Origin of the sequence: Thioclava sp. F1Mire-8 (assembly GCF_002213165.1) — a bacterium.
In the GTDB taxonomy this organism is placed as follows: Bacteria; Pseudomonadota; Alphaproteobacteria; order Rhodobacterales; family Rhodobacteraceae; genus Thioclava; species Thioclava nitratireducens.
This window is the reverse complement of the sequence record NZ_NBNY01000001.1, coordinates 790,524-1,016,149: the sequence shown is the minus strand read 5'-3', so window position 1 is coordinate 1,016,149 and position 225,626 is coordinate 790,524. Positions and strand designations below refer to the sequence as shown.

Here is a 225,626-nt window from a genome sequence, read left to right as displayed (position 1 = left end):
ACCTCGATATCGGTGCGACCCGACTCGATGATCCCGCGCAGCACGTTGCGGCCGATGCGACCGAACCCGTTGATGGCAACTTTAACCGTCATATCCGTCTCCTCTGGCTGGCTGCCCGGCAGGGAGTTGCACGGGCAGGTCTTCCGTTAACGCTAACAAGCGCGTTCAGCGCCAAAGGTCAACGGGGTTACACCCTGAAGCTAGCGCCAGAACGCGACATATTGAACGAGATCGACGATTTTTTTCGCCAGAAAGAGCAGGATCCGGCCGTCATCGGCCAATACATCCGCCAGAATGAGAAATATGAGGAGGCCCCCAAGCCAGAGCGCGATCCGATTGGTCATCTATTCCCTTCGCGCGCCCTTGCCCGGCGCGTCAATGCACAAGTCGCCCCATCGCCCCGGCCACATCGGCCATCCGGCAGGAGAACCCCCACTCGTTATCGTACCAGGCAAGGACGCGGACAAGCTTGCCCACGACCTTGGTCTGGTCCGGCGCGAAGATAGAGGATTGCTGGGTGTGGTTGAAGTCGATCGAGACTTTCGGCTCGGGGTCGTAGCCCAGCACCATGCCCATGTAGCCGGCGGCGGCTTCGCGGACGATCTCGTTCACCTCCTCGCGGGTCACGGACTTGCGGGCCTCGAAGGTCAAATCAACTGCGGAAACATTGGGGGTCGGAACGCGCAGCGCGGTGCCGTCGAGTCGGCCCTTCAGCTCGGGCAGCACTTCTCCCAAGGCTTTGGCAGCGCCGGTCGAGGTCGGGATCATCGCCATCGCGGCGGCGCGGGCGCGGTAGAGATCCTTGTGGCGGCGGTCGAGCGTGGGTTGATCGCCGGTATAGGAGTGGATCGTCGTCATCACGCCCGATTCGATGCCGATCGCGTCGTTGAGCACCTTGGCGAGCGGGGCGAGGCAGTTCGTGGTGCACGACCCGTTCGAAACGACGTGATGCGCCTGAGTCAGTTCGCGATGGTTGACGCCGTAGACGACGGTCTTGTCGGCATCGGTCGCGGGCGCGGAGACCAGCACCCGCTTCGCGCCGCGACCCAGGTGGACTGCGGCCTTGTCGCGGGCGTTGAACTTGCCGGTACATTCGAGGACGACATCGACGCCGTCCCAGTCGAGTTCTTCCGGATCATAGGTCGACATCACGTCGATCGGGCCGCGCCCGAGGTCGAGCGTGTTGCCCGCGACTTTCACCTGTCCGCCGAACCGGCCGTGGACGGAGTCGTATTTCAGGAGATGCGCGTTGGTCTCGATCGGGCCGGTGGCGTTGATCTTGACGACCTGCACGTCGTTGCGTGCGGCTTCCGCGATATGCGCGAGCGTGCAGCGCCCGATGCGGCCGAAGCCGTTGATGCCGATGGTGACGGTCATGATGATCTCTCCGAAGCGCGTGATTTCGGCGCTGGATACCATTGCATGCAGAGTGAGAAAAGGTTTTGAAACAGTATGTTAGCGTAAACACGCGGTGTTTGCGATAACATTGCGGGGCAGGGCAGGACTTTGAGGTGAAGGGCTTCGCCAGACGGGACTCTGCGACAGAATCTTTCGTTCAATCCTCATCCTCCGCGACGAGGAATATCTCGCCCGCCGCTTCCATCTCCCGAATGGCGGCGACGACCGCGCTCATCGCCTCTTCGGCGTCTTTCTCCTTCACCTTGCCGAGATTCGCCATTTCGTCGCGCAGCGATTGCGCCATGCGTTGGGACATGTTCGTGAGAATGAACTCTGCCGAGGGTTTAAGCGACCCGGTCGCCCCGGCAAGTGCGACGGTCAGCTGCGCCTGATCGACAACTCGAAGCACTTTCGGGATATCGCGCGCGTCGATGCGGGCGGGGATGTTGGCAAAGGTGAAGATTGCCTTCTTCACCTCGTCGGCGAATGTCTTGTCCTCCTCCTCGAGCCCCTTGAGCACCGCGTCGCGGGTCGCAGATGCGGAGTAGTTCAGGATCGCGCCGACCCTTTCCACAGGACCGGAATCGAAGGCTTTCGGTGGGGCGGCATCGAGTTGCGCGGCAAGCGCCTGCCCGATGCGCAGCACCGTTTCCGGCGCGACATTCCCGGTCAGCGAGACGGCATAGGCGATCCGGCGCGCCTTCTCTCCCGGCAGGAGACCAAGCAGCTCCGCCGATTTCGCGACCGAGAGCTTCGATAGCATCACGGCGCCCACCTCGACGCTTTCGCCTTCCAGCACGGGTAGAAGTACCTCTGCCGAGAGGCCCGCGATCCGCTGCCACGGGTCGCCCCGGGAGGAGCCGAGGGCCAGTCGGCGCAGTCGGTTCGAGGCTGAGGGCGAAAGCTGCCCATCGAGCAGCGACAGCGCCCCTTCCAGCCCACCGGGGAAGGCGAGGCCGACCGCCTCCAGTTCTTCGCAGAACTCCTCGACCACGCTGACGACGGTGTCGCGATCGACGAGGCGCAACTGCGCCACGGTCTCGGTCAATTCGGTCTGTTGATCTTCGCTCAACTCCGTCAGCGGAAGTTTCAGCCCTTCGGAGGCGAGCAGCCGCACGATGATCGCAGCTTTCTGGCGCCGCGACAGCGGCCCGGGGCGGGCAGCTTTGTCGCCAGCCGAGTCGGACCCGGGGATATGGCCGAGCGCCATGGGCGCGATCGCATTCACCGCGAGAACCTCCGTGCTGGGCATCGGCCGCGCGGGCGGCCAATGCGGTTTCGCGGTCAGCTTTGCACGGAGGACGTTAAGACGGACTTACCGTCTCAGCGGTCAGCTGGATTGCAGGACGCAGGCATTCGCGTCCTTATCCCAGACCTTGCCCTGCGGGCAGGACATGGAGGCCTGATGATCGCCGTAGCATTCGGCGGAAGCCACGAGCGGGGCGAAGATCAGCACGGTGGCTGCAAGGATGGTTCGGATCATCTGCAATCTCCCTTTGCCAGATGCCCTAGGGTAAGCCCGAATCACGCGCGCCGCCTATAGTCTGTCGACATAGGCGGCGCGAAACGGGCTTGGGTCTCGATTATTCGCCGAAAACGCGGGCAAAAATCGTGTCGACATGCTTGGTATGGTAGCCCATGTCGAATTTTTCGTTGATGCCGTCCACGCCGAGCGCGGCCACGACGTCCTTGTCGGCCAGCAGCTGCTCGCGGAAATCGACGCGGTCTTCCCAGACCTTCAGCGCATTGCGCTGCACCATCGCATAGGCGTCTTCGCGCGATACGCCAGCCTGGGTCAGCGCCAGCAGGACGCGCTGGCTCATCACGAGGCCGGGGAACTTGTTCATGTTCTCCAGCATGTTCTCGGGGTAGATAATCATCTTGTCGACGACACCGGCGAGACGGTTCAGCGCGAAGTCCAGCGTCACGGTGGCGTCGGGGGCGATCCCGCGCTCGACCGAGCTGTGCGAGATGTCACGCTCGTGCCAGAGCGCCACGTTCTCCATCGCCGGGATCACTGTCATCCGCACGAGGCGGGCGAGGCCGGTGAGGTTCTCGGTCAGGACCGGGTTCTTCTTGTGCGGCATCGCCGAAGATCCCTTCTGGCCCATCGAGAAGAATTCCGCGCCTTCGAGCACTTCAGTGCGCTGCATGTGGCGGATTTCGATCGCGACGTTCTCGATCGACGAGGCGATGACGCCCAGCGTCGCGAAGAACATCGCGTGACGGTCGCGCGGGATCACCTGCGTCGAGATCGGCTCGGGGCGCAGACCCAGCATCTTGCAGACATGTTCTTCGACGCGCGGGTCGATATTGGCGAAGGTGCCGACAGCGCCCGAGATCGCGCCGGTGGCGACTTCTTCGCGGGCGGCCGCGAGGCGCGCCTTGTTGCGGTCCATCTCGGCGTAGAAGCGCGCGAAGGTCAGGCCCATCGTGGTGGGCTCGGCATGGATGCCGTGCGAGCGGCCCACGCGCACCGTGTCCTTGTGCTCGTAGGCGCGCTTCTTCAGCGCCGCCAGAACCTTGTCGAGATCGGCCAAGAGGATATCGGCGGCGCGTACCAGCTGCACGTTGAGGCAGGTGTCGAGCACATCCGACGAGGTCATGCCCTGGTGGACGAAGCGCGCTTCGTCGCTGCCCACGTGCTCGGCCAGATGGGTGAGGAAAGCGATCACGTCATGCTTGGTGACGGCTTCGATCTCGTCGATGCGGTCGACGTCGAATTCGACATCCTTGGCCTTCCAGACGGCCTCGGCATTCTCTTTCGGGATCACGCCCAGCTCGGCCTGAGCGTCGCAGGCATGCGCCTCGATCTCGTACCAGATCTTGAACTTGGTGGCGGGTTCCCAGATGTCGACCATCTCTTTGCGGGCATAACGCGGGATCATCGGCGGCCTCTTGATTGCGTGTGGTTGCGCGCTTGTTAGACTGCACCTGCCTTTGGGGCAAGGGAGAGCCAATGCCGCAGCTGTCGGATTTCGAGGGGGACTGGGTGCTGACGCGCCGTATTCTGCATGCGGATGGCACCGAGGCCCGGTTCAAGGGCCGCGCCAGTTTCGCGCCCGAAGGGGTCGGGTTGCATTATCGCGAGAGCGGCGAGTTGATGATGCCGGGCGGCCAGAGCTTTCATGCCGAGCGCAGCTATTTCTGGCGGCTGGAGGCGGGGCAGATCGCGGTCGCGTTCGAGGATGGGCGGCCTTTCCACAGCTTCGATCCGCTGAAGCCCACCGCAAGCCATTGGTGCGATCCCGATGACTACCGCGTCAGCTACGATTTCGAGGCCTGGCCCGCATGGCGGGCGATCTGGCGGGTGCAGGGGCCGCGCAAGGATTACCAGATGATCTCGGATTATGTGCGCAGCGCGGGGCAGCCCTGACGAGGGCCTCTTGTCGAGGGCCGCGGCGCGCGGCAATCTGCGGGGATGAAAGACCTTGTCGCCACACCGATCCTGCAAAACCGCCTGAGCTTCGCGCCTTGGGCCGATCCGCGCACGCGGCGGCTGCCAGGTGTGATCCCGGTGACATATGAGGACTGGCTGGAGGTCGATGATGCCTACGCCGCCCAGATGGGCCTGCGCGACCGGCTGATCGGGGAGGCGCGCGATCTGGTGCTGGGCCTGTCGGAGCACGGACGACCTGCGGCGGAGGAGCTCTACGATCTGATCCTGCCGATGCTTCCGGCGCTGGGATTTGCCTGCAGTGCGGAGACGGTCACGCGGCCCGATGGGGCGGTGGTCGCGCTGGATCGCACGGACCCGCTCGCGACGCTCGGGCGGCTGCTGCAATGCGATCTATGCCTGATGGAAGCCGACCCCGACGCGTTCGGCCATCCCGAGCATGTGCTAACCGGCGGTGTGCTGTGTTTCCCGTCGGGCTGGACGCTGCGCGAGAAATTCATGCGCCCGATGATGCGCATTCACGAACCGATCGAGCTCTACACCGACGATCTCGGCAAGCGGGTGCAGCGCTTGCTCGATGGCGTGCGTGAGGGCAGGGGGCTGATGCGCGGGACCGCCTCGCGCTCGGCGGCACATCTGCATGATCCACGCTCGGAATACGAATTCGCCCACGCGCCCGCCGACGCCCCTTATATTAGGGTGGAGCGGCAATGCCTGTTCCGGCTGCCGCGCACAAATGCCGTGGTCTTCTCGATCCACACGCAGGTCGTGCGACCGGAAAGCCTGAGCCCGGATCAGGCGCAGGCCTTGGCCGAGCACCCGATCCGGCAGGCGGATTAAGCTTCCTGCATCAGCCGCCAGCGCGTCTCTGCCATATCCTGCGAGACCATGCCGGGGATCAGCAGCGCGTCGATCAGCCACCACAGGCCTGCAAGGCCGAGCGGGATGAAGCCGATCAGGATGGGCGACAGAAGCGTGCCGATCCCGGTCAGCGCCAGCATCACCACGCCGGAGAAGACGCGCCCCATATACATCCGGTGCACGCCAAGCATGGGCAGCATGAACCACAGCACATAGCCCAGCAGGGCCGACTTCTTCTCATTCGCGACGCGCTGCTCGATATAGAGCGCGCGGGCATCGTCTCGAGTCATGTTAATCTCCATAACATCTTCCCAGCCGATATGGGCAGTTGTGCCGCGCGATCAAGAGGGGCGCGATCAGGAGGGGGCGAAAATCCACCATATCGAGAGCGTGCGATGCTGTCCGGTTTCATGCCGATTTAACCAAAGATTACCTAGGGTCAATTTTGCGCTAGTCGCCTTATGCGCGAGTGCAGAGAGGCTGCGGATTACCGCAGTCAGGAAGAAATGTAACATATAAAACAACAAGATAAAAAACGGTGATCAACGACTTGTGATTTTTTATCGAGATCCGTTTATGGGCCGGAGCCGCAACAATTGGCGGCTTTCGTCACAATTATGGACGAATCAAAGGTAAAAACCGGGTTAAAGAAAAGCGGGCTCGAAGGTTCGCACTTTGAGGCAGTCAATAGGGAAGAAAATGTCGGATCTCTCGACCAACTTCGAACTGGCGAATGCGACGGGCGCGACCCGGACAGGAGCGCGTATTCTGCGCTACGAAGGCATGGGAAAGCGCCTGTTCGACATTCTCGCCGTGGTCGCGATCCTTCCGGTTCTGCTGCCGCTGATCGCGCTTCTGGCGCTCGCAGTGCGCGCCGATGGCGGTCCCGCCTTCTATTCGCAGATACGCGTCGGGCAGGGCGGCAAGCGGTTCCGCTGCTACAAGCTGCGCACCATGCATGTCGATGCCGAGGCGCAGCTCGTGCGTATGTGCAACGAAAACCCGGCGCTCGCGCTGGAATGGTCGGTGAACCAGAAGCTCGACGACGATCCGCGTATCACGCGTATCGGCCGCTTCCTGCGCCGCACCAGCCTCGATGAGCTGCCGCAGTTTTTCAACGTGCTCTTCGGTTCGATGAGCCTCGTGGGGCCGCGCCCCTTCATGCTCGATCAGGAGGCTAGCTACAAAGGCGCCATGGGCCGGGCCTATTACAAGATGCGCCCCGGCATCACCGGGCTGTGGCAGGTCGCCGGGCGTTCGACCACCGCCTTCGTGGACCGTGTGCGCTTCGACGAACGCTATTACGCGAAACTGTCGCTGCTGACCGATCTGTGGCTCTGCGTGATGACCGTCGCCGTGGTGCTGCGCCAGACGGGAAAGTAATTCCGACACCGGTTGCGAGAGAGAGACGGCTTGTAACCTGCCAACGGGCGCTCCCATCGGGGCGCCCGTCTTGGTTCAATTCGCGACTTGCAGGAAGCGCAGCCCGCCCTTGTCGAGCCATGCTGCGCTCAGGAGCCCGGTTTCATAGGCGCCGGTATCGACCGCGATGCGGCCCTGATCGGCCATGGGTTGATCGACGACCCAATGGCCGAATGCGATCCAGACCCCGTCGCGCCGGGTCATCTGTCCGAAACGGGGATGGCCCCAGAGCAGCGCATCGCGGCTTTGGCGTTCCATCGGGTGATAGGGATCGGCCCCGGCATGGGTCGCGGCGAACCGCCCCTCGCGCCACATCGCGGGCCGCGCATCGAGCCAGGCCAGCAGATCGGGCCCCAGCGCACGCGCGAGATTCATCCGCACCGCGTCGAGCACCTCGAGGTCGGTCTCGTTGGGATCGGGCGGCGCGATGCCATAGCTTTGCAGCGTCTGCGCCCCACCGACGCGCAGCCAGCCGGCCGTGCGTGCGTCGGGCGCGAGCAGGAAATCGAGCATCATCCGCTCGTGATTGCCCATCAGACAGATCATCCGCGAGGGGTTCGCAAGCTGCGCCGCATGGAGTGTCGCCAGCACCCGCGCCGAATTCGGGCCGCGGTCGATCATGTCGCCGAGCGTGATGATCCGGGCCTTCGCGCCTTCCGGTTCCTGCCCGATCCGCTCGAACATCTTGGCCAAGAGATCTGCGCGGCCGTGAAGGTCCCCGATCACGCAGATCGGCGCCTCCGGACGGGGCAGACCATTGGGTGCCGAGGAGGGAGCGGTCTCTGGTTTGAGACGGGAGAGTAGAGAGCGCAACATATGGGGAAATCCGGAGTTATGCGGGGTGGAAACCAACGCGTGGCTGGGACATAACCGTCGCAAGACGTGAGCGAAAGGGGCTCACATAAAAATGGGCGGCAAACCGCCCCCGTGGCAAGGGCGGGTCTTAAGCGGCATGGCGAGACGCATTCTGATCGTGGTGGAGAACCTGCCGGTGCCGCTGGATCGCAGGGTCTGGCTGGAGGCCACGACATTGCGCGCCGCGGGCTACGAGGTCTCGGTGATCTGTCCGATGGGGCGCGGCTGGGACGCGGCTTATGAAGAGATCGAGGGCATCCATATCTACCGCCATCCCGCACCACCCGAAGCCCATTCCGGCGCGGTCGCCTATGCGCGGGAATACTGGCACGCGATCAAGGCGTGGTTCCGGCTGGCGAAACAGGTGAAGCGCGAGCGCGGCTTCGACGTGATCCAAGGCTGCAACCCGCCCGACCTGATCTGGCTTCTGGCGTGGCGCTACCGGCTGTCGGGCGTGCGCTACATGTTCGACCATCACGACGTCTGCCCTGAGCTGTTCGAGGCCAAGTTTGGCAAGAAGGGGCTCCTCTGGGCCGTGATGCGCATCTGGGAGCGGATCACCTTCGCCAGCGCCTCGGTGTCGATGGCCACCAATGAGAGCTTCCGCAAGATCGCGATCACCCGCGGTGGCATGGCCCCCGAGGACGTCTTCGTCGTCCGCTCCGCCCCGCGCGTCGAGACCTTCCTGCCCGGGCCCGGCGATCCCGCCTACCGCAGGGGCGCGAAGACCGTGCTTGGCTATATCGGCGTGATCGGGCAGCAGGAGGGGATGGACCTTCTGGTTCAGGCGGTGGAGCATCTGGTGCGCAAACTCGGCCATACCGATCTACATGTGGTGATCGTGGGCTTCGGCCCCGAACTGCCTAACGTGGAGGCCGACGTCGCCGCGCGGGGCCTGAGCGAGTCTTTCACCTTCACCGGCCCGCTTTACGGCGAAGAGATGCTCGCGGCGATGAATGCGATCGATATCGGCGTCGCGCCCGATCCGAAAAACGCGATGAACGACATTTCCACCATGAACAAGGTCATGGAATACATGACGCTCGAGAAGCCTTTGGTGCAGTTCGACCTGACCGAAGGGCGGGCCTCTGCAGGGGAGGCCGCGCTTTATGCACGTGCCAATGATCCGAAGGACTTCGCCGCCCGGATCGCGGCGCTGATCGAGGCGCCCGAGCGCGCGCGTTCGATGGGTCGGCTGGGCCGGGCGCGGGTGCTCGATGCGCTGTCCTGGGATTTCTCGGCGCGACAGCTCCTTTCGGCCTATGACCGGATATTCTCCAAGATGGAGAAATAAAGCCTGAGATCAGGCTAAACTGTTTCTCCTAAATCGTTACTTTCGCTTGATTTTCGCCAAGATTCCAGTTGCGCGCGGCCCCAATTGCGCCACAAACTCAAGGGGCGAGCAGCGTTGCGGTTCGCGCTGTTTCATTCGGCATTCGGCTTGGAACCTGTATGGCGCATTGGAGGACATCGGCGGTGGCGTTTGCCGCACTGGTTGTGACCGGTGTGGCCAGCTCTTCTTTCGCGGGTGATTTGCGCGAAACCGCTCCGACTTCGATGCCCGGTCAGACGGGCCGCTCGCTTTACGATCCGGTGGCCCATGCGCTCGCGATCGGGCTGACGCCTGCGATGGCAGATGCGCGCGTGGACCGCGCGATCAAAGCCGTGGAAACATGTCCGCTCGTCTTCGACACCCGTAAACCGATCCCGGGCTGCTGGGGCGGGACCGTCGCGCTGGGCTCGTAAGCCCGTCACTCTGGAATCGAGGTGCTCAGCCTGGGCAGCGACTGTCCGATGAAACGTGTAAGGCGCCGGTCGGCCGCGCGGATATCCTCGTCGCGGCGGATCGGCGTGACATAGCGTACCAGCGCGCCATCGGTTCGTCCGCGCGTGAGGCCATCCGCGATCACCGACAGCTTCGCGCGCCAGTCACTCGTCATCGCGCGGCCACGTCCGTCGAACCAGTAATACACCAGTTGCCTGTTGAGCCCCTTGGTGATGATCGCGCGGTTGATCTCGAAGGGCGCGCGGTGGGGCAGGGCGATGCGATGCGGGCGGAAGGCGCTGACCTCCCAGCCACCGACGGGCAGGCACACCTCGGGCGAATGGATGCCGTCGCCTTGGCTCTGATCGGCATACCAGGCGACGAACAGGTTCACCGGCGCGTTCTGAGCGGGATCGGCATAGACCGCGTTGAGATAATCGCTCGCCGCTAGGACTTGCTCGGTCGCAGGCTCCAGCGGGCGGCGCGTGCCCTGCCAGCTATCGATCTGCGTCGGGAAGGACGACAGGGGCGCGCGCTCCGGCGGGAGCGTCGTCATCTGCGGCAGGCCCGACCAGAGCACCAGCGCGCCCCCCGTGAGGATGACCGCCAACCCCAGATCGCGCGACGGTGCGAGATTGCGCAAGCGGCGTGCCTCAGGCGCAAAGCGGCGATAGTCCAGATCGAGCGCCTCGGAGAGCGGTTTCGGCTCGGACACGAGCCGCTGCAGCCCGATCGCGGTGAGGCTGAGGATGGCGATCGCCGCGCCGAAGATCACCCAACCCTCGAAGACATGCAGAAAGCCCTCGGCCTGCTCGATGCCGTAAGCGTCGACGAGGATCGCGACCATACCGATGCGCAGGGAATTGAGCCCCACCGTCAGCGGCGCGGCCATCGCGAAGAGCACCGCCTTATGCCAGAACGGCCCGCGATAGAGAATTCCGAACAGGTAGGAAAAGCTGAGGATCGGGAAGAGATAGCGCAGCCCCGAACAGGCATCGGCCACCTGCAGCTTGTAGACGCCGAGGTCGATGACGTTGCCGCTCAGATGCACTGGAATGTCAGCGGCGCGCACCAGCATCACACCCAGCTCGGACGAGACGAGCTGGAGGGCGATGGTGAGTTTCCAGTAGAGAATCTGCGGCAGCGGCAGCATGAAGATCAGATGCAGCACCGGCTTCCAATGGCGCTTGCCCGCCTGCCAGCCCATGCTCAGCAGCACCACGCCCATCGTCCAGATAATCAGCGCATAGGTCACGAGGTCGGCGATCTGCGCGCGCGCGCCGAAGACAGCGAGGGAGAGCGCCACTGCGATCACCGTGACGCCTTGCCAGCGCTGCGGGCGGGCGTCCAGTTGCAGCGGCGCGTGGTGCAGTTCGCGCGCGAAAAGATAGAGCGAAATCAGCGGGATCAGCGGCCCGTGGCTGTATTCCGGCGTGGACCACGCAGCCCCGAGGCTGGCCAGCCCCAGTGCGAAGAACGGATAGGAAAGGACGGCCAGCGAAAGCAGGCCGAGCGTGCCCCATGGCAGGGCACGCACCTCGCGCAGAGGGGGGCTCGTGGTGATCATCTCGACTGCTCGCTCATAGGCCGTCTGACGCGGCGCTTTCACATGAGCTTACCCTGCGAGAGCTTTGATCCAAAGACAAAATCAGCGCTGGTCCGGGGCCCGGCGCGGGGTGTTGCCCGACGAGCCCGCCCGCGCGGTCCCGGTCAGCGCTGCAAGCTGCTCCTGCGCGCCTTGCATGGCGGGCGGCAGTGGCGCGCCGGCCAAGCGCAGCGCATCGCGCAAGGCGGCCTCGGCGAGGTCGGTCTCTTCCAGCGCTATCAGCACGGCAGCGTAGTGATATTGCGCCAGCGCGTTCTCCGGGAGCCCGGCCGCGGCAGCGGCAAGAAGGGGGCGCGCGGCGCCGTAATTTCCCAGCCGGTATTCTGTCCAGCCATAGGTGTCCTTGAAGGCAGGTTCAGGTCGCTCGCGGAAGCGTTTCGCGATCCGGGCCGCGCGCTCGAGGCTGGGCCGGTCGTCGCGATGGCTGCTCAGCAGGCTCGCAAGGTTATTGGCGACAATCAGGTCGCTGCTGTCGCGCGTGTAGAGATCGTCATAGGTCGCGATCGCCGCGTCGAACCGGCCCGATTTCTCTTCCGACCGTGCCCGGTAGAGCAGTAGCACCGGATCGGCCTGCGGAGCCTTCTCCAGAGCGGTCTGGATCACCGCAAGCGCGTCGCCTTCGCGCCCTTGGGACGCAAGCAGGCGATAGAGCTGGCGCGCGGGACGCGGATCGGCGGGGGTTTCATGCATCAGTGTGCGCAGCGCCGCCTCCGCCTGATCGGTGTCGCCCCGGATCGCGGAGAGATTGGCCGCCAGCAGGCGCAAGCCGCGATTACCGGGCTGTTGCTCCAGTTGAGCGTCGAGATAGGCGCGGGCCTCGGCCCCACGTCCGGAGGCCAGTTGCGCCTGCACCACCGCCGAGACCGCCGCTGCGGAGACTGCCGTGGCCGTGGTGATGCCGTCGTCGCCGGGGCCGGACGCCTGCACCAGAGTTTTCAACGTCTCTATCGCGCTCTCGCTTCGCCCGCGCCCGAGGAGGATCGCGGCACGGATCGACTGCGCCAACCCCTCTGTGCCCGGCGCGGCAAGCGCGGCGAGCCGGTCGGCACTGCGATGGGCGAGTGCCCAGTCGTGATCGGCCAGCGCCAGATCGGCCTGTCGCTTGAGCAGGCCCGGGCTGTTCGGAGTGACCTCCACGGCCTCGGCCAGAACCGTCCGCGCGGCACTGGCGCGGTCGTGCGCGAAGAGGAAATCGACATAGCGGATCGCCTCCGGCGCGGCGCGGCCCGCCGCGTCATAGGCTTGGCTGAACTGCCCCAGCGCAAGATCGGGGGCACCGTCGCGCAGATAGGTCTCGCCCAGCAGGGTGAGGGTCTGCGGGTTGTCGGGGGACTGTTGCAAGGCGCTGCGCAGATCGGTGATCGCGAGATCGGTGCGATCCTCCTCGATCCGCCAAGTCGCGCGCTGTTGCAGGGCAGGGACGTTTGTCGGGTCGGTCTTCAGGATAGCCGCAATCTCGGCCTTCGCCTTTTCGCGTTGCCCGTCGTGGTCGAGCATCCGGGCGTAAGCGGTGCGGACCTGACGCATCTCCTCGCTGTCGGGATGGCGGGTGATAAGTGCCTGCATCCGCGCAAGCGCCGCTGCCCGGTCACCCGCCTGAAAATCCAGATCGGCGCGCATCGCGGTGAAGATCGCCTCGTTCGGCTCGCCCTGCGACTGCGCGATCAAAGAGTCGAGTTCCGCCCGCGCAGCGTCGGCCCCTTTTGCGCGGGCCAGAAAGCGCACCAGTTCCAGATAGCCGCTCGTCTGCCGGTCGCGATCGGTCGCGAGCTTGTGCAGGAAGCGCGCGGCCCCCGCCGGATCGTCGCGCAGCACATACCATGCGATCAGCGCGGTGCGGGTCTTCGTATCCTCGGGGAACAGCCTCTGCATCGCTTCGAGCTGCGCGCCGATCTCGGCGCTTGAGCCGTGTTTCGAGATCAGCTCCAGCCTAAGGACCTGCAAACGGTATTGCGCCGGGTCGCGGGTCAGCGCGGCATCGAGGGCTGTAAGCGTCGCCGTGTCATCGCCTTCCGCGTTTCGCGCGTCGATCAGTACGTGCCAGCCGGTCAGGATCTCCGGATGCGCTTCGGTCAGTGCTTCGGCCGTCGCTGCGATCTCGGAGCGGCGCGCGGTATCGCGCGACAGGCTGGCGTCCCGCAGGTCGAGCGCAAGCTGCACCGCCTGCGCGCCGGGATCGTCGGGCGCGAGTTCCTTGACCGCGTCCACCTCTTCCTGCGCGCGGGGCAGGTTGCCTGTGCGCAGCGACAGCTCCGCAAGGATGCGATGGACGTCGACGGTCTCTGGATATTGTTCGAGAAGGCGCAGATACTGGCTGAAGGCTTCCTGCAGCCGTCCCTGCGCCAGCAGCAGATCGGCATAGGCGCGCCGCGCGGCCTTATGCGTGCCGTCATATTCGAAGACATTGCGCAGCTCGACCATCGCGCGGACCGGATCGCCTTCGGCCAGAAGCGTCTGGGCCGATTGGTAATGGGCCTCGGCCTTGTCTTCGTCACTCTTGCAACCGCTCAATGCGAGCGCTGCGCAAAGCGCGAGACAGCTCGCGCGCGCATACTGGTATCGGGGCATCTGTCTTGCCTGTCTGCTGCTGCGCTCTGATCGGCGCTTGGCAAGAAGGCTAGCTGCTGCGACGTCAACTATAAAGAGATTTGAACATCCTACCCCTGTCTAAAAGGCCAGTTTTTCGAGGGATAGACGCGTTTTTGCGACAGTTTGGCTGTAACTTCTCACGATTTCCTCACGAATTCTTGCGAAGTGCGGGGGGATGCCGCTTACTGGCGCAAATCCAAGAGGCCAAAGGCCCGGTACAGGCATGAACGAAATCTACACCGAATTCTTCGGACTGGCGGTGCGACCTTTTTCGCTGCTGCCCGATCCCGACTTCCTGTTCTGGTCGCCAGAGCACAAGCACGCGGCGACGATGCTCGAATACGGGCTTTTCTCGCGCGCGCCGATCACGCTCATCACGGGAGAGGTGGGGGCGGGCAAGACGACGTTGCTGCGTCACCTGATGGCGACCATCTCCGAGGATGTAACGATCGCTCTGGTCTCCAACGCGCGGGGCTCGCGCGATGACGTGATCCGCTGGATCATGCTCTCGCTCGGCCAGCGGGTGGAGGCGGGCGAGGATTACGTCCTGATCTACGATCGGTTCCAGCAGCTTCTGATCCAGGAATATGCTGCCGGGCGGCGCGTGGTGGTGGTGATCGACGAGGCGCAGAACCTCGATGCGGGCGTGCTCGAAGAGCTGCGCATGATCACCAATATCAACGCCGACAAAGACGAGCTGGTGCAGCTGATCCTGATGGGGCAGCCGGAACTGCGCGACCTGATCGCGCGGCCAGAGCTGCGCCAGTTCGCGCAGCGTGTGTCTTCCGGCTTCCATCTCGGGCCGATGCCCGCCGATTGCGCGCAGCCCTATGTCACCCATCGCCTGCGGGTTGCAGGTGCGACGCGGGAGATATTCACCCCCGAGGCCGCACAGAAACTGCACGCCCATTGCGGCGGCCTGCCGCGGCTGATGAACCAGCTGGCCGATCTGGGCATGGTCTATGCCTATTCGGCGCGTTCGGAGATCGTCACCGGCGAGATCATCGACAGGGTGATCGAGGACAATGTCTTCTATCTCCCGGTCGAGACGCAGCGCGCCAAGCCGCGCGTGATCGCACCCGCGCCGATCTCTGCTGCAAGCGCTGGGCATGCCGGCCTTGCGCCCGGTCCCTCACAGCCGGAGCCCGCGCCCGCCTTTCTGCACAGGGGAGGGCGCTGATGCGGGAGCTCCGCTTCTACGCGGCCCTGTTCGCCCGGCGGATCCACTGGCTCTTGCTGGCGGTGCTGCTGGGGGCGCTTGTCGGGCTGGCGGCTGGACGGATGATCACACCGATCTACGAGGCCAGGGCGCTTCTGGTTGTCGAAGGCGATCGCATCCCCGACCGTCTCGCCGCCTCGACCGCGCACACCGATACCAACGCCAAGCTGCAGGTGATCCGCAAGCGCGTGCTCTCGCGTGAGAGCCTTCTCGACATGGCGCGTCGGATGGCGCTGTTTCCGGACCTGCGCACCGAGACCGGCGCGCGCGATGCCGACGCAGTGTTCGAGGCGCTGAAGAATTCGGTCGCGATCGAAATTTCCGAGCAGAGCAGATCGCGCTCCGCCCCCAAGGACGCGACTTTCATGACGGTGTCTTTTCGCGCCGGCGCTCCGGCTCGCGCCGCGCGGGTCGCGAACGAGCTGGTGACGCGCATTCTGAAGGAAGACGCCGATATTCGCACCAAGGCCGCGCGCGATACGCTCGATTTCTTCTCGCGCGAGGTGGATCGGCTGGAGGCGGAGCTGTCGAAATCCTCCGCGGCGATCTTGCAGTTCAAGCAGGAGAATGGCGACGCGCTGCCCGAGGAGCTGCCGCTGCTGCGCGACCGTCTCGCCGCGGTGCAGGCGGACGCGGAGACCCGGCTCGCGCATGTGAACGAGACCGAAACGGAGATCGACCGGCTGGTGCGCCTGCGCGAGGCGGCAGGGCGCAAGGTCGACCGCGACGCGATCTACCCGCCCGCAGCCCGCGAACTGTCCCGGCTGGAAGCGCAGCGCGACGCGCTCAAACCTCTTCTGCCCGCTGATGACGCGCGCCTCGCGGCGCTGGGGGCGCAAATTCAGGAGTTGTCGCAGCAGGCACAGCTACCGCTGCCGAAAGCGAAGTCGGCCTTCGAGAACCGTCTGCGCGAGTTGACCGATGCGCTTTTCGTGGCGCAGGCTGCGGGCGAGGCCGCTGACTTGAAGATGGCGCAGCTTCGCGAAGCCATGGCGAAGGTGCCCGCCAATGCATCGGCGCTCGAAGCGCTGCGCCGCGATCACGACAATCTCGCCGATCAGTACGACAGCGCCGTGCAAGCGCGCGCGGTGGCCGAGACGGGCGACACGATCGAGTCGCTGGCCAAGGGCGAGAAGCTGACCGTGATCGATCAGGCGGTGGCACCGGGCGAGCCGGTGAAACCCAACCGCAAGACGCTGGCGCTGGCCGGGGTCGGAGTGGGGCTACTGCTCGGCCTCGTCGCGATCGCGCTGAAGGAATTGCTCAGCACCGGTATCCGTCGCCCCGAAGACCTGCAGCGCCATTTGGGCATCGCGGCTTTCGCGACGCTGCCTTATCTGAGCGCGCCCGAAGACGCGCGCCGCCGTCGCCGCAAGGTGGCGGTCTCCGGCTCGATGGTCGGCGCAGCGTTCATCGCGGTCGTGGTGCTGTTCAGCGCGTTCTACATGCCGCTCGACCGGCTGTTCTGAGGCAAGGAGAGCGAGATGGCCGAAAGACTTCGAGATGCGATTGCCAAGGCCCGGGCCGCCCGCACCGGGCGTACGGCGTTCGAGCCTGCCGCGCGCGCGCCAGCGTATCAGGGCAGTGACAGTCTCACCGCGGACGCGTGGCAGGCGCTGACGCCGATTGCCCCGAACCTCGGGCGACTGCGCGGCAAGCGCATCGTCAGTCCCGACAGCAGCGCCGAGAGCGCCCCGATCGACCTGATGCGCACCAAGATCGTGCAGCAGATGCGGGCCAATGGCTGGCGGCGGCTGGCGATCACCTCGCCCTCGGCAGGCTGCGGGAAATCCACCGTCGCACTCAATCTTGCGCTGAGCCTCGCACGGCAAGAAGAGCGGCGCACCCTGCTCATCGAGGCCGATTTCCGCAAGCCCTCGCTTCTTAAACTGCTCGACGCGCCGCGCGGCCCGCAGGTTTCCGACGTCTTCGCAGGGGAAGCCGAGTTCGCCGATCACGCGCTGCGTCTGGGCGCCAACCTCGCGATCGGAGCAAACAGCAAACCGGTGGCGACCCCGGCCGAGCTGATCCAGTCGCGCCGCGCGACCGAGGCGCTGGAGCGGATCGAGGCTATCTACGCCCCCGACCTCATGATCTTCGACACCGCGCCCGTGCTGGTCAGCGACGATACGCTCTCGCTCGCCGGCCATGTCGATTGCGTGCTGATCATCGCCGCGACCGAAGAGACCACGATCCGGGAAATCGACATCTGCGAGCGCGAGCTGGCCGAGCGCACCAACGTGATGGGCGTGGTGGTCAACAAGTTCCGCTTCGCGGCCCCCGAATATGGCTATGCCTATGGTTACGGTTACGGGGTCGTCTCGGACGCGAACTGAGCGGTGCCGCCGCTTTGCCTTCCGTCACGCCCGTGCCATATAGCCTCGGTAAGCGAGCGAGGTCCCGCAGGCCGAGGCTTCGGACCGCGCCAAACCCTGCTGACGAAAGGCCGATATGACCCGCATCATCTCTTCTCTCTCCGAGATTTCCGACTCGTATGACGCGCTGTTCTGCGATCTGTGGGGCTGCCTGCATAACGGGGTCGAGGCTTTCCCCGGGGCTGTCGCGGCGCTGCAGGCGTTTCGCGCGAAGGGCGGCAAGGTCGTCCTCCTGACCAACGCGCCGCGTCCGTCGAAGTTCGTGATGGAGTCACTCGACAAGCTGGGCTGTCCGCGCGACGCCTATGACCTCGTCGTCTCTTCCGGCGATGCCGCGCAGGATGCGATGTTCGCGGGCGCCGTTGGCAAGAAGGTCTGGCATCTGGGGCCATCCAAGGATGACGGCTTCTTCACCGAGGTGCCGGAAGAATGGCAGGGGCAAGCCGAGATCACTCGCGTCGATTTCGACGATGCAGAGGGTATCGTCTGCACCGGTCCCTTCGACGAGGTGAACGAAGTTCCCGAGGATTACCGCCCGAAATTCCTGCTGGCGAAGATGCGCGAGTTGCCGATGCTCTGCGCGAACCCCGATATCGTCGTGGATCTGGGCGACAAGCGCATCTATTGCGCTGGCGCTTTGGCCGCGCTCTACGAGGAAATGGGCGGCGAGGCGATGTATTTCGGAAAGCCCCATCCGCCGATCTACGATCTCGCGCGGCGCAAGTTGAGCCGTCTGGGCGGCGCGGAGGATGCGCGCATCCTCGCCATCGGCGACGGGATCAATACCGATGTGGCCGGCGCCGCGGGGGAGGGGATGGATTGCCTCTTCATCACCGGCGGTCTGGCGCATGACCAGTTCGGCGCCGATCCGCAGAACCCCAATCCGGAGCTGCTGCGCACCTGGCTGGAGGCGCGTCAGCGCGATCCACTCTACAGCATGGGGCAACTGACCTGAGGGGAGCATCAAATTCTCTACGTAACTTTGTTGCGACTTTTGTCTCGGTAGGGTAAAAAAGTTGCGCAGGCGCCTTGCCTGCGCTCTGCCGCTTGTGCTATGCCGCAGTGCAACATGAACTTCCGGCTGGGACCTATGGATATGCTCGACAACCTGCCCCGTGGTACGATCTGCATCGAAGATCTGGAAATCGGCATGGTGCGCTACCTCCGCAAGGAGGTCACCGACCGCGACATCGAGATGTTCGCGGAGGTTTCCACCGACCATAACCCGGTCCATCTGGACGATGCCTATGCGCAAGACACCATTTTCGAGGGTCGAATCGCGCATGGCATGCTGACCGCGGGTCTGATCTCGGCGGTGATCGGCGAGCAGCTTCCCGGTCACGGCACGGTCTATCTCGGCCAGTCGCTCAAATTCATGGCTCCCGTGCGCCCCGGCGATGTGGTCTATGCCGAGGTCAAGGTCACGGCGATCGACCATTCGCGTCGCCGTGTCACGCTTGAAACCCACTGCGCGGTGGGCGATACGGTGGTCGTGAAAGGCGAGGCGCTGGTTCTGGCGCCCTCGCGCAAGTTCGACTGACCCGGCGACCTCGCCGGAGGGCGGGGTGGATGAAACGCTTGACCACTTGGAAATCGCTGGAGAAATCCTCGCGCGGGGCCTCCGTCGCGATGGGCAATTTCGACGGCATCCATCTCGGCCATCAATCGGTGATCGATCAGGCGCGCGGGAAAGATGCGCCGCTGGGCGTCATCACCTTCGAACCCCATCCGCGCGAATTCTTCGCAGCGCGCGCCGGCAAGACCCTGCCGCCGTTCCGGCTGATGAACCCCGAGGCGCGCGCCAACCGGCTCGCCAAGCTCGGCGTCGATCGCCTCTATGAGCTGCCCTTCAACGACGAACTGGCCGATATGAGCGCCGACATGTTCGCCCGCGAAGTGCTGGCCGAAGGGCTGGGCGTGACCCATGTCGCGGTTGGCGGCGATTTCCGCTTCGGCAAGGGGCGCGAGGGCGACGTGGCGATGCTGACGGAGCTGGGCGCGAAATACGGCTTCGAGGTCACCGTCGCGCCGCTTCTGCATGTCGAGGGGGTCGAGGCGTCCTCGACCGCCATCCGCACCGCGCTGGCCGAGGGCCGTCCCGAGGATGCCGCCGCGATGCTGGGTCACCTGCACCGGATCGAGGGCGAAGTGCTCCACGGTGACAAGCGCGGACGCGATCTGGGTTATCCGACCGCGAACATGTCGATGGCCGGGCTGCATCTGCCCAAGCTTGGCGTCTATGCGGTGAAGTTCGACGTGCTGACCGGTCCCTACAAGGGTAGCTATCTGGGGGCGGCGAGCCTCGGAGTGCGTCCGATGTTCGGCGAGAACACCCCGAACCTCGAAACCTATGTCTTCGATTTCAAAGGCGACCTTTATGGCGAGCATGTCTCGGTCGCGCTGGTCGAATTCCTGCGTCCCGAGATGAAGTTCGACGGGCTCGAGGCGCTGGTCGCGCAGATGGATGCCGATTGCGTCCGCGCGCGGGAGATTCTGGCGGAGCGCTGAGAGGCGAACGCCGACCTCAACTCCCGCCCGGGCGACCAGCCCGGGCCGCGCCCGACCTCCCAGCGGGAGGGCGCTTTGCGTCGCCAGCGCGCGCATCGACGTCGCTCGGTGACGGGACCATAAAGCTCAGACCACGAGAGTCGCGAACGCCCGCCCGAGGTCGGGCGCAGCCCGTCCCGCCATGTCCAAATCGCAGATCCGCTCACGATACGCCGATCTGCCCTTTCCATTTCCCCGCCGCTGCCCCATTTTCCGCGCCATGACCAAATTGCGCCCCGAGTTCTGGAAACTGCCGCTGAAGAAGCTCACCGCCCCCGAATGGGAGGCGCTTTGCGATGGCTGCGGCAAATGTTGCCTGAACAAGCTCGAATACGAGGATACGGGCGAGGTCGTCTTCACCCGCGTCGCCTGTCGGCTGCTCGATGGCGAGAGCTGCAGCTGCACGCAATATGACATTCGCCACCAGTTCGTCCCCGAATGCGTGACGCTGAGCCCCAAGACGATCCACAAGATCGCCTATTGGATGCCCGCTACCTGCGCCTACCGGCTGCGCTTCGAAGACAAACCTCTACACGACTGGCACTACCTGATCTCGGGGTCGCGCGAGACGGTCCATGAGGCCGGGGAGAGCGTGCGCGGCTGGACCGTGCCCGAGTTCGAAGTGCCCGAAGACGAGTGGGACGAATACACGATCGAGGATCTCTCATGAATTTTGCCTCCGACAACACGTCCGGCGCCCATCCCGCCATTCTCGAGGGCCTCACGGCCGCGAATGAGGGTCATCTGCATTCCTATGGCGACGATCCGATCACCGAGGGCGTTCAGGCGAAGATCCGCGAGATCTTCGAGGCACCCGAAGCGCGTGTCTATCTGGTCGCGACCGGGACGGCGGCCAATGCGCTCTCCTGTGCGGTGCTGACCGATCCCTGGGGCGCGATCTTCTGCCACCGCAACGCCCATATCGAGGAAGACGAGTGCGGCGCGCCGGAATTCTACACCAACGGCTCGAAACTGGTTCTCGTCGACGGGCCGGATGCGAAGATGGACCCCGACGCGCTGGCGCGCACCATCGCGCACACGGGCCGCGGCGGTATCCATAACGTGCAGCGCGGCATGGTCTCGATCACCAACTCGACTGAGGCAGGCGCGGTCTATTCGCCCGAGGACGTGAAGGCGCTGACCGATGTCGCACGCCGCTACCATCTGCCGGTGCATATGGACGGCGCGCGTTTTGCCAATGCGCTGGTCGCTGCGGGTTGCACTCCTGCGGAGATGACGTGGAAGGCGGGCGTCGACGTGCTCAGCTTCGGCGGCACCAAGAACGGCTGCATGGCGGTTGAGGCGGTGGTGATCTTCGATCCCAAACGCGCCTGGGAGTTCGAGCTGCGCCGCAAGCGCGGTGGCCATCTTTTCTCGAAACACCGCTTCCTCGCGGCCCAGATGCAGGCCTATCTGGCCGATGATCTGTGGTTGAAGACCGCGCGGCATGCAAATGAAATGGCACGCAAACTCTCGGAAGGCATCGGCCAGATCGAGGGCGCAAAGCTGATCCACCCGACGCAGGCCAATGCGGTCTTCGCCGCCTTGCCGCGCGGGGCGCATAAGCGCGCGAATGCGGCCGGGGCCTATTACTATCTCTGGCCTTTCGATCAGTCGCTGGAAGGCCCTGAAGACGAGCTTCTGGCCGCGCGTCTGGTCTGTTCCTGGGCCACAACGCCCGAGGAAATCGACGCCTTCCTCAGCCACCTGGCGTAATCGGCGCCGAAGTTCAGCGCCGCCCGGGCAGCTCGCGAAAGGCGATCTTCTCGGGCGGGCCATCCCATTCCGGATGCTCTTTCTGCGCGGCTCTCAGGGCCGCGCGAAACCGGCGGATCGCACCAAGGCCCGGAATGCGCGGGATATGTGCGAGCTCCCAGTGAATGCCGTTGATCGGATCATCGAAGAACACCGCGTAATAGCCCGGCGCATAGACGGGATATTCCCGCGGGGCGTCTGTCACCGACAGCTCGCGCGGGATCAGGAAATCTCGGTGAAACGCATCCACTTCGGCGCGTGACTTCGCCCAGAGCGCGATGTGATGTATGCCCACCGCCCGCGCGTCATGATCCAGCTTCTTGCCGGAATGCGCGGGCTGGATGCCGATATAGGAATGCGGCATCGGGAAGCGCGCCATGTAATAGGTCGACCGATATCCGATATCGAGCGTCCAGAAGCTCTTATATCCAAGCCATCCGAACATCGCATCGTAGAAGGCGATCGACTTTTCATAGTCGAGCACCGAAAATTCGACGTGATTGACCCCGCGCCAACGCATGAGAGGCCTCCTTTCGGTTGCCTTCACACTAGACGAGGCAGGCGACCATGCAATGACGCTTCACGCAGACGGGATAGGGTAGGGCGGCTGCCAGACCTTTGCGGGGGCAAGCTGCGGGACCGTCGCGGGGGTAACCTCGAACAGCACGAGATGGCTCAGATCGGGGCGCGAGCGCGACGCATAGAGCATCGCTTGCGCGCCGCTGTTCCGCGCTCGATCCGAGAAGTGCCAAGTGGACGAGGGCGCGCCGCTCGCCCTCTCATCCTGCCAGACCGCCGATGCCGCCGCCTGATCGGGCGTGCCTCGCAGGTCGTCCACCGCCTGCGCTGTGATCTCCAACGGAACGATCACCCGCGGTGGATCGCTGGCCCGCACGTAACGCCGCAGGGCTACGCCAGCGCCTTCGGCACTCAGCGAGGCATAAAGGGCTACCTGCCCGGAATGATGAAACCGGCCCTCCGGATGGCGGGCCGGTTCGCAAGCATCTTCGGCACGATCGGCAGAGAGGATCCGCCAGACCGTGCCGTGGAAAGAGATCACTCGGCTTCGCCCTGCTCGGCGAGGAATTTCTCGGCGTCGAGCGCGGCCATGCAGCCCATGCCGGCGGAGGTGACCGCCTGACGATAAGTGTGATCGGTCAGGTCGCCTGCCGCGAAAATGCCCGGCTGAGAGGTCCGGGTCGAGCCCGGTTCCACCCAGACATAGCCGCCCGATTGCATCTTCAGGCTGTCCTTGACCAGTTCCGACGAAGGCGCGTGGCCGATCGCCACGAAGAACCCGTCGCAGGGGATCACCTTCTCCGAGCCGTCCGCGGTGGATTTCACGCGCACGCCGGTCACGCCCAGCGGATTTTCGTCGCCGAGGATTTCCTCGACCGTGTGATTCCACTCGATCTCGACCTTGGGGTTCTTGAACAGGCGCTCCTGCAGGATCTTCTCCGAACGCAGCGTGTCGCGGCGGTGGATCAGCGTCACCTTGGACGCGAAGTTGGTCAGGAACAGCGCCTCTTCGACCGCGGTGTTGCCGCCGCCGATCACCACGACCTCCTTGCCGCGATAGAAGAACCCGTCACAGGTCGCGCAGGCCGAGACGCCGAAGCCCTTGAACTTCTCTTCCGAGGGGAGCCCAAGCCATTTCGCCTGCGCGCCGGTGGCGAGGATCACCGCCGAAGCCTCGTAGGTCGTACCCGAATCGCCTTTTGCAACGAAGGGGCGCTTCGACGTGTCGAGTTCGGTGATCATATCCATGATGATCTCGGTGCCCATCGCGCGGGCATGCTCTTCCATCTTCACCATCAGCTCGGGGCCCTGGATCTCGCTCTCGCCGGGCCAGTTCTCGACCTCGGTGGTGATGGTCAGCTGGCCGCCCGGCTGCATGCCCTGCACCAGAACCGGCTCGAGCATCGCACGCGACGCATAGACCGCCGCCGTGTAGCCGGCAGGGCCGGAACCGATGATCAGAACCTTGGTTTTCTTCGTCTCGGACATGCCCGCCTCCTTGGAAATCTGCCCGACGGATATAGTCGGAGCGAAGCGCGCCGAAAAGCCCCTGCATGCCGCGACAAATAGCACTTGCGGAGCGTGTCGCGAAATATTATTGCGCCTCCTCTCTTCCGGCGGTAAGTTCTGCCGCAACGCACGAAGGATTATTTCAACATGGCCACCTCTCGGCTCGACGATATCGACCGCAAAATCCTTGCTGAACTGCAGGCGGACGGGCGGATGACGAATGTCGAATTGGCGAAACGCGTGGGGATTTCGGCCCCGCCGTGCCTGCGCCGCGTGCGCACGCTCGAAGAGGCGGGTTACATTCGTGGCTACCATGCCGATGTAAACCCGCGCGAACTGGGATTCGAGGTGCAGGTCTTCGCGATGGTGCGCCTGCACAGCCAGGCCGAGGCGGACCTGTCGAATTTCGAGGCGCGCTGCCGGGAATGGCCGCTCGTGCGCGAGTGCCACATGCTCAACGGCGAGATCGATTTCGTGCTGAAATGCGTGGCGCCCGACCTGTCGAGCTTCCAGAGCTTCCTGACCGGGCAACTTACCGCCGCCGAGAACGTCGCCAGCGTGAAAACCTCGCTGGTAATCCGCTGTGCCAAGGACGAGCCGGGCGTGCCCTTTGACGTGCTCGAAGAGCGTATCGCCAAACTGGCCTGAGCCTTGCCCTGAACCCATCCGTTGCCAGAGGGGCGCTGCCCCTCCCTTCGCTGTCGCGAATTCCCGCCCCAGGATATTTTCGCCAAGCCGAAGGGGCGGGTGGCCGCTTCGCTCGTGAGAAATATCCCGAGGGGGCCGTAGGCCCGGGGGCAGAGCCCACTTCTTTTTTTTTGATATATGTCGCCGTCCGGCGACGGGGCGGCGCCCCTCAGCGCGTCTCTTTCGGGCGCAGCACCAGCCAGATCAGCGCGGCGCCGGCCAGCGTCAGAAACGGGATCATCGCGAGGTTGACTGCCTGCCAGCCCGCCTGGGCATTGCCGCTCTGGGTGCAGTTCATCAGCCCGCCCGAGGCGAGCGAGGCGAGGAAGACGCCGCCGAACACCACGAAATCGTTCATCCCCTGCACATGCCCGCGCTCTTCCGGGCTATGGGCAGAGGCGAGCATCGCGGTCGCCCCGATGAAGCCGAAGTTCCAGCCGAGCCCGAGGAGGATGAGCGTGGCGTAGAACTGTGCGAGATCGACGCCGCTCAGCGCCATCGCACCCGCTGCGGCGAGAATGGCCAGTCCTGTGCCCACGATCGCCTCTTTGCCGAAACGGGCGATCAGGTGGCCGGTGAAAAAGCTGGGCACATACATGGCGAGCACATGCGCCGAGACGATATTGGCCGCGTCCGCTTGCTCGAACCCGCAGCCGACGACCGCGAGCGGCGTCGAGGTCATCACGAGGTTCATCAACGCGTAGGAGACCATGGCGCAGATCATCGCGACGAGGATGACCGGATCTTTCAGCAACTCGTGGCGGCTGCGGCCCTCGTGACGTTCGTGCTTCTTGCGCCGTCCCGGGGCGGGGATGTCGAGGAAGGAAAACAGGATCGGCCCGAGCGCATTGATCGCGATGATCGCGAGATATGTCGCCATGAAGGGTACGACCATCGCCTCGCTCGTGACTTTCACCAACTGCGGCCCGATGATCGCAGCCACCAACCCGCCCGCCATCACGTATGATATCGCCTTGGGCTGAAACTCCGCGCTGGCGGTATCGGTCGCCGCGAAGCGGTAGAAGCCCTGCGCCGACATGTATGTACCGGTGAAGAACGACCCCAGCATGAAGAGCGCGAAGGAGCCGTGGAACAGCGCATAGGCCGCGGTCGCCGCCCCCAGCGCGCCCATCGCATTGGCGAGGATGAATCCCGCGCGGCGACCCTTTGCTGCCATGAATTCCGACATCGGCTGTGCCGAGAGGACCGAGCCAAGAATGATCAGCGACAGGGGCAGCGTCGCGAAGCAGGGGTTGGGCGAGAGCATCTGGCCCGCGAGCCCGCCCACGGTGAAGATCATCGGCATCTGCGCGCCAAGCAGCGCCTGTGCCAGGACCAGCACGATCGTGTTGCGCATTTCGCGCGTGGCGGGAGGGGCGGGAATGTCACTCATGACAGCTTGCTAGCGTGGCGATTGGGGGCTGGCAAGCGGGCGCGGCATGAGGCAGGGTGTCGCGCATGGTTGGACGTATCATTACCTGCGAAGACGACATTGCCGAAGGCACCGAATTTCTCTGCCGCGCCGAGCCGCGTTTTGCGGAGGTCTGTGCGCTGACGGGGCCTTGGCCCTTACGCCGCCGCGAGGACGGGTTCGAGGCGCTGCGCGACGCGATCATCGGCCAGCAGGTCTCGGTCGCCGCCGCGAATTCGATCCGCAACAAGGTTATCGGCGCGGGCTTCGGCGATCCGGTCTCGATCGCCGGCGCCTCGGAAGAGGACCTGCGCGCCTGTGGCCTTTCGCGCCAGAAGGTGCGCTACCTGCAGGCGCTCTCCAATTCCGGTGTCGATTTCGAGGGGCTGCGCGCGATGCCCGACGAGGAGGTGGTCGCGCAGCTCCTGCCGATCCCCGGCATCGGGCGTTGGACCGTGGAGATGTACCTGATCTTCGCTCTGGGCCGCGCCGATGTTTTCGCGGTCGACGATCTGGCGCTCGCCGAAGGGGCGCGGCTGCTATTCGATCTACCCGAGCGGCCCAAGCGCAAGCAATTCAATGAGCTATCGGCGGCCTGGTCGCCGTGGCGCGCGGTTGCGGCGCGTGGCCTCTGGGCCTATTACGCGGCGTGTAAAGATCGTGAAGGAGTTGCCCCATGACCCGCAAGCTGGACGCCGGACGCAGAGAGCCGCAATCCGGTACGGTGAAATCCGCCGTGGTGTTTCTGCATGGCTACGGTGCGGACGGGGCGGACCTTCTGGGCCTCGCCGATCCGCTGGGCCAGCATTTGCCCGACACGCTGTTTCTCGCGCCCGACGCGCCCGAGCCCTGCCGCGCGGCCCCTTACGGTCGTCAATGGTTCCCGATTCCGTGGATCGACAATTCCAGCGAAGCGGAATCCGCTCAAGGTCTCAAGGATGCTGCAGCCGACTTGGATGCGTTCCTCGACTCCGTGCTGGAAGAGCAGGGGCTGACGCCCGCGCAGCTCGCCGTGATTGGCTTCTCGCAAGGCACGATGACCGCGCTCGAAGTGCTGCCGCGCCGCGCCGAACCGGTCGCGGGTCTGGTGGCCTTCTCGGGGCGTCTGCTGCGCCCGGAAGCCCTGGGCACTGAGGCGATCTCGAAGCCGCCGGTGCTGCTGATCCATGGCGATCAGGATCCGGTCGTGCCCTTTGCCGATATGGGCAAGGCTGGCGATGCGCTGGTCTCGGCGGGTTTCGACACTTATGCCCATGTAATGAAGGGCACCGGGCACGGAATCGCACCGGACGGCCTCTCGGTGGCGCTGGCCTTCCTGCAGGACAAGCTGCCCGGCTGATCGGCGGGGCATGCCGCAGCGCCGCGACGCCGGGCTCCATTCTCCGTCTTGGGCCGTCATTTCCCTGTCATGGCAGTTTGCTACCCATGCCGCATGGCAGCAATCGCGAGATCAAGAGGCTTGCCAGATCGCGAACGCCATATATAGTCATGGATAAGGCAGGGGCGGACCCCGCCCCTGAGCCGAGGCAGGCGACAGGGCGAGGACGGAGTCACCCATGCTGGACGAATGCGACAGGACCGATTTTCGAACGCAATTCACCCGTGAACCGGCGGCGCTGAGACAGCATCCGGCACTGGTGCTCAACGCTGATTTCCGGCCGCTCTCCTATTACCCGCTCTCGCTATGGCCTTGGCAGGAGGCGATAAAGGCGGTCTTCCTCGACAGGGTGACGATCCTCGCCGAATACGAAGAGGTGGTGCGCAGCCAGAGGCAGGCCTTCAAAATCCCCTCCGTCGTCGTCCTCAAAGAATATGTCCGACCTCAGAAGCGCGTGGCTTTCACGCGCTTCAATCTTTTTCTGAGGGACGAATTCAAGTGCCAGTATTGCGGCAAGAAGGGCGATCTGACCTTCGACCACGTGATTCCGCGCTCGCGCGGTGGAATCACCAGCTGGGAGAATGTCGTGGCCGCCTGCGCGCCGTGCAATCTGCGCAAGGCCAACAAGCCGCTGGAACGCTCGGGGATGCAGCTTCTCAAGCCCGCGCGCCAGCCCCAGCCCGAGGACATGCTCCGCATCGGGCGGCGCTTCCCGCCGGGCTATCTGCATGAAAGCTGGATGGACTTCCTCTACTGGGACACCGAGCTGGAAGCCTGAGAAAAAGGGCGCGCCTTATCCGACACGCCCTTCGTATTGGGGAAATATCCCAGGGGGCTTGCGCAGCAAGCGGGGGCAGAGCCCCCTCTGAGCCCCTTAGTGCCCTACTGCGACCTGACCGCCATTCGACAGCTTGTCGATGATCGTCTCGGTCGCCTGGTTCATCCCCACGACCTTCACATCCGTTCCGGACATCCGGAACTTACCCACCGCTCGGTCGAGCGCCGATACCGAGGAAATGTCCCAGATATGCGCGTGGGTCAGGTCGATCACCACGCGGTCGAGCTTCTCCTGGAAGTCGAAGGCGCGATTGAACTCTTCGACGGTCGCGAAGAAGATCTGGCCCTTGATGTAATAGGTCCGCAGGTGATGCGCCTCGTTGTAGCGCGAGGTGATCTCGGTCATCCGCGCGATCTTGCCCGCGAAGAAGATGCCCGAGAGCAGCACGCCCACCAGCACGCCGATCGCGAGGTTATGGGTGGCGACGACGAAGGCGACGGTGGCCAGCATCACCACGTTGGACGACATCGGCATGGTGCGCAGCTGACCCAGCGAGGCCCAGCTGAACGTGCCGATCGAGACCATGATCATGATCGCCACCAGCGCGGGCATAGGAATGCGGCCCACCCATTCGCCCAGAACCACACAGAAGATCAGCAGCGCGATCCCCGCGGTCAGGGTCGACAGGCGCGTGCGCCCGCCCGAGGTGACGTTGATCACCGACTGGCCAATCATCGCGCAGCCCGCCATGCCGCCGATGAAGCCGGTGCAGAAGTTGGCGATGCCCTGACCGAAGCATTCCTGACGACGGTCCGAGCGAGTGTCGGTCATCTCGTCGACGATGTTCTGGGTCATCAGGCTTTCCAGCAGGCCCACGACCGCCACGCCCACCGAATAGGGCAGGATGATCTGCAGCGTCTCGAAATTGAACGGCACGTTCGGAATCAGGAGCGAGGGCAGCTGATCGGGCAGGGCCCCCATGTCGGACACCGTGTGCACGTCGTCGAGCCCAAGCCCCATCGAGACCGCGCTGAGAACGAGGATCGCGATCAGCGGCGAGGGGATGGCGCGGAAGAAGCGCGGCAGCAGATAGATGATCGCAAGGCCAAGCGCGACGAGCGCATAGGTCGCCACCACCGGCACGTTGGCCGGGTTCAGCTCAGGCCATTGCGCCATGAAGATCAGGATGGCGAGCGCGTTCACGAAGCCGGTCATCACCGATTTCGATACGAAGCGCATCACCGTCCCGAGGTTGAGCGCCCCCGCGATCACCTGGATCACGCCCGCCAGCACCGTCGCGGCCAGCAGGTAATCCAACCCGTAGCTGCGCACGAGCGTGCCCATCAGCACCGCGGTCGCGGCGGTCGCGGCCGAGATCATGCCGGGGCGGCCGCCGAAGAAGGCGGTGATCGTTGCGATCATGAAGGAGGCGTAGAGGCCCACTTTCGGGTCGACGCCCGCGATGATCGAGAAAGCGATGGCCTCGGGGATCAGCGCCAACGCCACCACGAGACCGGAAAGGATGTCAGCGCGGAAGTTGCCAGTCCACTGGCTGCGCCATTGCGACAGGGTCATAAGATCGTCCTGCAATTAGAAAGGCCCGCGACCGGGGAGGGGCGGGCCGGAGGATGTGAGATTTGGCGCAGCCAATACCCGGCTGACGTCGCGATGCCAAGCCCCGTAGGCCGGGTTTTAAGAAAAATTCAAAGAAGATCAGGCCGGATTGCCCGATTTCGCGGCAAATTTCGCGAGACTGGTGGCCAGATCGCCATAGCCGGTAAAACGCCGCTCATAGCGCAGTCCGAGCCGCTCCGCCGCCTCGCGCGCCTTCGCATCTAGCGCCGGATCGTCGGTCTGGGCCTGATAGATCAGCCGGTCGTAATTGCCGAACATCATCGGGATCAGTTCCGGATGACGGTCGAAGCCCATCGGCTTCCAGACGAAAGCGTCGAACTGCCGCGTCAGGAAATCAGTGAGGTAGAAGGCCGTGATCTCCTCTTCCGCCGTTTCGGCGAAGGCGGCATTGCCTTCGAAAAACGAATAACAATGCGGGCCTTCGACCATCTCGACGCCCAGGGACTTGCACTTTTCCGACAATTGCCCGCCCGTGCCGCAATCGGCATAGACCACGAAGATATCGTCGTATTGGTCGCGATAATGCAGCACCGCCTCTTCGACGGCGGCGGTGATCTTCTCGGGGTATAGGTGCAGATTGGCGGGCAGGCAGGTCAGGTCGATATGATCCCAGCCATTGATCCGCTTGAGCGCGAGGATCTCCCGCGCGAGCGCCCCGCAGGCGATCAGCAGAAGCCGTCCCGACCCCGCGGGAGCTAAGCCATTTTTCGTTAAGGTCGTGTCGCCGGGAAGCGAGGCACCTGTCCGGGCGGTCATTCCACCCGGGCCATCATCCGGGCAACGCCTGCTGCGACGAGAACCATCAGCCCGAGCATCGCCATCGGGAACCCCGATGCGGCGAAGGCCCAGATCGTCAGGCCGGCCAGAACGATCACGAACAGGATCAGCAGCAGAAAATGTGGCAGCGGCATTTCGCGTTTCCCCCTTCCTTTCAAGTATGGGGCGGGGAAGGGCACATGAAAAGGCCCCGATGAAAAAATCGGGGCCTTCTCCATGTATGTCAGGCGTGATGCGGCCGCGATCGGCGATCAGGCGCTCATCTGGTTGTGCTTGCGAGCGATGAAATCCTTCGCCGTCTCGACCGCCACGGCGGCGTCGCGGCAATAGGCATCGGCACCGATCGCCCTTCCGAATTCCTCGTTGAGCGGCGCACCGCCAACCAGAACGATGTAATCGTCGCGGATGCCCTGTTCCTTCATCGTGTCGATCACGACCTTCATATAGGGCATAGTGGTGGTCAGCAGCGCGGACATGCCGAGGATATCGGCCTCTTCGCGGGCGATCGCCTCGAGATAGTTCTCGACCGGGTTGTTGATGCCCAGATCGACGATCTCGAACCCTGCCCCTTCCATCATCATTGCAACGAGGTTCTTGCCGATATCGTGGATATCGCCCTTCACCGTGCCGATCACCATCTTGCCCATGCGCGGCGCGCCGGTCTCGACCAGCAGCGGCTTGAGAATGGCCATGCCGCCCTTCATCGCGTTCGCCGCCAGCAGAACTTCCGGCACGAACAGGATACCGTCGCGGAAGTCGTTGCCCACGATGGTCATGCCCGCGACGAGGGCCTTGGTCAGAATGTCATACGGCGTCCAGCCGCGGTCGAGCAGGATGCGGGTGGCCTCTTCGATCTCTTCCTTGAGACCGTCATAGAGGTCATCCATCATCTGCGCGGTAAGCTCGTCATCGTCGAGTTCCGAGAGGATGATATCGTCGTCGTCTTCGGCCATGTCCAATAGTCTCCTGCTAGCCGGTGTTACCCTGTGGTGGGGCCGTGGCCCCGTCAAGTCTTGGCGAATTGCGACATGCGCGGTGTTTTGTCCGACCTCGCATGGTGTTGCCGGGCGGATGCCCGGACTCTACTTGGCAAATGTTCTTATTTCGTTCTAAATTCCAGGCATGAGTCTGCCATTCGACCTTCCCCCCGCGAACCCGTCCGAGCGTCTGCGCGCGCGCGGCGCCGCGGCGCGCCCCGTGGGCCGGTTCGAGCCCTTCTCCCGCGCGCCCGAGCATGACGGCTGGGACATTCCCGAAGAGGAGCGCCTGACCCGTACCGAAGTCTCGGTAGAGCGACCGCGCTCCGTCATCACCCGCAACCAGTCGCCAGATGTGCCCTTCGAGCGCTCGCTCAACCCCTATCGCGGCTGCGAGCATGGCTGCATCTACTGCTTCGCGCGCCCCAGTCACGGCTATCTCGGTCTCTCGGCTGGCTTGGATTTCGAGACCCGGCTGATTGCGCGTCCCGAGGCGCCGCAGGTGCTCGAAGAAGAGTTGCGCAAGAAAAGCTATCGTCCGAACGTGCTCGCCATCGGCACGAATACCGATCCCTATCAGCCGCTCGAGCGCAAGATGGAGATCATGCGCGCCGTTCTGGAAGTGCTGCAGGCCTATCGCCATCCGGTCTCCATCGTCACCCGCGGCTCGACCATCCTGCGCGATCTCGACATCCTCGCGCCGATGGCCGAGGCGGGATTGGCGCAGGTCGGCGTGTCGGTCACGACGCTCGACGCCAAACTCGCCCGCGATCTGGAGCCCCGCGCCCCGAGCCCGCCGACCCGGATCCGCATGATCCGCGAACTGTCGCGCGCGGGCATCCCGGTGCGCGTCATGGCCGCCCCGATGATCCCGGGGCTCACCGATCACGAGCTCGAAGCGATCCTGACCGAGGCGCGCAGGGCAGGGGCCAAGGCCGCCTCGATGATGCCGGTGCGCCTGCCGCACGAGGTGGCGCCGCTTTTCGCCGACTGGATGGAGCGGCATCACCCCGGCAAGGTCGAGAAAGTGCTGGGCCGGATCCGCGACATGCGCGGCGGCAAGCTCAACGATCCGCGCTTCGGCGAGCGGATGAAGGGCGAGGGAGAGATGGCTGAATTGTTGCAGCAGCGGTTCAAGCTGAGCTGCAAGCGGCTGGGCTTCTCGCGTCATCTGCCCGATCTCGACGTGACGCAGTTCCGCGTGCCGCCCCGGCCGGGCGATCAGCTCGAACTGTTCTGATCTCGTCAGAGACGCGTGCATGCTCCATCCGCCGAGAAAAATCCCGGCCCTTCCTTCGTATTGGTTCAAATATCCCGGGGTGAGGCCGCAAGGCCGAGGGGCAGCGCCCCTCAATCCGCGCTTAGCTGCGCCGACGTCCCCGACGTTCGCGCTTGGGCGCATCGCCGCTCAGGCCGTCATCCTCCGACGAGAACCCACCCAGAACCGAGGAAATCTGATCCAGCGTCGGGCGTTCGCCGCGCGGACGCGTCTCCAGCGCCTCGCGCATCGCGACCAGATGCTCGGCCATCGTGCCGCAGCAGCCGCCGATGATCGTGGCGCCGCAATCGCGCGCCATCACCGCATATTCCGCCATCAGCTCGGGCGTGCCGTCGTAATGGATATGGCCGTCGACGTATTTCGGGATGCCCGCATTGCCCTTGGCGATGATCGGGCGCTCGGTCCCGGTTGCGGCAAAGCCAAGAACGGTGCGCAGAAGGTCCGATGCGCCGACCCCGCAATTCGCGCCGAAGGCCAGAGGCGGGTGGGCCAGCTTGTCGACCATCGAGACCATCGCCTGCGAGGTCAGGCCCATCATCGTGCGCCCTGCGGTGTCGAAGCTCATCGTGCCGCACCACGGCATCCCCGCAAGATGGCAGGCCTCGGCGGCGGCCTTGTATTCTTCCTGCGCCGAGATCGTCTCGACCCAGAGGATATCCGCGCCGCCTTCTTTCAGACCCTCGGCCTGTTCGTGGAACATCTCGACCGCGAGTTCGTGGGTCAGCGTACCCATCGGCGCGAAAATCTCACCCGTCGGGCCCATCGAACCCGCAACGACCACCGGGCGCGACTGCTTGTCGGCGACATCGCGGCCGATCTCGGCGGCGAGGCGGTTCAACTCGCGCACGCGGTTCTGGGAGTTGTGCAGTTTCAGTCGCGAGGCATTGCCGCCGAAGCTGTTTGTCAGGAACAGGTCCGAGCCCGCATCGACGGCGAGCGAATAGAGCTTCGCGATCTTCGCGGGCTCGTCGGCATTCCACAGTTCCGGCGCTTCGCCCGAGGCCAGCCCCATGTTGAACAGGTTGGTGCCGGTCGCGCCATCGGTCATCAGCCAATCGCGGGTTTCCAGAAGGCGGCTCAGCGCGTCGGTTTTCGGGGCGGTCATAAGGGCCTCGTCAAATGCAAAAGGGCCGCGTCTGGCGCGGCGGTTGGCTTTGTCCTGCCATGACAGGCGGGATTTGGCAAATTCGTTTCCTTCATGTTCTTGATGAAGGGGCTGCGATCTCGGCTCGATATGCAAAAGGCCGGACGCGCAGGGCATCCGGCCTTTCAATCCGTGTCATGGGCGAGGGCTCACTCGGCTTCGTCGACCACCTGACGGCGCGCCTCGGCCATGCATTCGGCCATCTTCGCGCGGATCGTTTGTTCATCGGCTTTGTCGCCTAGATCGCCCGAGAGCTTGCGATACACGTCTTCGTGGCCCGCTTCCTCGAAATCGGAGGTCACGACCTCGCGGACATAGGCATCGGCCTCGGGGCCGGTCTTGCCCAGAAGGCCCGCGGCCCATTGGCCCAGCATCTTGTTGCAGCGCGCATCGGCCTTGAACTGCAGTTCGGCATCATGCGCGAACTTGTTCTCATAAGCGTTTTCGCGATCGTCGAAGGTGGTCATGGCCCTCGTCCCTCCCGGTAAAGTCTCCGTTACCATCGATATGCACATGCACAGGGCGCGCCGCAAGAGGAAAGGGCCGCGATTTGGCCGGTTTGACGGGGCTGTGCATCCGCGTGAACGGCTGTGCGCTTTACCTTGCGAGACTCGCGGGCTTGTCCTATAGGGCGGGCGACACCCTTTCGCGGACGGCGCGCAGGGGCGGCGCGGTATTCCGTTCGGGATGTGGCGCAGGCTCCCACGACGTCCGCGCCAAGCGAGAACGGAGACGCGATGGCACCCCGGCGCAAGAAGATCTACGAAGGCAAGGCGAAGGTTCTGTATGAAGGCCCCGAGCCCGGAACGCTGGTCCAGTATTTCAAGGACGACGCGACCGCCTTCAACGCGCAGAAGCGCGATGTGATCGAGGGCAAGGGCGTGCTCAACAACCGCCTGTCCGAATACTTCATGACCGGCCTGACCAATATCGGCGTGCCGAACCACTTCATCAAACGTCTCAACATGCGCGAGCAACTGATCCGTCAGGTGGAGATCGTGCCGCTCGAGGTGATCGTGCGCAACTTCGCCGCCGGTTCGATCGCGAAGCGTCTGGGGCTGGAAGAGGGCACGCCGCTGCCGCGTCCGATCGTCGAATACAGCTACAAGAACGACGAGCTGGGCGATCCGCTCGTGCCCGAGGAATACATCATCGCATTTGGCTGGGCGAGCCAGCAGGATCTTGACGACATCGTGGCGCTGGCGCTGCGCGTGAACGACTTCCTGACCGGCGTGTTCTATGGCGTCGGCATCAAGCTGGTCGATTTCAAGATCGAGATTGGCCGGGTCTGGGACGGCGATTTCATGCGTCTGATCGTGGCCGACGAGATCAGCCCCGACAGCTGCCGCCTGTGGGACGTCAAGACGGGCCAGAAGCTCGACAAGGACGTGTTCCGCCGCGATCTGGGCAACCTGACCGATGCCTACACCGAAGTCGCCAAGCGCCTTGGCGTGCTACCGACGAATACCCAGCCGATCAAACCGACGCTGATCAACTGAAAGGACCGCTCGTGATGAAAGCCCGCGTTCATGTGATGCTGAAGGATGGGGTGCTCGACCCGCAGGGCGAGGCCGTGCGCCACGCATTGGGCCATATGGGCTTCGACGGCGTCGCAGGCGTGCGCCAGGGGAAGGTGATCGAGCTGGACCTGACCGCGACCGATGCAGCCTCCGCCGAGGCCGAGGTGAAGGAAATGTGCGAGAAGCTCCTCGCCAACACCGTGATCGAGAAATACACCATCGAGATCGCCTGATCCGGGCAGGGTGGGGGCGCTGCCCCCGTGGCCTGCCGGCCAATTCCCCCCCGGGATATTTGTACCAAGCCGAAGGCCGCACAGGCCTTACCCGACAGGTTCGACCCTCAAGGCCAGGAGTTTGCACCCATGAAAGCCGCCGTCATCACCTTCCCCGGTTCGAATTGCGACCGTGACCTGAGCATGGCCTTCGCGGCAGCCGGGGCGGATGTCGTCAAGGTCTGGCACAAGGAAACCGCATTGCCCGAAGGCATCGACATCATCGGTGTGCCGGGCGGCTTCTCCTATGGTGACTACCTGCGCTGCGGCGCCATCGCCTCGCGCTCGCCCATCGGGCAGGCCGTGGCGGATTTCGCGGGCAAGGGCGGCTATGTCATGGGGATCTGCAACGGCTTCCAGGTGCTGACCGAGATGCGGCTTCTGCCGGGCGCGCTGATGCGCAATGCGGGGCTGAAATTCGTATCGAAACCGCTGGCGCTGCGCGTGGCGACGACCGACAGCGCCTATACCTCGGGCTATGAGCTTGGGCAGGAGATCATGATCCCGGTCGCACACCATGACGGCAACTATCAGATCGACCCCGAGGGCCTCGCGCGTATCGAGGGCGAGGACCGCGTGGCGTTCCGCTATGTCGAGAACCCCAACGGGTCTGTCGACGATATCGCGGGCGTGCTAAGCGAGAACCGCCGGGTGCTGGGCATGATGCCCCACCCCGAACGCGCGATCGAGGCTGCGCAGGGCGGCGCCGACGGGGCGGCGCTTTTCCGCGCGTTGAGCGGGATGCTGGCAACCGCCTGATCTCGCGCGCTTGTTGCGCTCTGGGCCTTGGCTTAGACTTCGCGCATGACGCACGTGCAGACACGTTCGACGATTTTACCGGATGAGCCGCCCGAAGGTGAGGGCGGGCTCGGCGTTATGGCGCGCTCGCCGCGGGCCCGCTGGCTGCTGCGCATCGCGGTGGTGCTGATCCTCGCGCTGGCCGGGACGGTAATGTGGATCACCAACCAGTGGCTCACCCAGCGTTTCACCGAGACGACGCGCGTGCGCACCGAGCTGCGCCTCGCGCTCTACACCGGCAACATCATGTCGGAATTGCAGCGGACTTCCGTGGTGCCACTGTTGCTGGCGCGCGATCCGCAACTGACGCAAGCTCTTGATACGACTGATTATTCCACTGCCTCCGCGCAGCTGATCACGGCCAAGAAAGAGGTCGCTGTCGCCTCGATCCGACTTTTGGACATGCAGGGCCGCGTTGTGGCCTCGACCAATCGCACGCAGATCGGCACGCCCTTTCCGAACGCGCCCTTCTTCGTCGATGCGACCCGTTCGCGCGGGACGATCTTCTCGGTCAACGAGCCCGAGGCAGGCGGCACCGAGTTCGACTACTCGCGGGCGGTGATCCAGAACAACAAGCCCGTCGGCGTGATCGTCGTCGAAGCGGACCTGTCGAAATTCGAGCGTGCCTGGGCGGGGATTTCCGATGCGCTGGCCGTGGTCGACAGCGAGGGCAAGATTATCCTGACGACCGAGCCGCGCTGGCGCGGCGTGACGATGTCGGAGGCGCTGGCCGCACGCTCGGCCCCCTCCGCGATTGAGCGCGCGCTGCAGGCGACCGCGGACTGGGCGAATGATGCGCCCGACGCCTATCTGAAGGGCCGGGCGGTGATGCGGACCGAGGCGCGCATTCCGTTCCGCGGCTGGAAGATGATCGCCTTTACCAGCTACGATTCCGTGCGCGAACGGGTGAACGCCGTGCTCGCGCTCGAGATCATGGGCTTCGCGATCCTGCTGGCGCTGGTCTTTTATGCGCTATCACGCCGGGCGCGGCGGCAAAGCCAGGAATTGCGGGCGGAATCGGCGGAGCTGCGCCAGTTGAACGCGCGTCTGAGCCGCGAGATCGCCGAGCGTGAGAAGGCGCAGCAGGATCTGGCAGTGGCCGAGCAGACGATCGCGCAAAGCTCGAAGCTCGCCGCTCTGGGCGAGATGTCGGCTGCCGTCAGCCACGAGTTGAACCAGCCGCTGGCCGCGATGAAGACCTATCTAGCTGGCGCGAAACTGCTGTTGCAGCGCGCCCGGGTGGAGGAGGCTTTGTCCTCCTTCCAGCGCATCGACGACCTGATCGGTCGCATGGGCGCGATCACGCGGCAGCTTAAATCCTATGCCCGCAAGGGCGGCGAGGCGTTCGAGCCGGTGGACCTGCGGGTGGCGCTGTCGGAGGCGCTCTCGATGATGGAGCCGCAGCTGAAAATTCGCAAATTGCACATTTCCCGCACCATGCCGCGGAGTCCTGTTATGGTTATGGCGGACCGCATCCGGCTGGAGCAGGTGATCATCAACCTGTTGCGCAATGCACTCGACGCTACCAAGTCCGTTGAGGAACCGCAGGTGGAGTTGTTGCTTACCTCGGGGGAAACGGCCGTTCTGAGCGTGCGTGACAATGGTCCCGGAATCTCGGATCTCGACAAGCTGTTCGAGCCGTTCTGGACCACGAAGAAACCGGGGGAGGGGACGGGGCTGGGCCTCGCGATCTCGTCCTCCATCATCAGTGATTTCGGGGGGCGTCTGACCGCCCATAATTCCGAAAGCGGGGGCGCGGTGTTCGAAGTGCAGCTGCCCCTTCTGGCGGACAAGAACAGGGCCATAAAGGCCGCGGAGTAAGACATGGCAAGATTAATGAAGGTAGCGATCGTCGATGACGAGGAAGACATGCGGCAGTCGGTCAGCCAATGGCTGGCGCTGTCGGGCTTCGACGCCGAGACCTATGCCAGCGCCGAAGATGCGCTGAAAGTGATCGGCCCCGACTGGCCGGGCGTGGTGATCACCGATATCCGGATGCCCGGCATGGACGGGATGGCCTTCCTCAAGCGGCTGATGGGCATCGATAGCGGTCTGCCGGTCATCATGATCACCGGCCACGGCGATGTGCCGATGGCGGTCGAGGCGATGCGCCTTGGCGCGATGGACTTCATGGAAAAGCCGTTTTCGCCGGATCGGATGACCGAACTGGCCAAACGCGCCACGCAGGCGCGGCGCACCACGCTGGATAACCGCGCGCTGCGCCGCGATCTGGCCGAGGGCGAGAAGGTGATGGGCAAGCTGATCGGCACCTCCGAACCGATGGAACGCCTGCGCGAGGATATTCTCGATCTGTCTCAGGCTGATGGCCACGTTCTGATCGATGGCGAGACCGGCACCGGCAAGACGCTCGTGGCCCATGCATTGCACGCGACGGGTCCCCGCGCGGGAAAGAAATTCGTCATGGTCAGCTGCGCCGCGCTGACCGAGGAAGCCCTCTCTGCCAAGCTGTTCGGCCCGGTCGAGGAGGGCGGTCTGCCGCTGATGGAAGAGGCCCGCGGCGGCACGCTCTGTCTCGAGGATGTCGAGGCGCTGAGCCAGTCGCTGCAGGCGCGGCTTTTGCAATTCATCAACGATCAGGGCGCGCCGGCGGAGACCCGGATCGTCGCGATCTGCAACACCCATGGCGAGGGAAAGACGGTCGAGGACGCGCTGCGCCCCGATCTGTATTATCGTCTGGCCGCTCTGAAGATCACCCTGCCGCCGCTGCGTGCGCGCGGCGAGGATATCCTGACGCTGTTCAACCGCATGTCCGAGCAATTCGCGGACGAATACGGCTGCGACGTGCCCGAAGTGACGGCGCAGGAAGCGGCACAACTGCTGCAGGCTCCGTGGCCGGGCAATGTGCGCCAGCTGATCAACGTGGCCGAACGCGCGGTGCTGCAATCGCGCCGGGGTTCTGGCTCCATCGCGTCGCTCTTGATGACCGACGACGAAGAGGCGGGCCCGGCTGCGATCACCACCGAGGGCAAGCCGCTCAAGGAATATGTCGAGAGCTTCGAGAAGATGCTGATCGACAACACGATGCGGCGCCACAAGGGGTCGATCTCGGCGGTGATGGAAGAACTGTGCCTGCCGCGTCGGACGCTGAACGAGAAGATGGCGAAATACGGCCTCGCGCGCGCCGATTACCTGTGAAGCCTGCGCCCGCGCAGGCTCCCCTCGATGCGGGCGCGTGCAGGCAGCTTTCGAACAAGACGACGTGAGCGGCGCGGGCCCGGATGGCACCGCGCCGCGGCATTTTCAGGCCCAGGGCGAAAAATCCCCGGGACGGGCCTGCCCAATCGTTGATCTTTGCCCGGAATCGGGGCGCGATTAACCCTTCCGTTACGAAAATTCGATTGTGTTCCCGGTGGCTGTGCCGCTATGGTCGAAACCAGTCGGTTTCACGCCAAACGTGTGAACCCTCCGAAATTCGCTGATGCCTTGGCCGATCCGGCGCAGATGATGCGCAAGGGGCCCCGGCTCAACCGATTGGCCGAAAGGCCGCAAGTTTGTCTCCCTCTGCCGCATATGCCGGGATGGAGGCCGTTAATTGGGCGCCAAGCGGCTAAGGCCGACCGCGCCTTGGAAAGAACCGCGATGATGCGTGACGGGATTTCGCAGATGAAGACGGGCAGGCTCGACGCCACCGCCGTCTGCGCGCATGTCCGCAGCCTCGCCTCAAGGACAGTTTCAGCCCAAGACAGCGCCGCGCCCCCGGGCCGGTCGCAAAGGGCTGACCTATTGGAATTACATGGCAAAGAAGATGCTTATCGATGCCACCCACGCGGAAGAGACCCGCGTCGTGGTGGTGGACGGCAACAAGGTCGAGGAATTCGACTTTGAGACCATTAACAAACGGCAGCTCGCCGGCAATATCTATCTCGCGAAAGTAACGCGCGTCGAACCGTCGCTGCAGGCGGCATTCGTCGACTACGGCGGAAACCGGCACGGGTTCCTCGCCTTCGCGGAAATCCACCCCGATTACTACCAGATCCCTGTCGCCGACCGCGAAGCGCTCCTCGAAGAAGAGCGACAGCTTGCCGAGGCCGCTGCCGAGGAAGAGGAAAAGCCGAAATCACGCCGCCGCCGCTCGCGCCGGTCCTCGAACAAGGCGGAAAAGGCCAAGCAGGACGACGCGGTCGTCAGCTCGGACGAGATCCCGGGCATGGGCGTCGTCGATCCCGAGGCGGAAGACGAGAACGCCGATGCCGCCAGCGAAGAGGCGGAAGCGGACGCGCAGACGGAAACCTCCGAAGCTCCGGCCGAGGAAGCGCCCGCTTCGGAAGCTGCTGAGCAAACCGCGGCTGTGGAAGCTGCGCAATCCGACGAGGATGACAGCGACGACTCGGACGAGGATGACGACGACGCGGCCGAGGCCGATAGCGGCATCGAATCCGTCGCCGACGAGGATGTCGAGGAAGAGATCCGTCCGGCCCGCAAGCCGCGTCCGCGCCGCTACAAGATCCAGGAAGTGATCAAGGTCCGCCAGATCATGCTGGTGCAGGTCGTCAAGGAAGAGCGCGGCAACAAGGGCGCCGCTCTGACCACCTATCTCTCGCTGGCAGGCCGCTACTGCGTGCTCATGCCCAACACCGCGCGCGGTGGTGGCATCTCGCGCAAGATCACCAACGCCGCTGACCGCAAGAAGCTCAAGGAAATCGCGGGCGAGCTGGACGTGCCGAAAGGTGCCGGCCTGATCGTGCGTACAGCGGGCGCGCAGCGCACCAAGACCGAGATCAAGCGCGACTACGAATACCTGATGCGCCTGTGGGAGCAGATCCGCGACCTGACGATGAAATCCGTCGCGCCGGCGCCGATCTACGAGGAAGGCGATCTGATCAAGCGGTCGATCCGCGACCTCTACAACAAGGATATCGACGAGGTTCTCGTCGAGGGCGAGCGCGGCTACCGCGCGGCCAAGGCCTTCATGAAGATGATCATGCCGAGCCACGCCAAGAACGTGAAGCACTACTCGGAATCGCTGCCGCTCTTCGCGCGCCATCAGGTGGAAAGCTACCTCGCCTCGATGTTCAACCCGACGGTTCAGCTCAAGTCCGGCGGCTATATCGTGATCGGCGTGACCGAAGCGCTCGTCGCGATCGACGTGAACTCGGGCCGGGCCACCAAGGAAGGCTCGATCGAGGAAACCGCGCTCAAGACCAACCTTGAAGCCGCCGACGAAGTGGCCCGCCAGCTGCGCCTGCGCGACCTCGCCGGGCTGATCGTGATCGACTTCATCGACATGGACGAGCGCAAGAACAACTCGGCCGTCGAAAAGCGCATGAAAGAGCGCCTCAAGACCGACCGCGCGCGCATTCAGGTCGGACGCATCTCCGGCTTCGGCCTGCTCGAGATGAGCCGCCAGCGCCTGCGTCCGGGCATGATCGAATCCACGACGCAGCCCTGCGCCCATTGCCACGGCACCGGCCTGATCCGCTCCGACGACAGCCTCGCGCTGAGCGTTCTGCGCGCGATCGAGGAAGAGGGCACCCGCAAGCGGACCCGCGAGGTTCTGGTGCGTGCGCCCGTCGCGGTCGCCAATTACCTGATGAACGCCAAGCGCGAACATGTGGCAGTGATCGAGGCCCGCTACGGTATGTCCGTGCGCATCGAGGCCGCGCCCGAGCTAGTCTCGCCAGATTTCACCATCGAGAAGTTCAAGACCGCGACCCGCAATGTTGCGGAAGTGGACAGCCCCGTGGTGTCCGCGTCGGCAAGCCTGATGGCCGAAATCGACGAGGCGGAGGACGAGACCGAGGCCGAAGCCGAGGCGCAGACCCCGGAGGTCGAGACCGAGGCCGAGGAGCAGCCTAAGAAGAAGCGCCGCCGCCGTCGCCGTCGCAAGAAGTCGAATGGCGAGAACGGGGAGAATAACGACTCTTCGGAGAACGGCGATCAGTCGTCGGGCGACCACAAGTCGGACGATCAGAAGTCTGAACCGACCGGAGGTCAGGACGCGCCCGCCAAGGCCGAACCCGCGCAAGCGGCAGAGGCTCCGGCGGACGAGGCCAAGACCGAGGCGCAGACCGACGTCAAGACCGAGGCTCAGCCGGAGGAAGAAGCGCCGAAGCCGAAGCGCCGCTCGCGCGCCCGCAAGAAGGTCGAAGAACCGAAAGCGGACGCCGAGACCGCGGAAGCTGCGGTTGAGGGCACCGAGGCCAAGGCCGAGGAAGAAGCACCCAAGCCGAAGCGCCGCACGCGGTCGCGCAAGAAGGTGGATCCCGAGGCGGATGCGCAAGCCGCCGTCGAAGGCAGCGCCGCCGGCGCCAAGGTCGAGGCCGCAGCGGCGGAGGAAGAGGCGCCCAAACCCAAGCGCCGCTCCCGTGCGCGCAAGAAGGTCGAGGAGCCCGTAGCGGAGACGCCCGAGAGCCCTGAGCCGCCGGAAACCCCGCAGCCCGACGCGCCGACCGAGCCGCAGGAGACGCCGCAGCCCGACGCGCCCGTCGAGACGCCCGAGCCTACGCCGCAGGAAACCCCTGCCGACGTGCCGCAGGAAACGCCGCCCGCGCCCGAGCCGGAAACCCCGTTCGAGCAGCCTCCGGAAACGCCGCAGCCTGATGCTCCGGTCGAATTGCCCGGTGGTCCGGCCTTCGCGGAGACCGAAGCCGAGGGCGAAACCATGACCGAGGAGGCGCCCAAGCCCAAGAAACGGGGCTGGTGGAGCCGCTGAGGCAGCCTCAGATTTGAGAAAGGCCGGGCAGAGCGCCCGGCCTTTTTCGTTTTCATATCTGCTTATCCGCGCTCAGGCGGCCAGTTCCTGTGCATGGCGGGTCAGTTGCAGCGCCTCCCGCGCCGCCTCGCGGCCCTTCTCGACGAAATGGCTGCCAAAGATCGCCCGGTGGTGATCGGTCTCCTGGAACTGATGCGGTGTCAGCGAGACCGACAGCACGGGCACGCCCGTCTCCAGCCCCACCTGCATCAGGCCATTCACCACGGCCTGCGCCACGAAATCATGCCGGTAGATTCCGCCATCGACGACCAGAGCCGCGCCCGCGATCGCCGCGTAGCGGCCCGTTCGGGCCAGTTCCTGCGCCCTCAGCGGCAGCTCGAACGCGCCGGGCACGTCGAAGACATCGACCTGCGCCGCCGGGATCTCTTCGAGAAACCCCTCGAGCGCGCGGTCGATGATATCAGCGTGCCAATTGGCCTTGATAAAAGCGTAACGGGTGTGTGTCATCGTGATCTCCTTGCTAGCGACACGTCACCCAAGGCGATCACATACAGGCCGCGCCCGCGCGAGAAGGCGCGGGATCGGCTGCAAATTCTCTTCCATCCGGACTGTAACCGTCGGCTCAGGCCTCGCACCTGATCTGCTGACCCTTGCACGACGGCGAGGCGCTCGCGGGCTCGCGGATTTCGCCGCATACCGCCGGTGGGGAATTTCGCCCCGCCCTGAGAATGGCCGGAGATTGGCACGCGCTTGTGTCCTCGGCAAGTGGTTCAGTTCCTCGGCCAGCCATACCAGCATCGGGAGACTGATCATCAGCGGCGGGCCGACGCCGGGCAGGTGCGCAACGCGAGGGCCATCAGCCCTTGCGTACGAGATAGACCTTCACGCCTTCCCAATCCTCTGCCTCGACCAGCTCGTGCCCGCATTGCGCGCAAAAATGGGGCACGTCGATCCAGCTCGCCCCGTCGGTCGCGACCAGCTGGATTAGCGTGCCGGGCGCCGCCGCCTCCAACGCTTTGCGCAGGCGCAAGACGGGCAGGGGGCACAACAACCCCTTTGCATCGATTTCGACATCGGGTTTCATGCCGGAGGTTCTCGCGCGCCCGCGCTGATTTGTCCACGCTGTTGTTATCTCACGACCCGGTGACCGCGCGCGAGGAATGGGGTAGAGGAAGAACATGTTTGGAATCGATCTCGTCTCTGCCGCTTTCCTGCCCGCCGCTTTCGTGGCGCTCTTTGCGGGTCTGCTGTCATTCCTCAGCCCGTGCGTGCTGCCGATCGTGCCGCCCTATCTCGCCTATATGGGCGGGGTGAGCATGGGCGACCTGCGCGAGGGCAAACGCTCGGCGGCGGTGCCTGCGCTGTTCTTCGTTCTTGGCCTGTCGACGGTGTTCCTGTTCATGGGGTTCGCCGCCTCGACCTTCGGGCGGTTCTTCCTGACCAATCAGGTGCTGTTCGGACGGATCGCGGGCGGGGTGATCGTGATCCTCGGCCTGCATTTCCTCGGCGTATTCCGCATCCCGATCCTCGACCGCGAGGCGCGGCTGGACGCGGGCGACCGGGGCGGCTCGAGTTTGGGTGCCTATGTGCTGGGGCTCGCCTTCGCCTTCGGTTGGACGCCCTGCATCGGCCCGCAGCTGGGTGCGATCCTGTCGCTGGCCGCCCAAGGCGGCGATCAGGCGCGCGGCACCGCGCTGCTGGCGGTCTATGCGCTGGGTCTGGGCATTCCGTTCCTGCTGGCCGCGCTGTTCATCCAGCGTGCGATCGGGGTAATGAACCGGCTCAAGGCCTATATGGGCATCATCGAGAAGACGATGGGCGCGCTGCTGGTCGTCGTCGGGATTCTGCTGCTGACCAATGCGTTCTCGGCGATCAGTTTCTGGCTGCTGGAGACCTTCCCGAGCCTTGCAGTGCTGGGCTGACGCCTCACGCCACCATCTGCACCGCGCGGACCAGATCCGCCTCGAAAGCCCGCAGCATAGCGGGCTTTTCCATGTCGGGCAGGCGCAGCAGGTAGGACGGGTGCACGGTGATGAGCATCGGCGTGCCATCGTCGAGTACCTCCACCGTGCCGCGCCGCTTGAGAAGGCCGCGCCGATCCCCGGTGAGGCTCTCCAGCGCCGTCGCGCCCATCGCAAGGATCGCCTTCGGCTTCACCAGAGCGCGTTCCCGATCGAGCCACCAGCGGCAGGGATGAATTTCCTGCCGGTCGGGCGACTGGTGGATGCGCCGTTTGCCGCGCGGGGTGAATTTGAAATGCTTCACCGCATTGGTGATGAAGGCGCGATCGCGGGACAGGCCAGCCCGCGCCGCCACCTCGTCGAAAAGCTGCCCTGCAGGGCCGACGAAGGGGCGGCCCTCGAGATCCTCGAAATCGCCCGGCTGCTCGCCCACGATCATCAATGGCCCATCCAGCGGCCCTTCGCCCGGTACTGCCTGCGTTGCGTTCTCCCAAAGCGGGCAGCGGCGGCAAGCGTTCAGCGCGGCCAGCAGTTCCGCGCGGTCACCCGCGGGCTGCGGCCTGGCGCGGTCGCTCGCCAGCCGCTCGGTGATCTTGCCAGCTCGGGCCGGGGCCAGCGTGGGGGCACTCAAAGCCATCTCCTCTGCGCGGGCCTGCGCGGTGGCGATCATCTCGGGGATGAGGCTGGCTTCGGGGAGGTTATGCCAATATTTGCGCGGCATTTCGGATTGCATCGCGCCGACCTTCAGCCGCGCCGGGTTGAAGATGTTGCGGAAATAGGTGCGCCAGAGGTCTTCGGCGCCATCCTCGGGCAGATCGGGGCGCGGCTGCCCCTCGCTGAAGCGCAGTTTGCCCGCTTCGAAATGCGCCGTCAGATCGGGCGTGAAGATCGACCAGTCCATGTCGCCGAAACGTTTCACGAAGAACGGCGCGGTCAGCTCGCAGATGTAATGCGTGGGTTCGAACCACGCGGCAAAGCGACGACGTGGGGCGTCGGGCGCCCCGATTTCGCGGAAGCGCACGAAGGCCGTCATCTTGTGGCGGTCGCGCGAGACCTCCTTGGCCATGCGGTTCAGTCGGTCGATGCGCGGATCGGCGCGGTCTTCCAGCAGGCGCCTGTCGGATCGCAGCGCCCAGAGCACCGCGTAAGCCCGCGCGAAGCGTTCCGGGTCGCGATGACAGACCACGAGCCGGGCGAGGTCGACAAAGCCCTTTGGCACGCTCACAGCGCTGCCCGTGGGGGTAGGTGCGTCCTGCGCGAAGAGATCGGCCTCCGCCGCCCCGCGATGCCAGAGAAGCTCCTCGGGCGGGATGCCAGCGCCCAAGGCTGCGCGGGCCTCGTCTCGCCAGGCCTCGAACGTGCCGATCTCGGGCAGGCTTACAGTCCGCATCACAACAGCCGCAACTGCTGCGGTGGCGGGGCGAAGCGGGCGCGCAAATCGGCTGCATCGGTCAGTGCGCGCGGGTGCCAGTCCAGCAGCGTGATGAAGGGTTTCGCTTGCTTCAGATTCGCCCCCATGCGCCTCAGGTCCTCGTAGCGCAGCGTCCGGTAGCGGCGCGTCGCCAGCACCCGGTTCACCGTCTTCACCCCCAGCCCCGGCACGCGCAGCAGCATCTCGCGCTCGGCCCGGTTCACGTCGAGCGGAAACAGATGTCGGTTCGCCAGTGCCCAGGCGAGTTTCGGATCGACCGTCAGATCGAGATTGCCGTCGGTGGTGCCTTGCGAAATCTCGTCCACGTCGAAGCCGTAGAAGCGCAGCAGCCAATCCGCCTGATACAGGCGATGCTCGCGCATCAGTGGTGGCTTGATCAGGGGCAGAGCGGCGGAGCTGTCCGGGATCGGCGAGAAAGCGGAGTAATAGACACGCTTGAGCGCGTAGCTTGAATAGAGCCGCGTCGAGGTCTTCAGGATCGTCGTGTCATTCGCCCCGTCCGCGCCGACGATCATCTGCGTCGATTGCCCGGCGGGCGCGAATTTCGGAGGGCGCTTGCCGGTGAAGCTGCGTTCTTTCCGCGCCTCGCGCAGCACCCGCACGTCGCCCATCGCGCGGCGGATCTGCGCGGGGTCCTTTTCCGGCGCATAGTCCTGCACCGCGCGGTCGGTCGGCAGCTCGACATTGATCGAGAGGCGATCGGCGTAAAGGCCGGCCTCCTCGATCAGCTCGGGGGCTGCGTCGGGGATGGTCTTCAGATGGATATAGCCGCGGAAATTATGCTCGACCCGCAAGAGCTTCGCGATCCGCACCATGTCGGCCATCGTGTCATCGGGCGAGCGGATAATGCCGGAGGAGAGGAACAGCCCCTCGATATAGTTGCGGCGGTAGAATTCCAGCGTGAGGGTCACGACCTCCTCGGGAGAGAACCGCGCGCGGGTGACGTTGGAACTCACCCGGTTCACGCAATAGGCGCAGTCATAGATGCAGAAATTCGTCATCAGGATCTTCAGCAGGCTGATGCAGCGCCCGTCCGGCGTGTAGGCGTGACAGATGCCGGAGCCGGTGACCGAGCCGATCCCTTTGCCATCCTTCGAGTCGCGCCGCTGCCCGCCGCTCGACGCGCAGGAGGCATCGTATTTCGCCGCATCCGAGAGGATCGCCAGTTTCTGATCGAGGGTCATCCTTGCCATGTGTTCACTATATGTTCACGCCATCTGCCTTTCAATAATTCCATGACAAAGGGGCGCGAAATCTCGCGCCCCTCGGAAAACGGCGCCCGGACCTCAGGAAGTGAGGCGGCGATACATGTGCCAGCTGGCATGACCCAGAACCGGCAGCACGATGAAGAGGCCAAGGAACATCGGCAGCATCCCAACGAACAGGCTCGCCGCGATCACCAGTGCCCAGATCGCCATCGAGACCGGGTTGGCCGCGACTGCCCGCATCGAGGTGAGGATGGCGGTGATGATGTCGATCTCGCGATCCATGATCAGCGGCAGGCCGACCACGGTGAAGGAGAACAGCATCGCTGCGAAACCCGCCCCGATCAGGGTGCCGATGCTCAGCATCATCAGCCCGTTCCCGGTCAGAAGGATCTCAGGCGAGCTGGAGATGTTGGTGAAGGCCGACAGCCCCATGAACAGCGCGAAGGTGGTATGGGCGACGAAGACCCAGAACATGAACATCATCAGGATCAGCATCGCCATGGACGGCGTCTGGCGATCCTTCTCCGAGACGCAGCTGGCGATCACCTCGCGCCAGATCAGAGGCTCCTGCGCCTCCAGCTTGCGCGAGACGGTATAAAGCCCGATCGCCGCGAAGGGGGCGAGCAGCGGAAAGCCGAGCGCGAAGGGGATCAGCCACCATTCCTCGCCCTGCGCTGCGAACACCATCCAGAGCACGATGCCGCCGAGCACGTAAAAGCCCGAGAACATCAGACCGAAGGCCGGGGCGCGTTTGAAATCGTTCCATCCGGCGTTCAGGATGTCTGGTATGTCCGAGGCCTGAAGGTCGCGGATAGGCGGCACCTCGGAGGGCGGCGACACGATCGTTTGCATTGCTTTTCTCCCTGACTGAGGGCCTCTCCCAAAGGCCCGCAACTTCACGTTGCGTCACGCGGACGTGATCTGTCCAGAGAATTGCTCGCTGCGTCGCCGCAAGGCTCAGCCGCCCATCCGTTTCGTCAGCCGCAGGGAGAGCGCATAGGGCAGGCGTTTCAGCAGCTTGAGCTGCCATGTCAGGCGGCGGGGGAAGTGGGTTTCGAACCGGTCCTTGGCCAGCCCGTCGGCGATGCGGCAGGCGGCCTCGTCGGCTTCGATCATGAAGGGCATGGCGAAGTCGTTCTTCTCGGTCAGGCGAGTCTTCACGAAGCCGGGAGAGATCAGCCGCACGTCGATCTTGGGCGCATATTCGACCCGCAGGCTTTCCACTAGGTTTATCACGGCGGCTTTCGAGGCGGAGTAGAGCTGCCCTTTCGGCAGGCCGAAGATGCCCGCGACGGAGCCGAAGATCACCAACTGCCCACCTTCGCGTAGCAAGCCGGGAGCGGCCTGCGCGAACCATAGCGTGCCGAGCAGGTTCACCTCCACCAGCTTGCGCGCAGCCTCCCGTTCGATCTGCTCCACGCGGCCCGGATCGTAAAGCGCGGCGGTGATGATCATCGCATCCAGCGGCCCGTGGCTCAGAATTTCGCCGCGCGCATCGTCGAGGCTTTCGGGATCGGCGACGTCGCAGGGCACCACCTCGCCCTGACCCAGTTCTGCCTTCAATGCGTCCAGCGGCTCGACCGAGCGCGCAGACAGCACCAGCCGCGCCCCGCGGGCGGCCAGTTCGCGCGCCAGCGCCTGCCCGATGCCCGAGCTCGCGCCCATGATCCAGATGCGTTTGTCCTTGAACTCCACGGCGGTCATCCTTTCGCTAGTGGTGAGGATACGCGCCAAACCGGATCAGGGTTTCATTCCGAGGGCCTCGAGGCACTCCGCCAGCAGTTCATCCAGCGGCCGTGTGCCCGAGAGGTCCAGTATCGGTTCAGACCGGCCCGCCAGCCATTCGTGATGGCGGCTTAGCGAGCGACCCGAGAAATACGGATCGTCATAGCCCGCAGCCCAGGTCAGGAAGGAGCCGTGATTGCCCTCCATGTCGCCGCCCTTGCGGATACGCGCGCCGAAGCGCATCGCCTCGCGCTTGCGCAGGCGCGCGAGGCGGATCGGCGTCGGAGCGGTGAGAAAAACGATCAGGTCGGCGCCCGCGATCGCGGGTTCCCCCCAACCGTCGAGCGAGCCGGAGATCACCCAGCCTTCGGGCTTTTTCGCCGCCTCCATCAAGGCGAGCCGCTCTGCGGGGCGGCGTTTGACGGTATAGGGCGGGTCGCTCTCGGCCCAATAGAATTCGTCGGTATCGAGATGGGTGACGCCCAAGCGGTCAGCCAGGCGTTCCCCCAAAGATGATGTGCCCGATCCTGCGGCGCCGGTGATGTGAACCCGCGCCGTCATTCGCGATCAGCTATCCGCCTGCGCGTCGGCGCGGGATTTGCCTTCGAGGCCGAGCGCCAGCGTCGCTGCCATGAACCCGTCGAGATCGCCGTCGAGCACGCCCTGCGTGTCCGAAGTCTCGTATTGGGTGCGCAGGTCTTTCACCATCTGGTAGGGCTGCAGCACGTAGGAGCGGATCTGGTTGCCCCAGCCGGCCGAGCCCTTGTTCTCGTGGGCTTCGTTGATCGCCGCGGTGCGCTTTTCCAGCTCCATCTGATAGAGCCGCGATTTCAGCGCCTTCATCGCGATGTCGCGGTTCTGGTGCTGCGATTTCTCGGACGAGGTGACAACGATGCCGGTCGGGTGGTGGGTGATCCGCACCGCCGAGTCGGTCGTGTTGACGTGCTGACCGCCAGCCCCCGAGGAGCGGAACGTGTCGATGCGGATATCGGCGGGGTTCACCTCGATCTCGATATTGTCGTCAACGACCGGGTAGACCCAGACCGAGGCGAAAGAGGTCTCGCGCGTGCCCTTGCCGAAGGGTGAAATCCGCACGAGGCGGTGCACGCCCGATTCCGATTTCAGCCAGCCATAGGCATTGGGACCGGAAATCTTGTAGGCGCAGGACTTGATCCCGGCCTCGGCACCCGGTTCTTCGGATTGCAGTTCGACCTCGTAGCCGCGCTTTTCGGCCCAGCGGACATACATCCGTTGCAGCATCGAGGCCCAGTCGCAGGCCTCGGTGCCTCCCGCGCCCGCATTGATCTCGAGGAAGGTGTCGTTGCCGTCGGCCTCGCCGTCGAGAAGGGCTTCCAGCTCTTTCGACGCGGCGGTTTCCTTCAGCGCGGCGAGCGACGCTTCTGCCTCGGAGACGACTTCCTCGTCGTCTTCCATCTCGCCAAGTTCGATCAGTTCGACATTGTCCTCCAGATCCTGCTTGATCCGGTTATAGGTTTCGAACTTGTCCATCAGTTGCTGCCGGTCGCGCATCAGTTTCTGCGCGCGCGCCTGATCGTCCCACAGGGTGGGGTCTTCGATCATCGCGTTGAATTCCTCGATCCGGTGCGGCGCGGTCTCGAGGTCCATCCGCTGGCCGAGCAAGGTCAGGGACTTGCGGATCTGTTCGACGGTATTCTGCGTCTCGGCGCGCATCTGTCATCCTCTTGAAAGCTTGGTCCGCGTGATACGAGATCGGCGCGGCGCCCGCAAGGCGGGGCGGGGAAATTGCGTGGGCCACGCGGCGTTGGAAAGCCGCGTGGCCCTTGTGTTCGAGGCCCCCGGATGTCGAGCGGGATGCGGCTCAGCTCGCCTCCAGCGCGGCGATGATCGCGCCGAAATCGCTGGCTTTGAGCGAGGCCCCGCCCACCAACGCGCCGTCGACGTTGGAGGTCGCGAAGATCTCCTCGGCATTGCCGGGTTTGACCGAGCCGCCATAGAGCAGCCGCATGCCGTTGCCTGCGTCGGCGAAGCGCGCGATCAGCGTGTTGCGCATGAAGTCATGGACCTCCGCGATCTGATCCAGCGTCGGCGTGCGACCCGTGCCGATCGCCCAGACGGGCTCGTAGGCGATCACGCAATTGGCGGCCGTCGCACCGTCGGGGACGGAGCCGGCAAGCTGTTCGCCGATCACGTCGAGCGTCTGTTCGCCGTCGCGCTGCGCTTCCGTTTCGCCCACGCAGATCACCGCGATCAGGCCTGCGGCGATCGCAGCCTCGGCCTTGGCACGCACGATCAGATCGCTTTCATGATGATCGGCACGGCGTTCGGAATGGCCGACGATGACGTGAGAGCCACCCGCATCCGCGATCATCTGCGCCGAGATGTCGCCCGTATGTGCGCCGCTCTCGTTCATGTGGCAATCCTGCCCGCCGACCGCGAGCTTGCCACCCGCCGCCTCGGCCATCGCGCCGATCAGCGTCGCGGGCGGGCACAGGAGCACGTCACAGGCGGGCGAGGGATGCGCCTCGACAAGGGATTTCACCTCGCCCAGGTTGCTCTTGAGCCCGTTCATCTTCCAATTGCCGGCGGCCAGCTTCTTGCGCATGCCTGTCTCCCTTATGTCATTCGGGCCGACATTAGGGCAGGGGGATCGCACTCGCAAAGGGCAAATTGGCGCGGGAGCGGGGCTCAGCCGTTGGTCTGGGAGGCTTCCATATCGGCGAATTTGATCGACTCGCCGCAGCCGCATTCATCGACGACGTTCGGATTGCGGAACTTGAAGCCGCTTTCGAGAAGACCGGTCTCGTAGTCGATCTCGGTGCCCAGCATGAACATCTGCGCCATCGGTGCGATCAGAACCCGGGCGGGGCCCTTTTCCACGACGATATCCATCGGTCCGGCCTCGGCCGCGACCTCCATCGTGTATTCCATGCCCGCGCAGCCCCCTTTCTTCACGCCGATGCGGAAGCCAGCCGCGTCTTCGCGCGACATCAGCTTGGCGATCTGCGCGACGGCGGCGTCGGTCAGGGTTACGGGGTCTTGTCCGGGAACGTTGAACATGGGGGCTCTCCTTCACCGAGTAATTTAGTCGGGCACGGGCAGGATTCCAAGGGGCGGCAAATGTCCCAAAAGCGCGAGCGTGGCGTAAGAGGCGGCGAGCGCCCAGCCGAAGGAGGCCAGCGTGCCGATGATCACATATTCGGATTTCGGATTCGCGCCGTCTTTTGACACCGCCTCGAAGCGCAGGATCGACTTTGCCGCGATCAGGAAGCCGATGCCCGAGGGCTGTCCCGCCAGCACCAGCAGAAAGATCAGCCCGCGCTCGAGAAGCCCGATCATCCGCCCGCCCTGCGGCAACCCCTCGGGCGGTGCGTCCTCTTCGTAGCGCACCATCAGCATGCCCACCGCGAAGCCGCCGGCGCGGGTGGTGATCAAAAGGCCGGTGGCGAGCGTCAGGACGCCGGGGAGCCATGAGAGGCTCGCCCAGAGCGCGTTGGCCCAGAATGTCGGGAAGGCGGTGGCGATCAGCGCGGTCGCAGCCAGATGGGCGGCCTGATCGCCAAGGAAGGCGGCGAGGGGATGTTCGCGCGGTGCGAAGCTCTTGGCCACATCGATCACCAGATGGCTGAGCGCGACCAGCGCCAGCACCCCGATCAGCGTCCACGACAGTTGCAGCCCTGCCAACAGCGTCAGCCCCGTGAGGATCGCGATATGCGCGGCCAGCGCGGCCTCGTCCCGCCCGGCCTTCTTCGCCGCCATGCCGCTGCTTTGAAACGCGAAATCTGTGAAGGCATGGGCAAAGACAAGCGCCGCGAAAGTCTCGATCATTGGGTCTCCTCGATCATCGCCAGGGCCTCCACGATGGCGGGGCAGGCCGCGCTTGCCAAGGCCTGTGCCAGCGATTGCCGGGTGATGCCGATCTCGGAGGCTGCGGCGGTCTGGGTCGGAGGTTTGATGCGCAACATCGGCGCGATCGCGCGCGCCTGCGCCGGGGTCCACGCCTCCGAGATGTGATCGAACAGGCGGAACGCCGCGCCAAGCGCCCCGCCCGCAGCATGGGCAATGCGCGGCCCCTCCAAGCTATCCAGCAGCTGGCCCGAGGCGGTGAAGGCCGGGCCCGATGCCCCGTTCAGGTCGCCATCCGCAGGCAGCGTGCCGTCGCCCTCGGCAATCGCGATCCGGGTCGAGAACGCCTCGCCCAGGGCGCGCAACTCGGCCCGGATCAGCAGCGCGAGCCTAGCCTGAAGGCGCGGGCTGGGTATCGCGAATTGCCACCCATCTCCGCGATTGCGGGCAAAGTGACTTTCCCGCAGAAGCGGAGACAATGCCGCCGCCGCGCCCTCGATCGCATCGAGTGCCGCGCTCAGCTCGGAGGCCGAGAGCCCGGTCGAGGCGACTATATCGCCGGTGAGAACACAAAAATAAGCCATGCGCAGGTTTTAGCGCCTGCGCATGGCAATATGCAAGTAAAAACGCCTGCATCTAAAGTTTAGCAGGTAAAAATGCCTGCGTCACTCATCGAGGAACGGGTAATCCGTGTAGCCCTGAGCACCGCCGCCGTAGAACGTTTCCGAGTTCGGCTCGTTCAGCGGAGCGTCCTTCGCGAAACGCTTGGGCAGGTCCGGATTCGCGATGAAGAGCTTGCCGAAGGCCACCGCCGCCGCACCCTCTTTCAGCGCCGCTTCGGCCATCGCCTTGTCGTAGCCGTTATTCGCGATATAGGGCGCCTTCGACTTCGCGCGCAGCGTCTCTATCCCGTCCTCGGGCCACTCGCGCGGACCGCCGGTCTGACCTTCCACGAAATGGACATAGGCCATAGGCTTGGTGTTGAGGAAATCGACCACCGCGCCGAACAGCTCGGCCGTGTTGCTGTCGATGCCCACGTTATTCGCGTTCGACCACGGCGAGAGACGGATGCCCACACGCTCGGCGCCCAGCACCTCGGTGACCGCATCGACCACTTCGCGCAGGAAGCGGGTGCGGTTCTCGATCGAGCCGCCGTACTCGTCTTCTCGCTTGTTCGAGGTGTCGCGCAGGAACTGATCGATCAGATAGCCATTCGCGGCGTGAATCTCGACGCCATCGAAGCCCGCGGCCTGCGCATTGCGCGCGGCCTTGCGGTAATCTTCGACCGTCGCTGCGATTTCCTCGACCGTCAGCGCATGCGGTGTGGTAGTCGCCACGAAGCCTTCGCCGTCGAAGGTCTTGGCCTCGGCCGAGATCGCAGACGGCCCGACCGGATCACGCCCGTTCAGCAGCTGCGGCACCGAGATCCGGCCGACATGCCAGATTTGCGCGACGATCTTGCCGCCAGCCTCATGCACCGCGTCGGTGACTTTCCTCCAGCCCGCGACCTGCTCCTCGCTGTAGATGCCTGGCGTCCAGGCGTAGCCCTGACCCATCGGCGAAATCTGCGTGCCTTCGGTGACGATCAGCCCGGCGCCTGCACGCTGGCGATAATACTCGACCGTCATATCGGTCGGGTGCAGATCGGGGGCACGGTTGCGGGTCAGTGGCGCCATCACGAAGCGGTTGGCGATCTCGATCGCGCCGAGCTTCGTCGGGGAGAATAGCGTATCAGCCATGTCAGTCCTCTCATCGGGTTTGACGTTCGGCCAGATGACATGGGGCTGCGCGGGCGGGCGGCAAGTCCATCGCAGTGCGAAGGTTGTGTGCGCAAATGCAAGGAAACAAAAAGGGAGCCGCGCGGCTCCCTTCCTCTTGGTCGGAAATATCCCGGAAGCACCCGCAGGGTGCGGGGCAGAGCCCCTCCAAGCCTCACATGAAGCCTAGTTCCAGCCGCGCCTCGTCGGACATCATGTCCATGCCCCATTGCGGATCGAAGGTCATCTCGACATCGACATCGCGCAGACCACCGACGCAGGCCACGGCATCGTGAACCCAACCCGGCATCTCGCCCGCGACGGGGCAGCCCGGAGCGGTGAGCGTCATGATCACCTTCGCGTCATTCTCAGGGCTGATCTCGATCGTGTAGACGAGGCCGAGATCATAGATGTTCACCGGGATTTCCGGGTCATAGACGGTGCGGCACGCTTCCACGACATTTTCGTAGAGCGGATGGTCGGTCGTCGAGGGCTTGATCAGCGGCGTGCCTTCAAGCGGCTCTTCGGGCGTGGCGGTCATGGCGGCTTCTTCCATCGGCAGGGGCGCCGGCAGGGCGCCTATCGAATTACTCGACTGTTTATCTAGGTGATAGGACCCGAGCCGTAAAGGGAGCTGTGGGCAGTCTGCTGATATGTGATGTCTCAGCGCTGCGAAGCGGCAATGACGGAACGTTGTTTGTAAGGGGCGCGTCCGAACCCCGGGTGGCGCGTGGCTTTGTGTGGGGCCGGGCGCTCAATCTCGCAAGCCCGGCGGGCGCTTGAGCCTGCGATGACATCGACAACGCGCCTTCCCGGGAAAGTTGGGCGCGGCCCGGGGCTGGTCGCCCCGGACCAACGGGAGGAAGCGGCGCTCTCTCCACAACGCTCGCCGCTTGACGCCCCGCACGCTTCGCGCCAAACCGATCCCATGTTGCCCGAAGAGAAACTCGACCAGATCCTCGCGCGCTTCGAGTACCTCGAGGCGCTGCTCAACGCTGGCGCGGAACCCGCCAAGATCGCCGAGATCAGCCGTGAATATTCCGAATTGAAGCCGGTCGTCACCCAGATCGAGGCATGGCGTCAGGCCCGCGCCGATCTGGCCGAGGCGGAAGGCTGGATGACCGATCCGGAAATGCGTGATCTGGCCGAAGAGGAATTGCCGCGTCTCAAAGCCCGTATCCCCGAGATGGAGCAGGCCTTGCGCGTGGCGCTTCTGCCCAAGGATGCCGCCGACGCGCGCCCCGCGATCCTGGAAATCCGCCCCGGCACGGGCGGCGAGGAAGCGGCGCTGTTCGCGGGTAACCTGTTGCGTATGTATCAGAAATACGCCGAAAAACATGGCTGGCGTTTCGAGATGATGGAGTTGACCGAGACCGAGCTGGGCGGCGTCAAGGAAGCGGTGGCGCGCATCGAAGGTGAGGGCGTCTTCGCCCGGCTGAAATACGAATCCGGCGTTCACCGCGTGCAGCGCGTGCCGGAAACCGAGGCCGGTGGGCGCATCCACACGTCTGCCGCGACCGTCGCCGTTCTGCCCGAGGTCGAGGCTGTCGATATCGACATCCCCGCCAATGATATCCGGATCGACACGATGCGGGCTTCTGGGGCGGGCGGGCAGCACGTCAACACGACGGATTCCGCGGTGCGCATCACCCATATCCCGACCGGGATCGTCGTGACCTCGTCTGAGAAATCCCAGCACCAGAACCGCGCCAATGCGATGGCCGTTCTGCGCGCGCGGCTGTTCGAGGCCGAACGCGACCGCGCGGCTTCGGAACGTGCCGAGACGCGGAAATCCCAGGTGGGTTCCGGCGACCGCTCGGAGCGCATCCGCACCTATAATTTCCCGCAAGGGCGGCTGACCGATCACCGCATCAACCTCACGCTCTATTCCCTTGATAAGGTTATGGAAGGCGAGATCGACGAGGTGGTCGACGCGCTGATCGCCGACGATCAGGCGGCCAAGCTCGCGGAGATGGAGGCGTGAGGGCGCAGGATGCGCTGGTCGCTGCGTCCCGCCGTCTGCGCGAGGCCGGGATCGAGGGCGCGCAGACCGATGCGCGCAGGCTGCTGTCCCATGCGCTGCAGATCGCACCCGACCGGCTGACGCTCGCCTTGCAAGACCCGCTGCCAGACGAAGCGGCCGACCGGTTCGAGGCTGCGCTGACTGCCCGCGAGGCACGCCAGCCCGTCGCCCAGATTACCGGCAAGCGGCTGTTCTGGGGGCATGAATTCCGCGTCACCCGCGACACGCTCGATCCGCGCCCGGAGACGGAATTGCTGGTCGAGGTCGCGCTGGAGCGGCCCTTCGTTCACGCGCTCGACCTTGGAACGGGCACCGGCTGCATCCTGATCTCGCTGCTGAAATCCATGCCCTTCGCGGCAGGGACGGGGACAGACCTGTCTCAAGCCGCGCTCGAGGTCGCGAAAGCCAATGCCGAGGCGCTCGGTGTCGCCAAACGCGCCAAGTTCCTGATTTCAGACTGGTTTGCCAATGTGCCGGGGCGTTATGACCTCATCGTCTCGAATCCCCCTTATATTGCGGAAGACGAGATGGCGGGGCTCTCTCAGGACGTGCGTGACTGGGAGCCGCTCTCGGCGCTGACGCCGGGCGGGGACGGGCTCGACGCCTATCGCGCCATTGCCCGCGGCGCGGGGGGGCGGCTGATGGCGGGCGGACGCCTCGCCGTCGAGATCGGTCCGACGCAGGCGCAGGCGGTGAGCGATCTCTTCGCAGCGCAGGGCCTTGAGAACATCGAGACCCGCCGTGATCTCGACGGCCGCGACCGCGTCATTTTGGCGCATAAACCCGGTGATCCGGCGGATTGCGGCACGTCCTGAGCACGAAATCGCGCAAAAACTTGGGGAAAACCCCGCGAATCCATCGAAATCGCGGATTTGACCGATTTTCTGACTTGAAAGGTCGCCCCTCGCATGTTTAGTCAAGCCTGTGCAGGCGGGATATTGATCCCCCGCACGGCTCAGCTTCACAGCGCGGGTGTTTGGAACGAAACCGGGCAGGTATGCCCAGCGTGACAGTTCAGCCCGCAGGCCATGCATTAGCGGCCATTTCCGAAAAGCCCGTGACAACGGGCCAAGAAAACGAAAGCCATGAGATCTTCGAAATCCCGTTCGCGTAACAAGTCGAACCGTCAACGGTCGATGGGCAATATCGTTAACCGCGTCTTCGACAGCTCCGGCCCCGAAGGCAAGGTGCGCGGTACGCCGCAACAGATCATCGACAAATATCTGCAGCTCGCGCGCGACGCGCAGCTCGGCAACGACCGCGTGGCCGAACAGAACTTCCTGCAGCACGCAGAGCATTACACGCGAATGCTGGGCGAGGCGCAGAAAGAACAGGCCCGCGAGCAGGAAGCCCGCAACCAGCAGCGCCAGCAGAACAACCAGAATAACGGCAACCAGAACAATGGTGGCCAGAATAATGGTGGTCAGAGCCACGGCGGCCACGGGCAAAGCGGCGGCCAGAACAGCGGTCAGAACGACGGTCAGCAGAATGACGGTCAAAACGAGACCGGCTCGAAAGGCGAGGCTCAGGACAATGCGTCCGAGCGCCGCGACGAGCGCTCCGAGGGCAAGTCGTCCGGGCGCAAGCGGAGCGAAAGCTCCGAGATGATGCCGCCGATGCCGCAGCTGGACTCCGATGACGATTCCACCCTCGTCGATACGCCCGAAAGCCGTAGTCGCGGCGACGACGCGCCGAAGGCGGAAGAGCCCTCCGAAAAGCCGGAGAAGGCCGAGAAAGCTGAAAAGGCCGAGAAGCCCAAGCGTCCGCGCGCCCCGCGCAAGCCGCGCGCTCCGAAAGCCGAGAAGGCCGAAAAAGCCGAGGCGAGCGCCGAGCTGCCGAAGGCTTCAGGCGAGTAAAGCCTCCCAAGAGATAGCGCGAGGCCCGTCAAGTTGGCGGGCCTTTTTGCATCTTGGGAGCGGGGCGGGCGCTTAGCCCGTCTGGTCCGCGTGCGGATACACCCGGCCGCAGCTGCCATCCATCAGATGTGCCGCGTGCAAGCCGACACGCGCGAACCGCGCAGCTCTCTCTATCGCGGCAGTTCAGCGGTGTGACCGGTCAGCATCGACGTGGGCAACTGGCCAATCCCGGAAATGAGGGAAGCGAAGACGATCTCGGCACCGCGAGGCAAGTCGTCCTCGCGCGCGGCGCAGTTCATTCCTGTCCCGCGACGATGCGCGCGAGGCGGCAGAACTGCTCCAGCGTGACCCGTTCGGCGCGTTCGGTGGGCGCGATCCCAGCCTGCTCCAGCTTCGCCTCTATATCAGGGGCGACACCCTTGAGCGAAGCCCGCAGCATCTTGCGGCGCTGGTTGAAGCCCGCAGCCACGACCCGGCTGAGCGTTGCCGCATCGGCCGGATAGCGCGGCTCGGGCAGGGCGCGCAGATGCACCACCGCCGAATGCACCTTGGGTGCGGGCGTGAATGCCTCGGGCGGCAGGCTCATTACGATCTTCGCCTCGGCGCGCCATTGCGCGAGGATCGCGAGGCGGCCGTAATGCTTAGAGCCCGGCTTCGCCACGATCCGCTCAGCCACCTCGCGCTGGAACATCAGCGTCAGGCTTTCCCAGAAGGGCGGCCAGTCTTTCGGCGTCAGCCAGCGCACCAGCAACTCGGTGCCCACGTTATAGGGCAGGTTCGCGGCGATCTTGATCGGGGGCGTGAGATGCGCGAGCGGATCGACCTGCAGCGCATCGCCATTGATCACTTCGAGACGGCCCGGATAGGCCTCGGCGATCTCGGCCAAGGCGGGCAGACAGCGTGTGTCCTTCTCGATCGCGAGCACCTTGCGCGCGCCCTCGGCCAGCAGCCCGCGCGTGAGACCGCCGGGGCCGGGACCGACCTCCAGCACGTCGGCACCCGTCAGATCGCCCGCCGAGCGCGCGATCTTCGCGGTCAGGTTCAGGTCCAGCAGGAAGTTCTGCCCGAGGCTCTTCTTTGCCACCAGGTCATGCGTCTGCAGAACCTCGCGCAGCGGGGGCAGCCCGTCGATCGTGGCCATCACGCAGCCTCAGTCATGCCGGGCCGCTCCCATCCGGGCCGCCATCTCCAGCGCCGCGATCAGCGAGGCAGGGTTGGCGCGGCCCTGACCCGCGATGTCATAGGCGGTGCCATGATCGGGTGAGGTGCGCACGAAGGGCAGGCCGAGCGTGATATTCACCCCGCCGTCGAAATCGAGCGTCTTGATCGGGATCAGCGCCTGATCGTGATAGGCGCAGATCGCCGCGTCGTAATTCTGCCGGGCGCGCGCGTGGAACATCGTGTCGGCGGGCATCGGGCCCGCAACCGCGTAGCCCTCTTCGCGCAGACCGTCGAGCGTGTCGGCGATCCAGTCGCCTTCCTCGATGCCCATCGCCCCGCCTTCGCCTGCATGCGGGTTCAGCCCCGCGACCGCGATCCGTGGGGCCGAGAAGCCGAAATCGCGCCGCAACCCTTCATAGGTGATCCGCACCGTCTCGCGCAGAAGCTGCGGGGTCAGAAGTTTCGGTACTTCGGAGAGCGCGACATGGATCGTGGCGGGCACCACGCGCAGCGGCGGGTCGACTCGCGACGAGGCGAGCATCATCACTACCCGCTCGACGCCCGCGAGATGGGCCAGATATTCGGTATGGCCGGGGAAGGTGAACTTTGCCCCGTCTTTCAGCGCTTTCTTGTTGATCGGCGCGGTGGTGAGCGCAGCCCCTTCGCCGCGCATCACCAGATCGACGCCGCGCGCGATCACGTCGATCACGGCTTTCGCATTTGCGGGATCGGGCTCGCCCGGAAGGGCGGCGGCGGGAAACTGGTGGGGCAGCACCGGCAGCCCGGCGCTGGCGTGGCGCAGCGCGTCGGCGGGTCGGTCGATCTCTCGGATCTTTGTGCCGCGCGGCAGATGCGCGGGGTCACCGATCCAGACGAAGGGCAGTTTCGCGCCGCAATGTTCCCAGGCGCGGGCGGCGATCTCTGGGCCAATCCCCGAGGGGTCGCCGCAGCTGAGGATTACGGGGCGGTCGGGCGCACGGGCTGCGGTGCGATCGGTCGGCTGGGCGCTCATTTGCGCACGATGACCGCTTCGGCTTCCAGATCGGCCATGTAGCCATTGGCGTAGGATTCCAGCGCCTTGTTCTCGAGAGCCGCGCGGACCTGATCGCGGTCGGGAGCCGATTGGTCACCCTGGGGCGCAACCTTGCGATCGCAGAGCATCACGAGCACGTCGTTGGCGCCTTGCGGGATCACTTCGGTCTCGCCCACATCGAGATGCGCCAGCGCGAGACCGATATTGGTCGGAACCTGCGCCTGCGCCACGTCCTCATGCTTGGTGAGCGCGCTCGGCGGGAAGCCTTTGCCGATCGTGTAGAGCTGGTTACATTCGCGCGCCGCGGCCACCTGGCTCTGGATCTTGGCCGATTGCTGCGAGCCGGTCGGGCCGATCGCGAAGGTCATGTAGCTGAGCGTCTGCGGGCCCGACGGCGCATCGCCGTCGCCGATCGCGCGCAGCATGAAGACCGCGACCGCGCCCTGCAGCTCGATCGGCTGGGTCGCGGTGCCGGGCTTGAGCTTGAGCACCACGCCGCGCAGTTGCGGCGGCAGCTTGTCGATCGGCATCCAGTCCAGACGCCCACCGCGTGCACGCGACGGCGCGGCCGAATATTGACGCGCGAGCGCGGCGAAAGCGCCTTCGCCCTGCGCGGCCGACAGCTGACGCGCTTGCCCCATCGCGGCCCGGGCGCGGCCCTGCGGCGCGGGGATGATCGCCTCCGATATCAGCACCTTCACGCCCTTGCCGGTCTGGCTCTCGGGCATCATCGCGCGGTCGACGTCGGATTTCGTGATGTTCACCTGCGGCCCGAAGCGTGCGCGGATCACCTGGCGCCAGACAAGGCCGGCTTCGGTGAAGTTGCGGAACGTGTTCGGATCGACGCCTTCCTTCTGCAGTGCCTGCACGAATTCGTCGCCGGTCATGTTCGCGCGGCCAGCGAATTCATCCATGCCCTTCTGGATCGCGGCTTCGTCGAGCTTGATGCCGATGCGCTTGCCGGCCCAGATCCGCAGACGGTCCTCGATCAGCGCCTTCTCGGCGTCCTCGCGCGTGTTCGCGCCGGCGTTCAGCAGCTGCATGAAGCGCTGCCGCTGGTTGATTTCGTAGTCGGTCACGCCCATGCCGTTGACGGTGACGACGGGCGCGAAGCTACCGCCCGATTGCGCCTGCGCCGTTCCTGCGGCGAAGGGCAGGGCGAGCATCAGCGCCAGAAGGGTGAGCAGTCGGGTCATCATCGTCATGAGCGTGCCTGTCCGTTTCGTCTCGTTTAGTCCTGGCCCTTGGGGCCTCTTTGATCCTCTGGGCCCGCTGGGCCGCTTTGCGATCCCCGGCCTCAACTTCCGCACATTCGCCGCGCGGGCGCACCGTCGCTCGCGCCGAAGCCGACGAGTTGGACGGATAGGCCGAAATCGGTCTCAGGGGCTACACTAGTGGATGACGTGAAGCGGCGCGAGAGGGAAAGATCAACCGCGATGCATTCGGTCTGGTAGCGCAGGCCGAGCTTGGCGCGCGCGGCGCGCTCGGCGGTGAAATCGTAACGTGTGCTCATCGTGCCCGACCAGCCGGCGCCCCAGCGCCACGCCGTGTCCAGCATCAGCTCGGACATGTTGTCGTCGCGTCCTTCGGCGGGGTTCTTCTCGAGCCAGAGATAGCCCGCCGAGATGTCGAAGTCAGTTCCGACCCGCGATAGCCGCACCTCGTCGCGCGACACGGAGAAGTTATCGTCGAACAGCGCGCGGTTCGACAGCGTCAGCCCGTTCGCGGTTGCGAGATGGGTCGCGAGAAGCCAGTCGGATTTCGTGCCCGACAGCCCGGTGCCCTGCGAGAACTGGTTCAGGTCGCGCTGGCGGAACACACGGCCCGCCGCGACGCCAAGCGACCAGCCGGAGCTGTCATAACGCGTCCAGCCGAGCCCGACATTGGCGCGCAAACCCGTCTCGCGGGCATCCTCGCCCGGAAAGCGGGTCAGCGAGAACAGGTTGCCGCCGTCGAATTCAGGCAGCTGGCTGTCCTCGTTGGGAGCGTCCTTCAGGTGATCCGGTGCCCAGACGACCTGTGCCACCGGCTCGATCACATAGGCCGCGCGACCGCTCGTCTTGACCCAGGGCCAGCGGATCTCCGCGGCGACGGTAGGCTGGCCACGCAGGATCGTTTCGCTGAAGTCGGGGTCCTGGTTGGTCTCGATGATGTCGCCCGCGAATTGGGTCTCGATCGACCCGAGCATGCCCGGCCCGAACAGCCAGTTGCGCCGCCAATCGGCGGTGAGCGAGCCACGCACCATGTCGCGCCCGTCGGGGCGACCGTCGCCGTTCAGATCGACCGTCGCATTCGAAGCGCGCCGCGTGGCGAGGGTGGAAAACCGCACGCTGGCCTGTCCGCCGACCCCGGCGGGGCGGAAGGTGCGGAGCCATTCTCCGGTGCCGCTCAGCATTGGCTCGGTGGCGTTGCTCTCACCCGCGCGCAGCGAGTGGACATTGCCGACGCGGGCCCAGATCAATTCGTCGCTGCGTACCCGTTCGAGCGTGACGCCCGACCACAGGCGGTCATCGTCGCTGAGACCGTAATTGAGCAGGTAGCTGTCGTCGCTGACCAGCCGAAGCTGCGCGGTCAGGCGAAACTCGCGCGGAAGCTCCGCCTCGAGATCGCCGAAGAGATAGCCGCGCGTGCCGCTGCGAATGTCGTCATTGCTCAGCGCGCCGGACCATTCCATCTTGCCCCAGTTGAAGGCCTGCCGATAGCGCAGGTTCAGTGTCTCGGTGCGCGAAGTGGCGAAATAGGGCGTCACCGTCAGATCTCGGCTGGGTCCGAGCGCGATGAAATAGGGTACCAGAAGCCCCGGGCCGAGACCGCTCGTGGTGCGGAAACGCGGAGCGAGGAAGCCCGTCATCCGCTTCACGCCTGGCGCGGGCAGCCGCAGCCGAGGCAGGTAGGCGATCGGCACGCCCGCCGCGCGGAACTGGGCGTCCTCGAATACGATCTGGCGCGTCGTCGCGTTATGCACGACGCGGCTCGCGCGGATTTCCCAGAGCGGCGTCGGGTTGGTCCGGCATACCTCGCAAGACGACGCCACGACCTTGTCCATGATGGTGATCGCGCCCTCGCGCCGCTCGATCCGGGCGGCGGCGAGCTGCAATTCGCGCGCCATTACCATGCGCGCGCTCAGCAGGATGCCGTTTTGCAGGTCGGAGGACAGTTCTGCCTGCGAGGCGAGGATCACCGCCTGCGACTGGCCGGGCTGAACCAGCCGGATCGGACCTTCGAGGTAAAGCTTGTCGGCCTTCTGGTCATAGACCACGCGTTTTGCAGACAGCCGGTTCGACTTGTAGAAGACCTCGACATTCCCTTCCGCGACCAACTCGTTCTGGTTGCGGATCGCGACCCGATCGGCCAGCAGCGTCGCCAATTCGTCCGAGGAGGGGATCGCCGCACCCTGCGTTGCGGGGGCCGTATCGGTCGCTGTTTGGTCTTGCGCGCGCCCGGGCTGCGGCCCTGCCACGCCAAGCGCGACGATCAGCGCCAGAGCGCTCGCCCGTCCTGCCAAAGCGCCGAATTGCCGCCGCATCACCCATCCTCCCGGTGCAGAAGCCGCGCCAGCGGCAGCATCAACCCGATCACCGGCGGCGCCCAGGCCGCGAGTAGAACGGGAATCTGTCCGTTATCGCCCAGAACTTGCGCGATATTGCGCAGGAAGAACAAGCCCAGACCGGCGGCCAAGGCGAAAAGAACCTTCGCGCCGATGCCGCCGAAGCGCACATGGTCCATCGTGAAGCTCGCCGCAATCAGGACCATCGCAACGAAGAGCACCGGCAGCGCGAGCTCCATCTGCAGCCACACGATATGGCGGCGCGCGGAGAAGCCTGCGGCCTCCAGCGAGGCGATGAAGCCCGGCAATTGCCAGATCGGCACTGCGGAGGGCTTGCCGAAACTGTCGCGGATGCTCGCCACCGTCAGGTCGGAGGGCAGCGAGAGGCTGTCTTCGATCGTAGCGTCGCGCTCGGGGTTGGTGGAGTCGCCCAACGGCCAGTCTTTCACGTCCTGCAACTGCCACGCGCCCGGCACCAGCGTCGCGGTTTTCGCGTCGATCCGGCGCACCGGGCCGCGTTGAGGGTCGAAAATCAGGAAGGTCACTCCATGCAGCGTCGTTGCATCGCCATTCGCGCGATCGGCATGAATCACCGCCTGCGCGAGCGTTTTGCCGTCCGAGGAAAGCCCCGCGCTTTGTCGCATCCAGACGCCTTCGCGCCCGATCGACACGGTCGAGCCCCCATTGGAGGTGTAGTGATCCAGCAGGGTCTCATAGCGCTTCGACGTGGCCGAGACGAGCGGGTTGCCCACCAGCAGCGTCAGCAGCCCGAGCAACAGCGCCGCCGCGATCGGTGCGGCCAGCATACGCAGTGCAGACCGGCCCGCGGCCCGGATCACGACCAGTTCCGAACTGCGCGCGAGAGAGATGAACAGCGCCACGGAGGACAGCATCACGATCAGCGGCAGGATCGTGTAAAGCGTCTCCGGGATGTTTAGCGCGGAGAGCAACGAGACCTGCAAAAGGCTCAGCCCCTGATCGGAGAAGCGGCGGATTTCCTCGACCACGTCGATCAGGAACAGGATGCTCCAGAAGCTTGCCGCGACGATCAGGAAGCTGCGGAGAAACCGTTTCGCAAGATAGAGAGCAAGCGTCACGCGGCAGCCTCCCGCTTGGGCCGGATACGGCGCGGACGACCGGACCACCACAGCATGAACAGCACCATCACGATCCCGCCCAGCGTCGGCGCAATCAGGCTCGGCCAGAGCGAGGGGTCGCGCCCGGAACTGGTTTCTGCGGCGTTCTGAAGTACCTGCATCACGATCAGCCCGCCGATCGCGAGCGTCATCTGCCGCCACATGCCGAAGCGCGAGAAGGTACCCATCATCAGCGCCGAGAATCCGATCAGCGCCGCGATCGGGGCCAATAGCGGTTGCGTGATCCGCCGAGCAAGCTCCAGTCGTAGCGCGTCGCGGGCGGCCTTGGCGCTGTCGGCGCCCGGAGTCGCCTCGAGACCGCTCCCCGCCATCATCGCGGCGAGGCGCGGGGTCATCATCTCGTCGATCTTCGGCGCCCGCGCTTTCCCGGACTTGAGGAAGGAGCCGATGTCGTAGGTGAAATTGGCAAAGCGGGTGACAGACAGGTGATCGGAGGGTTTGCGCAGGGTCTGGGCCATACCCGAGAACATGATCAGTTTCGGCCCCGTCTCGGTCTTCACGATCACCCCCTTGTCGGCGGTATAAATCGTGCTGGTTTGTGCCGAGCGGCTGTCGGAGACGAAGATATCCTGCAACTCCCCCAGATCAGAAATGCGCCGTATATAGATCGAGATGCCCGGCGCGGGATGCTGGAACGTGCCTTCGGTGAGGAATTTCGCGGTCAGGTTCTGCGCGACCTCCTGCTGGCGCTCGGCCAGACGGGCCTTCGCGGCGGGGACGAGGAAGTTCACCAGCAACGCCATCATCACCGAGGCTATCAGCCCGAAGACCAGTACCGGACGCGCCAGCCGCCAGTTCGATGTTCCGGTGGCGCGCATCACCACCAGTTCGCTGTCCTGATCGAGCCGGTTGAACGCGTAGATCGTGGCGGCGAAGGCCGCGACCGGCAGCACGATGCGGATGACGTAAGGCAAGGTCAGCGCGGTGAATTCCAGCACCACCGTTGCGGTCTGGCCATCCGAAATCAGGCTGTCGAACATGATCACAGCCCGGTTGACCCAATAGACGGAGACCAGCACGAGCGCGAAAAACCCGAACAGCGCCATCAATTTGGACAAAACATATCTGTCCAGTCGCGTCACGACCCTTCAATACCCCCGAATATTTCCCTTTCTCTAGCCTGTCGGGCGAAGTGAGGGAAGGGCGCAGCGGGGGTGCTTTTCATTTTCCGGAGGCAGGGCTAGGCTCTCGCGCGAAATGATGCCAATCGCGACCGCGCGCCGCCGATCCGCGCGACGGTCCCATCTGCGGAGAGCCCCACATGACCCAACCCGTCGCCATCGCCTTCAAGGAAACCGATCCGGAGGGTTTCGCCACCCAAAGCGGGCGGATCGCTCTGATCGTGGGCGGGGACGGCAAGCTGGGCCAGGCCGGGCGCAAGCTGGACCGCGCGATGAAGGGCGCGATCAAACGCGCGGTGGAGTCGGAAGCCTTCGCGGGTTTGGGTGCGGGCGAGGCGATGGATCTGAGCTGGCCCGCCGCGATCGCCGCCGAAGCGGTGCAGCTGGTGCGGCTCGACCGGAAATCCAGTGCCGACGAGGCCCGCAAGGCGGGGGCCGCGATCGGGGCCAAGCTCGGCGAAGCCGGAGTTCTCGTGGTGGCGCAAGGCCATCCGCGCGCGGCTGATCTGTCGCTGGGGCTAGCGCTGCGCGCCTATCGCTTCGACTATCACACCGGCGAGGGCAAGAAGGGTTTCGGCCCGGTGACGATCATGGTCGACAAGCCCGAAGAAGTCGCCGCTGCCGCTGCCCCGCATGCAGCACTCGCCGAGGGGGTGTTCTTCACCCGCGATCTGGTAAACGAGCCCGCAAACATCCTCACCACCGACGACTTCGCCGCCCGCCTCGCCGCGATGCAGGAGCTGGGCCTCGATGTCGAAATCCTCGAGGAAGAGGACATGAAGAAGCTCGGCATGGGCGCGCTTCTGGGTGTCGGCATGGGCTCGGAAATGCCCTCCAAACTCGTCGTCATGCAGTGGAAGGGCGGCGAGGAAGGTGAGGCGCCCTTCGCGCTCGTCGGCAAGGGCGTCGTCTTCGATGCGGGCGGCATCTCGCTCAAGCCCGGCGCGGGCATGGAAGAGATGACGATGGATATGGGCGGCGCAGGCGTCGTCTCGGGCGTGATGCGCACGCTGGCGCTGCGCAAGGCCAAGGCGAATGTCGTGGGCCTCGTGGGTCTCGTCGAAAACATGCCCGACGGGCGCGCGCAACGCCCCGGCGATATCGTGACCTCGATGAAGGGCGACACGATCGAAGTCATCAACACCGATGCCGAAGGCCGCCTCGTTCTGGCAGATGTGCTCTGGTATGCGCAGGATCGGTTCAAGCCCAAGGCGATGGTCAATCTCGCCACGCTGACCGGCGCGGTGATCGTCGCGCTCGGTCACGAGAATGCGGGCCTTTTCTCCAATGATGACAAGTTTGTAGCCGACATTCTTAAAGCGGCGAAGGCCGAGGGCGAGGGCGCATGGCACATGCCGCTGCAGCCCGCCTATGACAAGGCGCTGAAATCGCGGCTCGCGGATATGCGCAATGTCGGAAACCGCTGGGGCGGCGCGATCACCGCGGCCGCTTTCCTGAAGCGCTTCGTCAAGGACGAGGTGCCGTGGTGCCATATCGACATCGCGGGCGTCGCGCTTCCGCCGAACGAGACCACGCTGGCCCCGAAAGGGCCGACCGGCTGGGGCGTGCGCATGCTCGACCGCCTTATCCGCGACAAGTTCGAAGCCTGAGATGGGGCAGGTCAATTTCTACCATCTGACCCGCTCCAGTCTCGAGGAGGTGGTGCTGAACCTCGCCTCCCGGGCGGTGGAGCAGGGTTGGAAGGTGGAGTTGCGCGGTACCGATTCCGCGCGCCTCGACTGGCTCGACCAGAGGCTCTGGCTGATGGGAAGCGAGGCGAGCTTTCTGCCGCACGGGCTCGCAGGCGGGCCACATGACGCTTTGCAGCCGATCTTGCTGGGCACCACGCCCGCAGGCGACGGGCGCGAGGCGATGATGGCCGTGGACGGTGCCGAGGTCGCGGCGGAGGAGACCGACGCCCATAAACGCGTCTGGATCCTGTTCGACGGCAACGACCCGCAGGCGGTGCAACATGCGCGCGGCCAGTGGAAGACACTCACCGGCGCGGGCGCGAAAGCGATCTACTGGTCGGAAGAGGGCGGCCGCTGGGAGAAGAAGGCGGAGAGCTGAGCCGGGTGGAGATCAGCGCAGGATATGCCGGAGATGCGGAGCGCTTCGCCGGTCTCTTCGCGGATAGCTTCGCAGCCTCCGAAGGCCCCGACGAAGGTACGCTGATCGGGTCGCTCGTGCGCGACATCCTCGCCCGAACCGACCCCGGCGATCTGTACTGTTTCGTCGCGCGCGACGGAGAGACCCTCATCGGCGCAGTCTGCTTCACCCGCCTGCGCTATGTCGAAGATCCACGCCGCGTCTTTCTGCTTTCGCCGGCGGCAGTCGCCCCGACGCAGCAACGCAAGGGCGTCGGGCAGAGGCTGATCCGTCATGCCCTCGCGGAGCTTTCAGCGGCGGGTTCGAGGCCGTGCTGACCTATGGCGATCCGGCCTATTACGGACGGGTGGGATTTGCTCCGATTGTCGAGGCCGCCATTGCTGCGCCCTATCCGCTGACGATCCCGCAGGGCTGGCTCGGCCAATCCCTGACGCCGACGCCGCTCGGCACCTTCGCGGGGAGGCCGCATTGCGTGGCAGCCTTCCAGAGACCTGAGATCTGGTGAGCGCTACCGCAGCCGGTCGGGCTCCAGCACCATCACGGTCGGCTCGCGCGGCAAGGTTCTGAGCGAGACGATCACCTCGCTCACGCCGGGCCGCTCCACCGCGAAGACACCCTTCATCCCGTCGAGAAAGCTCTGCAGGGTCGGCTCGCCGAACCAATGGACCGGGATCACGATGCGTGAGCGCAACCGGTTCAGGATGCGGATCATCGTCGGCTGATCGACCGTGTAGGACCCGTCCACCGCTGCCATCACGACGTCGAGCCGCCCGAGCGCCGCATATTGCGCGGGATCGGGTTCGTGATGCAGGTGGCCCAGATGGCCGATACACAGCCCCGCCACCTCGAAAACGAAGATCGAGTTGCCGTTCTCCTCGACCCCGCCCCAGCTGCGGATATCAGTGGGCACATTGCGGATCAGCATCTCGCCCAGATCGAGATGATGCTCGGCAGCGATGCCGAACTGATCCGACCAGCCCTTAAGCGCCACCGTCCCGTCCGGGATCATATCGGTCATATGGCTCGAATGGGCATGGTTCATCGTGACGTAATCGGGGGCAAACCGGGCCCCGCCGGTCCAGCCGTTGAAATCGGTAATGACCGACAGCCCGCCTTCGGTCTGCAACAGCACCATCGAATGGTCGATGTAATGCAGCCGCACCGATTGGTCCGGCACCGGGTCGGACCAACTGGCCTTGTGCAGATATTCGATCCCGGGCGCTGCATCGGCGATCGCGATGCAGTGGCTGATCCGCTGGTTCTGCGCGGCCGCGACGACCGGCGCAAGCGTGGTGAAGAGGGCGAGAAGTAGGGCGCGGAACATGGCGAGCCTCCTTTTGCCTTAGCGTAAAGCGAAAAGCTGATTCCGGTCTATGCCCCTACGTAAGATGCCGTGCGACCCCCGACGATTTCAAAGGGCTGACCGCGAAAAGATCGTCGCTTTGCCCAAGTTTGCGGCGTTTCTTCATAGGATCAAATTCAACGAAAGATCGATGATTGTTTCACTTGGGGCCGCCATGTCCCTCGCCACACTCGACCAAACCGCTTATCAGAGCGCGCGCGACAGTTCCTTCCAGAATCTTCTGGTTTACGCGGCCAAGAAGTCGGGCCGTTCGGTGTTGCAGGTGCTGCGCGACTATCGCCAACTTGCGAAGTCGGAGACGCGGATCAACCTCGTCGAATATGTGCGCTTCGGGCTTTACGACATTGCACGCCACGATCAGGCAGAGCGCGCGCGGTTCCTGTCCAACGACCTGCACTGGCCGATCGTCAATGTCGTGAACAACCGCGGCTGGTACAGCGCCGCAGAGGACAAGGCGCTGGCCTCAACGCTTCTTGGCGCCGCGGGGGTGCCGATCCCCGAGACTGTCGCTGTGCTCGACCCCTCGCAGCGCCTCTACCACGGGATGGGGGAGCGGATCAGCGATGCGAACCAGCTGAGGGCTTTCCTTCTCGCGCGCCCAGGGCAGCAATTCTTCGGCAAGATCGTGGATGGCATGGTCAGCTTCGGTGCGTTCCGGATCGAACACGCGGATGCCGAGATGATCCATTGCGCCGGCCAGGAGCCGATGAGCTACGACGATTTCGTCGAGCAGACCCTCGCCAAGAATGCCTATGTGCTTCAGCCGGTGCTCCAGAACCACGCCGCCTTGCAGCCTTATGCCTCTGCGCTGGCCACGGTGCGGATGGTGAACCTGCTTACGAATGACGGGCTGCGTGTGCCAATGGCGGCGATCAAGCTGCCGCAAGGCGATAATATCGCCGATGCGTTCTGGCGCCCCGGAAATCTCGCCTGCGGAATCGACGTCCCGACCGGTCGCATTCGCACCGTCGCGCGACGCGGGATCGAGGTCGAATTCCTCGAAGATCACCCCGACCGGCCTGGCCTGATGGGGATGGAATTGCCTTTCTGGAAAGAACTCCTCGAAATCAACGAGCGGGCCGCGCGCAGCTTCGCCCCCGTCCGGTATCAATCCACCGATATCGCCATCACTGCGGATGGCCCCGTTGTGGTAGAGATCAACGCAGGCGGCGGGTTCGATCTTCCGCAATATTCCAATGGTCGCGGCATGCTCACTCCGGAGGTGCGCGCCTTTTTCGAAAGCTGCGGTGTGAAGTTCCGCCCGAAAAAGAGCCTGCTGCCCTTCTGATCGCTCTTCGCTCTGCTGCCGCGCGCGGCCTTCCCTTTGCGCCGCTTTGGGTCTATCAGCCGGGGCCGAAGGAGAGCCCCAGATGACCAAGTTCAGCTTCACCCTCAAGGCCACCGACGGCGCGGCGCGCACCGGGACGATTTCGACTCCGCGCGGCGAGATCCGTACGCCGGCTTTCATGCCCGTGGGTACCGCCGCCACCGTGAAGGCGATGATGCCCGAAAGCGTGGCCGCGACCGGCGCGGATATTCTGCTGGGCAATACCTACCATCTGATGCTGCGCCCCGGTGCAGAGCGCGTGGCGCGTCTGGGCGGGCTGCATAAGTTCATGAACTGGGACAAGCCGATCCTGACCGACTCCGGCGGGTTCCAAGTGATGAGCCTGGCATCTCTGCGCAAGCTGACCGAGGAAGGCGTGACCTTTGCCTCCCATGTCGATGGCTCGAAACATATGCTCTCGCCCGAACGCTCGATGGAGATTCAGAAGCTCTTGGGCTCGGACATCGTGATGTGCTTCGACGAGTGTCCCGCGCTGCCTGCGACCGAGGAAGAAGTGGCCAAATCCATGCGCCTCTCGATGCGGTGGGCGCAGCGCTCACGTGACGCCTTCGGCGACCGTCCGGGCCATGCGCTGTTCGGCATCCAGCAGGGCGGCGTGACGCGTGAGCTTCGTGAGGAAAGTGCCGAGAAACTCAAGGAAATCGGCTTCGAGGGCTACGCGGTCGGCGGCCTCGCCGTGGGCGAGGGGCAGGAGGCGATGTTCGGCGTGCTCGACTATGCGCCCGGCATGCTGCCGCAAGACAAACCCCGCTACCTGATGGGCGTCGGCAAACCCGATGATATCGTGGGCGCGGTCGAGCGCGGCATCGACATGATGGATTGCGTGCTGCCGTCGCGCTCGGGGCGCACGGGTCAGGCCTGGACCCGGCGCGGTCAGGTGAACATCAAGAACGCCCGCCATGCCGACGACCCGCGCCCCTTGGACGAGGCCTGCACATGCCCGGCCTGCTCGAACTACTCGCGCGCCTATTTGCACCACGTCTTCCGCTCCGGCGAGATGATCTCGGGGATGCTGCTCACCTGGCACAACCTGCATTATTATCAGGAACTGATGGCGGGCCTGCGCGCGGCGATCGACGAGGGGGCGCTGGCGCGCTTCGTCTCGGAATTCCACGAGACCCGCGCGATGGGCGATATCGAGCCGCTCTGAACCCCGCTCAGTGCGAGATCACGATCACCGCGGCGTAATGCGTCGCGGCTGCGGCCAGCACATGGCCGTGCCAGATCGCGCGCGAGAAGGGGATGCGTTCGGTCTGGTAGAAGATCACGCCGACCGTATAGGTCAGCCCGCCCACGACCAGCAGGATCAGCGCGGGCAAGGGCAGGGCCACGATCAACGGCCACATCGCGATCATCCCGAGCCAGCCCATCGCCAGATAGAGCCAGAACCCCGTGCGCTCCGCGCGGTGGAAGAAGCCGAGCTTCATCACGATGCCGAAGGTCGCGAGCGCCCAGACCGTCGCGGTCAGCGCCCAGCCCGCGATCCCGCCGAGGCCGATCAGCGCCATCGGCGTGTATGTGCCTGCAATCAGTAGATAAATCGCCGCGTGGTCGAAGCGCCGCAACACCGCACGCGTCGGTGCATGCAGCGTCAGGTTATAGGCGGCCGAGAGCGAGAAAGAGGCGATCAGCCCCACAGAATAGACCGCAAGAGGCCAGACGCGCCCCGCAGGTGCTGCGAGCGAGGCCCAGACGATCAGCGCGCTGACGCCTGCCACGGCGAAAACGACGCCCAGCACATGGACGACGCCATCGGCGACATGTTCGCGAAAGCTGTGGCTCAATTGGTGGCGCGTCATCGTGGTGATCCCCTCGGTCATCCTTTCAAGATAGCAACGATGAGGCGATCTCCCAAGCCGTGACGGAAAAAACGCTGGGTCACGAAGGGGCGCTGCGCCCGCGCGCTGGCGTGCCCCCCATGAGGATATATGCGCAAACCCGAAGGCATTAACGAGAATTCAACTAATTCGCGGCGATAAACGAAGCACGGTACAGGCGGGGACGCCGATGACCGTCAAGACCGACGGCACCCGGCGCGACCGGTTCGGCCGCGCGTCGGGTGTTCCCATCGGGCTTGTTCAAATATCCCGGGGGTGAGGGCGAAGCCCGAGGGGGCAGAGCCCCCTCATTCTCTGACGTTTGCCGCGGTCCGCCGCCGGCGAGGGCAGCGCCCCCAGATATGCTCAGATGCCGTCGCCGACGAAGGCCTTCTCGACCACATATTCGCGGGGCTCGGAATTCGCGCCTTCGCGCAGGCCGAACCCTTCGAGCACCGCCATCACGTCCTTGTTGAAGGCGAGCGAGCCGCAGACCATCGCGCGGTCGGTCTCGGGGTTCATCGGCTCGAGGCCGAGATCCTTGAACACCTTGCCGTTCTCGAGATTGTCGGTGATCCGGCCCATATGGGGGGATTCCTCGCGGGTCGTGGTCGGGTAATATTTCAGCTTGCCCTCGACCATCTCGCCGATCAGCGGATCGTTGATCAGGTTCTCGACCAGCTGCCGGCCATATTCCAGTTCGGCGACGGTCCGGCAGGTATGCATCATGATGACCTCGTCGAACTTGTCGTAGGTCTCGGGGTCGCGCATCAGCGAGGCGAAGGGCGCGATGCCGGTGCCGGTGGCGAGGAACCACACGCGCTTGCCGGGCAGCAGCGCGTCATGGACCAGCGTGCCCACGGGCTTCGGACGCAGGATGATCTGGTCGCCCACATTGATATGCTGCAGCTTCGAGGTCAGCGGGCCATCGGGCACCTTGATCGAGTAGAATTCCAGCTCCTCGTCCCAGTTCGGCGAGGCGATGGAATAGGCGCGCAGCAGCGGTTTGCCATTGTCGCCCATCAGTCCGATCATCACGAATTCACCCGAGCGGAAGCGCAGGGATTGCGGCCGCGTCACGCGGAAGGAAAACAGCCGGTCCGTCCAGTGGGTCACTTCGGTCACGGTCTGCGCGTCGGGCAGGGTTTTCACCTTGGGGATCTCGGTCACGGCGCTCTCGTTCATTGTCATATCTCTCTCGGGCCGGGGCAGGCGCCTCGGTCTGGCAAATATGCAGATCGGATACAGCTTGCGTCAGCGCTGGCCCTTGATCTGGCTCAATTGCCGGTCACGGGTGGGGTTTATCGGATATCGGATGCGGGCGAAAGCCTCAGCCGGCAAGCCGCGCGCGGTAGTCATGCGCGGCCCAGTCGGCGCGGAATAGCCATTGCGCCTGCGGTTGGCGCTCGGCCAGCTCCGGTGGGATTTCGACCTCGTCAAAGCCGACGCGCCGCGCCATCGCGTATTGATCCGCGATCAGCGGGCCCGCCGCGCGCAGCCGGCCGGAATAGCCGAGCGCACGGATGCGGCGCGCCAGCGAGAAGCCACGCCCGTCCGAGAAGGTCGGGAACAGGACGCGGATCATCTCGGCGCCGTCGATCAGCGCGGGCAGATATCCCGCATCGGTCTCCGGCGCGATATCGAGGCTCGCCCCGGTGAAGTCATCCTCGTGGAAGCCGTCGTCGCGAACGATCACGCTCATGCCACATTCTCCTTGTTCTCAATCACTTGGCCCTCACTGTTCACACGTACGGCCTTGCCGCCGATGAAGTGGATGCCGCATTCGGTCTTGGCGGCGCCGCGCCAGCGGCCCGCGCGTTCGTCCTCGCCCGGTTTCACAGGCGAGGTGCAGGGCGCGCAGCCGATCGAGGGATAGCCTTGCGCCACGAGCGGATGGCGCGGCAGGCGGTTCTCGACCATGTAATCCTGCACATCCTGCTTGTCCCAATGGGCGAGCGGGTTGATCTTCATCCGCGCCTCGGTCTCGACCTCAAAGAAGTCGAGCGCCGCGCGCTGGCCGCCCTGAAAGCGTTTGCGCCCGGTGATCCAGGCGTCATAGCCCGAGAGCGCGTTTTCCAGCGGCACCGTCTTGCGCAGTGTGCAGCAGGCATCGGTGCTGTACTGGTGCAAAGTTCCATCCGGATCGTCGCGGGCGATCGCGGCCCGATCGGCCTGGATCACCTGCACATTCGTCAGGCCCAGCTTGTGCGCGACGTCGCGCTGATAGGCGAGCGTCTCAGGAAACAGCATCTGCGTGTCGATGAACAGCACCGGCGTGCCGGGCGCGATCACCGAGACCATATGCAAGAGCACCACCGACTCCGCCCCGAAGGAGGAGACCAGCGCGACTTCGCCCACGTCAGCGTCCCGCAACGCCCGCTCCATCACCGCGGTCGCGGCGTGGTGGCGGTAGCGTTCGTTCAGCCCGGCGACGCGCGTTGCGATATCCGGGCGATCATTGAGCGGCATGGCGTTGAGCCTCTGCATAGAGCGCCTCTTTGAACGGGTCCGGGCCAAGGCGACGCAGCGCTTCGAGGAAGCTCTCGGTCGCGTTTTCGCGCAGTTCGAGATAGGCACGCAGCAGACGCTCCAGCGCGGGGATCACCTCCGTATAGGCAAAGCCGGGGCCAGCGCGCTCGCCAAGCGCCATCGTCTCGGTCGCGTCGCCGCCAAGCGTGATCTGGTAGTTCTCCACGCCCGCGCGGTCGAGACCGAGGATGCCGATATGGCCCAGATGGTGGTGACCGCAGGCGTTGATGCAGCCCGAAATCTTGATCTTGAGCGCACCGATCTCCTGCTCCAGCCCGAGGTCGCGGAAATGGGTCGCAATCTGCTGTGCCAGCGGGATCGAGCGGGCCGTGGCCAGCGCGCAGTAATCCATGCCGGGGCAGGCGATGATATCCGAGGTCAGGCCGATATTCGCAGTAGCGAGGCCGCCCTTGCGCAGGGCCTCGAACAGCGCGGGCAGATCAGCCTTCGCGATATGCGGCAGGATCACGTTCTGCTCGTGGCTGATGCGCAGCTCCGACTGGCCGTAGCGTTCGGCAAGCTCCGCCAACAGGCGCATCTGGTCCGAGGTGGCATCGCCCGGAGGCGCGCCGTGATCCTTCAGGCTGACCGTGACGACTCCGTAATCGGGGTTGTGGTGGGGCGAGACCGAGCGTGCGGCCCAGTCGCGCAGTAGCGCATCGACATTGAGCGCGGCTTCGAAGCTCTTGCTCTCCCGCGCAGGCAAAACGGGCGGCGCGAATTGCGCCTTGAGATCGGCGAGGATCGCCTGATCTGCGCCCTTGAACGCCGCGCGGCGGGCCGGGAATTCGGCCTCGACCATCTCGGAAAACGTCTCGATTCCAAGCTCGTGCACGGTGATCTTGATGCGTGCCTTATACTTGTTGTCGCGCCGGCCTGCGAGGTTCCAGGCCGCTACGATCGACTCCAGATAGGGCAGCAGATCGGCCACTGGCAGGAAGCTGCGCAGTTCCTTCGCGATCATCGGGGTGCGGCCCAGACCGCCGCCCACGAAGACCTGGAAACCGATCTCGCCATCGCGCTCGACCAGTTGCAGGCCGACATCGTGGCCGCGGATCGCGGCGCGGTCGGCGCGCGCGCCATTGATCGCGATCTTGAACTTGCGCGGCAGGAACTGGAATTCCGGATGGTCGGTGGACCATTGACGGATCAACTCTGCATAGGGGCGCGGATCGGCGATCTCGTCGGCGGCGGCGCCCGCGAAGGCGTCCGTCGTCGTGTTGCGGATCGCGTTGCCCGAGGTCTGGATCGCGTGCATGCCGACATCGGCCAGCGCGTCGATCATGTCCGGCACATCGACCAGCTTCGGCCAGTTGAACTGGATGTTCTGGCGCGTCGTGAAATGCCCATAGCCGCGATCCCAGACATCTGCGATCTTGGCGAGCTGGCGCATTTGCCGCGCGTTGATCGTGCCATAGGGGATCGCCACGCGCAGCATGTAGGCGTGCAGCTGAAGATAGAGCCCGTTCATCAGGCGCAGCGGCTTGAACTCGTCTTCGGTCAGGCTGCCGTCGAGGCGGCGCGCGACCTGATGGCGAAACTGCTCGGCGCGCGCGCGGACGGCGGCGCGGTCGAAATCGCTGGGTTGGAACATGGATCAGCTCCCGGGTAGCTCAATGGAAGGGCCGGAGGCGCGGAAGGCCTCGCGGAAATGCGCGGGCTCGGGGCCATTCGGGCCAAGCGTGGCGGGCGCGAGATAGGCGCCGACGACTTTGTCGGGCTGCGCATTGGCCAGATCGAGCCACATCTCGGCAATCACCGGATCGTCGAGGAAAGCGGCGTCGCTCAGGCGCAGAACCCATTGGCCCGCGTCGTTCATGTACACGACATGGCCTTCGCGCAGATCGTTGGCGCTGATCACGCCGGGGATGAATTTCTTGCTCATAGCGCGACCTCCTTCAGGGCGATGCGGGCGTCGCGCGGGGCGAGGCCCAGCAGGATCACGGCGGGGCCCTTGGCCTCGGCGGTAACGGTGGGCAGGGTGGCGAGCGTCGCGGGGCGGATCACCTGATCGGCGCGCGAAGCGTTCTCGACCACGCAGGCCGGGGTCGCGGGGGAGGCGCCATGCATCATCAGGCGCCCTTGCACGTAGCGGGCCGCGCGCTTGCCCATGTAGATCGCCGCGACCGCGCCGGGACGAGCGAGCGCCGTCCAATCCTGTTCGGCGAGCCCGTCGGCGTCATGGCCGGTGAGCAGGCGCAGCTCGCGATTGCGGCCGCGTTCGGTCAGGCTCTGGCCGAGCGATGCGGCGGCGGCGGAAGCGGCGGTGATGCCCGGCAGCACGCGATAGGCGATTCCGGCCGCGTCGAGCGCGTCCAACTCTTCGCCCAGCCGCCCGAACACACCCGGATCGCCGGATTTCAGGCGGAGCACCCGCTGACCCTCGCGCGCGAGGCGGACGATCAGGTTCGAGATGTCGCTTTGCTTCATCGAGGGGCCGAAACCGGTCTTGCCGGTCTCGATCAACGTCGCCTGCGGACCTGCAAGTGCGAGCACCTCGGCGCTCACCAGCGTGTCGTGCAGGATGACATCGGCGCACGTCATCTCGCGCAGCACCGCCACGGTCAGCAGGTCCGGGTCGCCCGGACCTGCGCCGGCAAGGGTCACCTGGGTCTGAGTTTCGAGAGTTTCCATGTCACGCTCCTCGTCTGCGTCTTGAGCGTTAATATAGGAAAATGTTCTCGTTTTTGGCTATATGCCCTTGCCAATAAGGACATTTGTTCCTTAAGGATTTGATGGGAGTAACAATCTTCTTTCTATCGGAGGGAAATCGGAATGGCGGTGCAGATCGACGAGCTGGATCGGAAAATCCTCGCGGAGCTACAGGACGATGCGAGCCAGTCGCTCGACGAAATCGCGCGGAAAACAGGCTCTTCCAAGACCCCGGTCTGGAACCGGATTCGCAAATTGCGCACGGCGGGGGTGATCGGAAAGCAGACCGCGATCCTCGATCCCGAGGCGCTTGGGTTCGACGCCTGCTTCTTCGTGCTGATCCGAACGTCCGAGCACGAGGCCGAATGGCAGGACAAGTTCCTCGCCACCCTGCGCGCGCGCCCCGAGGTGATGGAAGCGCACCGCCTTGCCGGCGATATCGACTACATCCTGAAAGTGCGGGTCGAGAATGCGCGCGCCTATGACCGCTTCTATCAGGCGCTGATCTCGGAAGTGAAAATTCACAACGTCACGGCGCTTCTGTCGATGGAAGAGCTGAAATCCACCACCGCACTGCCGCTGTGAGCGATCAGCGCTTGGTGTAGGTGGTCTCCAGCTTCTCCAGCCCGTGGAAATGGTAGAGATCGGCGTAATAGGGGCGGCGCGGCAGATCGAGCCCCTGTAGCCGCTCCATCAGAATCGGCAGCGCGAGTTTCAACTCCAGCCGGGCCAGCGGCGCGCCGATGCAGAAATGCGCCCCCGCGCCGAAACTGAAATTGATGCGTACCGCGCGGGACGGGTCGAAGGCGCTCGGATCGTCCCAAGCCGACGGGTCGCGGTTCGCACCGGCGAGTAGCAGCCCGATCCGTTCGCCTTTCCGCAGCATTTGCCCCTGAAACTCCATGTCCTCGTAGAGCCATCGCGTGAACAAGTGCAGCGGCGGATCGAAACGCAGAAGTTCCTCTACCGTGCCGTCGATCCGCTCTGACTCCAGCCAATGCGGCGCGACGGTCTGCTCGACGAGGGTCTTCACGCTGTTGCCGATCTGGTGGACGGTCGCCTCGTGACCCGCGTTCAGGAGCAGGATCACGGTGGAAATCAGCTCGTCGCGGCTCAGGTGAACGCCTTCCTCCTCGACCGCGATCAGTTCCGAGATCAGATCGTCGCCGGGCGCTTTGCGGCGGGTCTCGATCAGATCCCCGAGATACTCCGCGAATTCCGCTGAGGCCCGCGCCGCGTCTTCTTCGAGGCTGATGTCGCGGCGGGCCTGATACATCTGCACCATGGCGTTCGACCATGCCAGAAGCTTGTCGGCATCCTTCTCCGGCACGCCCAGAAGCCGAGCAATCACGATCACCGGAAGGGGTTTCGCGAAATGCTCCAGCAGGTCGCAGCCGCCCTCGGGCAGTTCGTCGACCAGCCGGTGGCAGAGTGTCGCGATCTCGTCCTCCATGCCTGCGATCCGGCGCGGGGTGAAGGCCTTCGTCACCAGCTTGCGCAGGCGGGTGTGGGTCGGCGCCTCCAACTCCAGCATCGAATGACGTTCGATCGCATAGAAGGGCTCGAGATGCTTCGGAACCTCCACCGCGTGTTCTGGCGGGGCTTCGCGCCCCAACCGCCGGTCCCGCAGCGCCGCGCCGACGATCGCGGCGCGCGCAGTCACGTGAAACCCGTATTCGGGCCATTGAACGAGAGGCGCGCCTTGACGCACGCGGTCATAGAACGGGTAAGGGTTCTGCACGAAATCTGGGTCGAGCGGGGATTGGGAAAGGGTCTGCATCGGCGCTCCGTTTGGTCGGAGGCCAGATTGGGCAGAAGGCGCCGCGCGATGCAAGACCAAGCGAACACGCCGCCTTGCATTGCCGCGCCGTTGGTCGCAAGGAAAGGGCGGGAGAGTGCTGATGCTGGGCCGTGTCGCCATATTGCTCATCTGGATCGCGCTGACGCTCGCCGCCTCGATCGGGGTGTGGCGGGTCTCGGCGCGCGAGGGTCTGGCGCGGATCGAGGCGCAGGGGCAGTCCGACCTGCGGCTGGCCTCGGATCGTCTGGTGGCGGCCCTTCTGCAGTTTCGCGAAGTGGCCGTTCTGGCCGCCGATCATCCCGACGTGGTCGCGCTGGCGGGGCGTTTTGCCGAAGGGGGCAAGGCGGTCGGCACGTGGCGCGATGACGCGGTGAGCCTGACCTTGCAGCGCTTGGCCGACCACGCGGGCGCGCGCGACATCTGGCTGATCGCGCCGGGAGGCACGGTGCTCGCGGGCCCTGCGGACAGTCCCGATCGGGTCACGATGAACCGGGCGCTGGCCCGCGCCGCGCAAGGCGCGACTGGGTCAGAACATTTCGTCGATCCCGATACCGGCGACCGGCTGTTCGTCTTCGCCGCCCCTGTCTTCGCCTCTGGCGGCCGCGTCTCGGGGATCGTGCTGCTGCGGCTGAATGCCGAGGATGTCGAGGCCGAGGGGCGCGGCAACCCGGTGCCCGTCTGGTTTACCGATGCCGACGGGGTGAGCTTCCTGACCAATCGGACCGATCTGGTGCTGCAGTCCGAACCGGGCGCACGCCCCGATCCCGCGACCTATCCGGCGGGCTCGCTCGCCGGGGTGCTTCACTTGCGCGAACGCAATCTGGCGGGCCATCGTCTGGTGTCGGGGGATGGCTCGCTCGCCGGTCCCGCGCTGGATGTGTCGCGCGAATTGCCGGTGATCCAGATGGAGGGTCACGCGCTCGCCGCCGCCGATCCGGTGCTGCGCGCGGCGCGGCTTGCCGCGCTCTCGACGGCGGCCGGGTTTCTGGCCGTGGGGGCGGTGATCTTCGCATTGTGGGAGCGCAGGCGCGCGTTGGCAGAGGCAAATGCCGCGCTTGAGGTTCGCGTGGCGGAGCGCACGGCGGAGCTGTCGACCGCGAACGAGGAATTGCGCCGCACGCAGGCCGAGCTGGTGCAGGCGGGCAAGCTTTCGGCGCTGGGGCAGATGTCGGCGGGGATCAGTCACGAGCTGAACCAGCCGCTGATGGCGATCTCGTCTTATGCAGAGAATGCTGAATTGCTGCTCGATCGCGGTCGGACAGAAGAGGCGGGCGAAACGCTAGGCAAGATCGGGGCGATGGCGCACCGTATGGCGCGCATCATCCGCAACCTGCGCGCCTTTGCGCGGCAGGAGAGCGAGCCCGCGACCCGCGTCGGTCTCGCGGCGGTGGTGGAAAGCGCGCTCGAGATGCTCGACGAACGGCTGAAGCGCGCGGGCGTCACCGTCGACTGGCAGCGTCCTGATTTCCCCGCGATCGTCATGGGTGGCGAGGTGCGGCTCAGCCAGGTCGTCATCAACCTGATCTCGAACGCGATCGAGGCGATGGAGGGCCAGCCCGAGCGTCGCCTGACGATCCGCATGGCGCGCGCGGATGGCATGATCCGCCTCAGCCTGCGCGACACCGGACCGGGCATCCGCGACCCCGAGCGTATCTTCGATCCGTTCTACTCGACCAAGGAGGCGGGATCGGCAGAGGGGCTTGGCCTCGGCCTTTCGATCTCTTACGGGCTTGTGCAAGGGTTCGGAGGCAACCTGCGCGGCGAGAATGTGCCCGGCGGCGGCGCGCGTTTCACCATCGATCTGCGCGAAGCTGCGAGCCAACCCAGACCAATCGAGGTGGAGACATGATGCGCCGGGTTCTCTTTGTCGATGACGACCGCGCGGTGCGCGAGGCGCTAGGCCAGACGCTGGAACTGGCTGGGCTGAAGCCGACGCTCGCAGGGAGCTATATCGAAGCGAAGGACCATATCTCGACCGAGTTCGAGGGGATCGTGGTCACCGATATCCGGATGCCCGGGAAGGACGGGTTCGCGCTGCTGGACCTCGTGCAGAAGGCCGATGCGGAGCTGCCCGTCGTCCTGCTGACCGGCGAGGCCGATGTGCCGATGGCAGTGCGCGCGATGGCAGCGGGCGCGTTCGACTTTCTGGAAAAGCCTTGCGCAGGGAAAGACTTGCTGGCCGTTGTCGAGAAGGCGCTGGAAACGCGCGCGCGCGTGATGGAAGCGCGGTTCTCGCGGGCCGCCGGCAAGCGTGGCGATGCCGCGGCACGGATGCTGGTTGGCGACTCTCCGGTGGCGGAGGGCCTGCGCGAAGCGGCCCGTCGCGCGGCGCGCTCGGGCGCCGAGGTGCTGATCACCGGCGCGCCGGGTGCGGGCAATTCCAAGCTCGCCGAGGTGATCCATCTGCTCTCTACCAATGCGCGCCGTCCCTTCGTTAAACTCGCCGCGGCGGGCCTCGACGTGGAGGCGCTGGAGGCCGGTTTCGCGCAGGCCGAGGGCGGCACGCTTTACCTAGACGAGGTGGCCGACCTGCCGCGCCCGGCGCAATTCGCGCTGATCGAGCTCTTGGAGACCCGGCCTGCCACGCGCCTTATCGCGGGCACCTATCGCGACCTGCCAGGCGAGGCGCGGGCAGGGCGCTTCCACCCCGATCTCTACTGGCGGCTGGAGGCGTTGAAGGTGCGTATCCCCTCGCTGTCGGAACGCCCCGAGGACATTCCCGCGCTGTTTCGCCACTATGTCGCCACCGCCTGCGAACAGGCCAACCTGCGCGCGCCCGAAATCCCGGCCGAGATGACCGCACAGCTGATGGCCCGCGACTGGCCCGGCAATGCCCGCGCACTTATGTCCGAGGCGATGCGCTTCGCGATGGGGCTGGAGGCGGGCGAGCCGCCGGCGGAGCTGGGCCTGTCCGAGCGGATGGCGGCGGTCGAGAAGTCGCTGCTGGCCGAGGCGCTGACCCGCGCGGGCGGCAACGCGACCGAGGCGGCGGCCGCGCTGAAGCTGCCGCGCAAGACCTTCTACGACAAGCTCGCACGCCATGGGCTGCGGCCCGACGATTACCGCGACTAGGGGCGGGCGAGGATTCGCACGCAGCCGCCTGTATCTGTGCGGGATTTCGCACACCCCTCGTCGGCGCGGGATCGGGGCTTTCTCGTAAGGCTTTGACTTAGATTGGTTAATCGGCCTTGTCACAAGAGCTTCACGAAACAGTTGATCGGATCTCTCGGCGCCTTTCTGCTTGCCCCGATGCCGGGGAGGACCGGCGTGACATGAATACCGGGAGGACATTATGAAGAAATTTACCGCCGCCGTTTCGGCGCTCGCCCTCATGGCTTCGGCCTCGGTCGCAATGGCCGATCCGACGGGCTGCGACGAAGGCGAAATGGTCATCAAGTTCAGCCACGTCACCAATACCGACAAGCACCCGAAAGGGATCGCGGCGGCGCTGTTCGCCAAGCGCGTGAACGAAGAGATGGACGGCAAGGCCTGCGTCGAAGTCTACCCGAACTCCACCCTCTACAACGATGATCAGGTGCTGGAAGCGATGCTGCAGGGCGACGTGCAGATGGCTGCGCCCTCGCTGTCGAAATTCGAGACCTTCACCAAGAAATACCGCATCTTCGATCTGCCCTTCATGTTCAAAAACATGGAAGCCGTGGACGAATTCCAGAATTCCGAAGTCGGCCAGTCGATGAAAGAGGCGATGGTGCGTCGCGGTCTGCTGGGCCTCGATTTCTGGCATAACGGCCTCAAGCAGTTCTCGGCCAACAAGCCGCTGCTGGTGCCGGGCGACGCCAAGGGTCTGAAGTTCCGCGTGCAGCCCTCCGACGTGCTGATCGCGCAGATGGAAGCGCTGGGGGCGTCGCCGCAGCCGATGGCCTTCTCGGAAGTCTATGGCGCGCTGCAGACCGGCGTGGTCGACGGGCAGGAAAACACCTGGTCGAACATCTACGGCCAGAAGTTCTACGAAGTGCAGGACGGCATCACCGAAACCAACCACGGCCTGCTCGACTACATGGTCGTGACCTCGGTCGACTGGTGGGACAGCCTCGATCCGGCGATGCGTGACCAGATCAAGTCGATCCTCGACGAGGTCACGCAGGAGCGCAACGCCGCCGTGAACCAGGTCAACGAAGAGAACCGTCAGGCGATCCTCGATGCCGGTGCGACGATCCGCGAACTGACGCCCGAGCAGCGCCAGCAATGGGTCGATGCGATGAAACCGGTCTGGGACCAGTTCAAGGATGACGTCGGTCAGGAAAACATCGACGCAGCGCAGGCGATCAACGCCAAGCACTGATCCGGAACGGACGGGCGACGGACCCCACCCGTCGCCCGATCTCACGGCGCGCGCGGCCCCCACATCACCCGCGCGCGCCACTTTCACCTCTCGACCTCAGACCGGAGTGAGCCATGAGCCAGCGCTATGAGCCGCGTAACGGGTTTTCGCGGGCGATCCACAACCTCGAGGAGACGCTGATCGCGTTGATCCTCGGCGTCATGACGGTGATCACCTTCGTCAATGTCGTACTGCGCTACGTCTTCAACTCCTCGCTGATCTGGGGGCTGGAAACGACGCTGATCCTGTTTGCCTGGCTGGTACTTCTGGGCATGAGCTATGCGGTGAAAGTGACCGCGCATCTGGGTGTCGATGCAATTATCAACATGCTGCGCCCCGGACCGCGCAAGGCCATGAGCCTCGTCGCGGCGGGCTTGTGCATTCTCTACGCGGTCCTGCTGCTGAAAGGGGCTTGGGATTACTGGGCGCCGTTCGCCGGGTTCGAGCAGACCTCGGGGCGCTGGTTCCCGACCGGCTTCCAGGAGACGCGCGACCGCGCCTTCTACGAGACCGACCAGGTACCGATCGCGGATTGGCTCGCCGTCTGGCTCGGCGACCGGTTCAACATGGGCGAGGCCTATGACAAGTTGCCGCGTTTCATCCCCTATCTGATCCTGCCGATCGGCGTGACGCTTTTGCTGATCCGCTTCGTACAGGCGGCGATCGGGGTCGCCACGGGCACGCGTGCGGCGCTGATCGTGAGCCACGAAGCCGAAGACCAAGTGGCCGACGTGGCCCATTTCAACAAGGGTGACTGAGGCATGGATATTCTGTTCCTTTTCGTGATGGTGATCGGCTTCATGCTGATCGGCGTGCCGATCGCGGTCTCTCTTGGCCTGGCCTCGACGCTGTTCCTGCTGATCTTTTCGGACGCCTCGCTCGCCTCCATCGCGCAGTCGCTCTACGACGCGATGGACAATCACGCGACGCTGCTGGCGATTCCGTTCTTCATCCTTGCCTCGAGCTTCATGTCGACCGGGGGGGTGGCGCAACGGATCATCCGCTTCGCCATCGCCGTGGTAGGGCACCTGCCGGGCGGACTGGCCATCGCGGGCGTATTCGCCTGTATGCTGTTCGCGGCGCTCTCGGGCTCGTCGCCCGCAACCGTGGTCGCCATCGGCTCCATCGTCATCGCGGCGATGCGTCAGGTGGGCTACTCCAAGGATTTCGCCGCTGGCGTTATTTGTAACGCCGGCACGCTCGGCATCCTGATCCCGCCGTCGATCGTGATGGTCGTCTATGCTTCGGCGACCGACGTGTCGGTGGGGCGGATGTTCCTTGCGGGCGTCATTCCGGGCCTGCTGGCGGGCGTGATGCTGATGGCCACGATCCTGTTCTTCGCGATCAAGCGCAACCTGCCGAAAGGCGAGTGGCAGGGCTGGGGCGAAGTCGCTGCAAGCTTCGTCGACGCGTTCTGGGGCCTGATGCTGATCGCGATCATCATGGTGGGTCTCTACGGTATCCCCGGCATCACGGGTGGTATCTTCACCCCCACCGAGGCCGCTGCCGTCGCCGCCGTCTATGCATGGTTCGTCGCGAACTTCATCTATCGCGACATGGGCCCGCTCGACGAGGGCGAGCGAAAAACCTCACTTCTGAAGAAGCCGCAGGCACTGATCACCGCCATTTGGCACAAGGGCACGCGCGATACGCTGTTCGAAGCGGGCAAGCTGACAATCACACTGATGTTCATCATCGCCAACGCGCTGATCCTCAAGCACGTCCTGACCGACGAGCAAATTCCGCAGAAGATCACCGAGGCGCTCCTCGGCGCAGGTCTCGGCAAGATCATGTTCCTCGTGATCGTCAACGTCATCCTGCTGATCGGCGGTCAGTTCATGGAGCCTTCAGGCCTCATCCTGATCGTCGCCCCGCTGGTCTTCCCGATCGCGATGGAGCTGGGCGTCGATCCGATCCATCTCGGCATCATCATGGTTGTGAACATGGAGATCGGGATGATCACGCCGCCGGTGGGTCTGAACCTTTTCGTAACCTCAGGCGTGGCAGGAATGCCGATCATGCGGGTCGTGAAGGCGGCCGCGCCCTTCCTCGCCGTGCTCTTCGTCTTCCTGATCCTGGTCACCTACGTGCCGTTCCTGTCGACATGGCTGCCGACGATGGCGATGGGACCGGAGACGGTCGTGAAATAACCCGAGCGGGGCAGGGGCTGCTTCCGGCCCGATGTCCCGCCATTCCAACTAGGCGCGCCCGTGGCATCCCCACGCGGCGCGCTTTTCTGTGGGGTCGCTCTAGGGGGCTCTGCCCCCGCGCTGCGCGCGCGCCCCGGGATATTTCCGCCAGGGCGAGAAAACTGGATATTCTTTCGGCTTTGCGCAAATATCCCGGGGTGAATTCGCGAATGCGAAGAGGGGCAGCGCCCCTGCTGCCCGCTCGGAAATGGCACCGGCGCAAAATAAAAGGGCGACCCGATCGGCCGCCCCTCCTGCTCTGGCTATCGCCTGATTTTATTTCTGTTCGGAACCCGTCGGAGCCGCAGCGGCTGCAGCAGCCTCGGAGGCCGGCGGCGCGAGCTTCGGCGTGCCCTGACCGGTCTGCAGCGGGTCGTCCTGACGCTGCACCGAGCCTTCGAAATGCGCGCCGCTCTCGATCGCGATGGTTTTGTGAATGATGTCGCCTTCGACGCGTGCGGTCGAGGTCAGGCGCACCTTCAGGCCGCGCACACGGCCCACGACGCGGCCATTGACCACGACGTCGTCTGCCATGATCTCACCCTTGATCGTGGCGCTTTCGCCGACGGTCAGCAGGTGGGCGCGGATGTCGCCTTCGACGGTGCCTTCGATCTGGATGTCGCCGGTCGTCTTGACGTTGCCGGTGATGGTCAGGTCCGAGGAGAGAACCGAGGGCGCGGGCTTGGAGCGCGGCGCGGAGCTCGGCGTGTAGTCGCTCGAGCTGGACGTGGGGCGGCTCGGAGCGGTCGCGCTTTCAGCGGATTTGGGCTTGTCGCCGTCGGCCTTGGGGCCCGGTTCATGGATTTTCGATTTAGAAAACATTCTTACCAGCCTTGATGAAGGTCATCGGGTTAATTGGCTTGCCTCCGAGCCGGACCTCGTAGTGCAGATGCGGTCCCGTGGAGTGTCCGGTATTGCCCATATCAGCAATCCACTCGCCTTGCGACACCTTTTGCCCGACTTTCACGTGGAATTTGTTCAGGTGACCGTAGCGGGTGGTGATGCCGAAGTCGTGGCGGATCTTGATGATGTTGCCGTAGCCGCGCTCGTGCTCGGCCGCGATCACGACGCCATCGGCGGGCGCGTAGACCTTGGTGCCGATCGGAGCCGCCATATCGACGCCCTCATGCATCCGGCCCCAGCGCCAACCGAAGGGCGAGGAGAACCGGAAATGCGCCTTCACGGGCATCGAGAGCGGCAGCTTGTCGACGGCGATGCGATACATGTTCATCTCGTCGAGCTTGCGCAGGATGTTCTCGGCGCGGGCGGTGTCGCCGTCGAGATCGGCTGTGCCCTTGGTCGAGAGCGAGATCGGCGAGAGCGGCCCGCCGGTGCCCGAATAGCCGCGCTTGATCTCCTTGAGGACGTGATCGGGGTCCATGCCGGCCTGCTTGAACACCTTGTCGAGCGGCTCCATCGAGATTTTCACGGCGCCTTCGAGCGTGGTGAAGATCTCGTCGTTGCGCTGTTCGAGAAGCCGCTTCTGCAGCGCGATCTTGTCCATCTGCAGCTGCGCGGTCTTGGCGTCGGCATTCGCTGTGTCGCGTTCCTTGGCTGTCTCTCCGAGTGCGCTGGTCAGCATGTCGACCGTTTTCGCCATGTCCTCCGCGCGGGCTGCCGGGGTGGGGCCGGCATCGGGGCCTTTGCCCTCGGCCTTGGCGAGTGCGAGGCGGGCGTTGTCGCGCTCTTCCATGGTGCGGCGCAGAGTCGCCTGAATCACGCCGATCCCGGTTTCCAGCTCGCGCTTGCGCTCTTCCGAGGCGAGCAGCGTGGATTGCATCTTCGAGACCTGCTCGAGGGCGGTCTGGAAGCGGTCTTGAGCGGCGAGAGCTTCGGCCGCGCGGGCGTCGCGCTCTTGCGAGAGCGCGTCGAGGCGTCGCTCGAAAGCGATTTTCGCAACCTTGTCGTTCTGCGCGGCCCCGCCAGAGGAAATCCCGTCGATGAAGAGCATCGAGGTCGCGACCATCGACCACACGAATACGCCAGCGCCAATCGCCAAGACGCTCGCCTGCGTGAGGGGGCGCAGTCGGACGAACCGCGTGGCGCTGTCTGATTTCAGAAACAGCCGCTGTTCGGGCAGGATGCGCTCGAGACGGGTGTTCAGGCGGTCGAGAATGCGTCTAGGCAAGCCGGTCGGTCCTGTGTTTGTTTCGGATCAAGGGCGACCACGAAGGGGCCGCGCGTCGCTCGCGGCGGTGCACCCGTCCTGCTTGTGGATAAGTCCTCCGCCCTTGGCCAAAGGGATTACCAAGGGGGGCAGGTCCGGGCAACCTCTTTCCCGGGCACATTCGGTCACGGTTCCCTCGCGCGCGCGGTATGAGCGGTTTCTTGCCCAAAAGACGGGGTTTTCCGGCGGTTTAGGTCCTGCAGGTCATGCGGGCGTCACGTTGGTGTGATCCGCGCTTGCCGCTGGCGGTCGCCGTGCGACAGGCGCCGCGTCGCGAGGGTGGACGCCCGGGAAAGCGCCTTTTCGGGGTTCGATCAGCCGAGGTCTCGGACGGCGCCGAGCACCTCTTCTGCGTGGCCTTTGACCTTCACCTTCGGCCAGACCTTCGCCACCTTGCCGTCTGCGTCGATCAGGAAGGTCGCGCGAACAATGCCCCAGAAGGTCTTGCCATACATCGATTTTTCGGCCCAGACACCGTAAGCTTCGCAGGTTTCCGCATCATCGTCGGAGGCCAGATATATGCCCAGGTCATGCTTGGCGCAGAAATTCTCGTGCTTCTTCAGGCTGTCCTTGGAGATGCCGACAACGACCGCGCCTGCGGCGGCGAAATCCGGGGCGAGCCGGGTGAAATCGAGCGCCTCGGTGGTGCAGCCGGGCGTGTTGTCCTTGGGGTAGAAATACAGCACGACCGGACGGCCGGCGAAGGCCGACAGCGTCAGGTTACCCTCCTCCGTGATCGGATTTCCGAGTGTTTCGAAGCTTTTGCCACCCGTGGCGGGCAGAGTGAAGTCCGGCGCTTTTTCGCCTGTCTCGATCATTGGGGAACCTCCTTGCAAGTTCGGGGCTTACTTTCCACGCCCGCTTGCGCGAGACTTAACCACGAGGCAGGAGACCCGGGCAAGACCGCGCGCGGTGGGCCCGGCAGATGAGACGGGGTCGGCACGCGCCGCTTCCGAGGGAGAAACGGCCCCGAGCCAACGGGCGCAAGACGAACGGTATGGAGAGAGAGCGTCCCGATAGCCGCGAAACGTCTGGCACGCCCGATAGGGCGGGCAAAGCGTCGACGGGCGATGCCGAGACGGTCGCCACCGGGGCGGAAACGTCGGCAGGTCGCGGCCGCAGGGCGCGCACCGGGCTCTTGCTGGTTCTCAGCTTCCTGTTTCTCGGAATCGTGGCCGCCGGGGCCTTTCTCGTCATCACGCATCGCGCGGTCGCCGTACCGCAATGGGTTGTTTCCCGCATCGAGACACGCGCCAATGACGCGTTGCAGGGGCAGATGCGGGTTCGGCTATCCGGCGGGATCGATCTCTATATCGATGACGGAATCCGGCCCCGGATCCGGCTGAACACGGTGCGGCTCGAGCGGCCTTCGGGCCTGCCGATCGCGGTGTTGCCCGAGCTGCGCATGACGCTCTGGGCGGAGCCGCTGCTGCGCGGGCGGGTGGAGCCGCGTTCGTTCCGGCTGCGCGGGGCGAGCCTTTCGCTGCATCGCCTGCCCGATGGCAAGCTCGATCTCGATTTCGGCGGCGGCAATCGCTTCGCCAATATCGACCTGAACAATGCCTCCGATCTCATTGAGACCTTTGAAAAAACGCTCGAGGTTCCAGCGCTGTCCAACCTGCAGCAGATCAGCGCCGAAGACTTGCAACTCCGGCTGATGGACGAGCGTCTCGACCGGCTCTGGAAGGTCAGCGACGGCAGGTTCAAACTGACGCAGAGCGATAGCGAAATCTCTGTCGCGCTTGGGTTCGATCTGGGTAGTGGTCGGGCGAAGCCGGCGCAGGTCGCGCTGTCGATGACCACGCAGAAGGCCAGCCGCGAAGCGAGTTTCGGGGCTGCCGTGACCGCGCTTCCGGCGCGCGATCTCGCGGTGCAGGCGCCGGCGCTCGCGGCGCTCGGCGTGCTCGATGCGCCGATCTCGGGGGCGCTGCGCTCCGGGCTGAACGACAAGGGCGAACTGACCGGGATGAACGCGATGCTCGAGATCGGGCGCGGCGCGATCCGGCCCAACGAGGGCGTGAAGCCGATCCCGATCGAGAACGGCAAGCTCTATCTCAGCTATGACCCGAAGCGGCAGCGCGTCGAGGTCTCGACGCTTTCGCTCAACAGCAGGGCATTGCGGCTGCGGGCGGCAGGCCACACCTATCTGCACGATCTCGAGGGCGGCGTGCCGAAGGAGATCCTCGGCCAAATCGCGATTTCCGATCTGCAGCTCGACCCCGCGGGTCTGTTCGAGAGCCCCGTGCAATTCGCGCAAGGCGCGGTCGACTTCCGGCTCAACCTTGATCCGTTCCGCGTCGATATCGGGCAGCTGGAGCTGAACGATCAGGGCGACACAACGATTTCGGCGCGCGGCAAGGTTAGCGCCGAGAAGGACGGTTGGAAAGTCGCGCTCGATGCCGGGATCGACCAGATCGACCAGACCAAGCTGCTCGCGCTCTGGCCGCCGGCGGTGGTGCCGAAGACCCGCGAATGGCTCGAGAAGAACGTGACCACCGGCCAACTGCGCAATGCCCGCGTCGCGCTACGGCTGGTGCCGGGGGCGCAGCCGAAACTGGCGCTTGGCTACGAGTTCCGGGGTGCGGATGTGCGGATCATCAACACCTTGCCGCCCGTTCAGCAGGGCCGAGGCTTCGCCACGATCATCGACACGCGTCAGGCGCTCAAGGTCGAGGAGGGGCATGTGACCGCGCCGTCGGGCGGCCGGATCGAGGTGACGGGCTCGTCGCTCATCGTGCCCGATATCCGCATCAAACCAGCCCCGGCGGAGGTCACGCTGATGACCCGCTCGCCGATCCCGGCGGCGCTGTCGCTGCTCGATCAGCCGCCTTTCGAGTTTCTCAGCAAGGCAGGCATGAGCACCGATATCGCGCAGGGTTGGGCCGAGGCGCGTTCGGTAATCCGGCTACCGCTTAAACCCAAGGTGCCGCAGGACGAGATCGGTTTCGATGTCACCGCCCGGCTGACCGAGGTGAAGACCGACACGCTGGTGCCCAACCGGACGCTGCGCGCCGATTTGCTGACGCTGAAGGCCGATCCCAAGGGGATGACGATTTCCGGCAAGGGGACACTGTCCGGTGTCGGGTTCGATGCAGCCTGGACGCAGAAATTCGGGCCGGAGCACAAGGGCCGCTCGGAGGTTGCGGGCACGGTCGATGTAAGCGCCGACGGGCTGGATCGTCTTGGGATTGCCTTGCCGAACGGTATGGTGGGTGGCGCGGGCAAAGGTCGTATCGCGCTCGATCTGCGCAAGGATCAGCCGACCGCCTTCACCTTCACCAGTGCGCTGCAGGGGGTTCGGTTGTCGATCCCGGAAATCGGGTGGAGCAAACCTGCGGGCAGCGCGGGCGATCTGAAGATTTCCGGCACGCTCGGCGCGCCACCCGAGATCGACAGCTTGTCGCTGAGCGCGGCGGGGCTGAAGGCGCAGGGCGGGATCACGCTGAACAAGGGCGGCGGGCTGAACCGGGCGCGGTTCTCGAGCCTCAGTGTCGGCAACTGGTTCGATGGTAGCGTCGATCTGATAGGCCAGGGCAAGGCGCGCCCGCCGAAGGTGAATGTCACCTCCGGCGATCTGAACCTCGCACAGGCGGATCTGGGCGGCAGCGGCGGCGCCGGCGCAGGCGGTGGGGGCAGCACGTCGATTAATGCAGCCCTCGACCGGGTGCAGATAACGGACGGCATCGCGCTCACCGGGTTTCGCGGCGATTTCAGTACGCGGGGCGGTCTGTCGGGCCGGTTCCAGGGACAGTTGAACGGCAGCGCGCCGATCGACGGCACGGTGATCCCCGCCGCGGGCGGGCGCGTCGCAGTCCGGGCGCAAACGCAAGATGCGGGACAGGCGCTGGCGGCAACCGGAATATTCACCAAGGCGCGCGGCGGGCAGGGCACGCTGGTGCTGACGCCGGTTGGGCAGAAAAGCTATGACGGCAAGCTCACCGTCGCGAACTTGCGGGTGAAGGACGCGCCGGTTCTGGCCTCGCTGCTGTCGGCGGCCTCGGGCGTGGGGCTGCTGGAACAGCTTAGCGGCGAGGGCATCCTGTTCAGTTCCGTCGATGGCGCCTTCCGCTTGACGCCCAACGGGGTGAGTGTCACACGGGGCGCCGCCGTAGGGGCCTCCATGGGGGTGACGATGACGGGCAACTACTACCCGCAATCGAAGACGCTGAACATGAAGGGCGTGATCTCGCCTTTCTATCTCGTGAACGGGATCGGTCAGGTCATCTCGAAGGCGGGGGAAGGGCTCTTCGGCTTCAACTACTCGCTGCGCGGAAGCGCCGACGCGCCGAAGGTCTCGATCAACCCGCTGTCGGTTCTGGCGCCCGGCGGATTGCGTGAGTTGTTCCGGGCGGCGCCGCCCAAGGTGCTGAGCGAATAAGGCTGAAGATGAAGCTAGACGATTTTGATTTCGAGCTCCCCGAGGGGCTGATTGCGACGCGACCTGCGCGCCCGCGCGATGCGGCACGATTGTTGTTAGCCCAAGCTGATACAATTCACGATCGCCACGTGCGCGATCTGGTCGACATCTTCCGCCCCGGCGACCGGCTGGTGCTCAACAATACCAAGGTGATCCCGGCGCGGCTGGCGGGCACACGGACCCGGCAGAGCGCCCAGGGCGAGGTGGTCGCGAAGGTCGAGGTGACGCTTCTGGAGCCCGCACCGGGCGGCGAATGGTCCGCGCTGGCGAAGCCTTTGCGCAAGGTGAAGGAGGGCGAGGAGATCGTCTTCTCCGACGCGCTTTCGGCCAAGGTCGAGGCGATCGAGGACGGCCAGCTGCGGCTCAGCTTCAACCTCACGGGCGAGGATTTCGACGCGGCTCTGGCCGAGGCCGGAGCGATGCCGCTGCCGCCCTATATCGCGGCGCTGCGCGCCCCCGATGACGAGGACAAGCGCGACTATCAGACCGTCTTCGCCCGCCATTCCGGCGCGGTCGCGGCGCCCACGGCCAGCCTCCATTTCACCCGCGAGTTGCTGGAGGCGCTGGCCGCCAAGGGCGTGGAGTTCACCGAAGTGACGCTGCATGTCGGCGCGGGCACCTTCCTGCCGGTGAAGGTCGAGGACGTCACCACGCACAAGATGCATTCCGAATGGGGCGAGGTGAGCGAGCAGGCAGCGGCCGAGATCAACGCGACCAAGGCCGCAGGCGGCCGCGTCATTCCCGTCGGCACCACCGCGCTGCGCCTGATCGAGAGCGCCGCACGCGCCGAGGGCGGCGCGAAAGGCCATATCGTGCCCTTCCGCGATGCCACAGACATCTTCATATATCCCGGCTTCGAGTTTCGCATCACCGACGCGCTGATGACGAATTTCCACCTGCCGAAATCGACGCTGCTGATGCTCGTCTCGGCCTTGATGGGGCAAGATCGCATACGCAAAATTTACGATCATGCGGTTAAGACGGGCTACCGTTTTTTCTCTTACGGCGATGCGTCGCTTCTAATTCCCTAGAGTTGCTTTCAGGGCTTGGAAATGTTGTCGCCGCGGACTAGATGCCGCGGGACGACGCAATCCAATTCAGGCCCCCGGGAGACCGATATGCTGTTAGTGCTGCGCCAGACATGGCCGCTTTTGCTGGGCATCATGCTCTTGATGGTCGGCAACGGGATGCAGGGCACGCTGCTCGGTATCCGCGGCAAGATCGAGGGCATCAACACCTTCTACATGTCGCTCGTGATGTCGGCCTATTTCGCGGGCTTCCTGTTCGGGTCGCGCATGGTGCCCGAGATGATCGCGCGCGTCGGTCACGTCCGCGTCTTCGCGGCGCTCGGCTCGCTGATCTCGGCGGTGCTGATCCTCTACGCGGCTTTCCCGAACTGGCCTGCCTGGGTCGCTATGCGCGTGCTGATCGGCTTCTCCTTCTCGGGCGTTTATATCACGGCGGAAAGCTGGCTGAACGCGGGCTCGACCAACGAGACGCGCGGCCAGGCGCTGTCGCTCTACATGATCATGCAGATGTTCGGCATCGTCACGGCGCAGGCGCTGCTGAACGTGGGCGACCCGGCGGGGTATCTCCTCTTCGTGATCCCCTCGGTTCTGGTGTCGCTGTCCTTCACGCCGATTCTGCTCGCAGCCTCGCCCGCGCCCAGCTTCGAGACGATCCAGCGCATGACCTTCAAGCGGCTCTGGGAAGCCTCGCCGCTGGGCATGGTGGGGCTCTTCCTGCTGGGTGGAATTATCTCGGCGATGTTCGGCATGGCCTCGGTCTGGGGTACCGCCGAAGGGCTCGACGTGAAGCAGATTTCGGCCTTCGTGGCGGCGATCTACGTTGGCGGCCTCGTGCTGCAATATCCGATCGGCTGGGCTTCGGACCGAATGGACCGGCGCCGCGTGATCATGGGGGCGGCACTCGCGGGCGCGGTGGTGACGTTCACGATCTTCGCGCTCAACCCACCCTTCTGGGTGCTGCTGATCGGAGCGACGCTGATCGGCGGTGTGGCCAATCCGCTCTATTCGCTCTTGATCGCCTATACCAACGACTATCTCGATTCCTCCGACATGGCGGCCGCCTCTGCGGGGCTGATGTTCGTAAACGGGCTTGGCGCGGTGGCGGGGCCGCTGGTGACCGGCTGGCTGATGAGCGTCATGGGTCCGGGCGGGTTCTTCCTCTATATCGGTGTGCTCTGCGCCGCGATCGCTGGCTATGCAGTGTGGCGGATGACGCGCCGCGAAGCGCCTTCGGTGGACGAGACCGGCTCCTACACGCTGCTCTCGCCGACGGCGACCGCGGTGGCGGTCGAGGCGCGTCTGGAAGTCGCGCAGGAGGAGGCCGAAGCGGCCAGCGAAGAGGAAGCCGAGACCGAGGCCGCGAAGAACGAGGATGCCGCCGCCTGATGCAAGGGCCTTTGCCTGCCTCTGCGCTTGCCCTACCATGATCTGATGACAGCGGGGCAGGCACGGCAGGGGAGGGCCGTCACCATGGATCGCATCAACGAGATTATACGCTTCTGGCGTATCGAGGTCGGCGAGAAATACTGGTACCAGTCGAGCGAGCAGATCGACGCCGCGATCCGGCGCCGTTACGCGCCGCTCTGGCAGGTAGGCGCGCAAGGCGCGCTGACCGAATGGGAGCGCAACGCGCAGGGCGCGCTGGCGCTTCTGCTGCTACTCGACCAGTTCCCGCGCAACATGTTCCGAGACGATCCGCGCGCCTTCCAGACCGACCCGATGGCACGGCGCCATGCCGATCGCGCCATCGCCGAAGGGTTCGACCTGCAGATCGGGCCGCCGCTGCAGCAATTCTTCTACCTTCCTTTCATGCATTCCGAAGAGCTTGCCGATCAGGACCGGGCGGTGACCCTGTTCTCCGAGCGCTGGCGCTCGGAAGATAACCTGCGCCACGCGCTCGCACATCGTTCAGTGATCGAACGGTTCGGGCGCTTCCCTTGGCGCAATTCCGCGCTAGATCGCGAGACAACGCCCGAGGAACAGGCATTCATGGAGCAGGGCGGCTACCGCAAGGCGCTTGCGGATGCGGATGAGTTGAAGCTGTCCGCAAAATAGTTTAATGCCAAACCAGTTTCTGACCGGAGGGAAGACATGGCATCGAAAACCTACGACATGATCGTGATCGGGGCAGGGCCGGGGGGCTATGTCAGCGCCATCCGGGGCGCACAGCTGGGCCTCAAGGTCGCGATCGTGGAGCGCGAGCATCTGGGCGGCATCTGCCTGAACTGGGGCTGTATTCCCACAAAGGCGCTTCTGCGCTCGGCCGAGGTGTTCCACCTGATGGAGCGCGCGAAGGATTTCGGTCTCAGCGCCGAGAAGTTCGGCTACGATCTCGACGCTGTGGTGAAACGCTCGCGCGGGGTGGCCAAGCAGCTCGCTTCGGGCGTCGGCCACTTGCTCAAGAAGAACAAGGTCGATGTCGTGATGGGCACCGCGAAACTTGCCGGCAAGGGCAAGGTTTCGGTGAAAACCGACAAGGGTAGCGAAGAGTTGACCGCCAAGAATATCGTGCTGGCCACCGGCGCGCGGGCGCGCAACCTGCCGGGGCTCGAGGCCGACGGCAAGCGCGTCTGGTCCTACAAGCACGCGCTCAATCCGCCGCATGAGCCGAAGAAACTGCTGGTCATCGGCTCGGGCGCGATCGGTATCGAATTCGCCAGCTTCTTCAATACGCTCGGCGCCGAGACGACGGTCGTCGAGGTGATGGATCGCGTGCTGCCCGTCGAGGACGAGGAAATCTCGAAATTCGCCAAGAAGCAGTTCGAAAAACAGGGCATGACGATCCGCGAGAAGACCACGGTAACCAAGCTCGACCGCAAGGCCGACAAGGTGATCGCCACGCTCGACAAGGGCGGCAAGACCGAGACGCTGGAAGTCGACACCGTGATCTCCGCAGTCGGTATCGTCGGCAATGTCGAGGATCTGGGCCTTGAAGAGGCGGGCGTGAAGATCGACCGCACCCATGTCGTGACCGATGAATACTGCCGCACCGGCGTCGACGGGCTCTATGCAATCGGCGATATCGCGGGCGCACCGTGGCTCGCGCACAAGGCGAGCCATGAGGGCGTGATGGTGGCCGAACTGATCGCGGGCAAGCACGCCCATCCGGTCAAGCCGGGCTCGATCGCGGGCTGCACCTATTGCCAGCCTCAGGTCGCCTCGGTCGGCATGACGGAAGCGAAGGCGAAAGAGGCGGGCTACGACATCAAGGTTGGCCGCTTCCCCTTCATCGGCAACGGCAAGGCGATTGCCTTGGGCGAGAGCGAGGGGCTGGTGAAGACCGTGTTTGACGCGAAGACCGGCGAATTGCTGGGCGCGCATATGGTCGGCGCGGAAGTGACCGAACTGATCCAGGGCTATGTCGTGGGGCGCCAGCTGGAGACCACCGAGGAAGACCTGATGAACACCGTCTTCCCGCACCCGACCCTGTCGGAGATGATGCACGAGTCGGTGCTCGACGCTTACGGGCGCGCGATCCACTTCTGATCGGATGTGCCGAGAGATTCGAAAGGCCGGGGGAGACCCCGGCTTTTTTTTGGGGGGGTGATAAGGGGCGCGCCCGAGCCTCGGGTGGGCGCTGCGCGTCGCCTGTGGCCGGGCGGTTTATCCTGCAAGTCCGCAAGTCGGATGCGCCTGCGCTGACATCGTCAATGCGCCCTCCCGGGGGGAGGGTCGGGCGCGGCCCGGGGCTGGTCGCCCCGTGCTGGTCATGACCAAGGTCCGTTCTTGCCTTTCCGGCGCACCTTCGGCATCGAGCGCGCACCGCTCCAATCGCCCGTAGCCGGCGCGGGGGCCGCGCGTTCCCGACGCGCACCCGCACCGCCCGCCATCTGCCGCAGCGCTGCAACGCGGTTCTCGGTAGAGGGGTGGGTGGCGAACAGGTTATCCGCGCCGTGCCCGCTCAGCGGGTTGATGATGAACATATGCGCGGTCGCAGGATTGCGCTCGGCGGCGACATTCTCGACCCGACGCGCGCCAGCCTCGATCCGCTGCAGCGCCGAGGCCAGCCAGAGAGGGTTGCCGCAGATCGCAGCCCCTTCCTTGTCGGCCGCATATTCGCGTGTGCGCGAGATCGCCATCTGGACCAGCGCCGCCGCCATCGGGGCGAGGAACATCATCGCCAGCGTGCCCATGATCCCCATCCGCTCGCGCGAGCCGCCGAAGAACAGGGCGAAATTTGCCAGCATCGAAATCGCACCGGCGAAGCTCGCCGTCACGGTCATGATCGCGGTGTCGCGGTGTTTGATATGGGCCAACTCGTGAGCGATCACGCCAGACAACTCCTCGCGCGACAGGCTCTGCATCAGCCCGGCGGTTACCGCCACGGCGGCGTTCTCGGGGTTGCGGCCAGTGGCGAAGGCATTGGGCTGCGGCGTGTCGATCAGGTAAACGGCGGGCATCGGCAGGTCGGCATTCTTGGCCAGTTGCCCGACCAGCGCGTTCAGCCCCGCGCGGTCGCCCGGCGCCACCAGATGCGCGTTATGCATCCGCAGCACCATCTTGTCCGAATTCCACCACGAATAGACATTCATCCCGGCGGCGAAGATCAGCGCGATCACCATGCCGGTCGCACCACCCATCAGGTAGCCCAGCCCCATGAACAGCGCCGTCATCGCCGCCATCAGCATCGCAGTCTTGGCATAACCCATTGTCGGTCTCACCCTTTGATCGTTACGCATCCGATATAGGCACGCGCCACGCCCACGCAATTCCATCGGCTGCGCAAAACAAAAGGGGCCCCGGCGGGACCCCTTCAAAATCATGCGACACAGTGCGCGATCAGCGCTCGATCTCGCCGCCACCTGCGTGCCAGTCGCCCAGACCGCCGATGTTGTAGACTTCGGCGTAGCCCATCTGGACGAGCATCTGCGCCGCACCTGCCGAGCGCCCGCCCGAGGCGCAATAGAGCGCGACCGGCTTCGCGGGGTCGAGGTCGGGATGCTTCTCCGGGCTCGACGGGTCGGCCTTCATGCGGATCGTCGCGAGCGGGATATGAAGCGCGCCCTTGGCCTTGCCCGAGCTTTTCACTTCCATGCCCTCACGCACGTCGATCACGGTCAGCGCACCGGCTTTCGCCTTGGCGACGGCGTCCTGCGGGGCAATGCGCTCGACCCGGTTGCCACCGGAAGGGCGAAGAAAATTCAGCATGTCGTTACCTCTTGTATTCGCGTGACCCGCAGGCCCGTTTCCCGGTTCATGTGGCAAATACCGGACCGCTTTCAAGAGTGATAGCGCGAAACCCGTCGAAAATACATTCAAGAAATGGAATTTAATGCCCAATTGCCGCAATTTTGATCGGGCTGCGAGGCGTGCAAGCGGCACGACGGATACGCGCGACATTGCCGCCATGCAGAAAGTTCACATTTCGTTCGCAGATTTGGATTGGAGACTCGCGGGGAAACACCTATCTAGGGCTGGTGATAAAGGGGGCGTGGATGGCTGAACTGAAGTTCATCGAAGTGCGCGGCGCGCGCGAGCACAATCTCAAGGGCGTGGATGTCGATATTCCGCGCGACCAGTTCGTGGTGATCACGGGGCTGTCGGGCTCCGGGAAATCCTCGCTGGCCTTCGACACGATCTATGCCGAAGGGCAGCGCCGCTATGTCGAAAGTCTGAGCGCCTATGCGCGCCAGTTCCTCGACATGATGGGCAAACCCGACGTCGATCACATCTCGGGTCTGTCGCCTGCGATCTCGATCGAGCAGAAGACGACATCGAAGAACCCGCGCTCCACCGTCGGCACCGTGACCGAAATCTACGACTACCTGCGTCTGCTCTACGCCCGCGCGGGCACGCCCTATTCGCCCGCCACCGGCGAGCCGATCGAGGCGCAGCAGGTGCAGGATATGGTCGATATCGTGATGCAGATGGAGGAGGGCACGCGCGGCTATCTGCTCGCCCCGATCGTGCGCGACCGCAAAGGCGAATATCGCAAGGAATTCATCGAGCTGCGCAAGCAAGGTTTTCAGCGCGTGAAGGTGAATGGCGAGTTCTACGAGCTGGAAGAACCGCCGACGCTCGACAAGAAATTCCGCCACAACATCGACGTGGTCGTGGATCGCGTCGTCGTGCGCGAGGGGATGGAGACGCGGCTGGCCGACAGTTTCCGCACCGCGCTCGACCTCGCCGACGGCATCGCGATCTTCGAGAGCGCGCCGCGCGAAGGCGAGGGGGAGCCCGAACGCACGACCTTCTCGGAAAACTTCGCCTGTCCGGTGTCGGGCTTCACGATCCCCGAGATCGAACCGCGCCTGTTCTCGTTTAATGCGCCGTTCGGGGCCTGTCCGGTCTGTGACGGCCTCGGCGTCGAACTGTTCTTCGACGAGCGCCTGATGGTGCCCGACGTGACGCTCTCGGTGCAGGGCGGGGCGCTGGCCCCCTGGGCGCGGACGAAATCGCCCTATTACACCCAGACGATCGAGGCGCTGTCGAAACATTACGGCTTCGATCCGAAAAAGCCGTGGAAGGATCTGCCGGAAAACGTGCAGGAGCTGTTCCTGCGCGGCTCGGGCGATGAAGAGATCAAGTTCCGCTTCGACGAGGGCGGCCGCGTCTACGAGGTCAGCCGCACCTTCGAGGGGATCATCCCGAACATGGAGCGCCGCTACCGCGAGACCGACTCTGCCTGGTCGCGCGAGGAGATGGAGCGCTATCAGAACAACCGTCCCTGCCACGCCTGCGGCGGCTACCGCCTGCGGCCCGAAGCGCTCGCCGTGAAGATCGGCGGCAAGCATGTGGGCCACGTGGTCGAGATGTCGATCAAGGAGGCCCATGAGTGGGTCGCCACCGTGCCGGGCAGCCTCTCGCACCAGAAGAACGAAATCGCGACGGCGATCCTCAAGGAAATCCGCGAACGCCTCGGCTTCCTCGTGAATGTGGGTCTCGATTACCTGACCATGAGCCGTGCGGCGGGCACTCTGTCGGGCGGCGAGAGCCAGCGGATCCGGCTGGCCTCGCAGATCGGTTCGGGCCTGACGGGCGTGCTCTACGTGCTCGACGAGCCGTCGATCGGCCTGCACCAGCGCGACAACGACCGCCTCCTCCAGACGCTGAAAAACCTGCGCGATCAGGGCAATACGGTGATCGTTGTGGAGCATGACGAGGATGCGATCCGCCATGCCGATTACGTCTTCGATATCGGCCCGGGCGCCGGCGTGCATGGCGGTCAGGTCGTTTCGCGCGGCACGCCCGAAGAGATTGCCGCCGATCCGGCGTCGTTGACCGGGCAATACCTGTCCGGCACGCGCGAGATCGCGGTCCCGACCGAGCGGCGCAAGGGCAACAAGAAGAAGCTCAAGGTCGTGGGTGCGACCGGCAACAACCTCAAGAACGTCACGGCCGAGTTCCCGCTCGGCAAGTTCGTCTGCGTCACCGGCGTTTCGGGCGGGGGCAAGTCCACGCTCACCATCGAGACCCTGTTCAAGACCGCCTCGATGCGGCTCAATGGTGCGCGTCAGACGCCCGCGCCCTGCGATACGATCAAGGGGTTGGAGCATCTCGACAAGGTCATCGACATCGACCAGCGCCCGATCGGGCGCACGCCGCGCTCGAACCCGGCGACCTATACCGGCGCCTTCACCCCGATCCGCGACTGGTTCGCCGGTCTGCCGGAGGCGAAGGCGCGCGGCTACAAGCCGGGGCGGTTCTCCTTCAACGTGAAGGGCGGGCGCTGCGAGGCCTGTCAGGGCGACGGCGTGATCAAGATCGAGATGCACTTCCTGCCCGACGTCTATGTCGAATGCGAGACCTGCAAGGGCAAGCGCTACAACCGCGAGACGCTTGAAATCCAGTATAAGGGCAAGTCCATCGCGGATGTGCTCGACATGACGGTCGAGGACGCGCAGGAGTTCTTCAAGGCGGTGCCTTCGATCCGCGAGAAGATGGACGCGCTGATGGAGGTGGGCCTTGGCTATATCAAGGTCGGCCAACAGGCAACGACGCTGTCAGGCGGCGAGGCGCAGCGGGTGAAGCTGTCCAAGGAACTGTCGAAACGCGCCACAGGTCGCACTTTGTACATTCTCGACGAGCCGACGACCGGTCTGCACTTCGAAGATGTTCGAAAACTGCTGGAGGTGCTGCACAGCCTCGTGGAGCAGGGTAACACCGTCGTGGTGATCGAGCACAATCTCGACGTCATCAAGACGGCCGATCATATCATCGATATCGGCCCCGAGGGCGGCGATGGCGGCGGCGAGATCGTGGCGGTCGGCACGCCGGAAGAAGTGGCCACCAACCCGCGCAGCCATACCGGCCATTACCTTGCGCAGATGCTGGGAGTGAAGGTCGCGGCGGAGTGATCCGCCGCGCACTGGGCGCGGGCGCGCGGGCTCAGCGCCGCGCGGTGCGGCCGATGACTTCCATGACCTTGTGGTCTTCCGCGCCGACTTTGTAGATCACGCCGCGCACGTTGTAGTAGCGCCAGGCGCCGGTCACGATCGGCAGATCGTAGCGGCGCAGGTTCAGGATCATCGAGTGCTGATAGACTGGAAACACATCGCCGACGCTGAACTCGGGCTCCATCTGACCCTGCAGTACCCAGCGTGACGTGCCATTGGTCGTGGCGACCTTGCAGAACGTGTCGCCCGTCGTGAGCGTCTTGCACTCCGGCGCGGCCTTTGCGGAAGCTTTGGCTTCCTGCGCTGCGGGGCTACCCATGTCGATCTTTCCACCGCGCATTACCTGAACCCCTTGCGCCGATCCTTCGGCAGAGGCGAGGGCGGGCAGGGCGCAGGTCAGCGCAATCAGGGCGAGTGGGCGCATCACGATCCTCATCTTGAAAGCCTATCCACGCGCGTGTCATCGGGCAACGAAATTGAGAATCGATACATCTTTCTGTCCTCCAACCTTTCGAGGACAATAAAAAACGGGCGGAGTGGTTCCGCCCGTTTTTCAATTTCCGTCTGGACTGTGGCTCAGAAGCCGACAATGTCCGTGGCCTTGCCGACCTGGGCGAGCACTTCGCCGCTCTCGGGGCTGACTTCGTAGATGTAGCCGAACGAGCGCCAGTAGGTCGCGTCAGCCTTCAGGCCGAACGCGGCGGGCTGGCGGAGGCGAACGTGGTTCTCGGTGATCTGCTGGCCAACTTGCCAAAGCAGGTCGTTGCGAACCGAGGGCTTCTGATCATGCGACTGGTTCGCGACCGAGACGCTTGCTGCCATTTTCGAACCTGCGGCGCTCATCGGACCATCTGCGAGAGCTGCCATCGGGGTAAAAGCTGCGCCGATCACCGCGATCAGCGCGACACGGGGGAGATAAGTCATGCGCGTTTTCCTTTCGTCTTGAGGGACCAAATGCCGCATTGCGGCGAAAAGGTCCATTGCAGATTCCGCATTGCCGCCATGCGTAGAAGCGAAAGCTGTTGCGCGCTGTAAGCTGCTGTTATTGCTTAATAAAAAATTACGATATTTTCGTGTCAAATCACAAAGGCCTCCACTTTACGTGAAGGCCTCGTGTTCAGATGCGGCGCTATGTCGCGGGTGACGCTGCGTCTGCGAAGTCAGTAGCCGAGGATCGAACGCGCGAGTCCGATCAGAGCGAGCACTTCGCCGGTCTGGCGGTCGACCTGATAGACGTAGCCGTTGGAGCGCCAATAGGTGCGATTGTCGTTCAGGCCGTAGCGGTTCGGGTCGCGGATCAGGACGTAGTCGCCGGTGATCCGGTCACCGCGGCGCCAACGGCGCTCCGCGTCCCGCCATTCGTCGTCGCGCTCGTCGTCGTGGCGATAGCTCTTCTTGGCGAGACCGGGCGGACGGCAGCCATTGTTCTTCTTGGCCAGTCCGGGCGGGCAGCCCCTGTAATCGCGCTCTGCGTGGCCGCGGTCGTTCTTCCATTTGCCGTGGCCATGCCCGTCAGCAAGGGCGGCCCCGGGCAGAAGGCTCGCCCCGAGGGCAGCAGCGAGGGTAAGCTGGGTCAGGTGTTTCATGTGACCTCTCCTTTCCTGACGCGCCTCATGCGCGTGTTGGGATATAAATGAACGTAGCTGGCCAGCCGTTCCATCGCGAAATCGGGCTTTATCCACGCGCAACCCTCTCACAAGCAAGACCCCGCCGAAGACGCGTGGTCATTCGGCGGGGTCCGGCTCGCCCTCGGGGCGAAATCAGGCTTCTGGGGTTACTTCTTACAGGTATTGACGCCAAGCATCGAGTAGAGCGGGCAGGTGCCCAGCAACCCGGTCCCGAGCGGAATCAGCCCCACCCAGAAAAGCCAGCGATAGGGGCCGGGCGGGGTCATGAAGAAGGCGATGATCAGGGCCAGCCCGATCACGATGCGCAGAGTGCGGTCGATGCCGCCGACATTGTTCTTGAACATTCAAAGCCCTTTCCGTGGCGCAGCTTCCTTGCAACTTGATACTGTTACGCGAACTCAGGCGGCAAGGATTAACTGCGGGAGGCGCGGTGACGCGCCTCCGCTCGGAATTCAGGTGCGGCTGCGCTTTTCGAAACGCGGCAGCATGGCCGAGAAGTCACGGCCCTTGCCGCCTTCGGTTTCCACGAAGGCCGAATAGAGCGCGGCGGCCAGCTTGCCCATCGGCGTGTCGGCATCGGCGCTCTCGGCGGCCTGCTGGCTCAGCCGCAGGTCCTTGAGCATCAGCTCGGCGGCGAAGCCCGGCTTGTAATCGTTGTCGGCGGGCGATTGCGGGCCGACGCCCGGCGCCGGGCAATAGGTGTTCATCGACCAGCTCTGACCCGAGGAGGTCGAGACCACGTCGAACATCTTCTCGCGGTCGAGGCCCAGCTTGTCGGCCAACGCGAAGGCTTCGCAGGTCGCGATCATCGTCACGCCGAGGATCATGTTGTTGCAGATCTTGGCCGCCTGACCCGCGCCCGCTTCGCCGCAATGCACGGCCTTCTGGCCCATCACGTCGAAGAGGGGCTTCACGATCTCGAAGCTTTTCGCGTCACCACCCACCATGAAGGTCAGCGTGCCGTTGGTCGCGCCGCCCACGCCACCGGAGACAGGCGCGTCGAGCGAACCGAGGCCGCGCTCTGCCGCCATCGCCGCGACCGCTTTCGCGCTGTCGACATCGACGGTCGAGCAATCGCACAGCACCGCATCTTCCTGCATCGCCGGGATCACTTCCTTCGCGACGTCGCGCAGGATCTGGCCGTTGGGGAGCATGGTGATGACGACCTCGGCCTCCTGCGCCGCCGCCGCTGCGGTCGTCGCCCGACCCACGCCCTCGGGCGGCGGGGCGGTGAGGTCGAAGCCGATCACTTTGTGACCCGCGGCGACCAGATTGGCCGCCATCGGCCCACCCATGTTTCCAAGCCCGATGAATGCGATTTTCATGTCGTCTCCTCCCAGATGGCCCATTCGGGGCCGAGCGGCTCCAGCATCTGCGCGACCGCCTCTTCCGGCAGCGCATCCAGAGCATATTTCCATTGCGGATTGCGATCCTTGTCGATGATCTGCGCCCGCACGCCCTCAAGAAAATCACCTAGCTCCGCCGCACGCCAGGTAAAGCGGAACTCATGGGTGAGGGCGGCGCGGATCGTGTTCTCGGCGCGGGTCATGCGGATCAGGCGCAGCGTCGCCTCCATCGACAGCGCGGAGTTGCGCAGCACCGTCTTGTAGGTCTTCTCGGCGAACTCGCTGCCCGAAGTCTCGAGCTTGGCGACGATCGCGCTGAGGTTCTCGGCCCAGAAGATGCGGTCGATCTCGGGGCGCAGGCCCTCGAGCTTGCCAGATTCGGGCGGGGTGCGCGGATGGGGCAGGGTGTCGATATTGCCGGTCTCGATGAGCCGGGTCTTCAACTCCTCCCAATCGGCCTCGGGCACGAACATATCGGCGAACCCGGCATAGAGCGCGTCGGTTGCGTTCATTCGCGCCCCCGTGAGGCCGAGATATTCGCCCACGTGGCCCGGCGCGCGCGCCAGCAAGAGCGTGCCGCCCACGTCCGGGATCAGCCCGATCCCGCTTTCCGGCATCGCGACCTGCGTGCTTTCGCCCACGATCCGGTGGCTGGCATGGCCGCCGACGCCGACGCCGCCGCCCATCACGAAGCCCTGCATGAAGGCGACGATGGGCTTGGGATATTCCGCGATCTTTGCGTTCATCCGGTATTCGTCGCGCCAGAAGTCGCGTCCCGGTGCATAATCGCCAGCGATCCCGGCCCGGTAGACGGCGGCGATGTCGCCGCCCGAGCAGAAGGCGCGATCACCCGCTGCGTCGATCACGACAAGATCGACCTCCGGGTCGTCGCGCCATGCGTCGAGCGCCGCCTCGATCGCCATGGCCATCTCGTGATCGAGCGCGTTGAGCGCCTTGGGTCGATTGAAGGTCAGCCGTCCGGCGTGGCCTTCCTTTCTCGCGATCATCGTTTCTTCGGTCATCCACGCTCCGCCAGCATCGCGCGGCTGACGATCAGCCGCATGATTTCATTCGTGCCTTCAAGGATCTGGTGCACGCGCAGGTCGCGCACGATCTTCTCGATCCCGTAATCGGCAAGATAGCCGTAACCACCATGCAATTGCAGGCATTGGTTTGCCACATCGAATGAGGCATCCGTCACATAGAGTTTAGCCATGGCGCAGAACTTCGTCGCATCGTGGGTCTTGTTGTCGAGCTTCCATGCCGCCTGACGCAGGAAGGTGCGCGCGGATTCCAGCTTCACCTCCATATCGGCGAGGCGGAATTGCAGCGCCTGGAACTGGTCGAGCGATTTACCGAAGGCCTTGCGCTCGCCCATATAGGCCAGCGTCTTGTTGAGCGCGGCCTGCGCGCCGCCCAGGGCGGAGGCCGCGATATTCAGACGCCCGCCATCGAGACCCGCCATCGCATAAGTGAAGCCTTTGCCCTCTTCGCCCAGCAGGTTCTCCGCCGGAATGTGGCAATCGTCGAATTGCACCTGCGCGGTCGGCTGGGCTTTCCAGCCCATCTTGCGCTCCAGCCCGCCGAAGCTGAGCCCCTTTGCACCGTCCTCGACCACGACCGTCGAGATGCCCTTAGGCCCCGGATCGCCGGTGCGGACCATGGTCACATAGACATCCGAATAGCCGCCGCCCGAGATGAACGCCTTGGTGCCGTTCAGGACCCAGCCCTCGTTCGAGCGCTCGGCCTTGGTCCGCAGCGCCGCTGCGTCCGAGCCTGAACCCGGCTCGGTCAGGCAGTAGGAGAAGACCTTTTTCATGCTGACCAGATCGGGCAGCCAGCGCGCCTTGTCCTCGTCCGAGCCGAACTTGTCGATCATGCCGCCGCACATGTTGTGGATCGACAGGAACGAGCCCACGGCGGGGCAGGACATCGCGAGCGCCTCGAAGACGAGCGTGGCATCGAGGCGCGACAGGCCCGATCCGCCATAGTCTTCGGAGACGTAGATGCCGCCCAGACCCAGCTCGGCCACTTTCGGCCAGAGCTCTTTCGGGATCGTGCCAGCCTCTTCCCACGCGTCCGCATGGGGGGCGATCTCGTCCTGCCCGAAGGCGAAAGCCATGTCGAAAATGGCCTGCTGTTCCTCGCTGAGCGCGTAATCCATGAAACTCCTCCCCGAGCTCACTTTCGGCAAAGGCTCGACCTCAACCGGATGAATTGAACACCCGTTTAATTTCGAATCCTTGCGAGAGTTTTGCAAGGGGGAGCTTGTGCAAGTGCAAGCGTGCCGTCAGCCCGTCAGATAATCCGCGATCACCGAGTGCGACCCGCGTGCCCAGACGTCGTTAAGAAGCGCGGTGAATTTCGCCACGACCTCGGCATTCTCGGCCAGATCGCCGTAGATTTCGGACATCTCCAGCCACGCGGCGGGACGCTCCTTCGCCAGCTTCGACTGCGCGACGAGGCGATCCCAATTCGGATCGTTCGGCGCGATCTCGGCGCCGGTCTCGCTGGTGCCGTAGCAATAGCGGCACCAGAGCGCGCTCTCGAGGATCAGCCCGGTGCAATCCCGGCCCTGAGCGAGGCAATCGCTGATCGAGGTGATGATGAACTTCGGCTGCCGGTTCGAGCCGTCATGGCACAGGCGGCGGATCGTGTCGGCCACTTCCGGGTTCGAGAAGCGGCTCAAGATCAGCTGCTTGTAATCGTTCAGGTCGGTGTCGGGCACCGGCGGCACGATGGGCAGGATCTCGGTCGTCTCGATCTTGTCGAGATAGGCGCGGATCTGATCATCTGCCATCGCCTCATGCGCGTATTCGATGTCCCGCAGGCCTGCGGCATATGCGATGATCGCGTGCCCGCCATTGAGGATACGGATCTTCATCGTCTCGAACCGGTCGACCGCATCGGTGAAGGTCACGCCGACTTTCTCCAGCGCGGGGCGGCCCGCAGGGAAATTGTCCTCCATCACCCATTGCCGGAAGGGCTCGCAGGTGACGGGGGCGGCGTCCTCGATCCCGAAGCTTTGGGCCAGCGCACGCTCGCGCGGGCCGGTGGCGGGGGTGATCCGGTCCACCATCGAGTTCGGAAAGGCGACATTGGTCTTGATCCAGGCGGCCAGTTCCGGGTCCGAAAGTTCCGCCAGCCCGCAGACCGCGTCGCGCGTGACATGGCCGTTATGGGGCACGTTATCGCAACACATCACGGTGAAGGGCGGCACGCCCGAGGCTCGGCGCGCCTTCAGCGCGGCGATGATCGCGCCGAACGCGGTCTCGGGATGGTCCGGATTGGCCGCATCGGCCTGAATGTCGGGATGGGTCGGGCTGAACGTGCCGGTCTTCGGGTCGATGTAATAGCCGCCCTCGGTCACGGTAAGCGACACGATCCGAACGCTGGGCTGCGACATGGCTGCGATCAGCGGCGCATTTCCGGAGGCCACTTCGGCAAAACCAACCATCGAGCCTATCACGCGGGCCGATTTCGCCGCCGGGTCCAGTTCGATCACGCTATAGAGCCCGTCCTGTGCTAGAACCGCATCGCGCATCTTCGCATCGCCCGGTCGAACGCCCGCGCCCATGAGCGCCCAGTCATGGCCTTCGCCCAAATTGAACAGATCGTCGAGATAGACCGCCTGATGCGCCCGGTGGAAATTGCCGCAGCCGATATGAACGATGCCGGGGGTGAGCGCCGCGCGGTCGTAACCGGGGCGCGCCACGTCTGCGGGAAGCTCGGAGAGGGTGTCGTTGGAAAGTGTCATGTCAGCTCATCCAGTTTCCGCCGTCGACATTGTAGGTCTGGGCGACGATGTATTCGGCCTCGTCCGAGGCGAGGAAAACGGCCATGCCGGTCAGGTCGGCGGCGGTCCCCATGCGGCCATAGGGGACGGACTCGCCGACCTCTTTCTTCTTCTGGCCCAGGGGTTTGTTCTCGTATTTCGCGAAGAAGGCATCGACGCCGTCCCAATGCTCGCCATCGACCACGCCGGGCGCGATCGCGTTCACGTTGATGCCATGTTCGATCAGGTTCAGCCCCGCCGATTGCGTAAGGCTGATGACGGCGGCCTTGGAGGCGCAATATACCGCGACCAATGCCTCGCCCCGACGTCCGGCCTGAGACGCCATGTTGATGATCTTGCCGCCACGGGCCTGCGCGATCATCTCCTTCGCCGCCGCCTGCATCATGAAGAGCGTGCCTTCGACATTGATCTTGAAGACGCGGGCGTAATCCTCGCGGGTGATTTCCACGAGCGGCGCGGCGGTGAAGATCGCGGCGTTGTTGATCAGGATGTCGATCCCGCCCGAGGCGCGCATCTTCTCCATCGCGGCGTCGATGCTCGCCGCGTCGGTCACGTCGAGCTTGAGCGCGACCGCGCCGATCTCGGCCGCGGTGTCCTCGGCCCGCGCGATGTCGATATCGCCGATCACGACCTCCGCGCCTTCCGCGATGTATTTCTCCGCGAAAGCGCGGCCGATCCCACGGGCTGCCCCGGTGATCAGAGCGCGTTTGCCATTCAGTCGCATCAGATTGCCTGTCCTTGCGCGTCGAATTTGTGGAGTTGATTGAGGTCGGGGGTCAGGTAGACCTTGTCGCCCGAATGCAGCCCGATCTCGCCGCCGCCGCGCACGTTGATCACGCCATGCTTCGTTTCGACATGCAGGAACGTGTCGGAGCCCAAGTGCTCGGACACGCCGACCGTGCCCTCCCACGCGCCTTCGGTCGTCGAGACCTCGATATGCTCCGGGCGGATGCCGATGCTGTCGGCGCCGTATTTCGCAGCTTCGTCGCCCTCGATGAAGTTCATCTTCGGCGAGCCGATGAAGCCCGCGACGAACTTGTTGCGCGGTGAGCGATACAGTTCCAGCGGCGAGCCAACCTGTTCGATCCGGCCGGCCTGCAGCACGACGATCTTGTCGGCCATGGTCATCGCCTCGACCTGATCGTGGGTGACGTAGATCATCGTGGTCTTGAGCTTCTGGTGCAGTTCCGAGATCTCCAGCCGCATGTTCACCCGCAGCGCCGCATCGAGGTTCGACAGCGGTTCGTCGAAAAGGAACGCCGCCGGTTCGCGCACGATGGCCCGACCGATCGCGACGCGCTGGCGCTGACCGCCCGAAAGCTGGCCGGGGCGACGGTCGAGATAGTCGGTCAGGTTGAGGATGCGCGCGGCATTGTCGACCTTCTCTTTGGCCGCCGCCGCGTCCAGCTTTGCCATCTTCAGCGGGAAGGCGATGTTCTTGCGCACCGACATATGCGGGTAGAGCGCGTAGCTCTGGAACACCATCGCCAGACCGCGCTTGGCGGGGGGCAGGTCGCTCGAAGGTTGACCGTTGATCTCGATTTCGCCGCCCGAGACGTCTTCCAGACCCGCGATCAGGCGCAGAAGGGTGGATTTGCCGCAGCCCGAGGGGCCGACGAAGACGACGAACTCGCCTTCGTTGATTTCCAGATCGAGCGGCGGGATGACCTCGACATCGCCGAAGGCCTTGCGGACGCCCTTGAGGGTAATCTGTCCCATGGGTTTAGCTCCTTATTTCACGGCGCCGAAGGTCAGGCCACGCACCAGCTGTTTCTGGCTGAACCAGCCGAGGATCAGGATCGGTGCGATAGCCAGCGTCGAGGCGGCAGAGAGTTTCGCGTAGAACAGCCCTTCGGGGCTGGAATAGGCGGCAATGAAAGCGGTGAGGGGGGCGGCATTCGCCGCCGTCAGGTTCAGCGTCCAGAAGGCTTCGTTCCAGGCGAGGATCACGTTGAGCAGAAGCGTCGAGGCGATGCCGGGCACGGCCATCGGGGTCAGCACGTAGAGGATCTCGCCGCTCAAGGTCGCGCCATCCATACGGGCGGCCTCGAGGATGTCCTTCGGAATTTCCTTGAAATAGGTGAAGAGCATCCAGATCACGATCGGCAGGTTCATCAGGCACAGCACGATGACCAGACCGGTCCGGGTATCCAGCAGGCCCCAGTCGCGGAACATCAGGTAGATCGGGACGAGCACCCCCACGGCGGGCATCATCTTGGTGGACAGCATCCACATCAGCACGTCCTTGGTGCGCTTGCCCGGCACGAAGGCCATGGCCCAGGCCGAGGGGATCGCGACGATTAACGCCAGCAGGGTGGAGCCGAACGAGATCACCACCGAATTCATGAAGTGGCGGAAGTAGTTCGAGCGCTCCTGAACGAGATGGTAGCTATCGACGGTCCAGGCCGAGGTCAGCACGTCCCACGGGGCCTTGATCGCGTCGCCCTCGGTCTTGAACGACAGGATGATCGTCCAGAGGATCGGGAAGAAGATCACGAAGGCCAGCGCCCATGCGATCACGGACATGATCGTGCGGCGGCGGTTGGAGATTTTGCGCGCCATTGGATTACGCCTCCAGGTTCTTGCCGATCATCCGCATCAGGAAGATCGCGACGATATTTGCGAGGATCACGGCGATCACACCGCCCGCGGCGCCTCCGCCCACGTCGAATTGCAGCAGCGACTGGACATAGACGAGGTAGGTCAGCGTGGTGGACGCGTTGCCCGGCCCGCCATTCGTGGTCACTAGGATTTCCGCGAAGGTCGAGAGCAGGAAGATCGTCTGGATGAGGATCACCACGGTCGCGGCGCGCGCGAGGTGCGGCAGCATGATGTAGAAGAACCGCGACAGGGCGCCCGCGCCGTCCATCTCGGCGGCTTCCAGCTGCTCGGAATCCAGCGATTGCAGCGCGGTCAGCAGGATCAGCGTCGCGAAGGGCAGCCACTGCCATGCCACGATTATGGTGATCGAAAGCATCGGCGCATGGGCGAGAAAGTCATATGGCTGTAGCCCTATCGCCTTGGCGATATAGGCGAAAATGCCGTTCACCGGATTGTAGAGCATGTTCTTCCAGACCAGTGCGGACACGGTCGGCATGACGAAGAAGGGCGCGATCACGAGAACCCGTACGATGCCCTGGCCGAAGATCGGCTGATCGAGGAGCAGCGCCAGCAGGATGCCCCCGATCACGGTGATCAGCAGCACGCCCCCCACCAGCACCAAAGTGTTCTTGAGCGCAGTGAAGAAGGCGGGATCGGTGAGGAAGTAATAGTAATTGTCCCAGCCCACGAAGCCGCCCTGACCGGGCATCAGCAGGTTGTAGCGCTGGAACGAGAACCAGATCGTCATGCCCAGCGGCACGGCCATCCACATGAACAGCAGGATGACGGATGGCGAAATCATGAGACGCGCGGCAGAGCGCGAGGCTTGCGTGGACATCGGTCCGGCTCCGGTTATCGGAAGTTGAAAAAAAGAGGCACGGGGCGGTCAGACCCAAAATGACCGCCCCGGCCGGGGAGGGGCCTGGTTACTTGATGTAACCGGCCTTCTTCATCTCGCGCTCGGTCAGGCTCTGTGCGTTTTGCAGTGCCTGATCGCCGGAGATTTGCCCCGCGAGCGCAGCCGAGAACTGCTGGCCGACGGCGGTGCCGATCGCCTGGAACTCGGGGATCGCGACGAACTGGACGCCGGTGTAGGGAACCGGGTCGACCGTCGGATTGGTCGGGTCAGCCGCGTTGATCGAGTCCAGCGTCAGCTTCGCGAAGGGGGCCGCTTCGAGATATTTCGGGTTCTCGTAGAGCGAGGTACGGGTGCCCGGGGGCACGTTCGCCCAGCCCTCTTTCTCGGCCACGAGCTCGGTATAGTGCTTCGAGGTCGCCCATTCGATGAAGGTCTTCGCGGCGTCTTCCTTCTGGGTGCCCGCCGGGATCGCCAGCGACCAGGCCCAGAGCCAGTTCGCGCGCTTGTCGACGCCTTCCTTGTTCGGCGCGAGCGCGAAGCCGACCTTGTCGGCCACGGTCGAGTCCTTGGGGTTGGTCACGAAGGACGCAGCCACCGTGGCGTCGATCCACATGCCGCATTTGCCCTGCTGGAACAGTGCGAGGTTCTCGTTGAAGCCGTTGGCCGACGCGCCGGGCGGGCCGTATTTGTTCATCATGTCGAGGTAACGCGACATGGTCTCTTTCCACGGGGCCGTGTTGAATTGCGGCTGCCAGTTCTCGTCGAACCAACGTCCGCCCATCGAGTTGTCCATCGTGGTCAGGAAGGCGGCGTTCTCGCCCCAACCGGCCTTGCCGCGCAGACAGATGCCGTAGACTTCATTGTCCTTGTCGGTCATCGCGGCAGCGGCTTTTTCGATGTCGGACCAGGTCGGCTTCTCGGGCATTTCCATCCCGGCCTTTTCCATCAGGTCCTTGCGATACATCACGAAGGAGCTTTCGCCGTAGAAGGGCGCTGCATAGAGCTTGCCATCCACGGTGAGGCCTTTGCGGATCTGCGGCAGCAGGTCGTTCACGTCATAGCTGTCGGGCATGCCGTCGAGCGGCACGAGCCAGCCCTGCTTGCCCCAGATCGGAACCTCGTAGGTGCCGATAGTCAGCACGTCGAACTGGCCGCCTTTGGTGGCGATGTCGGTGGTGACCTTCTGGCGCAGGACGTTCTCTTCCAGCGTGACCCATTCCACCTTGATGTCGGGATGCTCGGCATAGAAGTCGTCCATCAGGCCCTGCATGCGGACCATATCGCCGTTGTTCACGGTTGCGACGGTGATGGTGGTCTCGGCTGCCGCAGCAGTCGCAAGCGCGCCGAGAGCACAGGCGCCCATGAGCGCCCGGATCGTATAAGTCATAGATTTCCTCCCTTGCGGTCTGAGCATATGCCCAAACTGTGAGAAAATATTCACAAACAGAACCCAAGCTGTCAATCAAGAATTACTGCGATGTCTTGATTTATTATGAACGCCGTCTCTAACGCCTTGTTTCGGCGTCAGTCTTCCAACAGGGCCTGAGCCGTCGGCTCGTCGGTCACGAGCCCGTTGAGAAGCCGGCCTTCCAGAGCGGCACGAATCGCGACCAGTTTCGAGCTGCCAGCGGCGATGCCGATCACCGGGGCGTCGCGCTTGGGCTCGATCCGGAACGAGCCGAAACGCGTCGTGGTGGGAGTGGTGATGTAGTTGCCCTGCGCATCGTAGAACGAGCCCACGAGCTCGCCCACGCCGCCAGCCGCGCGCAGCTCCTCGAGTTCGGCGAGGGTGACGAAGCCGTCCTTGTGCACCGGCGCGTCCTCGCCCAGCTGGCCGACGCCGACGAAGGTCGCATCCGCCTCCGCCGCGAGCCGCTTCACGGCCTGCACCGGCTTGAGCCGGTCGAACATCGCACGTTCCTCCACCGTTTCCGAGATCACCGGAACCAGCATCGGATAATGCGGCAGGCGCAGCTTGTCGGCCATCCGCATGATGACGTCATAGAACGAGGCAGAACCGTCCGGGGCGATGTTGCCGATCAGCGAGACGATCTTGTGCTCGGTCGCGGGGCGCTGCATCACCTCGTTCACCATCGCAGAGAGCGAGCGGCCTGTCCCGAAGGCGATCACCTGCGGCTCGGACCGTGCGAGGATCCGTTCGAGAAGCGTGGCGGCAAAAGCGGCGGTGGCCGTGGCCGGGTCGCCGCGTTCACCCAGCGACGGCGCGACGCGCACCGTCTGCAGCCCGAAGCGACGCATCAGCGCCGCTTCCAGTTCCAGACAGGCGCCGATCTTGTGCTCGATCCGCACCCGCACCAGTCCTTCTGAAACCGCGCGGCTCACCAGCCGCTGCGCGCGCTGGCGCGACACGCCAAGTTCGGCGGCGATCTGGTCCTGCGTCATGCCGCCGACGTAATAGAGCCATCCGGCCCGTGCCGCCTCGTCATCGCGCGAAGTTTCGGCCTCATTCATACGGCTCACGACTCTTTCTCCCTGATGAGTCCATTCTGGAAGAACTCGGTGAAATGCGCAAATTCGCGATGCGGACGGGCATCCTCGGGCGGCGTCAGGTCGCGCCCGGCCAGATGGCTGCCGCCGGTGAAACGCCAGACTTCCATCCCCGCCGCAAGCCCTGCACGAATGCCGTTGAGGCTGTCCTCGATCACCAGCGTGCGGGCAGGGGCCGCGCCCATCTTCTCCGCCGCGTGCAGGAACAGGTCGGGTGCGGGCTTTCCATGGGCGACCTCGCTCGCGGTGAACAGCCGATCGCCCACCCGGTCGCGCAGGCCTGCGATTTCGAGCGAGCGTTCGGCGCGCGGCAGGCTCGACGACGTGGCCACGCACCATGGCACGTCGAGTGCCTCCAGCACATCGGCCACGCCCTGAGTCACCCGCAGGTCCCGCTCGAACGCGTCGAGCAGACGCGCGCGATACTGCGCCTCGAACTCCTCCGGAAGATCAAGCCCGAACTCGGAGCGGATCTGCTTCATCACCGTGGGATAGGACCGGCCGAGGAAATGGCGCGCGACGTAATCGAGGTCGATATTCACCTGCAGCGTGGCCAGCTCGTCGATCAGCATCTGCGCCGAAATGATCTCGGAATCGATCAGCACCCCGTCGCAGTCGAAAATCACCAGATCGGTCATGGTTCCTCCCCCTGTCATTCGCGCAGCGATAGCGTGCGAAACCGGGGATGGCCAGAGGCGGGAACGGTCTGTCAGACCATGGCCTCCTGCGCACCGATCCCGGTCACCCGAAGCGCGATCGCGCCCGCGCCGAACAGGAAGATCGCCATCACGCCGAGCCAACCGACCCACGGGATGATCCAGATCAGCGCGCCGATCGCCGCGCCACCGAACGCCGCGAGGGCGCATTCGCCCGGCGTGACCGGCTGGCCGCGCCCGATCAGATCATGCAACCACGCGCCGATGACCCAGATCCCCACGATATAGCCGCCGAAGCCCAGCACCAGCACTCCGAGCAGCGAGAACGGCACCAGCACCAGCCCGATCACGGTCATCGCAAGCAGCAAGATCGATCCCACGAGCGCCGAGAGCCCGACGAACCCCGCAAGGCCCGCGCGCAAGGGATGGGCGAGGCTGCGCCGGCGCATGCGGTCCATCAAGCCCGGCGCGAAGACCGCGAGAAGCGTGGCCACGATCCCGACCACGAGCACGCCGCCCAGCCAGTCGCGGATCTCGATCAGGTAATTGCGCGCCGGGGCAGGGCGTGCCTTCGCCTCTTCGAATTCCTTCGCCTGATGAATGCTCACCCGTTCGGCCGGGGCGACGCTGGAGGGGACGGTCACCTCACCGGGCGTGTCGGTATAGACCTGAACCTTGCCTGTGACCGTCGCGCCATCGCCCCAGGTGACGGTCTTTGTTCCCAGCACGAGATCGCCCGAAATTTCGGCGTCGATCAGCGCCTCGTCGGCGCCGATGACCGCGCTGCCCGCGACAGGAGCCTCGAGCCGAACCTGCTGCCCCATCGCGCGCAGGTTGCCCGAGATCGTCCCCTTGACGGTGAGCGCCTGACCCGCGAGCGTCGCCGCGCCTGCGACCGGGGCCGCGAGGTCGATATCCTGACCCGCCGCATAAAGGTCGCCGCCCACCCGTGCGCCGATCACGATATTCTGGCCCGCGAGATGCGCCGCGCCCGTGATCGGGCTACCCATAGTGACGTGCTGACCAGCGGCGAAAAGATCGTGGATGTTCTCACCCGTGGCACTCACGGTGCGGCCCGCGAGATAGGCGTCGCCGCCGAAGCGCCAGTCTTGAGTTTCCTCGGCCGCCGCGACCGAGGCGGCCAGAGCGACAGCGAGGCAGGCGAGGGATTTGACGAGGAAATTGCGCGACATAACCGGGCCTTCCAGCGAAATTGATGATGGGGAAGTGTAACACCAATCGTTCACGGCCACGTGACATAGCTCAATACGGGCATAAAAACCTGCGATTTACGCATGTGAAAAGGGGCGCCCCTTCCGGAGCGCCCCTTCCCATAGATCCCTGAAGCGGGAACGGCTGATTACATCATGCCGCCCATGCCGCCCATGCCGCCCATGTCGGGGGCACCGCCAGCGCCTTTCGGCTCCGGCTTCTCGGCGATCATCGCTTCGGTGGTGATCAGCAGGCCAGCAACCGAGGCCGCGTCTTCGAGCGCGGTGCGGGTCACTTTCGCCGGGTCGATCACGCCGAACTCGAACATGTTGCCGTACTCTTCGGTCTGCGCGTTGAAGCCGAAGTTCAGATCGTCGCTCTCGCGGACCTTGCCGGCCACGACAGCACCGTCCACACCGGCGTTCTCTGCGATCTGACGCAGCGGCGCTTCGAGGGCGCGCTTGACGATCGCGATACCGGCTTCCTGGTCGGAGTTCGCACCGGAGAGACCGGCGAGCACTTTCGCGCCCTGAACGAGGCTGACGCCACCGCCGACAACGATGCCTTCCTGAACGGCCGCACGGGTCGCGTTCAGAGCGTCGTCCACACGGTCCTTGCGCTCTTTCACTTCGACTTCGGTCATGCCGCCGACGCGGATGACAGCCACGCCACCGGCCAGTTTCGCGACGCGCTCTTGCAGCTTCTCGCGGTCGTAGTCCGAGGTGGTTTCCTCGATCTGGGTGCGGATCTGGCTGACGCGCGCTTCGATCTCGGCCTTGTCACCAGCGCCTTCGACGATGGTGGTGTCGTCCTTGGTGATGCTCACCTTCTTGGCGGTGCCCAGCATGTCCATGCCGACGTTCTCGAGCTTCATGCCGAGGTCTTCCGAGATCACCTGGCCGCCGGTCAGGATCGCGATGTCCTGCAGCATGGCCTTGCGGCGGTCGCCGAAGCCCGGTGCTTTCACGGCTGCGATCTTAAGGCCGCCGCGCAGCTTGTTGACCACGAGGGTCGCGAGCGCTTCGCCTTCGACGTCTTCGGCGATGATGAGGAGCGGCTTTTGCGACTGGATGACCTGCTCGAGCAGCGGGACCATCGGCTGCAGCGACGAGAGCTTCTTCTCGTGGAGCAGGATGTAGCAGTCTTCGAGTTCCGCGACCATCTTGTCGGGGTTGGTCACGAAGTAGGGCGACAGGTAGCCACGGTCGAACTGCATGCCTTCGACGACTTCGACTTCGGTCTCCATGCCGCGGGCTTCTTCAACGGTGATGACGCCGTCATTGCCGACTTTCTGCATCGCGTTGGCGATCATCTTGCCGATGGCTTCTTCGCCGTTCGCCGAGATGGTGCCGACCTGAGCGACTTCGTCCGAGTCCTTGACCGGGCGGGCCGCGCTCTTGATCGCGTCGACGACTTTCGAGGTCGCGAGATCGATGCCGCGCTTGAGGTCCATCGGGTTCATGCCAGCGGCCACGGCTTTCAGGCCGTCCTTGACGATCGCCTGAGCGAGCACGGTGGCGGTGGTGGTGCCGTCGCCAGCCTCGTCATTGGTGCGCGAGGCGACTTCTTTCACCATTTGCGCGCCCATGTTCTCGAACTTGTCCGAAAGTTCGATCTCTTTGGCGACCGACACACCGTCTTTGGTGATGCGCGGCGAGCCGAACGACTTTTCGATCACGACGTTGCGGCCTTTCGGGCCCAGCGTGACCTTCACCGCGTCGGCGAGGATGTTGACGCCGTCGAGCATACGATCGCGGGCGTCGGTGGAGAATTTCACGTCCTTGGCTGCCATGTTTGTTGGCTCCTTGACTGAGTTGTTCTTGGGATATCAGGGGATCTCGGTAAGGGCAGGGCGCCTTACGAGATGATGCCCATGATGTCGCTTTCTTTCATGATGAGCAGCTCTTCGCCGTCGAGGGTCACTTCCGTGCCCGACCACTTGCCGAAGAGAACGCGGTCGCCAGCTTTGACGCCCGGTGCGATCAGCTCGCCCGATTCCTTGCGCGCGCCGTCACCCACTGCGACGACTTCACCCTCTGCGGGCTTTTCTTTCGCGCTGTCGGGGATGATCAGGCCACCCTTGGTTTTTTCTTCGCTCTCCACGCGCTTGACCAGCACACGGTCATGAAGCGGTTTGAATGCCATCTGGGTCACTCCCTAAAGGTTCCAGGTTCGAAAACTTTTAGCACTCGTCATTGGTGAGTGCTAACGATGGCGGAGTTAGTCATTGAGGCGGGCGGCTGTCAATAACCGAAAAGCGAATTTTTTGCGTCAATTCGAACGATCGGGGCGCGGCGATTTCGCCTCTATGCGGAACGCATATCGCGTGGCACTCTCGCCCTCATGAAATTCGCCAAGCTCCTTCGGCCTTTGCTGGCCCCCGCGCTTTCTCTCTGCCTCGCACTGCCCGCATGGGCGGAGTGCCGCGGCACGAATATTTTTGACGCGCTGCCCAAGGCCGAGCAGGAGGCGCTGACCGCCGCTGCCGATTCCGCGCCCTTCTCTCGCGGATTGCTGTTTTCTGCAACCAAGGGCACGGAAAAGATCACACTGGCCGGCACCTACCATCTGCCCGATCCGCGTCATGACAAGCTGGTCGGGGCGCTCTCGAAGGCACTCGAGAAAGCGTCGCGGCTGCTGGTGGAGGCGGGCCCGGACGAGCAGGCGCGGCTGGAGCACGCGATCCAGACCGACCCGACGCTGATGTTCTCGACCGGCAAGACCCTGCCACAGATGATGTCCGAGCAGGACTGGAACATGACCAAGGCGGCGCTCGCGGCCCATGGGATGCCCGCTTTCCTCGCCGCGAAGATGCGGCCCGCTTTCGTCGCGATGACGCTGTCGCTGCCGCCCTGTGCCACGGCCGAGCTCGCCAAGGGAGAGGGCGGTCTGGACCTGCAGGTAATGACGCAGGCCGAGGCCGACGGCGTGCCGGTCGAGGCGCTGGAGCCGTGGGACACTGTCTTCAAGCTGTTCAACGGCATCACCGAGACCGAGGCGCTGGAAATGCTCCGCGCGGCAGTGATCGGCGCGCCCTTGGCTGACGATATGGGCGTGACGATGGGCGATCTCTATTTCCGGGGCGAACCGCGCCTGATCTGGGAACTGGCGCGCGAACAGGCCGTCACGGCAGGCATGAATGCCGATGAGGTCGAGCGCCAGATGAAGCTCTCCGAGGATCTGCTGATGGTCGCCCGCAACCGCAACTGGCTGCCCAAGATCGAAGCCGCGGCGAAGCAGGGGCCGGTCGTGGTCGCGGTGGGCGCGCTGCACCTTTCGGGTAAAGAGGGGTTGTTGCGGTTGCTCGAGAAGGACGGCTGGAGCATCGAGCGGCTCGATAGCTGAGACGTCGAAATGCAGTTTGCCCCGGGGCGACCCGCCCCGGTCCGCGCCTGTCCGGTTGCTCGCTTGCGGCTCTTTCCGCATCGCCAGACCCCTAGGTGACAAGCCCAGACACAGCGCCTATAACCTGCGCCGACAGTTGATTATCCGAGAGGATCTCCCCATGACGATTAAGGTTTTCGGCCACAAGGCCCCCGACACCGACTCGACCGGCTCGCCCATTGCCTGGGCGTGGTATCTCAACGAAGTCAAAGGCACCCCGGCCAAGCCCTGCCTGCTGGGCGAGCCCAATACCGAGGCGGCTTTCGTCATCGAGCATTGGGGCCTCGACAAGCCCGAGATCATCTCTGACGTGGAAGAAGGCGAGGACGTGGTCGTCGTCGACACCAACAACCCCGCCGAGCTGCCGAGCGGTATCAACGCTGCCAACGTCATCCAGATCATCGATCACCACAAGCTGACCGGCGGGATCGAGACCAAGGGACCGATCGACATCACGATGCGCCCGCTCGCCTGCACCGCGACCATCCTCTACGATCTGATGGGCGACGACGTGGCGAAAGCGCCGCGCGGCATCAAGGGCGCGATGCTCAGCTGCATCCTGTCGGATACGCTGGAATTCCGCTCGCCCACCACGACCGATCACGACCGCGCCGTCTGCGACGCGCTGGCGAGCGATCTGGGCATCGACATGCACGAGCTGGCCGAGAAGATGTTCGAAGCGAAATCGGACGTCTCCGCCTTCACCGATGCAGAACTGCTGCGGATGGATTCCAAGGAATACCCGGTCGACGGCACGACCTTCCGCGTTTCCGTGCTGGAGACCACCGCGCCGAAGATGGTGCTGGACCGGAAGGCCTCGCTGATGACCTCGATGGAAGAGGTCGCGAAGGAAGACGGCGTCGATCAGGTGCTCCTGTTCGTGATCGACATCCTGAAGGAAGAGGCGACGCTGCTGGTGCCGAACGATCTGGTGAAGGGCGTGGCCGAGAAGAGCTTCGACGCCACGGTCGAGGGCGACACGGTGGTGCTGCCCGGCGTGATGAGCCGCAAGAAGCAGATCATCCCGTCGCTCAAGGTCTGAGCTTTCGGGATTTGAGATAGGGAAGGGGCGTCCGGTCGGGCGCCCCTTTTTCTTATTTGGTCGCCCAGTTCGGGTGCAATCGCGAAGCGGGAGCATTTTGCTCCGGCGCGGGGCGACCAGCCCCGGGCCGCGCCCGAGCCTCCCCCCGGGAGGGCGCATTGGCGATGTCAGCGCGGGCTCGAACGTCATTCGGGCTTGCGAGATAAACTGCCAAGCCACCCGCCGATCGAAGCGCTCACCCGAGGCTCAGGCCCGCCCCTCAGTGCCTCATTCCTCCATCGTCCCCGTTTCCACGAAGCGCTGGTGCCAGCTCAGCGCCTCGCCCAGCAGGTTCGGGGCATGATTGGCGAAGCTGCCCTTCTTGGCGCGCTCGAAATAGTCCCGCAGCATCGGGCGATAGGCGGGATGGGCGCAGGTCTCGATGATCGTCTCGGCACGCTGCTTCGGAGACAGCCCGCGCAGATCGGCCAGACCCTGTTCGGTCACGATCACCTGCACATCCTGCGCGATGTGATCGACATGGGCGGCCATCGGCACGATCGCCGAAATCTTACCACCTTTGGCGACCGACGGAGTCATGAAGATCGAGACATAGCCGTTGCGCGCGAAATCGCCCGAACCGCCGATGCCGTTCTGGATCTTCGAGCCCATCACATGTGTCGAGTTCACGTTGCCATAGATATCCGCTTCGATCAGCCCGTTCATCGCGATGCAGCCCAATCGGCGCACCAGCTCTGGATGGTTCGAGATTTCCTGCGGACGCAGGATCAGCTTGTCGCGGAAATAGGCGGCGTTGTCGTTGAAATACTGCGCCTTCTCGGGCGAGAGCGAAAAGGCGGTGGCCGAGGCCATGCGCAGCTTGCCCGCCTCGATCATGTCGAGCATCCCGTCTTGAATGACCTCGGTGAAGGCGGTCATCTGGTCGAAGGGGGCCTCGATCAGCCCGGCCATCACCGCGTTCGGCACGTTGCCCACGCCGGATTGCAGCGGCAGCAGCCCGCGCGGCAGGCGGCCCTGTTTCACCTCGTTGCCGAGAAAGTCGAGGATATGGCCCGCAATCGCCTCGGCCACCGCATCGGGCGGGCTGAAGGGCGCGTTGCGGTCGGGCGCGTCGGTCTCGACCACGGCCACGACTTTCTCGGGATCGACCTCGAAATAGGTCTGGCCGATGCGGTCGTCAGGCTTCACCAGCGGGATCGGCACGCGGTTCGGGGGCAGGGCGGTGCCGTAATAGATGTCATGCATCCCCTCCAGCATCGGTGACTGCCAGCGGTTCACTTCGAGGATGATCTTGTCAGCGCAGTCGAGCCACGTCTTGTTGTTGCCGACCGAGCTCGACGGGATCAGCTTGCCATCCTCGGTGATGCCGCAGATCTCAATCACCGCCGTGTCGAGCTTGCCCATGAACCCCATCCACGCCATCGGGGCGACCTGGCTCAGGTGCATGTCGAAATATTTCATCTGACCCGCGTTGATCCGCTCGCGCGCGATCGGGTCGGAATTGTAGGGCAGGCGGAATTCGATCCCGTCGGCCTTGGCCAGAGCGCCGTCCAGCTCGGGGCCCGTCGAAGCACCCGACCAGATCTTCACCTTGAACGGGCGGCCCGCCGCGTGCTCGGCCTCGATCCGGGAAGCGAGCGCCATCGGCACCGCCTTGGGATAGCCCGAGCCGGTGAAACCCGACATGCCGATCGTCGCGCCATTGTCGATCAGGGCGGCGGCGTCTTCGGCGGACATCACCTTGGCGGCGAGCCCGGCATGGGCTTTGCGGATCGTGTGGTTCATGAGCAAGCGCCTCCTTCGCGATGGTTCGGTCGCGATGGCGCGGAGCGGGGCTCCTCTCTGCCTCGCATCGCCGCGCGACCTCGTGTTCCGCTGACGAGGAACGCGAGGTTGCGCGGGATGTCCATGTTTGGCCGGTATGCGATGGACGCATGACTCATGTCTCTGGGCGCATGGCGTAGAGTTTGCGGCGCCGGGAGCGTTGAGATCAGGCTTCGACAAACCCCATCGAAATCAGGGCTTGGGCGAAATCGTCGTCGGTGAAGGGCTTGATCAGTATTTTGCCTTCAGGGAAGCCATCCATCATCACGGATTTTTCATCATAGCCGGTCGAATAGAGGATTGGCACCGCGCGTTCGCGCAGCGCCTTGGCAGCTTCCAGCGAGGTTTCGTCGCCGAGATTGATGTCGAGCAGCGCCATCGAGATATCGTTGCCGCCAGCGATGTGCTGCAACGCTTCATCGACGGTGCCGAAGATGACCACGTCGCGCGCACCGAATTCGCTTAGCATCGCGGCCGCGTCATAGGCCACGATCATTGCGTCTTCGAGAACCAGCGCGGTGCCGTCGATCCGAGGTGGCGCACAAAGAGTCACGAGGACCGCCTAGCCGCGCGGCGGGCATCGCTTGCGCGATTCTCGCTTCGTTCGTGCTGGATATTCCGGGGCATCAGCATCCTGTCCTTGCAGATAACTGCGTTCGAAGGGGGAAGGGATCGTAGTTGATCCGGCGTCGCATCTGAAATTTAGGCGTCAGTCCCGGTCGACGGTGCGCTGAGAGGCCTCTTGAACCTTAATGCACGTCATAATCTTCGGGGTCATTTAACTATGACATACCTTCGCAATTCGTCTAGCCGCTTGTTTCCGGCTCTACAAAGCATCGTGAACGCCTGTCGGCGGAAACGTGAGGCAAATAACGGGAAACACTCGCTTCCTCCCGAAGATCGAAAGGAACCCGCCAAGGCCATCCGCGTTGCCTTATGACGCAAAAGTGAGCCAAGGCATGACAAGTAACTGTAGAAATTGCCCCTTCGTCGATAATCCCGCCTTCATGGCGCCGGATCCGGGTGAAGAAGCGATCACTGAAGCCGCCCGGGCGGGCGAGCTGCGGATGCCCTCGGGCCAGGCCGTGGTGATGGAAGGGAACGAGCCGCAGCGCTTTTTCACTCTGCTCGAGGGTCAGGCGATGCGCTACCGGATGCTGGAAGACGGACGGCGGCAGGTGCTCAATTTCCTCTTTCCCGGCGATCTGATCGGTCTCGACGCGATCATGATGGGCGTGGCCTCGCATACCACCGAGGCGCTGACGCCGGTGAAGCTCAGCGTATTCGACCGCAGACAGGTCTGGGAACTGTTCTCGAAAATGCCGCAGCGCGCGATGATGCTGACATGGCAGGTCGCGCGCGAGGAGCATTTCCTCGGCGATGCGCTGGTGACGGTTGGCCAGCGCTCGGCGCGCGAGGCGCTCGCATGGGCCTTCGTGACGCTCTACGAGCGCGGCATGCAGACCGGGCTGGTGCGCGATGGCAAGATGCCGTTCCCCGTCCGCCAGCAGGATCTTGCGGATGCGCTTGGGCTGTCACTGGTTCACACCAACAAGACCCTCGCCCGCCTGCGCAGCGAAGGGTTGGTTCAGTGGGCGCAGGGGATTCTCCAACTGCCAGATCTGGAAAAGCTCGCCGACATAGGAGTCGTCGAGCTCGGATCCGGGAAGCCACGCTACTATTTGTAGTGGCGTAATTCCCCAGCCCGACCGCAGCCGCACACCGATTCTCGAAGCTTTTCACATAGGCGAAAAGCGACTTTTCGCAGGGTGACGCAGAGGAATACCGGAAAAGATCTGCAGCGATGTCCTATGACGTAGCGCGTTCATCGGTTTCGCGGCAGATGCTGGCTTTCCTCGAATAACTTCACAAAACGGAACCGAGCAAGCTTGGAAGACCTGTCTCGAAAATCTGACTTCGCCAATCTGGCGGACGTTTCCCATTCGCAACGCGCGGTGCCCGTGGGCGCGGCGCTTCTGCCCGAGTCCACGCCGCTGATCGCGCGGATCGAGCGCGGCATCGCCATGCGCTATACTCTGATCGAAGACGGGCGTCGGCAGGTCGAGGCGCTGGTTTATCCCGGCGATCTCTGCGGCCTCACCAGTGTGCTGCACGGCCCCGGGGCGAGTTACTACGAGGCGCTCACGCCGGTGATACTGTCGAGCTTCGATCCGGCCGATCTGCGCCAACCCGCGATCAACGGCCCAGATCGCGACACTGCGCTTCTTTGGCTGATGACGCGCGAACTGACGCGGCTTTCGGGCTGGCTGGCCTCCGTCGGGCAGCGCAACGCCAACGAGGGCATCGCCTGGTTCGTGATGCACGCATGGGAGCGCGCCGAGGCGGTCGGTCTGATCGAGAAGGACAGCGCCCCGTTCCCCTTTGCCCAGCAGGTCGTGGCAGACTCGCTCGGGCTCTCGCTGGTGCATACCAACAAGACGATCCGCCGTCTGCGCGATCAGGGGCTCTTCCGCATCTCCGGCGGGCGCGTACGGATTTCCTCGCTTCCGGCGCTGCGTCGGGCGGCCGCTCTCTAAGCTCTTCCCTGTCGCCCAAACGACGCGCTGCGACCTTGTTTGGCGCCGGTCCGACACAGCGCCCAGGAGGGCCAGATCCGGCCTCCAAAGCGAGTCCCGCACCCGGCGACGCCCCTCACATCCGGCGTGACCTCAAGCGCGCGTGATCGGCTAAGTTGCTCATTTTGCTCACGGATCGCTCACCGCCGCATCACAAGCGCGAGAGATTGGCCCATTTGCCCCTGTGTTTCGATGCGCGCGTTCAAGCCCAACCCCCTTTATTTATTGGGAATTTTTTCGTGTGTCGCAGGACTGTGATGGAAATTGTGCATATATTTCATATGTTTGCGGCTGTTCCTGCGACAATTTGTCAAGACCGATTGACCTCAAGGGCGCTGCCCTAGAGTGGAAGGCAACGCGCGGGATGGGAGCCCTCGCGGCCTCCCCCGAGAGACCCCTATGCCCCCGCGCCAAGAAGAGGGAATAGGAAAGGTATTTCCGTGTTGTTTGAAAAAATCTACAAGCGGCCCAGCCGCCTCGCTGCCCCGGTCCTGTTGACCGTCGCGGCTGCATGGCTGTCAGGTTGCGCGGAGAACGGGGTGATGACCCCGCTCGGGCCGGTCGCGGCCGGAGAACGCGCGCACTTGATCAGCTTCTTTCTCTGGATGCTGCCCATCACGTTGCCGATCCTGATCGGTACGCCGTGGATCGCGATGCGCTATCGCCGCCATGGCGGCAAGGGCAAGTACGACCCGAACTGGGCACACTCGGTTGGGGCCGAAGTCGTGATCTGGGGCGGTGCCACGCTCACCTTCCTCATCGTCGGCTGGCTCACCTGGGGCCACGTGCAGGGCGAAGACCCCTACAAGCCGACGGGCAAGGACCCGATGCATGTGAAGGTCATCGGTTCCGAGTGGAAATGGATGTTCATCTATCCCGGCAAGGTCGCCGCCGTGAACCGGCTGGTTCTTCCCGAGAACACCCCGGTCGAGTTCGACCTGACCGCGACCGGCGCGATGCAGAGCTTCTGGATTCCGCGTCTCGCGGGCCAGATCTATGCGATGCCCGGCATGAAGACGAAGATGAACCTGACCACCTCGGAGAACCCGTCGCAGACCTATGGCTTCAACAGCCAGTTCAACGGCGCGGCTTTCCCGCTCAACAAGTTCGAAGTGGACGTGGTGAGCCAGGATCAGTTCAACGCCTTCCTGCAAGAGCCCAAGCACCCCTTCGCCCAGCTCGAGAAGCAGTTCAAGAAAACCGCGACCTGGTCGGGGCCTGAACTCTTCGAGCCGCCGGAGACCGGTTTCTGGGACAAGGTGGCTATGAACCCCGACATGCTGACCGATGGTGGCGCCGCCATCCTTCCCGACAACGCGCCCGAGCAGAAACAGATCGATGACGCGATCCGCGACGAGCTGCATGTCTCGCAAATTCAACCTCAAGGGGACGCGCAATGAGTATTCTTGGTAGTCTCGACTGGAACGATATCTTCATCGTTCCCTTCTTTACGGAGCCGTCTCTGTCCACCGGGATCGCGGCCGGCGCCGGCGGCGTCGTCGTGCTCGGCGCGCTCGCGGTCATGGTTCTGCTGACCGTCAAAGGCTGGTGGAAACCGCTCTGGTCCAACTGGATCACTACGCTCGATCACAAGAAGATCGGCGTCATCTACATCGTTCTTGCCCTGATCATGCTGATCCGCGGCGTGCTCGAGGCGGTCGTGATGCGCGCCCAGCAGGTCTCGCCCGCACCGGGCTTCCTGTCGGTCGAACACCACGCAGAGCTGTTCTCGACCCACGGCACGATCATGATCTTCTTCGTGGCGATGCCCTTCCTGACCGGCGTCATCAACGTCGTCATGCCGCTCCAGATCGGTGCGCGCGACATGGAGTTCCCCTTCATGAACGCGGTTTCGCTCTGGCTGTCGATCGGCGGTGCGGCGCTCGTGATGGCCTCGCTCGTCGTCGGTCACTTCGAGACCGGCGGTTGGACCGCTTACCCGCCCTACACGGGCATCAAGCTGTCGCCGAACGAGGGCGTGGATTACTGGATCTGGTCGCTGGGCCTGACATCGGTGGGCTCGACGCTTTCCGGCATCAACTTCCTCGTGACGATCTACAAGCAGCGTGCCCCCGGCATGAAACTGTTCGACATGTCGATCTTCGCCTGGGCGACGCTGTGCACCGCGATCCTGATGATCTTCGCGATGATGCCGCTGACGGTGGCCTCGCTGATGCTGGCGCTTGATCGTCAGGCGGGCTTCCACTTCTTCACCGCCACCCAAGGCGGCAACATGATGAACTTCGCCAACATGTTCTGGCTGTTCGGTCACCCGGAAGTCTACATCCTGATCCTGCCGGCCTTCGGTGTGTTCTCGGAAGTCATCCCGACCTTCTCGGGCAAGAAGATCTACGGCTACACCTCGCTGGTCTGGGCCACCATTGCCATCGCAGTGCTGTCCTTCACCGTCTGGGTGCACCACTTCTTCACGATGGGCCAGACGGCCAACCTGAACGCGATCTTCGGGATCGCCACGATGACGATCGGCGTGCCGACGGGCGTGAAGGTCTTCAACTGGATGCTGACGATGTGGCGCGGCAAGCTGCGGTTCTCGACCGCGATGCTGTTCTCCACCGGCTTCATCTTCACCTTCGTGATCGGCGGGATCACGGGCGTCATGCTCGCCAACCCGACGATCGACTTCGCAACCCACAACTCGCTGTTCCTGGTGGCGCACTTCCACAACATGCTCATCCCGGGCCTGCTGTTCGGTATGTTCGCGGCCGTGAACTTCTGGTTCCCGCTCTGCTTCGGCTTCCGCCTCGACGAGAAATGGGGCCGTCGCAGCTTCTGGCTGTGGATGATCGGCTTCTACGGGGCCTTCATGCCGCTCTACGCGATCGGCCTGATGGGCGCTCCGCGCCGCATGGCCTTCTTCACCGAGCCGGCCTACTTCCCGTGGCTGGTGATCGCGATGCTCGGCGCGCTCTGCGTGCTGGCGGGTCTGACCGCGCAGGTCATCCAGATCTGGGTCTCGGTCAAGAACCGTGAGAGCCTGATGGTGCCGGCGGGCGATCCGTGGGACGGTCGTGGTATCGAATGGTCGCTGGGCTGCCCGGTGCCGGAGTACGACTTCACCACCATTCCCGCGATGACCTCGCGCGAGCCGTGGGTCGATGCGAAGGAAGCGGGCAAGCGGATCATGGATCCGACCGAGTTCGTCGACATCCATCTGCCGAAGCCGACCGGTATGCCCTTCCTCGTGGGCCTCGTCGCGACGCTCTTCGCGTTCGCCATGATCTTCCAGATGTGGCTGATCGCGGCGGTGGGCTTCGTGGCCATGTGGGTGCTGGTGCTGATCCGCTCCTACGACACCGATTGGGAAGAAACCATCACTGCGGAAGAACTGCGTGAGGGCTATGAAGCCCATAAGCGCCTCGTCGAAACCACGCCGCAAATCCGGCTCGACGATGAGTTCACCACCAAGAACCGCGGCCTGATCATGGAGACGCAGGTATGAGTGCAACTATGAGCAACACGGGGGCAGCGCACGCTGCCTCCCACGATCACGGCCATCACGACAAGACGGGCACGGTGATCTTCGGCTTCTGGATCTTCCTGATGTCGGATCTCATCGCCTTCTCGCTGATGATCGCCAACTACGCCGATGCCGAATGGCACGGCATCGCGAACGGGCCGAGCCCGCATGAGCTGTTCAGCCTCGGCCTGCCCACGATCGAGACGATGGCGCTGCTGATCTCGACCTTCACCTTCGGCATCTGCACGCTGGGGATGAAATACGGCGCGTCGATGAAGCGCACCGTGGGCTGGCTCGTCCTGACGCTGGCACTCGGCGCGATCTTCCTCGGGATCGAACTCTACGAATTCCACGAGTTCTGGACCGAGGGAAACACGCCGCAAGTGTCGGGCTTCCTGACCGCCTATTACTCGCTGGTGGGTCTGCACGGTCTGCACGTCACCTCGGGTATCATCTGGGGCATCCTGCTGATGATTCAGATGAAGACCTTCGGGATGAACGACCTGATCAAGTCGCGCCTCGTGCGTCTGGGCCTGTTCTGGCACATGCTGGACATCGTCTGGATCGCGCTGTTCACGAAAGTCTACCTGATGGGGGTGCTGTGATGGATTATATCAACTCCGACGTCGGCATGGACTCGGCTGAGTACAAGCACGACATGGCGCGCTATGTCTGGGGCTTCGCCCTCTCGGTGGTCCTGACGCTCGCAGGCGTCGTGATCGTCGCGGGCGGCATGTTCTCGGTCGGTGTCGCATGGTCCCTCGTGGGGCTGCTCGGCATCGCGCAGCTGGTGATCCAGTTCTGGGCCTTCATGCACCTCGATTTCTCGAAAGAGGCGCGGCCGGACCTGTATCTGGTGCTGTTCACCTTCCTGCTCATCATCCTTATGGCCGCGGGCACCGTCTGGGTGCTGGCCGATCTGGCAAGCCGGATGGGTATGGGCGCCGGCAGCATGTGAGCCGAGGGGCCGGGGCCTTCGGTCCCGCGCCGCCAAGACAAAAAGAAACGCGGGCAGCGAAAACTGCCCGCGTTTTTTCATGTCCGCCTTTGCTGCGCGGTTACATCGGGAAAAGCTGGTAGCCTTGGCTCTCGAGCACCGGAACCGCCGCCAGCGCGGAGAGCGCCACATCCACATTCGGCCCGACCTGATCCTCGCTGAAGCCGTGATCGGCCAGCGCCTGCCCGCAGACGTAGAGCGTGACGCCTGCCTCCGCGAGCTCCTTCTTGAGCTTCGTGTCTGGATCATCGTTACCGAATTTCTTTTTATACGCTTCCGGCGAGAGGGCGAGCTTGGTCGCCGCGCCGTGCAGCACCACCGCGAACTTGCGATGCTCCTTGTCGACCCCCGCATTGCCGTAGACGTTGACCGCGCGCGCGACATGCCAGAGCGCCGCGTTCACGCCGTCTTCCATCGTCTTGTCGCCGCCGACGTCGAAGACGATCTTCCAGTCCTTTTTCGGGTCAGGGGTCAGCGCGCCATCGGGCACGGGATGCATCTTGCCGTAATCCTTCACGACCGGGTTGATCCATTCGGTCTGACCGGAGCCGGTTCCGGGATCGTCCGAGGCGGCGTAGGCCATGGTGCTGCCAAGCGCGATCGCGGCGAAATAGGGGATGACGAGGCGGGCGGGATAGCGCATCGGGAAACTCCTCGGATTGCAGGTGCCTTCGGGCTGCGAAATCGCAGCTCAGGGACAATCCGGAGACGGGGGCGCACGTTCCTCTACGATTTCTCACGCGCGATCCAGTTTTTGTGAGCGCAGGTTCGGGCGCGAGAACGCAAAGAAAAACGCCGCTCGAATAAGCGGCGTTCAGGGTGGTCTAGACGGTGAAGGGGGGGCTCAGGAGCCCCAGTGCCGCACCGGACCGCAATCCATATGCACGAAGTTCGAGCGCGAGTACTTGCCCACGCCGCCGGCATGGCAGGCGGTCGCTGCCTTGTACATCTGGCTGACCGAGCGCGACTTCAGCCGCAGGTCCATCGCCAGCCCCTTCATGTGCAGCGAGTTCTTCGCGACGCCTTTCGAGCGGGCGCGCAGCATCGCGTTGGTCTTGGGCGAGCGGTAGCCCGAGAGCAGCATGTAAGGTTCGTTCGATTCCATCAGGTTGTGTGCGGCCGCCGCGATGTCCACGGTGCGCGCGTCGATGTTTTTCAGCTGGTTGGTGCGCCAGTCGCGGGCGAAGTAGGTGATTTCCTTCAGCGCGTCCGGGATATACTCGCCTTCGATCCAGTAAACGGTGTCGAGCGTCTCGCCGGTACGACCGTTATACATCTTGATCCGTCGGATATCCCCAGCGCCCTTGAGTAGACCGAAAGCGTTACTCATGGTGGGGGCTGCCGTCACCATGGTCGCAGCAAATGCGCCCAGAAGGCCGCGCCGGGAAATCGTCGTCATAGCAAGTTCCTGTGTTCGCCTGTCTCTCGATTTACCCGCCCTGTTTCGGGCGGTTGAGGGATGGTAGCCCCAAACTTCTCACTTCTTATGGCATAGACCGATTAATCGATAAAGAACGGAACTGATGCATCTTTGCCATAACGAGGCGGGTCGGCAAAAATTCGCCTGCCGGTAGTAAAAATCTCCTCACAGCCATGTGGGAGCGGCGCGAGGCCGCGGCCCCGGGTGGAGGAAAGGCGCTGTTGCGCGCCTGCATCTTTCCTCGGGCCTCGGCTCAATTCGTTGCGCGCAGGCAACGCTTTGCTGGACAGTTGCGGGTAAGTTTGGAACATCTGGAACGAAGGGTCCGGGCAGGGGTTTAGACGCCATGACGCGCAATTTCCGTAAGATAGGGCTGGCCTTCGCGCTGGCTACGCTCGCCGCCGGCGCCCAGGCGCAAGGCACTGCCCAGATCGCCGCCCAAGGGGCCATGTCGCCATTGGCAGGGGTCGAACTCTCGGGATTCACCCAAGCTGTCGCCGAAGCCGCCGCCAAGACTCCCGCCCTCGCCGCCTTCTACGCCGCGCGCGATTACCGACCGATCTGGACCGCCGCCGGGGATGCCGATCGCCGCGCCGCCTTCATGCGAGCGCTCGACCTGTCGAGCCTGCAGGGGCTGCCGACCGCGCATTACGATCCCGCGGGCCTGCGTGTCGCCTTCGCCGCCGTCCAGTCCGAGCGCCAGCGCGGTCTGCTCGAAGTGAAGATGAGCCAGATCTTCCTCGATTACGCGCATGACCTGTCGCATGGCGTGCTCGATCCGCACAGCGTGATTTCCGATATCAAGCGCGAACCCAAGCGCGCCGATCCCGAGGCCCGGATCACTGCCTTCGCGGCCTCGACGAACCCCGCGCTGTTCCTGCGCGAACTCGCTCCGCAGATGCCGCAATATGCGCAGCTCGTGAAAGCGCGTCTCGATCTGGAGCATCAGATAGAAGCGGGTGGCTGGGGGCCGACGGTGCCCGGCTCCAAGCTCGAGCCCGGCGACAGCGGGCCGGACGTGATCGCGCTTCGGAACCGGCTGCAGAAGATGGGCTATCTGGGCCGCACCGCCAGCGCGAGTTACGACGCCGATATGCAGAAGGCGGTGCAGGCCTACCAGGCCGATCAGGGGCTCGCGACCGACGGCATCGCCGGGCCGAGCACGCTGGGCGAGTTGAACAAGAGCCCGGAGGCGCGGATGAAATCCATCCTCGTCGCGATGGAGCGTCTGCGCTGGATGAACGGCATCGATTTCTCGCAACGCTACGTCTGGGTCAACATCACCGATTTTTCGGTCCGCGTGGTCGATCATGGCAAGACCATTTTCCGCTCGGTCACCGTGGTCGGGCAGAACAGCTCGGATCGCCGCACGCCGGAGTTCTCCGACGAGATGGAGCGGATGGTCATCAACCCGGCATGGCATGTGCCGCGCTCGATCGTGACCAAGGAATATCTGCCGAAGATGCAGCGCAATCCGAACGCGGCGAGCCAGCTTCAGTTGATCGACAGCCAAGGCCGGGTCGTGCCGCGCTCGGCGGTGAATTTCGCGGCTTATAATGCGAGCAACTTCCCCTTCGCGATGAAAGAGCCGCCATCGAGCCGCAACGCGCTCGGGCTGGTGAAATTCCTGTTCCCGAACCGCTGGAATATCTACCTGCACGACACACCGTCGAAATCGCTCTTCCAGAAAGAGACGCGGGCGTTCAGCCACGGCTGCGTGCGCGTCGGCGACCCCTTCGATCTGGCATATACCCTTCTGAGCGCGCAAAGCGACAATCCCGAGGCGGAGTTCAAGCGCATCCTCAATTCGGGGCGCGAAACTGTGGTGCCGCTGGAAAAGCACGTTCCCGTGCACCTGACCTACTTCACCGCCTGGCCGACCGCGACCGGCCATGTCGAGTATCGCCGCGACGTCTACGGGCGTGACGCGATCCTCTTCGACGCGCTGCAAAAGGCCGGGGTGGAATTGGGTACGCAGGACAGCTAAATCTCTGGCAACGGGGGCGGTACTCCCGCCCCCAAGCGACCATGAGAGGATCGGCCATGTCCCAGACAATCGAGCAAATCGCGAAGGCGCTGGAGGCCCGCGCCGAAGGCGACCTGACGATCGAGGTGACGGGAGCTTCCGAGCCCGCCGCTGCGGGGCCCGACCAGATCGCGCTGGCGATGAGCGAGAAATACGCCGAAGGTCTGCAAGCCGGGAAGGCCCGCGCCGCGCTGGTATGGGAAGGCGCGGATTGGCGCGGCTACGGGCTGGAGGCCGCGGTTTTTGTGACCCGGCCCCGGCTCGCGATGGCGGGGCTGTCGAAAGCCTTCGACCCGGGCCCCTCGATCGCCTCCGGCGTTCACCCCTCCTGCGTGATCGACCCGACCGCCGTGATCGGCGCGGACGCGGCCATCGGTCCGTTCACCATCGTCGGGCCGGACGTGCGGATCGGCCCGGGCGCGCGCATCGTCGGGCAGGTCACGATCGGTGAGGGCGCCCGGATCGGGGCCGAGGCGCTGATCCATGCCGGCGTGCGCATCGGCGCGCAGGTGGTGATCGGCGACCGGTTCGTCTGCCAGCCCGGCGCGGTGATCGGCTCGGACGGGTTTTCCTTCGTCACGCCCGATCCCTCCGGCGTCGAGGAAATCCGCCAAACGCTCGAGCAGCGCGAAGAGATCACCGAGCAGAAATGGACCCGCATCCATTCTCTGGGAACGGTCGAGATCGGCGACGATGTCGAGATCGGCGCCAATACCTGCATCGACCGTGGCACCGTGCGCGCGACGGCCATCGGCTCGGGCAGCAAGCTCGATAACCTCGTCCATATCGGTCACAACGTGCAAGTCGGCGAGGATTGTCTGCTCTGCGGGCAGGTCGGTGTCGCGGGCTCCACCCGGATCGGGCACCGCGTGGTGCTCGCAGGCCAATGCGGCGTGTCGGACAATATCACCGTGGGCGACGACGTGATCGCGGCGGGCGGGACCAATATCTACACCAACGTGCCGAAGGGCCGCACGATCTGGGGCAGCCCGGCGGTGAAGATGGAAACGCAGCTCGAGATCAACAAATCTCTGCGCAGACTGCCGAGATTGTTTGCGCAAATGGCCGAGCTTCGAGAAACTGTTACGAAACTCACGCAAAAAGGCGGCACGGAGTAACGCCAGATATGAGGCCAGACGTGCAAGACCAGGTTTTCTCGATCATCGCCCGCGAAGCCCTTCGTGAGCCCTCCGAGCTTTCGCCCGAAATGACCCTCGACGAGTTGGGGCTCGACAGTCTCGGTCTGGTGGAGGTGATCTTCGCCATCGAAGAGACGTTCGACGTTTCGGTGCCTTTCAACGCCAACGAGCCCGCCGCCTCGCAATTCGACATGTCCTCGATCGGGGCGATCGTCGGCGCGGTGGAGCGTCTCGTCTCGGGTGGCAAACCCTCGACCGCCGTCGCCTGATGCGGCGCGTCGTCATCACGGGCGCGGGCACGATCAACGCGCTTGGAGAGGGCGTTGCGGCAACCAAGACGGCCATAGCGGAGGGGCGCAGCGGTATCGGGCCGCTCTCCTTCGCTGATGTGGAGCGGTTGAGCATTCGCATCGGCGGCCAGATCCACGGCTTCGATGCCACCAGCCGCTTCACCTCGGCGCAGCTCGCGCAATACGATCCTTTCACCCAATACGCGCTGGTCGCGGGGGCGGAGGCGATGGCTCAAGCCGGGCTGGAGCGCGCCCCCGATCCCGCGGCCTGGGGCTGCATCATCGGCACTGCGGGCGGGGGACACACCACCGCGAACAACGCCTATCGCGCTGTTTTTGCCGACCAAAAGAACCGCGTTCACCCGCTGACGGTGCCCAAGCTGATGGGCAATGCCGCGCCTTCACATCTCTCGATCCGCTACGGGCTGCAGGGGCCGAGCTTCGCCGTCGCCACCGCCTGCGCCAGTTCGAACCACGCGATCGGCCTAGCCTTCCAGATGGTGCGTTCCGGCATGGCCGAGGGGATGCTCGCGGGCGGCTCGGAAGCGATGCTCAATTTCGGTGGGCTGAAAGCGTGGGAAGGGCTGCGGGTGATGTCGCCCGATGGCTGCCGCCCGTTTTCGGCGGATCGCAACGGCATGGTGCAGGGCGAGGGCGCGGGCGTTTTCGTGATCGAGGCGCTGGAAAGCGCCGAGGCGCGCGGCGCGCGGCCCTTGGCCGAGATTGCGGGCTTCGCGATGAATTCCGATGCGCGTGACGTCGTAATGCCCTCGCGCGAGGGGGCGAGCGCGGCGATCTCAGGCGCGCTGCGCGATGCGGCTATGGCGCCTGAAGAGGTCGGCTATATCAACGCCCACGGTACCGGCACGGCGGCCAATGACCGGATCGAGACAGCCGCGATCCGCGCGGCGCTAGGCCCGACGGCCGATCAGGTTGCGGTTTCCTCGACCAAGGCGCTGCACGGCCACTGCATCGGCGGCACGGGGGCGGTGGAGCTGATCGCCTGCCTGATGGCGCTTGGCGACGGGGTGATCGCGCCCACGGCGAATTACACCACACCCGATCCCGACTGCGATCTCGATTACGTGCCCAATACCGCGCGCAAGGCACAGGTCGGCGCGGCGCTGTCCAATGCTTTCGCCTTCGGTGGGCTCAACGCGGTTCTCGCGCTGCGTGCGATATGAAAACGCCGCGCCCGGATCGGGCGCGGCGTCTTTGAACTCAAATGGTTATGAGCCAAAGCTCATCCCTCCAGCTTACTGCTGAACGCCATTTTCCTTGTTGGTTTTCACGGTTTCCTCGAAGGCCTTGGTGAAGCCCTTGAGCGAAATATCCGCTTTCACCTTCTGCTGCGGGTTGGACAGCGGCGTGATCGTGATCGTCGCCTTGCTGCCTTTCTTGAGCGAGTCCAGTTCGGCCTTGCTGACACCGAAACGGGCGAAGCAGCCCATCATCCGCGGGTCGCAGAAGGAATAGGGGTAGACCATCGGCTTGCCTCCATCGACCTGCATCACGAGGTTCTGCGACAGGAGCGTCTGGATCGGCACCATGATGGTGAGGCCGGCTGCGGCCTGGCTGCCATCGGGCAGGCCGATCACCGAGATGTCGGCCACGTTGCCGCCATTCTGGTCCTTGATCACCTGGTACATCTGGCAGGGATCCTTGCCGTCGGGCGACTTGGCGCATTGCAGCTCCCAGTCTTCGTAGGTCGCCTTGACGTAGGTCTGCGGCTCCTGCGGCTTCTGGGCCTGCTGGTCGGCGCCGGGCATGGTCGGGGCGTCCGCAGCCGCATCGGGCGCGGTCTGGCCGTCGGTCGCCTGATCGGTGTTGGTCGCATCCGCAGCCGGGGCCGTCGTGCCATCGGCGCTTGCGCCTGCGGTCGCATCCGCCGACGGGGTCGTGGAGGTGTCGCTCGACGTGGTGTCTTGTGCCCAAGCCCCGCTTGCAAGGCCGAGGGCCAGAGCGAGGGCGAGCGGTTTCGTCAGTTGAGACATATTACTCTTCTCCTGAAACGTATTGGGCGAAGGCTTAACACGGGTCCGCGGCGCTGTCAGTGATGAATTCGGCAGCCGCGCTCACGGATAGGCGGCATGCTGCCACAGTTTCGTGAGGTGCCGGGACGCGCGCGTCGGGCTGGCTGTGAGCGGGAAATGCCGAGAGGCTCAGAGGGGCGATTCATCCGCGACGGGCGCGGGTGTGACGGGGCGTTTCGGGGCCACGATAGCGGGGCTTTCCAAGCGAAAGGGGCCCGTTCAGGACCCCTTCCTTTTCCCCCTGTCGGACTGGCCGACTTCGTCATTGACGCCACGCTAGGCTGTAATTTTTCACAGGTCAACAGGCAAAGTTGAGGAAGTGTTACGCGCGGTGAGGGGATGAGGCGCGCGGCGCAATCCCTTGGCATGCAAGAAAAAGACCGCGCCGAGGAGGGCGCGGCCAGTCTGACAGGGAGGAAGTGCCCCCGTCTGCGCAAAAGCGTAACCCGAGGGCAGGATCACACTGGCGCAAAGGGGTTAAGATAGTATTGTCTGAGCCGGGATTTGTTTGGCGAGGGCGAAATGACAGGTGTTCTGACCGAAGAGGGCGTGTTCGTTGGTGGCGGCGGCGAAGGCTACGCGACGCCGCAGGAATTGAAGCTCCAATACGGCAACCGTCACGGGCTCGTGGCGGGCGCGACGGGCACCGGAAAGACGGTGACGCTGCAGATCCTCGCCGAGGGATTTTCGCAGGCGGGCGTGCCGGTCTTCATGGCCGATGTGAAGGGCGATCTTTCGGGTATCGCGGCCTCCGGCTCGACCGAGGCCAAGCTGCATGACGCCTTCATGGAGCGCGCGCAGACGATCGGCTTCGATCTGGACTACCGCGCCTATCCGACGGTCTTCTGGGACATGTTCGGCGAGAAGGGCCACCCGGTGCGCACGACCGTCTCCGAGATGGGGCCGCTGCTGCTGAGCCGGCTGCTGGGGTTGTCCGAGGCGCAGGAAGGCGCGCTTAACATCGCCTTCCATATCGCCGACAAGGAGGGGCTGGCGTTGCTCGATCTCGATGATCTGCGCGCGATGCTACGCCATATCGGCGAGCGCGCGGACGAGATCGCGCTGGAATACGGCAATGTCGGCACCGCGACGATCGGGGCGATCCAGCGCGACCTGCTGGTGCTGGAGAACCAGGGCGGCGGGCAATTCTTCGGCGAGCCGGCGCTTGACCTGACCGACCTGATCCGAACCGATGAGAACGGGATGGGCCAGATTAACATCCTTGCTGCCGACAAGCTGATGGGAAATCCGCAGCTCTACGCCACCTTCCTTTTGTGGCTGCTTTCGGAACTGTTCGAGGAACTGCCCGAGGTCGGCAACCCGGACAAGCCGAAGCTCGTGTTCTTCTTCGACGAGGCGCACCTGCTGTTCGACGACGCGCCCAAGGCGCTGGTCGACAAGGTAGAGCAAGTGGCGCGGCTGATCCGCTCTAAGGGGGTGGGCGTGTTCTTCATCACCCAGAACCCCGGTGACGTGCCCGACGGCATTCTCAGCCAACTCGGCAACCGGGTGCAGCATGCGCTCAGGGCCTTCACCGCGAAGGATCAGCGCGACCTGCACCGCGCGGCCGAAAACTACCGCGCCAATCCGAGCTTCGACACCGAAATTGCGATAAAGGAGGTCGGCACCGGCGAGGCTGTCACCTCTTTCCTCGAAAAGAAGGGCGTGCCGGGGATGGTCGAGCGCACGCTGATCCGGCCGCCGCAATCGCGCCTCGGCCCGCTTAGCGATACCGAGCGCGCCGCGGTAATTGCGGAAAGCGGTTTGGGCGACAAGTATGACACGCCGGTGGATCGCGAGTCGGCGCAGGAAATCCTTGCCAAGCGCGCCGAACTGGCCGCGCGCGAGGCGGCGGAGGCGGAAGCGCGCGAGAAGGCCGCCAAGACCGCCGCGGGCCGCTCCGAGCTCGATGCGGGGTTCGAGAATTTCAACAACGCGCGGCGCTACGATCCGACGGCGAAGTCGAAGCCGACGCGCAGATCCTCGAGCCGATCCGATACGATACTCGAGACCTTTGGCAAGAGCCTCGCGCGTCAGCTGGGCACCAAGACGGGCCAGACGATCGTGCGCGGGGTTCTCGGCTCGCTCTTCAAGTCACGCTGAGGCTGACATCGATTTTCGGGCCAGCCGGGCTTCGGCGAGCAGGGCGATCAGCACTTCAAGATGGCGGGCGACCGAGTAGGTGGCCTCGCCCGCGCGCCGCGCCTGATCGAGCGCCATTTCCTCCGCCATCAATGCGCGCAGCGCCGCGCCGGGGCGCGGCAGCTCGCTCATCCGCATCACACGCTTGAGGTCGCGTTTGCGGCTGTAATCGCTCAGTCCGAAGCGCGCGGCGCGGATCAGCAGGCGCGGGCGACGCATTCTCGCGACCCCGGCGACGGGTTCGGACGCGACGCTAGCGGGTTCCGTGGTTTCGACGAGATACAGTTGAGCGGAAGGGCGGAGAGCGGGCGTGTCTTTCTGGCGAAATGCGGCGGTCATCGGAAACTCCCTTGAGGTGAGATCCAGAGCGTGACGCAGCTTCACACGGTGTTGCGCAAATTTCGGCGTCAGCGCGCGCCCGGCAAAGCTTTGTTTAGGAAGTTTAAGGAATTCTTGCTGGCGTCCCGTTTGTTAACGAACGGGTAACCAAAGCAACTCACGGTTGTTACCGGACGGACTCGCCGAGCTTTGCCCGGCGTAATCTGGGGGACAGTATGAATTCGATCGCACAGGCCCCGGCGGAACTTCCCGCCTGGCTGCCCAAACATGCCCAACTCTATCTGCGCCATGTCGAAGACGGCATTCCGATCAGGGAGTTGGCACGGGCCGAAGGCTGTGCGGCCTCGACAATCCTGCGCCGCGTGCGCCGGATCGAGGCGCGGCGGGATGATCCGCTGGTCGATGAGGCGCTGGAACGTCTCGGGCGTGCGGCCGGATCGGGCGCTGCCAATCCCTCCATCGCTCCGGGACCGACCGTGCTCCAGAAGGACACGCCCATGACTGCAGCTTTCCGCCCTAGTGAAACTCCCGCCAACGAAGAGCAACTGCGCCGCGAGACGCGCCGCATCCTGCGCCGCCTGTCCGAGCCGGGCGCGCTGTTGATCGTGGGGCGCGAGATGGACAAGGCCGTGGTGCTGCGTGGCACGGTGCGCACGGCGGTGCTGGAGCGGGCGGTGGCGCAGGCCTTCGCACTGAAGGACTGGATCGAGGTGGCCCATGAGGGGCGCGTCACCAGCTACAAGATCACGCATGCGGGGCGCGCAGCGCTGAAGCGTGTGCTCGAAGAAGAGGCCGCCGCGCGCGGGGAGGCCGCCGCCAGTCCCTTCGCTGCGCAACATGGCGAGTTCGTCCAGGAGACGCGCGCCGACGCCGACGGGCACCAGCGCCGTGTGCGCGCCAATCTCGCCGAGAGCCCGCTCGCAGTGCTGGCGCGGCGGCGCGACAAGCAGGGACGGCCGTTCCTGAGCGCCGATCTGGTCGCCGCAGGCGAGCGGCTCCGCGAGGATTTCGAATTGGCGCAGATGGGCCCGCGGGTCGGGCAGAACTGGGAACGCTTCCTGACCGGCGGTGGCGGTCGCGGGCAGTATCGCCCCGAACTGGCGATGGGCGGCGGCTCCGACACCGCGCGGGAGCGGGTGGCGCTGGCGCTGCGCGATCTGGGGCCGGGTCTGGGCGACATGGCGCTGCGCTGCTGCTGTTTCCTCGAAGGGCTGGAGACGGCGGAGAAGCGGCTGGGCTGGTCGGCGCGGTCGGGCAAGATCGTCCTGCGGATCGCCCTGCAACGCCTCAAGCGGCATTACGACGAGACCTATGGCGGGGCCAGTCCGATGATTGGATGAGCGGTGACGCCGTGAACGCGCAATGCGCCACCCAATGCTCAAACCTAACGGGTCGCTAAAGTTAAGGTATCACTTCAATTAAGACCCGTAGGTGACTAGAAGATATAAGAAAAGGCGCGAAAAAACTTTGCGCCGTTTTCACTGTTCGCGGGCCAACGTCTTCGTCGCTGCGAGAATTTTAATTGGAGAGTGGCCTCTTCGTATGCTTCCTCCACCAACATTCGCATAAAGAGAAATTGTAAAAATATCCAAGTATCGATAATTGATGACTATGAATATAACGCTTCGCCAACTCACCTATCTGCGTGCGCTCGCCCAGGCGCGCTCGTTCTCGCGCGCCGCCGAACTGGTCCATGTCAGCCAACCCGCGCTCTCGGTCCAAATCCGCGAGCTGGAGGAGCAGGTCGGTCAGCCGCTGGTCGAGCGCCGCCCGCGCGACGTGCGGTTGACGCGGGCGGGTCGGCGGGTGCTGGAGACCGCCGAGCGGGTCGCGGGCGAGTTGCGCGATCTGCAGTCCGAGGCGCGGCGCGGGCTGGGGCAGATCAATCTCGGCGTGATCCCGACCATCGCGCCCTATCTGCTGCCCGCCGCCTTGCCCGGGCTGCGCGCGGAAGGGGCGCTGCGGCTGCGCGAGGCCACGACCGAGACGCTGCTGACCGAGATAGCCGAGGGCCGCCTCGATGCCGCGATCATCGCCACCCCGGCACCGGAACTGTTCGAGGCCTCGCTGTTCGAGGATCGCTTCCTGCTGGCGGGCACGCCGGACCAGCTGACGATGGTGCGCGGCCTCAGCCCGCAGGCGATCGACCCGGATCAGTTGCTGCTTCTTGATGAGGGGCATTGCCTTGCCGATCAGGCGCTCGCGCTGTGCGGGCTGACGCGGGCGGCGCAACGCATCGACCTTGGTGCGTCGTCGCTGAGCACGCTCTGTGCGCTGGCGGGGCAGGCGATGGGGCTGACGCTGGTGCCCGAGATCGCGAGCCTGCAGGAAACGCGCGCCGTCCCGACGCTCGCGCTAAGTCGTTTCGACGAGGAGCCCGCGCGGATGGTCCGGCTGGTGCGGGCCCGCGAGGTCTCCGATGCCGAGGCATGGTTCGATCCGCTGGTACGCGTGTTGCGAAAGGCGGGCGAGGGGCTGGTCGCGCAGGCGCGCAGACGGTTCTGACCGCCGCCGCGCGCCCCGTGGCTTAGAGCGCCGGCCCGAAACCGGGCCGGCAGTTGGTCACGCCGCCGCTTCGGCGTTGGCGTCGACCAGCCAGTTCAAGACGGTCTCGGGCGAGGACACGCCATAGGGATCTTCGCCGTGGTTGTCTTCGAGGCCGGGCTCCTCGAACCAGGCTTCGATCACGCCGTCATTGACGACGGCCGCATAGCGCCACGACCGCAGACCGAAGCCGAGATTGTCCTTGCGCACCAGCATGCCGACGCGGCGGGTGAACTCGCCCGAACCATCGGGGATCACCTGCACGTTCTCGAGGCCCTGCGCCTTGGCCCACTGGTTCATGACGAAGCTGTCATTGACCGACAGGCAATAGATCGCGTCGATGCCCTGTTCGGCGAAATCGTCGAAGCCCTTCTCGAAACCGGGCAACTGGTAGGTCGAGCAGGTCGGCGTGAAGGCGCCGGGCAGCGCAAACAGCACCACGCGCTTGCCCGCGAAGAAATCCGCGGTGGTCTTGTCCTGCCAGCGGAACGGGTTCGGCCCCTCGATGCTTTCGTCGCGCACGCGGGTGTGGAAGGTGACGTCGGGCAGTTTCGAACCGGGAAGCATAGGGAGGTCTCCTTGATCGGTTGGGAAGGTTGCGTTTTGGAGAGAGGCCTGACTAACGGATGTCGCTTTCGGTCGCAATCGCTGACTTTGCAGATGCAGCATTCGCCGCGCGACCTTCACAAGAGGCCGTTGGCGGATGTCGGCGTTGCGAATGTTCGTCCCCGCTCTGTCCGCTTGCCACGGCCTCGGGCAGATCGCGCAGCCTCGCGCGGTGTGCAATACTGCCTTTGGGCCTGCGCATTTGCATCCGGCACGCAATCGGCTTATGTGACGATCAACCGCACTCCGAAAGGATGGATCATGCGCGATCTCAAGATGCCCGGTGAACGCCACCCCGAAAAGGCGCATCGCGCCGACAATGCTCAGCCCAAGAAACCCGACTGGATCCGCGTGAAAGCGCCGGTCTCGGAAGGCTACAAGAAGACGCGTGACATTCTGAAGACCAACAAGCTGGTCACCGTCTGCGAAGAGGCGGGCTGCCCGAATGTCGGCGAATGCTGGAGCCAGGGCCACGCCACCATGATGATCATGGGCGAAATCTGTACCCGTGGCTGTTCCTTCTGCAACGTGGCCACCGGTCGCCCCGACGCGCTCGACGTGTTCGAGCCGGGCCGCGTCGCCCACGCGGTCGAGACGCTGGGCTTGAACCACGTCGTGATCACCTCGGTCGACCGCGACGATCTGGACGATGGCGGGGCGGAGCATTTCGCCCAGACGATCCGCGCGATCCGTCACCGCTCGCCCGACACCACGATCGAGATCCTGACGCCGGACTTCCTCAAATGCGAGCCCGCCGCGCTGGAGAAGGTTGTCGAGGCGCGCCCCGACGTGTTCAACCACAATCTCGAAACCGTGCCGGGCCTCTATCCCGGCGTGCGCCCCGGCGCGCGCTACTTCCACTCGCTGCGCCTGTTGCAGCGCGTGAAAGAGCTGGATCCGTCGATGTTCACCAAATCGGGCATCATGGTGGGTCTGGGTGAAGAGGCGCCGCAGGTCCGTCAGGTGATGGATGACATGCGCTCGGCCGATGTCGATTTCCTGACCATCGGGCAATATCTGCAGCCGACGCCGAAGCACCACGCCGTGATGCGTTTTGTCACGCCGGAAGAGTTTCGCGACTATGAGAAAGCGGCCTACGGCAAGGGCTTCCTGATGGTCTCGGCGACGCCGCTGACCCGCTCGAGCTATCACGCGGGCGACGACTTTGCGCGGCTGCGCGAGAACCGGCTGAAGAAGCTCGGCCTGAGCTGAGTGCGCCAGAAGCGATCTGAAAGAACCCGGCCCCGGTGGCCGGGTTTTTCATTTCGCGAGTCGGGTGAGTTTTTCTCCAAGCCGAACAGGTCGCGAAACTGCAGCGCATCGCGCGCGCCCTGTCTTGACGGTCTGCGACCTGCGGGCATCATCCGGGCCAAGTGATCCGGCGCGCCGATTGCCTGCGTAGCCCTGTCAGCCAAGCAAGAGGAGAGTGTCATGCGCCGCCTGTCGATCGCCTTTCTCGCATCAAGCTTCTGCGTGGGGCTGATGCCGGGCCTAGCCCCGGCCTCGATCTTCGGTGGCTGGACCGAGCAGCGGTTCTCGCTGTTTTCCTCGAATGACTGGGAACAATCGCCAAACGGCGTGGAGATGCGCTCGGACGGGGCGGTGTCGTTGATCTGGCGTGCGCTGCCTCAGGCAGATTGGGGCGCGCGCAAGGCCGCGTGGCAATGGTCGGTCAGCCAAAGCGTCCCGCCGACGAAGCTCGACCGAAAGGGCGGCGACGATCGCGACCTCTCGCTCTATTTCGTCTTCATGCCAGAGGCGGTCGCCCGGGCCAATCAGGGGGCGGGCATCCGCAAGCTTCTGGCGGTGAAGGAAGCGCGGGTGCTGATGTATGTCTGGGGTGGCGCGCATGGGCGCGGGGCGCTCTTGCCGTCGCCCTATCTCGGTGCGCGCGGCAAAACGGTGGTGCTGCGCCCGGCGGGCACCGGATCGCATTCCGAGAGCGTCGATCTGGCGCGCGACTATCAGCGCGCCTTCGGGGGCCAGCCGACGCAGCTCGTGGGGCTGGCGCTGTCAGGGGACAGCGACGACACTGACAGCGCGATCCGTGCCCGGATCTCGGGGCTGAAGCTGAACTGACCGCGCCACACGGCTTCCGGTGATTTCACACAAAAACACTGCCAAGACATGACTTTGTCGGTAACCTGTGGCAGCAAGACCCAAAAGGGGGGCAGGATGGCGCTCAATTTCCGACAGTCCGAAATTCTCGAGATCGCGCGCGACGAGGGCCGTGTGGTGGTCGAAGCCTTGGCCGAACGCTTCAATGTGTCAGTCCAGACGATCCGGCGCGACCTGACGGAGCTCTCCGAAGCGGGGCATCTGGAACGCGTGCATGGCGGGGCGGTGATCCGCACCGGCGTGGTGAATTTCGCCTATGAAGAGCGCCGCCGGATGAACGAGGCGGCGAAGGCGGCGATCGGGCGGGCCTGTGCGCAGGCGATCCCCGACAACAGCTCCATCGTGCTGACGCTGGGCACCACGACCGAGGCGGTGGCGCGAGAGCTTCTGCATCACCGCAACATCACCGTGGTCACGAATAACATCAATGTCGCCAATATCCTGCTGGCCAATGAGAGCTGCGATATCCTCGTCGCGGGCGGCAATCTGCGCCGCTCGGATGGCGGGCTGGTGGGTGACCTGACGGCGGATTTCATGGGCGAATTCAAAGCCGATTTCGCGGTGATCGGGACCTCCGCGCTCGATTCCGACGGCGACATGCTCGATTACGATCTCGCCGAAGTGCGCGTCAGCCGCCGGATCTTGCGGCAGGCGCGGCAGAGCTTTCTGGTGACCGACGCGTCGAAGCTGGAACGCTCAGCGCCGGTGCGGCTCGCCTCGCTCTCCGACATCGACCGGGTTTTCATCGACAAGCCCTTGCCGGATGCGCTCACGGCGCTTTGCGCGCAATGGGACACCGAGATTACCGTGGCGGGGTGAGGCTCAGCGCAGCACGCGCCGCAGCCCCGTCTGCACCCGCGTGAGTTCCGGCAGATAGGTCTCGATCAGCGTCTCCGCCGGATCGGCGCTCGCCGCCATCCCGGTATTGAGCGCGGCCACGACCCGCCCATGGATGTCGTAAAGCGGCACCGCGATGGAGCGCAGCCCAATCTCCACCTCCTGATCGATCACCGCATAGCCGTCGCGGCGCACCTGATCGATGCGCGCGAGGATTTCGCCCGGATCTGTGAGGCTATAGGCCGTGCGCGGCGTCAGGTCCGAGGCCTCCACGGCTGCGCGGGCGTCCTCCGGGGGCAGGGCGGCCAGCAGCACGCGCCCCATCGAGGTGCAATGCGCCGGAAGGCGCGAGCCCGGCATCAACCCGATCGACATCACCCGCCTCTGCGCCGCCCGCGCGAGATAGACGATCTCCGTCCCGTCGAGGATCGAGACCGAACAGCTCTGCCCGATCCGATCGGTCAGCTGATCGAGCCAGGGCTGCACGATCTGCGGCAGCGGCAGCGAGGCCAGCGCCCCCATCCCGAGCCGCAGAACCTTCGGCGTCAGCGTGAAGAACTTGCCGTCGTATTCCGCGTAGCCTTCCGCATTCAGCGTCAGCAGACAGCGCCGCGCCGTGGCCCGGTCGAAGCCCGTCGCCTGCGCCACCTCGGCAATCGAGAGCCGCGGCGTCTCGGCCCCGAAACATTCGATGACGCGTAGCCCCTTGGCGAAAGAGGCGATGAAATCGGTCGGTTTGTTCAACATGCGAACAGGTTTTCGCGCGATGCGAACAAATGTCAAGATGCGCACGAAATCCGTGGAAAGCTGTGCGACGCAGGTCTAAATCCGAGGCCTCAGGAGGACCGCAAATGGACAAGAGACTTTCCTCGCTGACCGAGGCTGTGGCCGATATTCAAGACGGCGCCACGGTGATGGTCGGCGGTTTCGGCGGCTCGGGCGCGCCGATCGAACTGATCCACGCCCTGATCGACCGCTATCTGGAGACCGGATCGCCCAAGGGGCTGACCGTGATCAACAACAACGCAGGCAACGGCCACGTCGGCATCGCCGCGATGATCGAGCAGGGTATGGTCAAGAAGATGATCTGCTCTTTCCCGCGCTCGGCCGATCCGACGGTGTTTACCGAACGCTATCTGGCGGGCGAGATCGAGCTGGAACTGGTGCCCCAGGGCACGCTCGCCGAACGTATCCGCGCAGGCGGCGCGGGCATTCCGGCCTTCTTCACGCCGACCTCCGTGGGCACCGATCTGGCCGAGGGCAAGCCGGTGCAGCAATTCGACGGCCGCGACTACGTGATGGAGCGCTGGCTCAAGGCCGATCACGCGCTGATCAAGGCCGAGCAGGGCGACGCGCTTGGCAACCTGACCTACCGGATGGCCGCGCGGAACTTCTCGCCGCTGATGGCGACGGCGGCGGCAAAGGTCATCGTGCAGGTGAGCAAGGCGGTCGAGCCGGGCGAGATCGACCCGGAAGTCATCGTCACCCCGGGCATCTTCGTGGATGCGATCGTCGAGGTCGCCAATCCCGCCCAGGAAGAAGAGTTGAACCGCGCCGGAGCCCATCACCCATGACCCAGAAACTGAGCAATGCACAGATCGCATGGCGCGCCGCCCAGGACATCGAAGACGGCGCCTATGTGAACCTCGGGATCGGCTTTCCCGAGATGGTCGCGCGCTTCCAGCCTGAAGGCCGCGAGGCGATCTTTCACACGGAAAACGGCGTGCTCGGCTTCGGTCGTGCGCCCGAACCCGGTCAGGAGGACTGGGACCTCATCAATGCCGGGAAAAAGGCGATCACGCTGAAGCCCGGCACCGCGTTTTTCCACCATGCCGACAGCTTCGCAATGGTGCGGGGCGGGCATCTCGACGTGGCGATCCTCGGCGCCTATCAGGTGGCCGAAACGGGCGATCTGGCGAACTGGTCGACCGGACCGAAAGGCGTGCCGGCCGTGGGCGGGGCTATGGACCTTGTGCATGGCGCGAAACGCGTGGCTGTCATCACCGACCACGTCACCAAGAAGGGCCAGCCGAAGCTGGTGGAAAGCTGCACCTTCCCGCTGACCGGCGTGGGCTGCGTGACCCGCGTCTATACGTCGCTCGCCGTCGTGGACGTGGTCGATAGCCGCTTCGTCCTGCGCGAAAAGCTCCCCGCGATTTCGATGGAGGAGCTGCAATCCGTCACCGGCGCGACCCTCCATGTCGAGGGCGAAGTGGGTGACCTGATCTGTCCCGAGGAGTTGGCCGATGCGTGACGCTTATATCTGCGACTATATCCGAACCCCGATCGGCCGTTTCGGCGGCGCTCTGGCACCTGTCCGCGCCGACGATCTGGGGGCGATCCCGCTGAAAACTCTGATGGCGCGCAACACGGGCGTCGATTGGGAAGCGGTCGAAGACGTGATCTTCGGCTGCGCCAATCAGGCGGGCGAGGACAACCGCAACGTGGCGCGGATGTCGGCGCTGCTCGCGGGTCTGCCGGTGAACGTGCCGGGGACCACGATCAACCGGCTTTGCGGCTCGGGGATGGATGCGGTCATCACAGCCGCCCGCGCGATCAAGGCGGGCGAGGCCGATCTGATGATCGCGGGCGGTGTCGAGAGCATGTCGCGCGCGCCCTTCGTGATGCCGAAAGCCGAGGCCGCCTTTAGCCGCGCCAATGCGGTCTATGACACGACCATCGGCTGGCGCTTCGTGAACAAGCTGATGAAAGAAGCCCATGGCGTCGACTCGATGCCCGAGACGGCGGAGAACGTGGCCGATGATTTCGGCGTGAGCCGCGAAGATCAGGACGCCTTCGCGGTCCGCTCGCAGGAGGCTGCTGCCAAGGCGATGGAAGCGGGCCGTCTGGCCGAGGAGATTACCCCGGTCACGATCCCGCAGCGCAAGGGCGATCCGGTCGTGGTCGACACTGACGAGCACCCGCGCCCCGGCACGACGCTTGAGGCGCTGGCCAAGCTGCGGCCCATCGTGCGCCCCGACGGCACGGTCACGGCGGGCAATGCGTCCGGCGTGAACGATGGCGCGGCGGCGCTGATCATCGCCTCCGAGGAGGCCGTGCGCAAACATGGGCTGACGCCGCTGGTGAAGATCTCGGGCGGGGCCGCGGCTGGCGTGCCGCCCCGGATCATGGGCTTCGGGCCTGCGCCTGCCAGCAAGAAGCTGATGGCGCGGCTGGGACTCGCTCAGGACGCCTTCGATGTTATCGAGCTGAACGAGGCCTTTGCCAGCCAAGGTCTGGCCACGCTGCGCGATCTCGGCATTGCGGATGACGATGCGCGCGTGAACCCCAATGGCGGCGCGATCGCTCTGGGGCATCCTCTGGGCATGTCGGGCGCGCGGATCACCGGCACGGCGGCGCTGGAACTGGTGCGCCGCAAGGGCCAACGGGCGCTGGCCACGATGTGCATCGGCGTGGGTCAGGGCATCGCCGTGGCGCTGGAGGCGGTGTAACCGAGACTGCGCCCGCTACGTGCCGAAGGCGCAGGGCGTGCGCCAGTCCGTCCCGGCGGGCTGGCGCATCTGCCATTCGCGCGCCGCTCGGCGAATGGAGGGGCGTGGCGGGGATTGACCGCCCAGCCCGAGGGTCGCGTGCGCCATCCCACGGACCGGCGCACACCCTTTCAGACGGAGCGCGTCTCCGCTTGAGCCGCCCCTCCGCCACTCATTGCGCAAAGGTATCGCGCCAGCGCTCCAGAAACCGCGCGGCTTTCATCGTGTCGGTCGCGACCAGCAGCGACGGGCCCAGTGCGATGAGGCGTTGCAAGGTCAGCGTCTCGTCGCTGTCGCTGCCGCCGCCGTCATTCGCGATCGGGTCGATCAGCTTGGTCTGCGCCAGCGCCCGTTGGCCCGCGGGTGAGAGCAGAAAATCCAGCAGTTTGGCGGCGGTCGGATCTGGCTCGGGCCCCGGAAGGTAGGCCGCGCGCGAGAGCACCAGCGTGTAATCGGCGGGCGCGATGATACCCAGATCGGGATTGTCGCGCGCCGCCTGCGCCGCGTAGGAGCCGAGGATGTTGTAGGCGATCAGGTAGCGGCCGCCCGCGACACCGTCGATGATCTCGGCCGAGCAGCAGGTCGCGACCGCGCCGGAGCGCGCAAAGGCTTCCATCAAGCCGCCGAAGGTGCTGGCCTCCTGACTGTCGAGAAAAGCGAAGAGGAACCCCAGCCCGGAATCCGCTATGTCATAGGTCGCGATCTTGCCGGTATAGGGCGATTGCGCGGGCCGCAGCAGGTCGACCAGATCGAAACGCGTGCGCGGCACGTCCTCGGGCGGAACCAGCGCGCGGTTGTAGATCATCACCGCGGGTTCGCGCGAGATGCCCCAGACCTGATCGCGCCAGCGCAGATCCTTCGGCAGTGCCGTCGTCTCGGGCGAAATCCATGTGGCGGCGCAATTGTCGTTCACCAGCTTGACCACATGTTGCACGCCCGAGCTGATCACCAGTTCGGCGCCGGGCTTGCCCTTCGCGCAATCGGCCTCGGAGATATCGTAGAGGTCGTTCGAGCCCCATTGCTCGAACCGGATCGCGAGGCCGGGCTGGGTGTCGAGAAACGCCTTGATCGCGGGGGCGAGGATATTGACGTCGGTCGTGGTGCGCAGGGTGATCTTGCGGGCGGGCTGATCTAGGCCGAAGGTGCGGACGGCCTCGGGCTCTGCGGCCAAAAGGGGGAAGCTCAGGCACAGCCAGAGCGACAGGGACAGGAGCATGCGGATCATGATGCCTCCTCGGCTCGGGGCAGGGTGATCGCGATGGTGAAGCCTGCCGCATCGCTTTCCATCTCCAGCGTGCCGCCATAGGTCTCGGCCACCGATTGCGCAATGGCGAGACCCAGCCCGCTGCTCGCGCCGCGCCGCCGCGTGTCCGTGCGCCCAGGCGCGAAACGCTCGCCCAGGCGCGCGCGCAGTTCGGGGGAGGGGCCGGGCCCCGCATCGCGCACCCAGAGCCGGGCGCGCCCGTCGCGCAGCTCCGCGCCGATGGTGACGGGGGCCTCGCCATGCGCCAATGCGTTACCCAGCAGGTTCTTGGCTGCCTCCGACAGCGAGAGCTCATCGGCCAGCACGGGCACCTCCGCCTCGGCGATCTCCAGCCGGATGTCGCTGCCCGGCGCGAGAGCCGCATGATCGCCTTCCTCGAAGATATCCAAGGCGATGTTGCGCAGATCGACCCGCTCGCGCCGCGCACTGTCGGCGCGGTGGATCACAAGCGCGCGCGACAGCATCTGATCGAGCAGGCGGCTCAGCCGCACCGTTCCGGAATGTATCTTCGCGACGATCTGGTCGCGCCGCGCCGGGTCGTCTTCCTCGGCGGCGAGGTCGGATTGCGCGCGCAGGGCGGCGACGGGTGTCCGCAACTGATGCGCGGTGTCCGAGATCAGGCTTTTCATCGTGGCGAACTGCCGGTCGAGCCGCCCCATGAACCCGTTCGTGGCCTGCACCAGCACATCGACCTCGCGCGGGACGGCGGCGCGGATCGGGGTCAGGTCCTGTGGATCGCGTTCCGAGATGCCATGAGCCAGCCGCTCCAGCGGGCGCAGCGCGCTATGCACGATGATGATCGCGAAAGCGAGCATGGCGATGCCGCCGACCGCCAGCCCGCCAAGCGCGTTGCGAGTGATGCTGAGCGCAAGCTGGGTGCGCGCCCGCAGGGTTTGCCCCACGATCACCTCCACCGTGCCGGAGAACTGGCGTTCCGCGAAACGGCGCGTGACCCGGATGTAGCGCGCGGGCTCTCCCTTGAAGCGCGCATCGTAAAGCTCCGAGTCCTGTGCCGTCGTGTTCGGGCGGGGAAGGTCCTTGTAGCCTGTGAGCACCGCGCCTTTAGGCCCGCTGACCTGATAGGCGATGCGGTCGTCGGGGGCGAGGGCCAAGAGTTCGAAGGCAGAGACCGGAAGATCGACCACCGGCGCGCCGTCGCGGATCGAGATCGAAGCGGCGATGTCATTGGCGGCCCCCACCAGCAACCGGTCGAAGGCGTCGCGGGCCGCCGTGCGCCCATAGGCGAAGGCTGCGAGCGCGAGGATCAGCCCGCCGACGATCATCAGCCCCGACAGTCCGGTCACCAGCCGCGCCGTCAGGGATCGCGTGGCGGCGAGGCCGGTGTCGTGGGAGCGCGCGCCGTCAGACATCGCCGTCGCGCGCCGCCAGACGGTAGCCGCGTCCGCGCAGGGTCTCGATCTCGACCCCGCTGCCGGTAAGCTTCTTGCGCAGCCGAGCTATATAAAGCTCGATCGCGTTGTCGCCCGGCACCGCGTCGTCGAAGGCGTAAAGCCCCTCGTGCAGCCGGTCCTTCGACATCACTTGCCCCGCATTGCGCATGAGAATTCCCAGCAGCGCGAATTCGCGGCCCGTCAGTTTCAGCGCCTGATCCCCGACCGAGGCGCTGCCCGCCGTTGCGTTGTAGCGCAGATGTCCGAGTTCGAGATCGGCGGAGCGGTCGGTCGCCTGACGTCGCCCGATCGCATGAAGTCTTGCTTCCAACTCACGGTGATCAAAGGGTTTTACGAGGTAGTCGTCCGCCCCGAGCTGGAAGGCGGAGATCTTGTCGTCGACCGAGAATTGCGCGGTCAGCATCAGCACCGGCATCATCGCGGCCTGCGCGCGCATCTCGCGCAAGAGGTCGGTGCCGCTGCCATCGGGGAGGTTGATGTCGAGGATCACCGCGTCATAGGCCTGCACCGCCAGAAAATCGCGCGCCTCCTCTACGGTGGCGGCGAGATCGCAGGCCATGCCGGACCGCGCAAGCCGACGCTGCGTGGCCTCGGCCAGTTCCTCGGCATCCTCCACTAGCAGAAGCCGCATCCATCCTCCCCGTTTCGGCTCCGAACCTGTGACAGGTTCGTGACAGGTTCAAGCGGTAAAACCCGTCCCATAGCCCGCTGCGGGAGGCAACGGGCGGACAGTGGAGGATATACCATGGCTTTTAAACTCATGCGCGCGGCGATTGCTGCCGCGGCGCTCACCGTCGCGACCGGCGCGTCGGCACAGGAATGCATCGCACCGGCGAACCCCGGCGGCGGCTGGGACTTCACTTGCCGTCAGGTCGGCAAGACCATGCAGGATCTGGGTCTGATCGACTCGACCATGCAGGTCGTGAACCTCGCCGGCGGCGGCGGTGGCGTGGCCTTCGCCGAAGTGGTGAACAAGCGCAACGACGACGATAACCTGATCGTCGCGGCCTCCTCGGCCACCGCGACCCGTCTGGCGCAGGGCGCCTATCCGGGCAACTCGATGGATCAGGTCCGCTGGGTCGGATCGATCGGAGCGGATTACGGCGTGATCGCCGTGGCTGCCGACAGCGACATCCAGACGCTTCCGGAACTGCTCGACAAGATCAAGGCCGACCCGAACTCGGTCTCCGTCGCGGGCGGCTCGGCCGTGGGTGGCTGGGACCACCTCAAGGTTCTGATCGCGGCTGACGCTTACGGCATCGACGATGTGCGCAAGGTCAAGTACATCGCCTTCGACGGCGGCGGCGAAGCGGTGACCCAGCTTCTCGCGGGTTCGGTCCAAGCCTTTACCGGCGATCTGTCGGAAGCCAAGGGCTTCGTCGATTCCGGCGATATCCGTGTGATCGCGGTGCTGGCACCCGAGCGTCTGGACGGTGAATTCTCGAAATTCCCGACCGCGAAAGAGCAGGGCATCGATGCGATCGGCGCCAACTGGCGCGGCTTCTACGCACCGGGCGGCATGTCCGACGAAGCCTATCAGGCTTGGGTCGACAAGGTCGGCAAGCTCTACGCTTCGGACGAGTGGAAGCAGGTGATGGCGGCCAACGGTCTGGCCCCACTCGACCTGCAGGGCGCCGAATTCGAGGCCTTCGTCGAGAAGTCGGTCCAGCAGATCCAGGACATCTCGCGCCAGATCGGCATCATCAAGTAAGCGAGACACCCATGCGCGCGGCGGGCCCAAGGGCGCCGCCGCGCCTTCATTTCAAGGGAGGGGATCATGAGTGATCGCATCTTCGGCGCCGTCGGCCTGTGCCTCGCGCTGTTCTACGGCTGGGCGACGCTGCAAATCCAAGAAAGTTTCCTGTCGGATGCGGTGGGGCCGAAAACCTTTCCGCTGGTGATCGCGGTGATCCTCGGGCTGGCTTCGCTCGCGATCCTGCTCAAGCCCGATCCCGACCCGGTCTGGCCGAGCCTCTCGCGGCTCGCTGAAATCCTCGCCGCCGTCGTGGTGATGATCCTCTATGCGGAATTCCTGCCCATCGCGGGCTTCCTGATCGCGACCGCTTTTGCCAGCGCCTACCTGACATGGCGGCTGGGCACGCGGCCGCTGCAATCCGTCGTCGTCGGCGTCGCCACCTCGATCGGTATCTACGTAATTTTTAAGCTGGTGCTGGGCCTCTCGCTCGCCAGCGGCCCCTTCGGTTTCTGAGGTGAAATGATGGACACCCTGATGTCACTCGCAGACGGTTTTCACACCGCTCTGACCTTCGAAAACCTGCTGCTCGCGCTTTTGGGCACGTTCCTCGGCACCATGATGGGCGCGCTGCCCGGCCTCGGCCCGTCCAACGGCGTCGCGATCCTGATCCCGCTTGCCTTCACCCTGGGGCTGGGAGCCACGCCCTCGCTGATCTTGCTCACGAGCGTCTATTACGGGGCGATGTATGGCGGGCGGATCAGTTCGATCCTGCTGAATATTCCGGGCGACGAACCCGCGATGATGACCTGTCTCGACGGCTATCCGATGGCCAAGAAGGGCCTCGCGGGCGAGGCGCTGTCGCTCTCGGGTATCGCAAGCTTCGTGGGTGCTTTCATCGCCACCTGGGGCCTGATCCTGCTGGCGCCGCAGCTGGTGAAATTCGCGCTGCTGTTCGGTCCGGCGGAATATTTCGCGCTCTTCGCGCTGGCCTTTGCCACGCTGGGCGGGGTCTCCTCGACCAATCAGGCGAAATCGGCCTTCGCCGCGATGCTGGGCCTCGGCCTGTCGGTGATCGGGGTGGACACGCAGACCGGCGTGCCGCGTCTGACTTTCGGCGAGGTGCACCTCTATGACGGGCTCGATTTCCTAGTCGCGATCGTCGGTCTTTTCGCGCTGTCGGAAGTGTTCATCTTCCTCGAGCACCGCCACGGTTCGGCCACCGGCGCGGGTCACAAGGTCTCGGTCGGGCGCATCACACCCCCGTGGAAGATGGTGAAAGAGACGACGCCGACCATGCTGCGCTCGTCGCTCTTGGGCTTCGTCGCGGGCGTGCTGCCGGGGGCAGGGGCGTCGCTGGGCTCCTTCATCTCCTACTCGATGGAGAAGAAGCTGGTGGACCGCAAGAACACCTTCGGCACGGGCGACCCGCGCGGTGTCGCGGCCCCCGAGGCGGGCAACAACGCGGCAGCCGGCGGTGCGCTTGTGCCGATGCTGGCGCTCGGCGTGCCGGGCTCGGGGACGACGGCGGTGCTGCTGGCAGTGCTTCTGTCGCTCAACATCACGCCCGGCCCCTTGCTGTTCCAGAACAACCCCGATGTCGTCTGGGGCCTGATCGCGGCGCTCTTCATCGCCAACTTCATGCTGCTTGCGATGAACATCCCGATGGTGGGCATCTTCACCCGCGTCCTGATGATCCCGCCGCGCATCCTGATGCCGATCGTCGCGATGGTGTCCTTCGTAGGGATCTACGGGATTTCCGGCTCCAGCTTCGATCTGCTGGTGATGATCGGCTTCGGCGTGATGGGCTGGGTACTGCGCAAGCTCGACGTGCCGCTGGTGCCGATCATTCTCGGCACGCTTCTGGGCAACACGATGGAGAACAACCTCCGCCGGGCGGTCACGATCTCGAATGGCGATTACGGAACGCTGGTCGGCAGCCCGCTGGCAATCGGCCTGTGGACGGTGGCGATTGTCGGCTTCATCCTGCCGCTGTTCCTCGGGCGCTTCGTGAAAGCGCGGATGCATGAGCGCCGCGATGACGAGGGTGCGATCGAAGACTGATCGCACCCCCAAGCGCAGGCACCGCACCTCCCCCGCGGTGCCTGCGCCGGATTGAAGGCAGGGGCGGCGGTGGTCAATCCGCCGCCCCCTTTTTGCCTCCGATCCGTTACTGCGTGGTCCAACCACCATCGACCGGAATGGACGTACCGGTCACATTGTGGGCGATCGGCGCACAGAGCCAAAGCGCGAGCGCCCCGATCTCGGACGGGTCCGAGAGACGTCGCGTCGGCTGCTTCTCCGCCAGAAGATCCGCGATCCCCGCGGCCCGGTCGCCGCCATGGGCCGCTGCGCGTTCCGCGATCTGCGGCCCGAGGATGTCGGTTTCGGTCCAGCCCGGGCAGATGCAGTTCACCGTCACGCCGCCCGCTTCACGCGTGCCCGCCTGCGCATATTCCAGCGCCGCGACGCGGCTCATGCCGACGAGGCCGAATTTCGAGGCGACATAGGGCGCCTTGTTGGCCGAGGCCACAAGCCCATGCACCGAGGCGATATTGATCACCCGCCCGTAGCCGCGCTCGGCCATGTCCGGCATCGCGCGACGCATCGTATGGAATGCACCCGAGAGGTTCACCGCGAGCACCGCGTTCCAGATCTCGGGCGTGGCGTCGGCAAGGCTGGTGGTGCGCTGGATGCCTGCGTTGTTCACGAGGATATCCGCGCCGCCCCACTCCGCGACCGCGTCCATCATCGCGTCGATTTGCGTGGGATCGGCCATGTCGGCGTCGAAGAACTTCACCTCGGGCGAACCCGCCTTTTCCAGCACCGCCGTCGCCTTGGCGATCTGCGCCTCATCGGCCAGCCCGTGCAGCGCGATACGCGCGCCCGCCTCGGCCAGCGACTTGGCGATGGCGAGCCCGATCCCCTGCACCGAGCCTGTCACCAGTGCGGTCTTTCCCTCCAGTTGCGACATCAATCCTCCTCCGTCACCAGTTTGCGCAGCTCGGTTTTCAGAACCTTGCCGTAATTGTTCTTGGGTAGCTGCGCGATCACGCGATACGCCTTCGGGCGCTTGAAGCGTGCGATCTGCTCGCAGCAGTGTTGATTGAGAGCGGCCGGGTCGATCTCGGCTCCCGGCGCAGGCGTGACGAAGGCCACGACGCTCTCGCCCCATTCCGGGTCGGGTTTCCCGACCACCGCGACCTCGTGGACGGAAGGGTGCAGCAGCAGAACCTCCTCGACCTCGCGGGGATAGATGTTGGTGCCGCCCGAAATGATGACATCCTTGGAGCGATCCTGCAGCGTGACGAAGCCGTCCGCATCCATCGTGCCCAGATCGCCGGTCCAGAGCCAGCCGCCGCGGAGCGCCTTCGCACTCGCCTCCGGGTTCTGCCAGTAGCCCGACATCACCGCCGCGCCGCGCACGAGGATCTCGCCGGTCTCGCCAGCGGGCAGGGGGCGGCCATCGGGATCAGCGATCCGCACCGAGACCGGGCTATGCGCGAGTCCGACCGAGGCCAGTCGTTCGCGCCAGCGCGGGTGTGTGCGATCCGCCACCAGCTCGCGCGACAGGGCGGTGATCGTCATCGGGCTCTCGCCCTGGCCATAGATCTGGACGAAGCGCGGCCCCATCACCTCGACTGCCTCGATGATATCGGCGACATACATCGGACCGCCGCCATAGACGATGGTCTTGATGCCCTCGCCAGTCTGCCCCGCGGCGCGGGCGCGGTCCACCAGACGACGGATCATGGTGGGGGCGGCGAACATCGAGACATGTTGCAGCTTCGGCGCGAGGTCGAGAATTTCGTCGGCCTCGAACCCGCCCGAGCGCGGCACCACATGGCGTGCGCCACGCATCACATGGACGAAGTTGTAAAGCCCCGCGCCATGCGACATCGGCGCGGCGTAGAGGATCGCGTCCTGCGGCTCGACGCTGTCGACGTCCGAGAAATACCCCAGACACATCGCCTGCACATTGGCCGAGGTGATGCACACGCCCTTGGGCCGCCCGGTCGTGCCGGAGGTGTAGAACAGCCAAACCGTCTGGTCGGCGGCGATCTCGACCGGGGCGAGCATCGGGACATGGTGCAAAAGATCGGCATAGGCCGGGCCTCTCAGGTCCACCGTCTCGACGCCCAGATCGCTTTCCGGCCCCCCGGTGAAGGCAAGCTTCGCCTCTGAAGCCTCGATGATCCATGCGGCCTCGCGCGGGTGCAGCTTGCCGTTGATCGGCACCGCCACTGCGCCTGCGAACCACGCGCCATACATCGCCTCGAGATATTCCGGGCAGTTCTTGGCGAACAGCGCGACGCGGTCGCCCGGAGCGATCCCTTTCGCGACCAGCGCAGCCCCGATCCGGGCGGCGCGATCGGCGAATTCCGCATAGGTGGCGCGCAGCTCCTCGCCCTGCAGCAGCGCGGGGGCGTCGGGGGTGCGGATCGCGCTGCGGATCAGCCACTCCGCCGGGTTCATGCCGCGCGCTCCGCTTCGAGGATCGAGCAGTAATTCGCGACGCCCGAGCCGCCCATGTTGAAGACGCAGCCCAGTTCCGCGCCGGGCAGTTGCATCTCGCCCGCCTGCCCGGTGAGCTGCATCGCGGCCAGCACATGCATCGACACGCCGGTCGCGCCCACGGGATGACCCTTGGCCTTCAGCCCGCCCGAGAGGTTCACCGGAAGCTTCCCGTCGCGCAGCACGAGCCCGTCGTCGATGGCGCGCGCGCCGGCGCCTTGCGGCACCAGCCCCATCGCCTCGTAGACGAGCAATTCCGCGATGGTGAAACAGTCATGGACCTCGGCGAAGGAGAGATCACCGACCCCCACGCCCGCCGAAGCATAGGCACGGCGGAAAGCCTCCGCCGGGCCCTCGAAGGCCAGCAGATCGCGGCGCGACATCGGCAGATAGTCATTGACCTGCTCGGCGGCGCGGAAACCTATGGAATTGGCGAAATCGCCCGCGCGGTCGTCCGCGACCATGACCAGCGCCGCCGCCCCGTCGGAGATCAGCGAGCAATCGGTCATCCGCAGCGGCGGGGCGATCATCGGGTTCTTGTCGCTCACCGTGTTGCAGAACTCGAACCCCACATCCTTGCGCATCTGCGCCAGCGGGTTGGCGAGCGCATTGTGGTGGTTCTTCGCCGCGATCCGGGCGAGTGCCGCGGAACGGTCGCCATGCGCCTGATAATAGGCCTGAGCGAAGCGCGCGAAGATCTGCGGGAAGGAGACGCCCGCCTCCTCCATTTGGTAAGACGCTCCGGCGAGCGCCTCGGTGACGCCTGCGGTGTCGTTCGCGGTCATCTTCTCGGCCCCGATGACCAGCGCGGCCTTCACCCGGCCCGAACGGATCGCATCGCGCGCGGCATAGATCGCAGCCGAGCCCGACGCGCAGGCGTTCTCGACGCGGGTCGCAGGCGTGAAGCGCAGCTTGTCGTCGATCCCCAGCGCGAGCGAGCTTGCGAACCCGTCCGGCACCAGCCCGGAGTTGAAATGCCCCAGCCAGATGCCGTCGATCTCTGTCGGGTCGATCCCGGCGTGCTCCAACGCGCCGCCGCCCGCTTCGAGAACCAGATCCTCGAGCGTGCGCCCCTCCAGCTTGCCGAATTTCGTATGGCCCCAGCCGACGATCTTCGCGTCCATGCGGCTCTCCTCCCAATGGTTCTCCGTTGCGGCGGAGACTAGCGCAGGGGCGGCACGACCTCTATTCGTAGAACTACGCTATCGGGAGAAGAGGATGGAGCAGGACCTGCTGGACAGCGATGACATGGCGGTGCTGGCCTTCGATCATGCGCCGGTCGGGCTGGCGGTCACCCGCAATCGGGTGATCGAGCGGTGCAACGCGCGGTTTTGCGAAACCTTCGGCTACGCCGAAGACGAGTTGCCGCAGCGCTCGCTCGCGGTGCTCTACCCGTCGCAGGAGGAGTTTCTGCGCATCGGCGAGATCGGGTTGCGGCGGATGCGTGAGACCGGGCGCTATGCCGATGAGCGGATCATGCAGCGCCGGAACGGGGCACTGTTCTGGTGCCGGGTGCGCGGGCAATCCCTGACGCCGGACGATCCTTTCGCGCGCGCGGTCTGGAGCTTTGCGGATCTCTCGGAATCGCGCCCCGTCGCCGATCTGACGGCGCGAGAGCGGCAGGTGGCAGCCCTTCTGGCCGAGGGGCAGACCAACAAGGAGATCGCACGGGTGCTGGAGCTGTCGCCGCGCACGGCAGAGGCGCATCGCGCGCGGCTGCAGGCCAAGCTCGGCGCGCGCAACACTGCCGAATTGGTGGCACGGCTGACAGGGCTGCCGCTGTAAGGCTTATTCCAGATGAAAAAGGGGCGCCCGAGCGCCCCTTCGAGTTCGCTCCCTCGTCAGGGATTGGGTTTGGGTTCCCGTGGGGCGCCGTTCTTGGGCGACAGTTTGCTCTGGATGATCGCGAGAGCGCTCGACAACGACGCGGCCTCACGCGAGCTTGTCGCCTCTTCGGGGAAGACGTAATTGCCGTCCGCGATGCTCTTGGCATCCCGTGCGAGCCGCTCGACCGGGCGCAGCAGCAGCTTGAGGAAGACCAGCGTCACGATCAGCATGCACAGCGCCGCCGCCGCGACCGTCGCCAGCGTCACCTGCGTCAGCATCGGAAGATCGGTCGAAACGTTGTCGCGGCGCAGGACCGCGAAAACCCGCCAGCCAAAATTGGGCAGCTCGTCCTCGACGAAATTCGGTGCGAAAGCATAGGTTTCCCCGTTCTTGTCGTCCACGATGTGGAAGACGCCGGAGGACTTGCTGCGCAGGCTCGCGCCCGATGTCAGATTGTCGGGGAGGGGGGTGCCGTGGTGACGGGTGTCGATCACGGTATCGCCGTTGATGTCCTGCACGACCACGTCGATGCCAAGCTCCTTGCTGGCTTCGAACAGGAAACTGCGCACCCACGCGATCCGCACGCGGTAGACCAGCACACCGGCCTTCTGTCCGTTCGCGCCTTTCACCGGGGTCGAGAGGTTCAGGTAACGCTCCGGCTCGCCGGTCTGCGCATTGGTGATCACCTCGGTGATGGAATCGATCGACGGCACGCGTATGCCGTCGCGGAACCACCGCTTGGAGCTGACATTCTTGCCGACGTCATAGCCGTTCGAGCCGGAGATGATCGTGCCATCGGGCGCGGCGAAGCCTGCCCAGGCGACCTGACCGCCGGTCCGCGAGACGGCGTCCATGAACCTGTCGATGTCGTCTTGCGTTGCAGAACCGAGGGCCCGCGCCACGGCGTGCATACTGTCCCATTCCCGCGTCAAAGCCGTGTTGAAGCTGAGCGCGATCGCGTCCGAGCCTCGGAGGACCAATTTGTGCTCGATAGCTACCTGGTACTCGTGGGCCCGGTCCGAGACGATCTTTGCGACGAAGACTGCAGTCGCGGCCACGACAAGTACCATCGCCATAGCGGTACGCAGGAAAATGCCCCCGAGATTGTGATTTCGACGCATGGTCATCCTCGTTTCAATCCTAAGTTATGTACAGGAGGGAACGCCTATAAGTCATAGTTAATGGTTAATTACGGCGAGAAAGTGGTGTCGGGTTGTTGTTGTGAACCTTTTTGCGGGACCGGGGTCAGGCCGCTTGCAAAGCGCAAATCGACGCCGAACACTCGCCATCGAAGGATACGCCTTGTTTCCGTATTGGACGGTGCTGAAAAACAAGAGTTTCCCTAAGGTTAAGGGGAATCAGAGGAGGCCGCCAAGGTCTCAGGCAGAGCTATACAGGATTCGCAGAATGCACAAGATTCACTGGCTGAGCGTCGCGGTCGCGACGTCGCTGACACTGTCGCTGGGGCCGGTCTCGCCCGCCCGCGCAGACGGGACGTTCTTGCAGGCCGATCTCGGGACGAACACCTCCGATGCGGTGTTTGCGATATCGCGCGGCAAGGTGAGTTTCGGCGCGAATTTCTCCGATTACGAGGGCGGCTGGTCGACCGGGGCCGTGGTGACGCGTGACTTCGCGCTTGGGGAAATCGGAACGCTGAAGGTCGGGCCCAGCATCGGGCGGACGCTGTCGGACGATAACTGGCGACTCGGGGTGCGGGCGGGACTGGAGCACTATTCGCCGACTCGTTTCGGGCATGTCTTCCTGCTGGCCCAGTACAACACGATCGATCAGGATTGGTTCGCGCTGTTTCAGGCCGGGAATCGCTCCGGTCTGGGGCTCGAGCTTTCGGCGGGGGGAAGCGACACTTATTCCGAGCGGACGATTGCGGTGACCCAGAAAATCGGCGACGGGCCGGTCTCGATCCGGGCTGGCTGGCGGGCCTTCGCCAAGGAAGCCTTCGTGGGTCTTTCCATCAACACCTATTGATGCCTGCCCTCGCGGGGTCACTCGTCCGACGAGTATTTCGGCAGGAAACGGCGGTAGATGTCGTGCAGGAGGGCGCCCGGGCGGACATGGCTGACGCCGGGCTCGTCGCCTTCCGCGTAGAAGCGCACGAAGAGCTGTTCGCGCTGCTCCTCGGTCGGGAGCAGCTGCAACCGCGCGCCGTCCCGCGTCTTCGCGATGACGTAGCACTCGATCGGGCCGGTGATCTGGTCGATCGTCAGTTTGCCGCGGGTCTGTTCCGGTAAGGTCAGGCCGCGAAGGCGCACCGTGTCCATCGTGAAGGAGGTCATCCAGACCCAGTATTCCACGCCGTCGGAGTCGAAGGAAATCCGCTCGGGCTTGTCCGCGACATGGATTTCCCGCCGGGGCAGCTCCACACAGGCGCGACAGGTCGCGGCGAGCAGGAACAGATTGTAGATGGTCCAGAACAGGATCACCCATTTACCGTCCCCCGCGTCGAAATAGGCGAAGCGATCCCAGATGATCCCGATCAGAAGGCCGCCCAGCGTCAGGAAAAGCAGGATCAGGAACGGCGTCATGATCCGCCACTGCACGACGACTTTCGACCGATCCCCGCCTTTCGCGGTCACCGAGAACGGGTGGCCATGGGGGCGCAGCAGACCTGTGAAGGCGGCGCGAGCGATCGGGATCGCGCCGATCAATTGGCTGACATCGTTCAGGATCGGCACGACCATACCGCGGCTGAGCATGTTGAGCGTCATCAGGCTCCACAGGTAGTAGACACCGAAATAGCTCAGTACGTCCGCGAGGCCCGCATTCACCACCGTGATGTTGAAATACCAGTAGAGCAGCGGATAGCAGATCGCCGCGATCCGGAAGGGGAAGGTCGTGGTCCAGTAGAGGATCGAGTCGATCACGCTCCAGCGGTCGCGCAGGCGCAGGTTGCTCTTCGAGAACGGTCCGAGCGAGGAGCGCGCGATCTGCATCAGGCCGAGGCACCAGCGGGCGCGCTGAGTGATGTATTCCTTGAGCCCTTCCGGGGCGAGCCCCTCGGTCAGCGGCTCGGCCAGATAGACGGTGCGCCAGCCCGCGTTCTGCAACGCCAGCGTCAGCATGAAATCCTCGGTCACGCTCTCGGTGTTAAAGCCGCCGATCTCGCGCAACGCGCTCCAGCGGCAGACCGAGGAGGTGCCGCAACAAAAGGCGATCCCCCAGCCGTCGCGCGACGGCTGCATCTGATCGAAGAAGAAACGCTGCTCGTCGGGATAGGAGCTGTCGAGGCGGAAATTGTGCTGGATCGGGTCGGAGTTGAAGAAGTGTTGCGGCGTCTGCACGAGCCCCACTTCGGGGTCGTGAAACAGCGCCAGCGTGCGTGAGATGAAGCCGCGATGGGGCACGAAATCCGCATCGAGGATTGCGACGAAGTCGGGCTGCACCTCTTCTTCGGCCAGCCGGTCCAGCGCGTGGTTGATATTGCCCGCCTTTTGCCCTTCGTTGTCGGCCCGGCGCATGTAGCGCACGCCCTTGGCCTCGCAGAAATCGCGCAGCCAGTCGCGGCGGCTGTCGTCGCAGACGATGATCGTCTTGTTGCGGTGACGCAGGAACTTCGCGCCCACGATGGTGCGTTCGAGAACGTCGCGATCCTCGTTATAGGTGGCGATCAGGATAGCGACGAGCGGCTCTCGCTCGGTCGGGAGATTGACGTATCGATCCGCGTCCTCGCTGCGCAGCTTGATCCGCGACAGGACCAGGAAGGCGCTGAGCGAGCCGATCATGGTGAGACCTTCGAGTGCATAGAGCGACCAGCTCGCCAGCGCGTCCAGCGTCAGGCCGGGCGGGGCGAGGGTCTCGGTTCCGCGCCACCAGATATAGCGCAGCGCCAGAACGGCGCTGATCCCCAGCAAGACCGCGCGGTGCCAGTTGCGCCGCGTGTTGACGAAGCTCGGCAGGATGGCCGTGATGCCCACCACGAGGATGAGCTGCATCGCCGCCGAGCCAAGCTCTCCCAGTTGCGGATAGAAGAACATGCCGTCCCGCCCTCAGCGCAGGAAGTCGAGGGGGCGGCGCTCGAAGAATACCCGCCCGGTCCGCCCCACGGGACAGTCGAGATCGGGATCCGATTTCAGTTCCGGGACGAGAAGGGTCACGTCGTAACGCTCGAGATGTTCCTTGTTCGGCGCGATCGCGAGATGCTGGTAGACATCCGCCGCGCCACTCCCTGCGAGCCGGGCGACCGTCGCGTCGTAAATCCTGTCGCGCGAAGCCAGTTTGAACGTCGCGGAATCGCCCACCTTAAGGCTGTTATAGACCCCTTCGCTCACCGAGGCGGTCACCAGCGGGACGTCGCAATCCACAAGCTCCATGATCGGATCGCCCCGCTGCACCGTCACGCCATCCGCCTGCAGTGTCTCCCAGTAGATCCCGTTCGCAGGCGAGGTCACATGGCTGGAGGACATCGTGGTCACCCGCGTCTGTTCCTGCGCGCGGCGGTCTTCCAGCGTCTTGAGGCGGGTCTGGGCCTCCGTGAGGTTCGCTTCGAGCGAGGCGATCGCCCCATCCAGATCGGCACCGCGCTGTTCGGAGCTCGGCGCGTCGTTATAGCCGTCGCCGAGAAAGACGCCCGACTTGGCCGCGTCGAGCGAAATTTCGAGCAGCGCCACGTCTTCGCGCGCCTGCATCAGAGGAGCGGTGTCCGTGGTGGCGGGCGGGGCGGTCTGCGCAACCTTGGTCGCGCTCGTCTCCGAGCCTTGCGCCTTCGGCTGGAGCCGGTCGAGCCGCGCGCGGGCGAATTTCAGCTTGGTCTCGATCTCGGCAATGCGATGTTCGCGATAAATCTTGGTGCGCTCGCCATAGGATTTGCGTTGCGCCCGTTTTGCGTCGAGATCGCTCTCGATACGATCGACGGTCGCCTGCGCGTTCGCGACCTCCATCCGCAGGTCGTCGAGCCGCGTCCTGTCGGGCAGGCTGTCATCTACAGTGGCAAGTCGTTCGCCCTTGGCGACATCCGCGCCGAGCGGGCGCTTCGGCATCGAAAGCTTGCCCGCAGTGCTACTGCGCACGGTGACGACGGGCGCATTGACGACGGCGTCGGCACTGACGCCCGACATCTGCTCTCCGACGATGACCCAAAGAGCGCCCGCGACGAGGACAAGGCCGATGACGGGGCGTAGCGTTTTCAATTCGAGGCTCCTCGAGAATGCGCGTTTCAGCGGGGCGGGGCGATGACGCCAGACAACTTATAAACGTAACGTAATTGCAAGATGCAACCCAAGGCCGATAGGGAAATTTGATCTGTGATCTATGCGCTATGCCCATGCGGCTGGCGGTGGCGGCAGCGGCGGCGTTGGGCGGGCGCCTTGTCTGAACTATCCGTCGATAAGATGAGGGCAATTCACGCGTCCGTGATATGCTTCTTCCTCTCAGGAGGAGGATTCATCCATGACCGACCCAGCCAACGCGCGTCGCTTGACGGCGGCCGATTTCGACCAGGAACTTCTCGATCTTTATGACTATTATGTCCATGGCAAAATCTCGAAACGGGAATTTCTCGACCGCGCGGGGAAATGGGCGGTGGGTGGCCTGACCGCCGTCGCGATTCTCGGGGCGCTCGCGCCGAATTACGCGCTCGCCCAGCAGGTGGCCGAGGACGATCCCGATATTCAGGGCGAGGACATAACCTATCCCAGCCCGAACGGCACCGGCGAGATCACCGCCTATCTGGTGCGCCCGACGCAGATCGATCCGGACAATCCGCCGGCCGCGATCCTCGTCGTGCACGAGAACCGCGGCCTCAATCCCTATATCCGCGACGTCGTTCGCAGGCTCGCCAAGGCGGGGTTCGTGGCGATGGGGCCCGATGGGTTGTCCTCTCTCGGCGGCTATCCGGGCAATGACGACGAGGGGCGCGAGATGCAGCGCAGTCTCGATCAGGGGGCGCTGCTCAATGATTTCTTCGCGGGATTCGAGTATCTCCAGACGCTCGACGGCACCAACGGCAAGGTCGGCGCGACCGGATTCTGCTATGGCGGGGGCGTGGTGAACAAGCTCGCTGTCGCCTACCCGGAAATGGGCGCGGGCGTGCCGTTCTACGGGGCCGCGCCCGACAGCGCACAGGTCGCAATGATCGAGGCGCCGCTACTGATCCAACTCGCCGCGCTCGATCAGCGCATCAATGCGATGTGGCCCGAGTATCAAAAGGCGCTCGAGGAAAACGACAAGCGCTACGAGGCTTATATCTATCCGGGCGTGAACCACGGGTTCCACAACGACACGACGCCGCGCTACGACGAGGCCGCCGCTAAGCTGGCAGAGGAGCGCATGATCGCGTGGTTCCGGACCTACCTCGCCGGGTGATCTGCCGCGCTTGCGACGTGCCGGGGGTGCGCTCGGATTTGGCGCGTGCTACGCCTCTCGCAGATCCGCGCCGAAGCGCGGAGCGGCACAAGAGGGAGAGAGGCGCGCGCATGAGAAACGGTGGTCAACTTCTGGTCGAAAGCCTCGTAGGGCTCGGTGCGCGCAAGGCGTTCGGGGTGCCGGGCGAAAGCTATCTCGCGGTGCTCGATGCGCTGCACGACACGCAAGGCACGCTCGATTTCGTGCTGTGCCGTCAGGAAGGCGGGGCGAGCTTCATGGCCGCCGCATATGGTAAGCTGATCGGGGAGCCGGGCATCTGCATGGTGACGCGCGGCCCCGGGGCGACCAATGCCTCGATCGGGGTGCATACCGCGATGCAGGATTCCGCACCGATGATCCTCTTCGTGGGACAGGTCGGCACCGATATGAAGGGCCGCGAGGCGTTTCAGGAGCTCGATTACAAGGCGGTTTTCGGGACGATGGCGAAATGGGCGGTCGAGATCGACCGGGTCGAACGTATCCCCGAAATTCTGTCGCGGGCCTGGACGATGGCTGTGAGCGGGCGGCCCGGCCCTGTCGTGGTTGCGCTGCCCGAGGACATGCTGACCGCGATGACCGAGGCCGCGCCGCTTGGCGCGCCCGTCCGGATCACCGAGCCGCAGCCCGATCCGACGGCGATGGGCGAACTGCGCGAGATGCTCGCCGGGGCCGAGCGTCCCTTGATCCTCTACGGTGGGTGCAACTGGCGCGGGGACGGCACGTCGCCCATTAAGTTCTTCGCGGAAGCTTCTGATATCCCTGTGCTTTCGGTCTTTCGCTATCAAGACCAGTTCGACAATAATTCACCCGTTTTCTGTGGCGATGCGGGCGTCGGGATGGCGCCGCATGTGAAGCGTCTGATGCGCGAGGCCGACGTGATCCTCGCGATCAATGCACGCTTTGGCGAGAATACGACCGACGGCTACACGCTCTTGGATGTGCCGCAGCCCGCGCAGCGGCTGATCCATGTCCACGGCTCCGATCTGGAGATCGGCAAGATTTACCGTCCCGAACTTGGCATCCATGCCGGGCCGAACGCCTTTGCGGCAGCGCTCGGCGGGCTGGAGCCGGTCAAGGGTGACTGGGCTGACTGGCGGGCCGAGGGACGGGCGGCCTATGACGCTGGCTTCGATCTGCCGGAGCTGCCCTCGCCGGTCGATATGGGCGAGGTCTGCGCCTATCTGCGCGAAGAACTCCCCGAGGACATGATCCTGACCAACGGGGCGGGCAATTTCGCGGTCTGGCCGGGGCGGTTCTTCCGCTTCGGGCCGAACGCCACGCTGCTCGCGCCGCAATCGGGCGCGATGGGCTACGGGGTTCCGGCGGCCATCGCGGCCAAGGTGGCGCAGCCTGAGAAAACAGTGGTCTGTTTCGCGGGCGATGGCGATTTCCAGATGACCTCGCAGGAGCTTGCCACCGCCGCGCAGGCGGGCGCACAGCCGATCATTCTGATCCTCAATAACGGGATTTACGGCACGATCCGCGCCCATCAGGAGCGCAATTATCCGACCCGCGTGTCGGGCACGACGATGGCGGTGAACCCGGATTTCGCGGCGTTGGCGAAGGCCTATGGCTTCCACGGCGAGCGGGTCGAGCGGACGGAGGATTTCGCCGCCGCCTTTGAACGTGCGCGGGCGTCCGAGACCGGCGCGGTGCTGGACCTCGTGATCTCGCCCGAGGCGCTGACCCCGCGCCAGTCGCTCTCGGCGATGCGTTCGGCGGCACTGGAGGCGGGCAAGGGGCGCTGAGCGCCTGCCGCCTCAGAACGTCTCGACCCAGGGGCGCAGCGTGATCTCGTTTGTCCAGGCGCTGCGATCCTGCTCGATCAGTTGGCGGTAGGTCTTCGCGATCGCCTCGGGGCGCAGCATCGAGCCGGGCTCGTCCGGCGCCTCGCTGCGACCGGGGTTGAGGATGATTCCGTCGATATTCACCCAGGCGACATGGATACCCTTGGGGTGCAACTCTCGCGCCATGCTCTCCGCCAGCCCGCGTTGCGCGAATTTGCCCATCGCGAAGGGGGCGGAGCGTGCGAAGCCTTTCACCCCGGCGGACGCTCCGGTGAACAGGATCGTGCCGCGAGTGCCGTCGGCGGGCTCCGCCGTCAGCATCCGGCGCGCGGCGTGTTTGCCGGTGAGAAACGCCCCGATCGCAGTGATCTCGACGGCGGCGCGGACCTCTTCGGCGTCGAGCTCCGCAACCGGGCCGCGCACCCGTCCCGAGGGGTTGTAGACCACGACGCGCGGCGGCTCTGGCAGAGCGTCGAACAGCGCCGCGATGGCGGCCTCGTCGGTCGCGTCCAGCTGCACCGTGCGCGCACCGATTTCCTCGGCCAGCGCCTGCATTCGCACGGTGCTGCGGGCCGCGAGAGTCAGGTCATAATCGGGCGCAAGCTCCCGCGCCACGGCGGCGGAAAGCCCGTCGCCCACCCCGATGATCACCGCCTGTGCCTTGCTCATGGCCTGTCCTCCTTGCTCGGTTTCGGTCCCCGCGCGCGCCGCGGATGCCCTATGACATAGTCCGGTGCGACAGTGGCCCAAACCGGGCCTCGCGTCCGCGCCAGCCACAGCTTACCCGAAAAGTTTAAGATGCGAGCGCCAGATCACGATCGGGCAGACGGCCCCGAAATCGGCGAGCCCGGTTATCGACCAGATCAGCAGCCGGCCCGGCCAGTGGCGGCGACCGGCAGATGATCGGTCAGCAGGATTGCCTGCAGCAGGTCGCGGGCGCGCCGTAAGCAGCGCCACGCCCACGCCCTGCGTACAGGCCCGGCTGACCGTTCTGTCTTCAGGCCACGCGGCGCCAAGGCTGCGCAGGGAAGTGCACGGCCTCGCCGGTCTCGATCGAGCGTTGCACGGCCTGACCGATCGCGACCGCGGCCCAACCATCTTCCAGTGTGACCTCGGGTGCTGCGCGCTCCCCGCGCACGAGAGCGAGGAAGCCGACATGCTGGTGATAGGTGGAGCCGTTGTGATCGCCAGCGGCGAGCAATTCCTCGGGCACGGGCAGCTCGCGCTCCACCGGGCCCTTCGGATCGCGCGGCGAGATCACCAGCTTCGGTACCGGCGGCAGCCCCAGATGCTCGGGCCAGAAGCGGGTCGGGCCGGGCACCAGCGCCTCGATCTTGCCGTTGGGCCCGACGGCGGTGACCTCCTCCTGATAGCGCGCGCCCTCGGCATACATGCACAGTTCCAGCATCGCCCGCGCGCCGTTCTCGAATTCCACGATCGCGAAGCCCGCGTCGAGGATGTCGGGTGCGCCGTCCTCGGAGACGTGGTTCACCGGCGCAGGAGCCGAGGCCATGACGCGCACCGGCTCGGACTTCAGCGCGAGGCGCATCAGGTCGAAGAAGTGGCAGCATTTCTCGACGAAGGTGCCGCCGGTATAGCGATTGAAGCGGTTCCAGTTGCCGACCTTGAACAGGAAGGGGAAGCGGTGTTCGCGGACCGTGAGCATAGTGATCCCGCCCGTCGCTGCCTCGGCCTCCTCAAGGAAGGCGGCGATCGGCGGCATGTAGCGATATTCCATCGCGACCCAGACCGGGGCGGGGTAGTTGTCGCGGAAGGCTTGCAGCCGCTCGGCATGGGTCGGGTCGGTGAAGAGCGGCTTTTCCACGAGCACCGGCAGCGGGCGTGTCGATGCGATTTCTTCGAGCTGTTCGAGATGGCGGAAATTCGGGCTGGTGATGACGAGGCAGTCGAGCGCCTCCACCGCCAGAAGCTCCGCCACCGACGCCACCATCTGCGCCCTCGGCGCGAGCGTCTGCGCGGCCTGCGCCATCTCCGCGTCGGGCTCGAAGATCGCCGCGACCTCCGCCCCGTCGAGCAGTGCGATATTACGCAGGTGTTCCTGTCCCATCATGCCGCAGCCGATCATGCCGTAGCGAACGGGTTCCGTCTTGGTGGCGCTCATCCGAGCCTCCTCATCTCATGCGTTGAACGTAATGCGCGCGGCTGGTGTCGAACCATGTGCGCGAAAATTCGACCGGGGCAGACCCGTCGGCCCAGCTGAAGCGCTCGATATAGCCAGCGGTCTCACCGGGGCGGCAGTCGAGCTCCGACGGCCCCCAGTCCGGCATCGGGGCGAAGCTGACCCGGTCTTCGGCGCTCGCGATCCAGAAACCGAGCGCGCGTTGGTAGTAGGCGTAAAGCGAGTCCTCGAGATCCTCGGCTTTCACCTCGCCCTTCGAGGCGTCGAGCCAGATTTCTTCCGCCGCGACTGGCGTCTCATCGAGGAAACGCAGGCGGCGCACCCGGCTCGCACGCGAGGCTGTGCCGAAGGCAGGCAGATCGGCGGGCTTGTCCATCACGTCGACCGAGAGGATGCGGGCATTCGGGAAGCCGCCGCCCGAGAGCAGTTCGATCCGCAGCATGGAGTAGAAATGGTCGCGCAGGTTGCGGGTGCGGATGTAATTGCCCGAACCTTGCACACGCTCCAGCAAGCCTTTCTCCTCTAGATCCTCCAGCGCGCGCCGCAACGTCCCCACTGCGATCTTCAGCTGCGCGGACATCGTCCGTTCCGGGGGCAGGCGCTCCCCGTCGGTGAGTCGTCCCGCCGCGATATCTCGAATCAGCATCTCGGAAATCTGCTGATAGATCGGCAGTCCGGTGCGCTCTGACCCTTGATTTGCCTGTGTCACTTGGTCGCCCCAAAAATTGATACAGTATTGATCTATATCAAGGCGGCTGCTAAGTGAAGGGAAATCGAACGGGAATCGCGAGGGAGGAACGCATGACTGTTGTGCCGGTAAGATCGGCCGATCTCGATGCCGCGGAGGTGTCCTGGTTCTCGGCGCTATGCTCGGATGATTATCGCTATCTGGGCCAGCCCGAAGGCGATCTGCGCTCCAGCTGGGCGCATTGCTCCGACATCGTGCGCGAAGCCGAGCGGCAGGGGTTCCGCAACATCCTGTGCCCGTCGAGCTATCAGGTGGGGCAAGACACGCTGAGCTTCGTCGCGGGTGCCAGCCAGATCACGAACCGGATGAATTTCCTCGCCGCCGTGCGCTGCGGGGAGATGCAACCGATCATGCTGGCGCGGACCATCGCCACGCTCGACCACATGCTCGAGGGGCGTCTGACGGTGAACATCATCTCGTCCGATTTCCCGGGCGAGAAGGAAGAGAGCGAATTCCGCTACCAGCGCTCGCGCGAAGTTGTGGAGATTCTCAAACAGGCCTGGACCCGCGACGAGATCAATTACGAAGGTCAGATCTACAATTTCAAAGGCCTCACCACCGACCCGGCGAAGCCTTATCAGCAGGGCGGCCCGCTCCTTTATTTCGGGGGCTATTCCCCGGCGGCGGTCGAGCTGTGCGCAGAGCATTGCGACGTCTACCTGATGTGGCCCGAGACCAAGGAAGAGCTGGAAGGCCGGATGAAGGTCGTCAACGAGGCCGCCGAGCGTCATGGCCGTGTGCTCGATTACGGGCTGCGGGTCCATGTGATCGTGCGCGACACCGAGGCAGAGGCGAAGGAATACGCGCAGGAGCTGGTGTCCAAGCTCGATGACGAGGAAGGTCGCAAGATCCGCGAGCGGGCGCATGATGCAAGCTCGCTTGGCGTGTCGAAACAGGCGCGCAACCGCGAGATCGCGGATGAGAGCGGCTATGTCGAGCCGAACCTCTGGACCGGGGTCGGGCGCGCGCGCTCTGGCTGCGGTGCGGCGCTGGTGGGCTCGGCCGATCAGGTGCTCACGAAGCTCGAGGAATATCGCAAGATGGGCATTCGCGCCTTCATCCTCTCGGGCTATCCGCATATCGACGAGGCCCGCCAGTTCGGCCGTCTCGTGATGCCGCATCTCGACACGGTCTCGCTGCCCGAAGTCTATGGCCGCGTCCCGATGGGACCGCCCGCAACACCGCTCGCAGAAGGGGAACGCCGTTAATGGAAAAGATCGACCTCACCTCCGACGTGGCGCTCAGCCGGATCGTCTATGGCATGTGGCGCCTCGGCGACGATGCCGATACATCGCCCGCCCATGTGCGCGCCAAGATCGACGCCTGTCTGGAGCAGGGGATCACCACCTTCGACCATGCCGACATCTATGGCGGCTACACGGCGGAGGGCATCTTCGGCGCGGCGATGCGCGAGGACCCGTCGCTGCGCGATCAGATGGAAATCGTCACGAAATGCGACATCATCGTCTCGGCGGGGCGTCATTCCCACCGCAAGGTGAAGCACTACGATACCTCGCGCGCGCATATCGAAGCCTCGGTCGAGACCTCGCTGCGGGAGCTTGCCACCGACCGGATCGATCTGCTGCTGATCCACCGCCCCGATCCGCTGATGGATCATCACGAGACAGGCGCAGTGCTCGATGATCTCGTAGCCTCGGGCAAGGTGCGTGCGGTGGGCGTGTCGAACTTCCGCCCCTGGGACTGGGAACTGCTGCAATCGGCGATGAAGACGCCGCTCGTGACCAACCAGATCGAGATCAGCCTCGGCTGCCTCGCGCCCTTCACCAATGGCGACCTGGCCTTCCACCAGCGTCAGTCCCAACCCCCGATGGCATGGTCGCCGCTGGGTGGCGGCGCGCTGATGACAGGCGAGGGCCCGGTGCAGGCGGTGCTCGACGAGATCGCGCAGGCGCAGGGCGTCGATCGCGCAGCTGTCGCGACCGCTTTCCTGCTCGCCCATCCGGCGCGGATCATCCCGGTGATGGGCACCAACAATCTCGAGCGCATCGCGAAGCTCTCCGATGCTTTGAAGGTTCAGATCGACAGGGAGACGTGGTTCCGCCTCTACGAGGCCGGACTCGGTCAGGAGGTCCCATGATGAACGCCACCCGCCAGTTTACCCCGCGCACCTTCGTGCCGGGCCCCGAGAACACCCGCCTGCTGCGCGACGCCTTCGGGCGGTTTGCGACAGGCATCACCATCGTGACCGCCGCCAGCGAGAATGGCCCGGTCGCGATTACGGCGAACAGTTTCTCTTCGGTTTCGCTCGATCCTCCGCTGGTGATCTGGGCCCCGGACCGCAATTCGCGACGTTTCGTGCATTTCGAGAAGGCCGAGCATTACGCGATCCACGTGCTCGCCGCCGATCAGGACGATCTCTGCTTTGCGACTACGAAGAACGCCCACGCGCTGCTCGATCACGCCTATCACCTGAACGATCACGGCGTGCCGCTGATCGACGGTTGCCTCGCGCGGTTCGAATGTCACCGCGTGGCCTGTCATGAGGGCGGCGACCACCTGCTGGTGCTGGGTCAGGTCGAGCGCGCGGTGATGCGTGACGATGGCGATGCGCTGGCCTTCTACCGCGGCCAGGTGCGGCGCATCGAGATGAACTGAGACGGCACATATACGGCCTGGGCCGCGCAGGAGGAGCGCGGCGCCGGGCCTTCAAGGGATCGCGAGGGAGGAAACGCGCGCATGACCCTGCTGACAATCCTGGCCAGGCCGCTGGTCCGGCTGAACGACATCCTGCTCGCGATCGGACGCTGGGCGGGCGTCGTCGCAGTGGCGGCGATGGTCATCGCGATCCTGATCCAGATCTGGTTTCGCTACGTGCTCAACAACGCGCTGCCCTGGCCTGACGAGGCGGCGCGGTTCTGCATGCTCTGGATGGGGGGGCTGATGGCGCCCTCGGCCTTCCGCTCGGGCGGGTTCGTGGCGATCGACATGCTCGCGGCGATGCTGCCGAAGCTCGTCGCGCGCGGCCTGACGCTGGTGCTTCTGGTGTTCTCGCTGATGGTCTCGGTCGCGGCGCTGAAACTCGGTTGGGACGGGATCACCGGCTTTGGCGGCAAATTCGCGACCGCCTCTCTCTGGGTGCCCGACAGCCTGACCTTCGACGCCTGGATCCGTGTGCCGCGCAGCTGGATGATGGCCTCGCTCGTGGTGGGCTTCGCGCTTCTGGTGCTGGTCAATATCGAGCTGATCCTGCGCAACCTGCTGGCCCTGCGCACCGGGGACGACCCGCTGCCGCCCGTGCTCGCGATCGCTGGAGGGGCAGAGTGATGCTGGTCTGGTTCCTTCCGCTTTTCCTCGTCCTGATCCTGATCGGCTTCCCGATCTTCTTCGCGCTGCTCGCGGCCCCGGGCGCGATGCTGCTCCTGAACGGGCAGGAGCGCGACTTCGCGCTGCTTTACCGCAACCTTTACAACGGGATGGACAGCTTCCCGCTGCTTGCCATCCCGTTCTTCATGCTCGCCGGCGAGATGATGAACTCGGGCGGCATCACGCGCCGTCTGGTGGAATTTTCCGAGGCGATGATGGGCCATCTGCGCGGCGGCCTCGCGCATGTGAATATCCTGTCCTCGATGCTGTTCGCGGGGCTTTCGGGCTCGGCGGTGGCCGATACGTCCGCGCTGGGCTCGATGCTGATCCCGGCGATGGAGCAGCAGGGCTACACCCGTAAATTTGCCGCTGCGATCACCGCGGCCAGTTCGGTGATCGGGCCGATCATCCCGCCTTCGGGCATCATGATCATCTATGCCTATGTGATGGGCCAGTCGGTCGCGGCGCTTTTCCTTGCGGGGATCGTGCCTGGCGTTCTGGTCGGTGTCGGGCTGATGGTGATGGTCAAGTTCATGGCCAACAAGCACGGGTTTCCGCCTGCCTCGAAGAAACACACATGGCCCGAGCGGGGACAGGCGAGTTTGCGCGCCTTCTTCCCGCTGATGACGCCGGTCATCATTCTGGGCGGTATCTTGGGCGGCGTTTTCACCCCGACCGAGGCCGCCGCGATCGCCGTGGCCTACGCGCTGATCGTCGGCCTCTTCATCCTGCGCACGCTGCGCTGGAGCGACCTGCCGCATATCCTGATGCGGGCGGGGCTGACGTCCTCGGTGGTGCTGCTGCTCGTGGGCGCGGCGATGGCGTTCAAGACGGTCGTCAGCCTGTCGCACGCCCCTGAAGCGCTGGCGGAGTTCATCCTCGGCCTGTCGCAGAACCCGCTGATCCTGCTGTTCCTGATCAACATCCTGCTGTTCATCGTCGGGATGTTCCTCGACGCGGGCCCCGCGATCATCGTGCTGGGGCCGATCCTCGCGCCGATTTTCACCGGGCTCGGGGTCGATCCGATTCATTTCGCGATCATCATGAGCGTGAACCTGACCGTGGGGCTCGCCACGCCGCCGATGGGGCTGGTGCTGTTCGTGGCCGCCGCGGTGTCGAAGGAACGGGTGGAGACCATCGCCCGCGCGATCCTGCCGTTCCTCGCGGTCGAAGTGGCCGTGATCTTCCTGATCACCTACTTCCCCGCGATTTCGATGACCATTCCCCGTCTGACGGGGTTCGCCAACTAAAACGATACTGAAGCATATAGGGAGGAAATGATGCTCAGAACTTTCGTGAAATCGCTTGCGCTGGGGGCCGTGCTGGCCTCGGGGCTCGGCATGGCCGCGCAGGCTCAGGACGATACGATCACGCTGCGCGCGGTCGCCAACTCGAACACGAATGACGAGGATTACGACGGTCTCGTCGTGTTCAAGAACTATGTCGAGAACGCCTCGAACGGGAAGATCAAGGTCGACCTCTTCATCGGCACGCAGCTGTGCTCGAACGGGGCAGAGTGCCTGCAGGGCATCGCGGATGGCTCGCTCGACATCTACATCTCGACCTCGGGCGGGGCTGCGGGGATCTTCCCCTATGTGCAGGTGCTTGACCTGCCGTATCTGATGCCGAACGACCGGGTCGCCGAAGAGGTGCTGACCCATACCGACTTCACCTCGCAGCTGCGCAAGATGGCGCTGGCGGACAGCGACAACATGATCCGCCTGATGACGATCGGAAACACCGGCGGCTGGCGCAACTTCGCCAACACCAAGCACACGGTCAAAACGCCCGAGGATCTGAAAGGCATGAAGATCCGCACCATCGTCGCCGACCTGCCGCAGGAGCTGGTGAAAGCGATGGGTGCCTCGCCGACCCCGATCCCGTGGCCGGAACTGTTCACCGCGCTGCAGACCGGCGTCGTGGACGGCACCAAGAACGGCATCACCGACATCATGAACATGAAATTCCCCGAGGCCGGACTGAAATACGTCACGCTCGACGGGCATGCCTACATGGCGGCGCTGTGGTGGATGAACAACCAGAAGTTCAAGGACATGTCGCCCGACATGCAGCGCGTGATCGTGGACGGGTTCGCGGCGCTCCAGCAGGCGACCTTCGCTTCGCCGAAGCGCAAGTCGATCGCCGCCTATGAGGAGTTCAAGAAGGACGGCGGCGAGATCTACGTGCCGACGCCCGAGCAGAAGAAGCAGTTCCAGGATGCGGCGCAGCCGGTCTATGGCTGGTTCAAGGACAACGTCCAGAACGGTGGCGAAGTGTTCGACGACCTGCAATCCGCGGTCGACGAGGCTTCGAAGACGGTCGATGCCGAGCGCGCGAGCGAACTGGACTGAGCCTTCGCGCTTTGAAATGAGAGACCCCGCGCCACCCGGCGCGGGGTCTTCTTTTTGGCTCACTTTCGGTGAGGTAGGGTTCGCTCAGGCCGATAGCCACCGCTCGAGCTTGCCGCTATCCGGCAGGCCGCCCGTATGCACCAGCTTCCCGTCGACCGAGACGCCGGGGGTCGACATCACGCCTGCCATGGCGATCGCGCGGGGGTCGGTAACCTTCTCGACCGACACCTCGATGCCGAGCTTGGCGGCCGCTTCCTTGACCATCTCCTCGGTCTTTTCGCAGCGCTTGCAGCCGGGGCCGTAAACCTTGACGTCCTTCATATCTTTTCTCCTTAGAACAATGCGTTGAACAGGAAGCCGACGGCAAGGATCCCGCTGGCGACGACCCCGATGAACACCGCGATCAGGCGCAGTTTCAGGACCTGACGCAGGATGATCATCTCGGGCATCGACAGCGCGATCACCGACATCATGAAGGCCAGAACCGTGCCGAGCGCCGCGCCCTTGCCCAGAAGCGCCTCGACGATCGGGATGACGCCAGCGGCGTTGGTGTACATCGGTACGCCCATCAGCACCGCCGCGGGCACCGACCACCACGTGCCCGAACCCATGATACGCACCATCAGGTCTTGCGGCACATAGCCGTGGATCAGCGCGCCCATCGCGATACCGATGATGATCCAGATCCAGACCCTGGAGAAGATCTCGCGCACCGCCTCGAGGCCAAGGCGATAGCGGTCGGTCATACTCAGTTCGTCGCTCTCGACCGCGCCCGGGGTGGTCGCGCCGGAATGGATGTCGCGCACCCAGTCCTGCAGCCAGCCCTCGACATGGAGCCTGCCGATCACCCAGCCCGCGACGATCGCGATGGCGAGGCCGAAGCCGAGATAGACCAACGCCACGGGCCAGCCGACGAGGCCGATGAGCAGGATCAGCGCCACTTCGTTGACCATCGGGGCTGCGATCAGGAACGAAAAGGTGACGCCCAGCGGGATGCCTGCGGAGACGAAGCCGATGAAGAGCGGCACTGCCGAGCAGGAGCAGAACGGCGTCAAGACGCCCAAGCCCGCCGCCATCACGTTGCCGACGCCCTCGCGCTTGCCCGAGAGAAGCGCGCGGGTTTTTTCCGGGCTGAAGAAGCTGCGCACGACCCCCATCGCGAAGACGATCAGGGTGAGCAGCATCATCACTTTCGGGACGTCGTAGAAGAAGAAGGCCAGCGCCTCGCCAGTATGCGTGTCGCGAGTGACCGGCAGCAACGAGACGATCCATTCGGAGAGGGCCGGGAGCTGTTGGTAGATCCCCCACCACGCAACGAGGCCTGCCGCGACGACCACGCTCCACGCCCAGCCGGGCATCCCGCCATGCGGGGTTTCATGCTGTGTCACACTCATGTCGCGTTCCCCTCGAAGCTCGTTCGGTGAGGGGGGCGCAAAACGCGACCCGGTGCCTCATCACGGGCAGATTAGCGCCGGGGGCACGGGTCGCTTCAATGCGCTCGATCAAGTTGGGCGCAATTTCTCATGTCCTGCTGCGAAAGGTCGCGGCTGCGGAAGTCAGGAAGGATCGCGCGCGATGTTACGCTCCATGAGCCGCTGGAACAGCCCGGGCGAGGCGCGGTTGATCCACCACGCGAGCCGCGCGACGCGGCCTACCGGGATCATCGGGCGGTTGCGCTTCAGCCCGGCGAGGATCACCTGCGCGGCAGCCTCGGGCGTCATGTAATCCACCCCGTCCGCAGCCGCTCCGGGACGTGCGATGCCGTCTGATTGCCGCTCGGCCCGGTCTAGATTTGTCGCCACGAAGGAGGGGGCTGCGATCTGCACGCGCACGCCGTGAGGGGCCTCCTCCGAACGCAACGATTTGAAGAACCCTTCCAACGCATGTTTCGACGCGGCATAGGCGGTGCGGTGATAGAGCGGCGAGAATCCCGCCACCGAAGAAATCGCCAGATGCGTGCCGTGACTTTCCCGCAGCGGTTCGAGGAAATGCCGCGCCATCGCGGTTGCCGCGAAATAGTTGATTTCGAAGACCTTGCGATGTGCGGCCTCGCTCAGCTCGGAGAACGGCCCGATCTGGGTGACGCCCGCGTTGTAGATCGCGAGCTCGATCCGGGGGTGACGTGCGCGGATGTCATCGCAGGCTGTCTCCAGTTGCGCCGGATCGGTCAGATCGCAGGCGATGGCCTCTTCATTCGGCGCGGCGGTAAGGCCCGAGATATCCCGGTCGAGCAGCACGACCTGCCAGCCCTCGGCGCGCAGCCCCGCCGAGAGCGCCTGCCCAAGCCCCCCGGCGCCGCCCGAGATTACCGCGACGCGCGCGCTCATAACCCCGCCTCGCGCGCCCAGAGGTCAAAGACTTCGGCGCTGGTCAGCTCTGGCGTGTAGCCGAAGACTTCCTTCAATGCGTCGTTCGCAAGGACGGGGCGGTATTGCAGAAAGCGCACCTGTTCGGGCCCGTAGCGGCTCAGGCCCAGCGGATGGGCGATGGCGAGCGCGGCCTTGATGCCGAGCGCGGGCAGGCGGCGCACCGGTTTGCCGAGACGTCTTGCGAGGTCGGTGACGCCCAGTGCGCCGTCTCCCGCGACGTTGAAGATGCCAGGCGGGCCATCGGTCGCGGCACGTATAAGGATGCGCGCCAGATCGCGGGTCCAGATGAAGACGAAAGGGCTCTCACAACCCCGGATCGCGAGCAGGCGCGGCTTGCGAAACAGCGCGGTGATCTGGTTGTCGGTGCCCTTGCCAAGAACCGTTCCGACCCGCAGCACGACCTGCTCGAGGGCAGGGTGGGTGGCGCGCGCTTCGGCCAGCATCTCCTCGACCTGCCGCTTGTGATCGGCATAGGCGAACTCGGGATTGCCGCGCACCGGATCGCTTTCGCGCAGCGGCACGGGGTTGTCGGCGTGATAGCCATAGGCCGCGCCCGAGGAGGTCACGACAAGCCGCCGCACGCCGACCGAAAGCGCAGCCGCGAGCACCTTGCGCGTGCCCTCCACATCGACGCGGTAGGCGAGCTCGCGCCCCATGCCGGGACCGGGCGTCACGATGGAGGCGAGATGCACGATCACCTCTGGCCGTTCGCGCGCGATGACCTTGCAGGGGGCGTCGGTGGTGACGTCCATCGCCACGAAGCGCACGGCTTCGGGCAAGTTGTCGGGGCATGCCAGATCGGTCGCGATGACCTCATGGCCACTTTCGGCGAGTTCGGCGGTCAGCACGCGACCGATCATGCCGCCCGCACCGGTAATCAGGATCCGGGTCATCGCGCGGCCTCCTTTCGTCTCATGAATGTCGAGATCGCGAGGCCCGCGATGATGTGCCAGATGCCCCAGAAAGCCGCGACGATCGCCATGCCGCCCAAACCTCCGAAGAAGGCGAATATCAGCACGAGGCCGAGACCTGAATTCTGGATACCCGTCTCGATAGTGATCGCGCGCCGGTCGAAGGGCGAAAGCCGCGCCAGCGTCGCGGTGCCGTAGCCTCCCGCAAACGCCAGCGCATTGTGCAGCACCACCATCCCCGCGATCAGCCCGACGAATTGGACGAAATACTGCCAGTTGGCGCTGAGCGAGAGTGCCACGAAAGCCCCGAAAATCGCCATCGACACCCATTTCAGCGGATCGCGAATGCGGGTCGTCAGATCGTAGCGGTAATAGTTCAGCGCGATCCCGGCGATCAGCGGCAACAGCAGCATGACACCCACGGTGATCGCCACGCTCACCGGGTCGATATGGGTCTCGTGCAGCAGCGCGCGCGTCGGGGCGTAAAGGCTGCCCCAGAACGCGATATTGAGCGGCGTCAGCACGATCGCCGCCACCGTGGCGAAGGCGGTCAGCGAGACCGACAGCGCCGTGTTCCCGCCCGCCCGATGGGTGAAGAAGTTCGAGACATTCCCGCCGGGACAAGCCGCGACGAGGATCAGCCCGAGCGCAATCGACGGGCTGGGTTGCAGCGCCAGCACCAGCCCGAAGGTCAGCGCGGGCAGCACCAGAAACTGCGAAGTGAACCCCACGATCAGCGCCCAGGGCCTGCGCACCAGCGGGCGGAAATCGCGGGGGGAGAGGTCGATCGCGACCGAGAACATGACGATGCCGAGGATCGCGTTGAGCAGATGCAGGGCGCCGGGGCTGAAATTCAGCCGGACCGCGTCGAGCCCGGTCATGCCGGGGCCTTCCCGCCGAGCGCCTTGATCCAGCCGGTGACCGCCTTGCGATAGGTCGCCTTGTCCACGTAATAGGCCATCCGCGCGAGCTTGAGATAGGCCATGCCGCCGGTCGCACGCTCGAACCCCTCGGCCTTCTTCGCCTGCAGGCGCTTCGCGGCCTCCGATCCCTCGCGCAGCCCGCGAATGTAGCGCGCCACCATCTCGGCCTGCTCGTGACGGCCCTGCCAGCCAAGCCCGCTCGCCTCGAGCATTCCCAGCACGAAGAGATCGTCGCGCTTGGGGTGCATCGCGTTAAGGTACAGATGCGGTGCGTCGCCTTGCCAGTTCAGCAGCTCCGGCGCGATGAAGGGGTAGTGCAGCTTGTAGCCGGTGGCCGCGAGGATCATGTCATACTCGGCCCGCGCGCCATCCTTGAAGTGCACCGTTTTGCCGTCGAGCCTTTCGATATCCGCGCGCACTTTCAGATCGCCGTGACCTGCGTGGAACAGCACCAGCGAGTTCACGATCGGATGGCTCTCGTAGAGTTTGTAATCGGGCTTGGGAAACCCGTATTTCTGCGGATCGCCGACGAACCATTTCAGCAGCGCGCCGTCGATCTTGCGCTTGAGCCACATCGGCAGCTTGATTGCGCCGCCTAGCGTGTCGGCGGGTTTGCCGAAGACGTATTTCGGCACGAAGTAATAGCCGCGCCGCATCGAGAGATCGCAGCTTTTGCCGTGATGGATCGCGTCCACCGCGATGTCGCAGCCCGAATTGCCCGCGCCCACGACGAGCACGCGCTTGCCGGTGAATTGCGACGGGTCGCGATAGGCCGAGGAGTGGATCAACTCGCCGTCGAACTGGCCGGGGAAGTCCGGCATGTTCGGCTCGGAAAGCGTGCCATTGGCGATCAGAACGCCTGCATAGATCTCAGAATGCTCGCCCTCGCTATCGCGCCAACTGACCCGCCAGCCTTCGCCATCGCCGCCCAGCGGTTCAACCTTCGTCACTTCCGCATTGAAGCGGTAATGGCGCCGAATGTCGAAATGATCGGCGAAATCGCGGAAATACTGCGCCATCTCGCGGTGGCTGGGATATTCCGCCACCTCCTCGCGCATCGGGAAATCGGTGAATTCCGTCATCCGCTTCGAGGAAATCAGATGCGCGCTTTCATACATCGTCGAATGCGCGCCCTCGATATCCCAGAGCCCGCCCACATCGCTGTGCAGCTCGAACCCCTGATAGTCTACCCCTTGTTCGCCCAGCACCTTGGCCGCGGCCAGACCCATCGGGCCCGCGCCGATCAGGGCGAACCTGCCCCTCGTAGCTGTCATCTTGCGTCTCCTCCCAGACGTTTTTAAATTGAACCATTGTTCAAAATAAGCAAGCCCCGATCTGATGACGAAAAAGACGACCGAGAAACAAAGGCTTAGAGCGCCGTCGAAGCGCTCTCTCGCGAGTCGTTCACGGATTCTCGATGCGGCGGAAACGGTGTTCGCTCGGGATGGATTCGAGGGCGCGAAGGTGCGCGACATCGCCGCGCTGGCCGAGGTGCCGCTGGGTCTGGTGAACCATCACGGGGGCTCGAAAGAGGCGCTGTTTCGCGAAGTGGTGGAGCGGCGCGCCGAAGAGCTGGCGCGTCTCCGTCTGGAGGCTCTGGCGCAGGCGAAGGGGCAGGGGGCGCTCGATCTGACGGCGATCCTCGGCTGCTTCTTCCGGCCCTATCTGGCGAAGGCGGCAGGCAGCGATCCGCAATGGCTGGCCTATGCGCGGCTGGTGGCGATGGTCTCGGCCGATCCGGCCTGGGCCGATATTTCTACCGATCTTTTCGACCCGACCGCACAGCGTTTCATGGATGAAATCTGCGCGCTGCATCCCAAGGTGGGCCGGGCGGTGGTGGCAGAAGGGTTCGTCTATTCGGTCGCAGCCCTTCTGGCCTTCCTGACCTCGGAATGGCGGATCGCGGCGCTGGCCTCGCAGTCCGATGCGCAAGCCTCGGTCGAGGGGCTGGTCGCCTTCTGCGCGGCGGGCTGTGCTGCGCGGATCGCGCAGGCCGAGACGTGACCGGATGCTAAGCGCAACGACCCTGCTGGTCATCACCGCCGTGTTCTTCTCGGCCTTCCTGCGCGGCATCGCGGGGTTCGGTTTCGCGCTGGCCGCGGTGCCGATCGTCTCGCTGATGGTGCCGCCGATCGAGGCGGTGACGCTGGCGGTGCTGCTGCAGGTCGTGGTCGGGTGCCGCGATCTTTTCACGCTTCACGGGCATGTGCACAAACCCTCGCTTGCGCGGCTGTCGGTGGGCGCGATTGTGGGTACGCCGGTCGGGATTTTCGCGCTCAGCGCGGTCAGCGCCGATGCCGCGCGGGTGATGATCGCGCTCGTCGTACTCGCGGGGCTGACGCTGCTGTTGCGCTACAAGCCTGCGCGCCCGCATCCCCATGGCGGGCTCGCGCTGCTGGCGGGCGTCGCTTCGGGCGCGTTTTCCGGGCTCGCGGCGATGCCGGGGCCGCCCGCAGTGGCCTATTACCTCGGGGCAGGCACCACGGCGATGCAGACGCGGGCCTCGTTGCTGCTGTTCTTCTTCGTGGCCTCGCTGTTGGCAACGCCCGGGCTGATCCTTGCGGGGGCCGTGAATGGCGATGCGCTCTGGCTGACGCTGGTTTCGGTGCCCGCGCTGGCGCTCGGCACATGGGCGGGCACTACGGCCTTCGCGCGGCTCGACAACGCCCAGTACCGGACGATCGCCATCGTGGTCATGGCTATTTCGGCTGTGCTTGCGGGCTGGCGAGGCTTGTCGGTCTATCTCTAGAGCAGGGCGCCGCTTTCGGGCTTACCCTCCGCGCCGCACGCTAGGGGCGCGGGCGAGGATGAACCATTCGCCGATATTCTCGCGGTTGATGAAGCCCACGAAATTGCCGTTCGCCCCCACCACCGCCACCGCCGGGATGCGCTGCCGCGCGAAGGCGTCGAGCACGTCGTCCATCCCGGTCTTCAGCGACACGACCGGCACATCGCGGAACATGATCTCGGAGACCGGTGTCTGGCGGAACTCGGGATCGGGCCGGGCCAGCACGCTCTCGCGGGTGACGAAGCCGAGGATCTGTCCTTCGGGCGAGAGCACGGGAAACTCCGATTGCGAGCTGTGCAGGATCGCCTGCGCGGCGGTGTCGATCGTATCTTCCGGTGTCAGCGACACGAAGGAGGTGATGACGGCGTCGCGCGCCGCCGCCTGATGGGCCAGACCGCGCATCGCCGCGTCGGAGCTTTCCGATCCCGCCGCGAAGAAGATGAACACCGCGATCAGCACGAGGATTGGGTTGCCGCTCGTCAGACCCCAATAGGCGAAGAGCACGGCGATGACCTGCCCGGTTCGGGCCGCGACCTGCGTTGCTTTCACCCGGTCCATGAACAGCGCGAGAGCCGCTCGGAAGACCCGCCCGCCATCCATCGGGAAGGCCGGGATCAGGTTGAACGCGACGAGAAGCGCGTTGACCAGCGCAAGCCGGCCCCAGAAACTTTGCGCGGGATTGTCGAGCGATTGCAGATCGCTGAGCCAGCCGCGACCGCCGAGGAAGACCGTCAGGATCAGGAAGATCACGACATTGACCGCGGGCCCCGCCACGGCGATCAGAATTTCCTGCTTGGGATTTTCCGGAATCCGCTCCAGCCGCGCGAGGCCGCCGATCGGCAGAAGCGTGATGTCGGGCGTTCGCACGCCGAACCGCGCCGCCATCGTCGCATGGCCGAATTCATGGAGCACGACGCAGGCGAAGACCGACAGGATGAAGAGCATGTTGACCAGCGCCGCCTGCGGCCCCTCCGCTGCCCAGGCGGTGGCGGTGATCCAGATGATCAGCAGAACGAAGGTGACATGGACCCTGAGCACAGTGCCGCCGATCTTGCCGAGTGAATAGGACCAGCTCATCTCAACCCTCTCTTTCCGCCGCGTGATCGTCCCGGGGAAGGGGACGGCACAGCCGAATTCCCGCTGCCCTCAATTTGACCGCTCGATTGCGTCACCACAAGAAGGTGCGACGCAGTTACCCTGTTGAGGGTGCCAGATAGACCTCGCCGGGCGCGAAGGCTCGGAACCGGTCCGCCGCGATCCCGGAGGCCGCGAGGCTTTGACCGAGCAGGGTAGGCGGCTCCTCGCGCGGCTCGTCGGTCAGCTGGAACGTGCCCCAATGACAGCCGAGTGCTTGGGCGGGGCCGATATCGGTGAAGATGCGCACGGCCTCTTCGGGCACGACATGCTGGGGCTGCATGAACCAGCGCGGCTCATAGGCTCCGATCGGGATCACCGCGATGTCCGGTGCACCGTGCCGGGCGCGGATGTCGCGAAAAATCGCCCCGTCGCCATAGCCGGTATCGCCCGCGAACCAGATCCGGCTCTGCGGCGTGTCGATCCAGAAGCCGCTCCAGAGAGCCATGCGCCGGTCGCCGAGGCCCCGTGCCGACCAGTGGTTCGCGGGCGTCAGCGTGACCGAGATCTCTGGGGACAGCGCGATGCGGTCGTGCCAATCGCCGGTCTCGATCCGCGCCCCGCGTACCGCCTTTCGCACCGTCGCATCGGTCCCCAGCGGCATCACCATCCGTGGACGGTGGCGTTTGTGCAGTTTGCGCAAAGTGACGGTGTCGAGATGGTCGTAATGGTTATGGCTGATCAGGACCGCGTCGATGGGCGGAAGGTGGTCGAAGGCGATCCCGGGCGCGGTGACGCGCCTAGGCCCGGCAAAGCGCAGCGGGCTCGCGCGGTCCGACCAGACCGGATCGGTCAGCAGGTTAAGCCCCGCGACCTGAATGAGAACCGAGGCATGGCCGACCATGGTGAGCCGCGCCGCGTCGCTGCGCTCGGGCGGCACGCTCGGCTCAATGGGGACGTGCTTGGGCCACCGGGCGCGCTGCCCTTCGCGCCGCCATTTGAGGATGTCGCGAAAGGAGCGATCCGTGGACGGCTGGCCATGCGGGTGAAAACGCTCGCCGTCGAAATGGTCGCTGACCGGGCCGGTGTAATAGCGGTTACGTGCCATTTCGTGCCTGCTTCAGGTTTTCGCGGAAACTGAGCGGACCGGGCATCGCCTGTCGCGCCCCTGATATGAGCGCGCCCCGGCGATCACTTCGCAAGCGCCTCGAGATGCGCGGCTGCGCCTTCCGCGAGCGCGGTCGGGTTGTAGCCGCCTTCGAGGCAGGAAACCAAGCGTCCGTCGCAGCAACGGCGCGCGACGCCACGGATCGCGCTCGTCAGCCACCAGTAATCCCCGGCGGTCCAGAGCAGGCCCGAGATGTCGTCCTCGCGATGCGCGTCGAACCCGGCGGATACGATGATCAATTCCGGATTGAAAGCCTCCAACCGGGCAAGCCCGTCCTCCCAGGCGACCTTCATCTCGGACGCGCCGCTGCCACTGGCGAGCGGCAGGTTGAGCACGTTGTCATGCGCGCCCGTCTCCGACCGCGCCCCGGTGCCGGGCCAGAGCGACTTGGGCTCCTGATGCGACGAGATGAACAGGCTGCGCGGCTCGTCCCAAAGGATATCCTGCGTGCCGTTGCCGTGATGCACGTCGAAATCGAGCACCGCGACGCGCGACAGGCCGTGACGTTCGAGCGCATGCAGCGCCGCAAGCCCGGTATTGCCGTAGATGCAGAACCCCATCGCCCGCGTCCGCGTTGCGTGGTGCCCGGGCGGGCGAGTCGCGACGAACACGCGCTCGGCCTCGCCCGTGAGAACGAGATCGACGGCCTGCAAGGCACCGCCCGCGCCCAGGCGGCTCGCACGGCGCGAGCCCGGCGAAACATGCGTGTCCGAATCGAGATCTGCATGTTCCTCACGTGCGAAGACCTCTTCGAGCGCTTCAAGATAAGCCGCGTCGTGGCCCAGCAGGAGATCCTCGTCGCTCGCCTCGCGCGCCTCGATGACCGGCAGCTCCATCTCGTCGATCAGGCCGCGCACCGTCTCGAGGCGCCACGGCCGCTCGCGATGGGTGGGCCCGGTGTCGTGAGCGAGGCAATCCTCGTGGGTGATCGTGACGAACGTGCGCATGAAGCTCTCCAGAAAGGTCGTATCGGGGGCCTATCGGCGAGTCGCGACCCGCGCCGCGCCGTCGCTCGAACGGTGCTGCCCGTTGCGAAGCTGCGTCAGAGTTTTGGAAATGGCAAGCACCCCCGGACGGAGGACACGTGCCGCCGCCGTCCTGTCGGGTGAAATCTGCGAGTGCGTCGCCCTTGCTCAGCAGGGCGGCCCGATCAGAAACACGGGCGGCAGCTCGCGCGCGCGGCGCTCTGCCAGTCGCCGTTTCGCAGTGGCCAGTTTGACCTGCGTGACTTCTAGGCGCAGCAGCGCCCGGCTGCGCGCATCGTAAAGCCGTCGGATCGGCGAACCCGGATTTCCGATCAACCCCGGACGACGGTTCGCGCTGCGCGGAAACCAGTCGTTCAAGCCCACGAGCGCGTCGCGCCACGCCTTGTCCGCCTCGATGTAACGCTCGAACGCGAGACGCAATGCGCGGCGGCGTGTCATGAGTTCCGGTCGCATCATCGCTCCTCCCTCAGAAGATTAGACTACTTTCAACCATAGCAGAAATGCCGCGAGTCGTCAGGTTTTGCAGGGTTCCGAAGGCGCGATCGCCTCGAACACGGTTTCGCGAGCGCAGCATGATTTTCTTGTTTCTGCGGTTTAGGGTTGCATTAAATGAACCATCGTTCATTTAATGTGAGCGCCCCAAGGAGGATCATCGGCCGAATGTGCCGGCGATGGGGAGCCAGAGGAGGAAGTCATGCAAAGCGAGAGCAACCCGCACTCAGATCTCGGCGTGGTGCCGAAACGTGGTCTGGCCCATGTAGCCGGGCCGACCGATACCCCGCTGATCGAGGATACGATCCCGGCCGTGCTGAAGCGCACTGTCGAGCGTTGGCCCGATCGCGACGGCGCCATCTTCACCTCGGAGGGCATTCGCTGGACCTGGGCGGAGTTCGCGCAGCGGGTCGACCGGCTCGCCTCGGGGCTGCTCGCGCTCGGGCTTCGGCATGGCGACCGGCTCGGTATCTGGTCGCCCAACCGTTCGGAATGGCTGCTGACGCAGTTCGCGACGGCGCGGATCGGGGTGATCCTCGTTAACATCAACCCGGCCTATCGCCTGCACGAGCTGGAATTTGCGCTGCGCAAGACCGGCTGCCGGGCGCTGGTGCTGGCCGAGACCTTCAAGAGCTCGGATTACCTGTCGATGATCCAGCGCCTGCTGCCGGAGCTTGCGAAGAGTGAGCCCGGTCAGCTGGAAACCATGAAACTGCCCGATCTGCGCGACATCATCACTCTGGGAGAGACCCAGCATCCCGGCTGTCATCGCTTCTCGGATGTCGAGGCGATGGGCGCGGCGCAGGACCAAGGCGCGCTCGACGCTGTCACCGAACATCTCGACCCGAACGAGCCGATCAACATCCAGTTCACCTCCGGCACCACCGGATCGCCGAAAGGCGCGACCCTGACGCATCGCAATATCGTCAACAACGCGCATTTCGTGACCCGCGCGATGCTGGCGACCGAACAGGACCGCGTCTGCATCCCGGTGCCGTTCTACCATTGCTTCGGGATGGTGATGGGCACGCTGGGCTGCGTCACCAAGGGCGCGGCTATCGTCGTGCCGAGCGAAGGCTTCGACGCGCCCGTCACGCTGGCATGCGTCGCGGCCGAACGCTGCACCGCACTTTACGGCGTGCCGACCATGTTCGTCGCGATGCTGGAGCATCCCGATTTCGCGAACCATGACCTTTCGTCGCTTCGCACCGGCATCATGGCAGGCGCACCCTGTCCGATCGAGGTGATGAAGCAGGTGCAATCGAAGATGCACATGTCGGAAGTGACCATCGCCTACGGGATGACCGAGACCGCCCCGGTCTCGTTCCAGTCGGCCACCGATACACCCTTGGAAAAACGTGTGTCCTCGGTGGGTCAGGTGCAGCCGCATCTCGAGGTGAAGATCGTGCGCGAGGATGGCTCGCTCGCCAATGTGGGCGAGCAGGGCGAGCTGCTGACGCGTGGCTACTCGGTGATGTGCGGCTATTGGGGCGAGCCCGAGCGTACGAATGACGCGCTCGATGCGGATGGCTGGATGCATACGGGCGATCTCGCCCGGATCGACAGCGAGGGCTATTGCAACATCACCGGACGGGTGAAGGACATGATCCTGCGGGGCGGCGAAAACGTCTATCCGCGGGAGGTCGAGGAGTTCCTCTACACCCATCCCGATATCAGTCAGGCGCAGGTCTTCGGCATCCCGGATCACCGGCTGGGCGAGATCGTCGCCGCATGGATCGTGCCGCGCAATGGCGCCGAGTTGACCGAGGAGGCTATCCGCGAGTTCTGCCGCGACGAGATCGCGCATTTCAAGATTCCGGCGGTGATCCGGTTCAAGGAGAGCCTGCCGCTGACGGTTTCCGGCAAGCCGCAGAAATTCGTCATGCGCGATGCAATGATCGAGGAGCTGGGGCTCGCGGTCGAGGAAACTGCCTGATTTGACGAAAGCGCCGCGCGTCTTCCGCGCGGCGCAATTTCTGCGTCAGCCTACGCTCTTGGGCTTGTGCGTCCCGTTGAGCCGGCTGCGCAGCGGCAGCAGGCCCAGCACCGCCGTCGTCGCGAAGCCCGCGCCCGCAAGGAAGGTCCATTGCGCGCCGCCGAACTCCCACAGCGCCCCTGCGATCACACTGGCGATCAGCAGCGCCACGCCGGTGACGAGGTTGAACATGCCAAAGGCGGTGCCGCGCAGCTCTGCCGGGACGGCTTCGGCCACCAGCGCGGCCAACAGCCCCTGGGTGAAGCCCATATGCATTCCCCACAGGAGCACACCGATCGCAAGACCGCCGAGCCCGCCGACCAGCGCGAGCGTCAGGTCCGCCGCGATCAACAGCCCCAGCCCGACCAGCAGCAGCCCGACACGACCGACCCGGTCGGAAAGCGCCCCGACCGGATAGGCGATCAGCGCATAGACCGCGTTCATCCCCACCAGAACCAGCGGCACCAGCATCACCGGGATGCCGTCGTCATTGGCGCGCAGGATCAGGAAGGCCTCGCTGAACCGGGCGAGCGTGAACAGCGTCGCGACGACCACGACCCACCAGAACACGTTACCCAAGAGCTTGAGCTCTGACCGGGCGAGGGGGTTGCGCACCTGCCGCTGCGCGCGGGGATGGGCGGGCTCTTTCACCACGAACAGGATCAACCCGAGCGACAGGAAAGCCGGGATCACCGCGACCCAGAAGACCGAGCGGAAATCGTCCGAGAACAGCCACATCAGCCCGATCGCGGCGAGCGGCCCGAGGAAGGCGCCCACCGTGTCGAGCGATTGCCGAAGCCCGAAGGCCGCGCCGCGCATCTTGCCCGGCGCAAGGTCGGCGATCAGCGCGTCGCGCGGGGCGCCCCGGATGCCTTTGCCCACCCGGTCGATGAAGCGCGCGGCCACAAGCCAGTCGAAGGTCGGCGCGAGCGGAAAGATCGGTTTCGTCACAGCCGCCAGCCCGTAGCCGAGCGCGGCCAGCTCCTTGCGCCGCCCGATCCGGTCCGACAGCGCCCCCGAAAAGACCTTGGTGATCGCGGCGGTGGCTTCCGCGATCCCTTCGATCACACCCACCGCCAGCGCCGTCGCGCCAAGTCCGGTCATCAGGTAGACCGGCAGCAGCGCATGGATCATCTCGGAGGAGACATCCATGAAAAGCGACACGAACCCCAGCGCCCAGACGCCCATCGGCAATCCGCGCCCGCGTTTACCTGTCGGGGTTTCCATTGCCTCTTGCGTGTCGTCCGTCATGTGCCTCCTGCAAGCGCCGTGATGGGCTTACTGCCCGCGCGCTTGTGCCCTGCGATCATAAAGCGCGCGTATGAGCAAGGCCATCGCCCCCTCGAGGGGCAGCCAGACGAGGCAGTAGAGCCAGACCAGCAGCGCGGGCCCCCAGCCGATCGGCGTCACGAACAGCCCATAGACCGCGATCAGCGTGCCCAGCAATTGCGTAGCCTCGGTTGTCGCGAACAGGCGCAGCGCCGGGAAGGGGCGCCGCCAGAACCAGCTTTGATGGCGCGTGACGAATAGCGTCATGTGCCCCGAGACGAGAAGCTTGAGGAAGATGATCGTCTGGATCTGGTCGCGCGGCAGGCCGAGATAGGCATCGACGAACCAGAACAGCACGAAGGTCTCGATCACCCCGGTCACGCCAAGCGTCGCCGCCACCGTCAGCACGCGCCGCATGTCCCAGCGCACCGGGCGTGGCGAGACCGAGACATTGTCGTAGGCGATCATCATGATCGGGAAATCATTCAGCACCGCCAGCAGCACGATCATGATCGCAGTGACAGGGTAGAAATCGAAGACGAGAATCGAGAGCGTCATGAATAGCAGCACCCGGATCGTCTCGGCGACGCGGAAGGTGGCATAGCTCGTCATCCGCTCGAAGATGCGGCGGGCTTCCTCGATTGCCGTGGTGATGATCGACAGGCCCTTGTCGGTCAGCACCAGATCGGCGGCGGCGCGCGCGGCATCGGTCGCGCCGCTCACAGCGATCCCGGCATCGGCCTTGCGCAGGGCAGGGGCGTCGTTCACCCCGTCCCCGGTCATCGCGACGATGGAATGCCCGGCCTGAAGCACCTCGACGATCCGGAACTTGTGTTCGGGCAGGACCCGCGCGAAGCCGTCGGCGGCGCGGACATTGGCCTCCACAGTGGCCGGGTCGCCATCAAGCAACTCGCCTGCGGGATAGATCTTCTGCCCGAGGTCGAGTTTGCCCGCGATCTGGCGCGCGATGGCTTCGTGGTCGCCGGTGATGATTTTGACATCGATCCCCATGTCGCGCGCGTCCGCGATGGTGCTGGCCGCATCCGGGCGCGGTGGATCGATGATCGGCAGCAGACCGAGGAATTCCCAGTCCTGCCCGGCGCGTTTCTGTGCGGCCCCGAGCGCGCGGTAGCCCTGCTGCGCGAGGGTTTCGACCTCGTCCTCAACCGCCTTGCGCGCGTCATCTGTGAGGGCCGCAAGCTCCACGATCACCTGCGGCGCGCCTTTCGCGACTTGCCAGCGATCGGCCTCGTGGCGCAGCTCCGCCTCGCTGCGTTTGCTGACCGGATCGAAGGGCGTGAAGCTGAGGGTTTCGACAGCGCCGAGCGCGATGCCCTCCGCCGCCGCCAGCACCGCGGTGTCGATCGCATCGGGCGCGTCGCGGTCGCAGGCAAGCGCCGATGCGCGCAGCAGGTCTTCAACCGCGATGCCCTCTGCCGGGCGCGGGTCCTCGACGGTCAATTCGTTCAGTGTCAGCGTCCCGGTCTTGTCCGAGCACAGTACATCGACGCCCGCCAGCTCCTCGATCGAGACCAGTCGCGAGACGATCGCCTTCATCCGCGCGAGCCGTTCCGCGCCCACCGCCATCGTCACCGACAGAACCGTGGGCAGCGCGACCGGGATCGCCGCGACCGTCAGGATCAGCGCGAACTGGATCACCTCGAGCGGCGGGTTGTTCCGCTGAAACGAGACGATCACGATCATCGCCACCAGAACCAGCGCCGCTGCGATCAGGAAATTCCCGATCTGCATCACGGCTTTCTGGAAATGCGATTTGCCATTCGTGGTCTGCACGAGCGAGGCGGTGTGCCCGAAATAGGTCTCCATCCCGGTCGCGGTGACCTCGCCGGTCATCTCGCCCAGCTTCACGACCGAGCCGGAATAGGCGCTGTCACCGACCGCCTTGTCGACGGGAAGGGACTCGCCCGTCAGAGCCGCCTCGTCGATGGAGAGATATTTGCCCTCGAACAGTGTCAGGTCGGCTGGGACGATCTGGCCGATCGACATGCGCACGATGTCGCCGGGCACCAGATCACGCGCCGCGATCTCCTGCCATGTCCCGTCGCGTTTGACCCGCGCACTCGGCGCCAGCTGCGCCTTGAGCGCCGCGATGGCGGAACTCGCCTTGCTCTCTTCCTTGAAACCCACGGCCGCGTTGAGCAGCAGCATCACGAAGATCACGCCGAAATCGGACCAGTCGCGCAGCACGAGCGACAGAAGCGCTGCAAGTTCGATCAGCCACGGGATCGGCCCCCAGAAATACCCCGCGATCCGCTGTAGCAGGGTTTTCTCGTCGCTTTTGAGCGCGTTCGGACCGTATCGCTCGAGCCTCTCTGCCGCCTCTGCCGCGCTCAGACCTGTCTTGCGGTCTGTTTTCGGCACATGCTGCGTCATCGGTTCAGCGACGGTCTGGTCCATTGTGCGTGTCTCCAGCTTTGGCCCCGAGCTTTCCGAGCCACTGGCCGATTTCCGGCCAGACATTCGAAAGGGTATGGCTGCCCATGAAGAGGCCGATATGCCCGCCTTCGACGAGGCGGCTCACGATATCCTTGCGCGGCGTGCCGAGCAGCGTCTCGGCGGCAAACACCTGTTCGCGCGTGGTGATGTCGTCCGCCTTGCCCGCCAGCAGGAAGGCCGGGCAGGTGATCGCGCCGAGATCGAGCTTGCGCCCGAGGCCCACGAACTCCCCCTTGGCGAACAGGTTCTGTTTGAACAGCAGGTCGATCGCCTGCAGGTAATAGCGCCCCGGCAGGTCGATGGGGTTCTCGTACCAGCTCTCGAACCGCTCGGTGCGCTTCATGAAGTTCCGGTCGTCGATATGCTGGTAGAGATCGACGAACTTGCCGAAATACTGCTGATCGGCATGCATGTTCTTCCAGCCGGTGAGCATGAACCGCCCCGGCATCCGGCCTTCACCCGCCTCGACCATCTCCTGATAGGCCGAAAGCGGCATCTCATGGGCGAGCTTGCGGATCGGCCCGTGCCCGGCATCGCTGTCGATCGGTGAGCCCGCCAGCACGAGACCCGCGACCTTCTCGGGGAAGCGCGCGGCATACATCGCCGACATCCAGCCGCCCTGACACAGGCCTACCAGCATCACCCGCCCGCCGAGATCATCGACCGCGACATTGATTTCGGCCAGATACTTGTCGATGTCGAAATCGCGCATCTCGGGCGTCGCGCTTTTCCAGTCGGTGCAGAGAACACGCCCCAGCCCTGCATCCAAAAGCGTCTCGATCAGGCTCTGGCCCTTGGCGTAATCCGCGATGGTCGAGGAATGCCCGGCATAGGGCGCATCGACGATCACCGGAATGCCGCCGCCCGTGCCGCCGAAATCGCGCAGCCGCATCGTGTCGAGATCGAGCAGCACGTCGTTCTTCGTGGCCCATTCCGGGTCGGGCGGGTGTGTGATCTTGGCCGCCTCGTCGAAATAGGTCAGCCCTTTTTCGACCGCGTCGAGCCCGATCTTCTGCCACTCCATCGCCGCCGCCATCGGCCAGAAGAAGGGAACGCTGTGTTCGTAGGTATTCTTGGCATCGCTCATGTTCGACACTCGCAAGACGCTTTGGTGCACAGATGCACTCTTTTGAGACCCCAAGGCCCGTTAGAATGCAAGTGCAGCGAAGCCCGAGCGCGCGAACGTGAAGCTGATGTGTGGAACGGTGAGGCGGTTTGGGCGGCGGATGACGCTTTCTTAATCCGTGCTCAGAAGCGCCGTGATCAGCGCGCTGGACGGGTCCGACAGCTCCTCGATCACGTCGAAATGGTGCCGCCCGTAGGCGGCGACCAGATCGGAAGACGACCAATGCTCGGCCAGCAAGGAAGACTGACGCAGGAATTCCGGACGCTCCGCCGCGCCGACCCAGACGGTAACCTTCACGCCGGGGCGCAGCTTCAGCAGCGCTGGGCTTTCGCTCGCGGCGATCTCGGGCGTGATCCCCAGCCGCGCATTCATCGAATGCATCTGCAGCGGACGCAGGTCATGCACACCGCTTACCGAGATCACCCGCCGGATGCGTGCCGCGGTTTCGTCGGAGAGCGCGCTCCCCTGAGACACCGACCGCGTCACGAGATGCCCGCCCGCGGAATGGCCGACGAGATGGATCGGCCCCTCCACCAGCCCCGCCGCGTGATCGATGGCCCGTGCGATCTGCTGCGCGATGCCGGGGATGCTGTTTTCCGGGGCGAGCGTGTAGCCGGGCAGGGCGACGGTCCAGCCCTGAGACAGCGCGCCTTCCGCCAGATGGGACCACATGTCCTTGCTGAATTTCAGCCAGTAGCCGCCATGCACGAAGACCACGAGCCCCTTGGACGCGCCGTCGGGGCGGAAGATGTCGATCCTTTCGCGGGGCGCATCCCCATAGGCCACCTCGCTCATCCGATCGGCATGGCGCGACCGGAATTCGGCGGCGCGCCTGGCCCACTGATCCGGGTAGCTGCTGCCATTCTCGATATAGCCGCCATTCTCGAAAGCGTCTTCCCAGTCGATCCCGCTCAGGTCTTCCATGTTCTCTCCCGCTCGTTTCGCATGCTGTACGGAGACAGAGCATATCGCGCGGGATATTGCGAGGGCGGGGTTCGCCGGGTAGCGTGCGCCCGACCCGAAACTTTCGTGATGCATCAGCAGATTGCCGGGTTTGGAGCCGCGCTCCAGGCCGCGACAACAAGAGGAAGACCATCATGCCGAACCTGCCGAGAAAGCACCTATTCGATCTGCCCGAGGGGGTGATTTATCTCGACGGGAACTCGCTCGGGCCGCTGCCGCGCGGGGTGGCGGAGCGGCTGGAGAGCTGCGCGCGCGACGAATGGGGGCGGATGCTCATCCGGGGGTGGAACGAAGCGCAATGGATGGATCAGCCCGCCCGCGTCGGCAACCGCATCGGTCGGCTGATCGGGGCGCCGGAAGGGTCGGTCGTGCTGGGCGATACGCTCTCGATCAAGGTCTATCAGGCGCTGGCCTCGGCCCTCGAGATGCGGCCCGACCGCAAGGTCATCCTGTCGGACAAGGGCAATTTCCCGACCGATCTCTACATGGCGGATGGGCTGATCCGCTCGCTGGGTCGCGGGCATGAGCTGCGCACGCCCGCCCCGGAAAATGTGGCGGACGCGATCACCGAAGAGGTCGCGGTTGTGATGCTGACGCAGGTCGATTACCGCACGGGCCGGATGCACGACTTCGAGGCGATCACGCGCAAGGCCCACGCGGTCGGGGCGGTGATGATCTGGGATCTCGCCCATAGCGCCGGCGCGGTGCCGGTGGACATGACGGCGAACGGGGCCGAATTCGCCGTCGGCTGCACCTACAAATATCTCAATGGCGGCCCCGGCGCCCCGGCCTTCATCTATGTCCGCCCCAACATTGCCGAGACGGTGCGCCCTGCACTCAGCGGCTGGCTTGGCCATGAGGCGCCCTTCGCCTTCGATCTCGACTATCGCCCCGGCCGCGCGGTCGAGCGGATGCGCGTCGGCACGCCGCCGGTCCTGCAGATGACCGCGCTCGAAGAGGCGCTCAAGGTCTGGGACGGGCTGACGATGGATGAGGTGCGGGCGCGCTCCGTCGCGTTGTCGGAGCTGTTCATCCGCGAGGTCGAGGCGCGCTGCCCCGAACTGGCTCTGCTCAGCCCGCGCGACCCGGAGGCGCGCGGCAGCCAGGTCTCGTTCGGTTTCGCTGACAGTTACGCCGTGGTTCAGGCCCTCATCGCGCGCGGAGTGATCGGAGATTTCCGCGCCCCCGACGCGATGCGTTTCGGCTTCACGCCCCTTTACCTCGATGAGGGCGACGTGACGCGCGCCGCCGAAATCCTCGGCGAGGTAATGGCCGAGCGGGCCTGGGATACCCCTGCTTTCAAGGCGCGTGGGCGGGTCACTTGAGCGGACTTATTAGAACTTCCGTCAGTCCGGCGACGTGAATTTGGCGACGACCTCTCGGATCAGCTCGCGCAACCAGACATGGCCCTGATCCCGGCGCAGATGCGGGTGCCATGCGATCTGGCTGGGAAAGGTGCCGAGGTCGACCGGCACAGGCACGTTGCGCAAGCCGTAGGGGCCGGCGGTCATCGCGGCCACCCGGGCAGGCACCGTGGCGATGCCGCCCAGCCGCGCGACGGCGGGTGCAGCGGTCAGGAAATGCGTGACCACGACGGCCGTGTTGCGGCGCAGACCAGTCGCTTCCGTGCGCTTGTGAACGCCAGTGCGCCAATTGCCGGGCGGCGAGACGACCACATGCGGCAGGCTCTCGTAGAGGTCACGATCCAGCATCACGCTTTCCGGCAAGGCTTGCGGCGCGACGATACAGCGGAACCCGTCGTCGAACAGCTCCGAGACCACGAGATCCTCAGGCGGCGAGGCGAACCTCCCGACCGCCAGATCGAAGGCCCGACCGGCGAGTTGTCGCGGGTCCAGATCGGGCCCGATCGGCGCGATCTCCAGCCGGGCCGACGGGGCCCGCTCCGCAAAGGCGGCAGCGAGCTCCGGCACCAGCACGATCTCGGCGTACGGCCCCAGCAAGAGCCGGAAGCGGCGCGTGGTGCGCGCGGGATCGAAGGGCTCGGCGGCACGGAAGGCCTGTTCCAGCCGTTCCAGTCCGGCGGCGATGTCGGGCGCGATCTCGAGCGCCTTCTCGGTCGGTTCCACGCCGTAGCGGGCGCGCAGGAACAGCTCGTCACCCAGCGCCGCACGCAGACGTGACAGCGCAGCGCTCACCGTGCTCTGGGATTGGCCGAGCCGTTGGGCCGCGGCGGTGACATTGCGTTCTTCCATGACCGCATGGAACACGCGCAAAAGCGATATGTCGGGCGTCATGTCTCCAGAATATCGATTTCTGACGTGGCGTGCATCAATTTCTCGATCAGTAAACGCAACCTATCTCTGCTGGGACGCGTTGACGGCCCGAGACGAACAGGACCGGAAATGCCCTGAAACGCACAACCAAGGAGGCCAAACCCATGGCACGCATTCTTATTCTTTCGACCGCAGCCGATGCCCTTGGCGACACCGGCAAGTCCACCGGTGTCTGGTATGAGGAACTGGCGACGCCCTATTACGCCTTCCTCGATGCCGGTCACGAGGTGAAAGTCGCCACGATCGGCGGCCGTTCGATCCCGATCGACCCGAATTCCGACGTGACCGGCGACGACGCGCCGGCCTCGGTGACGCGCTTCCGCGACGATGCAGAGGCGAAGGCGGTTCTGGAAAACCCCTCGCGCATCGAAGACGAGGACATCACCGCCTACGATGCGCTCTACATTCCCGGCGGCCACGGCGCGATGTACGACCTCGCCGAGAGCGATATCGCCGCGAAGGCGATCAGCACCGCCTGGGATGGCGGCAAGATCGTTGCCTCGGTCTGTCACGGCCCGGCGGCCTTCGACAAGGTGAAGGACAAGAATGGCGACTCCATCGTGAAAGGCCGCAAGGTCTCCGCCTTCACCGACAGCGAAGAGCGTGGCGTTGGTCTTGCCGATGTCGTGCCCTTCCTGCTGGAGACCCGCCTGCGCGAATTGGGCGCGAAGTTCGAGAGCGTCGACGACTGGCAGCCCCATGCGGTCGCCGACGGGCGTCTGGTGACGGGCCAGAACCCGGCGTCGTCCGAGGCGGCGGCGAAAGAAGTACTGGCCCTGCTGGGCTGATATCGAGAGGCGCTGCCCGGTCCGGGTGGCGCCTTCTTCGTTCCCACCAAACTCAGAGAGGCTGACATGTCGAAAATCATTCTCATCACCGGCGCCTCCACCGGGATCGGCGAGAGCTGCGCGCGCCATGCGGTCGAGGCGGGTCACAAGGTGGCGTTGGCCGCACGCTCCGAGGACAAGCTCGAAGCGCTGGTCAAGGATCTGGGCGAAGAAAACGCCCTCGCGCTGCCCACCGATGTCACCGACCCCGATGCGCAGGAGCGCATGGTCGCCCGCGCGGTGGAGCATTACGGCCGGCTCGACGTGGTTCTGGCCAATGCGGGCGTCGGCGCCTCGGCGCGCGGCACCGAGGCCGGATCGGTCGAGAGCTTCCAGAAGATGATCGAGGTGAACTGCCTCGCCGTGACCTACACCGCGAAATTCACCCTGCCGCATCTGCGCGCCTCCAAGGGGCATATGGTGCTGACCGGCTCGAAGGCGTCGCAGGGCGCGATGTTCGGCTCGGTCTATTCGGCGACCAAGTGGTTCATCCGCGGCTATGCCGACAATCTCGGCGAGGAGCTAGGTGAAGCCGGTGGCCGCGTCACCTGCCTGCATCCGGGCATGGTCGATACGCCGTTCTTCGACGAGGCGAAACCCGACGCGCTGCGCCCCGACGACATCGCGCGCGCCTTCCTCTTCGCGATCGATCAGCCGGATCACGTCCTGATCCCGCATCTGCCGGTTTATCCGAAGCCGAAGAAAGACTGATCGGGTCGGGGCGCGTCTGTTCGCGCCCCGTCTCAGACGGGCAAGGCGTCGACCGGGTGTTCGACAGGAGGCTCCGGCGCCTCTGGCTCGGGATCGGCGGTGCGGATGCCGAAATCCTCGAGCACGGCGAGGATCGCCGGGGTCACGAAGAGCGACAGCACCGTCGCCGCGCTCAGACCGAAGGCGAGGCTCGCCACGATCGGGCGCAGGAATTGCGCCTGCGTCGAGCTCTCCAGCAAAAGCGGGCCGAGCCCGACCACCGTCGTCAGCGAGGTCAGGAAGATCGCGCGAAAGCGATCGCGCACGGCCTCCTTTCCAGCCTCGAGCATCGGGGTTCCGGTCGCGCGTCTCTCGCCGATGAAGGCGTCGAGCAGGATCGCGTCGTTCACCACGACGCCCGCCAGCGTCGCCAGCCCCACGAGGCTCGGCAGCGAGAGCGGCAGGCCCAGCAGCACATGCCCCCACATGACGCCGATCAGGCTGAGCGGGATCGTCGCGATCACCGCGACGGGTCGGATGAAGCTGCCCATGTAGAAGGCCAGCAGCAGGTAGACCCCGACCGCGCCCGCCGTCATGAAACGCGCAAGCGACGCGCCGGTGGTCGCGGTGTCCTGTTCCTCGCCCAGAACCTGCACCTTCACGTCGGGACGCTTCTGCGCCAGTTCGGGCAGGTAATCGGCCCGCATCGCCGCCATCAGCTCGCGCGAATTGGCCCGCGTCGGGTCGATCGTGCCCTGCACCGAGACCGCGCGCTGCCCGTTCACATGGGTGATCGTGGTGTAACCGCGCGTCTCGCTGACCGTCGCCACCGCCGAGAGCGGCACCAGCGCGCCGTTCTTGCCGGGCACTCGCAGCGCCAGAACGTCGCCGATAGCGCGCCGCTCGGAGCGCGCGAGCCGGGCCACGATATCGACCTGACCGCGCGCATCGGCGAAGCTGACCGCGCTGTCGCCACGGAAGGCCGCGCGCAACTCACCGGCCAGCGCGGCAGGCGTCACGCCCAGCAGGTTTGCGACGCCCGGCTTCATCCGCACCACCAGCTCGGGCTTGCCCGGCTGCAGATCGAAGGTCACGTCGCGTACCCCGTCGAAGCCGCGGAAGAAGCGGCGCAACTCGCGCGCGGTGGTCGCCAGTTCGCCAAGATCCGGGCCGGTGACGAGCAGATCGATCGGTTTGCCGCCCGCGCCGCGCTCCTTGTCGGTGATCCGGAAAGCGGCCATGTCGGGCATCTTGCCGACGAACTGCTTCCAGCGATCGAGCACAGTGCCGACGTCGGTGGTGCGCGTCCCTGCGGGCAGCAGCGAAGCGCTCACCGTCGCCATGTTCGGCCCCGTGGTCGGGCTGTCGGCATTGCTGCCATAGGTGATCGTGTAGCTTCGGACGAGCGGCTGGCCGTCTGGTTGAGCGGGGCTCAGTTCGGCATCCATCTCCTTGAGAGCCTTGACGACCTTGCTCACCCGCGCCTCGGTCAGCGACAGCGGTGCGCCCGCAGGCAGCAGAAGCCGCGCCTCGACCGTGTCGCTCTCCAGCGTCGGGAAGCTCTGGTATTTCAGGAAGCCCCCGGTGAAGGGCGCGATCGAAAGCGACACGAGGAAAATCGCGAGCCCTATGGTCAGGTAGCGCCAGCGTAGCGCCACCCCGGCAAGCGGCACGATGACCCGGTCGCGCAGCCGATCAAACGCGCCGTTCACCGCGCGCTGCACGGGGCCGGGACGCATGTCGTGGCGCAGCGAGTGGCGCATATGGGCGGGGAGGATCAGGAAGGCTTCGATCAGGCTGACCGTCAGCGTGATGAGCAACACGATGGGGATGTATTTCAGCAGCGCGCCGATATTGCCGGTCAGGAAGCTGAGCGGCCCGATCACCATTGCCGTGGTCAGGAAGGAAGCCAGAACGCCGGGAAAGACCTGCATCGTGCCTTTGACGGCAGCGACTTGCGCAGGTTCGCCCTGTTGCCGACGGCGTACGATGTTTTCGGAGATCACGATCGCATCGTCCATCAACAGGCCCGTCGCGACCAACAGCGCCACCATCGTCATCATGTTGATCGTGTAGCCGAGGAACTGCATCGCGAATATCGCGCCGAGGAAGCTGATCGGCAGGCCCATCGCAACCCAGAAGGACATGCGCAGCCCGAAGAACAGCCACATCGCGACGAGCACGAGGATCAGACCCTGCAACCCGTTGATCCCGATGATGCGCAGGCGCTCCACGATGTTGCGCGTGGAATCCGCGGAGATCGCGAGCTGGATATTGCCCGGCGCCTCGGCCTGCGCCTGCGCCATCTCGCGATCAAGCGCGGCCCGCACCCGCAGCGCATCCTGCGAGGCGGTCTTCTGGACCGAGACGATGGCGGCGCGCTTGCCGTCGAAATAGGTGGCCTGCGAGGGATCAGCGAAGCCTTCGCGGATCGTGGCGACGTCGCCCAGCCGCACCTCGCCGCCCGCAGCACTCCCCGCAATCGGGATCTGCGCCAGCTCGGCAGGCGTGCGCCTCTCGCCGAGGAATCGGATCGCGACTTCGCCCGATCGCCCCTCGAGCGAGCCCGCGGGCATGTCGAGGCTGTAGCGCGCCAGCGTCGCACCCACGGCGCCCATGTCGAGCCCGAAGCGCTCCAGCGCGGAACGGTCGAACTCGATCGCGATTTCGCGATCGGAGAAGCCGTTCACCGAGACCAGCGAGATCGCGGGATCGGCGCGCAATTGATCGGCGAAGCTCTGGGCATAGGCGTAGAGCACCGCCGGATCGTCCGGCCCGGTCACCGCCACCGACGAGACGGAGGCGGTGCGCTCGACGATCTGCACCACCGGATCGTCAGCCTTGTCGGGGAATGAATTGATCCCGTCCACCGCGTCCTTGATGTCGTTGTAGAAGCGGGTCATATCCGCGCCCTCGATCATCTCTGCGGTGATCTGGGCGCTGTTGTCGCGCGCGAGGCAGGTCAGTTTCGCAAGGTTCTCGACCCGCGTCAGGACCGGATCGGTCACGGTGCAGATGCCGGTCTCGACCTCCGAAGGCGCGGCGCCGGGATAGGTGATGCGGACCGAGACATCCGAGGGCGGGGTCGCCGGGAAGGTGTCGCGCTGCAGGCTCGGCAGCGCCATCAGCCCGAGGCCCGCAATCGCGATCATCGCGATATTGGCCGCCGTTCGATGGCCGGCAAAAAGCGCGATCATTGCGCGGCCCCGGCGGGCTTGGCGGCGTCGCCCTCGGGCGCGGCTCCTTTGCCGCCGCCGCCACCGCCACCGCCACCGCTGCCCGGTTGCGGGCTCGAAGGTGTCTGACCGAGCGCCTCGGCGGCGATCTCCGCCTTGCGAGCCTCGTCCTCGGTCGCTTTCACCGCCATGCCCGGTACCGCGATCGACGGGTCGGTGATCACCAGTTGATCGCCCGCCTTGAGGCCCTGTGCGATCACCGCCAGATCGCCCGAGACGAAGCTGGTCTTAACTGCGCGCTCCGCCAGCGTCCCATCCTCGGAGACGACCATTGCACTCCCACCCGCCACCGCTTCGGCGGGCACGACGAGCAGGCTCTGCTTGGGCGCGGCGAGTTCCACCGCGACGACCATGTTGCGCCGGAGGGGCGGGCGCTCGCCCGCCTGCGCCTGACCCAACGGATCGTCGACCCGCACCACGACGGGCGCGCTTTGCGTGGTCTCGTCGATCGCCTCGCCCATCCGCTCGACCCGGGCCTTCCAGACAATGGGATGCTCGGGTTCGGGCAGGGTGACCCGCGCCTTCAGATCCGTGACCTTCGTGCCGTCGCCCGCGAGCCGGAGCAGGGGCCCCATCCGCCCGATCGGGAATTGCGCCGAGATGTCGACGGCCTCGATGCCTTCGCCGCTCAGCAGGACCTGACCGCGATTGACGTATTGCCCGAGATCCGCGTCGAGCGAATTGACCCGCAGGTCGAAAGGCGCCGTGATCGTCGACAGCCCGATCGCACGGTCGATCGTCGCCGCCTGCGTATCCAGCACTTCGCGCTCTGCCTCGTTCAGCTTCAGCTGGCTTTCGAGATCGGCGACCTTGGTCTGCGCGGTCAGCAGTTGGCGGCGCACCCCGTCGAGTTGGGTTTGAGTGATCCGGCCCAGATCGTGGAGAGATTTCTGCCGGTCGAACTCATCCTGTGCCAGCGCGAGGTCGGATTGCGCCAGTTCCAGGCTCGTGCGCACCGTGTCGTCCTTGACCTTCGAGGCGGCGACCTGCGCCTCGAGACTGGCGCGCTGCAGTTTCAGATCGCTGTCGTCGATGGTGAAAAGCGGCAATCCTTTCGCGACGATGTCACCGGGCGCGAGCGGCTCTGCGATGTCGCGGATATCGCCCTCGATCCGGGCGATGGCGCGCCACTCGCGCACCGGGGCGACCATGCCGTAGCCGCTGACGCGCGGGATCATCTCGGTGGGCGCGAGCGTGATCACCCGCACCAGCGCCGCCGGGCGGTTCGCCTCGCTCGGACTGGGCAGCGATTTCAGATCGCCCGCAAAGACGATCGCCGCCACACCGAGCGCGGTCGGCACCGCCACCATCGCGAGCCTTGCCAGACCCGTGCCAATTCCCGCCATGATGTCCCTCATCACTCATGTCATTTCACTATCTACCCAGAACTTCGCGCATCGACCTAGCGTAAATGTGACGCACCCCCGGAGGGAGGGGGACGCGCGCGGCGCGAGCCTCTCAATACCAAAGACAATCGGAGCAAGGCTTGGCGGGCGCGGGCCGGGCCCTACACTCAACCTAGATCACATCTCGAGACGACCACAGCCACCTGTTCAGGGAGCCAGACACGCCATGAAATATCCTCTTATCCTGGCCGCCGCGGTCTTCGGGGGCGCACTCGCCTCCACCGCGCAGGCCGATATCACCGTCTCCTCCAAGATCGACACCGAGGGCGGTCTCTTGGGCAATATCATCGCGCTATCGCTGGAAAATGCCGGGATGCCGGTGGAGCGGCGGCTGCAATTGGGCGGCACGCAGGTCGTTCGCAAGGCGATCCTCGCGGGCCAGATCGACATCTATCCCGAATATACCGGCAACGCGGCCTATTTCTTCAACGAGGCCGATAGCGATATCTGGAAGGATGCGTCAAAGGCCCATGATCGCGCGGCCGAACTGGACAAGCAGAACGATATCACCTGGCTCGATTCCGCGCCGGCCAACAACACCTGGGCGATTGCGGTGACGGGCGATCTGGCCAAAAAGAACGACCTCACCACGATGTCCGATTTCGGCAACTGGGTCTCGAATGGCGGTGACGTGAAGCTCGCGGCCTCGACCGAATTCGTTTCGTCCCCCGCCGTGCTGCCCGCGATGGAAAAGGCTTACGGATTCAAGTTGAGCCCCGATCAGACCGTGGTTCTCTCGGGTGGCGACACGGCGGCGACCATTCAGGCGGCGGCGCGCGGCACTTCGGGCGTGAACGCGGCGATGGCCTATGGCACCGATGGTGGCGTGGGCGCGGCGGGGCTCGTCGTGATGGAAGACGACAAGGGCGTGCAGCCGGTCTACGAGCCCACCCCGATCGTGCGCGACGCGGTGCTGAAGGAATATCCGAAGATCCCCGAAGTGCTGAACCCGATCTTCGACAAGCTCGACATGCAGACGCTTCAGAAACTCAACGGCCGTATCCAGGTCGGCGGTGAACCCGCCGAGGCGGTCGCGAAGGATTACCTGACGCAGATTGGGGTGTTGAACTGAGCGCCGCAGCGATGCGTGTGCGGGGCGTGACCGCTGGCCTCTCGCCGCCCGGGGTGCTCTTCGCGCTCTTGGGGCTGGCTGCGATCTTCACGCCTTTCCTGACGCTCGCCGCGAACCGGATCGTGGCGGGCGAGGGGCGCGCCCTGTGGACCGTCGCCGCGCCGCAGGTCACGGGGCCCGGGATCGCGCTGATGCTGCTGGGGCTCGCCTTGGGCCTGCCCGCCGCGCGGCCTTACTTGCGCATCGCGGGCGCGGCGCTTGGCCTCGCGGGACTGGTCTGGCTGCTGATCGCGGGCGCGTCGTTTCTGCTGACCGAGGCGGGCGAGTATGCGCGTGTCTCGCCGGCTGCCGGGTTCTGGTTCCTGCTGGTGGTCTTCGCGCTGATGATGGCCGACGCGCTTTCCGCGCTGTCGCCGGGGCCTGCAGCGCGGGCGGGAATTTTAGGGCTGGTGATCGCGCTCGTCGCGGCGCTGCTGTGGTCGGGGGCGCTGAGCGATCTGTCTATCGCGCAAGAATTCGCGAGCCGCAAGGATGCCTTCTACACCGCGAGCCTGCGCCATCTGGGCCTTGCCTTCGGCTCGCTGCTGGCCGCGGCGGTGATCGGCCTGCCGCTGGGCGTGATGTGCCACCGCAATGCGGCGCTGCGTGGTGCATTGCTTCCGGTGCTGAGCTTCCTGCAGACGATCCCCTCGCTCGCGATGTTCGGGCTCATGATCCCGGTGCTGAGCTGGCTGAGCGGGATCATCCCCGGCGCCCGCGCGATCGGTATTGCGGGGATCGGCTTCGCGCCTGCCTTCCTTGCGCTGACCCTCTATTCGCTGCTGCCGGTCGTCGCCAACGTGCTGGCGGGTCTGCGCAGCGCACCTGCCTCCGCGCTCGAGGCTGCGCGTGGGATGGGCATGACATGGCGCCAGCGTCTGGCGCGGGTGGAACTGCCGCTGGGCTTGCCGGTAGTGCTGGCCGGGCTGCGCATCGTGCTGGTTCAGAATATCGGGCTGGCAGTGATCGCCGGGCTGATCGGCGGCGGCGGCTATGGCACATTCGTCTTTCAAGGCCTCAACCAGACGGCGGGCGACCTGATCTTGCTGGGCGCGCTGCCCACTGTCGCCCTGGCGCTGGTTTCGGCCATCGCAATGGACATCCTCGTCGAACTGACGACCCCCCGAACGGAGCGTGAAGAATGATCGAAATCGACGAGATCACGAAGCTCTATGACGACACGACGGCGGTGGACCACGTTTCGATGACGGTCGAGACCGGAACGATCACGGTGATCGTGGGCACCTCCGGTTCGGGCAAGACGACGCTTCTGCGGATGATCAACCGGCTGATCGAGCCGAGTTCCGGCGAGGTGCGGATCAATGGCGAGTCCACCGCCGCGCTGCCCAAACACGAGCTGCGCCGCCGGATCGGCTATGTCATTCAGGGCGACGGGCTGTTCCCGCATTATACGATCGCGGGCAATATCGGCGCGGTGCCCAAACTGCTCGGCTGGTCCAAGGACAAGACCAGCGCCCGGGTCGACGAGTTGCTGGACCTGTTCTCGATGGAGCCCGCGCAGTTTCGCGACCGTTATCCGGCGGAGCTGTCGGGCGGTCAGCAGCAACGTGTGGGCGTCGCCCGCGCCTTGGCCTCACGGCCCGATCTGCTGCTGATGGACGAGCCTTTCGGCGCGCTCGACCCGATCATTCGCGCCCGGGCGCAATCCGATCTGCGGCGCATCCAGCGGCAGCTGGGGTCGACCATCGTGCTGGTGACGCATGACATGGAAGAGGCGATCCATCTGGGCGACCGGGTGGCGGTGATGGATGGCGGCAAGCTTCTGCAACATGGCACGCCCGCCGAGATCATCGCCGAGCCCGCCACCGATTTCGTCGCGCAGATGGTGGGCGGGGTCGATCGTCCGCTCCGGCTTTTGTCGTTGATCCCGGTCTCGGACGTGATGGAAGAGGGCACTGCCGAGGGCGAGCCGATCGCGCCCGACACCAGCCTGCGCGATGCGCTGTCGCTGTGTCTTTGGCGCGGCTGCGAGGCGCTGCCGGTGGCGGATGGCGACCGTCCGCTTGGCAGGGTCACTCTGGCGACGATCCGCGCCCGCGCGGCGGAGCTGGCATGAGCCGCAGCGGCGCGATCCGGGCCACCTGCGTGGCGCTGCTGCTGGCGCTGGTGCTGCGCCCGCATTGGTTCGCGCCGGTCTTTGCGCCCTTCGCCCCGGCGGGCGGGCCGGTGATCTACGAGCGCGCCTCGATCCTGTCGCTCTCGCTCAGCCATCTGGGGCTGGTGGCGCTGGCCTCCGGGCTGGCGACGCTGGTCGCGGTGGGCCTTGCCATCCTCGTGACGCGACCTGCGGGCGCGGCTTTTCTGCCGCTGTCGCGCACGATCACCAATATCGGCCAGACCTTTCCGCCCGTCGCGGTGCTGGCGCTGGCGGTGCCCGCGCTCGGCTTCGGGGCCGGGCCGACGCTGGTGGCGCTGTTCCTCTACGGCTTGCTGCCGATCTTCGAGACGGCCATTGCCGGGCTCTCGACTCTGCCGCCCGCGACGATGGAGGCCGCCCGCGGCATCGGCCTGACCCGCTGGCAGCGCCTGATCCGGGTGGAATTGCCGCTGGCCCTGCCGGTGATCCTGACGGGCATTCGGCTATCGGTGGTGATCGCCATCGGCACGGCGACGGTCGGCTCCACCGTGGCCGCGCGGACCTTGGGCGAGGTGATCATCGCCGGGCTTTTGACCAGCAACACGGCCTTCGTCCTTCAGGGCGGCGTGATCGTGGGGTTGTTCGCGGTGCTCGTCTATGACGCCCTGAGCCTGCTGGAGACCGCCCTCACACGCCGTCTGGGGCGTCCCTCCGCCGGGGCGGAAGCGTAGCGCGCGGCCCGGTGAAGGACGATAGCGTTTCGCCGAGACCGCGCGCCGTGGAACAGGCTTTCTTTCGCGTAGGGCATTGATGGAATTCGTTCCGATTCCGCTCGACGAGATGGGATAAAAGACTAATTTTATCAGATACTTGTCTGGCGCATCGACTCCGGTTTGCGGCGTTACTAGGTAAGGCGCCTGTCATTCCGACGCGCCCCACGGCGGCGTCTTCGACCTATCGGAGGTATCTCGCATGAAACCCGTTCGCACCCTCATCGCCATCGCAGCCCTCGCCGGGATCGTGGCGCCCGCGGCCCAGGCCGCGAGCCTCGCTGATATCCAGAAAGACGGCGTCTTCCGCGTCGGCACCGAAGGCACCTATCCGCCCTTCACCTACCATGACGAATCCGGAAAGCTGACCGGCTTCGACGTCGCCATCGCGCGCGCCATCGGCGAAAAGCTGGGCGTGAAGGTGAAGTTCCTCGAAGGCCGCTGGGACGGCCTGATCGCAGGGCTCGATGCCGACCGCTACGACGCGGTGATCAACGAGGTGGGCATCACCGATGCGCGCAAGAAGAAATACGATTTCTCGCAGCCCTATATCGCGTCGAAAGCGGCGCTGATCGTGCGCAAGGACGAGACCGACATCACCGGCTTCGACGATCTGAAAGGCAAGACCGCCGCCCAGACGCTCTCGAGCAATTTCGGCAAGATCGCCTCGGATCACGGTGCCGAACTGATCGGCACGAACGGGTTCGATCAGTCGATCGCGCTTGTCATCCAGAACCGCGCCGATGCGACGGTGAATGACAGCCTGTCCTTCCTCGACTTCAAGAAGAACAAGCCGGACGCCCCCGTGAAGCTGGCCGCGACCATGCCCGATGCGAACTATTCCGGCGTGATCATCGCGAAGGACCAGCCCGACCTGCTGGCTGCGATCAACAAGGCGCTCGACGAGATGAAGGCCGACGGGACCTACCAGAAAATCTCCGAAGAGTATTTCGGGGAAGACGTCTCGAAGTAAGCCGAATGTCGAGCCGCGCGCGCCTTCGGGATTCAGCCCGGAGGCGCGTCAGGCTTGCAGAAAGGATCCGCTATGGCTGACTGGTTGCCCCTGATGTGGTCATCGCTCGTGCCGCTTTTGCAGGCGACGGTGACCTTCACGATCCCGCTGACGCTCATCACCTTCACGCTGGGCCTTGCGCTCGGGCTGCTCTGCGCGGTGATCCGGCTGTTCGGGCCGCGTCCGCTGGTGTGGATCGTGCGGTTCTATGTCTGGGTGATCCGGGGCACGCCGCTTCTGGTGCAGCTTTTCCTGATCTTCTACGGGCTGCCGAGCCTCGGGATCACGCTCGACGCCTTCGTGGCGGGGCTGATCGGCTTCACGCTGAATGTCGGCGCCTACACGTCGGAAATCCTGCGCGCGGCGCTGTCCTCGGTGTCCAAAGGGCAGTGGGAAGCGTCCTATTCCATCGGCATGAACTGGCGGCAGACGATGACCCGCACCATCGTGCCCCAGGCCTCGCGCGTCGCGGTGCCGCCCTTGTCGAACAGCTTCATCTCGCTGGTGAAGGATACGTCGCTCGCCGCAGCGATCACCGTGCCGGAACTGTTTCAGGCGGCGCAGCGGATCGTCGCGACCACCTATGAACCGCTCGTCCTCTATGTCGAGGCGGCGCTGATCTATCTCGCGCTCTGCTCGGTCCTGTCGGCGCTGCAGGGGCGGCTCGAACGGCGCCTCGGCCAATATGGCGGCTTTCTGGAGGAACGCACATGATCGAGCTGTCGAATATCACCAAGCGGTTCGGCGAGAACGAGGTTCTGTCGGGGATCTCGCTGTCTCTGCCTGAGGGCTCCGTGACCGCGCTGATCGGCCCCTCCGGCGGCGGCAAGAGCACGCTTTTGCGTACCATCAACCTGCTGGAGGTGCCCACGAGCGGCACGCTCGCCATCGGCGACGCCACGGTGACGCTGACCGAGGGCGGGCGGCTCTCGCGCGGCCAGATCCAGTCGATCCGGCAACAGACCGGGATGGTGTTCCAGAACTTCCAGCTCTTCCCGCATCGCACCGCGATCGAGAACGTGATGGAGAGCCTCGTGACCGTGCAGAACTGGCCCGCCGCGAAGGCGCGTGAACGCGCGATGTCGCTCTTGGAGAAGGTCGGAATGGCGCATAAGGCCGATGCCTGGCCCGCGACGCTTTCGGGCGGGCAGCAGCAGCGCATCGCGATTGCCCGCGCGCTCGCCCCGTCGCCGAAAGTGCTGCTCTGCGACGAGCCGACCTCGGCGCTCGATCCGGAACTGGCGGCGGAAGTCGTCGACGTTCTGGCACAGCTGGCCCGCGAGGGCACGACGATGGTGATGGCCACCCACGATTTGCGGCTGGCCTCGCAGATCGCCGAGCGGGTGGTCGTGCTGGAAAGCGGCGGGGTGGTCGAGACCGGCCCGGCGCGGCAGGTCTTCGATGCGCCCGAGCGCGAGCGCACCAAGCGGTTCATCGCCACGCTGAAATCGACCGGCGAGACCGCAGCCCCGGATACTGCCCCGCGCCCCGTCTGAGGCGCGGGCGGCGGCGGGTTCAGAACGCCCAGTCCTCGTCCTCGGTCGCGACCGCCTTGCCGATCACGTAGCTCGATCCCGAGCCCGAGAAGAAGTCGTGGTTTTCGTCCGATCCGGGCGAGAGCGCGGCGAGGATCGCGGGGTTCACGCGCGTCGCCTCTTCGGGGAAGAGCGCCTCGTAGCCGAGGTTCTGCAGCGCCTTGTTGGCGTTGTAATGCAGGAAGTGCTTCACATCCTCCGTCAGGCCCAGACCGTCATAGAGCTGCTCGGTATAGCGGCCCTCGATGTCATAGAGGTCGAACATCAGCGAGAAGGCGAAATCCTTGATCTCGGTGCGCTCGGTCTCGGTCGCCCGCTCCAACGCGCGCTGGAACTTGTAGCCGATGTAATAGCCGTGGATCGCCTCGTCACGGATGATCAGGCGGATCAGGTCGGCCGTGTTGGTCAGGCGCGCGCGGCTCGACCAGTGCATCGGCAGGTAGAAGCCCGAATAGAACAGGAAGCTTTCCAGAAAGACGCTCGCCACCTTGCGCTTCAACGGGCTCGCCGTCGCGTCGTATTCGTCGAGGATCAGCCGCGACTTGGCCTGCAGATGCGGGTTCTCCTGCGACCAGCGGAAGGCCTCGTCGACCTCGCCGGTGTTGCAAAGCGTCGAGAAGACAGACGAATAGCTGCGCGCGTGCACGGCCTCCATGAAGGCGATATTGGACAGCACGGCTTCCTCATGGGGCGTCGCGGCATCGGCCATCAGCGCGGGCGCGCCGACCGTGTTCTGGATCGTGTCCAGCAGCGTCAGCCCGGTGAAAACCCGGATCGTCAGGGTCTGTTCGTCCTCGGTCAGCTGCGACCAGCTTTGAATGTCATTCGACAGCGGCACCTTCTCGGGCAGCCAGAAATTCGACGTGAGCCGGTTCCAGACTTCGAGATCCTTGTCGTCCTGAAGGCGGTTCCAGTTGACGGCACGGGGGACGGGGCGGGGTGTGTGCAGATCTTTCATGGCGGGCCTCACAGGGAACAGGATACGCAGCCCTGCACCTCGGTCCCCTCGAGGGCCGCTTGGCGCAGGCGGATGTAATAGATGGTCTTGATGCCGCGCCGCCATGCATAGATCTGGGCGCGGTTGATGTCGCGGGTCGTGGCCTCGGCCGGGAAGAACAGCGTCAGCGAGAGACCTTGATCGACATGCTCGGTCGCTGCCGCATAGGTGTCGATGATCGCCTCGGGGCCGATCTGATAGGCGTCGCGGTAGAACTCGAGATTGTCGTTCGTCATGTAGGGCGCGGGGTAATAGACCCGGCCGATCTTGCCTTCCTTGCGAATCTCGATCTTCGCGGTGATCGGGTGGATCGAGGCGGTCGCGTTGTTGATATAGCTGATCGAGCCGGTGGGCGGCACGGCTTGCAGGTTGCGATTCCACAGGCCGGACTCCATGACCCGGTCGCGCAGCTCGGCCCAGTCGGCGCGGGTGGGCAGGGTGATCCCGAAGCGGTCGAACAGGGCCGTTACGGTGTCGCTCTCAGGCAGAAAATCGCGGGTGACGTATTTCTCGAAGAAGCTGCCATCGGCATAGGCAGAGGCCTCGAACCCCTTGAAACTCCGGCCATGCTCGGCGGCCAGCCGGTTCGATTCCGCCAGCGCGTGATAGGCTACGGCGGCGAAATAGACGGAGGTGAATTCGATCCCCTCGGGGCTGCCATAATGGATGCGCTCGCGGGCGAGGAAGCCGTGCAGGTTCATCTGACCCAGACCGATCGCGTGACTTTCCTCGTTGCCCTTGCGGATCGAGGGGACGGCGTTGATCGCACTCATCCCCGACACCGCCGAGAGCGCGCGGATCGCGGCCCCGACGCTCGCACCCAGATCGCCGCCATCCATCACCTTGGCGATGTTGAGCGAACCCAGATTGCACGAGATATCCGTGCCCATCCGCGCATAGCCCAAGTCCTCATCGAACTCCGACGGCTCGGCCACCTGCAGGATTTCCGAGCACAGGTTCGACATGGTGATCCGTCCCGCGATCGGGTTGGCGCGGTTCACCGTGTCCTCGAACATGATGTAGGGATAGCCGCTTTCGAACTGGATCTCGGCCAGTGTCTGGAAGAAGGCGCGGGCGTTGATCTTGCGTTTGCGGATCCGCGCGTCGTCGACCATTTCGTGGTATTTCTCGGTCACGGAAATCTCCGAGAAGGCGCAGCCATAGACCCGCTCCACGTCATGCGGCGAGAAGAGATACATCTCCTCGTTCTTCTTCGCGAGCTCGAAGGTGATGTCGGGGATCACCACGCCGAGGCTCAGCGTCTTGATCCGGATTTTCTCGTCCGCATTCTCGCGCTTGGTGTCGAGGAAGCGCAGGATGTCGGGGTGATGGGCGTGCAGATAAACCGCGCCCGCACCCTGACGCGCGCCCAGCTGGTTGGCATAGCTGAAGCTGTCTTCGAGCAGCTTCATCACCGGGATCACGCCCGAGGATTGGTTCTCGATCCCTTTGATCGGCGCGCCATATTCGCGGATATTGGTCAGCATCAGGGCCACGCCGCCGCCGCGTTTGGACAGTTGCAGCGCCGAGTTGATGCCGCGCCCGATGCTTTCCATGTTGTCTTCCAGTCGCAGCAGGAAGCAGGAGACGAATTCGCCCCGCGCCTTCTTGCCCGCATTGAGGAAGGTCGGCGTCGCGGGCTGGAAGCGACCCGCCAGCATCTCCTCCATTAGCCGCATCGCCAGCGCTTCGTCGCCGCGCGCAAGCGTCAGCGCGACCATCACGACGCGGTCTTCGTAGCGTTCGAGGTACCGCTGCCCGTCGCGGGTCTTCAGCGTGTAGGAGGTGTAATATTTGAACGCGCCGAGGAAGGTCGGAAAGCGGAACTTGGCCGCGAAAGCCGCATCCCAGATCGCGCGCTGGAAGTTGCGCGAATACTGGTCCAGCACGGCGGCGTCGTAATAGCCTTCCTCCACCAGATAGCCGAGCTTCTCGTCCAGCGAATGGAAGAACACCGTGTTCTGGTTCACATGGCGCAGGAAATATTGCCGCGCCGCCATCCGGTCGGCCTCGAAGCGGATATTGCCCTCCGCGTCATAGAGGTTGAGCATTGCGTTGAGCGCGTGGTGATCAAGCCCCGCGAATTCCGAGGCCGTGGCCCCGCTCGGTTTTACTTCGCTGTCGAGCATTCCAGCCTCCAGAAATTGTCGAGACCCGCGCGCACGCGGTCGATGTCAGTGTCGGTCCCCGCCAGTTCGAACCGGTAGAGCACGGGGATGTTGCACTTGCGCGCCAGCAGATCGCCCGCGCAGGCGAAGAGCGCGCCGAAATTGCGATTGCCGCTGGCGATCACGCCGCGCAGGCCCGCGCGGCGGGTGGGATCGTTGAGAAAGGCGATGACCGGTTTCGCGACCGCGCCGCGCCCCTTGCCGTCGGCGTAGCTCGGGCAGATCAGGACGTAGGGGCAGGGCGGGTACGGCATCGGAGCCTCCGCCGAGAGGGGCAGGCGCTGCGCGGGCAGGCCCAGCCGCTCCACGAAGCGCTGCGTGTTCCCCGAGGCCGAGGAGTAATAGATCAGCCTTGCCTGTCCCATCGCGGCTAGGCCTCAGACCAGGCGGTTGATCATGTCGGGGCGAAAGCCCGCCCAGTGATCCTCGTTGGCGATCACCACCGGGGCCTGCCGGTAACCCAAGTCCTGCACCATTTCCATCGCGGCGGCATCCTTGGTGAGGTCGATCACGTTGTAGTCGATCCCCTTGGCATCCAGCGCACGGGTCGTGGCGGTGCATTGCACGCAGGCCGGTTTCGAATAGACGGTGATGGTCATTTTCTGTCCCTTTGTTGGCTGTCGGCAGCGCGGGACAAGGCTCGTGGGCAGGGTGCCGCAGCACATAGCCACGCGCCCGGGCCCTCCGCCGCGGTCGTCGTCTATCTGCTCTGGCAGGTCTCCTGGCTCGCGGCTCGAACGCCTCTCGGTCCGTCTTCCCGGCGCATCGCACCAGTGACATTCGGACATCAGGCTCGCCGCTTACAGTTGCGGGGGCAGCGCCGGAATTCCACCGGCTTCCCTCTTCGCCTGCGGAGTGACTCGCAGGAACCAAAGCAACATCATATTGGGATGCATGGTGTAGTGGTGTCAATATATAGATTTCCCTGGCGCGCGAAACTCTCGCGCGACAGGGCTGTGTCAAGGCTCAGGCCCCGTCACCAAGCGCCCGGATATGCGCCGGAAGGCGGGCGTTCTGGCCATACATGAAGTGGTTCTCCATGCGCTCCGAGAAGCGGCTGGCCTCGGTCTCGCGACCCACGGCCTCGGCCATTTCGCGGATATGCATCGGGCTCGCCCCGCAGCACACGCCGAGGTAATTCACCCCGATCGCCTGCGCCTCACGCGCGAAGGCGCCGATCTCGTAGCGGTTGCAGGCCAACGGATCGAGCGCGGTCGGGAAGGTCCGGCCATGCGGCGAGGGGCAGGTGCAGCCGTTGTGATCGGAGAGGTTGAAGAAGGTGGGCTCCTCCTTCGTGGTCCGGTAGGGCACGGGCAGGGCGCCGACATGGCAGCTCACCGCCGCGCGCACCTTGCGCAGCCACGGCATCATCGTCTGCGGCCCGCGGAAGCAGTTCAGCCCGACGACATCGGCGCCCGCCTGTTCGAGCTGCTGGCAGGTCTCGACGATGCCGACCCCGTCCATCATCTCGTTGGCCGCCATCGGCGCCAGCGTCAGCACCACCGGCAGCCCCGACGCCTTCGCGGCCTCGAGCGCGCATAGCGCCTCGCCCGCGTAGTAGAAGGTCTCGCCGATGAGGATATCCGCGCCTTCCTCGACCGCCCAGCCGACCATCTCGTCGAACATCGCGCGCACCTCGGCCTGCCGCGCCGGATCGGCCGGGTCCCAGATATTCGTGTTCGAGATATTGCCCGCCATCAGGTTTCCGGTCTTGGCATTGGCGACCTCGCGGGCGATCTTCAGCGCCGCGCGGTTGAGCGGCTCCAGCAGGTCTTCCTTGCCGATCACGCGCATCTTCTCGCGGTGGCCGTTATAGGTGAAGGCCTCGACGATATCGCTTCCGGCGCGCTGGAAATCGACATGCAGATTGCGCAGCGCCTGCGGGTATTCGAGCGCCACCTCGGGCACGAATTCCCCGGCGGTCAGATAGCCGCGCCGTTCCAGTTCGAACAGAAAGCCCTCGGCGCAGATCACCGGGCGCGCGTCGAGCAGGCGGGTCAGTTTGTTGTCATTCATGGAGAGATCCTCTCAGTTCATCCATGACCATCGTTGGACAGAGCCGAGCCTCGCAGGAGACGGAGTGCCGTTTCCTGCTGCAATGGTCCTCGGTCGGGCCGCTGAATGCGACCGCAAGACGAAGAACGGGTTAGAGGCCGCGCCGGGCGCGTGCGCCGCCGCGCCGCACCGGCGGGGGCATCTCGATCGGCAGGGCGAAGGGCTCCGGGGTCAGCGACTCCAGCAGGAGTTCGCAGAACACCTCCACCGCGGGCGAGATCAGGGAATGCGGATAGGCCTGCATATGGGCGACAATCGCCGCCTTCGCATAGGGCATGTCGCCCGGCAGCGTGCCAAGCCATTCCATGTAGCCCAGCGTGCCCAGCTCACGCGCCCGCAGCGGCGAGATCGGCCCTATATCGAGTTGTAAGAGTGAAAGCGTTCGTTCCAAAAGCATCGCGCCCTCCGCGCAAAAGGGCGGGATTGGTCGCGGCACGGCGATATGCGAGGTCCGATCTGGTCCATCTCTCGTCTCTCCGTCCCAGGGCACCCCGCCCGGGTTTAAGGTGACCGAGATGCGCGGCGGCGCATCCGAGATGGCAGGTCTCCTGACTCGCGGGTCTTCGCTTCACCGGACCTTCCCAACCTTTGCAGGTCAGTGGCGTTTTCGGTGGCGCTCGCCGCTTACAGTTGCGGGGGCAGTCACGGAGTTGGGCCTCGCCCGCACCGTGTTCCCTTTTCAGCCGACCCTTTGGGGCCGGACACCATCCCGGATTTGATCGCAGGAAAATCTCACGCTGTCCAGACCGGATTGGGCGGCGGAGGGTACGCAGGCAGAGCCCCGTCCGAAAGGCTCCGCGTTGACAGAGATCAAGGCCCCGATGCGCGCCTCGGATAGAGTGCCCGCAAGTGCAAACAGGAGAGGCGAGCCCATGACGACGAAGAAAGAAGTCATTCCTTTCGACAGCTTACGCCGCGAAGATGTCGCGCTTGTGGGCGGCAAGAACTCTTCGCTCGGCGAGATGGTGCAGGAACTTGGCGCCAAGGGTATTCAGGTCCCGCCGGGCTTCGCCACCACCGCCGACGCCTATCGGATGTTTCTCGATGAAAACAAGCTGACAGAGGCCATCGCGGGCTATCTTGCGGATTACGATGCCGACAAGATCAGCCTTCACGTCGCCGGTCAGAGCATTCGCGACACGATCGTGGCAGGCGATTGGCCTGCCCCGACCGAGGCGGCGATCCGGGAGGCGTATCGCGACTTGTCCAAGCGGGCAGGGGTGCCCGAGGTCTCCGTCGCCGTGCGCTCGAGCGCGACGGCCGAAGATCTTCCCGATGCCAGCTTCGCCGGTCAGCAGGAGACCTATCTCAACGTCTGGGGCGAGGAGGAGCTTCTGACCGCCTGCCGCAAGTGCTATGCCTCGCTCTTCACCGACCGCGCGATCACCTATCGCAAGCTCAGAGGGTTCAATCACCTCGATGTCGCGCTCTCCGTGGGCGTTCAGCAGATGGTGCGCTCGGATATCGGCGGGTCAGGGGTGATGTTCTCGATCGACACGGAAACCGGCTTCGACAAGGTCGTGCTGATCAGCGCGGCCTGGGGCTTGGGCGAAAACGTCGTGCAAGGCGCGGTCACGCCGGACGAGTTTCAGGTCTACAAGCCGTTCCTCGGTAAGACGGGGATCAAACCGATCATCGAGAGGAAGCTCGGCGCGAAAGAGATCAAGATGATCTATGCCGGGCCGGACGCTCCGAACCCGGTGCGCAACGTGCCGACCTCGAAAGCCGAGCGCGGGAGGTTCGTCCTGTCGGATGACGAAGTGCTCGACCTCGCGCAGCAAGCGGCGACCATCGAAGCGCATTACGGGCAGCCGATGGACATGGAATGGGCCAAGGACGGCGTCACGGGCAAGCTTTACATCGTGCAGGCGCGCCCCGAGACGGTTCAGTCGCATGTCTCTGCAGGGTCACTGCGGCGTTACACGATCGGCGCGCACGGTCCGGTCGTCGTCAACGGTCTGTCGGTGGGCGAGCAGATCGCGACCGGGCGGGTCTGCCTGATCGAGGACGTCAAGGACATCGACGATTTCGTGGACGGCTCGATCCTTGTCACATCGACGACGGACCCAGACTGGGTACCGGTGATGAAACGGGCCTCGGCGATCATCACCGATCACGGAGGCAGAACCAGCCATGCCGCCATCGTCAGCCGCGAGTTGGGTGTTCCCGCCGTCGTCGGGTGTGGAGATGCAACCCATGTGCTGCATGACGAGCAGGAGGTGACCGTCTGCTGCGCCGAAGGGGACGAGGGTCTGGTCTATGACGGCTTTGCCGAATTCTCGGTCGAAGATCTGAACCTCGACGCGGTGCCGGAAACCAAGACCAAGGTGATGCTAAACCTCGCCAATCCGGCCATTGCCGCGCGCTGGTGGCGGTTGCCGATCGACGGTGTCGGTCTGGCGCGGATGGAATTCGTGATCTCGAACACGATCCGGGTCCACCCGATGGCGCTGCTGCATTTCTCCGACATTCAGGAGGCGGAAGTGCGGGAGGAAATCGAAACCCTCACTAGGGGATACGAGGACAAGTCCGAATATTTCGTCGATCAACTGGCGCTCGGCCTGTCCCGGATCGCCGCCGTAGCCTATCCGAACCCGATGATCCTGCGGCTGAGCGATTTCAAGACGAACGAATATGCCGACCTGCTTGGCGGGCGGCAGTTCGAGCCGGTGGAATCCAACCCGATGATCGGCTGGCGCGGGGCCTCGCGCTATTACGATCCGGCCTATGTCGACGGGTTCCGGCTGGAATGTCGGGCGATCCGTCGGCTGCGCGAAGAGGCCGGATTCGACAATGTGCTGGTGATGGTGCCGTTCTGCCGGACGCCCGAGGAAGCCGACCGCGTGCTGGCGGTGATGGCCGAGGAAGGGCTGGTGCGCGGCTCGAACGGGCTGCAAATCTACGTGATGTGCGAAGTGCCCTCGAACGTCATCCTCGCCGAAGCCTTCGCCGAGCGGTTCGACGGGTTCTCCATCGGGTCCAACGATCTGACGCAGCTGACCCTAGGGATCGATCGCGACAGCGACAGGCTCGCGACGCTCTTCGACGAACGCCATGCCGCCGTTCAGTGGATGATCCGGACGGTCATAGAGAAAGCGCACGGCGTGGGCGCGAAGGTCGGTCTCTGCGGTCAGGCGCCCTCGAACTACCCTGAATTCGCCCGCACACTGGTGGAGTTCGGGATCGACTCGATCTCGGTGACGCCGGACAGCTTCCTGAAGGTGAAAGGCCATGTCGCGGAGGCCGAAGGCAAAGGGTGACCGGACGCCCGCGGGCTGCACGCGTTAGAGGCGCAGCCCGGTCTCGGCGTCGAAGACCTTGGCCTTGCCCATATCGACCTCAAAGCTGAAGGGCGCGCCCGGGGGCAGGGCGTCCTCGGGCCGGACCCGGGCGATCACCTCGGTCTCGCCCAGGGCGAAGACGATCATCGTGTCCGGTCCGGTCGGCTCGACCAGATCCACCGGACGTTCGAAGACGAAACGGTCGGGGCCGGGCAGTTCGGTCCCGGCCATGAAGATCACCTCCGGCCGAAGCCCGAGGACGACCTTTTGCCCGTCGGGGGCGGTGATCCGCTCCGCGAGCGTTTGGGACAAGGGGAACCGCAGCGCTTCTGCCGCGCCCTCCGCCAGTTCGACAGATACGCCTTCCGGCCCCCCGCGGCGCAGGACACCGGGCAGCATGTTCATCGGCGGCGAGCCCATGAAGCCCGCGACGAACAGGTCCACCGGATCGTCGTAGATCGCGCCGGGCTCGGCCACCTGACGGATATGGCCGTTATCCATCACCGCGATCCGTGTCGCCAGCGTCATCGCCTCGATCTGGTCGTGGGTGACATAGACGACGGTCTTGCCGAGCCGCTGGTGCAGCTTCTTGATCTCGGTGCGCATCTCGATCCGCAGTTTGGCGTCGAGGTTCGACAGGGGCTCGTCGAACAGAAACACTTCGGGCTTGCGCACGAGCGCGCGGCCCATTGCGACGCGCTGGCGCTGGCCGCCCGAAAGCTGGCCGGGCTTGCGGTCGAGATAGGGATGGATCTGCAGAAGCGTGCTGAACTCCTCGACGGCTTTGGTCTGATCGGCGCGCGGGACGTGGCGGGTCTGCATCCCGAAGGTGATGTTCTCACGCACCGTCTTGGTCGGGTAGAGCGCATAGGACTGGAACACCATTGCGATGTCGCGGTCGCGCGGCGGGGTGTCGTCGACTCGTCGCCCCGCGATGTCGATATGGCCGTCGCTCAGCGTCTCGAGCCCGGCGATCAGGTTGAGCAGGGTCGACTTGCCGCAGCCCGAGGGCCCGACGAGGACAATGAACTCGCCCGCCTCGATCTCGAGGTCGATGCCCTTGATCACCTCGTTGGTCCCGAAGCGTTTGCGCACGCCCTGAAGGGAAATTCCCGCTGCCATCGCTACCCTTTCACCGCTCCGGCCGAGAGACCGCGCACGAACCACGCCCCGGCCAAGACATAGACCGCCAGCGTCGGCAGGGCCGCGATGATCGCCGCGGCCATGTCGACATTGTATTCCTTCACCCCCGTCGAGGTGTTCACCACGTTGTTGAGCGCCACCGTCACCGGGTTGCTGTCGCCGATCGTGAATGCGACGCCGAACAGGAAGTCGTTCCAGATCTGGGTGAACTGCCAGATCACGGTGACGACGATCGCGGGCAGCGACATCGGCAGCACGAGCCGGAAGAAAATTCCGAAGAAACCCGCCCCGTCGACCTTCGCCGCCTGAATGATGCCGTCCGAAACCCCGATGAAGAAGTTGCGGAAGAACAGGGTCGTGAAGGCGAGGCCATAGACCGTGTGCACAAGGATCAGCCCCGGGACCGTGCCCGCAAGCCCGAGCTGGCCCAGCACCCGCGCCATCGGCAGAAGGATCACCTGAAACGGAATGAAGGCGCCGAACAGCATCAGCGCGAAGATCGTATCGGCGCCGCGAAAGCGCCACTTGGTCAGCGCATAGCCGTTGAGCGCGCCCAGTATCGTCGAGATCGCCACCGCCGGGACGGTCATCATCACCGAGTTCCAGACATAGGGCGCAAGCCCGTTGCAACGCACACCCACGCAGGCGCTGTTCCACGCCTTCTCCCAGGCGCTGAAGTCGAGCGCCTGCGGCGGGCTGATGAGAGAGCCCTCCCTGATCTCGGCCAGCGATTTCAGCGAGGTCGATATCATCACCAGAAGCGGGATCAGGTAGTAGATGCAGAACAGCCCGAGCACCGCGAAGAGCAGCGCGCGCATCAGGCCGTGATGCAGCCCCTTGCGCCGGACGATCCCGCCTGTGCTGCGTGCGCTCATCCGGCTGTCTTCCTCAGTTCCGAGTAGAGATAGGGCACGATGATCGCGATGACCGTCATAAGCATCATCGTGGCACTCGCCGCCGCCACGCCCAGCTCGCTGCGCTGAAAGGCGAAGGAATACATGAAGGTGGCGGGCATGTCGGTGGCATAGCCCGGCCCCCCGCCAGTCAGCGCGATCACCAGATCGAAGCTCTTGATCGCGAGATGGGCGAGGATGATGACGGTGGAGAGGAACACCGGTCGCAGCATCGGCAGCACGATCCCGGTATAAGTGCGCCACGGGCCCGCGCCGTCGATCGCCGCCGCTTTCAGCACCTCGTCATCGACCGAGCGGAGCCCGGCCAGAAACAGCGCCATCGCATAGCCGGAGCTTTGCCAGACGGCCGCGATCACCACCGTGTAGATCGCGTAATGCGAGTTCACCAGCCAGTCGAATCTGAAGCTCTCGAACCCGGCCTGATGCATCAACCGCTCCAGGCCGAGGCCGGGGTTCAGCATCCATTTCCAGACCGTTCCGGTGACGATGAAACTCAGCGCCATCGGGTAGAGGTAGATCGTGCGGATCACCCCCTCGATGCGCACCTTCTGGTCGAGCAGGATCGCCAGAAGGATGCCGATCGCCATCGAGATCGAGATGAACAGGCCCGAAAAGACAAACAGGTTGCGGATCGCCACGTACCAGCGCGGCGTCTGCCAGAGACGGACATATTGGCTCACCCCGTCGAATTGGTAGTCGGGCATCACCCCCGAGCGGGTCAGCGAGATATAGGCCGTCCAGCCGATGAAGCCGTAGACGAAGAACAGGCTCGCCGCGAAAAGAGGAGAGACGACAATCGCGGGCAGGCGCCTTTCCAGCGCCCGCCCGAACCTTGCCATGGGGCCCGTCCTCCCGGACATTGCAGGCCCTAGTTTTCCTGCGCGCGCTTGACCGCGGCAGCGAGTTGCTTGACCGCGTCCTCGGAACTCATGTCGGAGTTGAAGAACGCCGTCACAAGATCGAGGAACTCGCCGCGCACCGAGCGGGGCACCGCCATCTCATGCGCCATCGACGGCACCAGCGTGTCGTTCTCGATCGCGGCCAGCAGGTCTTCGTGCGAGCGTTTGGCACAGGCGTCGAAATCATCGAGCGGCACGTCCGTGCGCGCCGGGATCGACCCTTTCGCGAGATTGAAGACCTTCTGGAACTCGGGCGACATGATCAACCGCGCCAGCACTTTCTGGCCCTCGATGCGGTCTTCTCCCTCCACCTTGAAGAAGGTGAAGCTGTCCGAATTCAGCACGAAGCCCTTGCCCGGCGTGGGCCAGCACAGGAAATCCTTTTCCGGAACCTTGCCCGCCGCGAGGAATTCGCCCTTGGCCCAGTCGCCCATGATCTGGAAACCGGCCTCGCCGCGCATCACCATCGCGGTCGCGAGGTTCCAGTCGCGGCCCGAGAAGTTCGGATCGACATAGCCACGCAGCTTGCGCAGCTGATCGAAGGATTTGACCATCATGTCCGAGGTCAGGGCCTCCGGATCGAGCTCCACCAGCGCCTTGCGGTAGAAATCGGCCCCACCGATTCCCAACACCACGTCTTCGAACAGCGTCGCGTCCTGCCAAGGCTGACCGCCATGGGCGAGCGGCACGATACCCGCCGCCTGCAGCTTGTCGGCGGCTGCGTTGAACTCGTCCCATGTCGTTGGCATGCCTTCGACGCCCGCTTTCTTCAGCGCCTCGGGGTTGGCCCAGATCCAGTCGACGCGGTGGATGTTGACCGGGGCTGCGACGTATTTGCCTTCGTATTTCATGATTTCGGCCAGCGCCGGCGGCAACACATCGTCCCAATTGCCCTCATCCGCCACGGACTGGACGTCGTTGAGCGCGCCTTGCTGGGCCCATTCCTGAATGCCGGGCCCTTTGAGCTGCACGGCGGTCGGCGGGTTTCCGGCCACGACGCGCGCCCTCAGCGCCGTCATCGCGGCATCGCCGCCACCGCCCGCGATCGGCGAGTCGATCCATTCCCCGCCCTCGGCCTCGAAGGCTTTCTTCAGTTCTCCGACGGCCTTGGCCTCGCCCCCGGAGGTCCACCAGTGCAGAACCTCGACCGTGCCATCCGCCCGCGCGGCGCTGGCCGAGAGCGCGCCAGCGACACTCACCGCCGCCATCATGGCTTTACAAATATGCATGTTTTCCTCCTCCTCCCGGTCGCGCTTGCGGTGAAATTTCGCAGCCAGACCTGCGATCTAGGCTGGGGCGACATCGGTGAACCGTCATTGACCGGGATCAACGATCCGTGATCTGGGTGCGGCCGGGGGAGCGTTCTGCGGCATTGCTACGCAAGGCGAGACGATTGCGTAGGCCGCGGAAAGGCTTACCATCGACGTGGGATCACCGAAGGCCCCCGGGAATGCAGGATACCGACGCCGCACCAGCATTTGTCGAAACCGCCGAGGCGGTGCTGGCGCGTCAGTCCGTGCCGTTCCCGGACGGGCTGTCCGCCGAGGAGGCCGCCGCGCGCCTCGCGCGCCACGGCCCGAACGCCCTGCGCCGTCAGAAACCGCGCAGTGCGCTCAACATCCTGCTGCATCAGTTCCAGGGGGTGATCGTCGCGCTTCTCGTTCTGGCGACGGTGTTCTCGCTGGTCATCAACGATATCGTCGAGGCGTTGGCGATACTCGTCGTGCTGCTCCTGAACGGCGCGATCGGGTTCTTCACCGAGCTGCGCGCGACCCGTTCCATGGAGGCGCTGTTCAGTGTCGCCGAGGTCCGTACCCGGGTGCGCCGGGACGGGATGCTGCGCGAAGTCGACGCCCACGATCTGGTGCCGGGCGATCTCGTGATGCTCGAGGCGGGCGACGTTGTGACCGCCGATCTGCGGCTGGTCGAAGCGTCGGGGCTTTATTGTGATGAATCCGTACTGACGGGCGAGTCTCTTCCGGTGCGCAAGATCACCGAAGCGTTGCCCTCCGACGTCGTGTTGGGGGATCGTTCCAATATGGCGTTCAAGGGCGCGGCCGTGACGCGGGGTGCGGGGATCGGCGTGGTGGTGCGCACCGGCATGGAGACCGAGATCGGCAAGATCAGCCAGCTCGCGATGGAGGCCAGCACAGAGCCCACACCGCTCGAACACCAATTGACGCGGCTCGGGCAGCGACTTGTCTGGCTGACGATCGTCCTCGCCGTCGCGATCATCGTCACGGGGCTGGCGCAGGGCCACCCGCTCACCGGTATGATCCAGACCGGGGTCGCGCTTGCCGTGGCCGCGATCCCCGAAGGTATTCCCGTCGTTGCCACGCTGTCGCTCGCGCGTGGGATGTGGCGGATGGTGCAGCGCAACGCCCTGATCAGCCGGTTGTCCTCGGTCGAGACGCTCGGGGCGACCACGCTGATCCTGACGGACAAGACGGGGACGCTGACCGAGAACCGGATGAGCGTGGTTCAGGTCTTGCTCGACGGGGGGAGCGTGAATCTGGACGGCCCGGATAGCGGAATCGCGGACGACCGTCTGCGCGCGGCGCTGCAGATCGGCATGCTGTGCAACAATGCCGAGCTGGGGGACGGCGAGGATGGCCGGATCGGGGATCCGACCGAGCTGGCGCTGCTGAGTGCAGCGCGAAAGCTAGGGGTGTCCGAAGACGGAGCAGAGTCACGCCTGCTCCAGCATGCGTTCGAGACCGACAGCCTGATGATGGCGACGGTCCATGAACTTCCGCAGGGGGGTATGCTCTACGCGACAAAGGGCGCGCCCGAAGCGGTGATCGCTGCGTGCTCCGAGGTTCTGGGGCCGGAGGGTGCGCGTCCGCTGAGCGATGAGGACAAGGCAAGCTGGATCGCCCGCAACGCTGAAGCGGCGGGCGAGGGGTTGCGCGGGATCGGACTCGCTATGAAGCAGGCGGAGGGGACGGAGGAGGCCCCCTATGAAGGGCTGACGCTGGTCGGTATCGCTTGTCTCGCCGATCCCCTGCGCAAGGATGTCCCGCCCGCGATCGCGGCCTGCCAGAGCGCAGGTATACGGGTGATCATGCTGACAGGGGATCACGCCGAGACCGCCGCACGCATCGCCAGAGATGCCGGGATCAGTGAGGACGGTGTAATGGCGATCGAGGGGAGAGAGCTGACAGGTCTCGATCTTGAGAGCGCCAGCGATGACACGCTCGACCGCCTGCGCAAGGCCAGCGTCTTCGCCCGCGTGGCCCCGGCGACGAAACTGGAGCTTGTCAGTTTCTACCAGCGCGAGGGGGAGACCGTCGCGATGACGGGCGACGGGGTGAATGACGCACCGGCGC

The 225,626-nt window shown here is 64.8% G+C and carries 214 protein-coding genes and 3 riboswitches (2 of these 217 cut by a window edge); of the genes, 95 read left to right on the top strand and 119 right to left on the bottom strand.

The window, feature by feature from the left end; translation table 11 throughout:
- From gap (B6V75_RS04755) to purB, 6 genes are all read right to left on the bottom strand, one after another.
- A protein-coding gene (gene gap, locus B6V75_RS04755; RefSeq protein WP_088718885.1) for a type I glyceraldehyde-3-phosphate dehydrogenase crosses the window boundary here: on the bottom strand, positions 1–92 show its 5' portion. 910 nt of this gene lie to the left of the window's left edge; 92 of the gene's 1,002 nt are visible here — the first part of the coding sequence; it begins with the start codon at positions 90–92; its stop codon lies beyond the left edge, outside the window.
- Between the two features lie 108 nt (positions 93–200).
- Positions 201–344, bottom strand: a complete 144-nt coding sequence (locus B6V75_RS18600; protein WP_088718884.1) for a hypothetical protein — start codon at positions 342–344, stop codon at positions 201–203.
- Between the two features lie 31 nt (positions 345–375).
- Positions 376–1,377: a type I glyceraldehyde-3-phosphate dehydrogenase gene (gene gap, locus B6V75_RS04745; protein ID WP_075774731.1), complete on the bottom strand. Its 1,002-nt coding sequence runs from the start codon at positions 1,375–1,377 to the stop codon at positions 376–378.
- 178 nt (positions 1,378–1,555) lie between these two features.
- A complete protein-coding gene (locus B6V75_RS04740; protein ID WP_088719391.1) occupies positions 1,556–2,608 on the bottom strand; it encodes a FliG C-terminal domain-containing protein in 1,053 nt (350 codons plus the stop codon).
- A 120-nt stretch (positions 2,609–2,728) separates the two neighbouring features.
- Positions 2,729–2,881, bottom strand: a complete 153-nt coding sequence (locus B6V75_RS18595) for a hypothetical protein (RefSeq protein ID WP_157771572.1) — start codon at positions 2,879–2,881, stop codon at positions 2,729–2,731.
- Positions 2,882–2,981: 100 nt separating this feature from the next.
- Positions 2,982–4,286 carry an adenylosuccinate lyase gene (purB, locus tag B6V75_RS04735; RefSeq protein ID WP_075774513.1) on the bottom strand — a complete coding sequence of 435 codons (1,305 nt, stop codon included), beginning with the start codon at positions 4,284–4,286 and terminating at the stop codon, positions 2,982–2,984.
- 71 nt (positions 4,287–4,357) lie between these two features.
- Here purB and B6V75_RS04730 point away from each other — a divergent pair, with 71 nt between their 5' ends.
- Both B6V75_RS04730 and B6V75_RS04725 read left to right on the top strand, forming a co-directional pair.
- The gene (locus B6V75_RS04730; RefSeq protein WP_088718883.1) at positions 4,358–4,774 is read left to right on the top strand and encodes a DUF6314 family protein; all 417 of its coding nucleotides are present in this window, start codon (positions 4,358–4,360) and stop codon (positions 4,772–4,774) included.
- Between the two features lie 45 nt (positions 4,775–4,819).
- Positions 4,820–5,635 (top strand): DUF3445 domain-containing protein, encoded by an 816-nt coding sequence (locus B6V75_RS04725; RefSeq protein ID WP_088718882.1) that lies wholly within the window; start codon positions 4,820–4,822, stop codon positions 5,633–5,635.
- On the opposite strand, the gene B6V75_RS04720 is transcribed toward B6V75_RS04725, so the two are convergent.
- Entirely contained in the window at positions 5,632–5,946 is a 315-nt protein-coding gene (locus B6V75_RS04720; protein WP_075774515.1) for a TM2 domain-containing protein, read from the bottom strand. The genes B6V75_RS04725 and B6V75_RS04720 overlap by 4 nt on opposite strands.
- Positions 5,947–6,355: 409 nt before the next feature.
- On the opposite strand from B6V75_RS04720, the gene B6V75_RS04715 reads away from it, so the two are divergent.
- Positions 6,356–7,039: a sugar transferase gene (locus tag B6V75_RS04715; RefSeq protein WP_088718881.1), complete on the top strand. Its 684-nt coding sequence runs from the start codon at positions 6,356–6,358 to the stop codon at positions 7,037–7,039.
- A gap of 75 nt (positions 7,040–7,114) precedes the next feature.
- Here the strand turns inward: B6V75_RS04715 and B6V75_RS04710 are convergent, their stop codons facing one another.
- Positions 7,115–7,804, bottom strand: a complete 690-nt coding sequence (locus B6V75_RS04710; protein ID WP_240496903.1) for a metallophosphoesterase — start codon at positions 7,802–7,804, stop codon at positions 7,115–7,117.
- 226 nt (positions 7,805–8,030) lie between these two features.
- Between B6V75_RS04710 and B6V75_RS04705 the strand changes: the two genes are divergently transcribed.
- Together B6V75_RS04705 and B6V75_RS04700 are read left to right on the top strand one after the other, a co-directional pair.
- Positions 8,031–9,227, top strand: a complete 1,197-nt coding sequence (locus B6V75_RS04705) for a glycosyltransferase family 4 protein (protein WP_088718879.1) — start codon at positions 8,031–8,033, stop codon at positions 9,225–9,227.
- Positions 9,228–9,409: 182 nt separating this feature from the next.
- Entirely contained in the window at positions 9,410–9,679 is a 270-nt protein-coding gene (locus B6V75_RS04700; RefSeq protein ID WP_088718878.1) for a hypothetical protein, read from the top strand.
- 5 nt (positions 9,680–9,684) lie between these two features.
- On the opposite strand, the gene xrtD is transcribed toward B6V75_RS04700, so the two are convergent.
- Positions 9,685–11,265 carry a VPLPA-CTERM-specific exosortase XrtD gene (gene xrtD / locus B6V75_RS04695; protein WP_088718877.1) on the bottom strand — a complete coding sequence of 527 codons (1,581 nt, stop codon included), beginning with the start codon at positions 11,263–11,265 and terminating at the stop codon, positions 9,685–9,687.
- Positions 11,266–11,346: 81 nt separating this feature from the next.
- Entirely contained in the window at positions 11,347–13,872 is a 2,526-nt protein-coding gene (locus B6V75_RS04690; protein ID WP_088718876.1) for a tetratricopeptide repeat protein, read from the bottom strand.
- A 244-nt stretch (positions 13,873–14,116) separates the two neighbouring features.
- Here B6V75_RS04690 and B6V75_RS04685 point away from each other — a divergent pair, with 244 nt between their 5' ends.
- From B6V75_RS04685 to B6V75_RS04650, 8 genes are all read left to right on the top strand, one after another.
- Positions 14,117–15,073, top strand: coding sequence for an AAA family ATPase (locus B6V75_RS04685; RefSeq protein WP_240496902.1), 957 nt, complete (start codon positions 14,117–14,119; stop codon positions 15,071–15,073).
- Positions 15,073–16,581 (top strand): hypothetical protein, encoded by a 1,509-nt coding sequence (locus B6V75_RS04680; RefSeq protein ID WP_088718874.1) that lies wholly within the window; start codon positions 15,073–15,075, stop codon positions 16,579–16,581. Before B6V75_RS04685 ends, B6V75_RS04680 begins: the two co-directional genes overlap by 1 nt.
- Positions 16,582–16,596: 15 nt before the next feature.
- Positions 16,597–17,448: a CpsD/CapB family tyrosine-protein kinase gene (locus B6V75_RS04675; protein ID WP_088718873.1), complete on the top strand. Its 852-nt coding sequence runs from the start codon at positions 16,597–16,599 to the stop codon at positions 17,446–17,448.
- 115 nt (positions 17,449–17,563) lie between these two features.
- The gene (locus B6V75_RS04670) at positions 17,564–18,442 is read left to right on the top strand and encodes a TIGR01459 family HAD-type hydrolase (protein ID WP_088718872.1); all 879 of its coding nucleotides are present in this window, start codon (positions 17,564–17,566) and stop codon (positions 18,440–18,442) included.
- 141 nt (positions 18,443–18,583) lie between these two features.
- On the top strand, positions 18,584–19,027 hold the full coding sequence (locus B6V75_RS04665; RefSeq protein ID WP_075774735.1) for a MaoC family dehydratase: 444 nt from the start codon (positions 18,584–18,586) through the stop codon (positions 19,025–19,027).
- A 29-nt stretch (positions 19,028–19,056) separates the two neighbouring features.
- Positions 19,057–19,995, top strand: a complete 939-nt coding sequence (locus B6V75_RS04660; RefSeq protein ID WP_075774524.1) for a bifunctional riboflavin kinase/FAD synthetase — start codon at positions 19,057–19,059, stop codon at positions 19,993–19,995.
- A gap of 259 nt (positions 19,996–20,254) precedes the next feature.
- Complete coding sequence (locus tag B6V75_RS04655) at positions 20,255–20,704, top strand: YcgN family cysteine cluster protein (protein ID WP_075774736.1); 450 nt, start codon at positions 20,255–20,257, stop codon at positions 20,702–20,704.
- A complete protein-coding gene (locus tag B6V75_RS04650; RefSeq protein ID WP_088718871.1) occupies positions 20,701–21,750 on the top strand; it encodes a low specificity L-threonine aldolase in 1,050 nt (349 codons plus the stop codon). The genes B6V75_RS04655 and B6V75_RS04650 overlap by 4 nt, the downstream gene beginning before the upstream one ends.
- Before the next feature lie 13 nt (positions 21,751–21,763).
- Here B6V75_RS04650 and B6V75_RS04645 read toward each other — a convergent pair whose 3' ends face one another.
- Genes B6V75_RS04645 through trxB form a run of 3 tightly spaced genes read right to left on the bottom strand, consistent with a single transcriptional unit; the run spans position 21,764 to position 23,796 of the window.
- Entirely contained in the window at positions 21,764–22,309 is a 546-nt protein-coding gene (locus B6V75_RS04645; RefSeq protein WP_088718870.1) for a VOC family protein, read from the bottom strand.
- A gap of 60 nt (positions 22,310–22,369) precedes the next feature.
- Positions 22,370–22,849: an RES family NAD+ phosphorylase gene (locus B6V75_RS04640; protein WP_088718869.1), complete on the bottom strand. Its 480-nt coding sequence runs from the start codon at positions 22,847–22,849 to the stop codon at positions 22,370–22,372.
- Positions 22,846–23,796 (bottom strand): thioredoxin-disulfide reductase, encoded by a 951-nt coding sequence (gene trxB / locus B6V75_RS04635; protein ID WP_088718868.1) that lies wholly within the window; start codon positions 23,794–23,796, stop codon positions 22,846–22,848. The genes B6V75_RS04640 and trxB overlap by 4 nt, the downstream gene beginning before the upstream one ends.
- Positions 23,797–23,964: 168 nt before the next feature.
- Between trxB and B6V75_RS04630 the strand changes: the two genes are divergently transcribed.
- Positions 23,965–24,465 carry an Lrp/AsnC family transcriptional regulator gene (locus tag B6V75_RS04630; RefSeq protein WP_075774529.1) on the top strand — a complete coding sequence of 167 codons (501 nt, stop codon included), beginning with the start codon at positions 23,965–23,967 and terminating at the stop codon, positions 24,463–24,465.
- 208 nt (positions 24,466–24,673) lie between these two features.
- Here B6V75_RS04630 and B6V75_RS04625 read toward each other — a convergent pair whose 3' ends face one another.
- The gene (locus B6V75_RS04625; RefSeq protein WP_088718867.1) at positions 24,674–25,897 is read right to left on the bottom strand and encodes an MFS transporter; all 1,224 of its coding nucleotides are present in this window, start codon (positions 25,895–25,897) and stop codon (positions 24,674–24,676) included.
- Positions 25,898–25,962: 65 nt separating this feature from the next.
- Between B6V75_RS04625 and B6V75_RS04620 the strand changes: the two genes are divergently transcribed.
- From B6V75_RS04620 to B6V75_RS04610, 3 genes are all read left to right on the top strand, one after another.
- Entirely contained in the window at positions 25,963–26,595 is a 633-nt protein-coding gene (locus B6V75_RS04620; protein ID WP_075774531.1) for a DNA-3-methyladenine glycosylase, read from the top strand.
- Complete coding sequence (locus B6V75_RS04615) at positions 26,592–27,254, top strand: alpha/beta fold hydrolase (RefSeq protein ID WP_088718866.1); 663 nt, start codon at positions 26,592–26,594, stop codon at positions 27,252–27,254. Before B6V75_RS04620 ends, B6V75_RS04615 begins: the two co-directional genes overlap by 4 nt.
- A 217-nt stretch (positions 27,255–27,471) precedes the next feature.
- On the top strand, positions 27,472–28,071 hold the full coding sequence (locus B6V75_RS04610; RefSeq protein ID WP_075774533.1) for an HNH endonuclease: 600 nt from the start codon (positions 27,472–27,474) through the stop codon (positions 28,069–28,071).
- Positions 28,072–28,167: 96 nt separating this feature from the next.
- On the opposite strand, the gene B6V75_RS04605 is transcribed toward B6V75_RS04610, so the two are convergent.
- From B6V75_RS04605 to B6V75_RS04595, 4 genes are all read right to left on the bottom strand, one after another.
- Positions 28,168–29,646 carry a SulP family inorganic anion transporter gene (locus B6V75_RS04605; RefSeq protein WP_075774534.1) on the bottom strand — a complete coding sequence of 493 codons (1,479 nt, stop codon included), beginning with the start codon at positions 29,644–29,646 and terminating at the stop codon, positions 28,168–28,170.
- 138 nt (positions 29,647–29,784) lie between these two features.
- The gene (locus B6V75_RS04600) at positions 29,785–30,462 is read right to left on the bottom strand and encodes a DUF1638 domain-containing protein (RefSeq protein ID WP_088718865.1); all 678 of its coding nucleotides are present in this window, start codon (positions 30,460–30,462) and stop codon (positions 29,785–29,787) included.
- Complete coding sequence (locus tag B6V75_RS18590; RefSeq protein ID WP_166504540.1) at positions 30,459–30,617, bottom strand: hypothetical protein; 159 nt, start codon at positions 30,615–30,617, stop codon at positions 30,459–30,461. The genes B6V75_RS04600 and B6V75_RS18590 overlap by 4 nt, the downstream gene beginning before the upstream one ends.
- 117 nt (positions 30,618–30,734) lie before the next feature.
- Positions 30,735–31,436, bottom strand: a complete 702-nt coding sequence (locus B6V75_RS04595; protein ID WP_088718864.1) for a B12-binding domain-containing protein — start codon at positions 31,434–31,436, stop codon at positions 30,735–30,737.
- Positions 31,437–31,605: 169 nt separating this feature from the next.
- On the opposite strand from B6V75_RS04595, the gene B6V75_RS04590 reads away from it, so the two are divergent.
- Positions 31,606–32,700 (top strand): PA0069 family radical SAM protein, encoded by a 1,095-nt coding sequence (locus B6V75_RS04590; protein WP_088718863.1) that lies wholly within the window; start codon positions 31,606–31,608, stop codon positions 32,698–32,700.
- Between the two features lie 121 nt (positions 32,701–32,821).
- Here B6V75_RS04590 and bmt read toward each other — a convergent pair whose 3' ends face one another.
- Positions 32,822–33,844, bottom strand: coding sequence for a betaine--homocysteine S-methyltransferase (gene bmt, locus B6V75_RS04585; RefSeq protein WP_088718862.1), 1,023 nt, complete (start codon positions 33,842–33,844; stop codon positions 32,822–32,824).
- Positions 33,845–34,032: 188 nt separating this feature from the next.
- Positions 34,033–34,350, bottom strand: a complete 318-nt coding sequence (locus tag B6V75_RS04580; RefSeq protein WP_075774539.1) for a DUF1476 domain-containing protein — start codon at positions 34,348–34,350, stop codon at positions 34,033–34,035.
- Positions 34,351–34,620: 270 nt separating this feature from the next.
- Between B6V75_RS04580 and purC the strand changes: the two genes are divergently transcribed.
- From purC to B6V75_RS04550, 6 genes are all read left to right on the top strand, one after another.
- Positions 34,621–35,382 (top strand): phosphoribosylaminoimidazolesuccinocarboxamide synthase, encoded by a 762-nt coding sequence (gene purC / locus B6V75_RS04575; protein WP_075774540.1) that lies wholly within the window; start codon positions 34,621–34,623, stop codon positions 35,380–35,382.
- 14 nt (positions 35,383–35,396) lie between these two features.
- Complete coding sequence (purS, locus tag B6V75_RS04570; protein ID WP_075774541.1) at positions 35,397–35,636, top strand: phosphoribosylformylglycinamidine synthase subunit PurS; 240 nt, start codon at positions 35,397–35,399, stop codon at positions 35,634–35,636.
- 129 nt (positions 35,637–35,765) lie between these two features.
- Complete coding sequence (purQ, locus tag B6V75_RS04565) at positions 35,766–36,434, top strand: phosphoribosylformylglycinamidine synthase subunit PurQ (RefSeq protein ID WP_075774542.1); 669 nt, start codon at positions 35,766–35,768, stop codon at positions 36,432–36,434.
- Between the two features lie 117 nt (positions 36,435–36,551).
- Complete coding sequence (locus B6V75_RS04560) at positions 36,552–38,294, top strand: ATP-binding protein (protein ID WP_075774543.1); 1,743 nt, start codon at positions 36,552–36,554, stop codon at positions 38,292–38,294.
- Between the two features lie 3 nt (positions 38,295–38,297).
- Positions 38,298–39,629: a sigma-54 dependent transcriptional regulator gene (locus B6V75_RS04555; RefSeq protein ID WP_075774544.1), complete on the top strand. Its 1,332-nt coding sequence runs from the start codon at positions 38,298–38,300 to the stop codon at positions 39,627–39,629.
- A 598-nt stretch (positions 39,630–40,227) separates the two neighbouring features.
- The gene (locus B6V75_RS04550) at positions 40,228–43,146 is read left to right on the top strand and encodes an Rne/Rng family ribonuclease (RefSeq protein ID WP_088719390.1); all 2,919 of its coding nucleotides are present in this window, start codon (positions 40,228–40,230) and stop codon (positions 43,144–43,146) included.
- A 72-nt stretch (positions 43,147–43,218) separates the two neighbouring features.
- Here B6V75_RS04550 and B6V75_RS04545 read toward each other — a convergent pair whose 3' ends face one another.
- Both B6V75_RS04545 and B6V75_RS04540 read right to left on the bottom strand, forming a co-directional pair.
- Positions 43,219–43,659 (bottom strand): 6,7-dimethyl-8-ribityllumazine synthase, encoded by a 441-nt coding sequence (locus B6V75_RS04545; protein WP_346393646.1) that lies wholly within the window; start codon positions 43,657–43,659, stop codon positions 43,219–43,221.
- 74 nt (positions 43,660–43,733) lie between these two features.
- A riboswitch (FMN riboswitch) is annotated at positions 43,734–43,880 on the bottom strand.
- 122 nt (positions 43,881–44,002) lie between these two features.
- The gene (locus tag B6V75_RS04540) at positions 44,003–44,230 is read right to left on the bottom strand and encodes a sulfurtransferase TusA family protein (protein ID WP_088718860.1); all 228 of its coding nucleotides are present in this window, start codon (positions 44,228–44,230) and stop codon (positions 44,003–44,005) included.
- A 94-nt stretch (positions 44,231–44,324) separates the two neighbouring features.
- Between B6V75_RS04540 and B6V75_RS04535 the strand changes: the two genes are divergently transcribed.
- Positions 44,325–45,068, top strand: a complete 744-nt coding sequence (locus B6V75_RS04535; RefSeq protein ID WP_088718859.1) for a cytochrome c biogenesis protein CcdA — start codon at positions 44,325–44,327, stop codon at positions 45,066–45,068.
- A 4-nt stretch (positions 45,069–45,072) separates the two neighbouring features.
- On the opposite strand, the gene B6V75_RS04530 is transcribed toward B6V75_RS04535, so the two are convergent.
- The 12 genes from B6V75_RS04530 to B6V75_RS04475 all read right to left on the bottom strand — a co-directional run bounded on the left by B6V75_RS04530 (position 45,073) and on the right by B6V75_RS04475 (position 55,595).
- On the bottom strand, positions 45,073–46,497 hold the full coding sequence (locus tag B6V75_RS04530) for a UdgX family uracil-DNA binding protein (RefSeq protein WP_088718858.1): 1,425 nt from the start codon (positions 46,495–46,497) through the stop codon (positions 45,073–45,075).
- Entirely contained in the window at positions 46,497–47,732 is a 1,236-nt protein-coding gene (locus B6V75_RS04525; RefSeq protein WP_088718857.1) for a putative DNA modification/repair radical SAM protein, read from the bottom strand. Before B6V75_RS04525 ends, B6V75_RS04530 begins: the two co-directional genes overlap by 1 nt.
- Positions 47,733–47,825: 93 nt before the next feature.
- Positions 47,826–48,599: a DUF2189 domain-containing protein gene (locus tag B6V75_RS04520; RefSeq protein WP_088718856.1), complete on the bottom strand. Its 774-nt coding sequence runs from the start codon at positions 48,597–48,599 to the stop codon at positions 47,826–47,828.
- 105 nt (positions 48,600–48,704) lie between these two features.
- The gene (locus tag B6V75_RS04515) at positions 48,705–49,442 is read right to left on the bottom strand and encodes an SDR family NAD(P)-dependent oxidoreductase (protein ID WP_240496901.1); all 738 of its coding nucleotides are present in this window, start codon (positions 49,440–49,442) and stop codon (positions 48,705–48,707) included.
- Between the two features lie 45 nt (positions 49,443–49,487).
- Positions 49,488–50,033, bottom strand: coding sequence for an AAA family ATPase (locus tag B6V75_RS04510; RefSeq protein WP_075774552.1), 546 nt, complete (start codon positions 50,031–50,033; stop codon positions 49,488–49,490).
- Between the two features lie 6 nt (positions 50,034–50,039).
- Positions 50,040–51,164, bottom strand: a complete 1,125-nt coding sequence (gene prfB / locus B6V75_RS04505; protein ID WP_075774553.1) for a peptide chain release factor 2 — start codon at positions 51,162–51,164, stop codon at positions 50,040–50,042.
- A 148-nt stretch (positions 51,165–51,312) separates the two neighbouring features.
- Positions 51,313–52,056 carry a triose-phosphate isomerase gene (gene tpiA, locus B6V75_RS04500; RefSeq protein WP_075774554.1) on the bottom strand — a complete coding sequence of 248 codons (744 nt, stop codon included), beginning with the start codon at positions 52,054–52,056 and terminating at the stop codon, positions 51,313–51,315.
- A gap of 83 nt (positions 52,057–52,139) precedes the next feature.
- A complete protein-coding gene (locus B6V75_RS04495) occupies positions 52,140–52,511 on the bottom strand; it encodes an iron-sulfur cluster assembly accessory protein (RefSeq protein WP_088718855.1) in 372 nt (123 codons plus the stop codon).
- 24 nt (positions 52,512–52,535) lie between these two features.
- Positions 52,536–53,279 (bottom strand): DUF3307 domain-containing protein, encoded by a 744-nt coding sequence (locus tag B6V75_RS04490; RefSeq protein ID WP_088718854.1) that lies wholly within the window; start codon positions 53,277–53,279, stop codon positions 52,536–52,538.
- Entirely contained in the window at positions 53,276–53,881 is a 606-nt protein-coding gene (locus B6V75_RS04485; RefSeq protein WP_088718853.1) for a hypothetical protein, read from the bottom strand. The genes B6V75_RS04490 and B6V75_RS04485 overlap by 4 nt, the downstream gene beginning before the upstream one ends.
- A gap of 81 nt (positions 53,882–53,962) precedes the next feature.
- Positions 53,963–55,036: an alkene reductase gene (locus B6V75_RS04480; protein ID WP_088718852.1), complete on the bottom strand. Its 1,074-nt coding sequence runs from the start codon at positions 55,034–55,036 to the stop codon at positions 53,963–53,965.
- Positions 55,037–55,229: 193 nt separating this feature from the next.
- A complete protein-coding gene (locus tag B6V75_RS04475) occupies positions 55,230–55,595 on the bottom strand; it encodes a DUF59 domain-containing protein (RefSeq protein ID WP_078519345.1) in 366 nt (121 codons plus the stop codon).
- A 387-nt stretch (positions 55,596–55,982) separates the two neighbouring features.
- Between B6V75_RS04475 and prfA the strand changes: the two genes are divergently transcribed.
- The 3 genes from prfA to B6V75_RS04460 all read left to right on the top strand — a co-directional run bounded on the left by prfA (position 55,983) and on the right by B6V75_RS04460 (position 58,933).
- Positions 55,983–57,038, top strand: coding sequence for a peptide chain release factor 1 (gene prfA / locus B6V75_RS04470; RefSeq protein ID WP_075774738.1), 1,056 nt, complete (start codon positions 55,983–55,985; stop codon positions 57,036–57,038).
- A complete protein-coding gene (prmC, locus tag B6V75_RS04465; protein WP_088718851.1) occupies positions 57,035–57,892 on the top strand; it encodes a peptide chain release factor N(5)-glutamine methyltransferase in 858 nt (285 codons plus the stop codon). Before prfA ends, prmC begins: the two co-directional genes overlap by 4 nt.
- A gap of 270 nt (positions 57,893–58,162) precedes the next feature.
- Entirely contained in the window at positions 58,163–58,933 is a 771-nt protein-coding gene (locus B6V75_RS04460) for a DUF4167 domain-containing protein (protein WP_075774561.1), read from the top strand.
- 295 nt (positions 58,934–59,228) lie between these two features.
- Here B6V75_RS04460 and rsmA read toward each other — a convergent pair whose 3' ends face one another.
- The 6 genes from rsmA to lptF form a co-directional block, all read right to left on the bottom strand.
- Positions 59,229–60,074 (bottom strand): 16S rRNA (adenine(1518)-N(6)/adenine(1519)-N(6))-dimethyltransferase RsmA, encoded by an 846-nt coding sequence (rsmA, locus tag B6V75_RS04455; RefSeq protein ID WP_075774562.1) that lies wholly within the window; start codon positions 60,072–60,074, stop codon positions 59,229–59,231.
- 9 nt (positions 60,075–60,083) lie between these two features.
- Entirely contained in the window at positions 60,084–61,106 is a 1,023-nt protein-coding gene (pdxA, locus tag B6V75_RS04450) for a 4-hydroxythreonine-4-phosphate dehydrogenase PdxA (RefSeq protein ID WP_088718850.1), read from the bottom strand.
- Entirely contained in the window at positions 61,103–62,332 is a 1,230-nt protein-coding gene (locus B6V75_RS04445) for a peptidylprolyl isomerase (protein ID WP_088718849.1), read from the bottom strand. The genes pdxA and B6V75_RS04445 overlap by 4 nt, the downstream gene beginning before the upstream one ends.
- Before the next feature lie 92 nt (positions 62,333–62,424).
- Positions 62,425–64,653, bottom strand: coding sequence for an LPS assembly protein LptD (lptD, locus tag B6V75_RS04440; protein ID WP_088718848.1), 2,229 nt, complete (start codon positions 64,651–64,653; stop codon positions 62,425–62,427).
- Positions 64,653–65,771: an LPS export ABC transporter permease LptG gene (gene lptG / locus B6V75_RS04435; RefSeq protein ID WP_088718847.1), complete on the bottom strand. Its 1,119-nt coding sequence runs from the start codon at positions 65,769–65,771 to the stop codon at positions 64,653–64,655. The genes lptD and lptG overlap by 1 nt, the downstream gene beginning before the upstream one ends.
- Positions 65,768–66,913, bottom strand: a complete 1,146-nt coding sequence (gene lptF, locus B6V75_RS04430) for an LPS export ABC transporter permease LptF (protein ID WP_088718846.1) — start codon at positions 66,911–66,913, stop codon at positions 65,768–65,770. Before lptF ends, lptG begins: the two co-directional genes overlap by 4 nt.
- A gap of 179 nt (positions 66,914–67,092) precedes the next feature.
- Here lptF and B6V75_RS04425 point away from each other — a divergent pair, with 179 nt between their 5' ends.
- Genes B6V75_RS04425 through B6V75_RS04410 form a run of 4 tightly spaced genes read left to right on the top strand, consistent with a single transcriptional unit; the run spans position 67,093 to position 69,566 of the window.
- A complete protein-coding gene (locus B6V75_RS04425; protein ID WP_088718845.1) occupies positions 67,093–68,562 on the top strand; it encodes a leucyl aminopeptidase in 1,470 nt (489 codons plus the stop codon).
- A 1-nt stretch (position 68,563) separates the two neighbouring features.
- Positions 68,564–69,022 (top strand): DNA polymerase III subunit chi, encoded by a 459-nt coding sequence (locus B6V75_RS04420; RefSeq protein WP_088718844.1) that lies wholly within the window; start codon positions 68,564–68,566, stop codon positions 69,020–69,022.
- Between the two features lie 5 nt (positions 69,023–69,027).
- Positions 69,028–69,378, top strand: a complete 351-nt coding sequence (locus B6V75_RS04415) for a GNAT family N-acetyltransferase (RefSeq protein WP_168174442.1) — start codon at positions 69,028–69,030, stop codon at positions 69,376–69,378.
- The gene (locus tag B6V75_RS04410) at positions 69,372–69,566 is read left to right on the top strand and encodes a hypothetical protein (protein WP_088718842.1); all 195 of its coding nucleotides are present in this window, start codon (positions 69,372–69,374) and stop codon (positions 69,564–69,566) included. The genes B6V75_RS04415 and B6V75_RS04410 overlap by 7 nt, the downstream gene beginning before the upstream one ends.
- Positions 69,567–69,569: 3 nt before the next feature.
- Here the strand turns inward: B6V75_RS04410 and B6V75_RS04405 are convergent, their stop codons facing one another.
- Complete coding sequence (locus B6V75_RS04405; RefSeq protein WP_075774570.1) at positions 69,570–70,385, bottom strand: MBL fold metallo-hydrolase; 816 nt, start codon at positions 70,383–70,385, stop codon at positions 69,570–69,572.
- A gap of 193 nt (positions 70,386–70,578) precedes the next feature.
- On the opposite strand from B6V75_RS04405, the gene B6V75_RS04400 reads away from it, so the two are divergent.
- Together B6V75_RS04400 and tgt are read left to right on the top strand one after the other, a co-directional pair.
- Complete coding sequence (locus tag B6V75_RS04400) at positions 70,579–71,712, top strand: sugar-transfer associated ATP-grasp domain-containing protein (protein ID WP_168174441.1); 1,134 nt, start codon at positions 70,579–70,581, stop codon at positions 71,710–71,712.
- Positions 71,713–71,794: 82 nt separating this feature from the next.
- The gene (tgt, locus tag B6V75_RS04395; protein ID WP_075774572.1) at positions 71,795–72,922 is read left to right on the top strand and encodes a tRNA guanosine(34) transglycosylase Tgt; all 1,128 of its coding nucleotides are present in this window, start codon (positions 71,795–71,797) and stop codon (positions 72,920–72,922) included.
- A 7-nt stretch (positions 72,923–72,929) separates the two neighbouring features.
- On the opposite strand, the gene B6V75_RS04390 is transcribed toward tgt, so the two are convergent.
- From B6V75_RS04390 to cobA, 7 genes are all read right to left on the bottom strand, one after another.
- Positions 72,930–73,571 carry a hemolysin III family protein gene (locus B6V75_RS04390; RefSeq protein ID WP_088719388.1) on the bottom strand — a complete coding sequence of 214 codons (642 nt, stop codon included), beginning with the start codon at positions 73,569–73,571 and terminating at the stop codon, positions 72,930–72,932.
- 384 nt (positions 73,572–73,955) lie between these two features.
- A complete protein-coding gene (locus tag B6V75_RS04385; protein ID WP_088719387.1) occupies positions 73,956–74,774 on the bottom strand; it encodes a ferredoxin--NADP reductase in 819 nt (272 codons plus the stop codon).
- 145 nt (positions 74,775–74,919) lie between these two features.
- Positions 74,920–75,291 (bottom strand): DUF934 domain-containing protein, encoded by a 372-nt coding sequence (locus B6V75_RS04380; protein ID WP_075774574.1) that lies wholly within the window; start codon positions 75,289–75,291, stop codon positions 74,920–74,922.
- The gene (locus tag B6V75_RS04375; RefSeq protein ID WP_075774740.1) at positions 75,288–76,058 is read right to left on the bottom strand and encodes a phosphoadenylyl-sulfate reductase; all 771 of its coding nucleotides are present in this window, start codon (positions 76,056–76,058) and stop codon (positions 75,288–75,290) included. Before B6V75_RS04375 ends, B6V75_RS04380 begins: the two co-directional genes overlap by 4 nt.
- Entirely contained in the window at positions 76,045–77,712 is a 1,668-nt protein-coding gene (locus B6V75_RS04370) for a nitrite/sulfite reductase (protein ID WP_088718840.1), read from the bottom strand. Before B6V75_RS04370 ends, B6V75_RS04375 begins: the two co-directional genes overlap by 14 nt.
- A 3-nt stretch (positions 77,713–77,715) precedes the next feature.
- Positions 77,716–78,003 carry a DUF2849 domain-containing protein gene (locus B6V75_RS04365; RefSeq protein ID WP_075774576.1) on the bottom strand — a complete coding sequence of 96 codons (288 nt, stop codon included), beginning with the start codon at positions 78,001–78,003 and terminating at the stop codon, positions 77,716–77,718.
- Positions 78,000–78,752: a uroporphyrinogen-III C-methyltransferase gene (gene cobA, locus B6V75_RS04360; RefSeq protein WP_088718839.1), complete on the bottom strand. Its 753-nt coding sequence runs from the start codon at positions 78,750–78,752 to the stop codon at positions 78,000–78,002. The genes B6V75_RS04365 and cobA overlap by 4 nt, the downstream gene beginning before the upstream one ends.
- A gap of 141 nt (positions 78,753–78,893) precedes the next feature.
- On the opposite strand from cobA, the gene B6V75_RS04355 reads away from it, so the two are divergent.
- On the top strand, positions 78,894–79,355 hold the full coding sequence (locus B6V75_RS04355) for an Lrp/AsnC family transcriptional regulator (RefSeq protein WP_075774578.1): 462 nt from the start codon (positions 78,894–78,896) through the stop codon (positions 79,353–79,355).
- 4 nt (positions 79,356–79,359) lie between these two features.
- Here the strand turns inward: B6V75_RS04355 and B6V75_RS04350 are convergent, their stop codons facing one another.
- Positions 79,360–80,550, bottom strand: coding sequence for a cytochrome P450 (locus tag B6V75_RS04350; protein ID WP_088718838.1), 1,191 nt, complete (start codon positions 80,548–80,550; stop codon positions 79,360–79,362).
- Between the two features lie 121 nt (positions 80,551–80,671).
- On the opposite strand from B6V75_RS04350, the gene B6V75_RS04345 reads away from it, so the two are divergent.
- The 5 genes from B6V75_RS04345 (at position 80,672) to B6V75_RS04325 (ending at position 87,063) form a co-directional block, all read left to right on the top strand.
- On the top strand, positions 80,672–82,420 hold the full coding sequence (locus B6V75_RS04345; RefSeq protein ID WP_088718837.1) for an ATP-binding protein: 1,749 nt from the start codon (positions 80,672–80,674) through the stop codon (positions 82,418–82,420).
- Positions 82,417–83,643, top strand: coding sequence for a sigma-54 dependent transcriptional regulator (locus B6V75_RS04340; RefSeq protein WP_075774581.1), 1,227 nt, complete (start codon positions 82,417–82,419; stop codon positions 83,641–83,643). The genes B6V75_RS04345 and B6V75_RS04340 overlap by 4 nt, the downstream gene beginning before the upstream one ends.
- Before the next feature lie 220 nt (positions 83,644–83,863).
- On the top strand, positions 83,864–84,874 hold the full coding sequence (locus tag B6V75_RS04335; RefSeq protein ID WP_075774582.1) for a TRAP transporter substrate-binding protein: 1,011 nt from the start codon (positions 83,864–83,866) through the stop codon (positions 84,872–84,874).
- Positions 84,875–84,987: 113 nt separating this feature from the next.
- Complete coding sequence (locus tag B6V75_RS04330; RefSeq protein WP_075774583.1) at positions 84,988–85,671, top strand: TRAP transporter small permease; 684 nt, start codon at positions 84,988–84,990, stop codon at positions 85,669–85,671.
- Positions 85,672–85,674: 3 nt separating this feature from the next.
- Entirely contained in the window at positions 85,675–87,063 is a 1,389-nt protein-coding gene (locus B6V75_RS04325) for a TRAP transporter large permease subunit (RefSeq protein ID WP_075774584.1), read from the top strand.
- Between the two features lie 315 nt (positions 87,064–87,378).
- Here the strand turns inward: B6V75_RS04325 and B6V75_RS04320 are convergent, their stop codons facing one another.
- The 3 genes from B6V75_RS04320 to B6V75_RS04310 all read right to left on the bottom strand — a co-directional run bounded on the left by B6V75_RS04320 (position 87,379) and on the right by B6V75_RS04310 (position 90,087).
- Positions 87,379–87,924 (bottom strand): polymer-forming cytoskeletal protein, encoded by a 546-nt coding sequence (locus B6V75_RS04320; protein WP_075774585.1) that lies wholly within the window; start codon positions 87,922–87,924, stop codon positions 87,379–87,381.
- A complete protein-coding gene (locus tag B6V75_RS04315) occupies positions 87,914–89,230 on the bottom strand; it encodes a M23 family metallopeptidase (protein ID WP_088718836.1) in 1,317 nt (438 codons plus the stop codon). The genes B6V75_RS04320 and B6V75_RS04315 overlap by 11 nt, the downstream gene beginning before the upstream one ends.
- A 353-nt stretch (positions 89,231–89,583) precedes the next feature.
- Positions 89,584–90,087, bottom strand: coding sequence for a peroxiredoxin (locus B6V75_RS04310; protein WP_088718835.1), 504 nt, complete (start codon positions 90,085–90,087; stop codon positions 89,584–89,586).
- A gap of 179 nt (positions 90,088–90,266) precedes the next feature.
- Here B6V75_RS04310 and B6V75_RS04305 point away from each other — a divergent pair, with 179 nt between their 5' ends.
- The 5 genes from B6V75_RS04305 to lpdA all read left to right on the top strand — a co-directional run bounded on the left by B6V75_RS04305 (position 90,267) and on the right by lpdA (position 98,200).
- A complete protein-coding gene (locus tag B6V75_RS04305; protein ID WP_168174440.1) occupies positions 90,267–93,647 on the top strand; it encodes an AsmA-like C-terminal region-containing protein in 3,381 nt (1,126 codons plus the stop codon).
- An 8-nt stretch (positions 93,648–93,655) separates the two neighbouring features.
- Positions 93,656–94,717: a tRNA preQ1(34) S-adenosylmethionine ribosyltransferase-isomerase QueA gene (gene queA, locus B6V75_RS04300; RefSeq protein ID WP_088718833.1), complete on the top strand. Its 1,062-nt coding sequence runs from the start codon at positions 93,656–93,658 to the stop codon at positions 94,715–94,717.
- Positions 94,718–94,804: 87 nt separating this feature from the next.
- Positions 94,805–96,100, top strand: coding sequence for an MFS transporter (locus B6V75_RS04295; protein WP_075774589.1), 1,296 nt, complete (start codon positions 94,805–94,807; stop codon positions 96,098–96,100).
- Positions 96,101–96,184: 84 nt separating this feature from the next.
- Entirely contained in the window at positions 96,185–96,769 is a 585-nt protein-coding gene (locus B6V75_RS04290) for a DUF924 family protein (protein ID WP_075774590.1), read from the top strand.
- A 36-nt stretch (positions 96,770–96,805) separates the two neighbouring features.
- Positions 96,806–98,200, top strand: coding sequence for a dihydrolipoyl dehydrogenase (gene lpdA, locus B6V75_RS04285; RefSeq protein ID WP_075774591.1), 1,395 nt, complete (start codon positions 96,806–96,808; stop codon positions 98,198–98,200).
- Positions 98,201–98,421: 221 nt separating this feature from the next.
- Here lpdA and htpX read toward each other — a convergent pair whose 3' ends face one another.
- The gene (htpX, locus tag B6V75_RS04280; RefSeq protein WP_088718832.1) at positions 98,422–99,363 is read right to left on the bottom strand and encodes a zinc metalloprotease HtpX; all 942 of its coding nucleotides are present in this window, start codon (positions 99,361–99,363) and stop codon (positions 98,422–98,424) included.
- A gap of 130 nt (positions 99,364–99,493) precedes the next feature.
- Positions 99,494–99,862 (bottom strand): rhodanese-like domain-containing protein, encoded by a 369-nt coding sequence (locus B6V75_RS04275; protein WP_088718831.1) that lies wholly within the window; start codon positions 99,860–99,862, stop codon positions 99,494–99,496.
- 287 nt (positions 99,863–100,149) lie between these two features.
- On the opposite strand from B6V75_RS04275, the gene uvrA reads away from it, so the two are divergent.
- Positions 100,150–103,011, top strand: a complete 2,862-nt coding sequence (gene uvrA / locus B6V75_RS04270; RefSeq protein WP_075774594.1) for an excinuclease ABC subunit UvrA — start codon at positions 100,150–100,152, stop codon at positions 103,009–103,011.
- Positions 103,012–103,042: 31 nt separating this feature from the next.
- On the opposite strand, the gene B6V75_RS04265 is transcribed toward uvrA, so the two are convergent.
- From B6V75_RS04265 to groES, 18 genes are all read right to left on the bottom strand, one after another.
- The gene (locus B6V75_RS04265) at positions 103,043–103,474 is read right to left on the bottom strand and encodes a hypothetical protein (protein ID WP_075774595.1); all 432 of its coding nucleotides are present in this window, start codon (positions 103,472–103,474) and stop codon (positions 103,043–103,045) included.
- 152 nt (positions 103,475–103,626) lie between these two features.
- Positions 103,627–103,974 carry a hypothetical protein gene (locus B6V75_RS04260; protein WP_075774596.1) on the bottom strand — a complete coding sequence of 116 codons (348 nt, stop codon included), beginning with the start codon at positions 103,972–103,974 and terminating at the stop codon, positions 103,627–103,629.
- A gap of 236 nt (positions 103,975–104,210) precedes the next feature.
- Positions 104,211–104,636: a hypothetical protein gene (locus B6V75_RS04255; RefSeq protein ID WP_075774597.1), complete on the bottom strand. Its 426-nt coding sequence runs from the start codon at positions 104,634–104,636 to the stop codon at positions 104,211–104,213.
- 188 nt (positions 104,637–104,824) lie between these two features.
- Positions 104,825–105,022, bottom strand: coding sequence for a DUF2892 domain-containing protein (locus B6V75_RS04250; protein ID WP_088718830.1), 198 nt, complete (start codon positions 105,020–105,022; stop codon positions 104,825–104,827).
- 108 nt (positions 105,023–105,130) lie between these two features.
- Entirely contained in the window at positions 105,131–106,003 is an 873-nt protein-coding gene (mmsB, locus tag B6V75_RS04245) for a 3-hydroxyisobutyrate dehydrogenase (RefSeq protein WP_075774599.1), read from the bottom strand.
- On the bottom strand, positions 106,000–107,046 hold the full coding sequence (locus tag B6V75_RS04240; RefSeq protein ID WP_088718829.1) for an enoyl-CoA hydratase/isomerase family protein: 1,047 nt from the start codon (positions 107,044–107,046) through the stop codon (positions 106,000–106,002). Before B6V75_RS04240 ends, mmsB begins: the two co-directional genes overlap by 4 nt.
- Positions 107,043–108,188, bottom strand: coding sequence for an acyl-CoA dehydrogenase family protein (locus B6V75_RS04235; RefSeq protein WP_088718828.1), 1,146 nt, complete (start codon positions 108,186–108,188; stop codon positions 107,043–107,045). Before B6V75_RS04235 ends, B6V75_RS04240 begins: the two co-directional genes overlap by 4 nt.
- A gap of 126 nt (positions 108,189–108,314) precedes the next feature.
- Positions 108,315–109,781 (bottom strand): mannitol dehydrogenase family protein, encoded by a 1,467-nt coding sequence (locus tag B6V75_RS04230; protein WP_088718827.1) that lies wholly within the window; start codon positions 109,779–109,781, stop codon positions 108,315–108,317.
- A 1-nt stretch (position 109,782) separates the two neighbouring features.
- Positions 109,783–110,547 carry an L-iditol 2-dehydrogenase gene (locus B6V75_RS04225; protein WP_075774603.1) on the bottom strand — a complete coding sequence of 255 codons (765 nt, stop codon included), beginning with the start codon at positions 110,545–110,547 and terminating at the stop codon, positions 109,783–109,785.
- Positions 110,544–111,539 (bottom strand): ABC transporter ATP-binding protein, encoded by a 996-nt coding sequence (locus tag B6V75_RS04220; protein ID WP_075774604.1) that lies wholly within the window; start codon positions 111,537–111,539, stop codon positions 110,544–110,546. The genes B6V75_RS04225 and B6V75_RS04220 overlap by 4 nt, the downstream gene beginning before the upstream one ends.
- A 12-nt stretch (positions 111,540–111,551) precedes the next feature.
- Positions 111,552–112,382 (bottom strand): carbohydrate ABC transporter permease, encoded by an 831-nt coding sequence (locus B6V75_RS04215; RefSeq protein WP_075774605.1) that lies wholly within the window; start codon positions 112,380–112,382, stop codon positions 111,552–111,554.
- 4 nt (positions 112,383–112,386) lie between these two features.
- Positions 112,387–113,259 carry a sugar ABC transporter permease gene (locus tag B6V75_RS04210; protein ID WP_075774606.1) on the bottom strand — a complete coding sequence of 291 codons (873 nt, stop codon included), beginning with the start codon at positions 113,257–113,259 and terminating at the stop codon, positions 112,387–112,389.
- A gap of 88 nt (positions 113,260–113,347) precedes the next feature.
- Positions 113,348–114,667, bottom strand: coding sequence for a sugar ABC transporter substrate-binding protein (locus B6V75_RS04205; protein ID WP_075774607.1), 1,320 nt, complete (start codon positions 114,665–114,667; stop codon positions 113,348–113,350).
- Between the two features lie 137 nt (positions 114,668–114,804).
- The gene (locus B6V75_RS04200) at positions 114,805–115,752 is read right to left on the bottom strand and encodes a sugar-binding transcriptional regulator (protein ID WP_088718826.1); all 948 of its coding nucleotides are present in this window, start codon (positions 115,750–115,752) and stop codon (positions 114,805–114,807) included.
- Between the two features lie 5 nt (positions 115,753–115,757).
- Positions 115,758–116,426, bottom strand: coding sequence for an HAD family hydrolase (locus B6V75_RS04195; RefSeq protein ID WP_075774609.1), 669 nt, complete (start codon positions 116,424–116,426; stop codon positions 115,758–115,760).
- A gap of 71 nt (positions 116,427–116,497) precedes the next feature.
- On the bottom strand, positions 116,498–117,637 hold the full coding sequence (locus B6V75_RS04190; RefSeq protein WP_088718825.1) for a hypothetical protein: 1,140 nt from the start codon (positions 117,635–117,637) through the stop codon (positions 116,498–116,500).
- Between the two features lie 167 nt (positions 117,638–117,804).
- Positions 117,805–119,448 (bottom strand): chaperonin GroEL, encoded by a 1,644-nt coding sequence (gene groL / locus B6V75_RS04185; RefSeq protein ID WP_075774611.1) that lies wholly within the window; start codon positions 119,446–119,448, stop codon positions 117,805–117,807.
- Between the two features lie 65 nt (positions 119,449–119,513).
- The gene (gene groES / locus B6V75_RS04180; protein WP_075774612.1) at positions 119,514–119,801 is read right to left on the bottom strand and encodes a co-chaperone GroES; all 288 of its coding nucleotides are present in this window, start codon (positions 119,799–119,801) and stop codon (positions 119,514–119,516) included.
- A 198-nt stretch (positions 119,802–119,999) separates the two neighbouring features.
- On the opposite strand from groES, the gene B6V75_RS04175 reads away from it, so the two are divergent.
- Positions 120,000–121,001: a TraB/GumN family protein gene (locus B6V75_RS04175; protein WP_077701191.1), complete on the top strand. Its 1,002-nt coding sequence runs from the start codon at positions 120,000–120,002 to the stop codon at positions 120,999–121,001.
- A 160-nt stretch (positions 121,002–121,161) separates the two neighbouring features.
- Positions 121,162–122,082, top strand: a complete 921-nt coding sequence (locus B6V75_RS04170) for a manganese-dependent inorganic pyrophosphatase (RefSeq protein WP_075774613.1) — start codon at positions 121,162–121,164, stop codon at positions 122,080–122,082.
- 267 nt (positions 122,083–122,349) lie between these two features.
- On the opposite strand, the gene B6V75_RS04165 is transcribed toward B6V75_RS04170, so the two are convergent.
- Together B6V75_RS04165 and B6V75_RS04160 are read right to left on the bottom strand one after the other, a co-directional pair.
- The gene (locus tag B6V75_RS04165; RefSeq protein ID WP_088718824.1) at positions 122,350–123,867 is read right to left on the bottom strand and encodes an acetyl-CoA hydrolase/transferase family protein; all 1,518 of its coding nucleotides are present in this window, start codon (positions 123,865–123,867) and stop codon (positions 122,350–122,352) included.
- Between the two features lie 205 nt (positions 123,868–124,072).
- Positions 124,073–124,459, bottom strand: a complete 387-nt coding sequence (locus B6V75_RS04160) for a response regulator (protein WP_143597886.1) — start codon at positions 124,457–124,459, stop codon at positions 124,073–124,075.
- Between the two features lie 406 nt (positions 124,460–124,865).
- Between B6V75_RS04160 and B6V75_RS04155 the strand changes: the two genes are divergently transcribed.
- From B6V75_RS04155 to B6V75_RS04130, 6 genes are all read left to right on the top strand, one after another.
- Positions 124,866–125,594, top strand: coding sequence for a Crp/Fnr family transcriptional regulator (locus B6V75_RS04155; RefSeq protein ID WP_075774616.1), 729 nt, complete (start codon positions 124,866–124,868; stop codon positions 125,592–125,594).
- A gap of 201 nt (positions 125,595–125,795) precedes the next feature.
- Positions 125,796–126,443, top strand: coding sequence for a Crp/Fnr family transcriptional regulator (locus tag B6V75_RS04150; protein WP_075774617.1), 648 nt, complete (start codon positions 125,796–125,798; stop codon positions 126,441–126,443).
- 479 nt (positions 126,444–126,922) lie between these two features.
- A complete protein-coding gene (locus tag B6V75_RS04145) occupies positions 126,923–127,882 on the top strand; it encodes a cytochrome ubiquinol oxidase subunit II (RefSeq protein WP_088721714.1) in 960 nt (319 codons plus the stop codon).
- Complete coding sequence (locus B6V75_RS04140) at positions 127,879–129,942, top strand: cbb3-type cytochrome c oxidase subunit I (protein ID WP_088718822.1); 2,064 nt, start codon at positions 127,879–127,881, stop codon at positions 129,940–129,942. The genes B6V75_RS04145 and B6V75_RS04140 overlap by 4 nt, the downstream gene beginning before the upstream one ends.
- Entirely contained in the window at positions 129,939–130,565 is a 627-nt protein-coding gene (locus B6V75_RS04135; protein WP_088718821.1) for a cytochrome c oxidase subunit 3, read from the top strand. Before B6V75_RS04140 ends, B6V75_RS04135 begins: the two co-directional genes overlap by 4 nt.
- Positions 130,565–130,918 carry a cytochrome C oxidase subunit IV family protein gene (locus tag B6V75_RS04130; RefSeq protein WP_077701192.1) on the top strand — a complete coding sequence of 118 codons (354 nt, stop codon included), beginning with the start codon at positions 130,565–130,567 and terminating at the stop codon, positions 130,916–130,918. Before B6V75_RS04135 ends, B6V75_RS04130 begins: the two co-directional genes overlap by 1 nt.
- Positions 130,919–131,018: 100 nt before the next feature.
- Here B6V75_RS04130 and B6V75_RS04125 read toward each other — a convergent pair whose 3' ends face one another.
- On the bottom strand, positions 131,019–131,600 hold the full coding sequence (locus B6V75_RS04125; RefSeq protein WP_088718820.1) for a DsrE family protein: 582 nt from the start codon (positions 131,598–131,600) through the stop codon (positions 131,019–131,021).
- Between the two features lie 201 nt (positions 131,601–131,801).
- Entirely contained in the window at positions 131,802–132,356 is a 555-nt protein-coding gene (locus B6V75_RS04120; protein WP_075774621.1) for a DUF882 domain-containing protein, read from the bottom strand.
- A gap of 367 nt (positions 132,357–132,723) precedes the next feature.
- On the opposite strand from B6V75_RS04120, the gene B6V75_RS04115 reads away from it, so the two are divergent.
- From B6V75_RS04115 to B6V75_RS04100, 4 genes are read left to right on the top strand one after another with little or no spacing between them, the layout of a single operon-like run.
- Complete coding sequence (locus B6V75_RS04115; protein WP_088718819.1) at positions 132,724–134,364, top strand: L,D-transpeptidase family protein; 1,641 nt, start codon at positions 132,724–132,726, stop codon at positions 134,362–134,364.
- A 56-nt stretch (positions 134,365–134,420) separates the two neighbouring features.
- Positions 134,421–135,521 carry a UDP-3-O-(3-hydroxymyristoyl)glucosamine N-acyltransferase gene (locus tag B6V75_RS04110; RefSeq protein WP_088718818.1) on the top strand — a complete coding sequence of 367 codons (1,101 nt, stop codon included), beginning with the start codon at positions 134,421–134,423 and terminating at the stop codon, positions 135,519–135,521.
- A gap of 8 nt (positions 135,522–135,529) precedes the next feature.
- Entirely contained in the window at positions 135,530–135,811 is a 282-nt protein-coding gene (locus B6V75_RS04105) for an acyl carrier protein (protein ID WP_075774623.1), read from the top strand.
- The gene (locus B6V75_RS04100) at positions 135,811–137,016 is read left to right on the top strand and encodes a beta-ketoacyl-[acyl-carrier-protein] synthase family protein (RefSeq protein WP_088718817.1); all 1,206 of its coding nucleotides are present in this window, start codon (positions 135,811–135,813) and stop codon (positions 137,014–137,016) included. Before B6V75_RS04105 ends, B6V75_RS04100 begins: the two co-directional genes overlap by 1 nt.
- A 72-nt stretch (positions 137,017–137,088) precedes the next feature.
- On the opposite strand, the gene B6V75_RS04095 is transcribed toward B6V75_RS04100, so the two are convergent.
- A complete protein-coding gene (locus tag B6V75_RS04095) occupies positions 137,089–137,826 on the bottom strand; it encodes an invasion associated locus B family protein (RefSeq protein WP_088718816.1) in 738 nt (245 codons plus the stop codon).
- A gap of 561 nt (positions 137,827–138,387) precedes the next feature.
- On the opposite strand from B6V75_RS04095, the gene B6V75_RS04090 reads away from it, so the two are divergent.
- Positions 138,388–139,968, top strand: coding sequence for a helicase HerA-like domain-containing protein (locus B6V75_RS04090; RefSeq protein WP_199224665.1), 1,581 nt, complete (start codon positions 138,388–138,390; stop codon positions 139,966–139,968).
- Here the strand turns inward: B6V75_RS04090 and B6V75_RS04085 are convergent.
- On the bottom strand, positions 139,960–140,226 hold the full coding sequence (locus B6V75_RS04085; RefSeq protein ID WP_088718815.1) for a DUF6477 family protein: 267 nt from the start codon (positions 140,224–140,226) through the stop codon (positions 139,960–139,962). The two genes, B6V75_RS04090 and B6V75_RS04085, sit on opposite strands and share 9 nt — an antisense overlap.
- 335 nt (positions 140,227–140,561) lie before the next feature.
- On the opposite strand from B6V75_RS04085, the gene B6V75_RS04080 reads away from it, so the two are divergent.
- Positions 140,562–141,686, top strand: a complete 1,125-nt coding sequence (locus B6V75_RS04080; protein ID WP_088718814.1) for a DUF6456 domain-containing protein — start codon at positions 140,562–140,564, stop codon at positions 141,684–141,686.
- Between the two features lie 271 nt (positions 141,687–141,957).
- Positions 141,958–142,851, top strand: coding sequence for a LysR family transcriptional regulator (locus tag B6V75_RS04075; RefSeq protein WP_088719386.1), 894 nt, complete (start codon positions 141,958–141,960; stop codon positions 142,849–142,851).
- Positions 142,852–142,908: 57 nt separating this feature from the next.
- On the opposite strand, the gene B6V75_RS04070 is transcribed toward B6V75_RS04075, so the two are convergent.
- The gene (locus B6V75_RS04070; RefSeq protein WP_075774627.1) at positions 142,909–143,457 is read right to left on the bottom strand and encodes a peroxiredoxin; all 549 of its coding nucleotides are present in this window, start codon (positions 143,455–143,457) and stop codon (positions 142,909–142,911) included.
- Positions 143,458–143,757: 300 nt separating this feature from the next.
- Here B6V75_RS04070 and lipA point away from each other — a divergent pair, with 300 nt between their 5' ends.
- The 3 genes from lipA to B6V75_RS04055 all read left to right on the top strand — a co-directional run bounded on the left by lipA (position 143,758) and on the right by B6V75_RS04055 (position 146,433).
- Positions 143,758–144,708, top strand: coding sequence for a lipoyl synthase (lipA, locus tag B6V75_RS04065; protein WP_075774628.1), 951 nt, complete (start codon positions 143,758–143,760; stop codon positions 144,706–144,708).
- A gap of 219 nt (positions 144,709–144,927) precedes the next feature.
- Positions 144,928–145,575 carry a DUF3047 domain-containing protein gene (locus tag B6V75_RS04060; protein ID WP_075774629.1) on the top strand — a complete coding sequence of 216 codons (648 nt, stop codon included), beginning with the start codon at positions 144,928–144,930 and terminating at the stop codon, positions 145,573–145,575.
- A gap of 96 nt (positions 145,576–145,671) precedes the next feature.
- A complete protein-coding gene (locus tag B6V75_RS04055) occupies positions 145,672–146,433 on the top strand; it encodes a DeoR/GlpR family DNA-binding transcription regulator (RefSeq protein WP_088718813.1) in 762 nt (253 codons plus the stop codon).
- A gap of 3 nt (positions 146,434–146,436) precedes the next feature.
- Here the strand turns inward: B6V75_RS04055 and B6V75_RS04050 are convergent, their stop codons facing one another.
- Positions 146,437–147,198, bottom strand: a complete 762-nt coding sequence (locus B6V75_RS04050; protein ID WP_088718812.1) for an IclR family transcriptional regulator C-terminal domain-containing protein — start codon at positions 147,196–147,198, stop codon at positions 146,437–146,439.
- 104 nt (positions 147,199–147,302) lie between these two features.
- Between B6V75_RS04050 and B6V75_RS04045 the strand changes: the two genes are divergently transcribed.
- Genes B6V75_RS04045 through pcaF form a run of 3 tightly spaced genes read left to right on the top strand, consistent with a single transcriptional unit; the run spans position 147,303 to position 149,903 of the window.
- A complete protein-coding gene (locus B6V75_RS04045; RefSeq protein WP_088718811.1) occupies positions 147,303–148,025 on the top strand; it encodes a 3-oxoacid CoA-transferase subunit A in 723 nt (240 codons plus the stop codon).
- Positions 148,022–148,705 (top strand): CoA transferase subunit B, encoded by a 684-nt coding sequence (locus tag B6V75_RS04040; protein WP_088718810.1) that lies wholly within the window; start codon positions 148,022–148,024, stop codon positions 148,703–148,705. Before B6V75_RS04045 ends, B6V75_RS04040 begins: the two co-directional genes overlap by 4 nt.
- The gene (gene pcaF / locus B6V75_RS04035; RefSeq protein WP_088718809.1) at positions 148,698–149,903 is read left to right on the top strand and encodes a 3-oxoadipyl-CoA thiolase; all 1,206 of its coding nucleotides are present in this window, start codon (positions 148,698–148,700) and stop codon (positions 149,901–149,903) included. Before B6V75_RS04040 ends, pcaF begins: the two co-directional genes overlap by 8 nt.
- Positions 149,904–150,114: 211 nt before the next feature.
- On the opposite strand, the gene B6V75_RS04030 is transcribed toward pcaF, so the two are convergent.
- From B6V75_RS04030 to B6V75_RS04020, 3 genes are read right to left on the bottom strand one after another with little or no spacing between them, the layout of a single operon-like run.
- Entirely contained in the window at positions 150,115–151,167 is a 1,053-nt protein-coding gene (locus B6V75_RS04030) for an ABC transporter substrate-binding protein (protein ID WP_088718808.1), read from the bottom strand.
- Entirely contained in the window at positions 151,164–152,576 is a 1,413-nt protein-coding gene (locus B6V75_RS04025; protein ID WP_088718807.1) for a sensor histidine kinase, read from the bottom strand. The genes B6V75_RS04030 and B6V75_RS04025 overlap by 4 nt, the downstream gene beginning before the upstream one ends.
- Positions 152,569–153,249, bottom strand: a complete 681-nt coding sequence (locus B6V75_RS04020; RefSeq protein ID WP_075774637.1) for a response regulator transcription factor — start codon at positions 153,247–153,249, stop codon at positions 152,569–152,571. The genes B6V75_RS04025 and B6V75_RS04020 overlap by 8 nt, the downstream gene beginning before the upstream one ends.
- Positions 153,250–153,363: 114 nt before the next feature.
- On the opposite strand from B6V75_RS04020, the gene B6V75_RS04015 reads away from it, so the two are divergent.
- The 3 genes from B6V75_RS04015 to B6V75_RS04005 all read left to right on the top strand — a co-directional run bounded on the left by B6V75_RS04015 (position 153,364) and on the right by B6V75_RS04005 (position 156,375).
- Positions 153,364–154,329 carry a tripartite tricarboxylate transporter substrate-binding protein gene (locus B6V75_RS04015; RefSeq protein ID WP_199224664.1) on the top strand — a complete coding sequence of 322 codons (966 nt, stop codon included), beginning with the start codon at positions 153,364–153,366 and terminating at the stop codon, positions 154,327–154,329.
- Positions 154,330–154,395: 66 nt separating this feature from the next.
- Positions 154,396–154,827, top strand: coding sequence for a tripartite tricarboxylate transporter TctB family protein (locus B6V75_RS04010; RefSeq protein ID WP_075774638.1), 432 nt, complete (start codon positions 154,396–154,398; stop codon positions 154,825–154,827).
- Between the two features lie 9 nt (positions 154,828–154,836).
- The gene (locus tag B6V75_RS04005; protein ID WP_075774750.1) at positions 154,837–156,375 is read left to right on the top strand and encodes a tripartite tricarboxylate transporter permease; all 1,539 of its coding nucleotides are present in this window, start codon (positions 154,837–154,839) and stop codon (positions 156,373–156,375) included.
- Between the two features lie 106 nt (positions 156,376–156,481).
- On the opposite strand, the gene B6V75_RS04000 is transcribed toward B6V75_RS04005, so the two are convergent.
- From B6V75_RS04000 to B6V75_RS03990, 3 genes are read right to left on the bottom strand one after another with little or no spacing between them, the layout of a single operon-like run.
- Positions 156,482–157,285, bottom strand: coding sequence for a 3-hydroxybutyrate dehydrogenase (locus tag B6V75_RS04000; protein ID WP_075774639.1), 804 nt, complete (start codon positions 157,283–157,285; stop codon positions 156,482–156,484).
- Positions 157,285–158,787: an AMP-binding protein gene (locus B6V75_RS03995; RefSeq protein ID WP_088718806.1), complete on the bottom strand. Its 1,503-nt coding sequence runs from the start codon at positions 158,785–158,787 to the stop codon at positions 157,285–157,287. The genes B6V75_RS04000 and B6V75_RS03995 overlap by 1 nt, the downstream gene beginning before the upstream one ends.
- A complete protein-coding gene (locus B6V75_RS03990; protein WP_088718805.1) occupies positions 158,784–159,950 on the bottom strand; it encodes an acetyl-CoA acetyltransferase in 1,167 nt (388 codons plus the stop codon). Before B6V75_RS03990 ends, B6V75_RS03995 begins: the two co-directional genes overlap by 4 nt.
- A 124-nt stretch (positions 159,951–160,074) precedes the next feature.
- Between B6V75_RS03990 and B6V75_RS03985 the strand changes: the two genes are divergently transcribed.
- On the top strand, positions 160,075–160,611 hold the full coding sequence (locus B6V75_RS03985; protein ID WP_088719385.1) for a PAS and helix-turn-helix domain-containing protein: 537 nt from the start codon (positions 160,075–160,077) through the stop codon (positions 160,609–160,611).
- A 56-nt stretch (positions 160,612–160,667) separates the two neighbouring features.
- Here B6V75_RS03985 and B6V75_RS03980 read toward each other — a convergent pair whose 3' ends face one another.
- Positions 160,668–161,774 (bottom strand): cache domain-containing protein, encoded by a 1,107-nt coding sequence (locus B6V75_RS03980; protein WP_168174439.1) that lies wholly within the window; start codon positions 161,772–161,774, stop codon positions 160,668–160,670.
- 286 nt (positions 161,775–162,060) lie between these two features.
- Between B6V75_RS03980 and B6V75_RS03975 the strand changes: the two genes are divergently transcribed.
- The gene (locus tag B6V75_RS03975) at positions 162,061–162,639 is read left to right on the top strand and encodes a hypothetical protein (protein WP_088718803.1); all 579 of its coding nucleotides are present in this window, start codon (positions 162,061–162,063) and stop codon (positions 162,637–162,639) included.
- A 17-nt stretch (positions 162,640–162,656) separates the two neighbouring features.
- Here B6V75_RS03975 and B6V75_RS03970 read toward each other — a convergent pair whose 3' ends face one another.
- Positions 162,657–164,645: a cellulose synthase catalytic subunit gene (locus B6V75_RS03970; RefSeq protein ID WP_088718802.1), complete on the bottom strand. Its 1,989-nt coding sequence runs from the start codon at positions 164,643–164,645 to the stop codon at positions 162,657–162,659.
- Positions 164,646–164,657: 12 nt separating this feature from the next.
- On the bottom strand, positions 164,658–165,797 hold the full coding sequence (locus B6V75_RS03965) for an HlyD family efflux transporter periplasmic adaptor subunit (RefSeq protein WP_075774645.1): 1,140 nt from the start codon (positions 165,795–165,797) through the stop codon (positions 164,658–164,660).
- A gap of 259 nt (positions 165,798–166,056) precedes the next feature.
- Here B6V75_RS03965 and yghX point away from each other — a divergent pair, with 259 nt between their 5' ends.
- Together yghX and B6V75_RS03955 are read left to right on the top strand one after the other, a co-directional pair.
- A complete protein-coding gene (gene yghX, locus B6V75_RS03960; RefSeq protein ID WP_075774646.1) occupies positions 166,057–166,971 on the top strand; it encodes a YghX family hydrolase in 915 nt (304 codons plus the stop codon).
- Positions 166,972–167,081: 110 nt separating this feature from the next.
- A complete protein-coding gene (locus B6V75_RS03955; RefSeq protein ID WP_088718801.1) occupies positions 167,082–168,758 on the top strand; it encodes a thiamine pyrophosphate-dependent enzyme in 1,677 nt (558 codons plus the stop codon).
- A 12-nt stretch (positions 168,759–168,770) separates the two neighbouring features.
- Here the strand turns inward: B6V75_RS03955 and B6V75_RS03950 are convergent, their stop codons facing one another.
- From B6V75_RS03950 to B6V75_RS03940, 3 genes are all read right to left on the bottom strand, one after another.
- Positions 168,771–169,466: an SDR family NAD(P)-dependent oxidoreductase gene (locus B6V75_RS03950; protein ID WP_088718800.1), complete on the bottom strand. Its 696-nt coding sequence runs from the start codon at positions 169,464–169,466 to the stop codon at positions 168,771–168,773.
- A gap of 328 nt (positions 169,467–169,794) precedes the next feature.
- Entirely contained in the window at positions 169,795–170,919 is a 1,125-nt protein-coding gene (locus tag B6V75_RS03945) for a Gfo/Idh/MocA family oxidoreductase (protein WP_088718799.1), read from the bottom strand.
- 10 nt (positions 170,920–170,929) lie between these two features.
- On the bottom strand, positions 170,930–171,646 hold the full coding sequence (locus B6V75_RS03940) for a GntR family transcriptional regulator (RefSeq protein ID WP_088718798.1): 717 nt from the start codon (positions 171,644–171,646) through the stop codon (positions 170,930–170,932).
- 92 nt (positions 171,647–171,738) lie between these two features.
- Here B6V75_RS03940 and B6V75_RS03935 point away from each other — a divergent pair, with 92 nt between their 5' ends.
- The 6 genes from B6V75_RS03935 to dctP all read left to right on the top strand — a co-directional run bounded on the left by B6V75_RS03935 (position 171,739) and on the right by dctP (position 177,360).
- Positions 171,739–172,893 (top strand): LLM class flavin-dependent oxidoreductase, encoded by a 1,155-nt coding sequence (locus tag B6V75_RS03935; RefSeq protein ID WP_075774650.1) that lies wholly within the window; start codon positions 171,739–171,741, stop codon positions 172,891–172,893.
- Complete coding sequence (locus tag B6V75_RS03930; protein WP_088718797.1) at positions 172,893–173,783, top strand: aldo/keto reductase; 891 nt, start codon at positions 172,893–172,895, stop codon at positions 173,781–173,783. Before B6V75_RS03935 ends, B6V75_RS03930 begins: the two co-directional genes overlap by 1 nt.
- Complete coding sequence (locus tag B6V75_RS03925; RefSeq protein ID WP_075774753.1) at positions 173,783–174,301, top strand: flavin reductase family protein; 519 nt, start codon at positions 173,783–173,785, stop codon at positions 174,299–174,301. The genes B6V75_RS03930 and B6V75_RS03925 overlap by 1 nt, the downstream gene beginning before the upstream one ends.
- A gap of 81 nt (positions 174,302–174,382) precedes the next feature.
- On the top strand, positions 174,383–174,970 hold the full coding sequence (locus B6V75_RS03920) for a TRAP transporter small permease subunit (protein ID WP_088718796.1): 588 nt from the start codon (positions 174,383–174,385) through the stop codon (positions 174,968–174,970).
- Positions 174,970–176,259, top strand: coding sequence for a TRAP transporter large permease (locus B6V75_RS03915; protein ID WP_075774653.1), 1,290 nt, complete (start codon positions 174,970–174,972; stop codon positions 176,257–176,259). Before B6V75_RS03920 ends, B6V75_RS03915 begins: the two co-directional genes overlap by 1 nt.
- A 30-nt stretch (positions 176,260–176,289) precedes the next feature.
- Positions 176,290–177,360 carry a TRAP transporter substrate-binding protein DctP gene (gene dctP / locus B6V75_RS03910; protein ID WP_088718795.1) on the top strand — a complete coding sequence of 357 codons (1,071 nt, stop codon included), beginning with the start codon at positions 176,290–176,292 and terminating at the stop codon, positions 177,358–177,360.
- Between the two features lie 84 nt (positions 177,361–177,444).
- On the opposite strand, the gene B6V75_RS03905 is transcribed toward dctP, so the two are convergent.
- The 6 genes from B6V75_RS03905 to B6V75_RS03880 all read right to left on the bottom strand — a co-directional run bounded on the left by B6V75_RS03905 (position 177,445) and on the right by B6V75_RS03880 (position 182,837).
- A complete protein-coding gene (locus B6V75_RS03905; protein WP_088718794.1) occupies positions 177,445–177,681 on the bottom strand; it encodes a thioredoxin family protein in 237 nt (78 codons plus the stop codon).
- Between the two features lie 11 nt (positions 177,682–177,692).
- Entirely contained in the window at positions 177,693–178,718 is a 1,026-nt protein-coding gene (locus B6V75_RS03900; protein WP_088718793.1) for a permease, read from the bottom strand.
- A 198-nt stretch (positions 178,719–178,916) separates the two neighbouring features.
- Complete coding sequence (locus B6V75_RS03895; RefSeq protein WP_088718792.1) at positions 178,917–179,687, bottom strand: SDR family NAD(P)-dependent oxidoreductase; 771 nt, start codon at positions 179,685–179,687, stop codon at positions 178,917–178,919.
- Positions 179,684–180,622 (bottom strand): SDR family oxidoreductase, encoded by a 939-nt coding sequence (locus tag B6V75_RS03890; RefSeq protein WP_088718791.1) that lies wholly within the window; start codon positions 180,620–180,622, stop codon positions 179,684–179,686. The genes B6V75_RS03895 and B6V75_RS03890 overlap by 4 nt, the downstream gene beginning before the upstream one ends.
- A complete protein-coding gene (locus tag B6V75_RS03885; RefSeq protein WP_088718790.1) occupies positions 180,619–181,521 on the bottom strand; it encodes a bile acid:sodium symporter family protein in 903 nt (300 codons plus the stop codon). The genes B6V75_RS03890 and B6V75_RS03885 overlap by 4 nt, the downstream gene beginning before the upstream one ends.
- Positions 181,518–182,837 (bottom strand): NAD(P)-binding domain-containing protein, encoded by a 1,320-nt coding sequence (locus tag B6V75_RS03880; RefSeq protein WP_088718789.1) that lies wholly within the window; start codon positions 182,835–182,837, stop codon positions 181,518–181,520. The genes B6V75_RS03885 and B6V75_RS03880 overlap by 4 nt, the downstream gene beginning before the upstream one ends.
- A 64-nt stretch (positions 182,838–182,901) precedes the next feature.
- Here B6V75_RS03880 and B6V75_RS03875 point away from each other — a divergent pair, with 64 nt between their 5' ends.
- Both B6V75_RS03875 and B6V75_RS03870 read left to right on the top strand, forming a co-directional pair.
- Positions 182,902–183,567: a TetR/AcrR family transcriptional regulator gene (locus B6V75_RS03875; protein ID WP_206184175.1), complete on the top strand. Its 666-nt coding sequence runs from the start codon at positions 182,902–182,904 to the stop codon at positions 183,565–183,567.
- Positions 183,568–183,571: 4 nt separating this feature from the next.
- On the top strand, positions 183,572–184,312 hold the full coding sequence (locus B6V75_RS03870; RefSeq protein ID WP_088718788.1) for a sulfite exporter TauE/SafE family protein: 741 nt from the start codon (positions 183,572–183,574) through the stop codon (positions 184,310–184,312).
- A gap of 21 nt (positions 184,313–184,333) precedes the next feature.
- Here B6V75_RS03870 and B6V75_RS03865 read toward each other — a convergent pair whose 3' ends face one another.
- The 4 genes from B6V75_RS03865 to B6V75_RS03850 form a co-directional block, all read right to left on the bottom strand.
- On the bottom strand, positions 184,334–185,428 hold the full coding sequence (locus B6V75_RS03865; RefSeq protein ID WP_088718787.1) for a site-2 protease family protein: 1,095 nt from the start codon (positions 185,426–185,428) through the stop codon (positions 184,334–184,336).
- A gap of 115 nt (positions 185,429–185,543) precedes the next feature.
- Positions 185,544–186,533 carry an MBL fold metallo-hydrolase gene (locus B6V75_RS03860; protein WP_088718786.1) on the bottom strand — a complete coding sequence of 330 codons (990 nt, stop codon included), beginning with the start codon at positions 186,531–186,533 and terminating at the stop codon, positions 185,544–185,546.
- Positions 186,534–186,616: 83 nt separating this feature from the next.
- Entirely contained in the window at positions 186,617–187,540 is a 924-nt protein-coding gene (locus tag B6V75_RS03855) for a histone deacetylase family protein (protein WP_088718785.1), read from the bottom strand.
- Between the two features lie 186 nt (positions 187,541–187,726).
- Positions 187,727–188,032: a hypothetical protein gene (locus B6V75_RS03850; RefSeq protein WP_088719384.1), complete on the bottom strand. Its 306-nt coding sequence runs from the start codon at positions 188,030–188,032 to the stop codon at positions 187,727–187,729.
- A gap of 241 nt (positions 188,033–188,273) precedes the next feature.
- Between B6V75_RS03850 and B6V75_RS03845 the strand changes: the two genes are divergently transcribed.
- The gene (locus B6V75_RS03845) at positions 188,274–190,007 is read left to right on the top strand and encodes an AMP-binding protein (RefSeq protein WP_088718784.1); all 1,734 of its coding nucleotides are present in this window, start codon (positions 188,274–188,276) and stop codon (positions 190,005–190,007) included.
- 45 nt (positions 190,008–190,052) lie between these two features.
- Here the strand turns inward: B6V75_RS03845 and B6V75_RS03840 are convergent, their stop codons facing one another.
- From B6V75_RS03840 to B6V75_RS03825, 4 genes are all read right to left on the bottom strand, one after another.
- Positions 190,053–191,297 carry an MFS transporter gene (locus B6V75_RS03840; RefSeq protein WP_088718783.1) on the bottom strand — a complete coding sequence of 415 codons (1,245 nt, stop codon included), beginning with the start codon at positions 191,295–191,297 and terminating at the stop codon, positions 190,053–190,055.
- Between the two features lie 27 nt (positions 191,298–191,324).
- Positions 191,325–193,733, bottom strand: a complete 2,409-nt coding sequence (locus B6V75_RS03835) for a plasma-membrane proton-efflux P-type ATPase (RefSeq protein WP_088718782.1) — start codon at positions 193,731–193,733, stop codon at positions 191,325–191,327.
- Positions 193,714–194,859, bottom strand: coding sequence for an alpha/beta fold hydrolase (locus B6V75_RS03830; RefSeq protein ID WP_206198465.1), 1,146 nt, complete (start codon positions 194,857–194,859; stop codon positions 193,714–193,716). Before B6V75_RS03830 ends, B6V75_RS03835 begins: the two co-directional genes overlap by 20 nt.
- Before the next feature lie 150 nt (positions 194,860–195,009).
- Positions 195,010–195,822: an alpha/beta hydrolase gene (locus B6V75_RS03825; protein ID WP_088718781.1), complete on the bottom strand. Its 813-nt coding sequence runs from the start codon at positions 195,820–195,822 to the stop codon at positions 195,010–195,012.
- Positions 195,823–195,995: 173 nt separating this feature from the next.
- Here B6V75_RS03825 and kynU point away from each other — a divergent pair, with 173 nt between their 5' ends.
- Positions 195,996–197,186: a kynureninase gene (gene kynU / locus B6V75_RS03820; protein ID WP_088718780.1), complete on the top strand. Its 1,191-nt coding sequence runs from the start codon at positions 195,996–195,998 to the stop codon at positions 197,184–197,186.
- Positions 197,187–197,207: 21 nt separating this feature from the next.
- Here kynU and B6V75_RS03815 read toward each other — a convergent pair whose 3' ends face one another.
- A complete protein-coding gene (locus tag B6V75_RS03815; protein ID WP_088718779.1) occupies positions 197,208–198,116 on the bottom strand; it encodes a LysR family transcriptional regulator in 909 nt (302 codons plus the stop codon).
- A 143-nt stretch (positions 198,117–198,259) separates the two neighbouring features.
- On the opposite strand from B6V75_RS03815, the gene B6V75_RS03810 reads away from it, so the two are divergent.
- Both B6V75_RS03810 and B6V75_RS03805 read left to right on the top strand, forming a co-directional pair.
- Positions 198,260–198,943, top strand: a complete 684-nt coding sequence (locus tag B6V75_RS03810; RefSeq protein WP_075774670.1) for a type 1 glutamine amidotransferase domain-containing protein — start codon at positions 198,260–198,262, stop codon at positions 198,941–198,943.
- A gap of 66 nt (positions 198,944–199,009) precedes the next feature.
- The gene (locus B6V75_RS03805; RefSeq protein WP_075774671.1) at positions 199,010–199,693 is read left to right on the top strand and encodes an SDR family oxidoreductase; all 684 of its coding nucleotides are present in this window, start codon (positions 199,010–199,012) and stop codon (positions 199,691–199,693) included.
- A 32-nt stretch (positions 199,694–199,725) separates the two neighbouring features.
- On the opposite strand, the gene B6V75_RS03800 is transcribed toward B6V75_RS03805, so the two are convergent.
- Both B6V75_RS03800 and B6V75_RS03795 read right to left on the bottom strand, forming a co-directional pair.
- Complete coding sequence (locus B6V75_RS03800) at positions 199,726–202,869, bottom strand: efflux RND transporter permease subunit (RefSeq protein ID WP_088718778.1); 3,144 nt, start codon at positions 202,867–202,869, stop codon at positions 199,726–199,728.
- Positions 202,866–204,254 carry an efflux RND transporter periplasmic adaptor subunit gene (locus B6V75_RS03795; protein WP_168174438.1) on the bottom strand — a complete coding sequence of 463 codons (1,389 nt, stop codon included), beginning with the start codon at positions 204,252–204,254 and terminating at the stop codon, positions 202,866–202,868. The genes B6V75_RS03800 and B6V75_RS03795 overlap by 4 nt, the downstream gene beginning before the upstream one ends.
- A 226-nt stretch (positions 204,255–204,480) precedes the next feature.
- Here B6V75_RS03795 and B6V75_RS03790 point away from each other — a divergent pair, with 226 nt between their 5' ends.
- From B6V75_RS03790 to B6V75_RS03760, 7 genes are all read left to right on the top strand, one after another.
- Entirely contained in the window at positions 204,481–205,386 is a 906-nt protein-coding gene (locus B6V75_RS03790) for an ABC transporter substrate-binding protein (protein WP_088718776.1), read from the top strand.
- 11 nt (positions 205,387–205,397) lie between these two features.
- Positions 205,398–206,570, top strand: coding sequence for an ABC transporter permease (locus B6V75_RS03785; RefSeq protein ID WP_088718775.1), 1,173 nt, complete (start codon positions 205,398–205,400; stop codon positions 206,568–206,570).
- The gene (locus tag B6V75_RS03780) at positions 206,567–207,502 is read left to right on the top strand and encodes an ABC transporter ATP-binding protein (protein ID WP_088718774.1); all 936 of its coding nucleotides are present in this window, start codon (positions 206,567–206,569) and stop codon (positions 207,500–207,502) included. The genes B6V75_RS03785 and B6V75_RS03780 overlap by 4 nt, the downstream gene beginning before the upstream one ends.
- The gene (locus B6V75_RS03775) at positions 207,499–208,254 is read left to right on the top strand and encodes an ABC transporter permease (protein WP_088718773.1); all 756 of its coding nucleotides are present in this window, start codon (positions 207,499–207,501) and stop codon (positions 208,252–208,254) included. Before B6V75_RS03780 ends, B6V75_RS03775 begins: the two co-directional genes overlap by 4 nt.
- A 241-nt stretch (positions 208,255–208,495) precedes the next feature.
- Positions 208,496–209,266 carry an amino acid ABC transporter substrate-binding protein gene (locus B6V75_RS03770; RefSeq protein ID WP_075774678.1) on the top strand — a complete coding sequence of 257 codons (771 nt, stop codon included), beginning with the start codon at positions 208,496–208,498 and terminating at the stop codon, positions 209,264–209,266.
- 72 nt (positions 209,267–209,338) lie between these two features.
- On the top strand, positions 209,339–210,019 hold the full coding sequence (locus B6V75_RS03765) for an amino acid ABC transporter permease (protein ID WP_075774679.1): 681 nt from the start codon (positions 209,339–209,341) through the stop codon (positions 210,017–210,019).
- Entirely contained in the window at positions 210,016–210,801 is a 786-nt protein-coding gene (locus B6V75_RS03760) for an amino acid ABC transporter ATP-binding protein (protein ID WP_075774680.1), read from the top strand. The genes B6V75_RS03765 and B6V75_RS03760 overlap by 4 nt, the downstream gene beginning before the upstream one ends.
- 19 nt (positions 210,802–210,820) lie before the next feature.
- On the opposite strand, the gene nrdF is transcribed toward B6V75_RS03760, so the two are convergent.
- From nrdF to B6V75_RS03730, 6 genes are all read right to left on the bottom strand, one after another.
- The gene (nrdF, locus tag B6V75_RS03755; RefSeq protein WP_088718772.1) at positions 210,821–211,798 is read right to left on the bottom strand and encodes a class 1b ribonucleoside-diphosphate reductase subunit beta; all 978 of its coding nucleotides are present in this window, start codon (positions 211,796–211,798) and stop codon (positions 210,821–210,823) included.
- Between the two features lie 8 nt (positions 211,799–211,806).
- Entirely contained in the window at positions 211,807–213,978 is a 2,172-nt protein-coding gene (nrdE, locus tag B6V75_RS03750; protein ID WP_346393645.1) for a class 1b ribonucleoside-diphosphate reductase subunit alpha, read from the bottom strand.
- Positions 213,948–214,370 carry a class Ib ribonucleoside-diphosphate reductase assembly flavoprotein NrdI gene (nrdI, locus tag B6V75_RS03745; RefSeq protein WP_088718770.1) on the bottom strand — a complete coding sequence of 141 codons (423 nt, stop codon included), beginning with the start codon at positions 214,368–214,370 and terminating at the stop codon, positions 213,948–213,950. Before nrdI ends, nrdE begins: the two co-directional genes overlap by 31 nt.
- A 12-nt stretch (positions 214,371–214,382) precedes the next feature.
- The gene (nrdH, locus tag B6V75_RS03740; RefSeq protein WP_088718769.1) at positions 214,383–214,604 is read right to left on the bottom strand and encodes a glutaredoxin-like protein NrdH; all 222 of its coding nucleotides are present in this window, start codon (positions 214,602–214,604) and stop codon (positions 214,383–214,385) included.
- Between the two features lie 94 nt (positions 214,605–214,698).
- A riboswitch (cobalamin riboswitch) is annotated at positions 214,699–214,894 on the bottom strand.
- Positions 214,895–214,971: 77 nt separating this feature from the next.
- Entirely contained in the window at positions 214,972–216,021 is a 1,050-nt protein-coding gene (locus B6V75_RS03735; RefSeq protein WP_088718768.1) for a homocysteine S-methyltransferase family protein, read from the bottom strand.
- A gap of 130 nt (positions 216,022–216,151) precedes the next feature.
- Positions 216,152–216,457 carry a hypothetical protein gene (locus B6V75_RS03730; protein WP_088718767.1) on the bottom strand — a complete coding sequence of 102 codons (306 nt, stop codon included), beginning with the start codon at positions 216,455–216,457 and terminating at the stop codon, positions 216,152–216,154.
- 123 nt (positions 216,458–216,580) lie between these two features.
- A riboswitch (cobalamin riboswitch) is annotated at positions 216,581–216,784 on the bottom strand.
- A 148-nt stretch (positions 216,785–216,932) separates the two neighbouring features.
- On the opposite strand from B6V75_RS03730, the gene ppsA reads away from it, so the two are divergent.
- Positions 216,933–219,320, top strand: coding sequence for a phosphoenolpyruvate synthase (gene ppsA, locus B6V75_RS03725; RefSeq protein ID WP_088718766.1), 2,388 nt, complete (start codon positions 216,933–216,935; stop codon positions 219,318–219,320).
- Positions 219,321–219,344: 24 nt separating this feature from the next.
- Here the strand turns inward: ppsA and ugpC are convergent, their stop codons facing one another.
- The 4 genes from ugpC to B6V75_RS03705 are packed head-to-tail and all read right to left on the bottom strand — an operon-like array spanning position 219,345 to position 223,526.
- Positions 219,345–220,463 (bottom strand): sn-glycerol-3-phosphate ABC transporter ATP-binding protein UgpC, encoded by a 1,119-nt coding sequence (gene ugpC / locus B6V75_RS03720; protein ID WP_088718765.1) that lies wholly within the window; start codon positions 220,461–220,463, stop codon positions 219,345–219,347.
- Between the two features lie 2 nt (positions 220,464–220,465).
- A complete protein-coding gene (locus tag B6V75_RS03715) occupies positions 220,466–221,359 on the bottom strand; it encodes a carbohydrate ABC transporter permease (protein ID WP_088718764.1) in 894 nt (297 codons plus the stop codon).
- Complete coding sequence (locus tag B6V75_RS03710; RefSeq protein ID WP_088718763.1) at positions 221,356–222,237, bottom strand: sugar ABC transporter permease; 882 nt, start codon at positions 222,235–222,237, stop codon at positions 221,356–221,358. Before B6V75_RS03710 ends, B6V75_RS03715 begins: the two co-directional genes overlap by 4 nt.
- A gap of 29 nt (positions 222,238–222,266) precedes the next feature.
- A complete protein-coding gene (locus tag B6V75_RS03705; RefSeq protein ID WP_088718762.1) occupies positions 222,267–223,526 on the bottom strand; it encodes an ABC transporter substrate-binding protein in 1,260 nt (419 codons plus the stop codon).
- Between the two features lie 221 nt (positions 223,527–223,747).
- Here B6V75_RS03705 and B6V75_RS03700 point away from each other — a divergent pair, with 221 nt between their 5' ends.
- Positions 223,748–225,626: the 5' portion of a cation-transporting P-type ATPase gene (locus B6V75_RS03700; RefSeq protein WP_088718761.1), read on the top strand. It continues 758 nt past the right edge of the window; 1,879 of the gene's 2,637 nt are visible here — the first part of the coding sequence; it begins with the start codon at positions 223,748–223,750; the stop codon falls past the right edge of the window.

Bases quoted from the DNA above. Each gene is read 5' to 3' on its own strand.
- B6V75_RS18600 (WP_088718884.1), bottom strand. From the start codon at position 344: ATGACCAATCGGATCGCGCTCTGGCTTGGGGGCCTCCTCATATTTCTC.
- gap (WP_075774731.1), bottom strand. From the start codon at position 1,377: ATGACCGTCACCATCGGCATCAACGGCTTCGGCCGCATCGGGCGCTGC.
- B6V75_RS04740 (WP_088719391.1), bottom strand. From the start codon at position 2,608: ATGGCGCTCGGCCATATCCCCGGGTCCGACTCGGCTGGCGACAAAGCT.
- B6V75_RS18595 (WP_157771572.1), bottom strand. From the start codon at position 2,881: ATGATCCGAACCATCCTTGCAGCCACCGTGCTGATCTTCGCCCCGCTC.
- purB (WP_075774513.1), bottom strand. From the start codon at position 4,286: ATGATCCCGCGTTATGCCCGCAAAGAGATGGTCGACATCTGGGAACCC.
- B6V75_RS04730 (WP_088718883.1), top strand. From the start codon at position 4,358: ATGCCGCAGCTGTCGGATTTCGAGGGGGACTGGGTGCTGACGCGCCGT.
- B6V75_RS04725 (WP_088718882.1), top strand. From the start codon at position 4,820: ATGAAAGACCTTGTCGCCACACCGATCCTGCAAAACCGCCTGAGCTTC.
- B6V75_RS04720 (WP_075774515.1), bottom strand. From the start codon at position 5,946: ATGACTCGAGACGATGCCCGCGCGCTCTATATCGAGCAGCGCGTCGCG.
- B6V75_RS04715 (WP_088718881.1), top strand. From the start codon at position 6,356: ATGTCGGATCTCTCGACCAACTTCGAACTGGCGAATGCGACGGGCGCG.
- B6V75_RS04705 (WP_088718879.1), top strand. From the start codon at position 8,031: ATGGCGAGACGCATTCTGATCGTGGTGGAGAACCTGCCGGTGCCGCTG.
- xrtD (WP_088718877.1), bottom strand. From the start codon at position 11,265: ATGATCACCACGAGCCCCCCTCTGCGCGAGGTGCGTGCCCTGCCATGG.
- B6V75_RS04690 (WP_088718876.1), bottom strand. From the start codon at position 13,872: ATGCCCCGATACCAGTATGCGCGCGCGAGCTGTCTCGCGCTTTGCGCA.
- B6V75_RS04685 (WP_240496902.1), top strand. From the start codon at position 14,117: ATGAACGAAATCTACACCGAATTCTTCGGACTGGCGGTGCGACCTTTT.
- B6V75_RS04680 (WP_088718874.1), top strand. From the start codon at position 15,073: ATGCGGGAGCTCCGCTTCTACGCGGCCCTGTTCGCCCGGCGGATCCAC.
- B6V75_RS04675 (WP_088718873.1), top strand. From the start codon at position 16,597: ATGGCCGAAAGACTTCGAGATGCGATTGCCAAGGCCCGGGCCGCCCGC.
- B6V75_RS04670 (WP_088718872.1), top strand. From the start codon at position 17,564: ATGACCCGCATCATCTCTTCTCTCTCCGAGATTTCCGACTCGTATGAC.
- B6V75_RS04665 (WP_075774735.1), top strand. From the start codon at position 18,584: ATGCTCGACAACCTGCCCCGTGGTACGATCTGCATCGAAGATCTGGAA.
- B6V75_RS04660 (WP_075774524.1), top strand. From the start codon at position 19,057: ATGAAACGCTTGACCACTTGGAAATCGCTGGAGAAATCCTCGCGCGGG.
- B6V75_RS04655 (WP_075774736.1), top strand. From the start codon at position 20,255: ATGACCAAATTGCGCCCCGAGTTCTGGAAACTGCCGCTGAAGAAGCTC.
- B6V75_RS04650 (WP_088718871.1), top strand. From the start codon at position 20,701: ATGAATTTTGCCTCCGACAACACGTCCGGCGCCCATCCCGCCATTCTC.
- B6V75_RS04645 (WP_088718870.1), bottom strand. From the start codon at position 22,309: ATGCGTTGGCGCGGGGTCAATCACGTCGAATTTTCGGTGCTCGACTAT.
- trxB (WP_088718868.1), bottom strand. From the start codon at position 23,796: ATGTCCGAGACGAAGAAAACCAAGGTTCTGATCATCGGTTCCGGCCCT.
- B6V75_RS04630 (WP_075774529.1), top strand. From the start codon at position 23,965: ATGGCCACCTCTCGGCTCGACGATATCGACCGCAAAATCCTTGCTGAA.
- B6V75_RS04625 (WP_088718867.1), bottom strand. From the start codon at position 25,897: ATGAGTGACATTCCCGCCCCTCCCGCCACGCGCGAAATGCGCAACACG.
- B6V75_RS04620 (WP_075774531.1), top strand. From the start codon at position 25,963: ATGGTTGGACGTATCATTACCTGCGAAGACGACATTGCCGAAGGCACC.
- B6V75_RS04615 (WP_088718866.1), top strand. From the start codon at position 26,592: ATGACCCGCAAGCTGGACGCCGGACGCAGAGAGCCGCAATCCGGTACG.
- B6V75_RS04610 (WP_075774533.1), top strand. From the start codon at position 27,472: ATGCTGGACGAATGCGACAGGACCGATTTTCGAACGCAATTCACCCGT.
- B6V75_RS04605 (WP_075774534.1), bottom strand. From the start codon at position 29,646: ATGACCCTGTCGCAATGGCGCAGCCAGTGGACTGGCAACTTCCGCGCT.
- B6V75_RS04600 (WP_088718865.1), bottom strand. From the start codon at position 30,462: ATGACCGCCCGGACAGGTGCCTCGCTTCCCGGCGACACGACCTTAACG.
- B6V75_RS18590 (WP_166504540.1), bottom strand. From the start codon at position 30,617: ATGCCGCTGCCACATTTTCTGCTGCTGATCCTGTTCGTGATCGTTCTG.
- B6V75_RS04595 (WP_088718864.1), bottom strand. From the start codon at position 31,436: ATGGCCGAAGACGACGACGATATCATCCTCTCGGAACTCGACGATGAC.
- B6V75_RS04590 (WP_088718863.1), top strand. From the start codon at position 31,606: ATGAGTCTGCCATTCGACCTTCCCCCCGCGAACCCGTCCGAGCGTCTG.
- bmt (WP_088718862.1), bottom strand. From the start codon at position 33,844: ATGACCGCCCCGAAAACCGACGCGCTGAGCCGCCTTCTGGAAACCCGC.
- B6V75_RS04580 (WP_075774539.1), bottom strand. From the start codon at position 34,350: ATGACCACCTTCGACGATCGCGAAAACGCTTATGAGAACAAGTTCGCG.
- purC (WP_075774540.1), top strand. From the start codon at position 34,621: ATGGCACCCCGGCGCAAGAAGATCTACGAAGGCAAGGCGAAGGTTCTG.
- purS (WP_075774541.1), top strand. From the start codon at position 35,397: ATGAAAGCCCGCGTTCATGTGATGCTGAAGGATGGGGTGCTCGACCCG.
- purQ (WP_075774542.1), top strand. From the start codon at position 35,766: ATGAAAGCCGCCGTCATCACCTTCCCCGGTTCGAATTGCGACCGTGAC.
- B6V75_RS04560 (WP_075774543.1), top strand. From the start codon at position 36,552: ATGGCGCGCTCGCCGCGGGCCCGCTGGCTGCTGCGCATCGCGGTGGTG.
- B6V75_RS04555 (WP_075774544.1), top strand. From the start codon at position 38,298: ATGGCAAGATTAATGAAGGTAGCGATCGTCGATGACGAGGAAGACATG.
- B6V75_RS04550 (WP_088719390.1), top strand. From the start codon at position 40,228: ATGGCAAAGAAGATGCTTATCGATGCCACCCACGCGGAAGAGACCCGC.
- B6V75_RS04540 (WP_088718860.1), bottom strand. From the start codon at position 44,230: ATGAAACCCGATGTCGAAATCGATGCAAAGGGGTTGTTGTGCCCCCTG.
- B6V75_RS04535 (WP_088718859.1), top strand. From the start codon at position 44,325: ATGTTTGGAATCGATCTCGTCTCTGCCGCTTTCCTGCCCGCCGCTTTC.
- B6V75_RS04530 (WP_088718858.1), bottom strand. From the start codon at position 46,497: ATGCGGACTGTAAGCCTGCCCGAGATCGGCACGTTCGAGGCCTGGCGA.
- B6V75_RS04525 (WP_088718857.1), bottom strand. From the start codon at position 47,732: ATGGCAAGGATGACCCTCGATCAGAAACTGGCGATCCTCTCGGATGCG.
- B6V75_RS04520 (WP_088718856.1), bottom strand. From the start codon at position 48,599: ATGCAAACGATCGTGTCGCCGCCCTCCGAGGTGCCGCCTATCCGCGAC.
- B6V75_RS04510 (WP_075774552.1), bottom strand. From the start codon at position 50,033: ATGACGGCGCGGGTTCACATCACCGGCGCCGCAGGATCGGGCACATCA.
- prfB (WP_075774553.1), bottom strand. From the start codon at position 51,164: ATGCGCGCCGAGACGCAGAATACCGTCGAACAGATCCGCAAGTCCCTG.
- tpiA (WP_075774554.1), bottom strand. From the start codon at position 52,056: ATGCGCAAGAAGCTGGCCGCCGGCAATTGGAAGATGAACGGGCTCAAG.
- B6V75_RS04495 (WP_088718855.1), bottom strand. From the start codon at position 52,511: ATGTTCAACGTTCCCGGACAAGACCCCGTAACCCTGACCGACGCCGCC.
- B6V75_RS04490 (WP_088718854.1), bottom strand. From the start codon at position 53,279: ATGATCGAGACTTTCGCGGCGCTTGTCTTTGCCCATGCCTTCACAGAT.
- B6V75_RS04485 (WP_088718853.1), bottom strand. From the start codon at position 53,881: ATGGCTTATTTTTGTGTTCTCACCGGCGATATAGTCGCCTCGACCGGG.
- B6V75_RS04480 (WP_088718852.1), bottom strand. From the start codon at position 55,036: ATGGCTGATACGCTATTCTCCCCGACGAAGCTCGGCGCGATCGAGATC.
- B6V75_RS04475 (WP_078519345.1), bottom strand. From the start codon at position 55,595: ATGACCGCCACGCCCGAAGAGCCGCTTGAAGGCACGCCGCTGATCAAG.
- prfA (WP_075774738.1), top strand. From the start codon at position 55,983: ATGTTGCCCGAAGAGAAACTCGACCAGATCCTCGCGCGCTTCGAGTAC.
- B6V75_RS04460 (WP_075774561.1), top strand. From the start codon at position 58,163: ATGAGATCTTCGAAATCCCGTTCGCGTAACAAGTCGAACCGTCAACGG.
- rsmA (WP_075774562.1), bottom strand. From the start codon at position 60,074: ATGGCCACGATCGACGGGCTGCCCCCGCTGCGCGAGGTTCTGCAGACG.
- pdxA (WP_088718850.1), bottom strand. From the start codon at position 61,106: ATGAGCGCCCAGCCGACCGATCGCACCGCAGCCCGTGCGCCCGACCGC.
- B6V75_RS04445 (WP_088718849.1), bottom strand. From the start codon at position 62,332: ATGACGATGATGACCCGACTGCTCACCCTTCTGGCGCTGATGCTCGCC.
- lptD (WP_088718848.1), bottom strand. From the start codon at position 64,653: ATGCGGCGGCAATTCGGCGCTTTGGCAGGACGGGCGAGCGCTCTGGCG.
- B6V75_RS04425 (WP_088718845.1), top strand. From the start codon at position 67,093: ATGACCCAACCCGTCGCCATCGCCTTCAAGGAAACCGATCCGGAGGGT.
- B6V75_RS04420 (WP_088718844.1), top strand. From the start codon at position 68,564: ATGGGGCAGGTCAATTTCTACCATCTGACCCGCTCCAGTCTCGAGGAG.
- B6V75_RS04405 (WP_075774570.1), bottom strand. From the start codon at position 70,385: ATGTTCCGCGCCCTACTTCTCGCCCTCTTCACCACGCTTGCGCCGGTC.
- B6V75_RS04400 (WP_168174441.1), top strand. From the start codon at position 70,579: ATGTCCCTCGCCACACTCGACCAAACCGCTTATCAGAGCGCGCGCGAC.
- tgt (WP_075774572.1), top strand. From the start codon at position 71,795: ATGACCAAGTTCAGCTTCACCCTCAAGGCCACCGACGGCGCGGCGCGC.
- B6V75_RS04390 (WP_088719388.1), bottom strand. From the start codon at position 73,571: ATGACGCGCCACCAATTGAGCCACAGCTTTCGCGAACATGTCGCCGAT.
- B6V75_RS04385 (WP_088719387.1), bottom strand. From the start codon at position 74,774: ATGAACGAGAGCGCCGTGACCGAGATCCCCAAGGTGAAAACCCTGCCC.
- B6V75_RS04380 (WP_075774574.1), bottom strand. From the start codon at position 75,291: ATGAGCGTGATCGTTCGCGACGACGGCTTCCACGAGGATGACTTCACC.
- B6V75_RS04375 (WP_075774740.1), bottom strand. From the start codon at position 76,058: ATGCCGCTCAATGATCGCCCGGATATCGCAACGCGCGTCGCCGGGCTG.
- B6V75_RS04370 (WP_088718840.1), bottom strand. From the start codon at position 77,712: ATGTTCCAACCCAGCGATTTCGACCGCGCCGCCGTCCGCGCGCGCGCC.
- B6V75_RS04365 (WP_075774576.1), bottom strand. From the start codon at position 78,003: ATGAGCAAGAAATTCATCCCCGGCGTGATCAGCGCCAACGATCTGCGC.
- cobA (WP_088718839.1), bottom strand. From the start codon at position 78,752: ATGGAAACTCTCGAAACTCAGACCCAGGTGACCCTTGCCGGCGCAGGT.
- B6V75_RS04355 (WP_075774578.1), top strand. From the start codon at position 78,894: ATGGCGGTGCAGATCGACGAGCTGGATCGGAAAATCCTCGCGGAGCTA.
- B6V75_RS04350 (WP_088718838.1), bottom strand. From the start codon at position 80,550: ATGCAGACCCTTTCCCAATCCCCGCTCGACCCAGATTTCGTGCAGAAC.
- B6V75_RS04345 (WP_088718837.1), top strand. From the start codon at position 80,672: ATGCTGGGCCGTGTCGCCATATTGCTCATCTGGATCGCGCTGACGCTC.
- B6V75_RS04340 (WP_075774581.1), top strand. From the start codon at position 82,417: ATGATGCGCCGGGTTCTCTTTGTCGATGACGACCGCGCGGTGCGCGAG.
- B6V75_RS04335 (WP_075774582.1), top strand. From the start codon at position 83,864: ATGAAGAAATTTACCGCCGCCGTTTCGGCGCTCGCCCTCATGGCTTCG.
- B6V75_RS04330 (WP_075774583.1), top strand. From the start codon at position 84,988: ATGAGCCAGCGCTATGAGCCGCGTAACGGGTTTTCGCGGGCGATCCAC.
- B6V75_RS04325 (WP_075774584.1), top strand. From the start codon at position 85,675: ATGGATATTCTGTTCCTTTTCGTGATGGTGATCGGCTTCATGCTGATC.
- B6V75_RS04320 (WP_075774585.1), bottom strand. From the start codon at position 87,924: ATGTTTTCTAAATCGAAAATCCATGAACCGGGCCCCAAGGCCGACGGC.
- B6V75_RS04310 (WP_088718835.1), bottom strand. From the start codon at position 90,087: ATGATCGAGACAGGCGAAAAAGCGCCGGACTTCACTCTGCCCGCCACG.
- B6V75_RS04305 (WP_168174440.1), top strand. From the start codon at position 90,267: ATGGAGAGAGAGCGTCCCGATAGCCGCGAAACGTCTGGCACGCCCGAT.
- queA (WP_088718833.1), top strand. From the start codon at position 93,656: ATGAAGCTAGACGATTTTGATTTCGAGCTCCCCGAGGGGCTGATTGCG.
- B6V75_RS04295 (WP_075774589.1), top strand. From the start codon at position 94,805: ATGCTGTTAGTGCTGCGCCAGACATGGCCGCTTTTGCTGGGCATCATG.
- B6V75_RS04290 (WP_075774590.1), top strand. From the start codon at position 96,185: ATGGATCGCATCAACGAGATTATACGCTTCTGGCGTATCGAGGTCGGC.
- lpdA (WP_075774591.1), top strand. From the start codon at position 96,806: ATGGCATCGAAAACCTACGACATGATCGTGATCGGGGCAGGGCCGGGG.
- htpX (WP_088718832.1), bottom strand. From the start codon at position 99,363: ATGGGTTATGCCAAGACTGCGATGCTGATGGCGGCGATGACGGCGCTG.
- B6V75_RS04275 (WP_088718831.1), bottom strand. From the start codon at position 99,862: ATGCTGAATTTTCTTCGCCCTTCCGGTGGCAACCGGGTCGAGCGCATT.
- uvrA (WP_075774594.1), top strand. From the start codon at position 100,150: ATGGCTGAACTGAAGTTCATCGAAGTGCGCGGCGCGCGCGAGCACAAT.
- B6V75_RS04265 (WP_075774595.1), bottom strand. From the start codon at position 103,474: ATGCGCCCACTCGCCCTGATTGCGCTGACCTGCGCCCTGCCCGCCCTC.
- B6V75_RS04260 (WP_075774596.1), bottom strand. From the start codon at position 103,974: ATGACTTATCTCCCCCGTGTCGCGCTGATCGCGGTGATCGGCGCAGCT.
- B6V75_RS04255 (WP_075774597.1), bottom strand. From the start codon at position 104,636: ATGAAACACCTGACCCAGCTTACCCTCGCTGCTGCCCTCGGGGCGAGC.
- B6V75_RS04250 (WP_088718830.1), bottom strand. From the start codon at position 105,022: ATGTTCAAGAACAATGTCGGCGGCATCGACCGCACTCTGCGCATCGTG.
- mmsB (WP_075774599.1), bottom strand. From the start codon at position 106,003: ATGAAAATCGCATTCATCGGGCTTGGAAACATGGGTGGGCCGATGGCG.
- B6V75_RS04240 (WP_088718829.1), bottom strand. From the start codon at position 107,046: ATGACCGAAGAAACGATGATCGCGAGAAAGGAAGGCCACGCCGGACGG.
- B6V75_RS04235 (WP_088718828.1), bottom strand. From the start codon at position 108,188: ATGGATTACGCGCTCAGCGAGGAACAGCAGGCCATTTTCGACATGGCT.
- B6V75_RS04230 (WP_088718827.1), bottom strand. From the start codon at position 109,781: ATGACACTTTCCAACGACACCCTCTCCGAGCTTCCCGCAGACGTGGCG.
- B6V75_RS04220 (WP_075774604.1), bottom strand. From the start codon at position 111,539: ATGGGACAGATTACCCTCAAGGGCGTCCGCAAGGCCTTCGGCGATGTC.
- B6V75_RS04215 (WP_075774605.1), bottom strand. From the start codon at position 112,382: ATGGCGCGCAAAATCTCCAACCGCCGCCGCACGATCATGTCCGTGATC.
- B6V75_RS04210 (WP_075774606.1), bottom strand. From the start codon at position 113,259: ATGTCCACGCAAGCCTCGCGCTCTGCCGCGCGTCTCATGATTTCGCCA.
- B6V75_RS04205 (WP_075774607.1), bottom strand. From the start codon at position 114,667: ATGACTTATACGATCCGGGCGCTCATGGGCGCCTGTGCTCTCGGCGCG.
- B6V75_RS04200 (WP_088718826.1), bottom strand. From the start codon at position 115,752: ATGAATGAGGCCGAAACTTCGCGCGATGACGAGGCGGCACGGGCCGGA.
- B6V75_RS04195 (WP_075774609.1), bottom strand. From the start codon at position 116,426: ATGACCGATCTGGTGATTTTCGACTGCGACGGGGTGCTGATCGATTCC.
- B6V75_RS04190 (WP_088718825.1), bottom strand. From the start codon at position 117,637: ATGTCGCGCAATTTCCTCGTCAAATCCCTCGCCTGCCTCGCTGTCGCT.
- groL (WP_075774611.1), bottom strand. From the start codon at position 119,448: ATGGCAGCCAAGGACGTGAAATTCTCCACCGACGCCCGCGATCGTATG.
- groES (WP_075774612.1), bottom strand. From the start codon at position 119,801: ATGGCATTCAAACCGCTTCATGACCGTGTGCTGGTCAAGCGCGTGGAG.
- B6V75_RS04175 (WP_077701191.1), top strand. From the start codon at position 120,000: ATGAAATTCGCCAAGCTCCTTCGGCCTTTGCTGGCCCCCGCGCTTTCT.
- B6V75_RS04170 (WP_075774613.1), top strand. From the start codon at position 121,162: ATGACGATTAAGGTTTTCGGCCACAAGGCCCCCGACACCGACTCGACC.
- B6V75_RS04165 (WP_088718824.1), bottom strand. From the start codon at position 123,867: ATGAACCACACGATCCGCAAAGCCCATGCCGGGCTCGCCGCCAAGGTG.
- B6V75_RS04155 (WP_075774616.1), top strand. From the start codon at position 124,866: ATGACAAGTAACTGTAGAAATTGCCCCTTCGTCGATAATCCCGCCTTC.
- B6V75_RS04140 (WP_088718822.1), top strand. From the start codon at position 127,879: ATGAGTATTCTTGGTAGTCTCGACTGGAACGATATCTTCATCGTTCCC.
- B6V75_RS04135 (WP_088718821.1), top strand. From the start codon at position 129,939: ATGAGTGCAACTATGAGCAACACGGGGGCAGCGCACGCTGCCTCCCAC.
- B6V75_RS04130 (WP_077701192.1), top strand. From the start codon at position 130,565: ATGGATTATATCAACTCCGACGTCGGCATGGACTCGGCTGAGTACAAG.
- B6V75_RS04125 (WP_088718820.1), bottom strand. From the start codon at position 131,600: ATGCGCTATCCCGCCCGCCTCGTCATCCCCTATTTCGCCGCGATCGCG.
- B6V75_RS04120 (WP_075774621.1), bottom strand. From the start codon at position 132,356: ATGACGACGATTTCCCGGCGCGGCCTTCTGGGCGCATTTGCTGCGACC.
- B6V75_RS04115 (WP_088718819.1), top strand. From the start codon at position 132,724: ATGACGCGCAATTTCCGTAAGATAGGGCTGGCCTTCGCGCTGGCTACG.
- B6V75_RS04110 (WP_088718818.1), top strand. From the start codon at position 134,421: ATGTCCCAGACAATCGAGCAAATCGCGAAGGCGCTGGAGGCCCGCGCC.
- B6V75_RS04105 (WP_075774623.1), top strand. From the start codon at position 135,530: ATGAGGCCAGACGTGCAAGACCAGGTTTTCTCGATCATCGCCCGCGAA.
- B6V75_RS04100 (WP_088718817.1), top strand. From the start codon at position 135,811: ATGCGGCGCGTCGTCATCACGGGCGCGGGCACGATCAACGCGCTTGGA.
- B6V75_RS04095 (WP_088718816.1), bottom strand. From the start codon at position 137,826: ATGTCTCAACTGACGAAACCGCTCGCCCTCGCTCTGGCCCTCGGCCTT.
- B6V75_RS04090 (WP_199224665.1), top strand. From the start codon at position 138,388: ATGACAGGTGTTCTGACCGAAGAGGGCGTGTTCGTTGGTGGCGGCGGC.
- B6V75_RS04085 (WP_088718815.1), bottom strand. From the start codon at position 140,226: ATGCGTCGCCCGCGCCTGCTGATCCGCGCCGCGCGCTTCGGACTGAGC.
- B6V75_RS04080 (WP_088718814.1), top strand. From the start codon at position 140,562: ATGAATTCGATCGCACAGGCCCCGGCGGAACTTCCCGCCTGGCTGCCC.
- B6V75_RS04075 (WP_088719386.1), top strand. From the start codon at position 141,958: ATGAATATAACGCTTCGCCAACTCACCTATCTGCGTGCGCTCGCCCAG.
- B6V75_RS04070 (WP_075774627.1), bottom strand. From the start codon at position 143,457: ATGCTTCCCGGTTCGAAACTGCCCGACGTCACCTTCCACACCCGCGTG.
- lipA (WP_075774628.1), top strand. From the start codon at position 143,758: ATGCGCGATCTCAAGATGCCCGGTGAACGCCACCCCGAAAAGGCGCAT.
- B6V75_RS04060 (WP_075774629.1), top strand. From the start codon at position 144,928: ATGCGCCGCCTGTCGATCGCCTTTCTCGCATCAAGCTTCTGCGTGGGG.
- B6V75_RS04055 (WP_088718813.1), top strand. From the start codon at position 145,672: ATGGCGCTCAATTTCCGACAGTCCGAAATTCTCGAGATCGCGCGCGAC.
- B6V75_RS04050 (WP_088718812.1), bottom strand. From the start codon at position 147,198: ATGTTGAACAAACCGACCGATTTCATCGCCTCTTTCGCCAAGGGGCTA.
- B6V75_RS04045 (WP_088718811.1), top strand. From the start codon at position 147,303: ATGGACAAGAGACTTTCCTCGCTGACCGAGGCTGTGGCCGATATTCAA.
- B6V75_RS04040 (WP_088718810.1), top strand. From the start codon at position 148,022: ATGACCCAGAAACTGAGCAATGCACAGATCGCATGGCGCGCCGCCCAG.
- pcaF (WP_088718809.1), top strand. From the start codon at position 148,698: ATGCGTGACGCTTATATCTGCGACTATATCCGAACCCCGATCGGCCGT.
- B6V75_RS04030 (WP_088718808.1), bottom strand. From the start codon at position 151,167: ATGATCCGCATGCTCCTGTCCCTGTCGCTCTGGCTGTGCCTGAGCTTC.
- B6V75_RS04025 (WP_088718807.1), bottom strand. From the start codon at position 152,576: ATGTCTGACGGCGCGCGCTCCCACGACACCGGCCTCGCCGCCACGCGA.
- B6V75_RS04020 (WP_075774637.1), bottom strand. From the start codon at position 153,249: ATGCGGCTTCTGCTAGTGGAGGATGCCGAGGAACTGGCCGAGGCCACG.
- B6V75_RS04015 (WP_199224664.1), top strand. From the start codon at position 153,364: ATGGCTTTTAAACTCATGCGCGCGGCGATTGCTGCCGCGGCGCTCACC.
- B6V75_RS04010 (WP_075774638.1), top strand. From the start codon at position 154,396: ATGAGTGATCGCATCTTCGGCGCCGTCGGCCTGTGCCTCGCGCTGTTC.
- B6V75_RS04005 (WP_075774750.1), top strand. From the start codon at position 154,837: ATGGACACCCTGATGTCACTCGCAGACGGTTTTCACACCGCTCTGACC.
- B6V75_RS04000 (WP_075774639.1), bottom strand. From the start codon at position 157,285: ATGTCGCAACTGGAGGGAAAGACCGCACTGGTGACAGGCTCGGTGCAG.
- B6V75_RS03995 (WP_088718806.1), bottom strand. From the start codon at position 158,787: ATGAACCCGGCGGAGTGGCTGATCCGCAGCGCGATCCGCACCCCCGAC.
- B6V75_RS03990 (WP_088718805.1), bottom strand. From the start codon at position 159,950: ATGGACGCGAAGATCGTCGGCTGGGGCCATACGAAATTCGGCAAGCTG.
- B6V75_RS03985 (WP_088719385.1), top strand. From the start codon at position 160,075: ATGGCGGTGCTGGCCTTCGATCATGCGCCGGTCGGGCTGGCGGTCACC.
- B6V75_RS03980 (WP_168174439.1), bottom strand. From the start codon at position 161,774: ATGCGTCGAAATCACAATCTCGGGGGCATTTTCCTGCGTACCGCTATG.
- B6V75_RS03975 (WP_088718803.1), top strand. From the start codon at position 162,061: ATGCACAAGATTCACTGGCTGAGCGTCGCGGTCGCGACGTCGCTGACA.
- B6V75_RS03970 (WP_088718802.1), bottom strand. From the start codon at position 164,645: ATGTTCTTCTATCCGCAACTGGGAGAGCTTGGCTCGGCGGCGATGCAG.
- yghX (WP_075774646.1), top strand. From the start codon at position 166,057: ATGACCGACCCAGCCAACGCGCGTCGCTTGACGGCGGCCGATTTCGAC.
- B6V75_RS03955 (WP_088718801.1), top strand. From the start codon at position 167,082: ATGAGAAACGGTGGTCAACTTCTGGTCGAAAGCCTCGTAGGGCTCGGT.
- B6V75_RS03950 (WP_088718800.1), bottom strand. From the start codon at position 169,466: ATGAGCAAGGCACAGGCGGTGATCATCGGGGTGGGCGACGGGCTTTCC.
- B6V75_RS03945 (WP_088718799.1), bottom strand. From the start codon at position 170,919: ATGAGCGCCACCAAGACGGAACCCGTTCGCTACGGCATGATCGGCTGC.
- B6V75_RS03935 (WP_075774650.1), top strand. From the start codon at position 171,739: ATGACTGTTGTGCCGGTAAGATCGGCCGATCTCGATGCCGCGGAGGTG.
- B6V75_RS03930 (WP_088718797.1), top strand. From the start codon at position 172,893: ATGGAAAAGATCGACCTCACCTCCGACGTGGCGCTCAGCCGGATCGTC.
- B6V75_RS03925 (WP_075774753.1), top strand. From the start codon at position 173,783: ATGAACGCCACCCGCCAGTTTACCCCGCGCACCTTCGTGCCGGGCCCC.
- B6V75_RS03920 (WP_088718796.1), top strand. From the start codon at position 174,383: ATGACCCTGCTGACAATCCTGGCCAGGCCGCTGGTCCGGCTGAACGAC.
- B6V75_RS03915 (WP_075774653.1), top strand. From the start codon at position 174,970: ATGCTGGTCTGGTTCCTTCCGCTTTTCCTCGTCCTGATCCTGATCGGC.
- dctP (WP_088718795.1), top strand. From the start codon at position 176,290: ATGCTCAGAACTTTCGTGAAATCGCTTGCGCTGGGGGCCGTGCTGGCC.
- B6V75_RS03905 (WP_088718794.1), bottom strand. From the start codon at position 177,681: ATGAAGGACGTCAAGGTTTACGGCCCCGGCTGCAAGCGCTGCGAAAAG.
- B6V75_RS03900 (WP_088718793.1), bottom strand. From the start codon at position 178,718: ATGCCCGGCTGGGCGTGGAGCGTGGTCGTCGCGGCAGGCCTCGTTGCG.
- B6V75_RS03895 (WP_088718792.1), bottom strand. From the start codon at position 179,687: ATGAGCGCGCGCGTCGCGGTAATCTCGGGCGGCGCCGGGGGGCTTGGG.
- B6V75_RS03890 (WP_088718791.1), bottom strand. From the start codon at position 180,622: ATGACCCGGATCCTGATTACCGGTGCGGGCGGCATGATCGGTCGCGTG.
- B6V75_RS03885 (WP_088718790.1), bottom strand. From the start codon at position 181,521: ATGACCGGGCTCGACGCGGTCCGGCTGAATTTCAGCCCCGGCGCCCTG.
- B6V75_RS03880 (WP_088718789.1), bottom strand. From the start codon at position 182,837: ATGACAGCTACGAGGGGCAGGTTCGCCCTGATCGGCGCGGGCCCGATG.
- B6V75_RS03875 (WP_206184175.1), top strand. From the start codon at position 182,902: ATGACGAAAAAGACGACCGAGAAACAAAGGCTTAGAGCGCCGTCGAAG.
- B6V75_RS03870 (WP_088718788.1), top strand. From the start codon at position 183,572: ATGCTAAGCGCAACGACCCTGCTGGTCATCACCGCCGTGTTCTTCTCG.
- B6V75_RS03865 (WP_088718787.1), bottom strand. From the start codon at position 185,428: ATGAGCTGGTCCTATTCACTCGGCAAGATCGGCGGCACTGTGCTCAGG.
- B6V75_RS03860 (WP_088718786.1), bottom strand. From the start codon at position 186,533: ATGGCACGTAACCGCTATTACACCGGCCCGGTCAGCGACCATTTCGAC.
- B6V75_RS03855 (WP_088718785.1), bottom strand. From the start codon at position 187,540: ATGCGCACGTTCGTCACGATCACCCACGAGGATTGCCTCGCTCACGAC.
- B6V75_RS03850 (WP_088719384.1), bottom strand. From the start codon at position 188,032: ATGCGACCGGAACTCATGACACGCCGCCGCGCATTGCGTCTCGCGTTC.
- B6V75_RS03845 (WP_088718784.1), top strand. From the start codon at position 188,274: ATGCAAAGCGAGAGCAACCCGCACTCAGATCTCGGCGTGGTGCCGAAA.
- B6V75_RS03840 (WP_088718783.1), bottom strand. From the start codon at position 191,297: ATGACGGACGACACGCAAGAGGCAATGGAAACCCCGACAGGTAAACGC.
- B6V75_RS03835 (WP_088718782.1), bottom strand. From the start codon at position 193,733: ATGGACCAGACCGTCGCTGAACCGATGACGCAGCATGTGCCGAAAACA.
- B6V75_RS03830 (WP_206198465.1), bottom strand. From the start codon at position 194,859: ATGAGCGATGCCAAGAATACCTACGAACACAGCGTTCCCTTCTTCTGG.
- B6V75_RS03825 (WP_088718781.1), bottom strand. From the start codon at position 195,822: ATGGAAGACCTGAGCGGGATCGACTGGGAAGACGCTTTCGAGAATGGC.
- kynU (WP_088718780.1), top strand. From the start codon at position 195,996: ATGCCGAACCTGCCGAGAAAGCACCTATTCGATCTGCCCGAGGGGGTG.
- B6V75_RS03815 (WP_088718779.1), bottom strand. From the start codon at position 198,116: ATGACGCCCGACATATCGCTTTTGCGCGTGTTCCATGCGGTCATGGAA.
- B6V75_RS03810 (WP_075774670.1), top strand. From the start codon at position 198,260: ATGGCACGCATTCTTATTCTTTCGACCGCAGCCGATGCCCTTGGCGAC.
- B6V75_RS03805 (WP_075774671.1), top strand. From the start codon at position 199,010: ATGTCGAAAATCATTCTCATCACCGGCGCCTCCACCGGGATCGGCGAG.
- B6V75_RS03800 (WP_088718778.1), bottom strand. From the start codon at position 202,869: ATGATCGCGCTTTTTGCCGGCCATCGAACGGCGGCCAATATCGCGATG.
- B6V75_RS03795 (WP_168174438.1), bottom strand. From the start codon at position 204,254: ATGGCGGGAATTGGCACGGGTCTGGCAAGGCTCGCGATGGTGGCGGTG.
- B6V75_RS03790 (WP_088718776.1), top strand. From the start codon at position 204,481: ATGAAATATCCTCTTATCCTGGCCGCCGCGGTCTTCGGGGGCGCACTC.
- B6V75_RS03785 (WP_088718775.1), top strand. From the start codon at position 205,398: ATGCGTGTGCGGGGCGTGACCGCTGGCCTCTCGCCGCCCGGGGTGCTC.
- B6V75_RS03780 (WP_088718774.1), top strand. From the start codon at position 206,567: ATGATCGAAATCGACGAGATCACGAAGCTCTATGACGACACGACGGCG.
- B6V75_RS03775 (WP_088718773.1), top strand. From the start codon at position 207,499: ATGAGCCGCAGCGGCGCGATCCGGGCCACCTGCGTGGCGCTGCTGCTG.
- B6V75_RS03770 (WP_075774678.1), top strand. From the start codon at position 208,496: ATGAAACCCGTTCGCACCCTCATCGCCATCGCAGCCCTCGCCGGGATC.
- B6V75_RS03765 (WP_075774679.1), top strand. From the start codon at position 209,339: ATGGCTGACTGGTTGCCCCTGATGTGGTCATCGCTCGTGCCGCTTTTG.
- B6V75_RS03760 (WP_075774680.1), top strand. From the start codon at position 210,016: ATGATCGAGCTGTCGAATATCACCAAGCGGTTCGGCGAGAACGAGGTT.
- nrdF (WP_088718772.1), bottom strand. From the start codon at position 211,798: ATGAAAGATCTGCACACACCCCGCCCCGTCCCCCGTGCCGTCAACTGG.
- nrdI (WP_088718770.1), bottom strand. From the start codon at position 214,370: ATGGGACAGGCAAGGCTGATCTATTACTCCTCGGCCTCGGGGAACACG.
- nrdH (WP_088718769.1), bottom strand. From the start codon at position 214,604: ATGACCATCACCGTCTATTCGAAACCGGCCTGCGTGCAATGCACCGCC.
- B6V75_RS03735 (WP_088718768.1), bottom strand. From the start codon at position 216,021: ATGAATGACAACAAACTGACCCGCCTGCTCGACGCGCGCCCGGTGATC.
- B6V75_RS03730 (WP_088718767.1), bottom strand. From the start codon at position 216,457: ATGCTTTTGGAACGAACGCTTTCACTCTTACAACTCGATATAGGGCCG.
- ppsA (WP_088718766.1), top strand. From the start codon at position 216,933: ATGACGACGAAGAAAGAAGTCATTCCTTTCGACAGCTTACGCCGCGAA.
- ugpC (WP_088718765.1), bottom strand. From the start codon at position 220,463: ATGGCAGCGGGAATTTCCCTTCAGGGCGTGCGCAAACGCTTCGGGACC.
- B6V75_RS03715 (WP_088718764.1), bottom strand. From the start codon at position 221,359: ATGAGCGCACGCAGCACAGGCGGGATCGTCCGGCGCAAGGGGCTGCAT.
- B6V75_RS03710 (WP_088718763.1), bottom strand. From the start codon at position 222,237: ATGGCAAGGTTCGGGCGGGCGCTGGAAAGGCGCCTGCCCGCGATTGTC.
- B6V75_RS03705 (WP_088718762.1), bottom strand. From the start codon at position 223,526: ATGCATATTTGTAAAGCCATGATGGCGGCGGTGAGTGTCGCTGGCGCG.